This window comes from Nocardioides sp. ChNu-153 (assembly GCF_030466625.1).
GTDB lineage: Bacteria > Actinomycetota > Actinomycetes > Propionibacteriales > Nocardioidaceae > Nocardioides.
On the sequence record NZ_JADEVT010000001.1, the window covers coordinates 169,463 to 398,557 of the forward strand.

General features: G+C 74.2%; 216 protein-coding genes, 1 other RNA gene and 2 pseudogenes (2 of these 219 only partly in view). 148 read left to right on the plus strand and 71 right to left on the minus strand.

The window, feature by feature from the left end:
- The 7 genes from rplJ to INN71_RS00845 form a co-directional block, all read left to right on the plus strand.
- Window positions 1-29 carry the 3' portion of a 50S ribosomal protein L10 gene (rplJ, locus tag INN71_RS00815; RefSeq protein ID WP_277497348.1) on the plus strand. 598 nt of this gene lie to the left of the window's left edge, so 29 of the gene's 627 nt are visible here — the last part of the coding sequence; its start codon lies beyond the left edge, outside the window; it ends in the stop codon at window positions 27-29.
- 78 nt (window positions 30-107) lie between these two features.
- On the plus strand, window positions 108-494 hold the full coding sequence (rplL, locus tag INN71_RS00820; RefSeq protein ID WP_277497347.1) for a 50S ribosomal protein L7/L12: 387 nt from the start codon (window positions 108-110) through the stop codon (window positions 492-494).
- Window positions 495-723: 229 nt separating this feature from the next.
- Window positions 724-1,674, plus strand: a complete 951-nt coding sequence (locus tag INN71_RS00825; protein ID WP_277497346.1) for an ABC transporter ATP-binding protein — start codon at window positions 724-726, stop codon at window positions 1,672-1,674.
- Window positions 1,675-1,918: 244 nt separating this feature from the next.
- On the plus strand, window positions 1,919-5,434 hold the full coding sequence (gene rpoB / locus INN71_RS00830) for a DNA-directed RNA polymerase subunit beta (protein WP_301799223.1): 3,516 nt from the start codon (window positions 1,919-1,921) through the stop codon (window positions 5,432-5,434).
- An 85-nt stretch (window positions 5,435-5,519) separates the two neighbouring features.
- Window positions 5,520-9,416, plus strand: a complete 3,897-nt coding sequence (locus INN71_RS00835) for a DNA-directed RNA polymerase subunit beta' (RefSeq protein ID WP_277497344.1) — start codon at window positions 5,520-5,522, stop codon at window positions 9,414-9,416.
- An 86-nt stretch (window positions 9,417-9,502) separates the two neighbouring features.
- Complete coding sequence (locus INN71_RS00840) at window positions 9,503-10,777, plus strand: geranylgeranyl reductase family protein (RefSeq protein ID WP_277497343.1); 1,275 nt, start codon at window positions 9,503-9,505, stop codon at window positions 10,775-10,777.
- 46 nt (window positions 10,778-10,823) lie between these two features.
- Window positions 10,824-11,612 carry a 1-acyl-sn-glycerol-3-phosphate acyltransferase gene (locus INN71_RS00845; protein WP_277497342.1) on the plus strand — a complete coding sequence of 263 codons (789 nt, stop codon included), beginning with the start codon at window positions 10,824-10,826 and terminating at the stop codon, window positions 11,610-11,612.
- On the opposite strand, the gene INN71_RS00850 is transcribed toward INN71_RS00845, so the two are convergent.
- Window positions 11,536-12,639, minus strand: coding sequence for an acyltransferase family protein (locus INN71_RS00850; protein WP_277497341.1), 1,104 nt, complete (start codon window positions 12,637-12,639; stop codon window positions 11,536-11,538). The genes INN71_RS00845 and INN71_RS00850 overlap by 77 nt on opposite strands.
- A 110-nt stretch (window positions 12,640-12,749) precedes the next feature.
- Here INN71_RS00850 and INN71_RS00855 point away from each other — a divergent pair, with 110 nt between their 5' ends.
- Both INN71_RS00855 and INN71_RS00860 read left to right on the plus strand, forming a co-directional pair.
- Window positions 12,750-13,655, plus strand: coding sequence for an NUDIX domain-containing protein (locus tag INN71_RS00855; RefSeq protein ID WP_277497340.1), 906 nt, complete (start codon window positions 12,750-12,752; stop codon window positions 13,653-13,655).
- A 59-nt stretch (window positions 13,656-13,714) separates the two neighbouring features.
- Window positions 13,715-15,034: a hydroxyacid-oxoacid transhydrogenase gene (locus tag INN71_RS00860; RefSeq protein WP_277497339.1), complete on the plus strand. Its 1,320-nt coding sequence runs from the start codon at window positions 13,715-13,717 to the stop codon at window positions 15,032-15,034.
- A 60-nt stretch (window positions 15,035-15,094) separates the two neighbouring features.
- Here INN71_RS00860 and INN71_RS00865 read toward each other — a convergent pair whose 3' ends face one another.
- Window positions 15,095-15,793 (minus strand): hypothetical protein, encoded by a 699-nt coding sequence (locus tag INN71_RS00865; protein WP_277497338.1) that lies wholly within the window; start codon window positions 15,791-15,793, stop codon window positions 15,095-15,097.
- A 137-nt stretch (window positions 15,794-15,930) separates the two neighbouring features.
- Here INN71_RS00865 and INN71_RS00870 point away from each other — a divergent pair, with 137 nt between their 5' ends.
- The 16 genes from INN71_RS00870 to proB all read left to right on the plus strand — a co-directional run bounded on the left by INN71_RS00870 (window position 15,931) and on the right by proB (window position 37,059).
- A complete protein-coding gene (locus tag INN71_RS00870; protein WP_277497337.1) occupies window positions 15,931-18,816 on the plus strand; it encodes an FAD-binding and (Fe-S)-binding domain-containing protein in 2,886 nt (961 codons plus the stop codon).
- Between the two features lie 93 nt (window positions 18,817-18,909).
- Window positions 18,910-20,034: an NADH:flavin oxidoreductase/NADH oxidase gene (locus INN71_RS00875; RefSeq protein WP_277497501.1), complete on the plus strand. Its 1,125-nt coding sequence runs from the start codon at window positions 18,910-18,912 to the stop codon at window positions 20,032-20,034.
- A 143-nt stretch (window positions 20,035-20,177) separates the two neighbouring features.
- Entirely contained in the window at window positions 20,178-21,404 is a 1,227-nt protein-coding gene (locus INN71_RS00880; protein WP_277497336.1) for an SAM-dependent methyltransferase, read from the plus strand.
- Window positions 21,405-21,409: 5 nt separating this feature from the next.
- Window positions 21,410-22,498 (plus strand): hypothetical protein, encoded by a 1,089-nt coding sequence (locus INN71_RS00885; protein ID WP_277497335.1) that lies wholly within the window; start codon window positions 21,410-21,412, stop codon window positions 22,496-22,498.
- Window positions 22,495-23,706, plus strand: a complete 1,212-nt coding sequence (locus INN71_RS00890) for a winged helix DNA-binding domain-containing protein (protein ID WP_277497334.1) — start codon at window positions 22,495-22,497, stop codon at window positions 23,704-23,706. The genes INN71_RS00885 and INN71_RS00890 overlap by 4 nt, the downstream gene beginning before the upstream one ends.
- Window positions 23,699-24,445 (plus strand): TIGR03936 family radical SAM-associated protein, encoded by a 747-nt coding sequence (locus tag INN71_RS00895; RefSeq protein WP_277497333.1) that lies wholly within the window; start codon window positions 23,699-23,701, stop codon window positions 24,443-24,445. Before INN71_RS00890 ends, INN71_RS00895 begins: the two co-directional genes overlap by 8 nt.
- A 246-nt stretch (window positions 24,446-24,691) precedes the next feature.
- Window positions 24,692-28,351, plus strand: a complete 3,660-nt coding sequence (locus INN71_RS00900; RefSeq protein ID WP_301799225.1) for a ribonuclease E/G — start codon at window positions 24,692-24,694, stop codon at window positions 28,349-28,351.
- A 159-nt stretch (window positions 28,352-28,510) separates the two neighbouring features.
- Complete coding sequence (locus INN71_RS00905; RefSeq protein ID WP_277499177.1) at window positions 28,511-29,797, plus strand: O-acetylhomoserine aminocarboxypropyltransferase/cysteine synthase family protein; 1,287 nt, start codon at window positions 28,511-28,513, stop codon at window positions 29,795-29,797.
- Between the two features lie 13 nt (window positions 29,798-29,810).
- Complete coding sequence (locus tag INN71_RS00910; RefSeq protein ID WP_277499180.1) at window positions 29,811-30,929, plus strand: homoserine O-acetyltransferase; 1,119 nt, start codon at window positions 29,811-29,813, stop codon at window positions 30,927-30,929.
- Window positions 30,930-31,185: 256 nt separating this feature from the next.
- Complete coding sequence (locus tag INN71_RS00915; RefSeq protein ID WP_277499183.1) at window positions 31,186-32,436, plus strand: HNH endonuclease signature motif containing protein; 1,251 nt, start codon at window positions 31,186-31,188, stop codon at window positions 32,434-32,436.
- 230 nt (window positions 32,437-32,666) lie between these two features.
- Entirely contained in the window at window positions 32,667-33,065 is a 399-nt protein-coding gene (locus INN71_RS00920) for a hypothetical protein (RefSeq protein ID WP_277499185.1), read from the plus strand.
- 145 nt (window positions 33,066-33,210) lie between these two features.
- A complete protein-coding gene (locus INN71_RS00925; protein ID WP_277499186.1) occupies window positions 33,211-33,426 on the plus strand; it encodes a hypothetical protein in 216 nt (71 codons plus the stop codon).
- A 198-nt stretch (window positions 33,427-33,624) separates the two neighbouring features.
- Window positions 33,625-33,927 carry a 50S ribosomal protein L21 gene (rplU, locus tag INN71_RS00930; RefSeq protein WP_277499251.1) on the plus strand — a complete coding sequence of 101 codons (303 nt, stop codon included), beginning with the start codon at window positions 33,625-33,627 and terminating at the stop codon, window positions 33,925-33,927.
- 35 nt (window positions 33,928-33,962) lie between these two features.
- On the plus strand, window positions 33,963-34,217 hold the full coding sequence (gene rpmA, locus INN71_RS00935) for a 50S ribosomal protein L27 (protein WP_277499188.1): 255 nt from the start codon (window positions 33,963-33,965) through the stop codon (window positions 34,215-34,217).
- Window positions 34,218-34,345: 128 nt separating this feature from the next.
- Window positions 34,346-35,926 carry a GTPase ObgE gene (gene obgE, locus INN71_RS00940; RefSeq protein WP_277499190.1) on the plus strand — a complete coding sequence of 527 codons (1,581 nt, stop codon included), beginning with the start codon at window positions 34,346-34,348 and terminating at the stop codon, window positions 35,924-35,926.
- The gene (gene proB / locus INN71_RS00945; protein WP_277499193.1) at window positions 35,923-37,059 is read left to right on the plus strand and encodes a glutamate 5-kinase; all 1,137 of its coding nucleotides are present in this window, start codon (window positions 35,923-35,925) and stop codon (window positions 37,057-37,059) included. Before obgE ends, proB begins: the two co-directional genes overlap by 4 nt.
- Here proB and INN71_RS00950 read toward each other — a convergent pair.
- Window positions 37,056-37,844, minus strand: a complete 789-nt coding sequence (locus tag INN71_RS00950) for a superoxide dismutase family protein (protein WP_301799228.1) — start codon at window positions 37,842-37,844, stop codon at window positions 37,056-37,058. The two genes, proB and INN71_RS00950, sit on opposite strands and share 4 nt — an antisense overlap.
- Before the next feature lie 145 nt (window positions 37,845-37,989).
- On the opposite strand from INN71_RS00950, the gene INN71_RS00955 reads away from it, so the two are divergent.
- From INN71_RS00955 to INN71_RS00975, 5 genes are all read left to right on the plus strand, one after another.
- Window positions 37,990-39,198 carry a benzoate/H(+) symporter BenE family transporter gene (locus INN71_RS00955; protein ID WP_277499197.1) on the plus strand — a complete coding sequence of 403 codons (1,209 nt, stop codon included), beginning with the start codon at window positions 37,990-37,992 and terminating at the stop codon, window positions 39,196-39,198.
- A 31-nt stretch (window positions 39,199-39,229) separates the two neighbouring features.
- Window positions 39,230-40,429, plus strand: a complete 1,200-nt coding sequence (locus tag INN71_RS00960; protein WP_277499199.1) for a cysteine desulfurase family protein — start codon at window positions 39,230-39,232, stop codon at window positions 40,427-40,429.
- Window positions 40,430-40,452: 23 nt separating this feature from the next.
- Window positions 40,453-41,568: a tRNA 2-thiouridine(34) synthase MnmA gene (mnmA, locus tag INN71_RS00965; RefSeq protein WP_277499252.1), complete on the plus strand. Its 1,116-nt coding sequence runs from the start codon at window positions 40,453-40,455 to the stop codon at window positions 41,566-41,568.
- Window positions 41,565-42,557 (plus strand): methionine synthase, encoded by a 993-nt coding sequence (locus INN71_RS00970; RefSeq protein ID WP_277499200.1) that lies wholly within the window; start codon window positions 41,565-41,567, stop codon window positions 42,555-42,557. The genes mnmA and INN71_RS00970 overlap by 4 nt, the downstream gene beginning before the upstream one ends.
- Window positions 42,558-42,657: 100 nt before the next feature.
- Window positions 42,658-43,227, plus strand: coding sequence for a type 1 glutamine amidotransferase domain-containing protein (locus INN71_RS00975; RefSeq protein ID WP_277499203.1), 570 nt, complete (start codon window positions 42,658-42,660; stop codon window positions 43,225-43,227).
- On the opposite strand, the gene INN71_RS00980 is transcribed toward INN71_RS00975, so the two are convergent.
- Together INN71_RS00980 and INN71_RS00985 are read right to left on the minus strand one after the other, a co-directional pair.
- Window positions 43,208-43,843 carry an alpha/beta hydrolase gene (locus tag INN71_RS00980; protein WP_277499204.1) on the minus strand — a complete coding sequence of 212 codons (636 nt, stop codon included), beginning with the start codon at window positions 43,841-43,843 and terminating at the stop codon, window positions 43,208-43,210. The genes INN71_RS00975 and INN71_RS00980 overlap by 20 nt on opposite strands.
- Before the next feature lie 36 nt (window positions 43,844-43,879).
- The gene (locus INN71_RS00985) at window positions 43,880-45,463 is read right to left on the minus strand and encodes a GMC oxidoreductase (protein WP_277499206.1); all 1,584 of its coding nucleotides are present in this window, start codon (window positions 45,461-45,463) and stop codon (window positions 43,880-43,882) included.
- Between the two features lie 102 nt (window positions 45,464-45,565).
- Between INN71_RS00985 and INN71_RS00990 the strand changes: the two genes are divergently transcribed.
- Window positions 45,566-46,171 carry a TetR/AcrR family transcriptional regulator gene (locus tag INN71_RS00990; protein WP_277499207.1) on the plus strand — a complete coding sequence of 202 codons (606 nt, stop codon included), beginning with the start codon at window positions 45,566-45,568 and terminating at the stop codon, window positions 46,169-46,171.
- 9 nt (window positions 46,172-46,180) lie between these two features.
- On the opposite strand, the gene INN71_RS00995 is transcribed toward INN71_RS00990, so the two are convergent.
- Both INN71_RS00995 and INN71_RS01000 read right to left on the minus strand, forming a co-directional pair.
- On the minus strand, window positions 46,181-47,821 hold the full coding sequence (locus INN71_RS00995; RefSeq protein ID WP_277499208.1) for an MFS transporter: 1,641 nt from the start codon (window positions 47,819-47,821) through the stop codon (window positions 46,181-46,183).
- A gap of 85 nt (window positions 47,822-47,906) precedes the next feature.
- Window positions 47,907-48,515, minus strand: coding sequence for a TetR/AcrR family transcriptional regulator (locus tag INN71_RS01000; protein WP_277499209.1), 609 nt, complete (start codon window positions 48,513-48,515; stop codon window positions 47,907-47,909).
- A 159-nt stretch (window positions 48,516-48,674) separates the two neighbouring features.
- Between INN71_RS01000 and ligA the strand changes: the two genes are divergently transcribed.
- Window positions 48,675-50,822: an NAD-dependent DNA ligase LigA gene (ligA, locus tag INN71_RS01005; protein ID WP_277499210.1), complete on the plus strand. Its 2,148-nt coding sequence runs from the start codon at window positions 48,675-48,677 to the stop codon at window positions 50,820-50,822.
- A 123-nt stretch (window positions 50,823-50,945) separates the two neighbouring features.
- Here ligA and INN71_RS01010 read toward each other — a convergent pair whose 3' ends face one another.
- Window positions 50,946-51,512: a hypothetical protein gene (locus INN71_RS01010; protein ID WP_277499211.1), complete on the minus strand. Its 567-nt coding sequence runs from the start codon at window positions 51,510-51,512 to the stop codon at window positions 50,946-50,948.
- Between the two features lie 207 nt (window positions 51,513-51,719).
- Here INN71_RS01010 and gatC point away from each other — a divergent pair, with 207 nt between their 5' ends.
- Genes gatC through gatB form a run of 3 tightly spaced genes read left to right on the plus strand, consistent with a single transcriptional unit; the run spans window position 51,720 to window position 55,074 of the window.
- Window positions 51,720-52,031 carry an Asp-tRNA(Asn)/Glu-tRNA(Gln) amidotransferase subunit GatC gene (gene gatC / locus INN71_RS01015; protein ID WP_277499213.1) on the plus strand — a complete coding sequence of 104 codons (312 nt, stop codon included), beginning with the start codon at window positions 51,720-51,722 and terminating at the stop codon, window positions 52,029-52,031.
- The gene (gene gatA / locus INN71_RS01020) at window positions 52,028-53,575 is read left to right on the plus strand and encodes an Asp-tRNA(Asn)/Glu-tRNA(Gln) amidotransferase subunit GatA (RefSeq protein WP_277499214.1); all 1,548 of its coding nucleotides are present in this window, start codon (window positions 52,028-52,030) and stop codon (window positions 53,573-53,575) included. Before gatC ends, gatA begins: the two co-directional genes overlap by 4 nt.
- Window positions 53,572-55,074 (plus strand): Asp-tRNA(Asn)/Glu-tRNA(Gln) amidotransferase subunit GatB, encoded by a 1,503-nt coding sequence (gatB, locus tag INN71_RS01025; protein WP_277499215.1) that lies wholly within the window; start codon window positions 53,572-53,574, stop codon window positions 55,072-55,074. The genes gatA and gatB overlap by 4 nt, the downstream gene beginning before the upstream one ends.
- Window positions 55,075-55,095: 21 nt before the next feature.
- Here gatB and INN71_RS01030 read toward each other — a convergent pair whose 3' ends face one another.
- The gene (locus INN71_RS01030; RefSeq protein WP_277499216.1) at window positions 55,096-56,259 is read right to left on the minus strand and encodes a sorbosone dehydrogenase family protein; all 1,164 of its coding nucleotides are present in this window, start codon (window positions 56,257-56,259) and stop codon (window positions 55,096-55,098) included.
- 23 nt (window positions 56,260-56,282) lie between these two features.
- Window positions 56,283-57,257 carry an alpha/beta fold hydrolase gene (locus INN71_RS01035; protein ID WP_277499217.1) on the minus strand — a complete coding sequence of 325 codons (975 nt, stop codon included), beginning with the start codon at window positions 57,255-57,257 and terminating at the stop codon, window positions 56,283-56,285.
- A gap of 116 nt (window positions 57,258-57,373) precedes the next feature.
- On the opposite strand from INN71_RS01035, the gene INN71_RS01040 reads away from it, so the two are divergent.
- Window positions 57,374-59,068, plus strand: coding sequence for an alkaline phosphatase (locus INN71_RS01040; RefSeq protein WP_277499218.1), 1,695 nt, complete (start codon window positions 57,374-57,376; stop codon window positions 59,066-59,068).
- 43 nt (window positions 59,069-59,111) lie between these two features.
- On the opposite strand, the gene INN71_RS01045 is transcribed toward INN71_RS01040, so the two are convergent.
- The 3 genes from INN71_RS01045 to INN71_RS01055 are packed head-to-tail and all read right to left on the minus strand — an operon-like array spanning window position 59,112 to window position 63,261.
- Window positions 59,112-59,924, minus strand: coding sequence for a DMT family transporter (locus INN71_RS01045; protein WP_277499219.1), 813 nt, complete (start codon window positions 59,922-59,924; stop codon window positions 59,112-59,114).
- Between the two features lie 53 nt (window positions 59,925-59,977).
- Complete coding sequence (locus INN71_RS01050) at window positions 59,978-62,476, minus strand: glycoside hydrolase family 65 protein (RefSeq protein ID WP_277499220.1); 2,499 nt, start codon at window positions 62,474-62,476, stop codon at window positions 59,978-59,980.
- 8 nt (window positions 62,477-62,484) lie between these two features.
- On the minus strand, window positions 62,485-63,261 hold the full coding sequence (locus INN71_RS01055) for an HAD family phosphatase (RefSeq protein WP_277499221.1): 777 nt from the start codon (window positions 63,259-63,261) through the stop codon (window positions 62,485-62,487).
- A 124-nt stretch (window positions 63,262-63,385) separates the two neighbouring features.
- On the opposite strand from INN71_RS01055, the gene ilvD reads away from it, so the two are divergent.
- Window positions 63,386-65,143 carry a dihydroxy-acid dehydratase gene (gene ilvD / locus INN71_RS01060; protein WP_277499222.1) on the plus strand — a complete coding sequence of 586 codons (1,758 nt, stop codon included), beginning with the start codon at window positions 63,386-63,388 and terminating at the stop codon, window positions 65,141-65,143.
- The gene (locus INN71_RS01065) at window positions 65,082-66,413 is read left to right on the plus strand and encodes a kynureninase (protein ID WP_277499223.1); all 1,332 of its coding nucleotides are present in this window, start codon (window positions 65,082-65,084) and stop codon (window positions 66,411-66,413) included. The genes ilvD and INN71_RS01065 overlap by 62 nt, the downstream gene beginning before the upstream one ends.
- Here the strand turns inward: INN71_RS01065 and INN71_RS01070 are convergent.
- On the minus strand, window positions 66,410-67,078 hold the full coding sequence (locus INN71_RS01070; protein ID WP_277499224.1) for an MFS transporter: 669 nt from the start codon (window positions 67,076-67,078) through the stop codon (window positions 66,410-66,412). The two genes, INN71_RS01065 and INN71_RS01070, sit on opposite strands and share 4 nt — an antisense overlap.
- A 98-nt stretch (window positions 67,079-67,176) precedes the next feature.
- On the opposite strand from INN71_RS01070, the gene INN71_RS01075 reads away from it, so the two are divergent.
- Entirely contained in the window at window positions 67,177-67,971 is a 795-nt protein-coding gene (locus tag INN71_RS01075) for a GNAT family N-acetyltransferase (RefSeq protein ID WP_277499225.1), read from the plus strand.
- A 181-nt stretch (window positions 67,972-68,152) separates the two neighbouring features.
- Here INN71_RS01075 and INN71_RS01080 read toward each other — a convergent pair whose 3' ends face one another.
- A complete protein-coding gene (locus INN71_RS01080) occupies window positions 68,153-71,335 on the minus strand; it encodes a S8 family serine peptidase (RefSeq protein ID WP_301799234.1) in 3,183 nt (1,060 codons plus the stop codon).
- A gap of 250 nt (window positions 71,336-71,585) precedes the next feature.
- Here INN71_RS01080 and INN71_RS01085 point away from each other — a divergent pair, with 250 nt between their 5' ends.
- The 4 genes from INN71_RS01085 to ilvC all read left to right on the plus strand — a co-directional run bounded on the left by INN71_RS01085 (window position 71,586) and on the right by ilvC (window position 76,042).
- The gene (locus tag INN71_RS01085) at window positions 71,586-72,251 is read left to right on the plus strand and encodes a VOC family protein (RefSeq protein WP_277499227.1); all 666 of its coding nucleotides are present in this window, start codon (window positions 71,586-71,588) and stop codon (window positions 72,249-72,251) included.
- 348 nt (window positions 72,252-72,599) lie between these two features.
- The gene (locus INN71_RS01090; RefSeq protein WP_277499228.1) at window positions 72,600-74,369 is read left to right on the plus strand and encodes an acetolactate synthase large subunit; all 1,770 of its coding nucleotides are present in this window, start codon (window positions 72,600-72,602) and stop codon (window positions 74,367-74,369) included.
- Window positions 74,366-74,950 carry an acetolactate synthase small subunit gene (gene ilvN, locus INN71_RS01095; protein WP_277499229.1) on the plus strand — a complete coding sequence of 195 codons (585 nt, stop codon included), beginning with the start codon at window positions 74,366-74,368 and terminating at the stop codon, window positions 74,948-74,950. The genes INN71_RS01090 and ilvN overlap by 4 nt, the downstream gene beginning before the upstream one ends.
- 66 nt (window positions 74,951-75,016) lie before the next feature.
- Window positions 75,017-76,042: a ketol-acid reductoisomerase gene (gene ilvC / locus INN71_RS01100; protein WP_277499230.1), complete on the plus strand. Its 1,026-nt coding sequence runs from the start codon at window positions 75,017-75,019 to the stop codon at window positions 76,040-76,042.
- A 94-nt stretch (window positions 76,043-76,136) separates the two neighbouring features.
- On the opposite strand, the gene INN71_RS01105 is transcribed toward ilvC, so the two are convergent.
- Together INN71_RS01105 and INN71_RS01110 are read right to left on the minus strand one after the other, a co-directional pair.
- Window positions 76,137-76,979 carry an ABC transporter permease subunit gene (locus INN71_RS01105; RefSeq protein ID WP_277499232.1) on the minus strand — a complete coding sequence of 281 codons (843 nt, stop codon included), beginning with the start codon at window positions 76,977-76,979 and terminating at the stop codon, window positions 76,137-76,139.
- Window positions 76,976-77,908, minus strand: a complete 933-nt coding sequence (locus tag INN71_RS01110) for an ABC transporter ATP-binding protein (RefSeq protein ID WP_277499233.1) — start codon at window positions 77,906-77,908, stop codon at window positions 76,976-76,978. The genes INN71_RS01105 and INN71_RS01110 overlap by 4 nt, the downstream gene beginning before the upstream one ends.
- A gap of 95 nt (window positions 77,909-78,003) precedes the next feature.
- On the opposite strand from INN71_RS01110, the gene INN71_RS01115 reads away from it, so the two are divergent.
- From INN71_RS01115 to INN71_RS01130, 4 genes are all read left to right on the plus strand, one after another.
- Window positions 78,004-78,720, plus strand: a complete 717-nt coding sequence (locus tag INN71_RS01115; protein ID WP_277499234.1) for a DsbA family oxidoreductase — start codon at window positions 78,004-78,006, stop codon at window positions 78,718-78,720.
- Between the two features lie 171 nt (window positions 78,721-78,891).
- Window positions 78,892-79,323, plus strand: a complete 432-nt coding sequence (locus tag INN71_RS01120) for a hypothetical protein (protein WP_277499235.1) — start codon at window positions 78,892-78,894, stop codon at window positions 79,321-79,323.
- Window positions 79,320-79,763, plus strand: a complete 444-nt coding sequence (locus INN71_RS01125) for a hypothetical protein (protein WP_277499236.1) — start codon at window positions 79,320-79,322, stop codon at window positions 79,761-79,763. The genes INN71_RS01120 and INN71_RS01125 overlap by 4 nt, the downstream gene beginning before the upstream one ends.
- Window positions 79,760-80,596, plus strand: coding sequence for a hypothetical protein (locus INN71_RS01130; protein ID WP_277499237.1), 837 nt, complete (start codon window positions 79,760-79,762; stop codon window positions 80,594-80,596). The genes INN71_RS01125 and INN71_RS01130 overlap by 4 nt, the downstream gene beginning before the upstream one ends.
- Before the next feature lie 28 nt (window positions 80,597-80,624).
- On the opposite strand, the gene INN71_RS01135 is transcribed toward INN71_RS01130, so the two are convergent.
- On the minus strand, window positions 80,625-80,906 hold the full coding sequence (locus INN71_RS01135) for a DUF4287 domain-containing protein (protein WP_301799235.1): 282 nt from the start codon (window positions 80,904-80,906) through the stop codon (window positions 80,625-80,627).
- Window positions 80,907-81,090: 184 nt separating this feature from the next.
- On the opposite strand from INN71_RS01135, the gene INN71_RS01140 reads away from it, so the two are divergent.
- Window positions 81,091-81,831: a YitT family protein gene (locus tag INN71_RS01140; RefSeq protein ID WP_277499239.1), complete on the plus strand. Its 741-nt coding sequence runs from the start codon at window positions 81,091-81,093 to the stop codon at window positions 81,829-81,831.
- On the opposite strand, the gene INN71_RS01145 is transcribed toward INN71_RS01140, so the two are convergent.
- Entirely contained in the window at window positions 81,812-82,378 is a 567-nt protein-coding gene (locus INN71_RS01145; RefSeq protein ID WP_277499240.1) for an O-methyltransferase, read from the minus strand. The genes INN71_RS01140 and INN71_RS01145 overlap by 20 nt on opposite strands.
- A gap of 448 nt (window positions 82,379-82,826) precedes the next feature.
- Between INN71_RS01145 and INN71_RS01150 the strand changes: the two genes are divergently transcribed.
- The 3 genes from INN71_RS01150 (at window position 82,827) to INN71_RS01160 (ending at window position 85,262) form a co-directional block, all read left to right on the plus strand.
- Window positions 82,827-82,952: a hypothetical protein gene (locus INN71_RS01150; protein WP_277499241.1), complete on the plus strand. Its 126-nt coding sequence runs from the start codon at window positions 82,827-82,829 to the stop codon at window positions 82,950-82,952.
- An 11-nt stretch (window positions 82,953-82,963) separates the two neighbouring features.
- Window positions 82,964-84,046, plus strand: a complete 1,083-nt coding sequence (locus INN71_RS01155; protein ID WP_277499242.1) for a 3-isopropylmalate dehydrogenase — start codon at window positions 82,964-82,966, stop codon at window positions 84,044-84,046.
- Window positions 84,047-84,176: 130 nt separating this feature from the next.
- Window positions 84,177-85,262, plus strand: a complete 1,086-nt coding sequence (locus INN71_RS01160; RefSeq protein WP_277499244.1) for a branched-chain amino acid aminotransferase — start codon at window positions 84,177-84,179, stop codon at window positions 85,260-85,262.
- 33 nt (window positions 85,263-85,295) lie between these two features.
- Here INN71_RS01160 and INN71_RS01165 read toward each other — a convergent pair whose 3' ends face one another.
- Both INN71_RS01165 and INN71_RS01170 read right to left on the minus strand, forming a co-directional pair.
- Complete coding sequence (locus INN71_RS01165; protein WP_301799237.1) at window positions 85,296-86,162, minus strand: ABC transporter permease; 867 nt, start codon at window positions 86,160-86,162, stop codon at window positions 85,296-85,298.
- Window positions 86,159-87,178, minus strand: a complete 1,020-nt coding sequence (locus INN71_RS01170; RefSeq protein WP_301799240.1) for an ATP-binding cassette domain-containing protein — start codon at window positions 87,176-87,178, stop codon at window positions 86,159-86,161. Before INN71_RS01170 ends, INN71_RS01165 begins: the two co-directional genes overlap by 4 nt.
- Window positions 87,179-87,296: 118 nt before the next feature.
- On the opposite strand from INN71_RS01170, the gene INN71_RS01175 reads away from it, so the two are divergent.
- From INN71_RS01175 to INN71_RS01190, 4 genes are all read left to right on the plus strand, one after another.
- Entirely contained in the window at window positions 87,297-87,716 is a 420-nt protein-coding gene (locus INN71_RS01175) for an MmcQ/YjbR family DNA-binding protein (protein ID WP_301799241.1), read from the plus strand.
- 10 nt (window positions 87,717-87,726) lie between these two features.
- A complete protein-coding gene (locus INN71_RS01180) occupies window positions 87,727-89,592 on the plus strand; it encodes a serine/threonine-protein kinase (RefSeq protein WP_301799243.1) in 1,866 nt (621 codons plus the stop codon).
- Window positions 89,593-89,815: 223 nt separating this feature from the next.
- Complete coding sequence (gene cimA / locus INN71_RS01185) at window positions 89,816-91,447, plus strand: citramalate synthase (RefSeq protein ID WP_277497683.1); 1,632 nt, start codon at window positions 89,816-89,818, stop codon at window positions 91,445-91,447.
- Between the two features lie 25 nt (window positions 91,448-91,472).
- Window positions 91,473-92,060 (plus strand): NUDIX hydrolase family protein, encoded by a 588-nt coding sequence (locus INN71_RS01190; protein ID WP_277497682.1) that lies wholly within the window; start codon window positions 91,473-91,475, stop codon window positions 92,058-92,060.
- Here INN71_RS01190 and INN71_RS01195 read toward each other — a convergent pair.
- Window positions 92,020-92,652, minus strand: a complete 633-nt coding sequence (locus tag INN71_RS01195) for a TetR/AcrR family transcriptional regulator (RefSeq protein ID WP_277497681.1) — start codon at window positions 92,650-92,652, stop codon at window positions 92,020-92,022. The two genes, INN71_RS01190 and INN71_RS01195, sit on opposite strands and share 41 nt — an antisense overlap.
- Before the next feature lie 115 nt (window positions 92,653-92,767).
- Between INN71_RS01195 and INN71_RS01200 the strand changes: the two genes are divergently transcribed.
- The gene (locus tag INN71_RS01200; RefSeq protein WP_277497680.1) at window positions 92,768-93,331 is read left to right on the plus strand and encodes an NADPH-dependent FMN reductase; all 564 of its coding nucleotides are present in this window, start codon (window positions 92,768-92,770) and stop codon (window positions 93,329-93,331) included.
- A gap of 21 nt (window positions 93,332-93,352) precedes the next feature.
- On the opposite strand, the gene INN71_RS01205 is transcribed toward INN71_RS01200, so the two are convergent.
- The 3 genes from INN71_RS01205 to INN71_RS01215 are packed head-to-tail and all read right to left on the minus strand — an operon-like array spanning window position 93,353 to window position 95,299.
- Window positions 93,353-93,964 carry an energy-coupling factor transporter transmembrane protein EcfT gene (locus tag INN71_RS01205; protein WP_277497679.1) on the minus strand — a complete coding sequence of 204 codons (612 nt, stop codon included), beginning with the start codon at window positions 93,962-93,964 and terminating at the stop codon, window positions 93,353-93,355.
- Entirely contained in the window at window positions 93,961-94,650 is a 690-nt protein-coding gene (locus tag INN71_RS01210) for an energy-coupling factor ABC transporter ATP-binding protein (protein WP_277497678.1), read from the minus strand. The genes INN71_RS01205 and INN71_RS01210 overlap by 4 nt, the downstream gene beginning before the upstream one ends.
- Before the next feature lie 7 nt (window positions 94,651-94,657).
- Entirely contained in the window at window positions 94,658-95,299 is a 642-nt protein-coding gene (locus INN71_RS01215; protein WP_277497677.1) for a biotin transporter BioY, read from the minus strand.
- A gap of 119 nt (window positions 95,300-95,418) precedes the next feature.
- On the opposite strand from INN71_RS01215, the gene INN71_RS01220 reads away from it, so the two are divergent.
- The 11 genes from INN71_RS01220 (at window position 95,419) to INN71_RS01270 (ending at window position 103,011) form a co-directional block, all read left to right on the plus strand.
- Window positions 95,419-96,006 (plus strand): TetR family transcriptional regulator, encoded by a 588-nt coding sequence (locus INN71_RS01220; protein ID WP_277497676.1) that lies wholly within the window; start codon window positions 95,419-95,421, stop codon window positions 96,004-96,006.
- Window positions 96,007-96,291: 285 nt separating this feature from the next.
- Window positions 96,292-96,942 (plus strand): M23 family metallopeptidase, encoded by a 651-nt coding sequence (locus tag INN71_RS01225; RefSeq protein WP_277497675.1) that lies wholly within the window; start codon window positions 96,292-96,294, stop codon window positions 96,940-96,942.
- 18 nt (window positions 96,943-96,960) lie between these two features.
- A complete protein-coding gene (locus INN71_RS01230) occupies window positions 96,961-97,251 on the plus strand; it encodes a hypothetical protein (RefSeq protein ID WP_277497674.1) in 291 nt (96 codons plus the stop codon).
- Between the two features lie 105 nt (window positions 97,252-97,356).
- Window positions 97,357-97,710, plus strand: coding sequence for a transcriptional regulator (locus INN71_RS01235; RefSeq protein WP_277497673.1), 354 nt, complete (start codon window positions 97,357-97,359; stop codon window positions 97,708-97,710).
- Window positions 97,707-97,985 carry a hypothetical protein gene (locus INN71_RS01240; protein ID WP_277497672.1) on the plus strand — a complete coding sequence of 93 codons (279 nt, stop codon included), beginning with the start codon at window positions 97,707-97,709 and terminating at the stop codon, window positions 97,983-97,985. The genes INN71_RS01235 and INN71_RS01240 overlap by 4 nt, the downstream gene beginning before the upstream one ends.
- A 33-nt stretch (window positions 97,986-98,018) precedes the next feature.
- The gene (locus INN71_RS01245; protein ID WP_277497671.1) at window positions 98,019-98,756 is read left to right on the plus strand and encodes a hypothetical protein; all 738 of its coding nucleotides are present in this window, start codon (window positions 98,019-98,021) and stop codon (window positions 98,754-98,756) included.
- Window positions 98,757-99,403: 647 nt separating this feature from the next.
- On the plus strand, window positions 99,404-100,039 hold the full coding sequence (locus INN71_RS01250; RefSeq protein WP_277497670.1) for a thioredoxin domain-containing protein: 636 nt from the start codon (window positions 99,404-99,406) through the stop codon (window positions 100,037-100,039).
- Between the two features lie 34 nt (window positions 100,040-100,073).
- The gene (locus tag INN71_RS01255; RefSeq protein WP_277497669.1) at window positions 100,074-100,643 is read left to right on the plus strand and encodes a vitamin K epoxide reductase family protein; all 570 of its coding nucleotides are present in this window, start codon (window positions 100,074-100,076) and stop codon (window positions 100,641-100,643) included.
- Between the two features lie 10 nt (window positions 100,644-100,653).
- Window positions 100,654-101,478 (plus strand): cytochrome c biogenesis CcdA family protein, encoded by an 825-nt coding sequence (locus INN71_RS01260; protein ID WP_277497668.1) that lies wholly within the window; start codon window positions 100,654-100,656, stop codon window positions 101,476-101,478.
- 50 nt (window positions 101,479-101,528) lie between these two features.
- On the plus strand, window positions 101,529-102,113 hold the full coding sequence (locus tag INN71_RS01265; protein ID WP_277497667.1) for a TlpA disulfide reductase family protein: 585 nt from the start codon (window positions 101,529-101,531) through the stop codon (window positions 102,111-102,113).
- A 340-nt stretch (window positions 102,114-102,453) separates the two neighbouring features.
- Entirely contained in the window at window positions 102,454-103,011 is a 558-nt protein-coding gene (locus INN71_RS01270; RefSeq protein ID WP_277497666.1) for a DUF3152 domain-containing protein, read from the plus strand.
- Between the two features lie 34 nt (window positions 103,012-103,045).
- Here the strand turns inward: INN71_RS01270 and INN71_RS01275 are convergent, their stop codons facing one another.
- The 11 genes from INN71_RS01275 to INN71_RS01325 form a co-directional block, all read right to left on the minus strand.
- A complete protein-coding gene (locus tag INN71_RS01275; protein WP_277497665.1) occupies window positions 103,046-104,023 on the minus strand; it encodes a M56 family metallopeptidase in 978 nt (325 codons plus the stop codon).
- The gene (locus tag INN71_RS01280) at window positions 104,020-104,406 is read right to left on the minus strand and encodes a BlaI/MecI/CopY family transcriptional regulator (protein ID WP_277497664.1); all 387 of its coding nucleotides are present in this window, start codon (window positions 104,404-104,406) and stop codon (window positions 104,020-104,022) included. Before INN71_RS01280 ends, INN71_RS01275 begins: the two co-directional genes overlap by 4 nt.
- The gene (locus tag INN71_RS01285; protein ID WP_301799251.1) at window positions 104,403-106,523 is read right to left on the minus strand and encodes a cytochrome c oxidase assembly protein; all 2,121 of its coding nucleotides are present in this window, start codon (window positions 106,521-106,523) and stop codon (window positions 104,403-104,405) included. The genes INN71_RS01280 and INN71_RS01285 overlap by 4 nt, the downstream gene beginning before the upstream one ends.
- Window positions 106,524-106,552: 29 nt before the next feature.
- The gene (locus INN71_RS01290) at window positions 106,553-107,221 is read right to left on the minus strand and encodes a copper resistance CopC family protein (protein ID WP_277497662.1); all 669 of its coding nucleotides are present in this window, start codon (window positions 107,219-107,221) and stop codon (window positions 106,553-106,555) included.
- Window positions 107,218-107,406 carry a hypothetical protein gene (locus INN71_RS01295; protein WP_277497661.1) on the minus strand — a complete coding sequence of 63 codons (189 nt, stop codon included), beginning with the start codon at window positions 107,404-107,406 and terminating at the stop codon, window positions 107,218-107,220. The genes INN71_RS01290 and INN71_RS01295 overlap by 4 nt, the downstream gene beginning before the upstream one ends.
- A 4-nt stretch (window positions 107,407-107,410) precedes the next feature.
- Window positions 107,411-108,421 (minus strand): c-type cytochrome biogenesis protein CcsB, encoded by a 1,011-nt coding sequence (ccsB, locus tag INN71_RS01300; RefSeq protein ID WP_301799252.1) that lies wholly within the window; start codon window positions 108,419-108,421, stop codon window positions 107,411-107,413.
- Window positions 108,418-110,130 (minus strand): cytochrome c biogenesis protein ResB, encoded by a 1,713-nt coding sequence (locus tag INN71_RS01305; RefSeq protein ID WP_277497659.1) that lies wholly within the window; start codon window positions 110,128-110,130, stop codon window positions 108,418-108,420. The genes ccsB and INN71_RS01305 overlap by 4 nt, the downstream gene beginning before the upstream one ends.
- 94 nt (window positions 110,131-110,224) lie before the next feature.
- Window positions 110,225-110,485 (minus strand): hypothetical protein, encoded by a 261-nt coding sequence (locus INN71_RS01310; RefSeq protein WP_277497658.1) that lies wholly within the window; start codon window positions 110,483-110,485, stop codon window positions 110,225-110,227.
- Complete coding sequence (locus INN71_RS01315) at window positions 110,482-112,410, minus strand: cation-translocating P-type ATPase (protein ID WP_277497656.1); 1,929 nt, start codon at window positions 112,408-112,410, stop codon at window positions 110,482-110,484. The genes INN71_RS01310 and INN71_RS01315 overlap by 4 nt, the downstream gene beginning before the upstream one ends.
- Before the next feature lie 798 nt (window positions 112,411-113,208).
- Window positions 113,209-115,188 carry a heavy metal translocating P-type ATPase gene (locus tag INN71_RS01320; RefSeq protein WP_277497655.1) on the minus strand — a complete coding sequence of 660 codons (1,980 nt, stop codon included), beginning with the start codon at window positions 115,186-115,188 and terminating at the stop codon, window positions 113,209-113,211.
- A 362-nt stretch (window positions 115,189-115,550) separates the two neighbouring features.
- A complete protein-coding gene (locus INN71_RS01325; protein ID WP_277497654.1) occupies window positions 115,551-115,769 on the minus strand; it encodes a heavy-metal-associated domain-containing protein in 219 nt (72 codons plus the stop codon).
- 820 nt (window positions 115,770-116,589) lie between these two features.
- Between INN71_RS01325 and INN71_RS01330 the strand changes: the two genes are divergently transcribed.
- The 3 genes from INN71_RS01330 to INN71_RS01335 all read left to right on the plus strand — a co-directional run bounded on the left by INN71_RS01330 (window position 116,590) and on the right by INN71_RS01335 (window position 119,423).
- Window positions 116,590-117,189, plus strand: coding sequence for a DUF305 domain-containing protein (locus INN71_RS01330; RefSeq protein WP_277497653.1), 600 nt, complete (start codon window positions 116,590-116,592; stop codon window positions 117,187-117,189).
- 947 nt (window positions 117,190-118,136) lie between these two features.
- Window positions 118,137-118,526 carry a M23 family metallopeptidase gene (locus INN71_RS18065; protein WP_367619017.1) on the plus strand — a complete coding sequence of 130 codons (390 nt, stop codon included), beginning with the start codon at window positions 118,137-118,139 and terminating at the stop codon, window positions 118,524-118,526.
- A gap of 684 nt (window positions 118,527-119,210) precedes the next feature.
- Window positions 119,211-119,423 carry a DUF5302 family protein gene (locus INN71_RS01335; RefSeq protein WP_277497652.1) on the plus strand — a complete coding sequence of 71 codons (213 nt, stop codon included), beginning with the start codon at window positions 119,211-119,213 and terminating at the stop codon, window positions 119,421-119,423.
- A gap of 39 nt (window positions 119,424-119,462) precedes the next feature.
- On the opposite strand, the gene coaA is transcribed toward INN71_RS01335, so the two are convergent.
- A complete protein-coding gene (gene coaA / locus INN71_RS01340; protein ID WP_277497651.1) occupies window positions 119,463-120,446 on the minus strand; it encodes a type I pantothenate kinase in 984 nt (327 codons plus the stop codon).
- A gap of 99 nt (window positions 120,447-120,545) precedes the next feature.
- Between coaA and glmS the strand changes: the two genes are divergently transcribed.
- Both glmS and INN71_RS01350 read left to right on the plus strand, forming a co-directional pair.
- The gene (gene glmS / locus INN71_RS01345) at window positions 120,546-122,390 is read left to right on the plus strand and encodes a glutamine--fructose-6-phosphate transaminase (isomerizing) (protein ID WP_277497650.1); all 1,845 of its coding nucleotides are present in this window, start codon (window positions 120,546-120,548) and stop codon (window positions 122,388-122,390) included.
- Window positions 122,391-122,403: 13 nt separating this feature from the next.
- Entirely contained in the window at window positions 122,404-122,760 is a 357-nt protein-coding gene (locus INN71_RS01350) for a holo-ACP synthase (protein ID WP_277497649.1), read from the plus strand.
- Window positions 122,761-122,766: 6 nt separating this feature from the next.
- Here the strand turns inward: INN71_RS01350 and INN71_RS01355 are convergent, their stop codons facing one another.
- Genes INN71_RS01355 through INN71_RS01375 form a run of 5 tightly spaced genes read right to left on the minus strand, consistent with a single transcriptional unit; the run spans window position 122,767 to window position 126,446 of the window.
- Complete coding sequence (locus INN71_RS01355; RefSeq protein WP_277497648.1) at window positions 122,767-123,171, minus strand: hypothetical protein; 405 nt, start codon at window positions 123,169-123,171, stop codon at window positions 122,767-122,769.
- Entirely contained in the window at window positions 123,168-124,316 is a 1,149-nt protein-coding gene (locus tag INN71_RS01360; RefSeq protein WP_301799258.1) for a molybdopterin-dependent oxidoreductase, read from the minus strand. The genes INN71_RS01355 and INN71_RS01360 overlap by 4 nt, the downstream gene beginning before the upstream one ends.
- A gap of 11 nt (window positions 124,317-124,327) precedes the next feature.
- Window positions 124,328-125,014 carry a bifunctional 2-polyprenyl-6-hydroxyphenol methylase/3-demethylubiquinol 3-O-methyltransferase UbiG gene (locus INN71_RS01365; RefSeq protein WP_301799261.1) on the minus strand — a complete coding sequence of 229 codons (687 nt, stop codon included), beginning with the start codon at window positions 125,012-125,014 and terminating at the stop codon, window positions 124,328-124,330.
- Window positions 125,011-125,760 carry a DUF2064 domain-containing protein gene (locus INN71_RS01370; protein ID WP_301799263.1) on the minus strand — a complete coding sequence of 250 codons (750 nt, stop codon included), beginning with the start codon at window positions 125,758-125,760 and terminating at the stop codon, window positions 125,011-125,013. The genes INN71_RS01365 and INN71_RS01370 overlap by 4 nt, the downstream gene beginning before the upstream one ends.
- Window positions 125,757-126,446, minus strand: coding sequence for a glycosyltransferase family 2 protein (locus tag INN71_RS01375; protein ID WP_301799265.1), 690 nt, complete (start codon window positions 126,444-126,446; stop codon window positions 125,757-125,759). Before INN71_RS01375 ends, INN71_RS01370 begins: the two co-directional genes overlap by 4 nt.
- A gap of 96 nt (window positions 126,447-126,542) precedes the next feature.
- Between INN71_RS01375 and INN71_RS01380 the strand changes: the two genes are divergently transcribed.
- Entirely contained in the window at window positions 126,543-127,982 is a 1,440-nt protein-coding gene (locus tag INN71_RS01380; RefSeq protein WP_301799266.1) for a hypothetical protein, read from the plus strand.
- Window positions 127,983-128,007: 25 nt separating this feature from the next.
- On the opposite strand, the gene INN71_RS01385 is transcribed toward INN71_RS01380, so the two are convergent.
- Both INN71_RS01385 and INN71_RS01390 read right to left on the minus strand, forming a co-directional pair.
- Window positions 128,008-129,051 (minus strand): NAD(P)-dependent oxidoreductase, encoded by a 1,044-nt coding sequence (locus INN71_RS01385; protein WP_301799267.1) that lies wholly within the window; start codon window positions 129,049-129,051, stop codon window positions 128,008-128,010.
- Window positions 129,051-129,890: an S-methyl-5'-thioadenosine phosphorylase gene (locus INN71_RS01390; RefSeq protein WP_277497641.1), complete on the minus strand. Its 840-nt coding sequence runs from the start codon at window positions 129,888-129,890 to the stop codon at window positions 129,051-129,053. The genes INN71_RS01385 and INN71_RS01390 overlap by 1 nt, the downstream gene beginning before the upstream one ends.
- Before the next feature lie 51 nt (window positions 129,891-129,941).
- Between INN71_RS01390 and INN71_RS01395 the strand changes: the two genes are divergently transcribed.
- The 12 genes and pseudogenes from INN71_RS01395 to INN71_RS01455 all read left to right on the plus strand — a co-directional run bounded on the left by INN71_RS01395 (window position 129,942) and on the right by INN71_RS01455 (window position 141,165).
- Window positions 129,942-131,381, plus strand: coding sequence for an NAD(P)H-hydrate dehydratase (locus INN71_RS01395; protein WP_301799269.1), 1,440 nt, complete (start codon window positions 129,942-129,944; stop codon window positions 131,379-131,381).
- An 8-nt stretch (window positions 131,382-131,389) separates the two neighbouring features.
- On the plus strand, window positions 131,390-132,571 hold the full coding sequence (alr, locus tag INN71_RS01400; protein WP_301799270.1) for an alanine racemase: 1,182 nt from the start codon (window positions 131,390-131,392) through the stop codon (window positions 132,569-132,571).
- The gene (locus INN71_RS01405; protein WP_301799272.1) at window positions 132,564-133,649 is read left to right on the plus strand and encodes an alpha/beta fold hydrolase; all 1,086 of its coding nucleotides are present in this window, start codon (window positions 132,564-132,566) and stop codon (window positions 133,647-133,649) included. The genes alr and INN71_RS01405 overlap by 8 nt, the downstream gene beginning before the upstream one ends.
- A 46-nt stretch (window positions 133,650-133,695) precedes the next feature.
- Window positions 133,696-134,648 (plus strand): annotated as a pseudogene (tsaE, locus tag INN71_RS18070) (tRNA (adenosine(37)-N6)-threonylcarbamoyltransferase complex ATPase subunit type 1 TsaE).
- 10 nt (window positions 134,649-134,658) lie between these two features.
- On the plus strand, window positions 134,659-135,291 hold the full coding sequence (tsaB, locus tag INN71_RS01420) for a tRNA (adenosine(37)-N6)-threonylcarbamoyltransferase complex dimerization subunit type 1 TsaB (protein ID WP_277497636.1): 633 nt from the start codon (window positions 134,659-134,661) through the stop codon (window positions 135,289-135,291).
- A complete protein-coding gene (locus tag INN71_RS01425; RefSeq protein WP_301799275.1) occupies window positions 135,288-135,752 on the plus strand; it encodes a GNAT family N-acetyltransferase in 465 nt (154 codons plus the stop codon). The genes tsaB and INN71_RS01425 overlap by 4 nt, the downstream gene beginning before the upstream one ends.
- A 257-nt stretch (window positions 135,753-136,009) precedes the next feature.
- Complete coding sequence (locus INN71_RS01430; protein ID WP_301799276.1) at window positions 136,010-137,410, plus strand: hypothetical protein; 1,401 nt, start codon at window positions 136,010-136,012, stop codon at window positions 137,408-137,410.
- Window positions 137,411-137,430: 20 nt separating this feature from the next.
- Window positions 137,431-138,483 (plus strand): tRNA (adenosine(37)-N6)-threonylcarbamoyltransferase complex transferase subunit TsaD, encoded by a 1,053-nt coding sequence (gene tsaD / locus INN71_RS01435; RefSeq protein WP_301799277.1) that lies wholly within the window; start codon window positions 137,431-137,433, stop codon window positions 138,481-138,483.
- Between the two features lie 74 nt (window positions 138,484-138,557).
- A complete protein-coding gene (locus INN71_RS01440) occupies window positions 138,558-139,664 on the plus strand; it encodes an S-(hydroxymethyl)mycothiol dehydrogenase (protein ID WP_277497632.1) in 1,107 nt (368 codons plus the stop codon).
- The gene (locus INN71_RS01445; protein ID WP_277497631.1) at window positions 139,664-140,272 is read left to right on the plus strand and encodes an MBL fold metallo-hydrolase; all 609 of its coding nucleotides are present in this window, start codon (window positions 139,664-139,666) and stop codon (window positions 140,270-140,272) included. Before INN71_RS01440 ends, INN71_RS01445 begins: the two co-directional genes overlap by 1 nt.
- A gap of 96 nt (window positions 140,273-140,368) precedes the next feature.
- The gene (locus tag INN71_RS01450) at window positions 140,369-140,653 is read left to right on the plus strand and encodes a hypothetical protein (RefSeq protein WP_277497630.1); all 285 of its coding nucleotides are present in this window, start codon (window positions 140,369-140,371) and stop codon (window positions 140,651-140,653) included.
- Window positions 140,650-141,165 carry a polyketide cyclase gene (locus INN71_RS01455; protein WP_301799284.1) on the plus strand — a complete coding sequence of 172 codons (516 nt, stop codon included), beginning with the start codon at window positions 140,650-140,652 and terminating at the stop codon, window positions 141,163-141,165. The genes INN71_RS01450 and INN71_RS01455 overlap by 4 nt, the downstream gene beginning before the upstream one ends.
- Window positions 141,166-141,211: 46 nt before the next feature.
- Here the strand turns inward: INN71_RS01455 and INN71_RS01460 are convergent, their stop codons facing one another.
- Entirely contained in the window at window positions 141,212-141,814 is a 603-nt protein-coding gene (locus tag INN71_RS01460) for a TetR family transcriptional regulator (RefSeq protein WP_301799286.1), read from the minus strand.
- 119 nt (window positions 141,815-141,933) lie between these two features.
- On the opposite strand from INN71_RS01460, the gene INN71_RS01465 reads away from it, so the two are divergent.
- The 8 genes from INN71_RS01465 to INN71_RS01500 all read left to right on the plus strand — a co-directional run bounded on the left by INN71_RS01465 (window position 141,934) and on the right by INN71_RS01500 (window position 149,945).
- A complete protein-coding gene (locus INN71_RS01465; protein ID WP_277497627.1) occupies window positions 141,934-143,151 on the plus strand; it encodes an acetyl-CoA C-acetyltransferase in 1,218 nt (405 codons plus the stop codon).
- Between the two features lie 2 nt (window positions 143,152-143,153).
- Window positions 143,154-143,972: an SDR family oxidoreductase gene (locus INN71_RS01470; protein WP_301799683.1), complete on the plus strand. Its 819-nt coding sequence runs from the start codon at window positions 143,154-143,156 to the stop codon at window positions 143,970-143,972.
- Between the two features lie 72 nt (window positions 143,973-144,044).
- On the plus strand, window positions 144,045-144,803 hold the full coding sequence (fabG, locus tag INN71_RS01475; RefSeq protein WP_301799288.1) for a 3-oxoacyl-ACP reductase FabG: 759 nt from the start codon (window positions 144,045-144,047) through the stop codon (window positions 144,801-144,803).
- A complete protein-coding gene (locus INN71_RS01480; protein WP_346812588.1) occupies window positions 144,796-145,281 on the plus strand; it encodes a MaoC family dehydratase in 486 nt (161 codons plus the stop codon). Before fabG ends, INN71_RS01480 begins: the two co-directional genes overlap by 8 nt.
- A gap of 10 nt (window positions 145,282-145,291) precedes the next feature.
- Complete coding sequence (locus INN71_RS01485) at window positions 145,292-146,338, plus strand: phosphotransferase family protein (protein ID WP_301799289.1); 1,047 nt, start codon at window positions 145,292-145,294, stop codon at window positions 146,336-146,338.
- A 57-nt stretch (window positions 146,339-146,395) separates the two neighbouring features.
- Entirely contained in the window at window positions 146,396-147,640 is a 1,245-nt protein-coding gene (locus INN71_RS01490) for an acyl-CoA dehydrogenase family protein (RefSeq protein ID WP_301799290.1), read from the plus strand.
- Window positions 147,637-148,818: an acyl-CoA dehydrogenase family protein gene (locus tag INN71_RS01495; RefSeq protein ID WP_301799292.1), complete on the plus strand. Its 1,182-nt coding sequence runs from the start codon at window positions 147,637-147,639 to the stop codon at window positions 148,816-148,818. The genes INN71_RS01490 and INN71_RS01495 overlap by 4 nt, the downstream gene beginning before the upstream one ends.
- Entirely contained in the window at window positions 148,815-149,945 is a 1,131-nt protein-coding gene (locus INN71_RS01500) for an acyl-CoA dehydrogenase family protein (RefSeq protein ID WP_301799294.1), read from the plus strand. Before INN71_RS01495 ends, INN71_RS01500 begins: the two co-directional genes overlap by 4 nt.
- Window positions 149,946-149,954: 9 nt before the next feature.
- On the opposite strand, the gene INN71_RS01505 is transcribed toward INN71_RS01500, so the two are convergent.
- Window positions 149,955-151,196 (minus strand): CdaR family transcriptional regulator, encoded by a 1,242-nt coding sequence (locus INN71_RS01505; protein WP_277497621.1) that lies wholly within the window; start codon window positions 151,194-151,196, stop codon window positions 149,955-149,957.
- A 195-nt stretch (window positions 151,197-151,391) separates the two neighbouring features.
- Here INN71_RS01505 and INN71_RS01510 point away from each other — a divergent pair, with 195 nt between their 5' ends.
- The 6 genes from INN71_RS01510 to INN71_RS01535 all read left to right on the plus strand — a co-directional run bounded on the left by INN71_RS01510 (window position 151,392) and on the right by INN71_RS01535 (window position 157,947).
- Entirely contained in the window at window positions 151,392-152,240 is an 849-nt protein-coding gene (locus INN71_RS01510; protein ID WP_301799295.1) for an ABC transporter ATP-binding protein, read from the plus strand.
- Between the two features lie 3 nt (window positions 152,241-152,243).
- Window positions 152,244-152,951 (plus strand): ABC transporter ATP-binding protein, encoded by a 708-nt coding sequence (locus INN71_RS01515; protein ID WP_277497619.1) that lies wholly within the window; start codon window positions 152,244-152,246, stop codon window positions 152,949-152,951.
- A 61-nt stretch (window positions 152,952-153,012) separates the two neighbouring features.
- Window positions 153,013-153,891 (plus strand): branched-chain amino acid ABC transporter permease, encoded by an 879-nt coding sequence (locus tag INN71_RS01520; protein ID WP_277497618.1) that lies wholly within the window; start codon window positions 153,013-153,015, stop codon window positions 153,889-153,891.
- Between the two features lie 3 nt (window positions 153,892-153,894).
- On the plus strand, window positions 153,895-155,070 hold the full coding sequence (locus INN71_RS01525) for a branched-chain amino acid ABC transporter permease (RefSeq protein ID WP_301799298.1): 1,176 nt from the start codon (window positions 153,895-153,897) through the stop codon (window positions 155,068-155,070).
- Window positions 155,067-156,431, plus strand: a complete 1,365-nt coding sequence (locus tag INN71_RS01530) for an ABC transporter substrate-binding protein (RefSeq protein WP_277497616.1) — start codon at window positions 155,067-155,069, stop codon at window positions 156,429-156,431. The genes INN71_RS01525 and INN71_RS01530 overlap by 4 nt, the downstream gene beginning before the upstream one ends.
- Before the next feature lies 1 nt (window position 156,432).
- Entirely contained in the window at window positions 156,433-157,947 is a 1,515-nt protein-coding gene (locus INN71_RS01535) for an AMP-binding protein (protein WP_301799300.1), read from the plus strand.
- A 20-nt stretch (window positions 157,948-157,967) separates the two neighbouring features.
- Here INN71_RS01535 and INN71_RS01540 read toward each other — a convergent pair whose 3' ends face one another.
- Entirely contained in the window at window positions 157,968-159,155 is a 1,188-nt protein-coding gene (locus INN71_RS01540; RefSeq protein ID WP_301799301.1) for a methyltransferase domain-containing protein, read from the minus strand.
- Between the two features lie 112 nt (window positions 159,156-159,267).
- Between INN71_RS01540 and INN71_RS01545 the strand changes: the two genes are divergently transcribed.
- From INN71_RS01545 to guaA, 12 genes are all read left to right on the plus strand, one after another.
- A complete protein-coding gene (locus tag INN71_RS01545; RefSeq protein ID WP_301799303.1) occupies window positions 159,268-160,317 on the plus strand; it encodes a hypothetical protein in 1,050 nt (349 codons plus the stop codon).
- Window positions 160,314-161,462: a hypothetical protein gene (locus INN71_RS01550; RefSeq protein ID WP_301799305.1), complete on the plus strand. Its 1,149-nt coding sequence runs from the start codon at window positions 160,314-160,316 to the stop codon at window positions 161,460-161,462. Before INN71_RS01545 ends, INN71_RS01550 begins: the two co-directional genes overlap by 4 nt.
- A 191-nt stretch (window positions 161,463-161,653) precedes the next feature.
- Window positions 161,654-161,950 (plus strand): co-chaperone GroES, encoded by a 297-nt coding sequence (groES, locus tag INN71_RS01555; protein ID WP_028472534.1) that lies wholly within the window; start codon window positions 161,654-161,656, stop codon window positions 161,948-161,950.
- 179 nt (window positions 161,951-162,129) lie between these two features.
- Window positions 162,130-163,749: a chaperonin GroEL gene (gene groL / locus INN71_RS01560; protein WP_277497611.1), complete on the plus strand. Its 1,620-nt coding sequence runs from the start codon at window positions 162,130-162,132 to the stop codon at window positions 163,747-163,749.
- 117 nt (window positions 163,750-163,866) lie between these two features.
- Window positions 163,867-164,757, plus strand: a complete 891-nt coding sequence (locus INN71_RS01565; RefSeq protein WP_277497610.1) for a GNAT family N-acetyltransferase — start codon at window positions 163,867-163,869, stop codon at window positions 164,755-164,757.
- A gap of 42 nt (window positions 164,758-164,799) precedes the next feature.
- Complete coding sequence (guaB, locus tag INN71_RS01570) at window positions 164,800-166,302, plus strand: IMP dehydrogenase (protein ID WP_277497609.1); 1,503 nt, start codon at window positions 164,800-164,802, stop codon at window positions 166,300-166,302.
- A 34-nt stretch (window positions 166,303-166,336) separates the two neighbouring features.
- Window positions 166,337-167,443, plus strand: coding sequence for a GuaB3 family IMP dehydrogenase-related protein (locus tag INN71_RS01575; RefSeq protein ID WP_277497608.1), 1,107 nt, complete (start codon window positions 166,337-166,339; stop codon window positions 167,441-167,443).
- A gap of 7 nt (window positions 167,444-167,450) precedes the next feature.
- Complete coding sequence (locus INN71_RS01580) at window positions 167,451-168,251, plus strand: carbon-nitrogen hydrolase family protein (protein ID WP_277497607.1); 801 nt, start codon at window positions 167,451-167,453, stop codon at window positions 168,249-168,251.
- A 22-nt stretch (window positions 168,252-168,273) separates the two neighbouring features.
- On the plus strand, window positions 168,274-170,016 hold the full coding sequence (locus INN71_RS01585) for a glycerol-3-phosphate dehydrogenase/oxidase (protein WP_277497606.1): 1,743 nt from the start codon (window positions 168,274-168,276) through the stop codon (window positions 170,014-170,016).
- A 120-nt stretch (window positions 170,017-170,136) separates the two neighbouring features.
- Window positions 170,137-171,753: a succinic semialdehyde dehydrogenase gene (locus tag INN71_RS01590; RefSeq protein ID WP_277497605.1), complete on the plus strand. Its 1,617-nt coding sequence runs from the start codon at window positions 170,137-170,139 to the stop codon at window positions 171,751-171,753.
- Window positions 171,750-173,468 (plus strand): GMC oxidoreductase, encoded by a 1,719-nt coding sequence (locus INN71_RS01595; protein WP_277497604.1) that lies wholly within the window; start codon window positions 171,750-171,752, stop codon window positions 173,466-173,468. The genes INN71_RS01590 and INN71_RS01595 overlap by 4 nt, the downstream gene beginning before the upstream one ends.
- 308 nt (window positions 173,469-173,776) lie before the next feature.
- Window positions 173,777-175,342, plus strand: coding sequence for a glutamine-hydrolyzing GMP synthase (gene guaA, locus INN71_RS01600; protein WP_277497603.1), 1,566 nt, complete (start codon window positions 173,777-173,779; stop codon window positions 175,340-175,342).
- A 39-nt stretch (window positions 175,343-175,381) separates the two neighbouring features.
- Here the strand turns inward: guaA and INN71_RS01605 are convergent, their stop codons facing one another.
- Together INN71_RS01605 and INN71_RS01610 are read right to left on the minus strand one after the other, a co-directional pair.
- A complete protein-coding gene (locus INN71_RS01605; protein WP_277497602.1) occupies window positions 175,382-175,798 on the minus strand; it encodes a lipopolysaccharide assembly LapA domain-containing protein in 417 nt (138 codons plus the stop codon).
- A 24-nt stretch (window positions 175,799-175,822) separates the two neighbouring features.
- A complete protein-coding gene (locus tag INN71_RS01610; RefSeq protein ID WP_277497601.1) occupies window positions 175,823-177,010 on the minus strand; it encodes an ROK family transcriptional regulator in 1,188 nt (395 codons plus the stop codon).
- Between the two features lie 174 nt (window positions 177,011-177,184).
- On the opposite strand from INN71_RS01610, the gene INN71_RS01615 reads away from it, so the two are divergent.
- The 4 genes from INN71_RS01615 to INN71_RS01630 all read left to right on the plus strand — a co-directional run bounded on the left by INN71_RS01615 (window position 177,185) and on the right by INN71_RS01630 (window position 181,776).
- Window positions 177,185-178,261 (plus strand): substrate-binding domain-containing protein, encoded by a 1,077-nt coding sequence (locus tag INN71_RS01615; RefSeq protein WP_277497600.1) that lies wholly within the window; start codon window positions 177,185-177,187, stop codon window positions 178,259-178,261.
- A gap of 89 nt (window positions 178,262-178,350) precedes the next feature.
- The gene (locus INN71_RS01620; protein WP_277497688.1) at window positions 178,351-179,124 is read left to right on the plus strand and encodes an ATP-binding cassette domain-containing protein; all 774 of its coding nucleotides are present in this window, start codon (window positions 178,351-178,353) and stop codon (window positions 179,122-179,124) included.
- Window positions 179,121-180,350 (plus strand): sugar ABC transporter permease, encoded by a 1,230-nt coding sequence (locus tag INN71_RS01625; protein WP_277497599.1) that lies wholly within the window; start codon window positions 179,121-179,123, stop codon window positions 180,348-180,350. Before INN71_RS01620 ends, INN71_RS01625 begins: the two co-directional genes overlap by 4 nt.
- Window positions 180,351-180,468: 118 nt before the next feature.
- Window positions 180,469-181,776, plus strand: coding sequence for a cytochrome P450 (locus tag INN71_RS01630; RefSeq protein WP_277497598.1), 1,308 nt, complete (start codon window positions 180,469-180,471; stop codon window positions 181,774-181,776).
- Window positions 181,777-181,796: 20 nt separating this feature from the next.
- Here INN71_RS01630 and INN71_RS01635 read toward each other — a convergent pair whose 3' ends face one another.
- Complete coding sequence (locus INN71_RS01635) at window positions 181,797-184,379, minus strand: bifunctional FO biosynthesis protein CofGH (RefSeq protein WP_277497597.1); 2,583 nt, start codon at window positions 184,377-184,379, stop codon at window positions 181,797-181,799.
- 47 nt (window positions 184,380-184,426) lie between these two features.
- Window positions 184,427-185,581, minus strand: coding sequence for an acyl-CoA dehydrogenase family protein (locus tag INN71_RS01640; protein ID WP_277497596.1), 1,155 nt, complete (start codon window positions 185,579-185,581; stop codon window positions 184,427-184,429).
- Window positions 185,582-185,727: 146 nt separating this feature from the next.
- Here INN71_RS01640 and INN71_RS01645 point away from each other — a divergent pair, with 146 nt between their 5' ends.
- Both INN71_RS01645 and INN71_RS01650 read left to right on the plus strand, forming a co-directional pair.
- Window positions 185,728-186,474 carry a MerR family transcriptional regulator gene (locus INN71_RS01645; protein WP_277497595.1) on the plus strand — a complete coding sequence of 249 codons (747 nt, stop codon included), beginning with the start codon at window positions 185,728-185,730 and terminating at the stop codon, window positions 186,472-186,474.
- A 26-nt stretch (window positions 186,475-186,500) separates the two neighbouring features.
- Window positions 186,501-187,295: an HAD-IIA family hydrolase gene (locus tag INN71_RS01650; RefSeq protein ID WP_277497594.1), complete on the plus strand. Its 795-nt coding sequence runs from the start codon at window positions 186,501-186,503 to the stop codon at window positions 187,293-187,295.
- Window positions 187,296-187,312: 17 nt separating this feature from the next.
- Here INN71_RS01650 and INN71_RS01655 read toward each other — a convergent pair whose 3' ends face one another.
- The gene (locus INN71_RS01655; RefSeq protein ID WP_277497592.1) at window positions 187,313-190,306 is read right to left on the minus strand and encodes a fibronectin type III domain-containing protein; all 2,994 of its coding nucleotides are present in this window, start codon (window positions 190,304-190,306) and stop codon (window positions 187,313-187,315) included.
- Between the two features lie 132 nt (window positions 190,307-190,438).
- Between INN71_RS01655 and INN71_RS01660 the strand changes: the two genes are divergently transcribed.
- Window positions 190,439-192,277 carry a gamma-glutamyltransferase gene (locus INN71_RS01660; RefSeq protein WP_346812576.1) on the plus strand — a complete coding sequence of 613 codons (1,839 nt, stop codon included), beginning with the start codon at window positions 190,439-190,441 and terminating at the stop codon, window positions 192,275-192,277.
- Window positions 192,278-192,282: 5 nt separating this feature from the next.
- Window positions 192,283-192,975 (plus strand): YoaK family protein, encoded by a 693-nt coding sequence (locus INN71_RS01665; protein WP_277497591.1) that lies wholly within the window; start codon window positions 192,283-192,285, stop codon window positions 192,973-192,975.
- 3 nt (window positions 192,976-192,978) lie between these two features.
- On the opposite strand, the gene INN71_RS01670 is transcribed toward INN71_RS01665, so the two are convergent.
- Window positions 192,979-193,716 (minus strand): GntR family transcriptional regulator, encoded by a 738-nt coding sequence (locus tag INN71_RS01670; protein WP_277497590.1) that lies wholly within the window; start codon window positions 193,714-193,716, stop codon window positions 192,979-192,981.
- A 213-nt stretch (window positions 193,717-193,929) separates the two neighbouring features.
- On the opposite strand from INN71_RS01670, the gene INN71_RS01675 reads away from it, so the two are divergent.
- The 7 genes from INN71_RS01675 to INN71_RS01705 all read left to right on the plus strand — a co-directional run bounded on the left by INN71_RS01675 (window position 193,930) and on the right by INN71_RS01705 (window position 201,606).
- On the plus strand, window positions 193,930-194,817 hold the full coding sequence (locus INN71_RS01675; protein WP_277497589.1) for a dihydrodipicolinate synthase family protein: 888 nt from the start codon (window positions 193,930-193,932) through the stop codon (window positions 194,815-194,817).
- Between the two features lie 101 nt (window positions 194,818-194,918).
- Window positions 194,919-196,349 (plus strand): APC family permease, encoded by a 1,431-nt coding sequence (locus tag INN71_RS01680; RefSeq protein ID WP_277497588.1) that lies wholly within the window; start codon window positions 194,919-194,921, stop codon window positions 196,347-196,349.
- Between the two features lie 34 nt (window positions 196,350-196,383).
- Window positions 196,384-197,322, plus strand: a complete 939-nt coding sequence (locus INN71_RS01685; protein ID WP_277497587.1) for an alpha/beta hydrolase — start codon at window positions 196,384-196,386, stop codon at window positions 197,320-197,322.
- A 62-nt stretch (window positions 197,323-197,384) separates the two neighbouring features.
- Window positions 197,385-198,497 (plus strand): FAD-dependent monooxygenase, encoded by a 1,113-nt coding sequence (locus tag INN71_RS01690; RefSeq protein WP_277497586.1) that lies wholly within the window; start codon window positions 197,385-197,387, stop codon window positions 198,495-198,497.
- 77 nt (window positions 198,498-198,574) lie between these two features.
- Window positions 198,575-199,693 (plus strand): Glu/Leu/Phe/Val dehydrogenase dimerization domain-containing protein, encoded by a 1,119-nt coding sequence (locus tag INN71_RS01695; protein WP_277497585.1) that lies wholly within the window; start codon window positions 198,575-198,577, stop codon window positions 199,691-199,693.
- Window positions 199,690-200,106: a hypothetical protein gene (locus INN71_RS01700; RefSeq protein WP_277497584.1), complete on the plus strand. Its 417-nt coding sequence runs from the start codon at window positions 199,690-199,692 to the stop codon at window positions 200,104-200,106. The genes INN71_RS01695 and INN71_RS01700 overlap by 4 nt, the downstream gene beginning before the upstream one ends.
- Before the next feature lie 78 nt (window positions 200,107-200,184).
- Entirely contained in the window at window positions 200,185-201,606 is a 1,422-nt protein-coding gene (locus INN71_RS01705; protein WP_277497583.1) for a hypothetical protein, read from the plus strand.
- Between the two features lie 47 nt (window positions 201,607-201,653).
- Here the strand turns inward: INN71_RS01705 and INN71_RS01710 are convergent, their stop codons facing one another.
- Window positions 201,654-202,748 carry an aromatic acid exporter family protein gene (locus tag INN71_RS01710; protein WP_277497582.1) on the minus strand — a complete coding sequence of 365 codons (1,095 nt, stop codon included), beginning with the start codon at window positions 202,746-202,748 and terminating at the stop codon, window positions 201,654-201,656.
- Window positions 202,749-202,751: 3 nt separating this feature from the next.
- Entirely contained in the window at window positions 202,752-203,336 is a 585-nt protein-coding gene (locus tag INN71_RS01715) for a hypothetical protein (protein ID WP_277497581.1), read from the minus strand.
- Between the two features lie 94 nt (window positions 203,337-203,430).
- Here INN71_RS01715 and INN71_RS01720 point away from each other — a divergent pair, with 94 nt between their 5' ends.
- Window positions 203,431-203,835, plus strand: a complete 405-nt coding sequence (locus tag INN71_RS01720; RefSeq protein WP_277497580.1) for a VOC family protein — start codon at window positions 203,431-203,433, stop codon at window positions 203,833-203,835.
- Window positions 203,832-204,119, plus strand: a complete 288-nt coding sequence (locus INN71_RS01725) for a helix-turn-helix domain-containing protein (RefSeq protein WP_277497579.1) — start codon at window positions 203,832-203,834, stop codon at window positions 204,117-204,119. Before INN71_RS01720 ends, INN71_RS01725 begins: the two co-directional genes overlap by 4 nt.
- 73 nt (window positions 204,120-204,192) lie before the next feature.
- On the opposite strand, the gene INN71_RS01730 is transcribed toward INN71_RS01725, so the two are convergent.
- A complete protein-coding gene (locus INN71_RS01730; protein WP_277497578.1) occupies window positions 204,193-204,585 on the minus strand; it encodes a hypothetical protein in 393 nt (130 codons plus the stop codon).
- Window positions 204,582-205,058 carry a hypothetical protein gene (locus tag INN71_RS01735; RefSeq protein ID WP_277497577.1) on the minus strand — a complete coding sequence of 159 codons (477 nt, stop codon included), beginning with the start codon at window positions 205,056-205,058 and terminating at the stop codon, window positions 204,582-204,584. The genes INN71_RS01730 and INN71_RS01735 overlap by 4 nt, the downstream gene beginning before the upstream one ends.
- A gap of 124 nt (window positions 205,059-205,182) precedes the next feature.
- Here INN71_RS01735 and INN71_RS01740 point away from each other — a divergent pair, with 124 nt between their 5' ends.
- The 9 genes from INN71_RS01740 to INN71_RS01780 are packed head-to-tail and all read left to right on the plus strand — an operon-like array spanning window position 205,183 to window position 211,310.
- The gene (locus INN71_RS01740; protein ID WP_277497576.1) at window positions 205,183-206,484 is read left to right on the plus strand and encodes a CpaF family protein; all 1,302 of its coding nucleotides are present in this window, start codon (window positions 205,183-205,185) and stop codon (window positions 206,482-206,484) included.
- A 3-nt stretch (window positions 206,485-206,487) separates the two neighbouring features.
- The gene (locus INN71_RS01745) at window positions 206,488-207,342 is read left to right on the plus strand and encodes a type II secretion system F family protein (protein WP_277497575.1); all 855 of its coding nucleotides are present in this window, start codon (window positions 206,488-206,490) and stop codon (window positions 207,340-207,342) included.
- Entirely contained in the window at window positions 207,339-208,301 is a 963-nt protein-coding gene (locus tag INN71_RS01750; RefSeq protein ID WP_277497574.1) for a type II secretion system F family protein, read from the plus strand. The genes INN71_RS01745 and INN71_RS01750 overlap by 4 nt, the downstream gene beginning before the upstream one ends.
- 44 nt (window positions 208,302-208,345) lie before the next feature.
- Window positions 208,346-208,567, plus strand: coding sequence for a hypothetical protein (locus tag INN71_RS01755; RefSeq protein WP_277497573.1), 222 nt, complete (start codon window positions 208,346-208,348; stop codon window positions 208,565-208,567).
- On the plus strand, window positions 208,554-208,979 hold the full coding sequence (locus INN71_RS01760; RefSeq protein ID WP_277497572.1) for a TadE/TadG family type IV pilus assembly protein: 426 nt from the start codon (window positions 208,554-208,556) through the stop codon (window positions 208,977-208,979). Before INN71_RS01755 ends, INN71_RS01760 begins: the two co-directional genes overlap by 14 nt.
- A complete protein-coding gene (locus tag INN71_RS01765; protein ID WP_277497571.1) occupies window positions 208,976-209,467 on the plus strand; it encodes a hypothetical protein in 492 nt (163 codons plus the stop codon). The genes INN71_RS01760 and INN71_RS01765 overlap by 4 nt, the downstream gene beginning before the upstream one ends.
- Entirely contained in the window at window positions 209,464-209,922 is a 459-nt protein-coding gene (locus tag INN71_RS01770; protein ID WP_277497570.1) for a pilus assembly protein TadG-related protein, read from the plus strand. The genes INN71_RS01765 and INN71_RS01770 overlap by 4 nt, the downstream gene beginning before the upstream one ends.
- Before the next feature lie 13 nt (window positions 209,923-209,935).
- Window positions 209,936-210,532 carry a GrpB family protein gene (locus INN71_RS01775; protein ID WP_277497569.1) on the plus strand — a complete coding sequence of 199 codons (597 nt, stop codon included), beginning with the start codon at window positions 209,936-209,938 and terminating at the stop codon, window positions 210,530-210,532.
- Window positions 210,533-210,548: 16 nt separating this feature from the next.
- Window positions 210,549-211,310: a glycoside hydrolase family 16 protein gene (locus INN71_RS01780; protein WP_277497568.1), complete on the plus strand. Its 762-nt coding sequence runs from the start codon at window positions 210,549-210,551 to the stop codon at window positions 211,308-211,310.
- A 269-nt stretch (window positions 211,311-211,579) separates the two neighbouring features.
- Here INN71_RS01780 and INN71_RS01785 read toward each other — a convergent pair whose 3' ends face one another.
- The 8 genes from INN71_RS01785 to INN71_RS01820 all read right to left on the minus strand — a co-directional run bounded on the left by INN71_RS01785 (window position 211,580) and on the right by INN71_RS01820 (window position 214,830).
- A complete protein-coding gene (locus tag INN71_RS01785; RefSeq protein WP_277497567.1) occupies window positions 211,580-211,753 on the minus strand; it encodes a CsbD family protein in 174 nt (57 codons plus the stop codon).
- Window positions 211,754-211,843: 90 nt separating this feature from the next.
- Complete coding sequence (locus tag INN71_RS01790; protein ID WP_277497566.1) at window positions 211,844-212,428, minus strand: hypothetical protein; 585 nt, start codon at window positions 212,426-212,428, stop codon at window positions 211,844-211,846.
- Window positions 212,425-213,027, minus strand: coding sequence for a DUF6286 domain-containing protein (locus INN71_RS01795; RefSeq protein ID WP_277497565.1), 603 nt, complete (start codon window positions 213,025-213,027; stop codon window positions 212,425-212,427). The genes INN71_RS01790 and INN71_RS01795 overlap by 4 nt, the downstream gene beginning before the upstream one ends.
- Entirely contained in the window at window positions 213,024-213,443 is a 420-nt protein-coding gene (locus INN71_RS01800; protein ID WP_277497564.1) for a hypothetical protein, read from the minus strand. The genes INN71_RS01795 and INN71_RS01800 overlap by 4 nt, the downstream gene beginning before the upstream one ends.
- Window positions 213,436-213,612 (minus strand): DUF2273 domain-containing protein, encoded by a 177-nt coding sequence (locus tag INN71_RS01805; RefSeq protein ID WP_277497563.1) that lies wholly within the window; start codon window positions 213,610-213,612, stop codon window positions 213,436-213,438. The genes INN71_RS01800 and INN71_RS01805 overlap by 8 nt, the downstream gene beginning before the upstream one ends.
- Window positions 213,613-213,658: 46 nt before the next feature.
- Window positions 213,659-213,982 carry a hypothetical protein gene (locus INN71_RS01810; protein WP_277497562.1) on the minus strand — a complete coding sequence of 108 codons (324 nt, stop codon included), beginning with the start codon at window positions 213,980-213,982 and terminating at the stop codon, window positions 213,659-213,661.
- A 30-nt stretch (window positions 213,983-214,012) separates the two neighbouring features.
- Window positions 214,013-214,363 carry a hypothetical protein gene (locus INN71_RS01815; protein WP_277497561.1) on the minus strand — a complete coding sequence of 117 codons (351 nt, stop codon included), beginning with the start codon at window positions 214,361-214,363 and terminating at the stop codon, window positions 214,013-214,015.
- Between the two features lie 11 nt (window positions 214,364-214,374).
- A complete protein-coding gene (locus INN71_RS01820; protein WP_277497560.1) occupies window positions 214,375-214,830 on the minus strand; it encodes an Asp23/Gls24 family envelope stress response protein in 456 nt (151 codons plus the stop codon).
- A 170-nt stretch (window positions 214,831-215,000) separates the two neighbouring features.
- Here INN71_RS01820 and INN71_RS01825 point away from each other — a divergent pair, with 170 nt between their 5' ends.
- From INN71_RS01825 to prfB, 3 genes are read left to right on the plus strand one after another with little or no spacing between them, the layout of a single operon-like run.
- Window positions 215,001-215,570 carry an RNA polymerase sigma factor gene (locus INN71_RS01825; RefSeq protein ID WP_277497559.1) on the plus strand — a complete coding sequence of 190 codons (570 nt, stop codon included), beginning with the start codon at window positions 215,001-215,003 and terminating at the stop codon, window positions 215,568-215,570.
- Window positions 215,561-216,046, plus strand: a complete 486-nt coding sequence (locus tag INN71_RS01830; RefSeq protein ID WP_277497558.1) for a hypothetical protein — start codon at window positions 215,561-215,563, stop codon at window positions 216,044-216,046. The genes INN71_RS01825 and INN71_RS01830 overlap by 10 nt, the downstream gene beginning before the upstream one ends.
- A gap of 36 nt (window positions 216,047-216,082) precedes the next feature.
- A complete protein-coding gene (gene prfB / locus INN71_RS01835) occupies window positions 216,083-217,201 on the plus strand; it encodes a peptide chain release factor 2 (protein ID WP_277497557.1) in 1,119 nt (372 codons plus the stop codon).
- A 12-nt stretch (window positions 217,202-217,213) separates the two neighbouring features.
- Here the strand turns inward: prfB and rraA are convergent, their stop codons facing one another.
- Genes rraA through INN71_RS01850 form a run of 3 tightly spaced genes read right to left on the minus strand, consistent with a single transcriptional unit; the run spans window position 217,214 to window position 219,727 of the window.
- Window positions 217,214-217,729 (minus strand): ribonuclease E activity regulator RraA, encoded by a 516-nt coding sequence (gene rraA / locus INN71_RS01840; protein ID WP_277497556.1) that lies wholly within the window; start codon window positions 217,727-217,729, stop codon window positions 217,214-217,216.
- Between the two features lie 23 nt (window positions 217,730-217,752).
- Complete coding sequence (locus tag INN71_RS01845) at window positions 217,753-218,406, minus strand: hypothetical protein (RefSeq protein WP_277497555.1); 654 nt, start codon at window positions 218,404-218,406, stop codon at window positions 217,753-217,755.
- Window positions 218,407-218,416: 10 nt separating this feature from the next.
- Entirely contained in the window at window positions 218,417-219,727 is a 1,311-nt protein-coding gene (locus INN71_RS01850) for an MFS transporter (protein WP_277497554.1), read from the minus strand.
- Between the two features lie 67 nt (window positions 219,728-219,794).
- On the opposite strand from INN71_RS01850, the pseudogene INN71_RS18075 reads away from it, so the two are divergent.
- The 7 genes and pseudogenes from INN71_RS18075 to INN71_RS01880 all read left to right on the plus strand — a co-directional run.
- A pseudogene (locus INN71_RS18075) lies at window positions 219,795-220,271 on the plus strand (LysR family transcriptional regulator); the annotation flags it as partial.
- Window positions 220,272-220,294: 23 nt separating this feature from the next.
- Window positions 220,295-220,732: a LysR family transcriptional regulator substrate-binding protein gene (locus INN71_RS01855; protein WP_277497553.1), complete on the plus strand. Its 438-nt coding sequence runs from the start codon at window positions 220,295-220,297 to the stop codon at window positions 220,730-220,732.
- 10 nt (window positions 220,733-220,742) lie between these two features.
- The gene (gene ftsE / locus INN71_RS01860) at window positions 220,743-221,432 is read left to right on the plus strand and encodes a cell division ATP-binding protein FtsE (RefSeq protein WP_277497552.1); all 690 of its coding nucleotides are present in this window, start codon (window positions 220,743-220,745) and stop codon (window positions 221,430-221,432) included.
- A gap of 49 nt (window positions 221,433-221,481) precedes the next feature.
- Window positions 221,482-222,405 (plus strand): permease-like cell division protein FtsX, encoded by a 924-nt coding sequence (ftsX, locus tag INN71_RS01865; RefSeq protein WP_277497551.1) that lies wholly within the window; start codon window positions 221,482-221,484, stop codon window positions 222,403-222,405.
- Window positions 222,406-222,463: 58 nt separating this feature from the next.
- On the plus strand, window positions 222,464-223,825 hold the full coding sequence (locus tag INN71_RS01870; RefSeq protein ID WP_277497550.1) for a M23 family metallopeptidase: 1,362 nt from the start codon (window positions 222,464-222,466) through the stop codon (window positions 223,823-223,825).
- 65 nt (window positions 223,826-223,890) lie between these two features.
- The gene (smpB, locus tag INN71_RS01875) at window positions 223,891-224,373 is read left to right on the plus strand and encodes an SsrA-binding protein SmpB (protein WP_277497549.1); all 483 of its coding nucleotides are present in this window, start codon (window positions 223,891-223,893) and stop codon (window positions 224,371-224,373) included.
- A complete protein-coding gene (locus INN71_RS01880) occupies window positions 224,370-225,332 on the plus strand; it encodes an amidohydrolase family protein (protein WP_277497548.1) in 963 nt (320 codons plus the stop codon). Before smpB ends, INN71_RS01880 begins: the two co-directional genes overlap by 4 nt.
- A gap of 62 nt (window positions 225,333-225,394) precedes the next feature.
- Here INN71_RS01880 and INN71_RS01885 read toward each other — a convergent pair whose 3' ends face one another.
- Window positions 225,395-225,634, minus strand: coding sequence for a hypothetical protein (locus INN71_RS01885; RefSeq protein ID WP_277497547.1), 240 nt, complete (start codon window positions 225,632-225,634; stop codon window positions 225,395-225,397).
- A 208-nt stretch (window positions 225,635-225,842) separates the two neighbouring features.
- On the minus strand, window positions 225,843-227,504 hold the full coding sequence (locus tag INN71_RS01890; RefSeq protein ID WP_277497546.1) for an FAD-dependent oxidoreductase: 1,662 nt from the start codon (window positions 227,502-227,504) through the stop codon (window positions 225,843-225,845).
- 163 nt (window positions 227,505-227,667) lie between these two features.
- Between INN71_RS01890 and ssrA the strand changes: the two genes are divergently transcribed.
- Window positions 227,668-228,037, plus strand: a transfer-messenger RNA (tmRNA) gene (gene ssrA / locus INN71_RS01895).
- Window positions 228,038-228,106: 69 nt separating this feature from the next.
- On the opposite strand, the gene INN71_RS01900 is transcribed toward ssrA, so the two are convergent.
- Window positions 228,107-229,095, minus strand: the 3' portion of a protein-coding gene (locus tag INN71_RS01900) for an FAD/NAD(P)-binding oxidoreductase (protein WP_277497545.1). The gene runs 205 nt beyond the window's last position; only the last 989 of its 1,194 coding nucleotides appear in the window; its start codon lies off the right edge, out of view; the stop codon is at window positions 228,107-228,109.

The following is a 229,095-nucleotide window of genomic DNA, read 5'->3' on the forward strand; positions in this document are numbered from 1 at the left end:
CCACCGAGGACACCCCCGCCGAGGCCTGAGGCCGAGGCACCCCACCACCTGAGATAACCCGGTCCGTCGGTCGTCCGCCGCGGGCCTGAGAAGGAAGGAACGCCACCATGGCGAAGCTCAGCACCGACGAGCTCCTCGAGGCTTTCAAGGAGCTCACCCTCATCGAGCTCTCCGAGTTCGTGAAGCAGTTCGAGGAGACGTTCGGCGTCACCGCCGCCGCCCCGGTCGCCGTCGCGGCCGCTGCCGGCCCGGGCGCCCCCGCGGCCGAGGCCGAGGCCGAGAAGGACGAGTTCGACGTCGTCCTCGAGTCCGCGGGCGAGAAGAAGATCAACGTCATCAAGGAGGTGCGCGCCCTGACCTCCCTCGGCCTGAAGGAGGCCAAGGAGCTCGTGGAGTCGGCCCCCAAGGCCGTCCTCGAGGGCGCCAACAAGGAGACGGCCGAGAAGGCCAAGGAGGCCCTCGAGGGCGCCGGCGCCACGGTCACGCTCAAGTGACTCCTGCCCGGGTCGGTTGACCCGGGCCCGTCGGGACCTCGTCCCGGCACCAGCCGCGAGGGCGGCCACCCCCAGGGGTGGCCGCCCTCGTCGCGTCCGCGGACGGCCTCGACCCGTCGTGAGTGATGCGCGTAACATCGGGTGTCATCGGCAGTTGTCCACCCGGGTGGACCGGTCGCGACCGCGCGACGAGGGTGCCGTGGACCCGAACGCTGAGGGAGTGTCACGCATGGGTGTGGAGATCAAGGTCGACGGACTGACCAAGTCCTTCGGCAAGCAGGTCATCTGGCGCGACGTCAGCCTGACGGTCCCCGCCGGCGAGATCTGCGTGATGCTCGGCCCGTCGGGCACCGGGAAGTCGGTCTTCCTCAAGGCCCTCATCGGCCTGCTCAAGCCCGAGACGGGCTCGATCGTCATCGAGGGCACCGACATCGCCACCTGCTCGGAGAAGGACCTCTACGAGATCCGGAAGCTCTTCGGCGTGCTGTTCCAGGACGGCGCGATGTTCGGGTCGATGAACCTCTACGACAACGTCGCCTTCCCGCTGCGCGAGCACACCCGCAAGTCGGAGTCGGAGATCCGCGACATCGTCATGGAGAAGATGGACCTGGTGGGTCTCATCGGCGCCGAGGACAAGCTGCCCGGCGAGATCTCGGGCGGCATGCGCAAGCGTGCCGGCCTGGCCCGCGCGCTCGTGCTCGACCCGGAGATCGTCCTGTTCGACGAGCCCGACTCGGGCCTCGACCCGGTGCGCACCGCGTTCCTCAACCAGCTGATCGTGGACCTCAACGCCCAGATCGACGCGACCTTCCTCATCGTCACGCACGACATCAACACCGCCCGGACGGTCCCGGACAACATCGGGCTGCTCTACCACAAGCACCTGGCGATGTTCGGCCCCCGCGAGATGCTGCTGAGCTCGGAGGAGCCGGTGGTGCGCCAGTTCCTCAACGCGCAGCGCGTCGGGCCCATCGGCATGTCGGAGGAGAAGGACGCGGGCGAGCTCGCGGCCGAGGCCGGCCAGGAGCTGCCGCCCCTGCCGCCGATCCCGCTGCAGCTCGAGCCGTCGAACGGCATCCCGCGGCGCAGCCAGCGCGAGCCCGGGTCGTGGCTGCGCGAGCACGGCCTGACCGCCCCGCCGGGCTCGTTCGAGAGCCAGTCGGCGGCGCTCGCGCGCTGAGCCTGCCGGCCCCGTGCGGCCGGGGAGCCCGTCGTACGGCGGGTTGTCTTGACGCCTCCGCGCCACGGGGGTCATGATCCGCGGCGACGTCGGGCTGCCGGCGGCGCCTGGTGCGCCGTGTCTTGCGCGCCCTTGACGAACAGGGTAAGTTTGCGCTTTGCGCCTGCCCTCATATGCCGATCGCCTGCCCGGTGGCTGATCGAGTGGTCGGCCGGCGCCACCCTTCCGTGATTACCCCGAAGGAATGGTCTTGGCCGCGAGCAACCACGCTGGTAACAACCCCCGTCGCATCTCTTTCGCGAAGATCAGCGAGCCGCTGGAAGTCCCCCAGCTGCTCGACCTGCAGATCAAGAGCTTCCAGTGGCTGATCGGTGACGAGGGCTGGGAGGAGCAGGTCCAGGCCCGGCTCGACGCCGGCGAGGACGTCTCGCCCAAGTCGGGTCTCGAGGAGATCTTCGAGGAGATCTCTCCCATCGAGGACTTCTCCGAGACGATGTCGCTCTCGTTCGAGAACCCGGTGTTCGTCGACCCGAAGTACACCGAGGACGAGTGCAAGGAGAAGGACTTCACCTACTCCCGGCCGCTCTACGTCTCGGCCGAGTTCACCAACAACGAGACCGGTGAGATCAAGGGCCAGACGGTCTTCATGGGCGACTTCCCCATGATGACCCGCAAGGGCACCTTCATCATCAACGGCACCGAGCGCGTCGTGGTCTCCCAGCTCGTCCGCTCCCCGGGCGTCTACTTCGAGCGCACCGCCGACAAGACCTCGGACAAGGACATCTACACGTCCAAGGTCATCCCCTCGCGCGGTGCCTGGCTCGAGTTCGAGATCGACAAGCGCGACATGGTCGGCGTCCGCCTCGACCGCAAGCGCAAGCAGAACGTCACGGTCCTCCTCAAGGCGCTCGGCTGGACGAACGAGCAGATCCGCGAGGAGTTCGGCCAGTACGAGTCGATGATGCTGACCCTGGAGAAGGACAACACCACCAACCAGGACGACGCGCTCCTCGACATCTACCGCAAGCTGCGCCCGGGCGAGCCGCCGACGCGCGAGGCCGCGCAGACGCTGCTGAACAACTACTACTTCAACCCGAAGCGCTACGACCTGGCGAAGGTCGGCCGCTACAAGATCAACAAGAAGCTGGGTGTCGGCCAGGCCTTCGACCAGCAGACGCTGACGATCGACGACATCGTCGCCACGGTCCGCTACCTCGTGCAGCTGCACGAGGCCGGCGTGCCGCAGGAGGCCCCCGACTTCACCGACGCCACCGGGCAGGTCGTCGTCGGTCCGGACGAGAAGCCGGTCAAGGTCTCCGCGGACGACATCGACCACTTCGGCAACCGCCGCATGCGCGCCGTGGGCGAGCTGATCCAGAACCAGCTCCGCACCGGTCTGGCCCGCATGGAGCGCGTCGTGCGCGAGCGCATGACGACGCAGGACGTCGAGGCGATCACGCCGCAGTCGCTCATCAACATCCGGCCGGTCGTGGCGGCGCTGAAGGAGTTCTTCGGCACCTCGCAGCTGAGCCAGTTCATGGACCAGACCAACCCGATCGCGGGCCTGACGCACAAGCGTCGCCTCTCCGCGCTCGGCCCGGGTGGTCTCTCGCGCGACCGCGCCGGCATGGAGGTCCGCGACGTCCACCACAGCCACTACGGCCGCATGTGCCCGATCGAGACGCCGGAGGGCCCGAACATCGGCCTCATCGGCTCGCTCGCGTCGTTCGGCCGCATCAACCCGTTCGGGTTCGTGGAGACGCCGTACCGCAAGGTCGTCGAGGGTCAGGTCACCGACCAGATCGACTACCTGACGGCCGACGACGAGGACCGCTACGTCATCGCGCAGGCGAACGCCCCGCTCGACGACGACATGCGCTTCGTCGAGGAGCGCGTCCTGGTCCGCCAGAAGAACGGTGAGGTCGACGCGATCCTCGCCGACGAGGTGGACTACATGGACGTCTCGCCGCGCCAGATGGTGTCGGTCGCGACGGCGCTCATCCCGTTCCTCGAGCACGACGACGCCAACCGCGCGCTCATGGGCGCCAACATGCAGCGCCAGGCCGTGCCGCTCATCCGCAGCGACTCGCCGTTCGTCGGCACGGGCATGGAGCTGCGTGCCGCGGTCGACGCCGGCGACGTCGTCGTCGCCGAGAACGCGGGTGTCGTCAAGGACGTCTCCGCGGACTCCGTGGAGACGATGAACGACGACGGCACGTACTCGACGTACCGCCTCGCGAAGTTCAAGCGCTCGAACCAGGGCACGTGCATCAACCAGCGCCCGCTCGTCAACGAGGGCGACCGCGTGGAGGTCGGCACGCCGATCGCGGACGGTCCCTGCACCGACGACGCCGAGATGGCGCTGGGCGCGAACCTGCTCGTCGCGTTCATGCCGTGGCAGGGCCACAACTACGAGGACGCGATCATCCTCAGCCAGCGCCTCGTGCAGGAGGACATGCTCACCTCGATCCACATCGAGGAGCACGAGGTCGACGCCCGCGACACCAAGCTCGGCCCCGAGGACATCACGCGGGACATCCCGAACGTGTCCGAGGAGATGCTGGCCGACCTCGACGAGCGCGGCATCATCCGCATCGGCGCCGAGGTCACGACCGGTGACATCCTCGTCGGCAAGGTGACGCCCAAGGGCGAGACCGAGCTGACCCCCGAGGAGCGCCTGCTCCGCGCGATCTTCGGCGAGAAGGCGCGCGAGGTGCGCGACACCTCGATGAAGGTGCCGCACGGCGAGTCCGGCACGGTCATCGGCGTCCGCGTCTTCGACCGCGAGGAGGGCGACGAGCTGCCCCCGGGCGTGAACCAGCTGGTCCGCGTCTACGTGGCGCAGAAGCGCAAGATCTCCGTGGGTGACAAGCTCGCCGGCCGTCACGGCAACAAGGGCGTCATCGCGAAGATCCTGCCGATCGAGGACATGCCGTTCATGGAGGACGGCACGCCGGTCGACGTCGTGCTCAACCCCCTGGGTGTGCCGCGACGCATGAACATCGGCCAGATCCTCGAGCTGCACCTGGGCTGGCTCGCCAAGCAGGGCTGGGACCTGAACCTCTCGGGCGACCCGGACTCCGCCGACTGGAAGCAGCGCCTGATCTCGATCGGCGCCGACCAGGCGAACCCGAACTCGAAGGTCGCGACGCCGGTCTTCGACGGTGCGCGCGAGGACGAGATCACGGGCCTGCTGGGCGCGACGATCCCGAACCGCGACGGCGTCCGCATGATCGACTCCACCGGCAAGGCCAACCTGTTCGACGGCCGTTCCGGTGAGCCGTTCCCGGCGCCCGTGTCGGTGGGCTACATGTACATCCTCAAGCTCCACCACCTGGTCGACGACAAGATCCACGCGCGCAGCACGGGTCCGTACTCGATGATCACGCAGCAGCCGCTGGGCGGTAAGGCCCAGTTCGGTGGCCAGCGCTTCGGCGAGATGGAGGTGTGGGCCATGGAGGCGTACGGCGCGGCCTACGCCCTCCAGGAGCTGCTCACCATCAAGTCCGACGACGTGCCGGGCCGCGTGAAGGTGTACGAGGCGATCGTCAAGGGCGAGAACATCCCCGACTCGGGCATCCCGGAGTCGTTCAAGGTGCTCGTCAAGGAGATGCAGTCCCTCTGCCTCAACGTCGAGGTGCTCAGCCAGGACGGCTCGATGATCGAGCTCCGCGACGCGGAGGAGGACGTCTTCCGCGCCGCCGAGGAGCTCGGCATCGACCTGTCGCGGCGCGAGCCCAGCTCGGTCGAGGAAGTCTGAGGTGCGGCCGGGGCGCGTCGTACGGCGCGCCCCGGCCCCCTCGGTCAAGTCGTGATCGCACAGAACTAACGAAGGACAACCCAACGTGCTCGACGTGAACTTCTTCGACCAGCTCCGCATCGGGCTGGCCAGCCCGGACGACATCCGTGCCTGGAGCCACGGTGAGGTCAAGAAGCCCGAGACCATCAACTACCGCACGCTCAAGCCGGAGCGTGACGGCCTCTTCTGCGAGAAGATCTTCGGTCCCACCCGGGACTGGGAGTGCTACTGCGGCAAGTACAAGCGGGTCCGCTTCAAGGGCATCATCTGCGAGCGCTGCGGCGTCGAGGTGACGCGCTCGAAGGTGCGCCGCGAGCGGATGGGCCACATCGAGCTCGCCGCCCCGGTGACCCACATCTGGTACTTCAAGGGTGTTCCCAGCCGGCTCGGCTACCTGCTCGACCTCGCCCCGAAGGACCTCGAGAAGGTCATCTACTTCGCGGCGTACATGATCACCTCCGTCGACGAGGAGGCGCGTCACCGCGACCTGTCCTCGCTCGAGGGCAAGGTCTCCCAGCAGCGCGAGCTGCTCGAGAAGCGCCGCGACACCTCGGTCGAGGACCGCGCGCGCAAGCTCGAGGAGGACCTGGCGGCCCTCGAGGCCGAGGGTGCCAAGGCCGACGCCAAGCGCAAGGTGCGCGACGGCGCCGAGCGGGAGATGAAGCAGCTGCGCGACCGCGCGCAGCGCGAGATCGACCGCCTCAACGAGGTGTGGGACACCTTCAAGAGCCTCAAGGTCCAGGACCTCATGGGCGACGAGATGCTCTACCGCGAGATGAAGTCGTGGTTCGGCAAGTACTTCGAGGGCTTCATGGGCGCCGCCGCCATCCAGCGCCGCCTCGCGGACTTCGACATCGAGGCCGAGGTCGAGTCGCTGCGCGACACGATCGCCAACGGCAAGGGCGCCAAGAAGGTCCGTGCGCTCAAGCGCCTCAAGGTCGTCGACGCGTTCCGCAAGACGGGCAACCAGCCGGTCGGCATGGTCCTCGACGCCGTCCCGGTGATCCCGCCGGAGCTGCGCCCGATGGTGCAGCTCGACGGTGGTCGCTTCGCGACGTCGGACCTGAACGACCTGTACCGCCGCGTCATCAACCGCAACAACCGGCTCAAGCGCCTGCTCGACCTCGGCGCGCCGGAGATCATCGTCAACAACGAGAAGCGGATGCTGCAGGAGGCCGTGGACTCGCTGTTCGACAACGGTCGCCGTGGTCGTCCGGTGACGGGCCCGGGCAACCGGCCGCTGAAGTCGATCTCCGACATGCTCAAGGGCAAGCAGGGTCGTTTCCGCCAGAACCTGCTCGGCAAGCGCGTCGACTACTCGGGCCGCTCGGTCATCGTGTCGGGCCCGCAGCTGAAGCTGCACCAGTGCGGTCTGCCGAAGCAGATGGCGCTGGAGCTCTTCAAGCCGTTCGTGATGAAGCGCCTCGTGGACCTGTCCCACGCGCAGAACATCAAGTCGGCCAAGCGGATGGTGGAGCGCGCCACGTCGGGCGCCCGCTACGCCGTGGTCTGGGACGTGCTGGAGGAGGTCATCACCGAGCACCCGGTGCTGCTCAACCGCGCACCCACGCTGCACCGCCTCGGCATCCAGGCCTTCGAGCCGCAGCTGATCGAGGGCAAGGCCATCCAGATCCACCCGCTCGTGTGCGGCGCGTTCAACGCCGACTTCGACGGTGACCAGATGGCCGTGCACCTGCCGCTGTCCGCGGAGGCGCAGGCCGAGGCCCGCATCCTCATGCTGTCGACGAACAACATCCTCAAGCCGTCGGACGGCCGTCCCGTGACGATGCCGTCGCAGGACATGATCATCGGCCTCTTCTGGCTGACGACCGACCGCGAGGGCGAGCCCGGCGAGGGTCGTGCGTTCCGCACGCCGTCCGAGGCGATCATGGCGTTCGACCGCGGCGAGATCACCCTGCAGAGCAAGGTCACGATCCGTTTCGACGACGTCGTGCCGCCGCTCGGCGAGGAGGTCGAGGGCTTCGAGCCGGGCCGGACCGTCGCGCTGACGACGACCCTGGGCCGCGCAATCTTCAACGACACGCTCCCGGGCGACTACCCCTTCGTGAACTACGAGGTGGGCAAGAAGCAGCTGGGCGCGATCGTCAACGACCTGGCCGAGCGCTACAGCAAGGTCGAGGTCGCGGCGTCCCTGGACGCCCTGAAGGACACCGGCTTCCACTGGGCGACCCGCTCGGGCGTGACCGTCTCGATCGACGACGTCACGACCCCGGACGCCGAGAAGGCCGAGATCCTCAAGGGTTCCGAGGCGCTCGCGGAGAAGATCCAGAAGCAGTACGAGCGTGGTCTGATCACCGACGACGAGCGTCGCCAGGAGCTCATCGAGATCTGGACGCAGGCGGCCGACAAGGTCGGTTCGGCGATGGAGAAGAACTTCGACCGGGCCAACCCCATCTACATGATGGTCGACTCGGGCGCCTCCGGGAACATGAACCAGATCCGTCAGGTGGCGGCCATGCGAGGTCTCGTGGCCAACCCGAAGGGCGAGATCATCCCGCGGCCGATCAAGTCCAACTTCCGCGAGGGCCTGACGGTCCTGGAGTACTTCATCGCCACCCACGGTGCCCGCAAGGGTCTGGCCGACACCGCGCTGCGGACGGCCGACTCGGGCTACCTGACGCGTCGTCTCGTCGACGTGTCGCAGGACGTCATCATCCGTGAGGACGACTGCGGCACCGAGCGTGGTCTGCCCAAGCAGATCGGCGAGCGCGGCGAGGACGGCGTCGTCCGCAAGGCGGAGAACGTGGAGACCGCGGCGTACGCCCGCTCCGCGTCGACCGAGATCACCCACCCCGAGACCGGCGAGGTGCTGGTCGAGGCGGGCGGCGACCTCGGCGACGTCAAGATCGCGCAGCTCGTCGAGGCCGGCATCGAGGAGGTCCGGGTCCGCTCGGTGCTCACCTGCGAGGCGGCCACCGGCACCTGCGCGAAGTGCTACGGCCGCTCGCTGGCGACCGGCAAGCTCGTGGACATCGGCGAGGCGGTCGGCATCATCGCCGCCCAGTCGATCGGCGAGCCCGGCACGCAGCTGACGATGCGTACCTTCCACACGGGTGGTGTGGCCTCGGCCGACGACATCACGCAGGGTCTGCCCCGCGTGGTCGAGCTGTTCGAGGCGCGCTCGCCCAAGGGTCGTTCGCCGATCGCCGAGGCCGCCGGCCGCGTGCGCATCGACGACACGGACAAGGCGCGCACGGTGGTCGTCACGCCGGACGACGGCTCCGAGGAGCAGGAGTACCCGGTCTCGAAGCGCCTGCGCCTCCTGGTCGCCGACGGCGACCACGTGGAGGTCGGCCAGAAGCTGACGCTGGGCACGGAGGACCCGCAGGACGTCCTGCGCATCCTCGGCGTGCGTGCCGCGCAGAAGCACCTGGTGGACGAGGTCCAGCGCGTGTACCGCAGCCAGGGCGTGGCGATCCACGACAAGCACATCGAGATCATCGTGCGGCAGATGCTGCGTCGCGTGACGGTCATCGAGTCGGGCGACACCCACCTGCTGCCCTCCGACCTCGTCGACCGCGTGCGGTTCGAGACGGAGAACCGGCGCGTGGTGTCCGAGGGCGGCAAGCCGGCCTCGGGTCGTCCGGTGCTGATGGGCATCACGAAGGCCTCGCTCGCCACCGAGTCGTGGCTCTCGGCGGCCTCCTTCCAGGAGACCACCCGGGTGCTCACGGACGCGGCGATCAACGGTCGCTCCGACAGCCTGCGCGGCCTGAAGGAGAACGTGATCATCGGCAAGCTGATCCCGGCGGGCACCGGTCTCGAGCGGTACCGCAACGTGCGGGTGGAGCCCACGGAGGAGGCCCGCGCGGCGGCGTACTCGGTCCAGGGCTACGACTCCTACGACTACGAGTTCGGCAACACGGGTGGCGGCCAGGCCGTCGCTCTGGACGACTTCGACTTCGGGTCCTACCAGGCCTGATCGACGCGTCAGACCGACCGGCCCGTCCCCGCAGCACGCGGGGGCGGGCCGGTCCGCGTCCGGGGGCTGCGTGGGAGGATGGGCCGGTGACGCAGACCCTCCCGGAGCAGACCGACGTGCTCGTCGTCGGCGCCGGCCCCGCCGGATCGGCGGCCGCCACGTGGGCCGCGCGCCACGGGCTCGACGTCGTGCTCCTCGACGCCGCCACCTTCCCCCGCGACAAGACCTGCGGCGACGGCCTGACGCCGCGCGCGGTGGGGGAGCTGGAGCGCCTGGGCCTGGGCGACTGGCTGCGCACCCACCCCGTCAACCTCGGCCTGCGCGCGCACGGCTTCGGGCAGACGCTGCTGCTGCCGTGGCCGGGCGGCTCGTTGCCGAACTGGGGCTCCGCGGTCCCGCGCACCGAGCTCGACGACCGGATCCGCGCCCTCGCCGTCACGGCGGGCGCGGTGGCCGTCGACGGCGCCCGCGCGGTCGGGGTACGGCGCGCCGCGGGCGACCGCGGGGCCGTCACCGCCGTGGTGGTCGAGCGGGCGGGGGAGGACGGCACCCCGCAGCGGGCCGAGATCCGCTGCCGCCGCCTCGTCGTCGCCGACGGCGTGCGCTCGCCGCTGGGCAAGCAGCTGGGCCGGGAGTGGCACCGCGACACGGTCTACGGCGTCGCGGGCCGCTCGTACGTCTCCTCGGCCACGCACGCCGACGACCCGTGGATCAGCTCGCACCTCGAGCTGCGCGGTGCGGACGGCGAGGTGCTGTCGGGCTACGGCTGGATCTTCCCGCTCGGCGACGGCGAGGTGAACCTCGGTGCCGGCACCCTGGCGACCGCGAAGCGGCCGGCCGACGTGGCCATCCGCCCCCTCATGGGCCTGTACGCCGACCAGCAGCGCGCGGCGTTCGGCCTCGGCGAGGAGCTGCGGATGCCGGCCTCGGCCCTTCTTCCGATGGGTGGCGCCGTCAGCGGCGTGTCCGGTCCGAACTGGGCGCTCGTCGGCGACGCCGCGGCGTGCGTGAACCCCCTCAACGGCGAGGGCATCGACTACGGGCTCGAGACCGGCCGCATGGTCGCGGACCTGCTCGCCCAGGGCACGCACCGGGACCTCACCGACGTGTGGCGCGAGCAGCTGGTGGGGCACTACGGCGAGTCGTTCTCCGTGGCCCGCCGCCTGGCCGGGCTCGTCACCGTCCCCGGGCTCCTCGCCCGCCTCGGACCCGTCGGCATGCGCTCGCGCCTCGGCATGACGCTCGCCCTGCGGTGGATGGGCAACCTCGTCGACGACGAGGACCGCGATCTCGCCGCACGCCTGTGGCGCGGGGCCGGTCGGCTGTCGATGGCCCGGGACGCCCGGGCCCCGTTCGCCTGACGCGGGCCCCACCGATCCGCGCCGGCCCTCCCGCCGAACCACCACCGTGCCTGCCGAGCTGACCTACCGCGCGACGACCGTCGCCGCCCGCGCCGCGTTCCGCGCGCTGCGCCTCGACGTGCACTGCGAGGGCGCCGAGCTCGTGCCGCGCGAGGGTCCCGCCATCCTCGTGGCGAACCACGCGTCGTACCTCGACTTCCTGTTCCTCGGGGTGCCGGCCCACGAGCGGGGCCGCCGTCCCCGGTTCCTGTGCCGCGAGGTCATGTGGCACACGCCGGCGGCGTGGCCGCTGGACCGCATGGGGCACGTGCCGGTCGACCGCGACGCCCCCGCGGCGGCGTACCTGCGGGCGCGCGAGCTGCTGCGCCGCGGGGAGGTCGTGGGCCTGTTCCCGGAGGCCGGGATCTCGTACTCCTACACGGTGCGCGGGCTCATGCGCGGCGCCGCGGCCCTGGCCCGCGACACCGGCGCGCCCCTCGTCGTGGGCGGCCTGTGGGGGGCGCAGCGGATCTGGACCGTCGGTCGCACGCCGTGGGGTGCCGAGCCGCCGCCGGACTTCAGCCGGCGCGGTCGACGTGTCGACATCCGGCTCGACACCACGCTCCGCGTCGCGCCCGACGCCGACCTCACGGCCACGACGGTCGACCTGGGCCACCGGCTCACCGCGGTGCTCGAGGAGCTGCAGACCCGGCCCCACCACCGGCCGCGGCCGGGGGAGCACGCGCCGTGGTACCCCGCCCACCTCGGCGGGGACGCCCTCACCCCCGAGCAGGCGCGGGAGCTCGACCTGCTGCCGCGGAGCGCGGTGCGCCCGGTGTGGCGTCCGCGGGGCTGAGCCCCTCGCCGGCCGGTACGGCGGGCAGCACCCGCGGCCGGGCGCGCAGCTCGCGCGCCGACCCGACGGGGTCGACGAACCAGCGCAGCGCGCGGACCGCCGGGGGAGTGGCGAGCCCGATCGCCACCGCCGTGCCCAGCACGACGCCCGCCAGGAGCGCCGGGCCGGCGTCGAGGTCGGCGAGGAGCTCGTCGTACTGGACCGCCTGCACCACCAGCGTGTGGGCGAGGTAGACGGTCATCGACCGGGCGCCGAGGGCCGTGAACCACCGCTGCCCGGTCGGCACGAGCGCCAGCACGGCGAGGGCGCCGGCGAACGACAGCGCGAGGAGCATCGCGCGCGTCGCCACCCCGGCGGAGAAGTCGACGCCCAGCTCGGCGTAGGCGTGGTCGTTGAAGAGCCACTCGGTGCCGGCCCAGCGGTCGAGGTGCGCCGTCGCCGCCCAGACGCCGAGCAGCGCGAGCACGGCGAGCACCCGGGCGAGCGGCTGGTGGAGGCGCTCCAGCCACTCCCGACGCGCGTGGAGGCCGACGACGAAGAACGGCAGGAACTGCAGCACGCGCTCCAGCGCGAGCACGTCGAGGCTCCAGGCGGGGGCGGTCAGCGCCACGACCACCGAGGCCGGGACGACGAGCGGGTGGGCGCGCAGCAGCGGCGTCGCCAGGCGCCACACGACCAGGGCGGCGAGGAACCACATCGCCCAGAACGGCTCCAGCAGCAGCCGCTCCTCCGTGCCCTCACCCGTGTGCGCCCGGCGCAGCCCCCACAGCAGCAGCGAGAACACGACGTACGGGACCACCATGGTCGTGAGGAGGGAGCCGAGGTGGCGGCGCGTCCACCCGGCGCGGCGCGAGAGGTAGCCCGTGACGAGCAGGAACGCCGGCATGTGCACGACGTAGAGCGCGTCGTAGAGGTGGTCGCGGAACGGGTCCGGCACCGTCAGGACGGCCAGGACGTGCCCGACCACCACGGAGGTGACGAGCAGCATCTTGGCGTTGTCGAGCCAGGGGTCCCGGGAAGCGGACATCCCTCGAACATAACGGGGGCGCTCCACGGACCCCACCCGGTGTGGGAGGCCTCACGGCGGCCCTCCGGGGCTGGTCGGGGCCGCGCCGGGGGCCCCGTTAGGTTGGGGTGGTGAGCTCCCTCCCCCGTCGCCAGCGCGTCGCCGCCTACGCGGTGATCGTGCGCGACGGGCACGTCCTGCTGAGCCGGCTGGCGCCGCGCGTGACGAAGGACGAGCTGTGGACGCTGCCCGGCGGCGGCCTCGACCACGGCGAGGACCCGCGCGACGCGGTGGTGCGCGAGGTGCACGAGGAGACGGGGCTGCGGGCCGAGGTCGGGGACGTCGCCCGGGTCTACTCCGCCCACCTGCCCGGCGCGTGGCGCGAGGGCCGCCGGGTCGACGCGCACGCGCTGCGGATCGTGTACGCCGGCCGGGTGCCCCCGGACTCGCCGGAGCCGCGCGTCGTCGAGGTCGACGGCTCGACGGTCGAGGCGGCGTGGGTGCCCCTGGCCGCGGTCCGGGCGGGCGAGGTGCCCGTCGTACCGATGGTGACGGAGGCGCTGGCGGACCTGCTGCCGCAGCGGCGCCAACGCGTGGGCGCGTACGCCGTGGTGCGGCGCGGCGGGCCGCAGGACCCCTCGGGTCGCTCGCGCGACGAGGTGCTGCTGACCCGCAACTCGGTCCGCGGACCGCACCCGGGGCAGTGGGCGCTGCCGGGCGGCGGTGTCGAGCACGGCGAGCCGCCGACAGTGACGGTCGCCCGCGAGGTGCGCGAGGAGACCGGCGTCGAGGTCGAGGTCGGCAACGTGCTCGGCGTGCACGACACCCACTTCGTCGGCACGGCGCCGAACGGGGCGACGGAGGACTTCCACGGCGTGCACCTGCTCTACGCCGCGCGCGCGGTCGACGACGCCGTCGAGCCGCGCGTGCTCGACGAGGGCGGCACGACGGACGCCGCGGCCTGGCACGCGGTCGAGGACGTGCTCTCCGGCGCGGTCGACGTGCGCGACACCGTGCGCTACGCACTGGGGCTGTAGGGCGGATCGCCCACGGCGGTGCCGCTGCCCCGGGGTGTGACGCCCGCTACGTTGGGCGCATGGCCGAGAGCTCCCGCGAGACCGTCTTCACCTACGCCGCCCCGAGCCTGAAGTTCGGGTCCGGCGCCTCCGCCGAGATCGGGCACGACCTGCGCGCGTACGGCGTGCGCCGCGTCCTGCTCGTGACCGACCCCGGGGTCGAGGCCACCGGGCACCCCGCCCGGATCGCGGAGCAGATCACCTCCGCCACCGGCGCCGAGGTGGTCGTCTTCGCCCGCGCCCGGGTCGAGCCGACGGACGCGTCGATGATCGAGGCGGTCGAGTTCGGCCGCGCCGAGGGCCCGTTCGACGCCGTCGTCGCGGTCGGCGGGGGCTCGGCCATCGACACCGCGAAGGCCGTCAACCTGCTCGTGACGAACCCGGGCGACCTCATGGACTACGTCAACGCGCCGGTCGGCCGCGGCCAGGCGCCCGAGCACCCGCTGCTGCCGCTCGTCGCCGTGCCGACGACGACCGGCACGGGCGCGGAGTCCACGACGATCTGCGTGCTCGACGTGCTGGCGCTCGAGGTGAAGACGGGCATCAGCCACGCGCGGCTGCGCCCCACGATGGCGGTGGTCGACCCCGACCTAACGCTGACGCAGCCGGCGATGGTGACGGCGAGCGCGGGGATGGACATCCTCTGCCACGCGCTGGAGAGCTACACGGCCCGCTGGTACGCCGACTACCCGGCCAAGCAGGCCGAGCAGCGCGTGCCCTACTGCGGGTCGAACCCGATCTCGGACGCCTGGAGCGAGAAGGCGCTGTCGATGCTCGCCGGCTCGTTCCGCGGCGCCGTCAACGCGGCCCGGGCCGGCGACGACCCGAGCGAGGCACGCACGGTGCGCGAGCAGATGGCGATGGCCGCGACGTTCGCCGGTCTCGGGTTCGGCAACGCCGGCGTGCACATCCCGCACGCCTGCGCCTACCCGGTCGCGGGCCGCGTCCGCGACTACCGCCCCGAGGGCTACGCGGTGCTCGACGGCGACGACGCGCCGATCGTGCCGCACGGCATGGCGGTGTCGCTGACCGCGCCCGAGGCCTTCCGGTTCACCTTCGACGCCAGCCCGACCCGGCACCTCAAGGCCGCCCGGCTACTCGACCCGCAGGGCGCCGTCGCCGCGACGGAGGGCCCCGACCTGCTGCCCGCCGTCGTCGCCACCCTCATGCGCGACATCGGCATCCCCAACGGGCTCGGCGCGGTCGGGTACGGCGCGGGCGACGTCGACGGGCTCGTCGAGGGCGCCTGGGCCCAGCAGCGGCTGCTCGCCACCGCGCCCCGCGACGTCACGCCGGAGGACCTGGCGGGCGTGATCGGCGCGTCGCTCGAGCACTGGTGAGCAGCGCGGCCGCCTGAGCGCGGGGGCTCAGGCGGCCGCGTGGAGCCCGTGGCGGGTGGGTCAGTCCTGGTCGCGCGAGGCGCGGGCGGTGCGGTACGCCGGGCGGCGCAGGCGAGCGACGACGGGGTACTGCTCCAGGCCCGGGATCTTGTTCTGCACGGGGTCGAACGACAGCTGCTCGTCGCTGCCGGACAGGTCGTCGTCGACGGCGCGCTCGAGGTCCAGCCGGCCGAACTCGTGCCACGGGCCGAGGCCGCGGGCCCACGAGAGGGTCCAGGCCGAGCCGCCGTCCTCCTCGGCCGGCGGCACCGGCCAGGCGCCGAGGACCACGGGCCCGGTCGGCGTGCGGTAGGGCAGCAGCGTCGTCAGCGGGCGCTGGCCGCCCTCCCACCGCGGCACGAGCAGGTGGCGCAGCGGGCCGTTCCAGCCGGTGCTGGCGAAGAGCAGGTCGCCGGTCTCGCCCTCCTGGGTCAGGCGCAGCGCGAGGCCCCAGACGTCCGGCACCGGCTTCGGCAGGCCGACTCCGCGGGAGAGACGGGCGGTGACGGCCGTCTGGCCCGGGCGGTCGAGCAGGTCGACCCCCGTCTCGGCGCCGTCCTCGGCGCCGTGCCGCGTCAGCACCCCCTCGACGACGGTGCCGGCGGGGTGCAGCGGCTTGCCGGCCGGGCGCACGGCGGCGACGGTGCGGGTCGCGCCGGCGAGCGCGCCTCCGGCGACGCTGGCGAGGGTGCGGACGGTGCGCTTGGCGGGGTCGATCACGGTGCCTCCTGGGAGGGTCGGTGGTGCCCGGGCGCGACGGGGGCCGCCGGGGAGGAGCCCGGGCGGGGCTCGGGTACCGGTGCCCGAGGGCCGGGACCCCATGCCTGTGATCCTCTGCGCACACGCACAATGGGGGAGTGACGGTGGACGTGCGGGTGGACGATCGGGCGGTCCCCGCGACCGCCGACGTGGTGGCGGCGCTCGCGCGCCGGGGCGTGGACGACGTCGACGTCTCGACGGTGACGCGCGCGGCGTTCTCCTCCGACGCCTCCCTCTACCGCGTCGTCCCGCAGGCCGTGGTGCGCCCGCGGCACGCCGACGAGCTCGCGGCGGTCGTCGACGTGGCACGCGAGCTGCGCGTCCCGGTGACGATGCGCGGCGCCGGCACCTCGATCGCCGGCAACGCGGTGGGCCCCGGCCTCGTGGTCGACACGCTCAAGCACCTGAACAAGGTGCTCTCGGTCGACGCCGAGGCCGGCACGGCGGTCGTCGAGCCCGGCACGGTGCACGCCGTGCTGCAGCGCGCCGCGACCCCGCTCGGCTGGCGCTTCGGCCCCGACCCCTCGACCCACACCCGCTGCACGATCGGCGGGATGATCGGCAACAACGCGTGCGGGTCGCGCGCCCTGGGCTACGGGCGCATGGTCGACAACGTCGAGGGCCTCTCCGTCGTGCTGGGCACGGGCGAGGAGCTGCGCCTCGACGCCGGTACGGCGGCCCGCGACGCCGGCGGCTCCGTCGCGGCCCTCGACCGGCTCGCGGCCGAGAACCTCGGCCCCATCCGCACCCAGTTCGGGCGCTTCACGCGCCAGGTGTCGGGCTACTCCCTCGAGCACCTGCTGCCGGAGAACGGCCGCCGCGTCGACCGGTTCCTCACGGGCTCCGAGGGCACGCTCGGCGTCGTCACCCAGGCGACCGTGCGGCTCGTGCGCGACGCTCCGGCCCGCACGATGGCGGTGCTCGGCTACCCCTCGATGATCGAGGCCGCCGACGCCGTTCCCGCGCTGCTGGCCCACCCGCTCGTGGCCTGCGAGGGCCTCGACGCCCGGATCGTCGACCTGGTGCGCGCGGCCGGGAAGTCCGTGCCCGACCTGCCGCGCGGGGCGGGCTGCCTGTTCGCCGAGGTCACCGGCGAGACCGTCGCGCAGACGCAGGCGGTGCTCGCCGAGGTGGTCGCCGCCTCCGGCGCCCTCGACAGCCGCATCGTGCTGGATCCGGCCGAGTCGGCCGCGCTGTGGCGCATCCGCGAGGACGGGGCCGGGCTGGCGAGCCGCTCGCTGAGCCGGCCGGCGTACTCGGGGTGGGAGGACGCCGCCGTGCCCCCGCAGCACCTCGGCGCCTGGCTCCGCGACTTCGACGCGCTGCTGCGCGAGTTCGACCTCGACGGCGTGCCCTACGGCCACTTCGGCGACGGCTGCGTGCACGTGCGCATCGACTTCCCCCTGGCGCGCGGCGCCGCCTCGCCCGAGGAGGGCCGCGCGGTCTTCCGCGGGTTCATGGAGGCCGCGGCCGCCGCGCTCGCGACGTACGGCGGGTCGCTGTCGGGCGAGCACGGCGACGGCCGGCACCGCTCCGAGCTGCTGGCGACGATGTACGACGCCGAGGCCCTCGCGCTGTTCGGCCGCGTCAAGGCGATCTGCGACCCGCTGGGCGTGCTCAACCCCGGCAACATCACCGACCCGGCGCCGCTCGACGCCGACCTGCGTCTGTCGCGCCCACGCCACCGCGAGCCGCTGCCGCTCCTGCGCTTCACCCACGACGAGGGCTCGATGGGCGACGCCGTGCACCGCTGCACCGGCGTCGGCAAGTGCGTCGTCGGCGGCACCGGCCCCTCGACCGGGGTGATGTGCCCGTCGTACGCGGCCACCCGCGAGGAGAAGGACTCCACCCGCGGGCGGGCCCGCGTGCTGCAGGAGGCCCTGTCCGGCGGCTTCGTCGACGGCGTGGAGGACCCGGCGGTCCACGAGGCGCTCGACCTGTGCCTGGCCTGCAAGGGCTGCGCCAACGACTGCCCGACCGGCATCGACATGGCGACGTACAAGTCCGAGGTCCTGCACCAGACGTACGCCGGGAGGCGCCGCCCGCGCAGCCACTACGTGCTCGGCCGCCTGCCCATGTGGGCCCGGCTGACCGCGCCCGTCGCGGGCCTGGCCAACACCTCGCTCAAGGCGGGCCCCGTGGCGCGCCTGGCCCGGTCGGTGGCCGGCGTCGACCAGCGCCGCAGCCTCCCCTCGTTCGCGTCGCGCACGCTGCGCCGCTCGGCGCGCTCGCAGGGCACCGCCGCGCGGCTGGGCGCGGCCGAGCAGCCGGACGTGTGGATCTGGGCCGACTCGTTCACCAACCACTTCCTGCCCGCCAGCGGTCTCGCCGCGGTGCGCTTCCTCGAGGCGTCCGGCCTGCGGGTGCGCGTCATCGACGAGCGCGCCTGCTGCGGCCTGACCTGGGTGACGACCGGCCAGCTCGACACCGCGCGCAGGATCGCGGGGCGCACGGCCGCCACGCTCGCGCCGTACGTCGCCTCCGGCGTGCCGGTCGTCGGGATCGAGCCGTCGTGCACCGCGACGCTGCGCTCCGACCTGGAGGAGCTGAGCGACGCGCCCGAGGCCGCCGCGGTGGCCCACGGGGTGCTGACGTTCGGCGAGCTGCTGGCGCGGCTCGTCGAGGAGGGGCGCGTGACGCTGCCCGACCTGACCGGCACGACGGTCGTCGCCCAGCCGCACTGCCACCAGGCGTCGATCACCGGGTGGGACGCCGATGAGCGGCTGCTCAAGGCCATGGGCGCCGCGGTGACGCGTGTCGGCGGGTGCTGCGGGCTCGCGGGCAACTTCGGCGTCGAGCAGGGGCACTACGAGGTGTCGGTCGCGGTCGCCGAGACCCAGCTGCTGCCCGCCGTGCGTGCGGCGCGGGAGGAGGACCCCGCCACCGTCGTGCTGGCCGACGGCATGAGCTGCAAGATCCAGCTCGACGACCTCGCCGACGTGCCGGCGCTGCACCTCGCCGAGCTGCTGGCCAGCCGCGTCTGACAGCGGCGCCCCACCGGCGGAATGCCGGCGGGGCGCGCGACGTTCGCACCCACCGTGACCGGACCAGCGAACGCGACCGAGCCCACCGACGCCCTGCCCGACGGCGAGACCACCCCGCTGCTCTTCACGCCGACGACGCTGCGGGGCGTGACGTTCCCGAACCGGGTGTGGCTGGCGCCGATGTGCCAGTACTCGGCGACGGACGGGGTGCCGAACGACTGGCACCTGGCCCACCTCGGCGCGCGCGTCACCGGCGGCTTCGGCCTCGTCCTCACCGAGGCGGCCGCGGTCGTGCCCGAGGGGCGGATCAGCCCCGAGGACGCCGGCATCTGGAACGACGAGCAGGTCGCCGCCTGGCGCCGCATCACCGACTTCGCGCACACGTGGTCGCCCTTCGGCTCCACCCCGATCGGCATCCAGCTCGCCCACGCCGGCCGCAAGGCGTCGACCTGGGCGCCGTGGCGGGGCGGGCAGGACGGCTCGGGCCAGGGCCGCGGCTCGGTGCCGCTCGACCAGGGCGGCTGGGTCACGCAGGCGCCGAGCGCCGACGCCTTCGAGGGCTTCGCCGAGCCCGCCGCGCTCACCACCGACGAGGTCGCCGGGGTCGTGCAGGCCTTCGCGGACGGCGCCCGCCGCGCCGACGAGGCCGGCTTCGACGTCGTCGAGCTGCACGCGGCCCACGGCTACCTGCTGCACCAGTTCCTCAGCCCGCTGTCGAACCACCGCGAGGACGCCTACGGCGGCTCGTTCGAGAACCGCACCCGCATCGTCGTCGAGGCCGCCGCCGCCGTGCGCGCCGTGTGGCCCGAGCACAAGCCGCTGCTGGTGCGCATCTCCGCGACCGACTGGGTGGAGGGCGGCTGGACCACCGAGGAGTCCACGCGGCTCGCCGGCCTGCTGGCCGAGCACGGTGTCGACCTCGTCGACGTCTCCTCCGGCGGTCTCGACGCCCGCCAGCAGATCGAGGTCGGCCCCGGCTACCAGGTGCCCCTGGCCGCCGCGGTGCGCGCGGGCGGGCTGCCCGTCGGCGCCGTCGGCCTCATCACCGAGCCCGACCAGGCCGAGCAGGTGCTCGCCGAGGGCCACGCCGACGTGGTGCTCCTGGCCCGCGCCGCCCTGCGCGAGCCCGCTTGGCCCCAGCGCGCCGCGCACGAGCTCGGCCTGACGTGGCGGGACGCGCCGTACCCCGACCAGTACACCCGCGGCGCCTGGCGGTGAGGCGCCGATCGGCGGCGATGGGGGCCGACCCGGGGCGCGACCTAGACTCGGCCCCGTGAACCCCCGCCACCGCCGCCTCGTCATCCCCCTGGCCCTGGTGGCACTGCTCGTCGTGGTCGTCGTCGCCGCGATCGTGTGACGCCGTGACCGAACCCCTCCTGCGCGTCCTCGCCCGCATGCGGTCCTACGTGCTCGACCCCGACGTGCTGGTGCGTGCCGTCGCCTCGGGTCGCCAGAAGGGCACCGAGCCCCGCTGGCGCCGCGCCGAGCTGCGGTACGTCGACCTCAAGGCCGGGCGCCACCTGCAGGTGACGACGTACGACGCGACGCAGGCCCACACGAGCAACCACCCGGCCGGCTCGGTCGCGGCCCGCGAGGCGGTCGACGCGCTGCTCGACGAGCCGTTCGCGAGCTGGCACGTCGACACCACCACGCAGCAGCACCAGGTGCGCGTCACCAAGCGCCTCGAGGCCGTGGTGCACACGACCGACCGCGAGGAGGAGGTCGAGCCCGAGCGCGGTCACGACCGCGACAAGGACCGTCTCCTCGCCCCCGACGACCCGGTGCTGTGCGCCCTCGGCATCGCCGACGCGCAGGGTCGGGTCAAGCCGAGCCGCCAGGCGAAGTACCGCCAGGTCGAGGAGTTCTGCCGGCTGCTCGACGCGGCCGTCGGCGACGCCCTCGCCAAGGGGCACCTGCGCCGGCCCACCGCGGCCGAGCCGCTGCGCATCGTCGACCTCGGCTGCGGCAACGCCTACCTGACCTTCGCCGCGCACCGCTTCCTCACCCACGTGCGGGGACTGCCCGTCCACCTCGTCGGGGTGGACGTCAAGGAGCAGTCCCGCGAGCACAACACGGGCGTGGCCGCCGCGCTCGGCGTGGCCGACGAGGTGGAGTTCGTCGTCGGCACCATCGCCGCGGCCCAGCCCCCGGAGCGCCCCGAGGTCGTGCTGGCCCTGCACGCGTGCGACACCGCCACCGACGAGGCCCTCGCCCGCGCGGTCGAGTGGGACGCCTCCCTCGTGCTCGCCGCCCCCTGCTGCCACCACGACGTCGCCGCGCAGCTGCGCAAGGCGCCGACCCCCGCGCCGTACCAGGCCCTGACCCGCCACGGCATCCTGCGCGAGCGGTTCGCCGACACCCTCACCGACGGGCTGCGGGCCTCGCTGCTGCGGCTGTCGGGCTACCGCGTCGAGGTCGTGCAGTTCGTGGAGAGCCAGCACACGCCGCGCAACACCCTGCTCCGCGCCGTGCGCACCGGCTCGCCGGTGAGGGGCGGCGGCGCCCGCAAGGAGTACGACGAGCTCGTCGCCACCTGGAGCATCCGCCCGCGCCTGGCGGAGCTGCTCGAGGCCGCCGGCCGGCGGTGAGGGCGGTGCTCCTGCGGACCGCGGCCGTCGGGCTGCTGGCGCTGCCGTTCGCCGTCGGCGCCGCCACCGCACCCGCCCCCGTCGCGGAGGAGGGCACCGAGGTCACCCGCTTCACCGACTCCCGGATCAACGAGTCGAGCGGGCTGGCCCTGGTCGACGGCCGCCTCGTCACCGTCAACGACTCGGGTGACTCCGGGCGGGTGTTCGTCGTCGACCCCGCGACGGGCGACACGGTCGGCGTCACCTCGTGGGCCGCCGAGCCCCGCGACGTCGAGGCCCTCGCCCCGGCGTACGACGACGGCGAGCCGACGGGCGAGGTCTGGGTCGCCGACATCGGCGACAACCGCGCGGTGCGCGAGACGGTCGAGCTGCTGCGCGTGCCCGTCGGCACCGGTGACCGCGAGGTGGAGCCGGAGGCCTTCACGCTGACCTACGCCGACGGCCCGCGCGACGCGGAGTCGCTGCTCGTCGACCCCGCCACCGGCGACCTCGTCGTCGTCAGCAAGGGCGTGCTCGGCGGGTCGTTCTACCGGGTGCCGAGCCCGCTCGACCCCGACGGGCCCAACGTGATGGAGCCCCTCGGGCCCGCGGTCGGCATCGCCACCGACGCGGCCTTCCTCCCCGACGGGCGCCACCTCGTCGTCCGCACCTACGGCGAGGCCGTCGTCTACTCCTGGCCCGACCTCGCCTCCCGGGGGCGCTTCGCGTTGCCGGACCAGCCCCAGGGCGAGGCGGTCGCCGTCGATCCCGCCGACCCGGACGCGCTGCTGGTGACCAGCGAGGGCGTCGAGCAGCCGGTGCTGCGGGTCGCGCTGCCGCCCGCGGTGCTCGCCACCGTCGGCGGCCCCGCGCCGGGCACGTCGGACGGGTCCGGCGGGCCGGGCGGGACGGGTGAGACGGGCGGGTCCGGTGAGAGCGAGGCGCCCACCGGCTCGGCCGGGTCGGCGACACCGTCCGACGGCCCCCAGTGGGGGTGGCTCGCGGGCGGGGTGGCCGTCGTGCTCCTGGCGTCGGCGGTGCTCGTGCTGGTCGGCCGGCTCGCGCTGGGCGCCCTGCGGGCGGCGCGCCGCGGGACGCCGGGGCGACGCCGGTGAGCGCCGTACCCGTCGTCGACGACGCCGAGCGGCGCGCCCGCCTCGGCCGGCGGCACGGGATCGCGCCCGCCCACCGCGCGCCCGACGCCGTCGCGGCGGTGCGGGCGATGACGGTGCTGCACGCCACCGAGCCCGCCACCGTGCACCTGTCGCTGCACGCGCGGGTCGACGGCCTGACGAACGCCGACGTCGACCACGAGCTCGAGACCAGCCGCGCCCTGGTCAAGCAGCTGGCGATGCGCCGGACCCTCTTCGTGTTCCCGCGCGACCTGCTGCCCGCGGCGTGGGGGTCGGCCAGCGCCCGCGTGCTGGCGGCCGAGCGCAACCGCATCGCGAAGGACGTCGTGGCCCTCGGCGTCGCGCCGGACGGCCACGCCTGGCTCGACGCGGTCCGCGCCCGCGTCCTCGACCTCCTCGCCGACGCCCCCGACGGCCTCACCGCCCTCGAGCTGCGCCCGCTGGTGCCCGAGCTGGCCACGCCGGAGGCGCTCGCGGCGGGCGCCGGCCAGCTGGCCTCGCGCGTCGTCACCAACCTCGGGCTCTCCACCCACCTCGTGCGCGGCGCGAACACCCAGCACTGGCGGCTCTCCCGGCCGCGCTGGACGCTGATGGACCGCTGGCTCGACACGGTGCCCGCCCCGATGGACGAGGCCGCCGGGTACGCCGTCCTCGTCGACCGCTGGCTGCGCACCTTCGGCCCCGGCACCGAGGCCGACCTGGTCTGGTGGCTGGGCGCCACCAAGGGCGCGGTACGACGCGCGCTCGCCGATGTGGCCGCGGTGCCCGTCGCGCTCGAGGGCGGGAGCGCGGGCTGGGTCGCCGCCGACGACCCCGTGCTGGCGGGGGAGCGGACCGAGGTGGAGCCCTGGGCGGCGCTGCTCCCGGTGCTCGACCCGACCGTCATGGGGTGGCGGGAACGCGACTTCCACCTCGGACCCCACCAGCCGGTGCTCTTCGACCGCAACGGCAACGCCGGCACGACGGCCTGGTGGGACGGTCGCGTCGTGGGCTGCTGGACGCAGGACCCGGACGGCGCGGTGGCGGTGCGTCCCGTCGTACCCCTGCCGCCGGAGCCGGTCGCGGCGCTGCGGGTCGAGGCCGCCCGGCTGACCGCCTGGCTGGCGGGTGTGCGGGTCGGCACCGTCTACCCCTCCCCGGCCATGCGCGCCGACGAGGCGGACTGTCCGTACCCTGTGCTCCGTGCGTGAGCAGCCCGAGCAGCAAGCCCCTCCCGTCCAGCGGCTGCGGATCCGCTACGCCAAGCGGGGGCGGCTGCGCTTCACCAGCCACCGCGACTTCAGCCGGGCCTTCGAGCGGGCGGTGTTCCGGGCGCGGATCCCCATGGCCTACTCGTCGGGCTTCAACCCGCACCCCCGCATCTCCTACGCCAACGCGGCGCCGACGGGGTCGGCGAGCGAGGCGGAGTACCTCGAGATCGCCCTGGCCCAGCGCCTCGACCCCACGGCGGTCCACGCCGAGCTGGTCGAGGCCCTGCCCGTCGGCCTCGACGTCCTCGAGGTCGTCGAGTCGCCCGGCGGTTCCCTCGCCGACCTGCTGCAGGCCAGCCACTGGCGGATCGGTACGACGGCCCCCCTCGCCGTCGCCCGCGCCGCGGTCGAGGCGTTCCTCGCCGCCGACGAGGTGCTCGTCGAGCGGATGATGAAGAAGGGCCTGCGCGAGTTCGACTGCCGCTCCGCGGTCGTGCGGCTGGCGGTCGTGGAGCCGGCCGACGGGGATGACGCCGGGGGCGACGGCGGCACCGCCGAGCTCGACCTCCTGCTGCGCCACGGCGTGCCGTCGGTGCGCCCCGACGACGTGCTGACCGGCCTGCGCAACCTCACCGGGCTGGAGGTGGGGGAGGCGCCGCGCCTGACCCGCCTGGCCCAGGGGCCGTTCGACGAGACCGCCCAGGAGGTCGGCGACCCGCTCGCCGCGGGCAGGGCCTGACGACGTCGGTCGTGTGCGATACTCGCCGAGGCGTGGGTGTTCGGACAGCCCGCCGCGACGTGAGGCACGGAGCCGGTGACAGCGGCCCACGAGCCCGCGACCGCGGCAGCACCGCGACACCGCGCTGGCGGCACCGCCACCTGGCGGAGCGGCCCACGACAGGCTTAGCGCCCGCGCACCGGGCCACCGTTGCGCGAGCGACCCGACCACCCCGGGCGCCCGGCGTCCGGGGTCGACAGGAGCACAGTGCTCGAGAACCAGGTCGACCCGACCAACGACGAGACCCGCACCACCGACGGCACGGCGCAGGACGCGCCCGCCGCCCCCGAGGCGGCGCCCCCTCGGAAGCGTGCCCCCCGCAAGACCGCCTCCCGCGCCACGACGGCGCCCGCCGAGCCCGCGGACGAGGCCGCGCCCGACACGGCGCCGGCCGACGGCGATGCCCCCGAGGCCCCGGCAGCCCCCGCGAAGAAGGCCGCCGCCCGCAAGACCACCCGCGCGCCCCGCAAGAAGGCGGCTGCGGCTCCCGAGACCACCGCGCCCGAGGTGGCCGCGCCCGAGGCTGCCGCGCCCGAGGCTGCCGCGCCCGAGGTGGCCGCGCCGACGGCCGCCGCGGAGGCGGAGCTGACCCCCGAGGTCGCGCCCGAGGCGGCAGCGCCCGCGAAGAAGACCGCGCGCAAGAGCGCCGCCAAGAAGTCGACGCGCAAGCGGGCCGCCGCGCCCGCCGCGCCCGCCGAGCAGGCGGGTGAGCAGCCGGTCGAGGTCGCCGTCGACGCTCCCGTCGCCGTGCCCGTCGCCACCCCCGGCACCGAGGTGCTGGTGGTCGACGCGCCCGCCGAGGTGACCGGCGAGGCCGAGCAGGCCGGCGACGCCGTGCCGGCGAAGAAGGCCGCGACCCGCAAGACCGCCGCGCGCAAGACGGCAGCGAAGAAGACCACGGCCAAGAAGGCCACCGCGCGCACCCGTGCCGCCGAGGTCGCCCCCGAGGGCGCTGCCGAGGTCGCCCCCGAGGGTGCTCCGGAGGCCCCGCAGGCGCCCGAGGTCGCCGGTGCGCCGGGCGCCGCCGGCGTCCCGCTCTTCCAGGTGCCCGACGCCACGGCGACCCCGCGTCGGCGTACCCGCAAGCAGGCGGAGGCGCCCGCGCCCGTCGAGCCGCCCGTCGAGGTGGAGGACGAGGAGCTCGAGGACGCCGAGGCGGCCGCGGAGGCCGAGGCCACCGAGAGCACCGAGGCGACCGAGGTCGCCGGCATCGTCGAGTCGCTCGGCTCCGCGGGCGGGACCGACGCCGAGGGCTCCGACGACGCCGAGGACGCGGACGACGAGTCCGCGGACCGCGCCGACGACGGCTCCGACGACCAGGGCGAGGGGGGCGGCGCGCGCCGTCGTCGCCGCCGGGGCGGACGCCGCCGGCGCAAGTCGGGTGGCGGGGACCAGAACGGCGACCAGGGCGGTGACCAGGGCGACGGCGGGAACGACGGCGCCTCCGGCGACGCCGCCACGGCCGACACGTCCGGCGACACCTCCACGGACACCCCGGCCGGAGACGCCGAGGGCGGCGCGGGCCAGGCCGAGGGCGACGAGCCCGCCCAGGGCGGGCAGCGCCAGGGCGGGCGGGGTGGCCGCGGCGGCCGCGGCGGTCGCGGCGGTCGCGGCGCGGAGGAGCGCACCGACGGCCCCACCGACGGCACGGACGCCGCCGGCGACACCGAGGGCGACGCCGAGGGTGACGACGCGGGTGACGGCAACGACAACGGGGACGGCTCCGGCAGCGGCTCGTCGCGCCGCCGTCGCCGCCGTCGCCGCTCGGGCGACTCCGCGGGCGGCGGGAACGACGACCCGGAGAACACCGTCACGAAGGTGCGCTCCGCGCGCGCCGTCGAGGACGAGATCACGTCGATCTCCGGCTCCACGCGCCTCGAGGCCAAGAAGCAGCGTCGCCGCGACGGCCGCGAGGCCGGTCGCCGCCGTGCGCCCATCGTCAGCGAGGCCGAGTTCCTGGCCCGCCGCGAGGCCGTCGACCGCGTCATGGTCGTGCGGCAGAAGGGCGACCTGACGCAGATCGCCGTGCTCGAGGACAAGGTGCTCGTCGAGCACTACGTGGCCCGCGAGTCGCAGACCTCGATCATCGGCAACGTCTACGTCGGTCGCGTGCAGAACGTGCTGCCCTCGATGGAGGCGGCGTTCATCGACATCGGCAAGGGCCGCAACGCGGTGCTCTACGCCGGCGAGGTCAACTGGTCGGCGCTGGGCCACAAGGACGGGCAGCCGCGGAAGATCGAGTCGGTGCTGTCCTCGGGCCAGACGGTGCTGGTGCAGGTCACCAAGGACCCGATCGGCCACAAGGGCGCCCGCCTCACCAGCCAGGTCAGCCTGGCCGGCCGCTTCCTCGTCTACGTGCCCGACGGCACCACGAGCGGCATCTCGCGCAAGCTGCCCGACACCGAGCGCACGCGCCTCAAGACGCTGCTCAAGGAGATCGTCCCCGACACCGCGGGCGTCATCGTCCGCACGGCCGCCGAGGGCGCCAGCGAGGAGGAACTGACGGCCGACGTCGAGCGCCTCAAGGCCCGTTGGGAGGACATCGAGGCCCGCTCGGGCAAGGGCGGCGCGCCGCAGCTGCTGTACGGCGAGCCCGACCTGACCCTGAAGGTCGTCCGGGACCTGTTCACGGAGGACTTCTCGCGCCTCGTCATCGAGGGCGACGACGCCTGGCAGACGGTGTCGCAGTACGTCGCGGACGTGGCCCCCGACCTCGCCGACCGCCTCGAGCGGTACGAGCCCGACCGCTCGGCGAGCATCAGCAAGGACGTCTTCGAGAAGTTCCGCGTCGACGAGCAGATCGCGAAGGGCCTGGACCGCAAGGTGTGGCTGCCCTCCGGCGGCTCGCTGGTCATCGACCGCACCGAGGCCATGACGGTCGTCGACGTCAACACCGGCAAGTTCACCGGCTCCGGGGGCAACCTGGAGGAGACCGTCACGAAGAACAACCTCGAGGCGGCCGAGGAGATCGTGCGCCAGCTCCGGCTGCGCGACATCGGCGGCATCATCGTCGTCGACTTCATCGACATGGTGCTCGAGAGCAACCGCGACCTCGTGCTCCGCCGCATGGTGGAGTGCCTGAGCCGCGACCGCACGCGCCACCAGGTCGCCGAGGTCACCTCGCTGGGCCTCGTGCAGATGACGCGCAAGCGCATCGGCACGGGCCTGCTCGAGTCCTTCAGCGAGAACTGCACCCACTGCCAGGGCCGCGGCGTCGTCATCCACGACCACCCGGTCGACCCGAACAAGGGCGGCGGCAACGGCGGCGGGAACAACGGCGGCGGCAACGGCGGGGGTGACGACGACCGTCGCTCCGGCGGCCGGCGCGGCCGCGGTCGCGGCAAGGGCGGCGAGCAGGCCGAGTCGCGCCCGACGCCCCCGAAGGTGCCCACGCCGGCCGAGATCGCCGCGATGGCCCGGCCCGCCCCGGCGGCCGACGACGTCCCCGGCGACGACGCCGTCGACCCGTCGGTCGACGCACCGGTGGAGGCCCCCGCGGCCGACGCCACCGACGTCGCCGAGGTGGCCGAGGTCGTCGAGACCGCCGCTCGCCACGACGCGGAGAGCGCCGTCGAGGTCGTGGCCGCCGCCGAGTCGGCCGACCCCGACGACGAGGTCCTCGAGGCCGAGCCGACCGCCGACCCGACCGCCGAGCCGGTCACCGCGCCGGAGCCGGCGCCGGCGACCACCGGCCCGGTGACGCGCTCGGTCCAGCGCACGGCGCGCACGGCGAAGGTCGTCGCGACCAAGGAGGCCGTCGTGCTGACGGTCGACCCAGCGGCGGAGCCGACCGCGCCGGTCGTCACGCCGGCGCCGAGCGTGACCGTCGTGACGCGGACGCGCCGCGGCGTACCGTCCTCCGACTGACGCGCCACCCCGCACCACGACCGACGGCCCCCGGGACCCCCCGGGGGCCGTCGGCGTCCGTCGTCAAGCAGGTCCACGCCTCGGGAAGCCCTGGGCGCGCCGTACTAACCCGAGTAAGTTGCTCGACATTGCGTCAGTCGACGACCGAGAGGTGCGCCCATGTCCTACCGTCCCGAGACCCTCGCCGTGCACGCCGGGCAGGAGGAGGCCGACCCGGCCACGAACGCCCGCGCGGTGCCGATCTACCAGACGACGTCCTACGTCTTCGACGACACCGAGCACGCGGCCAACCTGTTCTCGCTGGCCGAGCCGGGCAACATCTACACGCGGATCATGAACCCGACCCAGTCGGTGTTCGAGGACCGGCTGACCCAGCTCGAGGGCGGGGTCGGCGCGCTGGCCACGGCGTCGGGGTCGGCGGCGGTGACCTACGCGGTGCTCAACCTGACCTACGCGGGCGACAACATCGTCGCGCTGTCGACGCTGTACGGCGGCACGTACGCCCTCTTCGCCCACACGCTGCCGCAGTTCGGCGTCGAGGTGCGCTTCGTCGACCCGGGCGACCCGCAGGCGCTGGACGCGGCGGTCGACGAGCGCACCAAGCTGGTGTTCGCCGAGACGATCGGCAACCCGCGCCTCAACGTCGTCGACATCCGGGCGTGGGCCGACGCGGCGCACGCGCACGGGCTGCCGTTGATCGTCGACAACACCACGCCGACGCCGTACCTCGCGCGCGTCTTCGACCACGGCGCGGACGTCGCGGTGCACTCGGCGACGAAGTACATCGGCGGCCACGGCACGTCGGTCGGCGGCATCATCGTGGACTCCGGCAACTTCGACTGGGCGGCGCACGCCGAGCGATTCCCCGGGCTGACGCAGCCCGACGCGGCGTACCACGGGGTGGTGTGGACCGAGGCGGTCGGCAACCTGGCCTACATCATCCGGGCGCGCACGGTGCTGCTGCGCAACACGGGGGCGGCCGTCGCGCCGCTGAACTCGTGGCTGTTCCTCCAGGGCCTCGAGACGCTGCACCTGCGCCTCGAGCGCCACAGCGCGAACGCGCTGCGGATCGCGGAGTGGCTGCAGGGCCACGACGCGGTGGCGTGGGTCAGCTACCCCGGGCTCGAGGGCGACCCGAGCAAGGAGGTCGCCGACCGCATCCTCACGGGCAAGGGGTACGGCGGGCTCGTCAGCTTCGGCCTGCGCTCGGGTCGCGACGGCGGCCGCCGGTTCGTCGAGGCGCTCGAGCTGTTCAGCCACCTGGCCAACATCGGCGACGCCAAGTCGCTGGCCATCCACAACGCCACGACGACCCACAGCCAGCTCACGACCGAGGAACTCGAGGCCGCCGGCGTGCCGGAGGACCTCGTGCGGCTGTCGGTGGGCATCGAGAACGTCGACGACCTCATCGCCGACCTCGAGCAGGCGCTCACCCAGGCGAAGTGACCCGCGACCCCCGGTGAGCGAGCCCGTCGCGTCCGCCGACCCCGCGCCCCGCACGCTCGTGCGGGGCGACGGGGTCGGTCACGTTGTCACGCGCACCGCCGTGGTCGCGACCCCCGAGGACCCCCTCGTGCTCGCCGGGGGAGGGGTGCTCGAGCACGTCGAGGTGGCCTACGAGACGTACGGCGAGCTGTCCCCGGCCCGCGACAACGTCGTGCTCGTCGCCCACGCCCTGACCGGGGACGCGCACGCCGCGGGCCACCACGGCGACCCGTCGCGGCGGGGGTGGTGGGACGACCTGATCGGACCGGGCCGGGCGGTCGACACCGACCGGTGGTTCGTCGTGTGCCCCAACCTGCTGGGGGGCTGCCGGGGCACCACCGGTCCGTCGTCGGTCGATCCCGCGACGGGGCGTCCGTACGGCCCCGACTTCCCCGAGCTCGCGGTGCGGGACCTCGTGAGCGTTCACCGCCGGCTGCTCGACGTGCTCGGCATCGGTGCCGTGCACGCCGGGGTCGGTGGGTCGCTCGGGGGCATGCAGGTGCTGCAGTGGCTGGGCGACGAGCCGGGGCGGGTACGGCGCGCCGTGCTCGTCGCGGCCACCGCGCGCCTCACCGCGGAGAACATCGGCTTCTCCGCGGTCGCGCGGGAGGCCATCACCTCCGACCCCGACTTCCACGGCGGCCGGTACGCCGAGCACGGCGTCGCCCCCGCCCGGGGGCTCAAGGTGGCGCGGATGATGGCCCACATCACCTACGTGTCGGCGCGGGGCCTGGAGGAGAAGTACGGCCGCGCCGGCATCGAGGGCTACCTCCAGCACCAGGGCGAGTCGTTCGTGCGGCGCTTCGACGCCGGGTCCTACCTCGTCCTGACCCGCGTGCTCGACCGGTTCGACCCCTTCGCCGACCCGGGCTTCTCGCCGGCCGTCGCGTCGGGCGACCCGGACGTGCTGGCCATCAGCTTCGACTCCGACTGGCGCTTCGGCACGGCGCACTCGGCGTTCCTCGTCGACCGGCTCGCGGCAGCCGGCGTACGCGTGCGGCACGAGGAGCTCGCCTCGCCGTGGGGCCACGACTCGTTCCTGCTCCGCCCGCCCGGCTACCACGAGCTCGTGGCCGAGTTCCTGGAGGCGTGACGGGGGATCGGGGCGCGCGTGCGCCGGCGCGGTGGTCGAGGTGGCGGCGCTGGTCCGGTGGTCGAGGTGGTACTGATTCCGGTGGTCGAGGTGGCTGCGCTGGTCCGGTGGTTGAGGTGGCCGCCCCAGCGGCCCTCGAAACCACGACCGGGGTGGGAGGCGTCAGTGCGAACCCGCCTCGACCTGCGGAAACTCGACCTGTGGACAGGCGTCGTCTCTGGTCAGAACTGTCGGTGGCCCCTGGTGTCATGGACCCATGACCGAGACCGCGCTGCACCCCCTGGCCGGGGTCGTCGCGCGTCTCGACGAGGCCATCGACGACGGCTTCGAGGTCGGACTCCTGACGCTGGGCCCGGCCGAGACGGGTGCCGCGCTGGTCGAGCTCGAGCGGGCGGCCAACCGTCTCACGGCCCTGCAGTCCAAGCTCCTGGCGCACGCCACTGAGGTGCGGGTCGAGGATCACACGGGGGCGCCGTCGACCGCGGTGTGGTTCGCGAGCGCCACGGCCACCACCCGCGCGGAGGCGCACCGTCGGGTGCGGGCGGCGGTGACGATCGACGAGCAGTACGACGCGCTCGCCGCCGCGGGCAGCTCCGGCGCCGTCTCGCAAGACCAGACCGAGGTCATTGTTCGGGCCCTCGACGACCTCGGCGACGGTGTTCCGCCTCAGGTCCGAGTCGAGGCGGAACAGACGCTGGTCGGGTTCGCCCGCGAGCACGACGCCAAGGCTCTCCGCGTGCTGGGCCGGCGGATCCTCGACGTCGTCGCGCCCGCTGTCGGTGAGGCGCGTGAGGCGGAGCTGTTGGCGCGGGAGGAGCGCGAGGCGGCCGCGAAGATCCGACTCATGCTGCGCGAGGACGGCCAGGGCTGTGTCCACGGCCGGTTCACGGTGCCGGAGCTGCACGGCGCGATGTTCGCCAAGATGCTCGACGCGATCGCGTCCCCCCGGCGTGCTCACCTGCGTGATGAGGCCGCCGACGCCCCCGCCGACCCGCGCCCGTCGTGGGAGCGTCGCGGCCAGGCGTTCGTGGAGCTCATCGAGCGGATGCGCGACGCCGATCTGCCCGATGCCGCCGGGGCTGGCGCGACGGTCGTGGTGACGATGCAGGTCGACACCCTCACCGGAGGTCTGGCCGCGGCGTCGCTCGACACCGGCCACCGCATCTCTCCGGGTGAGGCCCGCCGCCTGGCGTGCGGTGCAGACCTGGTGCCGGCCGTGCTCGGCACGAAGAGCGAGGTCCTCGACCTCGGCCGCACCGCCCGGTTCCACACCAAACCCCAACGCATCGCGATGATCCTGCGCGACGGCGGCTGCACCGCGGACGGATGCGACGCCCCACCGCACTGGTGCGAGGCGCACCACGACCACCCCTGGTCGAGGGGAGGCCACACCTCCGTCGAACGCGGACGGTTGCTGTGCTGGCGCCACCACCGCGTGGCCCACGACCCGACGTACCTCACCGAGACCCTTGGCACCGGCAAGCTCAGGTTCACCCGACGGGTCTGATGAGCCCGGATGTCTGACACGTGGTTTCGAGGGCCGCCGGGGCGGCCACCTCAACCACCGGAATGGGCCGGCGGGCCACCTCGCCACCGCACTGACGCGCGACCCCTCAGCCACCGCACTGCCGCGCCTCAGTCACCGCGCTGCCGCGCGCCGCGCGGCCACCTCGACAGGTCGCACGTCGAGTCTGCGTACTCACGCGCGGCCGGGCGCCGCGGCGCGACGGTGGCCGGGTGCGCACCTCCCTCTTCCTCGCCGTCGTCGTCCACGTGCTCCTCCTGATCCCGTACGCCGACGCAGGGGGCGGTTCGCGTCGAGACCTCCACGAGGTCGTGCTGGGGCTCGTGGTGCCCGGGTCCGTGCTCGCGCTCGTCGCCCTGGTGCTGCCGCTGGCCTACTTCGAGGGAGGCACCCGGTGGCTCGGGACCGTCTGCATCGGGATGGGTGTGGCGTCGGGCGTCCCGATGACGCCCTACGTCGTCGAGCTGGCCGCGTGGGCGGGCGGGTGGGAGCCGACGTGGCTGCCGCTCGTCGGTTTCTTCCTCCCGGGCTTCGTGACCTCGTTGGTCCTCGTCGTCCTCGGGACGGCCGCGGTCCTCGCCGACCGGCAGCGCGAGCTGCAGGAGTCGTGAGCATGGAGGACCGCCGCGGCGGTGCGTCGCGGACGGCGCCCGGGAACGCCCGGGCCGTGGTGCGCGGCGTCCTCCTCCTCCACGTCGCGGTGACCGCGCTCGCGGGCCCGCGAACAGGACCCCGACCGGGGACGCGGCCGACGCGGTGCTCGCCGCGCCCAGCGCGGCCGGAGCAGGCACCGCCCTCCTCGTCGGCGACACCCGCGTCGTCGGTGCGACGGCGGCCCTGGCCGCGGTGGGGACGCTGCTGTCCCTCTCGGCCGCTGCCCTCGCCGGCCCGCTCGGCGGTGGTGCGCCGGGCGCGATCGGGGCGAGCGCCCTCGTCCTCCTGGTGGCCGCGGCGTGGGCGGCCGCGCCCTAGGATGGATAGCGCGTGGAGCCGCGGTCCGTCTCGTTTTGCGGACCTCCGCCCTCGTCCCTAGTATTGGTCCTCGGTGTGCTCGGAGTGCACCATCTCTGCGTGGCGCCGCCCCTGGCGTACGACGTCCGGCATCCCGGAGGTCGCGCTGTGCGGTGTGACCAGGCCCGGAGCAGCAGCAAAGTGATGAAGGAGACCGCGGTGTACGCGATCGTGCGCGCAGGCGCCAAGCAGCAGAAGGTTGCCGTGGGCGACGTCATCGAGATCGACAAGAGCACGGTCGCGGTGGGCGAGTCCCTGACCCTCCCCGTGGTGCTCGTCGTCGACGGCGACAAGGTGACGGCCACCAAGCTCGACAAGGCGTCGGTCACGGCCGAGGTCCTCGGGGCCACCAAGGGCCCGAAGATCGTCATCCAGAAGTACAAGAACAAGACCGGCTACAAGAAGCGCCAGGGTCACCGCCAGAAGTACACCCAGGTCAAGGTCACCGACATCTCGCTCTGAGGCCCCCGGTCTCGCACCCACCTAAGGACTGACACATGGCACACAAGAAGGGCGCCGCGTCCACCAAGAACGGTCGCGACTCCAACGCTCAGCGTCTGGGCGTCAAGCGCTACGGCGGCGAGACCGTCAACGCCGGCGAGATCATCGTCCGCCAGCGCGGCACGCACTTCCACCCGGGCAACGGCGTCGGCCGTGGCGGCGACGACACGCTGTTCGCGCTGGTCCCCGGTGCGGTCGAGTTCGGCACGCGCCGCGGCCGCCGCGTCGTGAACATCCTGCCGGGCACGTGAGCTGACGCTCGTCGCACCCCCCAGCACCACGTGAAGGGCGTCCCGATCTCGGGGCGCCCTTCGCGCGTTCCACCCGGCTCCCGCCGAGCCGTCCTGCAGCACCCGCAGCCACACCCCAGGAGCACCCCATGGCCGTCCCCACGTTCGTCGACCGCGTCACGCTGCTCGTCAGCGCCGGCCGCGGGGGCAACGGCGTCGCCTCCGTGCACCGCGAGAAGTTCAAGCCGCTGGGCGGCCCGGACGGCGGCAACGGCGGCCCCGGCGGGTCCGTGATCCTGCGGGTCGACCCCTCGGTCACGACGCTGCTCGACTACCACCACAGCCCCCGCCGCCGCGCCGAGCACGGCGGCCACGGCGCGGGTGCGCACCGCAACGGCTCCCACGGCTCCGACCTCGTGCTGCCCGTGCCCGACGGCACCGTGGTGCGCGGCGAGGACGGGGAGGCGCTCGCCGACCTGGTCGGCGCCGGCACCGAGATGGTCATCGCGGAGGGCGGCCGCGGCGGTCTCGGCAACGCCGCGCTGGCCTCGGCCAAGCGCAAGGCGCCCGGCTTCGCACTCCTCGGCGAGCCCGGCGACGAGCTCACCATCACCCTCGAGCTGAAGGTCGTCGCCGACGTCGGCCTCGTCGGGTTCCCCAGCGCGGGCAAGTCCTCCCTCATCGCCGCCATGTCGCGGGCCCGGCCCAAGATCGCCGACTACCCCTTCACCACCCTCGTGCCGAACCTCGGCGTCGTGACCGCCGGCGACACCGTCTTTACCGTCGCCGACGTGCCCGGCCTCATCGAGGGCGCCAGCGAGGGCCGCGGCCTCGGCCACGACTTCCTGCGTCACGTCGAGCGCTGCGCCGCGCTCGTGCACGTCGTCGACACGGCCAGCATCGAGCCGGGCCGCAACCCCGTCGACGACCTCGACGTCATCGAGGACGAGCTGGCCCGCTACGGCGGGCTCGAGGACCGCCCGCGCCTCGTCGCCCTCAACAAGGTCGACGTGCCTGACGGCGCCGACATCGCCGACATGGTGCTCGACGACCTCGCCGCCCGCGGCCTCCAGGTCTTCCAGGTCTCCGCGGCCTCCGGCGCCGGCGTGCGCGAGCTGACGTTCGCGATGGCCCGCATCGTCATGGAGGCGCGCGCCGCCAAGCCCGTCGTCGAGGCCACCCGCATCGTGCTGCGCCCCGCGGGCGCCGACGGCGCCGAGGAGTTCACCGTCAAGCAGACCGGCGAGGGCTGGCGCGTGCGCGGCACCAAGCCGGAGCGCTGGGTGCGCCAGACCGACTTCAGCAACGACGAGGCCGTCGGCTTCCTCGCCGACCGCCTCGACCGGCTCGGCGTCGAGGAGCGGCTCGTCAAGATGGGCGCCGTCGAGGGCGACACCGTCCTCATCGGCCACCCCGACAACGCCGTCGTCTTCGACTTCCGCCCCGGCATCGACGCAGGCGCCGAGATGCTGGGCCGCCGCGGCGAGGACCAGCGCTTCACCGAGGAGCGCCCGGCGGCCTCGCGCCGCCGCGCCATCGACGAGGCCTTCCCCGAGCGGGGCGAGGGTGAGGCACGCGCCGACGTCGCCCGCCGCGTCGCCGGCCCGACGTCGTACGAGATCGGCGGCGACGACGACCCCGACCGCCCCGACGCCCCGGCCGAGCTGCCGGCCGAGCTGCCGGACGACCTGGGCTGGAGCGAGGACGACCCCACGCGGGACGAGCGGTGAGCGAGGACCGCCGTACCGGGGGAGCGCGCACCGAGGTCGCCGGCGCCCGGCGCATCGTCGTCAAGGTCGGCTCGTCGTCGCTGACGACGGCCGCTGGCGGCATCGACCCCGAGCGCCTCCACCGGCTCGTCGACGCGGTCGCCGCCGTGCACCGCGGGGGCACCGAGGTCGTGCTCGTCTCCTCCGGGGCCATCGCCGCCGGCCTCGCGCCGCTCGGTCTCAAGCGCCGACCGAAGGGGCTCGCGGCCCAGCAGGCGGCGGCCTCGGTGGGCCAGGGGCTCCTCGTCGCGCAGTACACCGCCGCGCTCGCCGCCCACGCGATCACCACCGGCCAGGTGCTGCTCACCGTCGACGACGTGACCCGCCGCTCGCACTACCGCAACGCCCACCAGACGTTCGCGAAGCTGCTCGAGCTCGGCGTGCTCCCGATCGTCAACGAGAACGACACGGTCGCCACCCAGGAGATCCGCTTCGGCGACAACGACCGCCTCGCCGCCCTCGTCGCCCACCTCGTGCACGCCGACCTGCTGGTGCTGCTCTCCGACGTCGACGGCTTGTACGACGGCAACCCGGCGCTGCCGGGCACCTCGCTCGTCACGGACGTCCGCACCGACGACGACCTGGCCGGCATCGAGATCGGCTCACCCGGGGCCGCCGGCGTCGGCACCGGCGGCATGGTCACGAAGGTCGAGGCCGCCCGCATCGCCACCGGCGCGGGCATCCCCGTCGTGCTCACCTCGGCCCCGAACGCGGCCGCCGCCCTGGGCGGCGCGGACGTCGGCACCCTCTTCCACGCCACCGGTCGCCGCCGGCCGACGCGGCTGCTGTGGCTGCGGCACGCCACCGACGCCAAGGGGTCGCTGCACCTCGACGCCGGGGCGGTACGCGCGGTGCTCGGCCGCCGCGCCTCCCTGCTGGCCGCGGGGGTCACCGGCGCGAGCGGCGCCTTCCACGCCGGCGACCCCGTGGACCTGGTGGGCCCCGACGGCGCGGCCGTCGCCCGGGGCCTGGTCAACTTCGACGCCGAGGAGATCCCGCGCCTCGCGGGCCGCTCGTCGGGCGACCTGGCCGCCGAGCTCGGCGCGGAGTACGAGCGGGAGGTCGTCCACCGCGACGACCTCGTGCTCCTCTAGCCCGCCTCGACGGCCCCGCAGGCGACGCGGTCGCCGGAGTCGCCGGTGTCGCGGGTGTCCTGGTCCGGCCCGTCGGGCGCGTAGCGCTCCGGCACGTTCGCGAAGTTGTCCGGGCCCGCGTGCACCATGAACGCGCTGCCGTCGGCGTCCTGCAGGTCGGCCATCGTGAAGCGGTCGGTCGTGGTGGCGAGCGTCGCCGTACCGTCCTCACGGGCCTGCAGCGACGACAGGTCGCCCTCGTGGTCGCCGTGGTCGCTCTCGCCGACGCCGAGGTGGCCGCCGGCGGACAGGAACGCGCCGAGGGTGCCCGGGTCGTCGGGGGCCGCGCTCTCCGGCTCGCAAAGCCCGACGGTGTGCACGTGGAAGCCGTGGAAGCCCGGCGTCAGCCCCTCTACCTCCACCTCGACGCGCGTGCCCTCCTCGGCCTCGCTCAGCGTGACGGTGCCGACCTCGGTGCCCTCCACGTCCTGCAGGGACACGACGAGCTCCGACCCCTCCGACCCCTCGGGCCCCTCCTCGGGCTCCGAGCCGTCCGCGCCCTCGCCCGACTCCGCGGAGGACCCGTCCGAGCCCGCCGACTCGTCGACGGGTGCGGGCTCGGTCGAGCCGGTGTCGGACGGGATGGTGCCGCCCGTGCCGTCGTCGTTGTCGTCGTCGGACTCGTCGCCGCAGGCCGCGAGCGCGCCGAGGGCGAGCACGGCGGCGGCCGACAGGCCGAGCGCGCGGGCCCGGGGGGAGCGGCGCTGCCGGGGGCGGGCGGGGATGGGCGGGGTGGTTCGGTTCACGGTTCCTCCTCGTCGCGGGTCCTGCGTCGGGCCGCGGGCCCGGTACCCCTCGGCGGCGACCCCGTGCGCGACCCGTGCGCGACCCGTGCGCGACCCGTGCGCGAGACCGTCCGCGGCGACCCGCCCGCGCCCGTAGGGTGCGCGCGTGCGTCGTACTCCCACCCACGCGGCCGAGCCCCGCGGCTCGCTCGTGGCCCCCGTCCTCGCCGGCGTGGTGACGGCGCTGGTGGGCTTCACCTCGTCCTTCGCGGTGGTGCTCGCCGGCCTGCGGGCGGCCGGCGGGTCGCCCGAGGACGCCGCCTCGGGGCTGCTGGCGCTGACGGTGGCGTTCGGTCTCGGGATCGTCGGGCTCGCCCTGTGGCACCGGGTGCCCGTCACGCTCGCCTGGTCCACGCCGGGCGCCGCGCTGCTCGTGAGCACCGGCACGGTCGACGGCGGCTGGCCCGCCGCGGTCGGCGCGTTCGCCCTCGTCGGCGTGCTCGTCGTGCTCACCGGGCTCGTGCCGTGGCTGGGCCGCCTCGTCGAGCGCATCCCGCCGGCGGTGGCGCAGGCGATGCTCGCCGGGGTCCTGCTGCCGCTGGTGCTCGCGCCGGTCGAGACGGTCGGCGCCAGCCCCGCGCTCGCGCTGCCCGTCGTCGCGACCTGGCTTGTCGTCACGCGCCTCGCGCCGCGCTGGGCGGTGCCGGCCGCGCTCGTGGCGTGCCTGGTGGTGATCGCGGTCGAGCTGAGCCGGTCGGGCACCACCGTCGACGGGCCGCTCCTGCCGGTCCTGACCTGGACGACGCCGACGCTGACCCCGGCCGCGGTCGTCGGCATCGCCCTCCCGCTGTACGTCGTGACGATGGCGTCGCAGAACGTCCCGGGCGCGGCCGTGCTGCGCTCCTTCGGGTACGGCGTGCCCTGGCGCTCGTCGATGGCGGCGACCGGCGCCGGGACCGTCGTGGCGGCCCCGTTCGGCGGCCACGCCATCAACCTCGCCGCCCTGTCGGCCGCCCTGGCCGCGGGCGAGGAGGCCGGACCGGACCGCGACCGCCGCTGGGTCGCCGCGCTGAGCGCGGGGGTGGCCTACCTGCTGCTCGCGCTCGTGTCGGGGGCCCTGACGACCCTGACCGCCGCCGCCCCGTCGGGTCTCGTCGAGACGGTCGCCGGCCTCGCGCTGCTCGGGGCGTTCGGCGCGGCCGCCGCCACCGCGATGGCCGACCCGGCCAGCCGCACGAGCGCGGTCGTCACCTTCCTCGTCGCCGCGGGCGGGGTGAGCGTCGCCGGGATCGGTGGCGCCTTCTGGGCGCTGGTGGCGGGCCTGGCGGTGCGGGCCGTCCTCGAGCGTCCGCGCGGGGTCGGCGAGACGGCGTAGCGGCGGGGTGCGGCGTACGCTGGTCGGCGCCATGCCCCGACCCGACCCGACCGCGAGCGACGCGCGCACCTACCTCGACCACGCGGCCACCACGCCGCTGCGGCCGGAGGCCCGCGACGCCCTGCTGGCGCACCTCGACGCCCCGGGCAACCCGGCGTCGCTGCACGCCGCCGGTCGCGACGCGCGGCGGGTGCTGGAGGAGTCGCGCGAGAGCGTCGCCGAGAGCCTGGGCTGCCGGCCGAGCGAGGTGTTCTTCACCTCGGGCGGCACCGAGTCGGACAACCTGGCCGTGAAGGGCACGTTCTGGTCGCGCCACGCCGCCGACGAGCGCCGTCGGCGGGTGCTGGTCTCCTCGGTCGAGCACCACGCCGTGCTCCACGCCGCGCTCTGGCTGGGCCAGCACGCGGGGGCCGAGGTCGAGCTGCTGCCGGTCGACCGCGCCGGGCGCGTCGAGGTCGCCGCGCTGGCCGAGGCGCTCGCCGCCCCCGAGACCGTCGCCCTCGTGTCGGTCATGTGGGCCAACAACGAGACCGGCGTGCTGCAGCCCGTCGAGGAGCTGGCGGCCCTGTGTCGCGCGGCCGGCGTGCCGTTCCACACCGACGCGGTGCAGGCCGTGGGCGCCGTGCCCGTCGACGTGACGGCCGCCGACGTCGACCTGCTGACCGCCACGGGGCACAAGGTCGGCGGCCCGCACGGCGCCGGGGTGCTGGTGGCCCGGCGCGGCGTCACCCCCACGGCCCTCCTCCAGGGCGGCGGCCAGGAGCGCGACGTGCGCAGCGGCACCGTCGGGGTCCCCTCGGTGGCCGGTCTCGCCGCCGCGTTCGAGATCGCCGTGAAGGCGCAGCCCGAGTCCGCCACGCGCCTCGCGCACCTGCGCGACGACCTCGTGGCCGGCATCCGCGACGTCGTGCCGGGCGCCGTCCTCAACGGCGCGGCCGCCGAGCGGCTCCCGGGCATCGCCAGCATCGGGTTCCCCGGCTGCGAGGGCGACTCCCTCCTCATGCTGCTCGACGCCCGCGGCGTCGAGGTCTCCACCGGCTCCGCGTGCTCGGCGGGGGTGCCCCAGCCCAGCCACGTCCTGCTGGCCGCGGGCCAGGACGAGCTCGAGGCCCGCAGCACCCTGCGCTTCTCCCTGGGCCACACCAGCACCGAGGCCGACGTGGCCGCCGTGCTGGCGGCCATCGGGCCCGTCGTCGAGCGGGCCGGCGCCGCCCGCCGGGTACGCCGGTGAGCGGCCCCGGGGGCACCACGCCGCTGCGGGTCGTCGCCGCCATGTCCGGTGGGGTCGACTCCGCCGTGGCCGCCGCGCGCGCCGTCGAGGCCGGCCACGACGTGACGGGCGTGCACCTGGCGCTCTCGCGCAACCCCGCGTCGTACCGCTCGGGGGCCCGCGGCTGCTGCACGATCGAGGACAGCAACGACGCGCGGCGGGCGGCCGACGTGCTGGGCATCCCGTTCTACGTGTGGGACATGAGCGCGGAGTTCCACGCCGACGTCGTCACCGACTTCATGGACGAGTACGCCGCCGGCCGCACCCCCAACCCGTGCCTGCGCTGCAACGAGCGCATCAAGTTCGCCGCCGTGCTCGACCGCGCGCTGGCGCTGGGCTTCGACGCGGTCGCGACCGGGCACTACGCCGAGCTGCGCACGGGCGCCGACGGTCTCGTCGAGCTGCACCGGGCGGCCGACGCGGCGAAGGACCAGTCCTACGTGCTCGGCGTGCTCGACCAGTCCCAGCTGCGGCACTCGCTGTTCCCGCTGGCCGGCTCCGCGAAGCCCGACGTACGGCGGGAGGCGGCCGCCCGCGGTCTGCTCGTCGCCGACAAGCCGGACAGCCACGACATCTGCTTCGTGGCCGACGGCGACACGGCCGGCTGGCTGGGCGAGAAGCTCGGCGACCGGGCGCCCAACCACGGCGGCGACATCGTCGACGACGCCACCGGCGAGGTGCTGGGCACGCACGCCGGCACCTACGGCTACACGATCGGGCAGCGCCGCGGCCTGCGCCTGGGGCGCCCGGCGCCCGACGGCCGCCCGCGCTTCGTGCTCGACATCGAGCCGGTCTCCGGCACGGTCCGCGTCGGACCCCGGGAGGGGCTGCGCGTCACCGGCCTGCGCGGCGTGCGGCCCCGCTGGTGCGGCGCGGCGCCGCGCGCCGGCGTACCGCTCGCGTGCACCGTGCAGCTGCGCGCCCACGGGGCGGAGCACCGGGCGGTCGCGACCGTCACCGGTGACGACGCGGCCCTCGACGTGGAGCTGCTCGACGCGGCCGAGGGCATCGCGCCCGGCCAGGCGGTCGTCGTCTACGACGGCACGCGCGTCGTCGGCTCGGCGACCATCGCCACGACCCGGCGGGCGGTGCCCGCGTGAGCTTCGCGACCGGCGTCGGCTCCCACCCCGGCGACACCCAGCGCGACCTCGACGAGGCCGTGCGCATGGTGCTGGACCTGCTGCCCGACCTGCCCTACCTCCCCGAGGTGCCCGGGCGCGGCGTCGGTGCGGCGATGACGGGGCGCACCCTCGGCCTGCAGACCGGCCTCGACGTCGACCTGCAGCCGGCGGGCTGGCGGCTGACCGGTACGTCGGGTGCTCCCGGCCGCGACCAGCGGCGCGCCCGCAGCCTGCTCAACCAGGACCTCGACGCGCTCGAGGAGCGTGCGCAGGATCGCACGGGTGCGTTCAAGGTGCAGGTCACCGGGCCCTGGACTCTCGCCACGACCACCGAGCGGCCGCGCGGCGACAAGGTGCTCGCCGACCACGGCGCCCGGCGCGACCTCGCGCAGTCGCTGGCGGAGGCGGTCGGCGAGCACGTGGCCGAGGTCCGCCGCCGCGTGCCCGGCTGCGACCGCGTCGTCGTGCAGGTCGACGAGCCCGCGCTGGCGGCCGTGCTCGACGCGCGCGTGCCGACCGCCTCGGGCTGGGGGCGCCACCGCGCCGTCGACCGGCCGGAGGCCTCGGAGGTGCTCGGCTGGGTGCTCGGGGCGGCGCGCGACGCCGGGGCCGAGCCGTGGGTGCACTCCTGCGCCCCCGGCACCCCCTGGGCGCTGGTGCACGGCGCGGGCGCGGAGGGCCTCGTGGTCGACCTCGACGTGCTGGTGGCCGACGACCTCGAGGCGCTGGCGCTGGCCCACGAGGCGGGCGCCGCGCTCGTGCTCGGCGTGGTCGACCCGACCGGCCCCGTCGTCGGGGAGAAGGACCTCGCGGCGCGCACCGCCCGCTGGCTGGACGTCGTCGGGCTCGCGCCGGCAGAGCGCCTCGGCGTGGCCCCGGGCTGCGGTCTCGCGGGCGCGGCCGCCGCCGACGTGCCGCGCGTGCTGCGCGCCCTGGTCGACGCCGCCCGGCGGATCGACGACGCCTGAGGCCCGCCACGACGGGGTACGCCGCCGCCCTTGCCGCGGGTGCCTACGGTCGGGGGAGCAGCCCCGGCGATCCCGGGGACCCCACGCGCAGGAGGCAACCATGACCGAGTCCGGCACCGACGCCACCGGCCCGCAGGGCCGCACCGTCGCGATCATCGCGAGCGACCACTTCGAGGAGGCGGAGCTCGTCACGCCGCGCGACGAGCTCGCCGCGCAGGGCGCGACCGTCCTCGTCTACTCGCAGAGCGGCCAGGAGATCCAGGCCGTCGAGGGCGACACGGAGAAGACCCGGAAGATCGCGGTCGACGGTGCGTTCGGCGACGTCGACGTGGCGACGATCGACGCGCTGGTCGTGCCCGGCGGCACCGTGAACGCCGACACGATCCGCACCGACGCGACCGCGCAGCAGCTGGTCACCTCGGCCCTCGAGGCCGGCAAGCCCACCGCGGTGATCTGCCACGGCCCGTGGCTGCTCGTCTCCGCGGGCCTCGTCGAGGGCCGCCGCCTCACCAGCTTCCCCAGCCTCGCGGACGACGTGCGCAACGCCGGCGGCGACTGGGTGGACGAGGAGGTCGTCGTGGACGGCGACCTCATCACCAGCCGCAACCCCGGCGACCTGCCCGCCTTCGTCGGCGCGATCGCGTCGGCGCTCAGCGCCGGGCGCGGCTGAGCAGCGTCGAGCAGCCCTCGACGGCGAGGTCGTTCCAGGCCGCCGCGCGACGGAACATGTAGTGCCCGACGGGGCCCGCGTCACGGAAGGTGGCGCGGGCCCCGTCGGCGTCCGCACGCTCGACGTACGCCCGGGTCGCCCGCGGGGAGGTGATGCGGTCGCGGCTGCCGTGCGCGGCCAGCAGCCACTTCCCGGCGAGCGCGGCGGTCGGCTCCCCGGGCGGGAACCACGGCGCCAGCCCCACGACGCCGACCACCGAGGGGTGGTCGGCGATGTGCACCGCGGTGCGTCCGCCCATGGAGTGGCCGAGGAGCACGACCGGCACGTCGGGGAGGGCGGCGTCGAGCCGCCGCAGGGCGGCCCGGGCGTCGGCCACGGGAGCCCCGCCGTTCCAGCCGCGCAGCGTGTAGCGCAGCAGCCACGTCGCGACGCCGTCCGCGGCCAGGCGGGGCGTGATCGAGCGCTGCATCGCGGCCGAGCGGCGCCACGAGGCGCTGCGGCCGTCGACCGGGCTGGCCGACTGCTCGGTGCCGCCGTGGAGGAGCAGCACCACGCCGCGGGGCCGCGTGACGTCGTACCGGGTCAGCGCCTCGTCGGGCGCGGTGGGGGAGCTCACGGGGAGAGGTTCGGACCCGGCGGCCGACCGGATGGGCTAGATCACGACCCCCACGTCCTGCCGCACGATCCGCTTCATCGCCCGCTCGGCGACGGCGGCGATGGTCATCGACGGGTTGCAGGCGGCGGCGGTGCCCGGGAGCAGCGCGCCGTCCAGCACGTACAGCCCCCGCTGCCCCAGCACCCGGCCCTCCAGGTCGCAGGCCGCGCCCATGTTGACGCCGCCGAGGGGGTGCCACGTCGAGGGGGCGACCGCGTTGGTGTCGACGAGCAGCGACCCGAGGCCGGCGATCCGGTGCGCGCGGGGCGCGATCGCGCCGTACTGCACCGCGTGGTCGCCCTCCGGCGCCCAGCGCAGGTTCGCGGAGTCGGTGAGGGCGTCGTACGCGAAGTGGCCCCGCGCGGCGCTCACGCCGTAGCCGACCATCATCGTGCTGCGCGGGTCGAGGTCGAGACCGGCGATGCCGATGGGCGGGATCGACGCCTGGATGATGGTGTTCGCGCGCGCCGGGTCCGACCAGTCCTTGCTGCCGAAGACGACGGGGCCACCCTGCGGCGTGCCGAACCCGCGCAGCGGGTCCGACCACACGTAGATGCGGTCGGCGTTGGTGCCCCAGCCGCGGCCGACGGCGTCGGGCAGGTCGGGGATGGCGCCCGTCGCCGCCGCACGGACGAGCATCTTCGTCGTGCCGACGCTGCCGGCACCCATCACCAGCGTGGGCGAGGTGAGCACGACGGTCTCCTGGCGGGTGCCGCGGAGGTCGGTGCGTGCGGCGGTCACCTCCCACTCGCCCGCTGCGGTCCGCGCGACGTCGGTGACGCGGTGGAGCAGGCGCACCTCGAGCAGCCCCGTCTCCTCGGCGGCCCGGAGGTAGGTGACGTCCAGGCTGTGCTTGCCGCCGTTGTTGGCGCCGAGCGCGCAGTCGCCGTTGGTGAACGAGGGCGGGAGCTCGCCGCGGAGCTCGCGCAGCGCGTAGCTCCAGTCGATGGGCATCGGGATCTTCTCGACGCCCTGGCCCGCGGCCAGGGCACGCTCGCGGAAGGTGCGGGCGGCCCGGTACGGCGCGGACGCGACCAGCTCGTCGGGTGCGGTGGCGAGGCGGAGCATGCGGGCCACCTCCGCGTAGTGCTCGGTCGCGAGCTCGTCGTAGTCGAGCCCCGCCGGGAACTCGTGCTCGAACACGGCGCGGTCCGGCACGAGGCTCATGCCCTGGTAGGTGAGCGAGCCGCCGCCGTACCCCACCCCGCTCATCACCGTCATCGTCGGGCTGGGCGTCGCGTTGAAGACCCCGACGTACGGCGCGGGGCTCAGCGGGCGGCCGAAGAGCTCGGGCGCCGAGCCGTAGAAGAGCGCCCGCTCGTCGAGCGTGGCCACGGTCGGGAACGTGTCGCTGCCCGGGGCCGTCGGCCAGCGGCGGCCCTGCTCGAGGAGGGTGACGGGGACGCCGGCCTGCGTCAGGCGCAGCGCGGCGACGGCCCCGCCGAAGCCCGAGCCGATGATGACGACGCGGCGCCGGTCGCGGCGGACGGGCACGGTGGCCCAGGCCGGACGGGCCCAGCCGCCGACGACGGCGGTCGCAGCGGCGCCGCCGATGAGGGCACGACGAGACAGAGCAGGCATGGGGGACCTCCCGAGACAGGGGTTCGGAGCACGGGTGTGCACCGGAGACTAGACACGTGTCTCACTTGTTCGTCAAGGGTTCCCGATCGCTAGGCTCGGTGCATGAGTCGTCCGGAGGCCCAGCGCGCCGACGGACGGCGGAGCCGGGAGGCGATCCTGGCGGCGGCCGAGCGTCTGCTGCTGTCGGGCGAGGGACTGAGCGTGAGCGGCCTCGCCCGGGAGGCCGGTCTGACCCGCGCCACCTTCTACCGCCACTTCCGCGGCGTCGACGCCGTCCTGGACGCCCTGACCCGCTCGATCGCGGACGCACTCCTGCCGAGCCTGCTCGACGACATGGCCGACCTGGCTCTCGACGCGGCGCTCGCGCGCCTCGCCCACGAGGTGGTCGCGCTGGCCGGCGCGTACGGCCACGTCCTGGCGCGGCACCCCCGTCCGATCGACGAGCTCGCGCGCCTCGTCGTGCCCGACGAGCCGATCGCCGCCCTCCTCGGGGAGCGCCGCTCCCGCGGCGAGCTCACCGCGCGGCTGTCGGTCGACTGGCTCGCTCGCTGCGTCCGCGCGTCGTGCCTGGTCGCGATCACCGACGAGCGGGACCCTGCGGTCGTCGCCGACGAGCTGGCGCTCACGCTGCAACGGCTGGTCGCCCCGGACGCAGCACCGGCGGGCCCGCGGAGCGCGGACCCGCCGGTGCGGGGTGGTGCGGGCTGAGCCGGGACGTCAGCCGACGTGGACGCCCTCGGGGCCGTCGGTCGCCAGCTCGGTGTGCTTGACGTCGAGGAAGAGCCAGACGACGAGCGAGCCGAGCAGGATGACACCCGCGCCCACGAGGAACGCGGTGGTGGCGCCGTCCGCGAACGAGCCGAGGTACGTCGCGCCCTCCACGAGGCCGCCCGCCTGGTCGGCGGGGAGGCCGGCGCCGGAGGCGGCCTGGCCCGCCTGGGGGCCCAGGTCCTCGGCCCGGTTGGACGCCACGTGGCTCGCGACGGTGCTCAGGGCCGCGAGGCCGAGCGCGCCGCCGACCTGCTGCATCGTGTTGAGCACGCCCGAGCCGATGCCCGAGTCCTCGGCGCGCACGTGGTGCACCGCGGTCAGGGTCAGCGGCACGAAGGTCATGCCCATGCCGAAGGACATGATGACGAGGTACGGGAACACCGTGCCCCAGTAGTTGATGTCGACGGCCGGGTCGCCCGCGGCGAGCGCACCGACGAGGTCGCCGGCACCCAGGTCGGCGGGCAGGCGGGAGAAGCCGAAGAGCGCGATCGCGGCCAGGATGGTGCCGACACCGGCGACGTAGCGGGCGTCGATGCGGTTGACCAGGTTGGACGACAGGGTCGCGCCGGCGACGATGCCGACCGAGAACGGCAGGAACGCGAAGCCGGTCTGCAGGGGCTCCCAGCCGCCGATGTTCTGCACGTAGAGGCTGAGGAAGAAGAACATGGCGAACATGGCCGCGGGCACCATCATCATGGCGACGAAGCTGGCCGCACGCGTGCGGTTGGCGAAGATGCGGATCGGCATGAGCGGGTCGGGCACGCGGACCTCGATGACGACGAACGCCACGAGCAGCGCGACGCCGGCCGCGAGCGCGGCGATGGTCCAGGTGTCGCCCCAGCCGTGCGCCTCCTCGCCGGCCCGGGTGAGGCCGTAGACGACGCCGAGCAGGCCGAGCGTGCCGGTGATGGCACCGGGCACGTCGAGACGGCCGACGCCGCGGTCGGACTCGGGCAGGAAGCGGGGCGCGAGCACCGCCGCGACGAGGCCGATCGGCACGTTGATGAGGAAGGTCAGGCGCCAGCCCTGGACGTCGAGGCCCAGGAACGTGTCGAGGCCGGTCAGCCAGCCGCCGAGCACGAGGCCGAAGGCCGCGCCGACGCCGGACATGGCGGCGTACACGGCGAACGCCCGGTTGCGGGCGGGACCGGCCGGGAACGCCGTGGTGATGAGCGCGAGGGCGGCGGGCGAGGCGAGCGCCGCGCCGAGGCCCTGGAGGCCACGGGCGCCGAGGAGCAGGCCCTCGTTGGTGGCGAGGCCGCCGAGCAGCGAGGCGACCGCGAAGACGACGAGGCCCATGATGAACACGCGGCGGCGGCCGAGCAGGTCGCCGAGGCGCCCGCCGAGCAGCAGCAGGCCGCCGAAGGCGAGGGCGTAGCCGGTGACGATCCACGACAGGTTCGCGGAGTCGATGGAGAGGTCGTCGCCGATGTAGGGCAGGGCGATATTGGCGATCGTGGCGTCGAGCACCACCATCAGCTGCGCCACCGAGATGAGCACGAGGGCCCAGCCGAGATGACGGGCCGGGGCCGGCGGGGCGGCGTCGCCCTGCGCGGGGGCAGGGCTCGCCGAGGACAGGTCGGTCATGGGGTTCCTTCGGGTGGTGGTGGAGCACGGCGGGGCCGGTACGGCGGGACGCGAGGGCGTCGGGCGACGCCCGGGCGCCAGGGCGTCAGGGGGTCGCTGCTGCGGGCGGCCTCGTCGCCGCCGGCAGGATGATCTCGTCGATGATGCGGGTGATGGCCTCGTGCGTGGGCGGGTCGCCCAGCACGACGGTGCGGTGGATGACGATGCCGGGGAGTGCGGGCTCGAGCAGGTCGAGGTCGAGGTCGGCACGGATCTCGCCGCGGCGCTGCGCCCGGGCGTAGATCTCGCGGGTGACGGCTGCCTTGGGGCCGATCACGCGCTCGCGGAAGCCCTCCGCGAGCTCGGGGTCGGTCGTGAGCGCGGTGACGACGCTGACGAACACGGCGATGGCCTCGTCGTTGACGAAGCCGTCCTCGGTCGCGAACGCGGCGATGAGGTCGCCCCGCAGGGAGCCCGTGTCGACCGGGACGGTGGGTCCGGCCTTGAGGCTGCACAGGGCGTCGATGACCAGCTGGGCCTTGGTGGACCAGCGGCGGTAGAGCGTCGCCTTCGACGCCTTGGCCCGGCTCGCCACCGCGTCCATCGTGAGACGGTCGTAGCCCACCTCCGCGAGCACCGCGGCCGTGGCGTCGCGGATCTGCTGCTCGCGGTCGCCCTCGACGCGGGGGCGGCAGATCGGGCGGGGCAGGTTCATCGGGTCCTTCGGGCAGAGGATGGAACGGAACGGTTTCGTTCCGTCGAGGACGCTACACCCGTCCGCGCGGATGGAACAACCTCGTTCCATCACTGTTCACCGAGACCCCGGTCACGGTGGTCGCGGCGCATCGTCGGTGCCGCCCGGCAAGATGTCCCCATGAGCGAGGCGAGCACCGGGGTCTCCCCGGCCCCGGAGGAGGCGCGCGAGCGGCACCGCGTGCTGGCGGAGCAGCTGGAGGACGCGCGGTGGCGCTACTACGTGCTCGACTCGCCGACGATGTCCGACGCGGAGTTCGACGCGCGGATGCGCGAGCTGGAGGCGCTGGAGGAGGAGCACCCCGAGCTCCGCACCCCGGGCTCGCCCACCCAGACCGTCGGTGGCGCGGTGTCGACGGAGTTCACACCGGTGGACCACCTCGAGCCGATGATGAGCCTCGACAACGCGTTCACCCACGACGAGCTGGCCGCCTGGTACGCCCGGCTCGCCCGCGACGGCGTCGGCGCGCCCGCGCTGCTGTGCGAGCTGAAGGTCGACGGGCTCGCGATCAACCTGCTCTACGAGGAGGGTCGCCTGGTGCGCGCCCTGACCCGGGGCGACGGGCGCACGGGGGAGGACGTGACCCCCAACGTGCGCACGATCGACTCGATCCCGCACCGGCTCACGGGCACGGACGAGTTCCCCGTCCCCGCCCTGCTGGAGGTGCGCGGCGAGGTCTTCCTGCCGGTCGCGGCGTTCGAGCGGCTCAACGAGCAGATGACGGCGGCCGGCAAGCAGGTCTTCGCCAACCCGCGCAACGCCGCGGCCGGCTCGCTGCGCCAGAAGGACCCCCGCGTCACGGCCACCCGCGCGCTGGGCATGGTCTGCCACGGCATCGGCGCGCGCCGCGGCTTCGAGCCGACGGCGCAGTCGGCGGCGTACGCGGCGCTGCGGGCCTGGGGCCTGCCGACCTCCGACCGCGCCGCCGTCGTGCCCGACCTGACCGGGGTGCAGGAGTACGTCGAGCGGTACGGCGCGCAGCGGCACGCGGTGGAGCACGAGATCGACGGGGTCGTGGTGAAGGTCGACGACGTCAGCCTCCAGCGGCGCCTCGGATCGACGAGCCGGGCGCCGCGGTGGGCGATCGCGTTCAAGTACCCGCCGGAGGAGGTGAACGCGAAGCTCCTGGAGATCATGGTCAACACGGGCCGCACGGGCCGCGTCACGCCGTTCGGGCGGATGGAGCCGACGCGCGTCGCGGGCTCCACCGTCGAGCTGGCCACACTCCACAACGCCCACGAGGTGCAGCGCAAGGACGTGCGCCCCGGGGACACGGTGATCCTGCGCAAGGCCGGCGACGTCATCCCCGAGATCGTCGGGCCCGTCCTCGACCTTCGCCCCGAGGGCCTCGAGCCGTGGGTCATGCCGACGACCTGCCCGGCCTGCGGCACCGGGCTGGCGCAGCAGAAGGAGGGCGACAAGGACCTGCGCTGCCCCAACCACGAGAAGTGCCCCGCCCAGGTGCGCGAGCGCGTGTTCCACGTCGCCGGGCGCGGGGCGTTCGACATCGAGGGCCTGGGCTACGAGGCCGCGGTCGCGCTGCTGGGGGTCGAGGGGTTCGACAACGAGGGCGACGTCTTCGACATCGACGCCGACCTCCTGCTGCGCACCGACCTCTTCACCCGGGCGCCGAAGAAGGGGGAGGAGGGCCGGCAGCTGACCGCCAACGGCGCCAAGCTGCTCGCCAACCTCGACAAGGCGAAGCAGGTGCCCCTGTGGCGTGTGCTCGTCGCGCTGTCGATCCGGCACGTGGGCCCCACCGCGGCCCGCGCCCTCGCGACCGAGTTCGGCTCGATGGAGGCCATCCGCGCCGCCAGCCTCGCGGAGCTGTCCGCGGCGGCCGGCGTCGGGCCGACCATCGCCGAGGCCGTCGTGGAGTGGTTCTCCGTCGACTGGCACCGCGCCATCGTGGACGCGTGGGCCGCGGCCGGGGTCGCGATGGCCGACGAGCGCGACGAGTCCACGCCCCGCACGCTGGAGGGCCTGACCGTCGTGGTGACCGGGTCGCTCGTCGACTTCAGCCGCGACTCGGCCAAGGAGGCGATCCTGTCGCGCGGCGGGAAGGCCGCCGGCTCGGTGTCGAAGAAGACCGACTACGTGGTCGTGGGCGAGAACGCCGGCACCAAGGCCGAGAAGGCCGACCAGCTCGGCGTGCGCACCCTCGACGAGGACGGGTTCAAGGCGCTGCTCGAGCACGGCCGCGCCGGCGTGGGCGACGAGCCCGAGGGGGCGGAGCAGCCCGAGGCGGCGGAGCAGTCCGAGGGGTGACGCCGGGCGCGGGCGCCGTCAGGGCCGGCCGCGCCGCGCGACGTCATGCGGAGCGGAGGTCGGGAGCCACGGTCCGCATGACGTCCGAGCGTGGCGCCGTCGAGGTGACCGGGCGCGTCGAGGTCACTGGGCGGGCTCCATGCCGAAGAACAACCAGCCCTCGTCGGTCGAGCGGACGAAGAGCGCGGCGGCGTCCCCCTCGTACGCCTCGGTGAACGGCACCACGAACACGGCGACGTCGTCGACGGTGATGTCGAGCTCCTCCTCGACGGAGGCGGCGAACTCCTCCCAGCCGGGGTCGGCTCCCTCCTCGTCCCCGGTGGACCCCAGGACCTCCTCGCGGCCGACCTCCGCGTCGGGGTCCTCGGGCAGCTCGAGGGCGCCTGTCGCGGCGGCCTCGACGAGCGCCGCGTGGTGCGCCTCGTTGTCGGGGGCCTCCACGACGTCGGACCAGGCCGCCTCGGTCGAGACCTGCTCGAACGCCTCCAGGTCGTCCTCGAGGATCGAGGTGCGCCACGCGGCGTAGACGTCCTCGGCGGTGTCCGCGGTGTCGGCGGTGTCGGCGGTGTTCGTCGTCCCCCGGTCCGTCGCCGTGTCGTCGGCACCGGTTCCGTCGCCGCACCCGGCGAGCACGACGGTGAGGGTCGCGGCGACCGCGAGGTGGGCCAGGCGTGACGTCCGAGGGTTCATGGAGGTCCATCGTGTGCCCCGGCGCGTGGGGCCAAACCCGCGGCCGCCGCCACGCGCGGGACGTCATGCGAACCCGAGGCCGGGGCCCTCGATCCGTATGACGTCCGCGGCGGGGCGGTGCGGGGCGCGGCGCAGGCGAGGTGGCGGCGTACCCCCCGGTCGACACCGACGCCGCCGAGGTCGGGGCTCCTCCCTAAGATGGCCGCCATGCCCGACACACCCCCGGCGCTGACGCGCGAGGACGTGGCGCACCTCGCCGACCTCGCCCGCATCGACCTGTCCGACGCCGAGCTCGACCACCTGGCCCCGCAGCTGTCGGTGATCCTGGAATCGGTCGCCTCGATCCAGGGCGTGGCCGGCGACGACGTGCCGCCGACGTCGCACCCGCTGCCGCTGACGAACGTGTTCCGCGAGGACGTGGTGACGCCCAGCCTGAGCGCCGAGGAGGCCCTCGCGGGGGCCCCGGCCGTCGAGCAGCAGCGCTTCAGCGTGCCGCGGATCCTGGGGGACGAGCAGTGAGCACGACGAACGGCGACCTGACCCGGCGTACCGCCGCGGAGCTGGCCGACGCGCTGGCCGCGGGCGAGACGACCTCGGTCGAGCTGACCCAGGCCCACCTCGACCGCATCGCGGCCGTCGACGGCTCCGCCGAGGCGGGCGTCCACGCGTTCCTCCACGTCGACCCCGAGGGTGCCCTCGCGCAGGCGCGGGCCTCCGACGAGCGGCGGGCGGCCGGCACCCCGGCGCACCTGCTCGACGGCGTGCCGATCGCGGTGAAGGACATCCTCACCACCACGGGCCTGCCCACGACGTGCGGCTCGAAGATCCTCGACGGGTGGGTGCCGCCGTACGACGCGACGGTCGTCACCCGCCTCAAGGCGGCCGGCCTGCCGATCCTCGGCAAGACCAACATGGACGAGTTCGCGATGGGCTCCTCCACGGAGCACTCGGCCTACGGCCCGACCCGCAACCCGTGGGACCTCACCCGCATCCCGGGCGGGTCCGGCGGCGGGTCGGCGGCGGCCGTGGCGTCCTACCAGGCGCCGCTCGCGCTCGGCACCGACACGGGCGGCTCGATCCGCCAGCCCGGCGCCGTCACGGGCACGGTCGGCGTGAAGCCGACGTACGGCGGCGTGTCCCGCTACGGCCTCGTGGCGCTGGCCAACTCGCTCGACCAGGTCGGGCCGGTGACCCGCACGGTGCTCGACTCGGCGCTGCTCCACGAGCTCGTCGGCGGCCACGACCCGCGCGACTCCACGAGCATCCCGCAGCCCGTCCCCGGCCTCGTCGCCGCGGCGCGCCAGGGTGCGGCGGGCGACGTGGCCGGCCTCAAGGTCGGCGTCGTGCGCGAGCTGGGCGGCGAGGGCTGGCAGCCGGGCGTGATGGCCCGCTTCGACGAGGCGGTCGAGGCGCTGGTCGCCGCCGGCGCCGAGGTCGTCGAGGTGTCCTGCCCGAGCTTCGTGCACGCCATGGCGGCGTACTACCTGATCCTCCCGGCCGAGTGCTCCTCGAACCTCGCGAAGTTCGACGCGATGCGCTACGGCCTGCGGGTGCTGCCCGAGGGCGTCGCCTCGCCGAGCGCGGAGGAGGTCATGCGCGCCACCCGCGACGCCGGCTTCGGCGACGAGGTGAAGCGCCGCATCATCCTCGGCACCTACGCGCTGTCGTCGGGCTACTACGAGGCCTACTACGGCCAGGCGCAGAAGATCCGCACGCTCATCAGCCGCGACTTCGCGGCGGCCTTCGAGCAGGTCGACGTGCTCGTCAGCCCGACGGCGCCGACCACGGCGTTCCCGCTGGGGGAGAAGCTCGACGACCCGCTGGCGATGTACCGCGGCGACCTCGCGACCATCCCGGCCAACCTCGCCGGCGTGCCGGGCATCTCGGTGCCCGCCGGTCTGGCGGACGAGGACGGGCTGCCCGTCGGGTTCCAGGTGCTGGCGCCGGCGCTGGCCGACGACCGGGTCTACCGGGTGGGTGCCGCCGTGGAGGCGCTGCTGGGCGAGAAGTGGGGTGGCGCCCTGCTCGAGCAGGCGCCCGAGCTGGAGGAGGTCGGCCGATGAGTGCGAGCACCGAGGTGCTGGTGGACTTCGACGAGGCGCTGGAGCGCTACGACCCCGCGCTGGGGCTCGAGGTCCACGTCGAGCTCAACACCGCCACGAAGATGTTCTGCGGCTGCCCGGCCACGTTCGGCGGGGAGCCCAACACGCAGGTCTGCCCGACCTGCCTGGGCCTGCCGGGCGCGATGCCGGCGGTGAACGGCAAGGCCGTCGAGGCCGCCATCCGCATCGGGCTGGCGCTCAACTGCGAGATCGCCGAGTGGTGCCGCTTCGCGCGGAAGAACTACTTCTACCCGGACATGCCGAAGAACTTCCAGACGTCGCAGTACGACGAGCCGATCGCCTTCGACGGCTACATGGACGTCGAGGTCGACGGCACCACGTTCCGCGTCGAGATCGAGCGCGCCCACATGGAGGAGGACACCGGCAAGTCCACCCACGTCGGCGGCGCGACGGGCCGGATCCACGGCGCGGACCACTCGCTGGTCGACTACAACCGCGCCGGCATCCCGCTCATCGAGATCGTCACCCGCCCCATCGTCGGGGCCGGCGCCCGCGCGCCCGAGGTGGCCCGGGCGTACGTCGCGCAGCTGCGCGACCTCATCCTCGCCCTCGGCGTCTCCGAGGCCCGGATGGACCAGGGCAACCTGCGCGCCGACGTCAACCTGTCGCTGGCGCCGAAGGGCAGCGGCGTGCTCGGCACCCGCAGCGAGACGAAGAACGTCAACTCGTTCCGCTCCGTGGAGCGCGCCGTGCGCTTCGAGGTCGCGCGTCACGCGGGCGTGCTCGACGCGGGGGGGAAGGTCGTCCAGGAGACGCGCCACTTCCACGAGGACACCGGCATCACGACGTCGGGCCGCGAGAAGTCGGACGCGGAGGACTACCGCTACTTCCCGGAGCCCGACCTCGTGCCCGTCGCCCCCAGCCGGGAGTGGGTCGAGGAGCTGCGCGCCACCCTGCCCGAGAACCCGACGGCGAAGCGGGCGCGCCTGCAGGCCGAGTGGGGCTACTCCGACCTCGAGATGCGCGACACGGTCGGTGCGGGGGCGTTCGGCCTCGTCGAGGAGACCATCGCCGCCGGGGCCTCGCCCCAGGCGGCGCGCAAGTGGTGGGTGGCCGAGCTGGCCCGCCGCGCCAACGACGCGGGCGTCGAGCTCGCGGCCGTGGGCGTGACGCCGGTGCAGGTCGCGGCCGTGCAGGCGCTCGTCGAGGGCGGCACGATCAACGACAAGCTGGCGCGCCAGGTCTTCGACGGCCTCGTGGCCGGCGAGGGCACGCCGGAGGAGATCGTCGCCGCCCGCGGCCTGGCGATCGTCTCCGACGACGGCGCGCTGGGCGCCGCCGTCGACAAGGCCATCGAGGCCAACCCCGACGTGGCGCAGAAGATCCGCGACGGCAAGGTCGCCGCGGCCGGCGCCCTCATCGGCGCGGTCATGAAGGAGATGCGGGGCCAGGCCGACGCCGGCCGGGTGCGCGAGCTGGTGCTCGAGCGCCTGTCCTGACGGGCGGGCCGACGGGCCTGCTCAGCGCAGCGCGAGCCGCACGATGCGGTCGTCGCCCGGGCGGGGTTCCACCCGGCCGTCGGTGTTGTTCGTCAGGAGCCACAGGCTGCCGTCGGGTGCGGGGCGCACCTGGCGCAGCCGGCCGTACGTGCCGGTCAGGTACGCCGTGGGGTCGCTCGCGCGCCCGTCGGCCACGCTGACCCGCCAGAGCCGCTCGCCCCGCAGGGCGGCCATCCACAGGGTGCCGTCGGTGTAGGCCAGCCCGGAGGGGGACGCCTCGTCGGTGGGCCACGTGAGCTGCGGGTCGACGAAGCCCCGGTCGGTGCCGCCGGTGCCCTCGACCTCGGGCCAGCCGTAGTTGCCGCCGGGCTCGACGAGGTTGAGCTCGTCAGCGGTGTCGGCGCCGAACTCGGTGGCCCACAGACGGCCGTCGTCGTCGAAGGCGAGGCCCTGCACGTTGCGGTGGCCCATCGACAGCACCGGCGACGTGGGGTCGGGGTTGTCGGGCGCGGGGGCGCCGTCGGGCGTGACGCGGAGGATCTTGCCGGCCAGCGAGTCGGCGTCCTGGGCGAGGCCCTCCTCGCCGGCGTCGCCGGTCGAGACGTAGAGCATGCCGTCGGGGCCGAACGTGAGGCGGCCGCCGTCGTGGCGGTTCGCGCTGGGGATGCCGGTGAGCACGTCGGTCTGGGCGCCGAGGGTGCCGTCGGCGTCGAGCACGCGGCGTACGACGCGGTTGTCCTCGTCGGTCGTCAGGTAGAAGAAGAGCGTCCGGTCCTGGGCGAAGTCGGGGGAGACGGCGACACCGAGCAGGCCCGACTCGTCCTCGTTCTCGGCCTCGGGGAAGTCACCGGCGTCCGTGGTGGTGCCGTCGGCGGCCACGAGCAGCACGTCGCCGGTGTCGCGCTCGGGCACGACCGCGCGGCCGTCGGGGAGGAACGCCACGTCCCACGGCGTCTCGAGACCGGTGGTCACGTCGCCCGTGGGCTCGGGCACCGGGGCGGGCGCCGCGGTGGTCGGGGTGCCGGTGGGGCTCGCCGGCGTCGTGGCCGCCGACCCGCCGTCCGACGGGGTGATGACGGGGGAGTCCGCCTCCTGCGCCGACTCCTCCCCGGAGCACGCGGTCAGCGTGACGAGGGCGGTGGCGACGGCGACCGCGACCGCGGTCGCACGGCTCGAGGGGCGCATGCTCCCCAGCGTGGGTCGGGCCCTCAGAGGCCGGCCCGCTCCGCCCCCGGCCGCTCCCCGAGCCGGCCGAGGAAGTCGACCAGGAGGTCGTGCAGCTCGCCCGGGTGCTCCATGCCCACGAAGTGCGACCCCGGCAGCTCGACGTAGCGGGCGTCCGGCATCCGCTCGGCGGCCGAGCGCATGGCGCGGGGGCCGGCCAGGATGTCGTGGGAGCCGGCGACGAAGACCGCCGGCACGTCGATGCGCGACAGCGAGACGCGCTGGTGGCGGGCCGTGTGCAGCGCCATGTGGAAGTACCAGTCGAGCGGCGTCGTCAGGAACTCCCGCACCGCGACGGCGGCCGCCTCCTCGTCCTCGACCTCGCCCATGAAGCCCACGGCGCCCAGCAGCCTGATGGTGGTGGGGCCGATGGGCAGGGCACGCGCGACCGGGGTCAGCAGCGGGCCGGCGCGCCGGCCCACGCGGGTGATCCCGACCGTCAGCCGGCCGCGCACGGGCGCGGGCAGGCGCGTCAGCTCGAGCATGGTCGAGAACGTCGCTCCGGGGACGCCCGCGACCGCGAAGAGCCCCTCGACCCGGTCGGGGTGGCGCGTGGCGAGCTCGAACTGGGTGTTCACGCCCATCGACCAGCCGATGGTCGGCGCGGAGGCCACCCCGGCGTCGTCCATCACGGCGAGGGCGTCCTCGACGAACGCGTCGATGCCGATGCTGCACCCGTCGACGGGCCGCTCGGAGCCCCCGACGCCCCGGTGCGCCCACGAGACGACGCGCACGCGGCAGGCGGGGTCGAGCAGCGCCGGCCAGGCGTGCGCGTTCGTGCCGAGACCGTTGCACAGCAGGACGGTCGGGCCGGGCAGCGCCCGGTCGGGGTCGTTGGTCCACGCGCGCAGGCGGGTGCCGTCGGCGCTCGTCACGTCGTGGAACGCGAGCCGGACGGGGCTGTCCGGGCTGTCGGGGCCGGCGGGGGGAGGGCCGTCGACCGGGAGGGAGGGAGGCACCGCCGCATCATGCCCGACCGCGCCCGGCCGTGGTGGTCCGGCTGTGGTGCGAGTCTCACCCGACGTTCACCCGGACGTGCCCCGGGCGACGTCCGGGCGGCGTGGGCTCGGGTGCCATGCACTCGTCTCGGAGAACACTTCTGGGTGCCGGCGCCGTCGTCGCGCCCACCCTCCTCGTCCCGTCCGTCGCCCCCGCGGTGCTCCCGCCCGCGGCGGCGGCCGACTCCCGTCGTACGGCGGCCGCCCCCACCCTGGGTGCGGACCCCTTCACCCTCGGCGTCGCCTCGGGCGACCCGGCCGCCGACGGCTTCGTCCTGTGGACGCGCCTCGCGCCCGAGCCGCTGGCCGCCGACGGCGCGGGCGGCATGCCGTCGCGCCGCTACCAGGTGGCCTGGGAGGTCGCGGCCGACCCCGGCTTCCGCCGCGTCGTGCGCCGCGGCCAGGTCAGCGCCGGGCCGGAGTCGGCCCACGCCGTGCACGTCGAGGTCCGTGGCCTGGCCGCGGGCCGGGAGTACTGGTACCGCTTCCGCACCGGCGCCCGCGGCGCCGCCCACGTCTCCGGCGTCGGTCGCGCCGTCACCGCCCCCGCACCGTGGGCGCTGCCCCGGCAGCTGCGGATGGCGTTCGCCTCGTGCTCGAACTTCCCGGTCGGCTGGTTCACCGCCTACCGCCACCTCGCCGAGGAGCAGCCCGACCTGGTGCTCCACCTGGGCGACTACCAGTACGAGGGCGCGGCGAACCCCGCCCACCTGCGCCCGCACGCGGGCCCGGAGACCACGACCCTGGCCGGCTACCGCCAGCGCCTCGCGCAGTACCGCACCGACCCCGACCTGCAGGCCGCCCACGCCGCCGCCCCGTGGCTCGTCGTGTGGGACGACCACGAGGTGGACAACAACTACGCGGCACTGGTCTCGGAGAAGCCCGCCGAGCAGGCCGTGTTCGCCGAGCGGCGCGCGGCGGCGTACCGCGCCTACTACGAGAACATGCCGCTGCGGCGCACCTCGGTGCCCCGCGGTCCCGGCATGCAGCTGTTCCGCCGCGTCTCGTGGGGCCGGCTGGCGACGTTCCACATGCTCGACACGCGCCAGTACCGCTCCGACCAGGCGCAGGGCGACGGCTGGAAGGCGCCCGGCGGCGGGTACGACGACCCCACCCGCTCGCTGCCCGGCCTCGCCCAGGAGCGGTGGCTGCTCGACGGCCTGCGGGCCTCGGGCGCGCGCTGGGACGTGCTCGGCCAGCAGGTGTTCTTCGGCGGGCGGCGTAACGCGACCGGCGCGGCCACGACCGTCTCGATGGACTCGTGGGACGGCTACCCGGCCTCGCGGCAGCGCATCAGCCAAGGCTTCCTCGACGCCCGGGTGCGCAACCCCGTGGTGCTCACCGGCGACGTGCACGCCCACTGGGCGAGCGACCTCTACCTCGACTACGACGAGCCGACGACGCCGATCGGCTCGGAGTTCGTGACGACGTCGATCACCTCGGGCGGGGACGGGTACGACGACCCCACCGGCACCCACCCGTGGATGCCGGACAACCCCAACATCCGCTTCTGGACGAACCTGCGCGGCTACGTCTCGACCACGATCGAGCCCGACGCGATGCGGGTCGACCACCGCTGCGTCCCCGTGGTCACGACGCCCGACGCGCAGGCCTTCACCCGTCGCTCGTACGTCGTGGAGGACCGGGTGCGCGGCATGCAGCAGGTCGCGGACGCCCCGCTCGCCGCCGCGGCCGGTGCCCGCGCGCGTCGGGCGCTCCCGAGCGACGAGCAGGTCGTGCGCGACACGGTCCGGGAGGAGACCGGCTACTGAGCCGGCGCCGGGCCGGCGCCGGGCCAGCGCTGAGCCGGTCCTCTCAGTCGGGGGCCGGCTCGGCGTGCGGCGGGGCGCCGCGTGATGTGGCCGTGGCGCCCGCGACGGCGGCGACCACGCAGGCCAGGGCCGCGACTTGCAGCGCGGTCAGCAGCTCGCCGAGCACCACCAGCGCTGCTACCGCCGCGGCGGCGGGCTCGAGGCTCATGAGGATGCCGAAGACCGACGGCGGCAGCGTGCGCAGCGCGACGAGCTCGCACGAGTAGGGCACCACGGAGCTCAGCAGCCCCACCGCGAGCCCGACGAGCAGGATGCGGGTGTCGAGCATCTGCCCGCCGTGCGCGGTCAGCACCCAGGGCGTGAGCGGCACCGTCGCGACCAGGCTCGCCACCGCCAGCCCCTGCAGGCCGGGCCACTGCGCGCCGGTGCGCGCGCTCAGCAGGATGTACGCCGCCCACGCGACCCCGGCGACGAGCGCGAAGGCGACGCCCACCGGGTCGAGGTCGGCGGGTTCGGCGCCGAGCAGCACGACGCCGGCCGCCGCCAGGCCCACCCACACGAGGTCGCGCGGGCGCCGGCTGCCCACGAGCGCCAGGGCCAGCGGGCCCACGAACTCGATGGTCACCGCGATGCCCAGCGGGATGCGCGCGAAGGACTGGTAGATCGCCCAGTTCATCGTGCCGAGGCTCAGCCCGAACCCCAGCACGACCAGCCAGTCGCTGCGCGAGCGGCCGCGCACCTGCGGCCGCGCCCACGCGAGCAGCACCAGCGTGCTGGTCACCAGGCGCAACCACACGATGGTGGTGGGGCTGACCTCGCCGAACAGTCCCTTGGCGACCGCCGCCCCCAGCTGCACCGACGCGATGCCGACCAGGACGAGACCGACGGCGCGGCCCAGGGGTGGGGTGCTCAGGACTCCTCGTCCGGTCCGACCACGGGGGTCGGCACGCCGGCGGTGATGACGGTGCCGTCGGCGCGGTGGCCGCCGACGAGGGGCCGGTCGCCCAGCACCCCGTCCTTGCGCGGGCCCTGGTGCGCCAGGGTCACGGTGGCCGCGGTGCCGGGGCGGGCCACGTGCTCCTCGCCGCGCACCCGGAACGGCACCTCGCCGTCGCCGTCGACGACCGCGACGGTCATCTCGTCCTGGGTGACGGTGACCTGCACCCGGGTGCCGTGCCACTGCAGCGGGAACGACAGCGACGGCCAGTCGGCGGGCAGGCGCGGGTCGAACGACAGGCGCTCGCCGTGGTCGCGCATGCCGGCGAAGCCGCTGACGAGCGCCGACCAGACGCCACCCATCGACGCGACGTGGAGGCCGTCGACGGTGTTGCCGTGCAGGTTGACGAGGTCGACGTAGAGCGCGGAGCGGAAGTAGCGCAGCGCCACCTCGTGGTAGCCGACCTCGGCCGCCATCACCGACTGCACGACCGCCGACAGCGTCGAGTCGCCCGTCGTGATGGGGTCGTAGTACTCGAAGTCGGCCTTCTTCTCCTCGGGCGTGAAGCGGTCGCCCTGGAGGAAGAGCGCGAGCACGACGTCGGCCTGCTTGAGCACCTGGAACCGGTAGATGACCAGCGGGTGGTAGTGCAGCAGCAGCGGCCGCAGCTCCATCGGGGTGCGGGAGAGGTCCCACACCTCGCGGTCGAGGAAGTGCTCGTCCTGCGGGTGGATCCCGAGGGTCTCGTCGAACGGGATCGTCATCCCGGCCGCGCACCGGGCCCACTCCTCGACCTCGCCGTCGCGCAGCTCCGTGCGGTGCACGACCTGCGTGTACGCCGCGGGGTCGCTCGCGGCGAGGTCCCGCACCGCCTGCACGGCGCGCTCGAGGTTGTAGCGCGCCATGACGTTGGTGAACAGGTTGTTGTTGACGACCGTCGTGTACTCGTCCGGGCCCGTCACGCCGTGGATGTGGAACGAGTCGGTGCCGTTCGTGCGCCAGAACCCGATGTCGGCCCACATGCGGGCGGTCTCGACGAGGATGTCGATGCCGTCGCGCACGAGGAACCCCGTGTCGCCGGTCGCGTCGACGTACTTCGCGAGCGCGTAGGAGATGTCGGCGTCGATGTGCACCTGCGCGGTGCCTGCGGCGTAGTACGCCGACGCCTCCTCGCCGTTGATGGTGCGCCACGGGAACAGGGCCCCGGCCTGGGCCATCTCCTTCGCGCGCTCGCGGGCCGCGGGCAGCATGCGGCAGCGGAAGTGCAGCGCGTTGCGGGCCGTGTCGGGGGAGGTGTAGGTGAGGAACGGCAGGACGTAGACCTCGGTGTCCCAGAAGTAGTGCCCCTCGTAGCCCGAGCCGCTCACTCCCTTGGCCGGCACGCCCTGGTGGTCGGCGCGCGCGCTGGCCTGCGCGAGCTGGAACAGGTTGAAGCGGATGGCCTGCTGCAGCTCCGGGTGGCCCTCGACGACGACGTCCGCGCCGGCCCAGAAGCGGTCGAACCAGGCCTGCTGCTCCTCGCGGTAGTGGTCGACGCCGAGGCGCCGCGCCCGGTCGAGCGTGCGGTCGCAGCGGTCGGAGAGCTCCCGGACGGGGACGCCCTTCGAGGAGTGGTAGGCGACCAGCTTGTCGACGCGGATGGTGCTGCCCTGCGTCGCGTCGGCGCGCACGACGTACTTCGCCATGTCCTCCTCGGCGTGCCGGATCACCTCGTGGGTGTCGTCGCAGGTGAGGAGGTGGTCGGCGGCGACGGCGACCGTCATCTTCGAGCGGGCGCACTGGTAGCCCAGGAGCATCCGCTGCTCGTTGGCGTAGTGGGCGCGGGGGAGCAGCACGCGGTGCTCGAACCCCGACGACTTGCGGGGGTCGAGGCCCTCGCCGAGGGAGGCGCCCGGCACGTGGTACTCGTCCTTGCCGTCCTGGCGGTTGAGCATCTGCGAGGAGATGACAATGGGCGCGTCGCCGTCGAGCATCGTGACCTCGAGGCTCAGCAGCGACAGGTGCCGCTCGGTCATCGAGACCATGCGGCGCGAGACCACCCGCACCCGCTTGCCCGAGGGGGTGCGCCACACGAGCGTCCGCGTCAGCTCGCCGGACCGGAAGTCCAGCGAGCGCTCGTAGTGCTCGAGGTCGGCGGTGCCCAGGTTGAGCGGCTCGTCGTCGACGTAGAGCTTGAGCACCTTCACGTCGGGCACGTTGACGATCGTCTGGCCGGTGCGGGCGAAGCCGAACGCGCTCTCGGCGTGCTTGATCGGCCACGTCTCGTGGAAGCCGTTGATGAAGGTGCCGTGGGCGTGGGCGTCCCGGCCCTCCGCGGGGTTGCCCCGCATGCCCAGGTAGCCGTTGGCGACGGTGAACAGCGTCTCGGTCAGGCCGAGGTCGCCGGGGAAGTGGTCGGTCTCGACGAGGCGCCACGGGTCGACCGGGAAGCGCCCGCGGTCCATCGGGTCCTCGGGGACGTCCTTGCGCATCGCGGCCATCAGGCGTCGGCCCCCGGCAGGCCGGCCCCCGGCCCGTCGGTGACGGGCACGAGCTCGGCCAGGTCGGTGACGACGACGGTCGCGCCGGCCTCGGTGAGCACGGCGGCGCCGGCCCCGCGGTCGACGCCGACGACGGCGGCGAAGGCGCCGGCCGCGCCCGCGCGCACGCCGGAGACGGCGTCCTCGAGCACGACGGAGGTCGCGGCGTCGGCACCCAGCGCGGCGGCCGCGTGGAGGAACGTGTCGGGGGCCGGCTTGCCCGGCAGGCCCAGCTCCTTGGCCACCGTGCCGGACACGACGGTCTCGAAGCGGTCGAGCAGGCCCGCGGTGCGCAGCACGGCCGGGGCGTTCGCGGAGGACGAGACGACTGCGAGACGGATGTCGAGGGTCGCCAGGTGGTCGAGCAGCGCGACGGAGCCCGGGTAGGGGCGCACGCCCTCCCGCTCCAGCACCTCGTTGAACGACTCGTTCTTGCGGTCGCCCAGGCCGTGGATCGTCTCGGCCTCCGGGCTGTCGGACTCGCTGCCCTCGGGGAGGTCGATGCCGCGGGAGGCGAGGAAGTCGCGCACCCCGTCGTACCGGGGCTTGCCGTCGACGTGGTCGAAGTAGTCGCGCTCGGTGTAGGGCGAGGTGTCGCCGGGACCGTCCCAGGCGGCGAGGAAGTCGTTGAACATGACCTCCCACGCGCGCATGTGGACCTCCGCCGTCGGCGTGATGACGCCGTCGAGGTCGAAGAGGGCGGCGCGGTGCTCGGACCAGTCGATCGCAGTTGTCACCGGGACAGGCTAGGGCCCCGCCGCGCGGCCCGTGAGGAGGACGTCGTTAACGGGGGGTTACCGGTGGCCGCCCGCATCCCGGCGCCCCGGTGGGTGGGGGCCGGCGCCGGTCTACCCTGGGCCCATGACCGGTGGCGCCCCCGACTCCCAGCTCGACTCCCAGCCCGACTCCCAGCTCGACTCCCAGCCCGACTCCCAGCCCGCGACGCAGCCCGACATCAAGCCGCGCTCGCGCGACGTCACGGACGGCCTCGAGCGCGCCGCCGCGCGCGGCATGCTGCGCGCCGTCGGCATGGGGGACGACGACTGGGAGAAGCCGCAGATCGGCGTCGCCTCGTCGTGGAACGAGATCACCCCGTGCAACCTCTCGCTCGACCGGCTGGCGAAGGCCGTGAAGAACGGCGTGCACGCCGCGGGCGGCTTCCCGATGGAGTTCGGCACCATCTCGGTCTCCGACGGCATCTCGATGGGCCACGAGGGCATGCACTTCTCGCTGGTCTCCCGCGAGGTCATCGCTGACTCGGTGGAGACCGTGATGATGGCCGAGCGCCTCGACGGCTCGGTGCTGCTGGCGGGCTGCGACAAGTCGCTGCCCGGCATGCTCATGGCCGCGGCCCGCCTCGACCTCTCGAGCGTGTTCCTGTACGCCGGCTCGATCATGCCCGGCAAGGTCGACGGCCGCGACGTGACGATCATCGACGCGTTCGAGGCCGTCGGCGCCTGCCTGGCCGGGAAGATCTCCCGCGAGGAGGTAGACAAGGTCGAGCGCGCCATCTGTCCCGGCGAGGGCGCCTGCGGCGGCATGTACACGGCCAACACGATGGCCGCCGTCGCCGAGGCCCTCGGCATGTCCCTGCCCGGCTCCGCGGCCCCGCCGGCCGTCGACCGCCGCCGCGACGGCTACGCGCACAAGTCGGGCGAGGCCGTGGTCGGGCTGCTGCGCCGCGGCATCACGGCGCGCCAGATCATGACGAAGGAGGCGTTCGAGAACGCCATCACCGTCGTGATGGCGCTGGGCGGATCCACCAACGCCGTGCTCCACCTCCTCGCCATCGCCCGCGAGGCCGAGGTCGACCTGACGCTCGAGGACTTCAACCGCATCGGCGACAAGGTGCCGCACCTCGGCGACCTCAAGCCGTTCGGCAAGTACGTGATGTACGACGTCGACCAGAAGGGCGGCATCCCGATGGTGATGAAGGCCCTCCTCGACGCGGGCCTCATGCACGGCGACTGCCTCACCGTGACCGGCCGCACGATGGCGGAGAACCTCGCCGACATCGCCCCGCCGGCCGTCGACGACGACGTGATCCGCACGCTCGACCGCCCCATCCACGCGACCGGCGGCCTGACGATCCTCCACGGCACGCTGGCCCCCGAGGGCGCGGTCGTGAAGTCGGCCGGCTTCGACGAGTCGGTCTTCGAGGGCACGGCCCGCGTCTTCGACGGCGAGCGGGCGGCGATGGACGCCCTCGCCGCCGGCGAGCTGAAGCCCCGCGACGTGGTCGTCATCCGCTACGAGGGCCCCAAGGGCGGCCCGGGCATGCGCGAGATGCTCGCCATCACCGGCGCGATCAAGGGCGCGGGCCTCGGCAAGGACGTGCTGCTGCTCACCGACGGCCGCTTCTCCGGCGGCACGACGGGGCTGTGCGTCGGCCACGTGGCCCCCGAGGCGGTCGACGCCGGGCCCATCGCGTTCGTGCGCGACGGCGACCGGATCACGCTCGACGTGGCCAACCGCCGCCTCGACGTCGACATCGACGCGGACGAGCTGGAGCGCCGCAAGGAGGGCTGGGAGCCGCTGCCCCCGAAGTACACCCGCGGTGTCCTCGGCAAGTACGCCCGCACGGTGCAGTCGGCCGCGCACGGCGCGGTCACCTTCTGAGGCGGGTCCGCTGAGCCTCCCCCGACCCGACCTCGACCCGGCCCACCTCGACCCGGCGGCGCTCGACCGCGCGGACCCGCTGGCGGCGTACCGCGAGCGGTTCGTCGGGGCGGGCACGTCGCTGGTCTACCTCGACGGCAACTCGCTGGGCCGCCCGCTGCGCACGACGGTGGAGCGGATGGCGTCGTTCGTCGAGGCCGAGTGGGGCGGGCGGCTCATCCGGGGCTGGGACGAGGGTTGGTTCGACCTGCCGCTCACCCTCGGCGACGAGCTGGGCCGGGTGGTGCTGGGCGCGGCGCCGGGCCAGACGGTGGTCGGCGACGCCACGACGGTGCTGCTCTACAAGCTGTTGCGCGCCCTCGTGGACGCGGCGGTGGCGCGGGACCCCCGCCGTACCGAGGTCGTCGTCGACACCGACAACTTCCCCACCGACCGGTACGTCGTGGAGGGGGTCGCCGCGGAGCGGGGCCTGACGGTGCGCTGGCTCGAGGTGCCGGTCGACGGCGGGATGGAGGTCGCGGCCCTCGAGCCGCTGCTCGGCCCACGCACGGGCGTCGTCGTGCTCAGCCACGTCGCCTACCGGTCCGGCCACCTCGCCGACCTCGCGGGCGTCACCGCCGCCGCCCACGCGGCCGGCGCGTTCGTGCTCGCGGACCTGTGCCACTCCGCCGGGGCCGTCGAGGTCGGGCTCGACGCCGCGGACGTCGACGTGGCCGTCGGGTGCAGCTACAAGTACCTGGGCGGCGGGCCCGGCGCCCCCGCCTTCGCGTACGTCGCGGCCCGGCTCCACGACGAGCTGCGCCAGCCCATCACCGGCTGGATGGGCCACGCCGACCCGTTCGCGATGGGTCCCGGCCACCAGCCCGCCCCGGGCATGCGGCGCTTCCTCTCGGGCACCCCGCCGGTGCTCGCGATGCAGCCGTTGCGCGACACGGTGGCGCTGCTCGACGAGGCCGGCGTGCCGGCGGTGCGCGCCAAGGCGGCGGGGCTCACGTCGTACGTCGTCGACCTCGCCGACGTGCACCTCGCCCCGCTCGGCGTGCGGCTCGCCAGCCCCCGCGACCCCGCCGCCCGCGGCGGCCACGTGACGCTCACCCACCCCGCGATGCGCGAGGTGGTCGCGCGGCTGTGGCGCGAGGACGTGCTGCCCGACCACCGCGACCCCCACGGCCTGCGGGTCGGGCTCTCGCCGCTCTCGACGTCGTACGCCGAGGCGCACGCGGGTGTGCTCGCCGTCCGCACGGCCCTGCTGGACCTCGGGGCCGGCTAGCGGCGCTGCCCGTGGCCGTCGTGGCGCGGGGCGGCGAAGAGGAGCACGACGAGCACGCCGAGGCCCAGGGCGCCGGCGGGCAGCAGCACGGCCTGGGCCATCGCGTCGGAGAAGCGTCCGGCGACCTCGGCGGGCACCGTCCCGCCGCCGGCCTGCATCTCCTCGGCCGATCCGGTCGCGCCCGGCAGGTTGGCCGCGAGCCGCGCCTGGATGAGCGCGGCGACGGCGGCGCTGCCGAGGACGGCCCCGACCTGACGCGTCGTGTTGTAGACGCCCGAGCCCGCCCCGGCCGACGGCAGCGGGAGGTTGCGGGTGGCCGTCGCGCTGAGCGGCGCCCACAGGAACGCGCTGCCGACGCCGAAGAGCGCCAGGGGGAGCAGCACCTGCCACACCGGGCTGTCGGTCGTCATCACGCGGCTGAGCCCCAGCAGCGCGAGCGCCGAGGCAACGAAGCCGACGACCGTGATGCTGCGCGGGTGCGCCCGGTCGACGAGCCGCCCGACCACCGGGGCCAGGAAGCCGGTCGCGAGCGCCATCGGGACGAGCAGGAGCCCGGACCCGATGACCATCGCCCACAGGGCGGGCCAGGGGCTGACCCCGGGCGCGTCGGTGCTGGGGGCGTCGCTCCCGGCCGCGGCGGCGGGGGAGCTGGTCGGGTCGGGCATGCGTGGTCTCCGTCGGGTGGGTGGTGGGGCGGTGAGGGCCGCGCGGGACGGTACGCCGCGGGTCGCCGGCCGTCGAGGGGGTTGCGTACGGTCACGTCGTGACGACCCCGCCGAGCGCAGCGCCGGAGCTGCGACCGCACCTCGCACCGTCCCCCCGCCGCACCGACCCCGGCTCCCCGGCCGGCCTCCCCGTCGGCCCCCCGGTCCCGCCGCGGGGGGTCGCGGCGCCGGCCCACGAGCCGCTCACCGGGCGGTGGGCGCGCCTGGAGCCGCTGCGGCCGGCGCACGCGGCGGCGCTGCACGCGGCCACGGCGGCGCCGGAGGACGACGCGGCGTGGACCTACCTGCCCCTCGACCGTCCGGCCGACCCGGAGGCGTCGGCCCGTCGGGTGCGCGACGACGTCGCCGACCCCGACCTGCTGACGTGGGTGGTGGTGCCGCACGCGACCGGCCGGGTCGAGGGGAGGCTCTCGCTCCTGCGCACGAGCACCGCGAACCGCACCACCGAGGTCGGCTGGATCTCGTTCGGCCCCGCCCTGCGGCGCACCACCGCGGCGACCGAGGCCGTGGCGCTGCTGGCCGACCACGTGCTCGGCGCCGGCTACCGGCGCCTGGAGTGGAAGTGCGACAGCCTCAACGAGCCGTCGCGGCGGGCGGCGCTGCGCCTCGGGTTCACCTTCGAGGGCCGCTTCCGCCAGGCCGTGGTCGTCAAGGGGCGCAACCGCGACACCGACTGGTTCTCGCTGCTGGACCACGAGTGGCCCACGGCGCGCGCCGCCTGGCTGGCCTGGCTCGACCCGGCGAACTTCGACGCCGACGGCCGCCAGCGCCGCAGCCTCGCCGAGCTGCGAGCGGGGCTGCGAGCGGGGCTGCGGGCCGGCCGGGACGTCTAGGCGGGTCCGGGGGCCGCCGGGCCGCCGGGCCGACGCCTGGTTCGTGGTAGGAGCGCCACGCATTCCGCGGCGCTGCTACCACGAACGGCGTGGCACGCCCCGCACGCACGGCGACGGCCGCCGGCCCCCGGAGGGACCGACGGCCGTCGGTGTGGTGCTGGTCGTGCAGGTGGTACGGCGGTCAGCTCGCCGGGACCGGGACGATCTCCGAGCGCGCACCCGGGGCGCCGAAGAGGTGCAGGACGAGCGCCTCCTTGCCGCCGGCGCCCAGCAGGTCGATCGTCGCGCCGTCGGTGTCGGCGAACACGGGCCCGGCGGTCGCGACCGCCGGGGCGCCCGCGTCGAACGCCACCGGGCGGGTCGTGTCGGCGAGCCCGCCGGTCGCGGCGTCGAACACACCGGCCACGTAGGTGATCGGCGCGCTCGTGCCGTCGGTCGGCAGCCCGAGGGCGGCCTTGGAGACCGGCAGCAGCGCCACGTCGGTGTCGAAGACGTTGGTGTCGCGGTCGGCCTCGTAGAAGTTGACCGGGCGCTCGTCGAGCGTGTCGCCCGTGGCCAGGTCGACCGTCACGGAGTAGAGGACGTCGGTGTCGGTGAAGAACTGCAGGTAGGTCTCCACGTCGGCCGCGCCGTCACCGTCGATGTCGTAGTCGACGAACGGGATGTTGGCCCGTCCGACCGTCGCCCAGTCGCCCCAGGTGTCGATGCCGAACCAGAGGTAGTCGTCGGTCGCGCCGGCGCCCACGGACTGCAGGTCCATGCCGCGGTCGGAGCCCTGGTCGACGCACCCGACGACCTGGGTGCCCGTGCACAGCGGCATCTGGCCGCTGCGCGCGCCGAGCTCGAGCACCGACACCACCGAGCGGTGGCCGCTGACGCCGTTGCCGCCCTGCGCCACACCCGCGCCGTCGAGCACGAGCTGCCCGTCGGTCACGGTGGAGGTGGTGGTCGAGTTCGGCCGGGCGACGCCGTGGACCGGCACCCGCAGCGCGGGGTTGTTGCCGGACTTGATGGTGACGCGACCCGAGGCCGCGGTGACGAACTGGCGGGGCACGCCGAGCTGCTCGGCGGCCATGGTCGGGTCGATCACCCGGGCCAGGCGGCGCGGGTAGACGGTCATCGTCAGCGTCACCGAGCGCTGCGAGCGCGCCGGCACGGTGAGGCTGCTGGCCGAGAGCGAGTAGCCCACGCCCGGCTGGGACGTGGCCGCCTGGTAGCCGAGCTGGTAGGTGACGGCGCGGCTCGCGTCGTTGCGGACCGTGATCGTCTTCTGGCGCGTGACCTTCTCGGTGGTGATCGGCGCGTTGACGATGCCGAAGGTCGCCGAGACGGGGTTGTTGGTGCCGTTCGTCCACGCCAGCGTGGAGGTGCCCGCGGCGTAGCGCGCGTCGATGCGGCCGGCGCCGACCCGGGCGGGGCCGTAGCGGTCGCCCGAGCGGCTGGCGCCCTCGAACAGGTCGTTGGTCGCCGTGTTCATCACGGCGGCCTTCACCTCGAGCGGGGAGTACGACGGGTGCTGCGCCAGCACGAGCGCGGCGACACCGGCGGTGACCGGGGCGGCCATCGAGGTGCCGGACAACGTCGCGATGCCGTTGCCGCTGCCCACCGCCGCCGAGCTGATGGTGTCGCCGGGGGCGGCGACGTCGGGCTTGACGCCGCTGTAGGTGCCGTGGCCGCCGCGCGAGGTGAACCCGGAGACGGTGTCGACGATGCCCTCGTCGTACGTCGCGAGGCTCTGCGCCAGCGTGCCGTCGAACTGCACCGCGAGCGTGCCGGCCTCGGCGGCCGGGCGGAGCCGGTCGGTGTCGTTGCCGGTCAGCTGGATGACGGGGATCTGGGCGTCACCGAGGATGCCCGCGCCGAAGACGTCGAGCTCGCTGGTGAAGATGGCGCCGATCGCGCCCGCCTCGCGGGCGTTGGCCGAGCGGGCGCCGGAGCCGCAGCGGCGGGTGGCGTCGCTGTCGTCCCACTCCAGCCACGCGACCTTGCCGGCCACGCGGGCGGCGTCGGTCGCGCTGAACGGCTCGCAGCCGTCGGCGTTGGCGCCGGGCACGGTCGCGACCGTGCCGGCGACGGGCGGGCGGGTGGCGAAGGGGTACGCGGTGGAGAACTGGCCGGCCGCCGTGCCCGCGACGTCGCTCGGCGCCGTCACGCGGATGGCGTCGCGGCGCTGCATGGCGTCCACCGTGCTGGCGACGGCCAGCGAGCTGGTCGCGCTGCCCGGGGAGCCGCCGGCGTCGGTGATGTCGCCCTCGTTGCCGTTGGAGGCGACGGTGAGCACGCCGTGCCGGGTGAGGGCGTCGATGACCTCGTTCTGCGGGTCGTCGGAGGGCACGTAGGCCGAGCCCAGCGACATGTTGACCACGTCGAGGCGGTCGGAGAAGTCGCCGTCGCCGTTCGGGTCGAGCGAGTAGTCGAGGGCCGCGATGACCTGGTCGGTGCTGCCCTCGCAGCCGAAGACGCGCAGGGCGTGGATCTCGGCCTGCGGCGCCATGCCGGGGCCGATCTTCAGGCCGCGCAGGGTGTTGGGGCCGACGGAGGCGTAGTTGCCCGCGAAGGTCGAGCCGTCGGGCATCACGCCGTACCCGGCCGCGCTGCCGGCCACGTGGGAGCCGTGGCCCTCGCAGTCGAGCGGGTTGGGGTCGGGGGAGGGCACCGGGTTGTAGGACGCGGCGGTGTCGTCGGCGTTGTAGTCGTCGCCGACGAAGTCGTAGCCGCCCACGACCTTGGCGCGACCGGCGGCCGGCAGGGCCTGGAGCCAGCCGTCCTCCGTCGAGCTGGCCTGGGCCGCCTCGAACGCCTCGACCGTGCCGGGGCCGCCGAAGGTGGCGTGGGTGTAGTCGACGCCGGTGTCGATGACGCCGATGCTGACGCCGTCGCCGGTGTTGCCGTTGTAGGACCACACCTGGTTGGCGCGCACGAGGCTCGCGGCGCTGGAGTTGTCGAGGGTGCGCTCGGTGATGCGCGAGACCTTGACGACGCCCGGCTGGGTGGCCAGCGCGCGGATCGCGGTCGTGTTGGCGCTGATCGCGACACCGGGGACGGCGTTGGCGACGGTGTAGAGCTCGGCCGCGCCGGAGTCCTTCGCGCGGGCCGCGGCGACGATGCGGTCGGCGGTGCCCTGCACCTGGGCGCGGCGGTCGGTCGCCCGGCGCTTGGCGGTCGACGCGGAGCCCTGGGCGGCGGCGTCGGCGGCACCGGCGCCGCTGAGCTGGACGAAGACGCTCTGACGGGCCTCGGTGTCGAGGTCGACACCGGGGGCGATGGGGGCCCGGGCGACGGACGGCGGGGTCGTCTGGGGGATCGGCAGGGGCTCGGCGCCCGGGTCGCCCGGGGCGGCGGAGCTGGGCGCGACGGAGAGCATCGTCGCGCCGAGGGTGAGTGCGGCGACGCCGGCCCACCGTCGAGGAGTAGTGAACACCCGAGATCTCGCTTTCGATTGTCGCCGGGCGGCCGCGTTCCCGAATTCGCGCGGCCGGAAGAACTCCGGCGTCCGCGCACTGTATGCCGAAGCACCGACGGCGCCCAGCGCCCCGACCAGGATTTCTCCGAACCGTGATCGGACGGTGCCCGGGGGCCTCCCGATCGTCGGCGGCGGGTGCTCAGATGGGCGCATGACTCCGACGACGCTCACGGGCGAGCAGGTCCTCGCCGCCGACCTCGCCGACTGGCGGTTCCTGCTGGGTCGCCTCCACGCCCGCTTCACCTTCGACGACTACGGGGTGGGTCTCGCCCTGGTCGCGGCCGTCGGCGCCCACGCCGCCGAGGTCGACCACCACCCCGACCTCGACCTGCGGTACGGCGCGCTGCGGGTCGTCACGAGCAGCCACGACGCCGACGGCGTCACCGAGCGCGACGTCGCGCTGGCCCGCCGCGTCAGCGAGCTGGCCGCCGAGCTCGGGGCGCGCCCGGAGCCGACGACGGTGCAGCAGCTGGAGATCGCCCTCGACACCCCCGACCTCTCCCGCGTCAAGCCGTTCTGGCGGGCGGTGCTGGGGCTCGCCGACCGTCCGGGGTCGCCCGACGAGGTGCGCGACGAGGTCGACGTGCTGCCGGCCCTGTGGTTCCAGGAGTGCGCCCCGCCCGCGCCGGGGGAGGCCGAGGGGCGGATGCGGTTCCACCTCGACATCACGGTGCCGCACGACGTCGCCGAGCAGCGGGTGGCGGCCGCGCTCGCCGCCGGGGGCACCCTCGTCAGCGACGCCGCGGCCCGGGCCTTCTGGGTGCTCGCCGACGCGGAGGGCAACAAGGCGTGCGTGTGCACGTGGCAGGACCGCTGAGCCCCCGCCGACGGGCTCGGTGCTCCGGCGGCGTGTCGACATGTGGGACCGACGTACCAACATGTGGAACGCGTGGCAGAGTGGGTTGACGTCGTCGGTCCCCGGCGGCGACCGTAGGGCGCATGCGCACTGTCCTTCTCGTACGCACGCGACGCGTGAGCTGAGGCCCCGAGCCCCACGTTCCCGCGTCATCCCCTCGTTGCCGTCAGGCCGAGGGGTTTTTTGTTGGCCTGGCACCGGTGCCGGAGACTTGGACGGTCGCCGGTCCGGGCCGGCGAGCAGGACCCGCACGACAGCACACCAGTGCTCCCGCGACGACGCGGGGGCTGACGAGGAAGTTCGAGGCTGATGACTGAGCACCCCGAGGCGACCGGCCCGTCCGTGACCGGGGCCCAGAGCCTGGTGAAGTCGCTGGAGAACGCCGGGGTCGACACGATCTTCGGCATCCCGGGCGGCGCGATCCTGCCGGCCTACGACCCGCTGATGGACTCCACCCGCATCCGCCACATCCTCGTGCGCCACGAGCAGGCGGGCGGCCACGCCGCGCAGGGGTACGCCGCGGCGACCGGCCGGGTGGGCGTCTGCATGGCGACCTCCGGGCCGGGCGCGACGAACCTCGTCACGCCGCTGGCCGACGCGCACATGGACTCGGTGCCCATGGTGGCCGTCACCGGCCAGGTCGGCGCCGCGATGATCGGCACGGACGCCTTCCAGGAGGCGGACATCCGCGGCATCACGATGCCGGTGACGAAGCACAACTTCCTCGTCACCGACCCCGCGGAGATCCCGGTCAAGATCGCGGAGGCCTTCCACATCGCCTCGACCGGTCGACCCGGCCCCGTGCTGGTCGACATCGCGAAGTCGGCGCTGCAGGCCACCACGACCTTCGACTGGCCGAGCGGCATCAACCTGCCGGGCTACCGCCCCGTCACGCGGCCGCACACGAAGCAGATCCGCGAGGCCGTCAAGCTGATCCTCGAGGCGCGCCGCCCGGTGCTCTACGTCGGTGGCGGCGTCATCCGCTCCGGCGCGTCGCGCGAGCTGCTGCGCCTGGCCGAGTTCACCGGCATGCCGGTCGTCACGACCCTCATGGCACTGGGCGCGTTCCCCGACAGCCACCCGCAGCACCTGGGCATGCCCGGCATGCACGGCACGGTCGCGGCCGTCGCCGGCCTGCAGAAGAGCGACCTCATCATCAGCCTGGGCGCCCGCTTCGACGACCGCGTGACCGGCAACCTCGACTCGTTCGCCCCGAACGCCCTGGTCGTGCACGCCGACATCGACCCGGCCGAGATCGGCAAGAACCGCCACGCCGACGTGCCGATCGTGGGCGACGCGCGCGAGGTCATCAGCGAGCTGACGTCGCTGCTCGTCGCCCAGGCCGACGCCGGCCACACGGGTGACTACGAGGGCTGGGTCGACTTCCTCGCGGGCGTCAAGAAGCGCTACCCGCTGGGGTACGACGCGCCCGCCGACGGCTCGCTCGCCCCGCAGCACGTGATCGAGCGGCTCAGCGCCATCGCGGGCCCGGAGGCGATCTACTGCTCCGGCGTCGGGCAGCACCAGATGTGGGCCGCCCACTTCGTGAAGTACGAGAACCCCCGCACGTGGATCAACTCCGGCGGCCTCGGCACGATGGGCTTCTCCGTGCCCTCCGCGATGGGCGCGAAGGTGGGTCGTCCCGACACCACGGTGTGGTCCATCGACGGCGACGGCTGCTTCCAGATGACCAACCAGGAGCTGGCGACCTGCGCCATCGAGGGCATCCCGATCAAGGTGGCCCTCATCAACAACGAGTCGCTCGGCATGGTGCGGCAGTGGCAGACGCTGTTCTACAACGAGCGCTACTCCAACACCGACCTGCACTCCAAGCGCATCCCCGACTTCGTGAAGCTGGCGGAGGCGTACGGCTGCGTCGGCCTGTCCTGCGAGACCCCGGGCGACGTCGACTCGGTCATCGAGAAGGCCATGTCGATCGACGACGTGCCCGTCGTGGTCGACTTCCGGGTGCACCGCGACGCGATGGTGTGGCCGATGGTCGCCGCCGGCACGAGCAACGACGAGATCAAGTACGCGCGCGACCTCGCGCCCACCTTCGACGAGGACGAACTGGTATGAGCACGAGCACCAAGCACACCCTGTCCGTCCTGGTCGAGGACAAGCCCGGCGTGCTGGCCCGCATCGCGGGCCTGTTCAGCCGCCGCGGCTTCAACATCGACAGCCTCGCGGTGGGCCCCACCGAGCACCCCGACGTGTCCCGCATGACGATCGTCGTGGACGTGGAGTCCTCGCCGATGGAGCAGGTCGTCAAGCAGCTCAACAAGCTGGTCGAGGTCATCAAGATCGTCGAGCTCGACCCGACCGCCTCGGTCGCCCGCGAGCTCGTCATGGTCAAGGTGCGCGCCGACTCCGAGACGCGTGGTCAGGTGCTCGACACCGTCCAGCTCTTCCGCGCCAAGGTCATCGACGTCGCCCCCGACGCCGTGACCATCCAGATCACCGGCAACGCCGGCAAGATCGCGGACTTCCTGCGCGTGCTCGAGCCCTTCGGCATCCGCGAGCTCGTGCAGTCGGGCATGGTCGCGATCGGTCGCGGGTCGCGCTCCATCACGGAGCGCACGGTGCGACCGGTGCCGGTCCCCGTGCCCACCGCGCCGCCCGCCCCGGCTGCGCCCGCGACGCCCGCCGCCGTGGGCTGAGCACCGCCCCACCTGCCGCACCACCCGCCGTACCCCGAGAAGACAACGACGAAGGAGAAGCCCGACGTGGCTGAGATGTACTACGACGACGACGCCGACCTGTCCCTGATCCAGGGCAAGAACGTGGCCGTCATCGGTTACGGCAGCCAGGGCCACGCCCACGCGCTGAACCTGCGCGACTCGGGTGTCGACGTCCGCGTCGGCCTGCCCGAGGGCTCGAAGAGCCGGGCGAAGGCGGAGGAGGAGGGCCTGCGCGTCCTCACCCCGGCCGAGGCCGTGGAGGAGGCCGACGTCATCGTCGTCCTCGCCCCCGACCAGGTGCAGCGCCACCTCTACACGGAGTCGATCGAGCCGCACATCGCGGAGGGCGACACCCTCGTCTTCGGCCACGGCTTCAACATCCGCTTCGGCTACATCACCCCGCCGGCCGGCGTGGACGTGGTCCTCGTGGCCCCCAAGGCCCCGGGTCACACGGTGCGCCGCGAGTACGTCGCGGGGCGCGGCATCCCGGACATCATCGCGGTCGAGCAGGACGCCAGCGGCACCGCGTGGGACCTCGCGAAGTCCTACGCCAAGGCCATCGGCGGCACTCGCGCCGGCGTCATCAAGACGACCTTCACCGAGGAGACCGAGACCGACCTGTTCGGTGAGCAGGCCGTGCTCTGCGGCGGCGTCTCGCACCTCGTGCAGGCCGGCTTCGAGACCCTCACCGAGGCGGGCTACCAGCCGGAGATCGCCTACTTCGAGGTGCTCCACGAGCTCAAGCTCATCGTCGACCTCATGTTCGAGGGCGGCATCGCCAAGCAGCGCTGGAGCGTCTCCGACACGGCCGAGTACGGCGACTACGTGTCGGGCCCGCGCGTCGTCGACGCCGGCGTGAAGGAGCGGATGCAGGCCGTGCTCGCCGACATCCAGGACGGCACGTTCGCGAAGCGCTTCATCGACGACCAGGACAAGGGCGGCGAGGAGTTCACCGAGCTCCGCGCGAAGGAGGCCGGCCACCCGATCGAGGCGACCGGCAAGGAGCTGCGCTCGCACTTCTCGTGGCAGCAGACCGACGCCGACTACACCGAGGGCTCCGCCGCGCGCTGACCCCGGGCCGGCTGCAGCAGAGCCGCCGCACGCACGGACGCCTCCGTTCCCCGCACGGGGAGCGGAGGCGTCCGTCGTCAGCGGCCGGCCGCGCTCACTTCACCTCGGAGCGGCGCAGCGTCCAGAGCCCGACGAGGAGCGGCAGGACGAGCCACGGCAGCGACGAGACCCCGATCTGGGCCCACGCCTCGCCACCGGGCCAGCCGTCGAAGAGGCTGGTCTGCGCGTAGTTGAAGTCGAGCCAGGGCTGCAGGTCGGCCCACCAGTCCTGGAACGTCGCCAGCGTCATCAATAGCGTCGGCACGACGAACGAGTAGACGAAGTACCCCACGATCGCCGCCGGCGAGCTGCGCAGCAGCACGCCGAGCATGAACCCGACCGCCATGCCCAGCAGGTTGGCGACGACGATGCCGACGAGCGAGCTGACCGACGAGTCCCAGACGGCGTCGGTGCCGGCCAGTGCCGAGCCGACCACCGTGCCGAGGGCCCCGACGCCCATCGCCACCAGCATCGAGACCACGCCGACGACCGCGGCGACGGCCGCCTTGGCGGCGATCACCCGGCCCCGCGACGGCACCATGGTGAAGGTGCCCAGCCCGCTGCGCTGGCTCCACTCGCTCGTCACCGAGAGGATCGCGAGCACGGGCAGCACGATCGCCATCGGGATGCCGATCGCGCTCGCGAACGTCTCGAAGGTGAGCGCCTCGTCGGGGGCGAAGAGCACCACGGCGGCGCTCGCCACGACGGCCAGCACGACGATGCTGGCGCACAGCCACAGGCCGGCCCGGGTGTCGAACGTCTTGCGGGCCTCGACGCCGACCAGCCGCGCGAACGACGGGCGCCGCAGGTCGGGGCGGGGGGTGCGGACCGTCGTACCCGCGACGGGGGTGCTGCCGGGGGCGGCCGTGCCGGCCGGGGGCGTGACGAGCGCGCTCATGCCGCCACCCCTGCCGTGCGCAGCGGGGCGGGGGTCTCGCGCTGGGTGTCGGCGGTCAGCTCGAGGAACATCTCCTCGAGGCCGGCGCCGTCGGCCGCCCGCAGGCCCGCGAGGGGTACGCCGGCCGCGTGCGCCACCCGGCCCACCTCCCGCGGCTGGGCCTCGACGGAGAGGGCGCCGTCGTGCGTGCGGGTGACGACGATCCCGGCGGCGCCGAGGGCGCGCACCAGGGCGGCGCCGTCCGTCGGCTCCGCGGGCGCGACGACCGTGCCGGCCGACGCCAGCAGCTCGGCCTTCGTGCCCTGCGCGACGATGCGGCCGCGGCCGATGACGACGAGGTCGTCGGCGACGACCTCGATCTCGCCGAGCAGGTGGGAGGAGAGCAGCACCGTCCCCCCGCGCTGCGCGAACCCGCGCAGCAGGTCGCGCATCCAGCGGATGCCGGCCGGGTCGAGCCCGTTGGCCGGCTCGTCGAGCACCAGCACCTCGGGGTCCCCGACGAGGGCGACCGCGATGCCGAGGCGCTGGCGCATGCCGAGGGAGTAGTTGCGCACCCGGCGCTCCGCCTCGGTCGAGGTGAGGGAGACGAGCTCGAGCATCTCGTCGACCCGGGTGCGGGGCAGGCCCGCGGTCTGGGCGGCGATCGCCAGGATCTCGCGGCCCGTGCGGCCCGCGTGCTGGGCGGAGGCGTCGAGGAGCACGCCGACCTCGCGCGGCGGGTTCGGCAGGTCGGTGAACCGCGCGCCGCAGACGGTCGCGCTGCCGGCCGACGGCGGCGTGAGGCCGACCATCATCCGCATGGTCGTGGACTTCCCGGCGCCGTTGGGCCCCAGGAAGCCGGTGACCCGCCCGGGGCGGGCCGTGAAGGTCACGTCGTCGACGGCGCGGTGGGCGCCGTACGTCTTGGTCAGTCCGGTCACTTCGATCATGGTCCGAGCCTCGCGGCGCCGCGGCGCCGGGGACATCGGGGGAAGTCCTGGCCCGACCCCGGGAATGGGCCGGGGGGCCTCGGGGTTGGGGGTGCGTGCGCATCGAGATCTGGTCCGACGTCGTCTGTCCCTGGTGCTTCGTCGGCAAGCGCCGGCTGGAGAAGGCCCTCGCGGGCTTCGAGCACGCCGACGAGGTCGAGGTGGTCTACCGCTCGTTCGAGCTCGACCCCTCCGCCCCGCAGCACGGCCACGAGCTGACGACCGGGGTGCTCGCCCGCAAGTACGGGCGCAGCGAGGCCGAGATGCGCCAGATGCAGGAGCAGCTCGTCGAGGTCGCGGCCCAGGAGGGTCTCGCGATGCGGCTCCTCGAGAACGTGCACACCCGCACCGTCGACGCCCACCGGCTCCTCCACCTGGCTCTCGAGACGGGCGGGCCCGCGCAGCAGCGCGAGCTCAAGGAGGCGCTGCTCGCGGCGTACTTCCTGCGGGCCGAGGACGTCGGCGACCACGACGTGCTGCGCGCCGCCGCCGCGGGTGCGGGGCTCGACGCCGCGCGCGTCGACGAGGTGCTGGCCGGCGACGCGTACGCCGAGGCCGTCGCCGCCGACGTGGCCCAGGCCCGGGCGTACGGGGCGACCGGGGTGCCCTTCTTCGTCGTCGACGCCCGGTACGGCGTCTCGGGCGCCCAGCCCACCGAGGTGTTCGACCAGCTGCTGCGCCAGGCGTGGGCGGAGTCGCGCCCGACGCTGGTGCCGGTGGGCGGCGACGCCGAGGCCTGCGGGCCCGACGGGTGCGCCGTCCCCGGCGCATGATCCCCCTCCCCGCGGCCTGACGCCACCGCGTCGACCGCGTCCTGTGGACGGCCCGGTGGCTGTCCACAGGACGGGTCGCGCGCACTTCCGCCGACCCCCTCGCTCGGTGAACCTGGTGGTGGCCGGACGGGGGTCCGGCGCCGGCGGGAGCCGGGAGGCGAAGGGGGAACCATGAGCGCGGGAGACAGCGGCCCCACGGGGGCGGACGAGGCCCGGGCGGCGATCGCCGCCGTGCTGGCCGACGCGGACGCACAGGTGCGCCGCGCGGAGTCGTACGTCGCGGCGGTCGAGGGCCTGCGGGTGCGCGGGCGCGACCGCAGCGGAGCGGTGGTGGAGCTCGACCACGGGGGCGGTCTGGTGGACGTCGTCGTGGAGGAGCGGGTGGCCCGCGCGGGCGCGGAGCCGGTACGACGCGCCGTGCTCGCCGCCGTGGGGGACGCGCGGCGGCGGCTGCCCGAGCGGCTGACCGCGCTCGCGGCCCAGGCGTTCGGCCCGGAGGCCGCCACGACGGCCCACGTGCGCGAGCACGCCGAGCGGCAGTTCGGCGCCGGGGGTCGGGCGACGCGGTCCGCGGCCGGTGCGGCGGACGGGGTGCTCCGGTGAGCGGGGTCGTCGCGGTCGACCCCGGGGCGCTGCACCACCACGCGAACCGGCTGGCCGCGCTGGCGGCGGAGCCCCGCGCGGCGGGTGGGGCGGCCCGTGCGGTCGCTGCCCCGGGGAACGCCTTCGGTCTCCTCTGCGGGTTCATCGGTCAGCGGCTCGAGCCGTTCGGGCTCATGGGAGCCGTCGCGTGCGAGGCGGTCGGCGGGGCCCTCGAGGCCACCGCGGAGGGGCTGCGGCTCTTCGGGGACGACGTGGTCACCACCGACGCGACCGTCGGTGCGGCCGCGGACCGTGTCGTCGACGGGGTCGAGGCGGTCGTGCCGGTGCTGTGGGAGACCGTCGTCGGCGTCGTGACCGACGCCGGGGCCGGCCGGGGCGGGGAGCTCGCCCGCTGGGCGGAGCGGCTCGGCGCCACGCCCGTCGGGGGAGCGGTCCGGTGAGCGCCGACCCCGCCGACTACCTGGAGGCGGAGGGCGACAGCCGCACGTGGCACACGGGCGCCGGGGTGGTCGACAGCCTCATGACGTCCGCCGCCTCGGTGGGGCGGGACGACTGGCTGCAGGCGGGGCTCGCGGGCCTCTGCGCCGTGGACGAGACCGCCAACCTGCTGTCCGACCCCTTCGGTCGCCTCCTGCGGGCCGGCATCGGGTGGGTCATGGAGCACTTCCAGCCGCTGCACGAGCTGCTCGACGCGGTGACCGGCAACCCCGACGAGGTGCTCGCCTTCGCCGGCACGTGGACCAACGTGGGCGAGGGGCTCCTCGCAGTGGCGGACCAGCACCGCGCGGCGGTGGCCGAGGTCGCCGAGGGGTGGACGGGGCGGGCGGCGGGGGCCTACACCGTGGCGGCGGCCGGGCAGAGCACGGCGGCCGAGGCCTGCGCCGAGGCGGCGCTCGGCATGGCCGGCGCCACGCGGCTCGCGTCCTCCCTCGTCACGGGCGTGCGGGCGGCGGTGCGCGCCGCGATCGCGGACCTCGTGGCCTGGCTCGCCCCGCGCTTCCCCGTCCTGGCCTCCGGCGTCGGCACGGGCCCGATCCTGCTGCGGCTGGCCCAGCGCGTGCGCGGCGAGGCGCAGCGGCTCGCCGAGGTGCTGCAGCGGGTCGTGAGGTCGGTCGAGACCCTGTGCGAGCGCCTGGACGCCTGCACCCGAGACCTCGGGAGCGTGGTGTCCCACCTCGGGACCGCCGCGCGCGTCGTGGTCGCCCCGAGCGGCTTCCTCGAGAAGGCTGCGTCCGGCGCGGTGCGGCACACGGCGACGTACGACGACGTGTGAGCCCGCCCGCCCACCGGGGCCCGTGCGGTCAGCGGCGGGCCAGGCCGTCGAGGCGCAGCTCGGTGCTCTCGTCGCGGTGCGCCCCGTCGGTCCCGACGTGCCGGGCGCTGATGGTCGGGCCCTCCTGGACGACGTGGACCAGGGCCATGCCGTGGCCGCGGCCGAGCCCGTGCTCCTCCTTCAGCCAGGCCAGGATCTCGGCGGCCTTCGTCGAGGCGTCGTACCCACGGGCGTGGGCGGCGTCCACCAGCTGCTGCGGCGTGAGACCGGTCTTCCTCTCGGCGCCGTCGAGGTAGGCCTGGAAGGACATGCGCTGCTCCTGAGGTGGGTCGGGTGGTCGGGTGGTCAGACGGTACGGCGGTCGGGTGGTCCGACCCGCTGGCGGCCGCGAACTCATCGCCCGCGGGCAGCGGGGCCGCGCAGTCCGCCCCGGGCGGTCCACCCCTGCGCCGGTGGACGTGCCGCGCGGAGCCCCCAGGGTGCACCCTGGGACCGTGACCACCCTCGTCGACCTCGGCCCCGTCGCCCAGCTGCGCGCCGGGCGTCTCCCGCGCCGCCTCGCCCAGATGACGGTCGGGCTGATCTTCTACGGGATCTCGCTCGGCATGCTCGTGGCGGGCACCCTCGGCACCGCCCCGTGGGACGTCCTGCACACGGGCATCGCGACGCACGTGCCGCTCACCCTCGGGCAGGTGCTCATGCTCGCCAGCATCGTGGTGCTGATGGCCTTCTGGCCGCTGCGGGAGGTGCCCGGCGTCGCGACGCTGGCCAACCCCGTCGTCCTCGGCCTGAGCGCCGACGCGACGATCTGGCTGCTGCTCGACGTCGTCGACGTGCACGACGTCGTCGGGGACGGCGCACTCGGCTGGACGGTCCGGGTCGGGCTGATGGTCGGCGGCGTCGTGCTGTGCGGGTTCGCGACCGCCCTCTACATCGGGGCCCAGCTCGGCCGCGGTCCCCGCGACGGCCTCATGACCGGGTTGTCGCGCCGCACGGGCTGGTCGCTGCGCGCGGTCCGGACCGGCATCGAGGTGACCGTCGTGCTCGCCGGCCTGGCCCTCGGGGGTGCGGCCGGCGTCGGCACCCTGGTCTACGCCCTCGCCATCGGGCCGCTGACGCAGGCGATGCTGCCGCGGTGGACGGTCCGACTGCCCGGCGCGGCCGTGGCCCCGCCGGTCGTCGAGGCGGGCGTCGAGGCGGGCGTCGAGGCGGGCGTCAGCGCCGGGTCGCGATGACCGCGGAGGCGTCGGAGGCGACCATGACCTCCACCGCCGTGAAGCGCTCGTCGCTCAACCACTGCTCCCGCAGGGTGTCGACGCGGCCGTAGGTGATCGGCGGCCACTGCTCGCAGGGCACGAAGTCGTCGAGCACGACGACGCCGCCCGGCTCGACCAGGTCGGCGATCTCGTCGACCGCGACCGAGGTGGGGTCCCCGGAGTCCAGGAACAGCAGGGAGAAGGGACCCTTGTCGCCGAGGGTCGACCAGTCGGCGGCGAGCACCTCCACCTGCGGGTCGTCGACGAAGATCTCCGCCGCGGCCCCGGCCAGGCGCTCGTCGAGCTCGGCGGTCAGGATGTGCGCGTCACCGCGCAGCCCGCTGCGCAGCCACGCCGTACCCACGCCGCACCCGGTGCCGAACTCCGCCATGACGCCCCCGCGGGTGGCGGCGAGCGCTGCGAGGAGCCGCCCGGTCTCGTTGCGGCAGAAGGACACGTAGCCGGCGCGGCGGGAGACGTCGAACGCGCGGGAGACGATCTCGGGCAGCTCGGGGGGCGCGCTCACGTCCCCGAGTGTGCCATCCGCGGACAGGTGTCTCGGATGGTGAGCCAGTTCACGAGACCTGCTGCGCGGTGCGGCGGGCGGGGGTAGCGTCCTCGTCACCATGCGGAGCGTGATCGTACTTATCGAGTGCCGCGGCGAGGCCCACTGAAGGTGAGGCCACCTCGCCGCGGTGTTCGGCGTCGGTACGTCGCCTGGCCCCACCGGATCCCCGCATCCGCCCCTCGCTCCCACCCCTGAGCGCCGGACCGGTGCGGGTACGACGCCCCGTGGCGGCCCGCAGGTGACTCCTGCGTGATCCGCAGCCCCGCCTGGTCCACTCCTGGTCATCCCCAGGGTCGACGGTCCCGTCACGGGGCGTCGCGCCGGCACGACCGGCCCACCGCACACCCCGTCACGCCACCCGTCACACCCCCTGTCACCCCCTGACACGACACCCCAGGAGCCCGCTATGTACGACATGTATCCCGAGTGGGGACCCGCCAGCCACGACCCCCGCAACCCCCACAGCCACGAGGCCGTCCAGGTCGCGCTCGACTCCCGAGACACCCGCGGCGAGCGCCCCGACGACAACTAGGCTCGCCGGTCATGACCGACTCCTCCACGACCAGCCCGACCTCGGGCTCGCTGCGGCTCGCCGTCATCCCCGGCGACGGCATCGGGCAGGAGGTGACGGCCGAGGCGCTCAAGGTGCTGGAGGTCGCCGCGCCCGCGGGGGTGGAGTTCGAGCCCACCCGGTACGACCTGGGCGCGGAGCGCTACCTCGCGACCGGCGAGGTGCTCCCGGACTCGGTGCTGGAGGAGGTCCGCTCCCACGACGCGATCCTGCTCGGCGCGGTCGGCGGCAAGCCCGGCGACCCGAACCTGCCGCCCGGCATCCTGGAGCGCGGCCTCCTGCTGCGGCTGCGCTTCGAGCTCGACCACTACGTGAACCTGCGCCCGTCCCGGATCTTCCCCGGCGTCACCTCGCCGCTGGCGGACCCGGGCGAGGTCGACTTCGTCGTCGTGCGCGAGGGCACCGAGGGCCCCTACACGGGCAACGGCGGTGCGCTGCGCGTCGGCACGCCGGCCGAGCTGGCCACCGAGGTCTCGATCACCACGGCCTTCGGCGTGGAGCGCGTCGTCCGCGACGCGTTCGCCCGCGCCCAGCGCCGGCCCCGCAAGAAGCTGACGCTCATCCACAAGACCAACGTCCTCACGTACGGCGGGGCCGTGTGGAGCCGGCTGGTGAAGGAGGTCGGTGCGGAGTTCCCCGAGGTCACCGTCGACTACCTGCACATCGACGCCGCCACCATCTTCATGACGACCGACCCGTCCCGCTTCGACGTGATCGTCACCGACAACCTCTTCGGCGACATCATCACGGACCTCGCCGCCGCCATCACCGGAGGCATCGGCCTGGCCGCGTCCGGCAACGTGAACCCGGACCGCACCACGCCGTCCATGTTCGAGCCCGTGCACGGCTCCGCGCCCGACATCGCGGGCCAGCAGAAGGCCGACCCCACCGCCGCGATCCTCTCCGCCGCCCTGCTGCTCGACCACCTCGGGCACGCGGACGCCGCCCGGAGGATCGAGGACGCGGTCATCGCCGACCTCGCCGCCCGCGCGGGCGGCGAGCCGCGCCGTACCCCCGAGGTCGGCGACGCCATCGCTGCCCGGGTAGCCGGGTGAGCCCCGCTCCCTGACCACCTCGTCACGACGCCGGGCACGCCACGTGCCCGGCGTCGTCGCATTTCCGGCCGAGCAGCAGACCCCGCCACCCGTCCACCCCCACCCCGACAGGTCGACTAACGTGCCCCCCATGCAGATCAGCACCACCCCGAACCCGAGCCCCGTCGACGACGCGCGGCTCGCCGAGATCCTGGCCGCGCCGGGTTTCGGCACCCACTTCACCGACCACATGCTGACGGTCGAGTGGACGCCGGAGGCGGGGTGGCACGACGCGCGCGTGACGCCGTACGGGCCGCTGGTGCTCGACCCGGCGACCGCGGTCCTGCACTACGCGCAGGAGATCTTCGAGGGCATGAAGGCCTACCGCCACGCGGACGGCTCGGTGTGGACGTTCCGGCCCGAGGCCAACGCGGAGCGCATGGAGCGCTCGTCGCGCCGCCTGGCGCTGCCCGTGCTCCCGCCCGCGGACTTCGTCGCGACGGTCGACGAGCTCGTGCGCACCGACGCCCGCTGGGTGCCGGACGGCGAGGGGGAGAAGAGCCTCTACCTGCGCCCCTTCATGTTCGCCTCGGAGACGTTCCTCGGGGTGCGGCCCGCGCAGCACGTGACCTACATGGTCATCGCCTCGCCCGCCGGCGCCTACTTCAAGGGCGGCGTGCGCCCCGTGAGCCTGTGGCTGACGGAGGAGTACACCCGCGCCGGGCGCGGCGGCATGGGCGCGGCCAAGACCGGCGGCAACTACGCCAGCTCGCTCGTCGCCCAGCAGGAGGCCTCCGCCCACGGCTGCGACCAGGTCGTGTTCCTCGACGCCCAGGAGGGGCGCTACGTCGAGGAGCTCGGCGGCATGAACATGTACTTCGTGCACGCGGACGGCCGCATCTCGACGCCGGAGACCGGCACGATCCTCGAGGGCATCACGCGCTCCTCGATCATCGAGCTGGCCGGCAAGCTCGGCCACGAGGTGCACGAGCGGAAGTTCACCATCGACGAGTGGCGCGACGGCGTGGCCGGCGGGGACATCGTCGAGGTCTTCGCCTGCGGCACCGCCGCCGTCGTCACCCCCGTCGGCGCCCTCAAGTGGGCCGGCGGCGAGGTGCCCTCGCCGACCGGCGACGACGAGGGCGGCCCGGTCACCACGACGATCCGGCAGGCCCTGGTCGACATCCAGTACGGCCGCGCCGACGACACGTTCGGCTGGATGCACCGGGTGCTCTGAGCCCACCCCGCCCGGCCACCGGGCCCGGCCCGGTCACTTGCGGTTGTAGAGCCGCATCGTGACCGGGCCGAACACGGCGACGAAGCCCGCGCTGACCGCGGCGACCGCGACCAGCTCGCCGGCGTCGGGGGTGCCCGCGCACAGGGAGCGCACGCAGTCGACGACCAGCGTGATGGGGTTGACCTCGACGAACGCCTCCAGCCAGCCCGGCATCGTGGCCGGGTCGACGTACGTGCTCGACAGGAACGTCAGCGGCATCAGCACCATCATGCTGACGCCCATCACCGACTTCTCCGAGCGCAGCAGCAGGCCGAACATCGTCCACACCCACGAGAACGCGAAGCAGAACACGAGCAGCACCGCGACGCCCGCCGCGACACCGGCGAGCCCGCCGGCGGGCCGGAAGCCGAGCACCAGGCCCATCGTCACGATGACGACGGCGGCGATGAGGTAGCGCAGCAGGTCCCCGAGCAGGTAGCCGACCATCGGCGCCGGCCGCCAGATCGGCAGCGTGCGGAACCGGTCGAAGACGCCCTTCTCGATGTCGGTGTTGATCGAGACGCCGGTGTACATCGTGATCATCGCGATGCTGGACACAAGGATGCCGGGCAGGAAGAACTGCAGGTACGCCGTCGTGGAGCCCGCCAGGGCACCCCCGAAGAGGTACGTGAACATCAGCGTCATCATGATCGGGAACAGCGTCACGTCGAACAGCTGCTCCGGCACGTGCTTGATCTTGAGCACCGCGCGCCACCCGAAGGTGACCGACGCCGACCACGCCGTGGGTCGCGCCGGCGGCGGGTCCGCCAGCAGTATCCGCGCGATGTCGGCGGTGGCGGGTGCGTCGCCGGCCGGGGGCCCGGCGGGGGCGGCGGGGGACGCCGCGTCGACGGTGCTCATGCCGCACTCTCCTCGGTGGTGGCGGGGCGGTCGGTGAGGACGAGGAAGACCTCGTCGAGGCTCGGCTGGCCGAGCGAGAAGGTGTCGACGACGATGCCGGCGTCCGCGAGCGCGCGCAGCGCCGCGGCGGACCGGTCGGCGGCGACCGCGGTGGCCGTGCCCGTGGCACTGCCCGCACTGCCCGGCTCGCCCGGCTCGATCCGCACCGACAGCGCGACGGGGTCGTTCTCCCGGTGCGGGTCGGAGCCGAGGACCGGGGCCAGGAGCGCCGCGGCCTCCTCCCGCCGGGCGGCGTCGCGGAGCCGGACGTGCACCGAGCCCAGGCCGACGGACGCCTTGAGGTCCCCCTTCGTGCCCTCGGCGACCACGCGGCCGCGGTCGATCACCGCGATCCGCGATGCGAGCTGGTCGGCCTCGTCGAGGTACTGCGTCGTCAGCAGCACCGTCGTGCCCTGCGCGACCACGGCCCGCACGATGTCCCAGACCTGGTTGCGGCTGCGCGGGTCGAGGCCGGTGGTCGGCTCGTCCAGGAAGAGCAGGCGCGGGGTCGACAGCAGGCTGGCGGCGATGTCGAGGCGCCGGCGCATGCCGCCGGAGTAGCCCTTCGCCTGGCGGCCCGCGGCCTCGGCGAGGCCGAACGCGTCGAGCAGGTCCGCGGCGCGCGAGCGGGCCCGCGCCTTGGAGTGCCCGAGCAGCCGGCTCAGCAGCACGAGGTTCTCCGTGCCCGTCAGGTCCTCGTCCACCGAGGCGTACTGCCCCGTGAGGCTGATGAGGCCGCGCACGGTGTCGGGCTCGGCGGCCACGTCGTGGCCGAAGACGCGGGCCTCGCCGCCGTCGGGGCGCAGCAGGGTCGCCAACAGCTTGACGGTCGTCGTCTTGCCGGCGCCGTTGGGGCCGAGCAGGCCGTACACGGTGCCGGGCGCGACGGTGAGGTCGACGCCGTCGACCGCCCGGTTGCTGCCGAACGTCTTCACGAGGCCACGGGCCTCGATCGCCGGTGGTGAGGAGGAGGTCACGTCGGGTGTCCTTCCGGTCGGTCCGAGGGGGTACGACGGGTCGACCCGCGCCGCGCGCCGAACTCATCGGCCCGGGTCACCCGTTGACGGGCCCCGCCCGGCTCGGGACGCTGACGCCGTGCCCCACCCCATCCAGTTCGACGACGACGACCCCTGGCTCGCGCGGCTGCGTGCCCTGGCCCTGGCCTACCCGCGGGCCGAGGAGGTCGTCTCCCACGGCCGCCCGACCTTCCGGGTGGGGAAGATCTTCTGCCTGTTCGGCTCGGAGCAGAAGCAGCCCGCCGGCACCCGCGTGCCGCACCCGGCGGCCGTCGTGGTCAAGGTCGACCCCGCCGAGCTGCCCGCCCTCGACGAGGACCCCCGCTTCTTCCTGCCGCGCTACTGGGCCTCGTTCGGCTGGCGCGGCCTCGATCTCGACGCGCCCGGCGTCGACGCGGGCGAGGTGGCCGAGCTCGTCGACGCCTCCTACCGGCTCGTGGCGCCCCGCCGCGCCCTCGCCGAGCTCGAGGAGCGGACCCGGCAGGGCTCGGCGGGGTAGCCTCGCAGCCGTGTCGACGGCTCCCCGGCCGGGCCCGTCAGCCCCGCCCGCAGCTCCCGAGCAGCACCGTCCCCCGCCCGGTCTCCGGGTGGGGGAGTACCGCCTGCTCGCCCGCATCGGCGAGGGCGGCATGGGCGTCGTGCACCTCGCCCGCAGACCCGGCGGCGAGCGCGTGGCGCTCAAGGTGCTCCGCCCCCACGTCGTCGGCGACGACGAGGCCCGCGCCCGCCTGGCCCGCGAGGTCAACTCGCTGAGCCGCATCCGCTCGAGCCGCGTCGCCGAGATCGTCGACGCCGACCCGTGGGCGGACATCCCGTACGTCGCGACCCGCTACGTGCCGGGCCTCAGCCTCCACGACCACGTCCGGGAGGAGGGCCCGGTCGCCGCCGGCGACCTCGCGCACTTCGCCGCCGAGCTGTGCGCCGCCCTCGACGCCGTGCACCGGGTCGGCGTGCTGCACCGCGACGTGAAGCCGTCGAACGTGCTGATGGAGGGGCGCAACCCGATCCTCATCGACTTCGGCCTGGCCCGCGTCGCCGACGACCCGCGGCTGACGCACACCGGCTGGCTGCTGGGCACGCCGGGCTACCTCGCGCCCGAGATCCTCCTCGGCGAGGACGCGACGCCCGCCGCCGACGTGCACTCGCTCGCCGCCACCATCGCCTTCGGCGGCCTCGGCCGGGCCCCGTTCGGGCGGGGACCGGCGATGGCGGTGATGGACCGGGTGCGCCGTGGCGAGCACGACCTCGACGGGCTCCCGACCGGCATCCGCGCCGCCCTGGAGCGCGCGCTCGACCCCGACCCGGGGCGCCGCCCCTCGCTCGCCGAGCTGCGTGCCTGGATCGACCCCGCGGCCCTCGAGTCCTCCACCCGCGCCCGCATGCCCGCCGTCGGCGGTGCGGCACCAGCAGGTACGGCGGGCCCCGCCGCCCCGACCGCGGTGGCGCCGGTGTCGACCATGCCGGTCACGAGCGCCCCGCCCGGGTCGACGGCGCCACCGTCGGCCCCCGCCGGTCGCCCGCTCCCGCCGCTCGAGGCCCGCACGAAGGTGCTGCCCGACGAGCCGACCGCCCCCGAGCGCCCCGACCCGGCGAGCCTCATGCCGCCGGAGCGTGCGCCGTACCAGCAGCCGCCGCCCCCGCCGCCCGGGTCGCGGCCGCCGTTCGCGCCGACGATGCGTCCGCACCCGGGGCTGCACCCCGGTCCGCAGCAGCACCCCGGTCAGCAGCGCCCGCCGTACCCGCCCCCGGAGCCCGCGGGGCCCCCGGAGCCCGGGGCCCGCCCGCGTCGCTCGGCGGGCGCGCGCCTCCGCTCCGGCGTCCTGCTCGTGCTCCTGGGCTGCGCCGTCGCGGCGTGCGTGGGACTGGCGCCGTGGGTGGCGCTCGGCGGCGTGGCCGCCGGGACGTGGCTGCTGCGCGCCGGGTCGCGGGCCGCGAGCGCGGGCCGGGACCGGCGGGCCCGCCGGGGGCCGCGGTGGAGCGACGCCCCGCGCGGGGTGCTCGCGTTCCCGTGGCACGCGGTGGTCGCACTGCCGGGCACGGTGCTGCTGCTCGCGTGGAGCCTCCTGCTCGCGGCGAGCGTGGGCCTCGTCGCCTGGGTGCTGGGCACGTCGCAGCCGGTCGGCCTCGCCGCCGCGGGCGCCGCGCTCGCGCTCGGGGTGTGGACCGGGCCGGGCGGCGCGCGGGTGCGGGGACCGCTGGCCGCCGCCGTGCGCCCGGTCGCCGACGTCGCCCTCGCCTGGGTGGTCGCCGCGCTGCTGCTGGGCGCGCTCGTCGCCGGCCTGGGGACGCTCGTCCAGCAGGAGGACGCGCAGTGGGGATCCTCGCCCGCGAGCTTGGGGTCCGACCTGCTGGACGCCGTGCTGCCGGGCCGCTGAGCCGCCCGTCCGCCCACCTGGCGGGAGGCCCTCGCCCGGCCCGGCGTTCCGTGCCACACTCCGCAGGTGGCCACGTCGACGATCGTCATTACCTAGCGCGCCCCGGACCACCGGGCGCGCCGACCTCTCCTGACCCGAGAGGTTTTTTTGTGCCCGCACCCCGGTCGTCCGTCGCGCGCGCCCCGGTCCGCCGTACTCCCGCCGTACCCCCGAAGGACGCACCATGACCACCCCCGCCGCAGCACCCGCCGCCCCCGCCCCGCTCGACCTCCAGGGCGCCTTCCACGTCTACGACACGACGCTGCGCGACGGCGCGCAGCAGGAGGGGCTCAACCTCTCGGTCGCCGACAAGCTCGCGATCGCGCGGCTGCTGGACGAGCTGGGGGTGGGGTACGTCGAGGGCGGGTGGCCGGGCGCGAACCCGAAGGACACCGAGTTCTTCCGTCGGGCCCGCACGGAGCTCGACCTCAGCCACGCCCGGCTGGCGGCCTTCGGCTCGACCCGGCGTCCCGGCACGGCCGCCGCCGACGACCCGCTGGTCGCCGCGCTGCGCGACTCCGGCGCCCGCACCGCGTGCCTCGTCGCGAAGTCGCACGACCGCCACGTCGAGCTCGCGCTGCGCACCACGCCGGCGGAGAACCTGGCGATGGTGCGCGACACGGTCTCCCACCTGCGCGCGGAGGGCCTGGAGGTCTTCGTCGACGCGGAGCACTTCTTCGACGGCTTCCGGTCCGACCGGTCCTACGCCCTCGACGTGCTCGGCGCGGCGTACGAGGCCGGCGCGGAGCTCGTCGCCCTGTGCGACACCAACGGCGGCATGCTGCCCCGGTGGGTGGGCGAGGTCGTCGCCGACGTCGTCGCCACCACGGGCGGGCGCGTCGGCATCCACGCCCACAACGACACCGGCTGCGCGGTCGCCAACTCGGTCGCGGCGGTCGAGGCGGGCGCCACGCACGTGCAGGGCTGCCTCAACGGGTACGGCGAGCGCACCGGCAACGCCGACCTCGTCGCCGTCGTCGCGGCGCTGGAGCTCAAGCTCGGCCGGCCGGTGCTGCCCCCGGGCGCGCTCGCCGAGGCCACGCGCATCGCCCACGCGGTCGCCGAGGTGACCAACTTCCCGCCCGCGTCGCGCCAGCCGTACGTCGGCACGTCGGCCTTCGCGCACAAGGCCGGGCTGCACGCCAGCGCCATCAAGGTCGACCCGGACCTCTACCAGCACATGGACCCGGCGGGCGTCGGCAACGACATGCGCCTGCTCGTCTCCGACATGGCGGGCCGCGCGACCGTCGAGCTGAAGGGCCGCGAGCTGGGCTACGACCTGGCCGTCGACAGCCCGGAGGGCAAGGAGCTGGTCTCCCGCATCACCGAGCGGGTCAAGGTGCTCGAGGCCCGCGGCCACACCTTCGAGGCGGCCGACGCCTCCTTCGAGCTCATGCTCGTGGAGGAGCTGACGGGCGCGCGCCCCGCCTACGTCGAGGTGGAGTCGTGGCGCGTCATCACCGAGAGCCGCTCGGGGGGCGAGGCGCTGTCCGAGGCCACCGTGAAGCTGCACGCCGGCGGCACCCGCATCGTCGTGACGGGGGAGGGCAACGGCCCGGTCAACGCGCTCGACCAGGCGCTGCGCGCGGCCATCGGCCAGGCCTACCCGGAGGTCGCGAAGTTCCAGCTCATCGACTACAAGGTGCGCATCCTCGACCAGGGCCACGGCACCGACGCCATCACCCGCGTGCTCATCGAGACCAGCGACGGCGAGTCGTCGTGGGTCACGGTCGGGGTGGGCGCCAACGTGGTCGAGGCGTCCTGGGGAGCGCTGCTCGACGGCGTCACCTTCGGGCTGCACCGGCGGGGCGCGTGAAGGGGCGGGCTGGCAGGATGAGCGCATGACCCTCTTCGGTGCCCACGAACCCGAGCGCGAGCCCACCGGCGTCTTCGGCGTCGACGCTCAGGCGGCACCGGGGTGGCTGTCGCAGGAGGCCCTCGCGGAGTCCCGCGGGCGCGTGCCGATCCTCTACGTCGAGGCCGTCCCCGTGCGGGTCGACCACCTCGGGCAGGTCGAGCGCCTCGGCGTGCTCCTGCGCGGCTCGGTCGACGGCCGGATGACCCGGAGCCTCGTGTCGGGCCGCGTGCTGCTGGGCGAGTCGGTGCGCCGCGCGCTGCTGCGCAACCTGGAGAAGGACCTCGGCCCCGCCGCCTTCCCGCAGCTGCCGGCGAACCCGGTGCCCTTCACGGTGGCGGAGTACCTGCCGCTGCCCGGCGTCACCCCGCTGCACGACCCGCGGCAGCACGCGGTCGCGCTGGTGTACGTCGTGCCCGTGACGGGGGACTGCCAGCCGCGCCAGGACGCCCTGGAGCTCACGTGGCTCACGCCGGAGGAGGCGCTCGAGCCCGAGGTGCTCGCCGACATGGAGGGCGGCCGCGGGCTGCTCGTCAAGCAGGCGCTGGCCCACCTCGGGGCGCTCCCGGCCTGACCACGCGGCGGGCCAGGTCCGTCCACGCGGCGCTCAGGCGCTCGACGGGCAGTCCCTGCACCTCGACCTGCGCCCGCACCACCGGGACCTCGAGGGGCGCGAGCAGCGCGGAGGCGAGCAGCGGCAGGTCCCCCGCGACGCCGATCTCGGCGAGCAGGTAGCGCACGTGCAGCACCCCGAAGGAGTACGCCGCCAGCGAGCGCCCGTGGGGCGCCGCGGCCGCCTCGAGCAGGGCGCCGTGGAGCAGGTTCTGCCGCAGGCGCTCGGGCCCGAAGGCGAGCAGGCGCTCCAGCGGGTCCGCGCCCGGTCCCAGGGGCGGCGGGCCGCTGATGACCCGCTCCTGGAAGCCGGTCTCGGAGCCGTCGAGGACGGCCGCCATGAGCCCGGCGCGGCTGCCGAAGCGCCGGAAGATCGTGCCCTTGCCGACGCACGCCTCGGCGGCGACCCGGTCCATCGTCACGGCGTCGGCGCCCAGGTCCCCCACCAGGCGCACGGCGGCGCACAACACGGCGTCCCGGTTGCGGGCCGCGTCGGCGCGCACGCGCGGGGCGTCCGCGAGGGGCAGCGGCACGGGGGACGAGGTCGGCGTCACGGGGACGAGGGTAGACGATCGGCGGAGAAACGGACTATGGTCCGGGAATGGATTCGGACCGAGGTCCGTTTCGAGTCGTGACCACGGCCCACCCGCCCCTCCCCGAGGAGAACCCATGACCAGCACCGTCCCCGCCACCCCGGTCCGCGTCGCCGCCCTCGTCGGCAGCGTCCGCACCGGTTCCGTCAACCGCCGCCTGGCCGAGCTGCTCCGCGACCGCGCGCCCGAGGGCGTCGAGGTGGAGATCGTCGAGGGTCTGGGCGACCTGCCGTTCTACGACGACGACGTCGACGCCGCCGGCGCCCCCGAGGCCGTGGAGCGCGTCCGCGACGCCATCGCCGCCGCGGACCGCGTCCTGTTCGTCACGCCCGAGTACAACGGCCGCATGCCCGCCGTGCTCGCCAACGTCATCGACTGGGGCTCGCGCCCCTACGCGGCCGGCGCCCTCAAGGGCAAGCCCGTCGCCGTGGTCGGCGCCTCCTTCGGCCGCTTCGGCGGCGTGTGGGCCCACGACGAGGCCCGCAAGTCGGTCGGCATCGCCGGCGGCGTCGCCCTCGAGAAGGGCCTGTCGGCCACGCCGACCTCGATGGACCTCAGCGGCGACGAGCAGCTCGTGACCGACGCGCTCGCCGTGCTCACCGAGCTCGTGGCCCACGAGGGCGAGACCGTCGCGGCCTGAGCCGGGGCAGCGGGGGGCGACTCAGTCGTCGCCCAGCCCGCGCGCGTGCAGCGCGTCGCCCGTCGCCCGGGCGCCGGCGACCACGCGCACGACCATCGGGACCAGCAGGGCCCGGGGACTCCGCTGGAGTCCCCGGGCCCGTGCCGCGTCCCGGGTCTGCAGGGCGATCTCCAGGGTCGTCGGCAGGGCGCGGATCATCAGCGAGAAGGCGAGCCCGACCCGGGCGGGGTCCACCCCGAGCGGGCGCAGCGGGCCGAGGACGCGGGTGACGACGTCGATGAGGTCGTCGACCGCGGTCGTCGTCGTCAGCACGGTCGCGAGCAGGATCATGCCGAGCAGGTCGCCGACCGTCTCCACGGCGGGCGCCCAGCCCCGGGTCCACACCTGGTACGCCGTCAGCGCCACCGCGACGAGCGCGAACCCCCGCAGGGAACGCAGCGTGCGGCGCAGGGGGGCGCCCGACCAGGCGACCAGGCCCACCGTCAGGGCCACGAACACGACGGCGCTCGCCGGTCCGCGGACGAGGGTGACGACCACCGCGGTCACGAGGAGGGCGAGCAGCTTCGCACCGGCCGGGAGCCGGTGCAGCCACGTGCGCCCGGGGCGGTAGGCGCCCAGCGGCAGGGTGGTCACGCCGTGGCCCGGTAGTGGTCGACGACGTCGGCGGCCGGCCCGTCCGCCACGACGCGGCCGCCGTCGACGAGCAGCGCCCGCTCGCACCGCGCCGCCAGCTCGAGGTCGTGCGTCACGAGCACGAGCTGCTGCTCGAGCCCGAGGAGCAGGTCGCCGACGAGGCGTGCGTTGCGCAGGTCGAGCAGGGTGGTCGGCTCGTCGGCCACGAGCACGGCGGGGTCGGTGGCCAGCACGCCCGCGAGCGCCAGCAGCTGGCGCTGCCCGCCCGAGAGGGCGTGGACGCTGCGGTCCGCGAGCTCCCCGAGGCCGAACCGCTCCAGCACGTCCTGGGCCGCGGCCCGCCGGCGCGCCTTGTCGCGGTGGGTACGGCGCAGCGAGAGCGCCACGTCCTCGAGCGCGGTGGGCATGACGAGCTGCGCGGAGGGGTCGGTGAAGACGAAGCCGACGCGCCGCCGTACCGCCGCACCGTCCTCGGCGACGTCGACCCCGTCGACGACGACGCGCCCGGCGGTCGGCTCGACGAGGCCGTTGAGGAGCCGGGCGAGCGTCGACTTGCCCGAGCCGTTGGGCCCGACCAGCGCGACGCGCCGCTCGGTGAGGTCGAGCGTCGTGCGGTCGAGCACGAGGACGTCGCCGTCGGCCGTGTCGGCCCGGACGACGACGTCCTCGATCCGGATGTGACCCAAGGGGTGGTCAGCCGGCCGGGGTGCCGGCGGGTGCGGCGGCCGCGCGCCCGGCGGCCGTGCCGTCCCCACGCCGGGGCAGGAGGTCGGGGAAGGCCCGGTGCACGGAGAAGGCCACGACGGCCATGGCGACGTTCTTCAGCACGTCCCCGATCCAGAAGACCTTGTCGACGTCGAAGGCCGCGGCCCAGGTGAGGTCGGCGTTGACGACCAGGCCGGCCATGCCGAGCGTGTGGATGAAGACGGCGCTGCTGAACAGGCCGGCGGCGAAGTAGCCGGGCGCCGCGACGGCGCGGCGGGGGAGGCGCTCGACGATGAACCCGCACAGGCCGGCGGCCAGGGCGAAGCCGAGGAGGTAGCCGCCGGAGGGGCCGACGATGACCCCGAGCCCGGAGGCGCCGCCGGAGAAGACGGGCAGGCCGACCGCGCCGGCCGCGACGTACAGCAGGACGGCCAGGAAGCCGCGGCGCGCGCCGAGGACGGCGCCGGCGAGCAGCACGCCGAAGGTCTGCAGCGTGATGGGGACCGGTCCGGCGAGCTTGATCGCCGGGAGGATGGCGCAGATCGCGATGAGGGCGGCGAAGCCGGCGACGAGCGCGATGTCGGTGCCGGTCGAGCGGCGCGGGCGGCCGGTGCGGGAGGGGGTGCTCATGCGGGGTGCTCCTGGGGGATCCGGACCTGACCGGTGGTCAGGTGAACGGCGTTCAGGTTAGGGTCGGAGTCCCGGTCGGTCAATCGGGGTCCGCCTGCCGGGCCCCGCGAGGAGGAGTCGTGGCGCTCGTGCGGTACCACCGCCCCGACGTCGTCGCCCGCGCCGTCGACGTGCTCGACCGCTACGGGCTCGGCGACCTGTCGATGCGCCGCCTGGGCGCCGAGCTGGGCGTGCGGCCGAGCGCGCTCTACCACCACTTCCCGAGCAAGCAGGCGCTGCTCGCCGCCGTCGCCGACGAGATCCTCGCCCGGGCGCGCTTCGAGCCCGACCTCGCCGCCCCCTGGGACGCGCAGGTCGCCGCCGTGTGCGGGTGGGTGCGGGACGCGGTGCTCGCCTACCGCGACGGGGGCGAGGTCGTGGCGACGGCGTACGCCTTCGGCACCGGGGCCACCGCGCCGTACGACGCGCTCCTCGCCGCGCTGCGCGCCGGCCGGGCCGAGGGGCTCGGCGAGGTGGACGAGGGGCTGGCCGAGATCGGGGCGCGCACGCTGCTGCACTTCGTGCTCGGCCACGTCGTCGCCGAGCAGACCCACCTCCAGGCGGCGAGCGCCGGCGCCATCGACGACGCCCCCCGCTCCGGCGGCGACTTCGCCGTCGGCCTCGGCATCGTGCTCGACGGGCTCCGCGCGCGGGTCGGGGCGCGGTAGGAGGGGCGGGCGCCAGCAACACCGCGGTGAGTTCAGCAACGTCCCCACCGGCGGGATCGAACGATGGGACCCCGAGCAGGTCGCCAACGCCGCGGCGATCATCGTCGCCGGTGAGGAGATCCCCGTACCGGCGCGTGCCCAGGCCATCGCGGTCATGACCGCGATGGGCGAGTCCAGCCTCAAGGTCATCGACTACGGCGACAACGCCGGCCCGGACTCCCGCGGGCTCTTCCAGCAGCGCGCCAACGGCGCCTGGGGCAGCTACGAGGAGCGGATGGACCCCGCATGTCCTCGATCAACTTCTACGAGGCCCTGCTGCGCGTCGAGGGCTGGGAGACCATGGAACCCACGCTCGCGGCGCACAAGACCCAACGCAACGCCGACCCCTTCCATTACGCCCCGCTGTGGGACGACGCGGTCGACCTCATCACCCAGATGACCGACGCCGGCGTCGAGGTCCTCGAGGCCGGCCAGCCCTGCTCCGGGCTCAACGTCCCACCCGGTGAGGTGACCTACCCGGTCGCCAACGGGGTCTCGATCGACCGGCAGAACTGGGGCAACTCCGGCGGCAACTGGGCCCGCGCCCACACCGGCGCCGACTTCTCCCTGCCCTGCGGTGAGCCGGTCTACGCCGCCCACGCCGGCGTCGTGCGCACCGACCCCTCACAGAGCGGCTGGGCCGGCCCGAACTTCATCAAGATCGAGACCGGACCCGGCGCCCTCACCACCTGGTACTCCCACATGGCCGCCGCCGACTTCGCCGACGGCGACCAGGTCCAGTCCGGGCAGATCGTGGGCTACGTCGGGTCCCTCGGCAACAGCACCGGCTGCCACCTGCACTTCGAGGTCCACCCCACCAACGGCTCCATCTACGCCGACAACATCAACCCCTCGACCTGGCTACGCAACAACGCCGGCCGCACCCTCACCCCATGACCGCGCCAAACAAGCCGCATGAACCGGCTCAACGATCAGACCACCGCCCAACCCCCGATCGTCGATCCGCCCGCGTGCCTGCCGCCGACTCCCATCGTCGACAGGCTCGTCGGAGCGCTCGACGTCGTCGTGATCCTGGCGGTGATCGGCCTAGTGCTCGGCCTGCTGCTCCACCTCCTCGCACGCCGCGACGACCTCAGATTCCTCGACGATGAACCCGTACCGCGCCTGGCGCGCTGGATCATGGGGGTCTCCGCCGCGCTGGGGGCGGCCGCGCTGCTCATGCGCGTCCTCATCGGAAATTGCTGACCGACGAGGGCGAGCAAGGTCGGTCGGGGTTCAGTCGAGTGCGGTCGCGCCGCCCGGCGCCTACCCTGGGCAGCAGGCCAGCGGATCGACGGAGAGAAGGGGGTGGTGGCGGTGACGCAGCGTGTGCTGTTCGGCGACGTGAAGCCGTTCGACGTGCCCGCCGACCTCGACGAGCTTCGCGGGCCCGTAGGGACCATGGTCGAAGTGCTCCTCTGGGTGATCTGGTCGCCCAACCCCCGGGCGATGGACCTGGCCAACCCCGCGGTGGAGCGCATGGTCTACGGCGCCGCGGTGGTCGAGGGCACCGTCGAGATCCAACGCAGCCTGCTCAACAGTGACCGGCTGGTGGCGCTGTGGGACGACCTGGTGCTGCCCCAGCGGGTGCGCACGGGCTGGGAGGAGCGATTCCCGCTCCTGGCCAGTACCGACGCCTACGACAAGAACGACGACCCGCCGTGACCCCTGAGGACGACGCGACCCGCGCCTTCCGCTGTGAGGTCTCCCATGCAGTCCTGTCCGCGATCGCGAGCGACGACTTCGCCCTCGCGGGCGCCGGGGCGATCCTCGAGCACGGCATCAGCATCCGCCCCATCCAGGACGTCGATCTATTCACCGCCCGCCAGGATGTCGAGGCGTTCTCAACCGCGGTCGACCAGGCCGTCACCGGCCTGCATGAGCGCGTTACACCGCCACCGTGGAGCGCCGTGCACCGCAGTTCGCACGCTTGCAGGTGACCCGCGAAGCCAGCGAGACATAGAGCCGGTCGGATGACCGACGGGACCGCCCGCGACGCCGCCGCCCGGGACGTCGACCGAAGCGACGATCAGCCCGCTCGTGCGGTAACCGTCAGCACGGGGAAGGTCACGGCGTCACGGGTCCGGAACACCGACCGCTCGCGAGCCCGCCAGTTGGTGGCCAGCGCCGCCCACGCGACGGCTACTCGGATGCGCAGCACCGCCACCCGACTCGACGTGCTCGCCGAACGCCTCGCCTCCGCTGCGGGGCAGCAACGGGTGCTCCCGCCGAGTCCGAGTTCGTATCCGCAGGTCGGCGCGCTGCTGGACCGCGGCAGCGCTAACGTGAGCGCACCGGCACGACAAGCCGCCCCCAGCCCGGGACAGTCGCAACCGGCGGCCACGCCGACCGACTTCGAGGTCAACGAAGCGGTGTCAGGTGACGACCGGGTTGCGCGCCGGTTCTGGTCGCACGTCGTGCTCATCCCGGGGTCGTCATGCGCCTGGTGGGTCGGCGCGATCTCCGGTCACGGTCACGGCCGGTTCTGGGTGCGATCGAAGGCCGATGGCAGCGACCATGTGGTGGTCGCCCACCGCTTCGCCTACGCGCTCGCGCACGGCCGAGCGGCGCTTGAGGCGGCGCCGATGCTGACCCACCGATGCGACAACCCGCTGTGCGTGAACGTCAATGACCTACAGGTCGGAGACGCCCTGTCGAACGGTCAGGAATGGGCGACGCGACGCCCACCGCATCGGGAGCCCGCTGCGTGATGTCCGGGGCTTCTACCGGCGTGCTCGGGCCTTCAGGGAAGCGTTGCAGCGCGGAGCCGGGCTCGAGGAGGTGCGGCGAGCTGGCGACCCCGATGCCGATCAGCCCGCGCTCTTCTAGCCTCCGAGCCGGTTCGTAAACCCGGTTCCGCTCCGGGGGCTATGGCTGGACAACATCCCCGCCTACCGAGTGCGATCCGCGTCTTCACACCTGCCGTCGGGGCTCGATGAACTTGCTTGGGATGCCCATCGGACGACACCGACGAGAAGTAGCACGGCGAGGAGATGGCCGGCCAGAACCCCGAGCACGAGGAGTGTGGCGGCGCCATGGACGCCTGCCGGCAGCGGAGTGGTGTCGCCCGCGAATCGGAGGACGAAGGGGACGGCGACCAACCAACCCTGCACAGGTGCTGACACGACCGGCGTAATGACCGCGGTCGTCACCCACGTACCTAAGGAGCGTCGCGCCCCACAAGCCATGCGGCCTGTGCTGCCACCACCAACCCGCCGCAGCGGGGCGCCGACCCGAGCCTAGGGTTGAAACGCGGATTCCCGCAGCGTCACATGGCCAGTATTACTATGTCTGATAGTAGATGCGGGCTTGCGATGCGGAGGTACGGGCGTTGAACTTGCAGACAAGGATCTCGTTGGTGATCGGGGCGGTCGTGGCGTTGATCGTCGCTGCCGTCGCCATCGTCTCGCTGACCGGAGGGGGAGAGACGCCGACCGAGACCGTCGACGACACCGTCAGCGAGTCACCCCTCGTCCGCGCCGACAGCAGGATCCTCGGTGAGGAGGGGTCATCGGGCGTGACCTTCGTCGAGTTCCTCGACTTCGAGTGCGAGTCGTGCGGTGCGGCCTACCCGGTCGTGGAGCAGCTCCGCGAGGAGTACGCCGGCCGAGTGACCTTCGTGGCGCGCTACTTCCCGCTGCCGGGCCACTTCAACTCCGAGCGCGCCGCCCGAGCGGTCGAGTCGGCTGCCCGGCAGGGCGAGTTCGAGGCGATGTACCAGACCATGTTCGAGACCCAGGCGTCGTGGGGTGAGGGGAGCGCGCCGCTGGACGATCTCTTCCGCAGCTACGCGGTGGACCTCGGCCTGGACATGGCGCAGTACGACGCCGACTACGCCTCCGCCGAGGTCGCCGACCGGGTGCAGGCCGACGTCGAGGACGGCCACAGCCTGAACGTCTCGGGGACGCCGACCTTCTACATCGACGGTCGACTGGTCCAGCCCGAGACCGTGCAGGACCTCGCCGACGCACTCGACAGAGCGCTCGGTGAGTGAAGCACCGACCAGCCGACGGCCCGCGGATCGCCCGTTGGCGTGGTGGCTGCTGGCTGCCGGAACCGTTGGGCTGGTGGCGGCTGCAGTCCTCCTCGTCGAGCGGATCCGGCTGGCCGAGGACTCGGGATACGTTCCCAGCTGCAGCATCAACCCGGTCCTGAGCTGCGGGTCGGTGATGGAGTCGGCCCAGGCGTCGCTGCTGGGTTTTCCCAACCCGGTGATCGGAGTGGCCGCGTTTCCCGTCGTCCTCGCGACCGGCGCGGCGTTGCTGGGCGGCGCCGGCCTGGCTCGGTGGTACTGGGGCGGTCTCCAGGCCGGCGTGACCCTGGGATTGGTCTTCGTCGGGTGGCTGATCTTCCAGAGCCTCTACCGGATCGGGGCGCTGTGCCCCTACTGCATGGTCGTGTGGGCCGTGGTGCTGCCGACGTTCTGGTTCGTGACGCTGCGCAACATGCGTGCCGGGGTGTTCGGACACAGGATCGTCGAGCATCGAGGTGTCGCGGCGCTCCACGCCTGGCGGGCTCCGGTGCTGCTGGCGGCCTACCTCGTCGTGCTGACCCTCATCGGCGTCCGGTTCTGGTCCTACTGGTCGAGACTGCTATGAGGCGCGCGTTGTGACCGAGGCTCAGGGCGTCATCCTCGATGCCTCCCTTCTCCTGGCCGTGCCGGTCGCTCTCCTGGCTGGCCTGCTGTCGTTCTTCACGCCGTGCTCGCTGCCGTTGGTCCCGGGCTACCTCTCTTACGTCGCGGGCATGGCCGGCGCCGAGGCAGCCTCGCCGACTGGTCCGGTCGGCGGCGCCCGGGGGACCGGGGGGACCGACATCGCCGCCCCGGCGGTGACGCCGCGTCGTCAGCGTTCTCGGACGGTGATCGGCGCATGTCTCTTCGTCCTCGGATTCGCGGTCGTCTTCACCAGCTACGGCGCTCTCTTCGGGGCGGTGGGCGCGCGGTTCATCCAGCACCAGGACACCATCGTGCGCGTGGCCGGCGGAGTCACGATCACGTTCGGCGTGCTCTTCATGGGGCTCGCGGGCCGTCTGCCGGGTCTGCAGCGGACGGTCCGGCCACGGGTCACGCCGAGGGTCGGCCTGGCCGGCGCTCCGCTCCTCGGGGCGGTCTTCGGCATCGGGTGGACGCCGTGCATCGGGCCTGCGCTGGCCGCGGTGCTGACGCTGGCCACGACGACCTCGACGGCCGGTCGGGGGGCGTTGCTCACGATGTCGTACGCCATCGGGCTGGGGATCCCGTTCGTGCTCGCCGCGATCTTCCTGACCCGGTCCCTGCAAGTGTTCGCGTGGGCGCGCGCCCGCACGGTCACGCTGACCAGGGTCGGCGGCCTCATGCTTGTCGGAGTCGGCGTGCTGCAGGTCTCTGGCCTTTGGGCGAGCCTCGTGGCGAGCCTGCAGGTGGTCGTCGCCGGTTGGCAGGCGCCGCTGTGACCGGCCCGGGCGAGCGATCGCCGAGCCCTTCCGAGGCGCCTGGGCCTCCGGTGAACCGGCGCCGGTGGTGGGCGTGGGGGGCCGCGCTCGTGGTGCTGGTGCTGGTCGTAGTGGCCTACCAGCGACTGAACGCGGTGGAGGTCTCTACCGGGCCGGCCGGCTCCGGGGGCGCAGCGCGAGATCTCGTTCAGCAGTACGAGCCCGCAGAGCGGGAGCAGGTCGGTGAGTTCCGGGCGAGCACCCTGGGTGGTGACGAGGTCACCGACGTCGACCTGAGGGCCGGTGTCGCCGTGGTCAACGTGTGGGGGTCCTGGTGCGGACCGTGCCGGGTGGAGGCGCCGGTGCTGGCCCAGGTCGCCACCGAGTACGCCGACCAGGTCGTCTTCCTCGGACTGAACGTGCGCGACAACGCCGATGCGGCCCGAGCGTTCGAGCGCTCGTACGGCATCCCCTACGACAGCGTCGTGCCCGAGGAGAGCGCTGCGCTCCTGCTGAAGTTCGGGTCGGCCCTGCGGACCTCGGCGGTCCCCGTGACCCTCGTGCTCGACGGCGAGGGCCGGGTGGCCGCCCGGGTACTCGGGGCCGTCGACGAGTCCACCCTGCGAGGCCTTCTCGATGACGCGCTGGCGGAATGAGACGCCCCGGACCGGGGCTCGACACCGCGCTGACCGCCACGGCCGTCGTCAAGCGCGTCGAGGCGGCGATGCCTTCGTGCCCGTCGTCGCGGCGTCTGCCTGCTGCGTCCTGGTGGTCGGCGCCGTCGCAGTCGCTCCGTTCGGCCGCGAAGCGAGACTCAGCGACTCTGGCCCTGCTGTTGCCACGTCAGGTGCGCCCGACCCCGCCGACGCAGCTGACGCAGGTGCGTCCGATGTCGAGGGGCCCGGTCAGGGGCAGCTGGGCGACCCTCTGTCGGAGCGGTCGCCGACGGTGCCCGCACCCGGCACGGGAGGTCCTCCTGGCGACCCCTCTACGGCCGTGGAGATCCCTCGAGCCGCCACGGGCAGGTTCGCGGTCGCCTCGATTCCGGGCGGCACGCCGTCGCTCGAGGTGTCCGGCGATCGGGGGCCCGGCCGGCGAACCGTGCACTACACCGTCGAGGTCGAGGTGGGCCTTCCCCTCGGTGCGGAACCGGCAGCCGTGGCGATCGATGCCGTGCTCGGCGACGAGCGGGGCTGGGCGGCCGAACGCGACGCCGACTTTGTGCGGGTCGCACGAGACGCGGACGTCCGGATCGTAGTAGCGAGTCCGGACACCACGGACCGCCTGTGCGCCCCTCTACGGACGGGCGGAGAGGTCTCGTGCCGCAACGGTGGTCTTGTCGTTCTCAACGCGCGGCGATGGACTGGTGGTGTGCCCGACTACGAGGGTCATCTCGCGGACTATCGTCGGTACTTGGTCAACCACGAGGTCGGTCACGCTCTGGGTGAGCCGCACGTCAGCTGCCCGGCCCCTGGACAGCCGGCCCCGGTGATGCAGCAGCAGACCTACGGGCTGGACGGATGCGTGCGCAACCCGTGGCCGACCACCGGCTGAACGACCAGCCGCCGGGAGTCCGGCGGCTGGTCGTTCAGCTGGCGGGTCGGACCGAGAGCGAGCAGCACTGGCGAACGGCCGTCTCGATCGCCGGGGCCATCGCGATCGAGAGCGGTATCGCAAGGATGGTCGAGGCGACGAGGCCGACCAGCGCTCCCTGCCCCAGGTTGAGGCGAGGTGCTACCTCGGTCGCGACCAGGCGACGTACTCGTTGCAGGGCCGCGGTGTCTCCGGCGCCGAGGGCGGCCTGAGGGCGTGCTCCGCAGCCCAGGGTGACCAGCGCGCTGGCGAGCGCGCGTCGTTCTCGAGGGGTGCGAGCCGCGTCGTCGGCGTCCATCTCGGCGAGCACGGTGATCTGCTCGAGTGCCGTGGGGAACACCTTGATCCGCTCGAAGGTCCGCGCCAGGGTGCCTGCGACGGTCAGTGCGAGGTGGTGGCGGCCAGCGAGGTGACGGGCTTCGTGGGCGAGGACGAGGTAGCGCTCCTCGACGGTCAGCAGGTCGACGGCGCCGCTGGACACGACGACCGCGGGCGCGCCGCCGCGCGCCGAGCGAGGCAGGCAGTAGGCCACCGGCGTGTCGTGGTCCACCACGATGAACCCGTCAGGATGGCGACGGCCGACGAGCATGAGCTGGTCGCGTTGAGCCCGCCGTTCTGACGTGAGCCCGCGTGCGTCGCGGACGAGGCGCACGGTCGTAAGGGCGAGGAGGACTCCCACGGCGGTGAGGGCGATGAGACCGGGCCACGGGTCCAGCGGAGTCGCGTAGTGCTCGACGAGAGCGATCGGGGGAACGCCGATGACGTCGGCGAGGGGGAAGCGGAGCGACAGGAACGGGAGCGCGAGGGACACCGCGGAGAGCAGGCCCGCCAGGAGCACGGTGAGCCCGAGGGTCTGCCAGGCCAGGATTCCCCAGCGGGGGTGGCGCTGAAGCCACACCCAGCGCCTCAGCGTCCTAGCCCCAACGCTGGCGGCCAGTGCCGCGTAGGTCAGGAGGACGGCGGCGGCGATCATGCGGAGCCGTCCCTCGGGTCGGTCGACCTGCCGACGGGATCGGCCTGCGTAACCGCAGCCTGGAGCTGGGCTACCTCGTCGGGCGTCAACTGCCCGACAAAGTGCATCAGCGCGGCACCTCGATCGTTGCTGCCCTCGAGAACGTTGCCGAGCAGCTCTGCGGTGTGCTCCTCATGGCTGCGGGTGGGGGAGTAGACGAAGGCACGCCCCTGCTTCTCGCGACCGACGAGGTTCTTGGTGTGCAGGTTGTCGAGCACGGTCATCACGGTCGTGTAGGCCAGGGGACGCGTCAGGTTGTCTCGGACGTCGTGGACGGACAGCCGGCTCTCGCTTTTCCACAGCAGCTCCATGACCTCGGCCTCGAGCTGCCCGAGCTGCTTCATCCTGCGTCGTCCTCTCGCTGGGTTCCCGAAGGTGGGTCGGGGTCCGCTTGTGTCAGGGCATCGAGCCTGCGCGGACGTTCCGGGTTGTCGGGAATGGTAGCGGCGAGTCGCATCAGGTGCTCGTTGTAGGTCGCCAGCTCGCTGCCGCCGCCGCGGTCCTCGCTGCGATCGAAGCGCCGGCGTTCGCGTCGATCGGCCTGTGCCCAGGAGATCATCAGTGCGACGGCCATCACCGCCAGGGGGTACTCGCCCAGCCCCCAGCCCAGCGAGGCACCGAGGTACTGGTCATCGGCCAACGACTCGCCCCAAAGTGGCTTCACGAGCGCGTACCAGGTCTGGGCTAGGACGCTCGTGCTGGCCATGAGGGACACCGAGAAGAGCGCGTGGAACCCAAAGGTGACCATGACGAGGAGCACCCGGAACGGGTACGGCGGCCGGCGCAGGCCGGGGTCTGCGCCGACGATGCACTCGGCGAAGAGGTATCCCGAGGCCAGGAAGTGGACCACCATGAGGATGTGCGCGGTGTGTGACTCCAGGGAGGTCTCGAAGGCCGAGGAGTAGTAGAAGCCGACGATCCCGGTGATGAAGAGGCCGGCAGCGACGACGGGGTGCCCGACGACATGGAGCGGCCAGGAGTGCACCAGCCGCAGCAGCCACTCCCGCGCACCCATGGAGCCGTCAGTACGGCGGCGCAGCGCGCGGAGCGCGAGCGTCACCGGGGTGCCCAGGACGAGAAACACCGGCACGGCCGTGGCGATGGTCATGTGCTGCACCATGTGCATGCTGAAGAGGACTCGGCCGTACGTCCCGGGGGCGCCGTTGGTGGCCCACAAGAAGAGCAGGCAGCCCACGATCCAGCTCAGGGTGCGCAGCACCGGCCACGCGTCGCCTCGTCGTCGAAGCCGGAGGACCCCGGCCAGGTAGCCGACGACGGCGAGCACGGCGAGCGGGCCGAAGAGCGAGTCCAGGCTCCAACCCGTGAACCAGCGTGCCGCGTCCAACGGCGGCGGGATGTCGGTGCCGAGCAGCGACTGCGCAGTCGTCAGGGGCTGGTCCGAGCCGGGGGGTGGGGGTGGGGCCGTGCGAGCCAGCGCCACCCCGAGGCCTGCGGCCGCAGCCAGGACCGCCACCTCGAGGAGGACCACACGGACGAAGGCTCGGTCACACCCGGCCGCGAGCTGGGCGATGAGTCGTGTCCGCTGCCACCAGCCGGCCACCGCCAACGCCGTCACGGCGGCGAGCTTGAGGCCGAGGACGACTCCGTAGGACGACAAGAACCCGTCCCACTGGCGCAGCCTCAAGACGGCACCGAGAAGGCCGGAAAGCGTGACCAGTGCGAGGCAGGTGCCCGCGAGGGTGGAGTAGTGACGCACGACCGCGACGAGGTCCGCGCGGTCGATGAACCGCCGGGCGATGACGAGTCCGACGAGCCCCCCGAGCCAGACCGCCGTCCCGACCAGGTGCAGCATCTGCAGGTTGACCGCTTCGTCGTGACCGAGTGTCCCTACTGCGTGCCCGGTCAGTGCCATCGGCCAGAGCGCGGCCAGCGCGACGAGCGTGACGAATCCGAGCGAGCCCGTCGTCCTGACGAGCGCGCATCCCACGGCGACGACCACTGCGGCCGCCGTGCCCCACGTCAGGTACTGACCGAGCTCGATGCCGGTTGCGAAGAAGAGCGCCTGGTTCCAGAATCCCGGGGCTCCCGGGGGTTCGCCGACCACGTCGGAATACACGAGCACCACCAGGGTCGCATCGGCGATCGCCCAGGCCGAGGCGGTCGCCTGGGCCAGCCCGACCAGGCGCGACTGCGTGGTGCTGAGCCCTCGTCCTCGCTCACTCTTCTTCCCGGGAAGACACCAGGCGGCCATCGCGAGGGCACCGACAGTGACCATCGCGGCGAGGTCCCGGAGGACCTGCACCGCGGGAAGACCGAGGCGCGTGAGCCAACCCGGATCAGGAAGTCCCACGATGCCGAGCGGCGCGAGCCCGCCGGTGAGCCCAAGCGCGACCAGGGCGACACCGACGCCGACGGCCGGGAGCAGCAGACCCACTGACACGACGGCCTTCGATCGGTCGACCGGGGCGGCGAGCCGGGGCCCGCCCTCGGTGGAAGGCACCGGCCGCGATGAGGGCTCGGGTGGCGCCGTCACCGTCGGACGCGGCGCACGACCGCACCGGCTCCGGCGGCGAGGAGCAGCGATGCCAGCCCGAGGACCAGTGCGGGACCCCGCCAGCCGCTGCCGCTGCCGCTGCCGTCGGCGTTGTTGGCCGGGGTCGATGTCGCCGCCGGCCCGTCCGGCCCCTCGGCGTCCGTCGGCGCCGGCGTGCCGGCGGTCGGCGGCGCGGCCGCAGGTGCGTGCACGGGTGAAGTGAAAGTGATGGATCCGGCCACGGGGTGCCCGTCGCGGGACACGACGCGGTAGTCGACGCGCCACTGGGGTGGTGTCTCTGCCGGCGCTCCGGTCGCCGGGCGCCCGGCCGGGAGCTCGACCTCGGGCAGCGAGGCGAGCACGACGGTGGGCGAGGAACCACTGGTGACCGTCACACGTTCGGCGACCCGGTCGGCGACGGTGAGCACCACCGCGCTCAGCGCCGGATCCATCTCCTCGCTGAACGTCAGCGCGACCTCTCGGGGTGCCTGCTCGAGCTGCGCGCCGTCGGCCGGGTCGGAGGAGACGAGATCGGTGTGGGCGTACGACGGCGTCGGAGCGGCGCAGGCGAGGAAGAACGACACCGTGGCGGCGAGAAGCGTCGCGAGCAGGGCCGTCGGGAGGAACCGGGGCGGGCGCCGGGTGGCGGGAGGGGTACGGCTCACTTCTGGCCCCGCGCGATCAGGTAGAGCACGACCAAGGTCGTGACGAGGGTGAAGATCCCGAGGACGAGCGTGGAGACCCAGGGGCTCGAGCCGCCCTCGCTCGCTGCGCCGGTGTACTGCGCCAGCATAGCGACCTCCCTGCTGGTGCTGGTCATGGCGGTGGTGGTCATGGCGGCGGTGGTCATCGCCTCACACTCCGGCGTAGGAGTGCAGGCCCGGCAGCCAAATGTTGACGCCGAAGAAGTTGAAGAGGAACGAGAGGAACCCGGCGATGGCGAGCCAGCCCGCGGAGCGTGCCCAGCGGCGGTCGGTGGCCTGGGCGTGGAGATAGGCGGCGTAGAGCACCCAGGTGATGAACGCCCAGGTCTCCTTCGGGTCCCATCCCCAGTAGCGGCCCCATGCGTTCTCGGCCCAGATCGCCCCGGCGAGGACGGCGAAAGTCCAGATGGGGAACGCCACGAGGTGGGCGTTGTGGGCAACCTTGGCGAAGGGATCGTCCGACGCGCCATCGACTGCCGGGGGACGGGAGTCGGTCGACCTGCGGCGGCGGGCGCGCACCATCTGTGCGGCGGTGGCGACGAAGCCGACGGTGAAGAGACCTCCGGCGATGATCGCCGCAGCGACGTGGATGACCAGCCAGTAGGAGTCCAGGACCGGGACGATCCCGTCGACCGGGGTGTAAAGGACCGTCGTGCCCAGACCGAGGAGCAGCAGCGTGAGTCCGACGACCCACACACCCATGGCTCGGACGGGGGCCTGGCGGAGCGAGGCCAGGTAGAAGATTCCGACGGAGGCGGAACCGGTGAGAGCGAACTCGTACATGTTCGCCCAGGGCGCGCGCTCAGCAGCGAAACCGCGGGCGATCACCGCTGCTACCAGGAGGCCGACACCAAGCACGCTCAGCGACGTGCCGGCGCGTCCGGTCATGCGTTCCGGTTCTCGCGAGGCGCCGTCGACCGGGTTCGGGTCGTCGGCCGCGGCTGTCTCGGGTGCGGCGTGCTCGTCCGCGCGGACGTCGTGGGAGGACCCGATCGAGGCGGGGGCGAGCACGGCTGCCGTGGCGGGCTCGGTCCTGGTCCGGCGGTGCCGGAGCGCCAGATCGGCGGCGTAGGCCAGCAAGGCCAGCCCGAGCACAGCCATGGCCGAGGCGACGAGGCTGTCGGACAGGCGCGCCACGTCGAGGTCGAGGAAGAAATTCACGGGGTCTCCTGAGAATGCGGAGGCGAGGCGTTCGGCTGGGGTGCGGGGGAGTGCGCGGGGGGGGACGCTGCGGCGGCCGCGACCCGTGCGATCTCTCCCGGGGGGAGCGCGCGGCGCGCGAGTGCGCGGCCGGCGATCTCGAGCGTGGGGGTCTCGTGGACGGCGCTCTCGCGGACCCAGATGCGACGTCGGGGAACGGCGAGGGAGACCGTCAGTCCGACCATCAGGAGGATCGCGGCGACCAACGAGATCTCTTTGCCGGGGTCGCGAGCGACCTGGAAGTTGGCGAACCGTGTGACGCCGTTGAACGTCACCGTTCCCGCGCCACCAGGCAGCGCGACCTGTTCGCCGGGTGCAAGGGTCGCGCTCCACACGGTGCCGTCGACCTCCCTGACCTCGCGCAGACGCGTCTTGTCGAGGGTGAAGACCGACTGGGTGGCTCCGTCGTCGAGTCCGAGGTCGCCCGTCCAGGCGTCAAGCTCCACCCGAGGGTTCAGCTGGTCGGGAAACACCGAGACCAACCCGTCCTGGACCGGAGCCGCGGTGGGGTAGAAGGTGCCCTCCAGGGCGAGGCCTTCGGGCTGGGCGTCGGGAGCCTTGACGACACCGTCGGAGGTGAAGACGCTGTCGTTGGGCAAGAAGATCGTCGGGCCCGATGAGATGACGTCGCCGGTGCTGTCGCGCACGGTCAGCCGGGGTGCGTAGCCGTGGCCGGTGAGGAAAAACTTGGTGCCGTTGACGACCAAGGGTTGGTTCGGTCGCACCTCAGCGGTGCCTTCGCCCCCGGTCGTGGTGTAAGTGACCCGGGCGTCGAAGTCCCGCGGTTCGCCGGCTCGGCCACCAGCGGCCTCGAACTCGGCGTCGAAGCTGTCAAGGGTGAAGCTGAGCGGCTCCAGGTCCTCGGGATCCATCCAGGGTGCCGGGGTGAAGGCGTCGTAGGAGGACACGACGTTAGTGAAGGAGCCGCCCACGACGACCGCGGCGCGGGCCTCGTAGCCGAACAGTCGACCACCGGCGACACCGACGAGCAGGATGAGCAGGGAGAGGTGGAAGACGAGGTTGCCGAGCTCGCGGACGCGTCCCTTCTCGGCGCGGACCTCGGTGGGAGCTCGTACGACGGCAAAACCACGTCGCCGCAGGTGCTCCTCGGCACGGTCGAGCGCGGCTGCGGCGGCGCCGTCTCGGGAGACGGGCGGTCCCGCTGCGCCGGCCGGGTCGGGGTCGGGGTCGGGGTCGGGGTCGGGGTCGGGGTCGGGGTCGGCCACCGTGAATTCGTGGAAGTCGGACTCGCGAGCGAGGTGGCGAGGTGCCTTCGGTGGGGGGCTGCGGAACTCCCGCCACAGCGTGGCGCACCGGGGGATGACGCAGCCGGTCATCGAGATCAGCAGCAGGACGTAGATGGCGGCGAACCAGGGAGCGGAGTACACCTCGAAGAGCCACATCCGGTCCAGCCACGGAGCCAGGTCCGGGTGCTTGAGGTAGAAGCGGTTCACGGCCACGGGGTTGCTGGCCACCCCGCGCTGGGGAAGCACCGAACCAGGAATGGCGGCGACCGCAAGCAGGACCAACAGAATGACGGCGGTACGCATCGCGGTGAGCCGACGCCAGACCCATCGCCCCCACCCCCAACGCACAGGCCCGGAACGCCGCGGGGCGGCCGCTCGGGCCTCGTGGCCTCGGGTGCTCTGGGGTGGGGTCGCGGAGCGCATCGCCTAAATACTATGTGCGATAGTAGAAAGACTCCATTCCCGGTCGGCTCGTGGGCCAGATCTCGCGCGGGCAGGGAGGTGCCTCAGCGCGCTCCTAGTTTGCCCCTGCCCTGACCGACGTCGTCGCGCCGCGCTCGCCACCCGGTGCCGGCGTGGGTCGAGCGCTCCGGCGGAGGTCGGACGAGGCTTCGTCGGGGTCGCGACGTACGCGGGATGCGCGGACGCCGTTGAGGATCACCAGGACCTCTGCGAGCTCGTGGACCAGCACGACACCGGCCAGTCCGAGCACGCCCAGCAGCGCCAGGGGCACGAGCACCACAATGATGGCCAGTGCCATCACGATGTTCCCGGTCATGATCCGTCGGCCGCGCCGGGCGTGGTCCAGGGCGCGGGGAATCTGGCGAAGGTCGGTGCCGGTGAAGGCCACGTCGGCGGACTCGATCGCTGCCGCCGACCCCGCCACCCCATGGCGATGCCCACGCTCGCCGAGGCGAGGGCCGGTGCGTCGTTGATGCCGTCACCGATCATCGCCGTCGGGCCGAGACGTGCGGACGCTTCGATCGCGGCCACCTTGTCGGCCGGCAGCTGCTCCGAGCGGACGTCGAGGATCCCGACCTGCTGCGCCAGAGTCTGGGCCGTGCGGTGGTTGTCGCCGGTGAGCATGATCGTGGAGATGCCGCGCTCATGGAGCATCGAGACGGCCTCCGCCGCCTCGGGCTTGAGCTCGTCCCGTACGCCGATCGCGCCCGCGACCGCCCCGTCGACCTCGACGACCACCACGCTCATCCCGCCCGCGGCGAGCTCGTCGGTGACGACCATCAGAGGTCCGGGTTCGACCCAACGAGGGCTGCCGATCCGAACCCTGTGGCCGTCTACGAAGTCCGTGACGCCTCGCCCGGGTATCTCGCTGACCTCGCTCGCACGAGCCCTCTCCTTGGTGGCGGCGACGACGGCCTCGGCGAGCGGGTGGCTGCTGGTGGCCTCGAGCGCCGCGGCCCATCGCAGCACGTCGACCTCCTTGTAGTCGGCAGTCGTGCGGACGTCCACCACCTCGGGACGGTTGCGGGTGAGGGTGCCGGTCTTGTCGAACGCGACGGTTCGGATCGTGCCGAGCTGTTCGAAGGCGTGGCCCGACTTGATGATGACGCCCAGACGGCTCGCTGACCCGATGGCCGAGATGACGGTCACCGGCACGGCGATCGCCATCGCGCAGGGCGAGGCTGCCACGAGCACGACCAGTGCCCGCTCGACCCACACGAGCGGCTCATCGGTGAGCAGCAGGCCGCCGAGGGCGACCAGGGTGGAGAGGAGGAGGATCGAGGGCACCAGCGGCCGCGCGATGCGATCGGCCAGACGGGCGCGATCACCCTTGCGGGCGTGCGCTTCCTCGACCAGTCGCACGATCTGGGTCAGGGAGTTGTCGCGGCCGTCGGCGGCCGCGCGGACCAGCAGCGTCCCCTGTCCGTTGACCGAGCCGGCCAGTGAGGTCTGACCCGGACCGACCTGGACGGGGATGGACTCTCCGGTGATCGCGGCGGTGTCGAGGCTCGAGCGTCCCTCGACGACGACGCCGTCCGTGGAGATCCGGTCGCCGGCCCTGACCACCAAGAGGTCGCCGATCCTCAGCTCGGCAGCCGGAACGTCGATCTCGGCATCGGCTCGTCGCACCCGGGCGGTGTCGGGGATGAGCGTCAGCAGGGCGCGGAGTCCGTGCTGGGCCCGGTCCATCGACCGCTCTTCGAGCGCCTCGGCGATCGAGAAGAGGAAGGCTAGTGCTGCGGCCTCGCCGACCTTTCCCAGCGCGACCGCCCCGAGTGCGGCGATCGTCATGAGCAGCCCGACACCGAGGCGCCCGCGCCGTAGTCGGCGCAGGGCTCCGGGCACGAACGTCCACCCGCCGACCCCGAGCGCGGTCGCGTGCAGGGCCAGGGCGAAGGAGCCGGCGTCGACAACGTGGTCGGCCAGGAGGCCCAGGGCGAGGAGTAGCCCCGAGATCGCGGGCAGCAGGAGGGCCCGATCGCGCCACCACGGAGCGAACCTCTCCAGCTTGAGGGGCGCGTCGGCCGCCCGCCTCGAGGGGCCGCAGCAGTCGTCGTCGAAGGTGTGCCCCGCGGGAGCGGTGGCGAGGGAGCTATCCGGCGCGCCATCGGACGCGCCGGACCGTTCGGTGGCGCCGGGGGAGAGCGTAAGCAGGGGCAGGAGGTTGTGCCCGTGAGGCGCTCCCTCCGTCTTGTTGTCCTCGGGTGCCTCGTCGTCCGGCCCGCAGCAGAAGTCGCTCATGCGTCGACCACCTGCAAGCAACACCCGAGCGCGCAGCCCTCGATCACGAATGCCCGGCTTGCCGATAAGTTACCTTATGTAAACTTACGTCTTATTTCCCGATGCTCTCAGTGACACTGACTGTCTTGCTACTCGCTCCCGGGGATGCTTAGCGTCCCGTTCGATGATCCCTCCCGGGGCACCGCCCGCAGCACAAGGCGTTGGGCCGTGCGTGCACAGCCGTTTCGATTGAGCCGTCCGCCCTCTAGAAACGAGCGGCCTGTGAAAACCGCCGTGACGGCGCTAGTGAAGCGCTAGTGAAGGACGTCCGTGAACCTCGGTCGGTCGCGCCAGCTCCCCGTCGGCGCGGTAGCGCACCACGCGGCGCAGGTCGCTGGGCTCGAGCGGCACCGCAGCAAAGTCCTCGCGAGCCGCGAGGGCCGTCTGCGTCGCGGGTTCAGCGGGGACGACCCCTCGACCTGGCTACGCAACAACGCCGGTCGCACCCTCACCCCGTGACCGCGCTACAGGCGGGGTCCATCACGGGGTGCCCGGAGGCGTAATAGGTGCCTTCTGGGCCCATGGTGAAGCCCATCAGGTCCATCACGGGACTGACGAGCTCCAGATCAGCACCCTCTCGGCCAGCTTGTTTACGGTACAAGCCCTGGTGAGTCGCCAAGAGCAGCGAACCGTCGACTGGGTCGCGGACGGCGGTGTGGAGATGGGTGATTGCGATGGGCTCGGAGTCGGTGCTTTGTGACCCCGCACAGCCCGTGGTCACGAGAAGGACAGCGGCAAGAAGTGTCTTTGCGGCACTCGTCATGGGTTCAGCCCTGGCTGCCGTACCGCATCAGCTCGAAGCACGACGCCGGCCTGGGCGTGCGCTTCGGGACGCAGATCGAGGCGTCGCAGCAACTGGGCGTTGAGGGCCACCACGACCGTCGAGACGGACATCAGTATCGCTCCAACCGACATTGGCAGCGCGAATCCAACGGGTGCCAAGACCCCCGCAGCGAGGGGGACTGCACCCAGGTTGTAGCCAGCTGCCCACCAGAGGTTCTGTCGCATCTTGCGGTAGGACTGCGTCGACAACTCGATGACGGAGAGCACGGAGCGGGGATCGTCGCTGGCGAGGATCACGCCTGCGGAAGCGACCGCCACGTCCGTACCCGCGCCGATGGCGATGCCAACATCGGCCTTCGCTAGAGCTGGGGCGTCATTCACACCATCGCCCACCATCGCCACCCGCGATCCTTCGTGCTGCAACGTGGCCACGAGGGCGGCCTTGTCCTCGGGGCGGACCCCAGCGAAGTAACGTTGAATCCCAACTTCGCTGGCGACGGCTTGTGCCACCCCCTCTGCGTCCCCGGTGATCATGACGACTTCAACGCCGCGGCGCCGAAGTGCGTTGACCGCATGGGCGGACTCAGGGCGGATCTCGTCTGCCAGTTGTAGTGAGCCAATAACTGTTTGGTCGCGGACGAGGTGGAGGACCGTGGCTCCGTCGTGGCGCCAGGCGACGGCTGCCGGGGTCTCCTCCAGGCTGAGCTGTTCCAGCAGCCGCGGCCCGCCGACCCAGAACTCGTGGCCCTCGATCTCGGCGCGAACGCCGACAGCTGGTGAGGATGTGAAGCCACTGGCTCGGTAGAGGGGCGCTCCGCGGTCGCGGGCGGCGCGAACAACCGCACCCGCTAGCGGGTGCTCACTGTCGACCTCTACCGCAGCTGCGAGGCCCAGCAACTCATTCGTGCTCAGCCCGGCATTGTCCGAACTGACGTCGACGACTGCGGGCTCGCCCTTGGTGAGGGTCCCGGTCTTGTCGAACAGCACCACGTCGATCGAGCGCATTTGCTCAAGAGCAAGGCGGTCTTTGATGAGAACCCCGCCTCGCGCAGCGCGTTCGGTAGCAATGGACACGACCAACGGGATTGCAAGGCCCAGCGCGTGCGGACAGGCGATCACCAGCACGGTGATCGTGCGTACGACACCCTCGTCGGGAAGACCGAGAACCGTCCAGGTGACCGCAGTGAGAAGCGCTGAGCCCAGCGCGAACCAGAACAGCCACGCTGCGGCGGTATCTGCAAGGCGCTGCGCACGAGACGACGAATTCTGGGCATCTTCGACCAATCTCCGAATGCCGGCCAGGGTGGTGTCGTCCCCGATCGCGGTGACCACGATCCTCAAGGCCGAGTCCGTAGCAACCGTGCCGGCCGTGACAGCGTCACCAGTCGCGCGGAGCACGGTCCGAGACTCGCCTGTGATCATGGCCTCATCCATCTCGGCACGACCTTCAACAACCCGCCCATCGGCCGGGACGTTGCCGCCTGGTCGGACCAAGACGACATCGCCCACGCGCAATTCACCCGCCGGCACCCGAACGGTTTGCTCGCCCTGAACCCGTTCCGCCTCGTCCGGCAATAGGGCAGCTAATGAGTCGAGCGCAGAGTTGGTGCGAGCCAGGGAGCGCATCTCAATCCAGTGGCCCAGCAACATGATGACGACCAGCAGGGCAAGTTCCCACCAGAAGTCCAACTCCTGGTGCACGAGACCTACGCTGGCGCCCCAGGAGGAAGTGAAGGCGACGGTGATGGCGAGCGCGATCAACAGCATCATCCCGGGCTTGCGGCCGCGGATCTCGTCGAATGCGCCCCGCAGAAAGGGCCCCCCGCCCCAGACGTAGACCACCGAGCCCACAACGGGGGAAACCCATCTCGCCCAGTCCTGGTCAGGCAGGTCATAGCCGACAAGCGTCGAGAACATCGGCGACATCGCGACCACCGGGACACTCAAGGCCAGCATGATCCAGAACAGCCGACGGAATTGCCCGCCGTGCCCGCCGTGCCCACCGTGCCCACCGTGCCCACCGTGCCCACCGTGCCCACCGTGCCCACCGTGCGGGTGCTCCACCGCAGCAGTTCGGTGGCTCAGCCCAGGGCTCGGGTGGGCACCTGAATCGCTGTTTTCAACTAGTTGCGACTGCAGTTGCTGGGCCTCTTGGCCAGTCCCGTGGGTGTTGACAGGGCAGTCGGGTCCGTGGTCTTGGTCGGACATCGTGAGCCTTCCGAAGGCGGGAAGAAGAGATTCGAGCCGGGCCGGCGGCCCGCGGACGGTCCAAGAGCGGTCCCGGGCACGGGCGAGGCCCCTCTCCCGGGTCTGCTCACTCAGCGGGGCTGCGCCGTGTAGCCCGCTTCGCCTACGGCCGCGACTACGGCGCGCGCGAGTTGCTCTCCGACGACGTCCACAGTTGTGACGACCAAAATGCCCTGAGAGGCATCTGCAACGGCGTCGGAGATGTCACCGATGCTCAACACCTCCTCGCGCACGGATGCCTCACAGTGGCCGCAGGTCATTCCAACCACGTCGAACGTTGCAGTAGCCATCAGCCTTCATCTCCTGTCGCTTTCGGGCAATGCGTCGCCCCAGCATATACCCCCCGGGGGTATCGCCCAAGAAGGGTGCGACGACCGGGAGATGGCTCCGGCGTTGTGCAGGCGCTTGTCTTCGCATCTACGCTGAGCGCGATGGACCGACTGCTGCGCCGCTACTCGCCGCGCCTAAGTGCCGCTGGAGCGGGCTGGGCGCTAGTGCTGTTGTGCACAGTTGTGGTCGCTGGCGTGATCGGCATGCACACGCTGTCCATGCATGGCCAGCCCGCATCTTCTGCGGTCCTCCACGCTGGGGAGCCCCTCGGCGGGACGAGCGCACCCGGGGCGACGGGCGGGCTGATCAATGGTGCGATCGTTGCCCGGGCCCGGGTCGATCCAGCGGCCGCAGAGGCGGTCGCCGCTGCGAGACACAGCTTCGGTCTTGAGAATGAACGGAAGCCGGGGGCCTCCGAGGACCGCCATGGCCACTGCGGCGAGCACGAGACAGGGACCCCTAGTGACGTAGAGGGATGCCATCAGCACGGCCTGCTGATGATGTGCTTATCGGTGTTGGCAGCGCTTGGCGGCCTCCTCTTGCTGGCCCGGGGCGCTTCGTGGCTGGGGCGCGTTCTTTGGCTTCGTGCCCGCCCATATCACCTTTGCAATCTCGGGGTGCTGGTCTTCGGCCTCCTGCGGCCCATAGGTCGCACGCGTCTCGAACTCTGCGTCATCCGCTGCTGAGGGGCTCGATCTACCAAGCCCAGATCCACCAACCCGGCGCGGTCAAACGACCGACGTCCGGGGGTGCCCCAGCCTTTCAGCAAGGAGAACGACCGTGAACCGTCCTACTTTCTTCCGTGCGGTTGCGCTCGCAGCTGCCGCGACCGCATTGAGCTCGACCCTCGCCGCATGCTCAGACAACGCGAATGACGCCGACAACGGCAGCGAGCCGTCTGCCAACTACAACGATGCCGACGTCGAGTTCGTGCAGCAGATGATTCCCCATCACCAGCAGGCCACCGAGATGGCGGCCATGGCGGAGGGCCGCTCGCAAAGCACCGAGGTGCTTGACCTGGCCGAGCAGATCGAGGCCGCTCAGGGCCCCGAGATCGAGGTCATGACGGGCTTGCTAGAAGAGTGGGACGTCGAGGCCGACGGTGCCGAAATGGACCACACCGACATGGGCCACGGCTCGAGTGGGGGCATGGAGGGCATGATGAGCGACGAGGAAATGGACGCGCTCGATCAGTCGTCTGGCCCTGAGTTCGACCAGATGTTCTTGACCATGATGATCGAGCACCACCAGGGCGCCGTCGAGATGGCCGAGGACGAGCAGGCTAACGGCCAAAACGACGACGCCCTCGAGCTCGCCGGACAGATTGCCACGTCTCAGACCGCCGAGATCGACGTGATGCGCGCGTTGCTCGCGCAGTAATCATCTGTCGCCCGTGGGATGCTCCCCCACGCGGGCCGCATTCCAGTCGCCTCCTCGCGCGTTCTTGCGGGCGACAGGAACCTCAGACGCATGCTCGGGATCATCAACCCCCCCGCGGTGGTTCCGAGCATGCCCCCACGCCGCCCCTCCGACGTCGGTCAATACCCGGCTGTGCGCCTTTGGCGCCGTCGTATGGCACTCCCCCCGCAACGTGTGAACCGCGCCGCCGAAGCCGCGCGGAAGCCACCACGACCGGGGACAACAGGAAGCAAAGAGATTTCATCTTGCGTAGAAGCACTCTTCCCAGCCCTGCAATAGCGCCCTCGCACCGCGGCGAGCCCCGGCTCTCAGTCCACTCAACGCGTCGGCGTCCGGGGCCTGCCCAGACCGAGCCCCAGACCGAGCCCGAGCAACAGGCTGCCCCGCAGCGCGCCGCTGCTTCCAGCGCCTCCTCGGCTGGCCGCCACGCCGCTCAGCCGCGACGACGCTCCCTGCTGCCCCATGGGTCGCGAGCCCCATCCTCGAACTCTGTACGTCGGTTTGACGGATTTGCGGACGCACGCTTGGGCGTCGTCGGCGCCGGGCTCGTGATAATCGCCGGACTGGCGGCTTCCGTCACTGGAAGTTCTGGCTCCGCAGGGGCAACCGCCCTCGTCGACTCGAACCGGCGTCCGGCGATCGACCTCACATCGGGCGTCTCAAATCGCGAAGCTGCACTCCTGCGAGACCGCTCAGACCGGGTGAGCCGCGGGGCCTTGCGCCCAGGCGCGGCCGAGCCCACCGCCCCCGAGGCACCGGATCTGACCGCGGCGGCAGAGCAACGCGCTCGCGCGCTGGGGAACCTGACCGCCGCAGCGCAAGCCCAAGCAACGCTTATAGGTCAGCGGCGCGCGGAGGCTATAGCTGCTGCAGAGATTGAAGCTCGAGAGCGCGAGGCGAACCGATGGGTGCTCCCGTTGCAGAGCTACCGCCTCACGGGACGCTTTGGCCAGTCCGGCGCGAGATGGTCCTCCACCCACACGGGCCTTGACTTCGCCGCACCTGCCGGGACACCTCTGGTCGCAGTAGCCGCCGGGACGGTCCGCTCAGCCGGCTCCTCCGGGCCGTACGGCCAACGAACCGTCCTTGAACTGAACGACGGCACCGAAGTCTGGTACTGCCACCAAGCCAGTATCGAAGTAGCGGTAGGCGAGCAGGTACAGGCGGGACAGCGCATCGGCACCGTCGGGGCTACCGGCAACGTAACCGGCCCGCACCTGCACCTAGAGATCCGTCCCGATGCTGGCGCGCCGGTGGACCCAGAACGAGAGCTGGCCGAGCGCGGCATCCGGCCTTAGCCCAACAGCGCGAGAGCACCCCAGACTCGTCGTCCCATTGACGGATCCCTCAACGGAACACCGCTGCCCGGCGCGCGGCGGGCAGCCACTGCGCGCGCCGACCGTCCCGTTTGACCCGTCCGGACTCGGTCCCTGAAACGGGTCCCTGCTCGGGATGAGTGCTGGCATGGCTCGCGGTCGCGAGCAGCGCTGTCGAGTGTCGATCGGGTAGGCGCGGGTCTCGACCACCGAGCACTACTTGGCGGCAGGACGCCGCGTCGACCATGGTTTCGGCCGGCCGCAACCGTGACCGGCCGGGCCTCGGCGCCGCGTTCGCACCTGCCGACAAGGCGACGCCCTGGCATCCACCGACCTCGACCGCCTCGCACGCGCGATCCCGGACGCACGCGGCGGCATGGGCCCGGGAGCGGGTCGCGGTGCGGTAGCCGGCGGACTGACCGACGCCAGCGTGGACTCGACGCGCCGCAGTCGCTGGGTGGTTCGTCGGGACCACCCACCGATGTGACAGCGCCCTCCCTGTCGCCGCCGACGGCCGTCAGCTGGGTCTCCCTGGCCGCGTCCCGCGGCACCTGCTCGGGTGTCGGCGTCAGCGTTGGGAAAACGCGCTCGACCCCGCAGTCCGACGGATGACAGGGTGGTGAGGTCGGCGGGCGCCCGCCCGACGCGCGAGCCGAGGAGGCACCCGTGAGCGGATCGAACGGATCGAACGGATCGAACGGATCGAACAAGGCCCCGGACGACGTCAAGGCCAAGATGCGGGAGGCGTTGGCGCGCAAGCAGGCGCACGACCACCCCGACGACTCGGTGGGCAACGAGGGCAAGGCCCACGGTCCCGAGGTCGCCGGCGGCGCCGCGCCCCAGATGCACCGGCGCAAGGCGGGCGGCGGCGGGGCCTGACCCCGGCCCCCGCCCGGCCCGCGCCCGACCGGTCCCGCGTCAGAGCTTGCGCAGCCGCACGTACCGCACCGAGTGGTCGCGGTCCTTGCGGAGCACGAGCGTGGCGCGGGACCGGGTCGGCAGCACGTTCTGCACCAGGTTCGGCCCGTTGATGGCGTCCCAGATGCGGGTCGCCTCGGCGACGGCCTCGTCCTCGGTGAGCGCGGCGTACTTGCGGAAGTACGACGCCGGGTCCTGGAACGCGGTCTCGCGCAGGCGCAGGAACCGCTCGACGTACCAGCGTCGGATGTCGCTCGTCGCCGCGTCGACGTAGACGGAGAAGTCGAAGAAGTCGCTGACGGCGAGGCTCGTGCTGCCGTCGTCGCGCACGGTGGCGGGCTGCAGCACGTTGAGGCCCTCGACGATGACGATGTCGGGGTGCTGCACGACGACCTTCTCGTCGCGGCGCACGTCGTAGGACAGGTGCGAGTAGATCGGCGCCTCGACCTCGTCGCGGCCCGACTTGATGTCGACGACGAAGCGCAGCAGCGCGCGGCGGTCGTAGGACTCCGGGAAGCCCTTGCGCCCCAGCAGCCCGCGGCGCTCCAGCTCTGCGTTGGGGTGGAGGAACCCGTCGGTCGTGACCAGCGCGACGTTGGGGTGCTCGGGCCAGCGGGCCAGCAGCTCCTGCAGCACGCGGGCGGTCGTCGACTTGCCGACCGCGACGGAGCCGGCGACGCCGATGACGAACGGGGTACGGCGGGGCTGCGGGCGCCCGAGGAACCCCTCGGTGCGCCGGTGCAGCTGGCCGTTCGCCTCGACGTAGAGGCTGAGGAGCCGCGAGAGCGGCAGGTAGATCTGCTGCACCTCGTCGAGGTCCAGGTGGGTGCCCAGGCCCCGCAGCCGGCGGATCTCGGCGTAGGTCAGCGGGCTCTCCGTGGCGTCGGCCAGCCCGGCCCACGCGGACCGGTCGAGCTCGACGTACGGGGAGGCGGGCTCGCGTCCGTGGTGGTCGAGGTGCACCACGTCGCCGGCGGCAGACATGGGGGGCATTGTTGCAGCACGCCGTCCCGCCGCGACGGCACCGGGGCCCGGAGTCGCGGGTCCCGGGAAAAGCCCGGAGGCGCCGTAGACTCAGCCGCTATGTGTGGAATCGTCGGGTACGTCGGTCAGCGTTCGGCCCAGGACGTCGTGATCGAGGGTCTGCGGCGGATGGAGTACCGCGGCTACGACTCCGCGGGCATCGCGCTGGTCCACGAGGGCGCGCTGGCGGTCGACAAGCGGGCGGGCAAGCTCGCGAACCTCGAGAAGGCGATCGCCGAGACGCCACTGCCGACCTCGACCACCGGCATCGGCCACACCCGCTGGGCCACCCACGGCGCCCCCACCGACGTCAACGCCCACCCCCACCTCGGCAGCCAGGGCCGCCTCGCGGTGGTGCACAACGGGATCATCGAGAACTTCGCGGCGCTGCGGAAGCGGCTCGAGGACGAGGGCATCGCGCTCGTCTCCGAGACCGACACCGAGGTCACCGCCCACCTCCTCGAGCTGCAGCTGGCGTCGGGGGAGGACCTGACGGTCGCGATGCAGCGCGTGTGCTCGCGCCTCGAGGGCGCCTTCACGCTGGTGGCCGTCGACGCGCTGGACCCCGACCGGGTCGTCGCCGCGCGCCGCAACTCCCCGCTGGTGGTCGGCCTCGGTGACGGCGAGAACTTCCTCGGCTCCGACGTCGCCGCGTTCATCGAGCACACCCGCGAGGCCCTCGAGCTCGACCAGGACCAGGTCGTCACCATCACCCGCGAGGGCGTCGAGGTCACCGGCTTCGACGGCGTCCCCGCGCAGGGCCGGCAGTACCACGTCGACTGGGACCTCTCGGCCGCCGAGAAGGACGGCCACGACTGGTTCATGCGCAAGGAGATCTTCGAGCAGCCGCGCGCCGTGGCCGACTCGCTGCTCGGCCGCACGAACGCCCAGGGCCGGCTCCAGCTCGACGAGGTGCGCCTGAGCGACGACGAGCTGCGCGACATCGACAAGATCATCATCATCGCGTGCGGCACGTCGTTCTACGCCGGCATGGTCGCGAAGTACGCCATCGAGCACTGGTGCCGCATCCCGGTCGAGGTGGAGCTGGCGAGCGAGTTCCGCTACCGCGACCCGATCCTCAACTACTCGACGCTCGTCGTCGCGATCAGCCAGTCCGGCGAGACCGCCGACACCCTGCAGGCCATCCGGCACGCACGCACCCAGCGCTCCCGCGTCCTGGCCATCTGCAACACCAACGGCTCGACGATCCCCCGCGAGTCCGACGCGGTCATCTACACCCACGCCGGCCCCGAGATCGGGGTCGCCTCCACCAAGGGCTTCCTCACCCAGCTGGTCGCGTGCTACCTGCTCGCCCTCTACCTGGCCCAGGTCAAGGGCACGCGGTACGGCGACGAGATCAACCAGGTGGTCCGCCAGCTCGAGGCCGTCCCGGCGCAGATCCAGGACGTGCTCGACCGCGCCCAGCAGGTCTACGACCTCGCCGGGGAGCACGTCGACGCCACCTCCGTGCTGTTCCTCGGGCGCCACGCGGGCTACCCGGTCGCGCTCGAGGGTGCGCTCAAGCTGAAGGAGCTGGCCTACCTCCACGCGGAGGGCTTCGCCGCCGGCGAGCTCAAGCACGGCCCCATCGCGCTCGTCGAGGAGGGCCTGCCCGTGCTCTGCATCGTGCCGTCGCGCGGGCGGGACCAGCTGCACGACAAGATGATCAGCGGCATCCAGGAGGTCCGCGCGCGCGGCGCCCGCACCATCTGCTTCGCGGAGGAGGGCGACACGGACATCCAGCCCTACGCCGACGTGCTCTTCCGCCTGCCCAAGGTGCCGACGCTGCTGCAGCCGCTCGTGGCCACCGTGCCGCTGCAGCTCTTCGCCTGCGAGCTCGCGACCGTGATGGGCCACGACGTCGACCAGCCCCGCAACCTCGCCAAGTCCGTCACGGTCGAGTAGGCGCGGGCCGGGCGTGCCGATCGTGGCCGTGGGGGTCGACGTCTGCGACGTCGGCCGGTTCGGTGCCTCCCTGGAGCGCACCCCGAGCCTGCGCGAGCGGCTCTTCACCCCCGCCGAGGTCGCGGGCCGCTCGCTGGAGTCGCTGGCCGCGCGCTTCGCCGCCAAGGAGGCGCTCGCCAAGGCCCTGGGCGCCCCCGGCGACCTCGCGTGGCACGACGCCGAGGTGCTGCGCGAGGCGGGCGCGGCGCCGTACCTCGCCCTGCGGGGCACCGTGCTGGCCCGCGCCACGGCGCTGGGGGTGCGCGACTCCCACGTGTCGCTGAGCCACGACGCGGGGGTCGCGACGGCGTTCGTGGTGCTGGAGCGCTAGCCGCGCCTAGGCGCGCCGGGCCCGCACGACCGTGCCCGCCACGACGGCCGCGGTCACGAGACCCGCGAGGACGCCCCAGCCCGCCGCGTAGGGCCGGTCGAGCAGCGTGGGGTTGTCGGGCAGCGCGCCGAACCGGCCGAGCACCGGTACCGCGGCCAGCGTCACGGTGAGCAGCACGACGAGACCGGCGGCGACGGGCGCGCGGGCGGGCCCGGGCACCACGCGGGGCAGCGCCCACCCCACCGCCCCCGCGAGGGGGGCCAGCACGGCGTCGTGCAGCACGACGCCGACGACGAACCACAGGGCGACGTCGAGCACCTGCGGCCCCTCCTGGCGCGTGAGCAGGAGGAACGCGCCGTACGCCGCCAGCCCGACGCCGAGCGCCCCCAGCACCCCGCGGACCGCCGTCACGCCCGCACCTCCAGACGGGTGACCCACTTGGTCTGCAGCACGCCGGGCCGGTTCGGCGCGATGAGGCGCGTCGGGGCGCCGTGGTCGAGCGTCAGCGGCTCGCCGGACAGCTCGAGGGCCAGCAGAGTGCGGTCGTCGTCGGCGAAGTTCCCGGGCAGCTCGGTGCGCCGGTAGGGCCCCGACTCCTGCAGCGAGGTCACGACGACGTGCGGGCGGCGTGGCGCGTCGACGAGGTCGAGCACGTCGCGCAGCCGCACCCCGCCCCACGTGCCCGACGCGCTCCAGCCCTCGACGCAGGCGATGGGGAGGGTCTCGGTGCGCTGCGGGAGGGCCGCGAGGTCCGCGCGGGTGAGGAGCACGGTGCGCTCGCCGTGCACCACCTCGAGCCGGTACGCCGGGTCGCTCGCGGCCGCCCGCACGCCCGCGCGCTCGGCCGAGGTGTTGATCGGCACGCCCTGGGGTCCGTCGCCCGAGCGGACGCCGAGCACGGAGACGTCGCGCAGCCACGGGACGCTGCTGCCGGCGGTGGCGAGCACGGCGACGCCGGCCGCGGCCCACGTGGTGCGCAGCAGCCCGCGCCGCGAGAGGGCGTCGGCCCGGGTGGCGGTCGGCCGGTCGAGGGCGGTGTCGTCGACGTCGGCGCCGAGCGCGGCGCGGATGACGGGCAGCTTGACGGCGACGTGCAGCACGAGGGCGCCGATGGCGACCCAGGCGACGGCGAAGTGGGTGGTGCGGAAGGAGAAGTCCTGCCAGGGGTACCAGCGGGCGGCGTTGGCCAGGCCGGTCGCGAGCTGGAAGATCGCGGCGGCGACGAGCACGCCGATGGAGCCGCGCTCGGCGACCTCGAGCAGGCGCCGGCGCGTGCCGCGGGGCACGGGCCGCAGCAGGCGGGGCTGCACGGACCAGAGCTTGACGAGCAGGAGGGGCACGCACGCGATGCCGCTGATGACGTGCAGGCCCTGGGTCACCCGGTAGCCCCACGCGGGGGACGTCGGGAACGGGACCGCGGGCCGGGGCAGCTGCGCCCAGTGGCTGACGAGCCCGGTGAGGAAGCAGACGGCGAAGCAGACGCCGAGGACGGCGCCCACCCGGGCCGCGACGGCCGCGCTCCGCAGCCGCGAGGTGAAAGCGGCCTCGGTGGGCACGGCCGGCCGGCTCACGAAGACGCGCCGGACCCGGTGGCGGGGGCGGGGTTGCCGAGGACGGCGGTCCACCGCTCGTCCTCGTCGTCGTCGACCACGTGGAGGGTGAGGACCTCGAGGCCGGCCGCGCGGGCCAGATCCTCGATCGCGTCGACCCCGACGACCGACCAGCGGAAGGGGCGGCTGACGTCGTCGCCGCACTGCAGGCGGGCCCACCGAGAGGCGATGCCCACGCCCGGACCGGCGAGGTCCACGACGACGCGGCCGCGGGGCTCCACCAGCTCGCGCACCCGGCGCAGCAACGTCGCCGGGTCGCCGCCGATGCCCACGTTGCCGTCGGCCAGGAGCACGGTGGTCCAGCGGCCCTCGTGGGGCAGCGCCTCGAAGACGTCGTGCTGCATCGCCACCACGCCCCGCTCGCGCGCCAGGCGGACGGACTCGGCGACGACGTCGATGGCGAGCACGTCGTGGCCCCGCTCGGCCAGGGCCGCCGCCATCCGACCCGGTCCGCAGCCGACGTCGATCGTCACGCCCTCGCAGAGGTCGAGCACGGCGAGGTCGGACTTCTGGGCGGGGCGGCGCCAGTCGCCCACGGGCAGCGCCTCGGGGGCGTCGCCCGAGGCGTCGGCGGCCCCGATCACCGTGCAGGGCGTGCCGTTGAGGGCGCGGGCGAACAGCTCGGAGAAGGACAGCTCCGTCATCGGCCACCTCCTCCCGCCGGGTCGTCGTGACGTGCGCATGGGGTGGGGTTCGACGCCGCGGCGGAACCGGATGGGTCGGCGTGCCCGGTGGCCGCCCGCCAGCCGCGGGCGAAGCGGGTCGCGGGCGCCGCCGCGGCCACCGTGCGGGCGTCGGCCACCTCGTCGACGTCGACGAGCTCGGGGGCCGTGGCGACGCTCAGCCCGGCCGCCTCGAGCGCCGCGCGGGTCGCGGCCCCGGTGTCGGCCGTCGACATCGGCACGCCCCGCAGGGCTGCCGCGTCGCGGGGGTCGCGCAGGGCCAGCGCCCACCAGCCGCCGTCGGCCGCCGGGGCCAGCACCGCGTCGTGGTCGGCGAGGCCGGCGGCCACCTCGGCGAGGAGGGCCGGGGTCACCTGGGGCGTGTCCATGCCGACCTGCACGACGGGGCCGGGCACGGCGGCGTGCGCCGCCGCGAGCCGCTCGTCGAAGTCGCCGTCGACCTGCGGCCGCACCGTCCAGCCGGCCAGCGCCGTCGTCAGCGCCTCGGTCTCGGCGCCCTCCGCCAGGTCGCCGGCGAGCGCGACGTGGCAGCGGTGGGGGCCGGCGTACGCCTCGGCCGCCTCGAGCGTGTCGAGCAGCGCCGCCGCGGCGAGCGCCGCGGCCTCGGGCATGCCGACCTCGGCGCCCAGCCGCGTCTTCGCCAGGCCCGGGACGGGCGCCTTCGCGACGACGAGGACGTGGGCGGGCTGCGGGGGCCGGGCGCTCACGAGAGCACCCGCCAGAAGTCGCGGGCGGTGCGGACGGTGCCGCGCACGGAGCCGGACACCTTCGAGCGGGTGCCCTCGGCCCGCGGGTGGTAGGCGACGTCGTGCTCGGTGATGCGCCACCTGGCGCGCACGGCCCGGTCGACCAGCTCGACGGGGTAGCCGAAGCGCCGGTCCTCGACGCCGAGGTCGAGCAGCGCGGTGCGCCCCACCACCCGCACGGCGCCGATGTCGTGCATCTGCATGCCGATGCGCCGGCGCAGCCAGGCGACGACCAGCGCGTTCCCGGCCCGGGCGTGCCACGGCCACACGCCGCGCCCGACCGGGCGGCGACGCCCGACCGCCATGTCGGCGCGCCCGGAGCGGACGTCCTCGACCAGGGGCAGCAGGGCGGCGGGGTCGAACGAGCCGTCGCCGTCCATGAACGCGACGAGGTCGGCGGTCGCGGCGAGCAGGCCGGCGTGGCACGCGGCGCCGTACCCCGGGGTCGACTCGACCACCACGCGGGCGCCCAGCGACCGGGCGACGTCCGCCGTGCCGTCGCGCGAGCCGTTGTCGACCACCACCACGGAGAAGGTGTCGGGAACGATCGGCAGCAGGTGCCGCAGCGCGGCCGCCTCGTCCCGGCACGGCAGCACCAGGTCGCAGGCGCCGGCGGGGAGGTCCCCGGAGGAGGAGGGGGGTGTCACAGCAGCCAACAGTAGGTGGCGCCTGGGCGACGCCCGGTCGACGCGGCCGTGCGCGGGGCCCCCTCGCCCAACCGGTCGCTGCCTAGGGTGACCGGCATGGCCGACCTCCCCGCGACCTCGACCTCCGCGCCCGCCGCGGGCCCCCGGCCCCGCACCGTCGCGACGGCGGCCGGGGTGGGGCTGGTGGTGGCCGCCCTGCTGGTGCTGGCCGCGCTGGTCGTGCCGCCCGCCGTCGACTGGCAGGTGTGGGCGCGCTCCGCGAAGGCGCAGGTCTCCGGCGACCTGCCGCCGCTGCACGGCTTCTGGCGGCCCGGGGTGGGCATCGGCACGGTGCCCGCGCTGCTGCTCGCGGCAGCCGGCGTCGCCTGGGGCGGTCGACTCGCGGACCGCCTGGGCTGGCGCGGCCTCCTGCTCGTCGCGTACGGCGCGGGGCTGGCCTGGCTGCTGGCGCTCGCGCTGACCGACGGGGAGAGCGGGCTGACGCGCAAGCTGGGCGCGGACGACGAGTACCTCCCGACCGCGCGCGCGGTCGACGACGTGGGGGCGTTCCTGCAGGGCTTCACCGCCCGGATCCCCGACGAGTCCGAGGGCCAGTGGCCCACCCACGTGGCGGGCCACCCGCCGGGCATGACGCTGTTCTTCGTGCTGCTCGTGCGCCTGGGCCTGGGCGGTGACCTCGCCGCCGCGGTCGTGGTCGTGCTGCTCGCCGCGACGTTGGCGCCCGCCGTGCTCGTCACCCTCCGGGTGCTCGGGGCCGAGGCAGCGGCCCGCCGCGCGGCGCCGTTCCTCGTCCTCACCCCGTCCGCGGTCTACCTCGCCACCTCGGGCGACGCCGTCATCGCGGTCACGACCGCGTGGGGGCTCGCGTGCCTCGCGGCCGGGGCGCGGGCGAGCCGCACGGGCGGCTGGCTGGCCTGGCGCGGCCTGGCCTGGTCGGGCCTGGCCGGCGTGCTCCTCGGGCTGGGCGTGCTCATGTCCTACGGCATGCCGCTCATCGGGCTCGTCGCCCTCGCGGTGCTCGTGGTGGCGCGCTCGTGGCGCCCGCTGCCCGTGGCGGCCGCCACCGCGCTCGTCGTGGTGCTCGTCCTCGCCGCGGCCGGGTTCGCGTGGTGGGAGGCCTACCCCGTGCTGGTCGAGCGCTACTACGCGGGCATCGCCACGCTGCGGCCCGCGTCGTACTGGGTGTGGGGCAACCTCGCCGCCCTCCTGCTCAGCGCGGGGCTCGCCGTCGGCGCCGGCGCGGGGGCCTGGGGCGCCCACGTCGTGGCCGCGCTGCGGGCCCGGCGCAGCGACGAGCCGGGGCCCGGCCCCGACCTGCGGGCCCTGCTGTGGCTCGCGGGCGGCGGGTTCGCCTGCGTCCTCGCCGCCGACGCCTCGGGCATGAGCAAGGCGGAGGTGGAGCGGATCTGGCTGCCGTTCATCCCCTGGCTGACGCTCTCGCTCGCCCTCCTGCCGGCCCGCTGGCGCACCCCGGCCCTGGGGCTGCAGGTGGTGCTGGCGCTCGTCCTGGAGCACCTGCTCTACACCAGCTGGTGACCCCCGGCCCCGCCCCGGCGCCGCCTCAGGCGCGCAGCGGCGCCGTCGCGAACGCGCGCAGTCCATCGGCGGGCAGCACCTGCGCGCGGAAGCCCAGCTCGGCCGCCGCCCGCTCGGGCGAGGCGACGACGTGGCGCACGTCGCCGGGGCGGAACTGCCCGGTGACCTCGGGCGCGAGCCCGGCCTGCGTGCCGGTCGCCACCAGCTCGGCCACCTCGCGGATGGTGACGGGGTGGCCCGACGCGACGTTGTACGCCGCCCAGTGGCCCGGCTCGGCGGCCACGGCGGCCTCGAGCGCGGCCACGTTGGCCCGCGCCACGTCGGCGACGTGCACGAAGTCGCGCACCTGGGCGCCGTCCTCGTAGACGCGCGGCGCCTCGCCCCGCTCCAGCGAGGAGCGGAACATGGCCGCCACCCCCGAGTACGGCGTGTCCCGCGGCATCCGCGGGCCGTAGACGTTGTGGTAGCGCAGCGCCACCGCCGCGGCGTCGGCCTGGCGCACCCACGAGGCGGCGTAGTGCTCCTGCGCGGCCTTGCTCGCGGCGTACGCACCCCGGGGGGCCAGCGGTGCCGACTCGTCGACGAGGGCCCAGTCGAGCGGCCCGCCGCAGACGGGGCACGGCACCTCGAAGTCGCCCGCCTCGAGCGCCGGGACCGGCCGCGGGGGCGGGCTCACGTCGCCGTGCTCCGGGCACGTGTAGCGGCCCTCGCCGTAGACCACCATCGAGGACGCGAGCACGAGGCGGTCGACGCCGGCCTCGTGCATCGCGGCCAGCAGCACGGCGGTGCCGAGGTCGTTGTGGGAGGCGTAGTCGGGGAGGTCGGCGACCTTCACGCCCGCCCCGACGACGGCCGCCTGGTGGCACACCGCGTCGACGCCCTCGAGGAGCGCGGGCCAGACCTCGGGCCGTCGCACGTCGTGCACGTGGACGCCCGGCGGCGCCTCCGCGGAGCCGTGCGCCTGCGGGAGCATGAGGTCGACGCCGACGACCTCGTGGCCCGCCTCGGCGAGCGCGTCGGCGATCGCGCCCCCGATGAACCCGGCCGCGCCGGTGAGCAGCACGCGCATCAGGCGGGCCCGGGCACGTCGTAGGTGAGCTCGACGTCGTCGGCCCACGACGAGCAGCTGCAGCCGTCGGGGTCGGGGAGCCGCTCGATGGTCGCCGTGAGGAGACCCCGCAGGCGGTCGAGGTTCGCCTTGAACCGCTCGAACACCTCGGCCTGGCCGACGCCCTCGCCGCCCTCGGCGCCCGCGTCCATGTCGGTGACGAGCGCGATGGCGGCGTAGCACTGCCGCATCTCGCGGGCCAGCGCCGCCTCGGGGTGGCCCGTCATGTTCACGAGCGTCCAGCCCTGGTCGGCGAACCAGCGCGACTCGGCGCGCGTCGAGAAGCGCGGGCCCTCGACGACGACCATCGTGCCGCCGTCGACGATGCCGCGCTCGGCGCCGCCGCCGGTCGCCTCGCCCGCGGCGAGCACGCTGGCCCGCACCCCGGCGCAGTAGGGGTCGGCGAAGGGCAGGTGCACGGCGCCGGTCTCGACGTAGCTCTGCACCCGGCCCGACGTGCGGTCCACGAGCTGGTCGGGCACGACGACGTCGCCGGGCGCCACCTCGGGCCGCAGCCCGCCGACCGCGCACGGCGCGAGCACCTGCCGCACCCCCAGCGAGCGCAGCGCCCAGAGGTTGGCGCGGTGGTTGATGCGGTGCGGCGGGAACTCGTGGTGGGGGCCGTGCCGCGGCACGAACGCCACGGAACGACCCGCCACGGTGCCGACCGACACGGGGGCGGAGGGCTCGCCGTACGGCGTGGTGACCGTGACCTCGCGCGGGTCGTCGAGGAAGGAGTAGAAGCCGGTGCCGCCGATCACGGCGACGTCGGCGGTGGGGGACGAGGCGTCGTGCGTCATCCCCCCACCGTGCCAGGTCCCGCCAGCGCGCCGGGTCGATAGCGTGACCCCATGAGGTCGGCGCACACCCAGCAGCAGGTCCGGGCCGCGGAGGCGGCGCTCGCGGTGGGTCTGCCCGCCGGCACGTTGATGCAGCGGGCGGCCACCGGTCTGGCGCACGCGGTCGTGGGGCTGCTCGGCTCCGCCTACGGGCGCCGGGTCACGCTCCTCGTGGGCGGCGGGGACAACGGCGGGGACGCCCTGCTCGCCGGCGCGCTCCTCGCCCGCCGCGGCGTCGCGGTCGAGGCCGTGCTGCTGGCGGACGAGGTGCACGCCGCGGGGCTGGCGGCGCTGCGCGCGGCCGGCGGCCGGGTGCGGCGGGGGCTGGGTGAGGACGACGGGGCCGGCGCGCGCCGCCGGCTGCCCGAGGTCGTGGTGGACGGCATCGTGGGCATCGGCGGTCGTCCCGGGCTCCGCCCCGACGCCCGGCGCGCGCTGGAGGTGCTGGCCCCCGCGGGGTCGGGCGTCAAGGTCGTGGCCGTCGACGTCCCCAGCGGCGTCGAGGTCGACACGGGGCGCCTGCCGGAGGGCGACCACGTGCGGGCCGACCTGACCGTCACGTTCGGCACCCACAAGGTCGCCCACCTCGTCGACCCGGCCGCGGCCGCAGCGGGCGCGGTGCACCTCGTCGACATCGGGCTGGGCCCGCACCTGCCGCTCGCCGAGGTCGAGGCGCTGCAGGCCGCGGACGTCGCGGCCCTGCTGCCCCGGCCGGCGCCCGACGCCCACAAGTACGTGCGGGGCGTCGTCGGCGTCCGCGCCGGCTCGGGACGCTACCCGGGCGCCGGCCTGCTGGCCGTCGCGGGCGCGGCGACCGGCCTCGTCGGGATGGTGCGCTACGTCGGGGACCCGGCCGTGCTCGACCGCGTGCGGCACGTGCACCCCGAGGTCGTCGGGGTCGGCCGTGTGCAGGCCTGGACGGTCGGCTCGGGCGGTGACGAGCGCGCCGGGGCCGCCCTGCGGGCCGCGCTCGCCGACGGGGTGCCCGTCGTCGTCGACGCGGAGGCCCTGCGCCACGTCGACCCCGAGCAGGGCCTGCCCGTGCCGGCCGTGCTGACGCCGCACGCCGGCGAGCTGGCCTCGATGCTCGGCGTCGAGCGCGCCGCGGTCGAGGCCGACCCGCTCGCCCACGCCCGCCGTGCGGCCGAGCGCCACGACGCCGTCGTGCTGCTGAAGGGCCGCCGCTCCGTCGTCGCCCGCCCCGACGGCCGGGCCCGCGTCGTCGCGAGCGGCACGCCGTGGCTGGCGACCGCGGGGGCCGGCGACGTGCTGGGCGGCCTCGTGGGCGCGCTGCTCGCGGCCGGGCTGACGCCGTACGACGCCGCCTCCGCCGGCGCGTGGCTGCACGGCGCGGCGGCGACGTACGCGAGCCAGGGCGGCCCCATCACCGCCGGGCAGGTGGCCGACGCCATCCCCGAGGTGGTGCGCGACCTGCTCGTCGGCCTGCGATGATCGCCCCCATGTCTGCCGCGGACCGCCCGGAGGTCGTCGTCGACCTCGCGGCCGTGCGGCACAACGTCCGGGTGCTGCGGGAGCGGGTCGCGCCGGCCGCGATGATGACCGTCGTCAAGGCCGACGGCTACGGCCACGGGATGGTCGAGGTGGCGCGTGCCGCCCGCGCGGCCGGCACCGACTGGCTGGGCGTGGCGACGCCCGCCGAGGCCTTGGTGCTGCGTGCCGCGGGCGACGAGGGACCGCTGCTCTGCTGGCTGACGATGCCGGGCGAGGACCTCGCGCCGGTGGTCGCCGCGGGCGTGGACGTGACGGCGTACTCGCCCGTCGAGGTCGACGGCGTGGTGCGGGCGGCCCGGGCCACCGGCCGGCCCGCCCGGCTCCAGCTGAAGGTCGACACGGGTCTGCACCGCGGCGGCGCCCTGCCCGAGGCCTGGCCCGCGCTCGTGGCCTCGGCCCGCGCGGCGGAGACGGCCGGGGACCTGCGCGTCACGGGGATCTGGTCCCACCTCGCCGCCGCCGAGGAGCCCGCGCACCCGGCGAACGCCGCGCAGGCGGACGTCTTCCGCGCCGCGCTGGAGGTGGCGCACGCCGCCGGCCTGCGGCCCGAGGTGCGGCACCTCGCCAACTCCGCCGGGGCGCTGCTGCGGCCCGACGCCCGGTTCGACCTCGTGCGGTGCGGCATCGCGTCGTACGGCATCGACCCCGCCCCCGACGTGCCGGAGGCCGACGTGCCCGGGGGACGGCCCGCGCTCGTGCCGGCCATGACGGTGCGCGCGCCCCTCGTGCTGAGCAAGGCGCTGCGGCCGGGCGACGGTGTCTCCTACGGCCACACCTGGGTCGCCGACCGGGCGACGACGGTGGGGCTCGTCCCGCTGGGGTACGGCGACGGCGTCCCCCGGCACGCCGCCGCCGGCGTGGGCCCGGAGCAGGCCGCGGAGGTGCTGGTCGCGGGCCGCCGCCGGCCGGTGCGGGGCCGCGTCTGCATGGACCAGTTCGTCGTCGACCTCGACGGCGAGCTGCTGCCGCCCGGCACCCCCGTCGTGCTGCTCGGCCCGGGCACCGCCGGCGAGCCGACCGCGCTGGAGTGGGCGCGGGCCTGCGGCACGATCGACTACGAGGTCGTCACCCGCATGCGCGGGCGAGCACGGCGGGTCCACGTCGACAGCGAGGAGGTACGTCGTGGCTGACGGGTCGCACGAGGGCCGGGCCGGCCGGCGGGCGCTGTGGGCGCTGGCCGCCGGCGCGACGGGTGCCGCGCTGGCCGGTGCCGCCGCGGCCGGGGTCGCGCACCGGCGCAAGGTCATCGGACGCCGCGGCGCCGGCGACGAGGTCGAGCTGGGGTCGCTGCGCTCGCCCGCCGTGACGGTCGTGGCCGACGACGGCGTCGCGCTGCACGTCGAGGTCGACGAGCCCGAGGCGGCGCCGGCCGGGGTGACGGGCGGCGTGCTCCCGACGGTCGTGTTCGTCCACGGCTACGCCCTCGACCTCGACTGCTGGCACTTCCAGCGGGCCGCCTACCGGGGCCAGCTGCGCACCGTCTTCTACGACCAGCGCTCGCACGGACGCTCGGGGCGGTCGAGCCGGGAGAACGCCACGATCGAGCAGCTCGGCCGCGACCTGCGGACGGTGCTCGACCACGTGGTGCCCGAGGGCCCCGTCGTGCTCGTGGGCCACTCGATGGGCGGCATGACGGTCATCGCCCTGGCCGAGGAGCACCCGGAGATGTTCGGCGACCGCGTCGTGGGCGTCGGTCTCGTCTCCACCACCGCGGGCGGCCTCGACCCGAGCCGCGTGCTGGTGCCGGTGCTGCCCCGCACCATCGGCGGCCAGCTCGCCGTGCGCGCGGTCGCCGCGCTGGCGCGGGGCCACCGGGTGGTCGACGGCTTCCGGCGCGCCGGGCGGGCCGTCGCGCTGGTGGCCACCGAGCGCTACGCGTTCGGCAGCGAGGTGCCGGAGAGCTACGTCCGCTTCGTCGACCGGATGCTCAGCCGCACCTCCTTCGAGGTGCTCGCCGAGTTCTTCCCGGCGTTCGGCACCCTCGACAAGTTCGCGGTCGTCGAGGCGCTCGAGTCCGTCCCCACCACGATCGTCTGCGGCACCGCCGACAAGCTCACCTCCATCGGGCACAGCCGCAAGCTGCACGCCCACATCGCCGGGTCGCGCCTGCTCGAGCTCGACGACGCGGGGCACATGGTGATCCTCGAGCGGCACGAGCGCGTGAACGAGGCCCTCGACGAACTCCTGGAGGCGGCCTCCCGTGGCTGACGCGGCTCCCGTGGCTCCCGCCCCCGCCGTCCCCGCCCCGGGCGCCCTGGCCGTGCGGCTCGTGGGTCCCGAGGAGGCCGCGCGGGTCCACGCCGTGGTGCGCGCCGCGTTCGCGGCCCGTCCGGCGCTCGACCCGCCGGCGGACGCGCTCGCCGAGACGCCCGCGTCGCTGGCCGTGGCCCTGCGCCCGGCGGGCGGGATGCTGGCCGAGACGACCGGCCCCGACGGCGTCGGCGAGGCGGTCGGTGCCCTGCTCCTCGACCCCGACCCGGCGCGGGGGCTGGTGTGGGTGCGCCGCTTCGGGGTGCTGCCCGGGTGGCAGGCCCACGGGGTCGGGTCGCGCATGGTGGAGGCGGTCGTCGCACACGCCGGCGACCGCACGCTCGCCGTGCTCGCCCGTCCCGAGCTGCCCCGCTCGGTGGCGTTCTGGGAGGCGCACGGCTTCGTCGAGTCGGGCCGGCCCGCGCCGTACGTCGAGCTCGTCCGCCCCGCGGGGGGTGCCCGGTGAGCGGCGGGGCGAGCGGTGTGGGGTCGGTCCACGAGGTGCCGGACGCCGACGCCATGCGGGCGCTCGGCCGGCAGCTGGCCGGGGTGCTGCGTGCGGGCGACCTGCTCGTGCTCACCGGGGGGCTGGGGGCCGGGAAGACCACCTTCACCCAGGGCCTCGGCGCCGGCCTCGGCGTGCGCGGCGACGTCACGTCGCCGACCTTCGTGATCGCGCGGGTGCACCCCTCGACCGTCGGCGGGCCGGACCTCGTGCACGTCGACGCCTACCGCCTCGGGCGCGCGGCCGAGCTCGACGACCTCGACCTCGACGCCTCGCTGGACGAGGCCGTCACCGTCGTGGAGTGGGGCGCCGGCCTCGCCGAGCAGCTCGCCGACGAGCGGCTCGAGGTCGTGATCGAGCGCGCCGAGGGCGACGAGGGTGACGAGGGGGCCGACCCCCGCGTCGTCCGCGTGCGCGGCGTCGGCCCGCGCTGGGCCGGAGTGCTCGTCTAGGCTCGCCCGCGTGCTGCTCGCCTTCGACACCGCCACGCCCCGGGTCTGCGCGGCGGTCTACGACGCGGACACCGACACCGTCCTCGCCGCCGGCGTCGCCGAGCGCCCCATGAAGCACGGGGAGCAGCTCGCGCCGCTCGTCGCGTCCTGCCTCGCGCAGGCCGGCGTCGACCGGTTCGACCTCACGGCGCTCGTCGTCGGGGTGGGCCCGGGCCCCTTCACCGGCCTGCGGGTCGGGCTGGTGACCGCCCGCACGCTGGCGCACGTGCTCGAGCTCCCGACGTACGGCGTGTGCACCCTCGACGCGCTCGCCGTCGAGGCCGTGGCCACCGGCGCGGTGGGCGAGCCGTTCCTCGTCGCCACGGACGCGCGGCGCAAGGAGGTCTACCTGGCGTCGTACGACGCCGACGGCACCCGCCGCGAGGGCCCCGTCGTGGCCCGGCCCGCCGACGTGGCGTCCGACGTGCCGGTCGTCGGGGCCGGCGCGCTGCTCTACCCCGAGGCCTTCCCGCGGTCCGTCGGGCCCACCGAGCCCGACGCCGGCTGGCTCGCGCGGGCGGTCGCGGGCGAGCGGGTCGAGCTGCTCGACCCCGAGCCGCTCTACCTGCGGCGCCCCGACGCCGTCGCCGCCGCCGACCGGTGAGCGCGGGCGAGCCGCCGGTGCTGCGGATCGCCCGGCCCGCCGACGTCCCCCGGCTGGTCGCCCTCGAGGCCGCCCTCTTCGGGGTCGACGCGTGGAGCGCCGACCTCGTCGCCGATGAGCTCACCGGCCCGGGGCGGACCGTGGTGGTGGCCGCCGGTGACGTGACCGCCGGTGACGCGATCGTCGGGTACGCCGTCCTCGGCGTCGCGGGCGACGTCGCCGACCTGCTCCGCATCGGGGTGGCACCCGAGGCGCGGCGTACCGGTGTGGCCACGGCGCTCCTCGCCGCCGTGCTCGACGTCGCTCGCCAGGCGGGCGCCGAGCGCCTGCTGCTCGAGGTGGCCGCGGGCAACGCGGGGGCGGTGGCGTTCTACGCGCACGCCGGGTTCGCCGAGATCCACCGTCGGCCGCGGTACTACCGCGACGGCTCCGACGCGCTGGTGCTGCAGCGGGAGCTGTAGTCCCGCAGGCGCCGGCCGGCGCGTGGTCCCGCGGCCGGCTGGCCGGTGGCGGCTCGGGTGAGCGGCGCTGGTCTGCCACTGCCGGCCGCGGCCTTCCCGACGCGGCGCTCTCTCCCTCCGGCGAGGAGCCGACGCGTGTGCACCAGCAGCGGGCTCGGCGGTGCTCGAGGTGAGTCCTGCCGTACAGGGGGGCCGAGTGCCCGAAGGCTGGGGACGGACCGTTGCCCGGATCTCGCGCCCGGCGTAGGATCGAACACGTGTTCGACGATCTGGTCCCGGCGGAGCTGCTCGCTGCGGCGTCCGCTGCGGTGCGCGATCGTCGGCTCGCCGAGGTGCGCGACCTGGAGCTGCTGGCCGCGTGGGCGGCGCTGCACTCGGGGGAGTCGGCGCGCCGCGGCAACCCGCTCGTGCCCGTGGGTGGCGAGGGCACCCCGCGGGTGCAGGACCACGCGCTGGGCGAGATCGCCCTGGCCCGCGGCACCGGGGTCACGGCGACGGTGAACGCGCTGGCCGACGTGCTCGACCTGCAGCACCGGCTGCCCCGCACCTGGGCGGTGCTGCGGACGGGGGCGGCGGAGGTGTACGTCGCGCGCCGGGTCGCCCGCACGTCCCGCCACCTCCCGCTCGACCGCGTCGGGGTGGTCGACGCCGCGATCGCCCGGATGATCGCCACCGAGGCCGGCGGCCGGGTGATCGCCGTCGCCGAGGCGAAGGTCGTCGAGGCCGACCCCGACCTGCACGAGGCCCGCGCCGAGGAGGAGCGCCGTCGGCGCTACGTCGGTCTGGGCCGCAGCGACGAGCACGGGCTGCGGACGCTGATCGCCCGGATCGACGCGGGCGACGCCGCCTGGGTCGACGCGACCGTCACGCGGACGGCGGAGATCCTCGCGCCGCAGCACCCCGACGCGGGAGCGGACGAGCTGCGGGCCGTGGCGCTCGGCTACCTCGCCCGACCCGCCGAGCTGCTGCAGCTGCTGGTGGAGTCCGAGGCGAAGGCCGAGACGCGAGCCGAGGCGGGGGATGCCGACACGCAGGCCAGGGACGAGCCGTCCCGGGCCACCGCGTTCCCCGCCGACCTCCTCGACGCGCTGCGTGCGACGGACTGGAGTGCCCTGCGCCCGCGGGCGACGCTCTACGTCCACCTGCACGAGGCGGTGCTGCTCGGCGAGACGGGCGTGACGCGGGTCGAGCAGCTGGGCCCTCGCACCCTCACCGCCCTGCAGGGGCTGCTCGCCGGGGCGGAGGTGACGGTCCGGCCCGTCATCGACCTGGCGGACCGGGTCCGCACCACCGCCTACGAGCACCCGGAGTCGCTCCGGGAGCGCGTCCACCTCGTCACCGGTGGCGACTACTGGCCCTACGCGACCTCCACCAGCCGGGCGGTCGACCTCGACCACCCCACGCCGTACGACGACACGGGCCCACCGGGGCGCGCGCAGACGGGCACCCACAACAGCGGTCCTCTCGGCCGCCGGCACCACCGGTGGAAGACGCACGCCGGTTACCGCTCCCGCCAGACGGGACCGGGCCGCTACGTCTGGTCGACCCCGCACGGGCTCGGCTTCCTCGTCGACCACGCAGGCACCCACGTCGTCTCGTCGGCGGAGGCCCGGCTGATGATCGCGGTGCCGCGCACGGTCGACGCCGACCTCTGCTGACGCCGGCGACCTCTGGAACAATGGCTCCGGTGAGCAACGAACCCCTCGTCCTCGGCATCGAGACCTCGTGCGACGAGACGGGCGTCGGCATCGTGCGGGGCACGACCCTGCTCGCCGACGCGGTCGCCACGAGCGTCGACGAGCACGCGCGCTTCGGCGGCGTGGTGCCCGAGGTCGCGAGCCGGGCCCACCTCGAGGCGATGGTGCCGACGATCGAGCGGGCCTGCGCGACCGCCGGCGTGCGGCTGCGCGACCTCGACGCCGTCGCCGTGACGAGCGGCCCCGGGCTCGCCGGCGCGCTGCTCGTCGGCGTCGCCAGCGCCAAGGCCCTCGCGCTCGGCCTCGGCAAGCCCCTGTACGGCGTCAACCACCTCGCCGCGCACGTCGCCGTCGACCAGCTCGAGCACGGTCCGCTCCCCGAGCCCTGCATCGCCATGCTGGTCTCCGGCGGTCACTCCAGCCTGCTGCGGGTCACCGACCTGACGCTCGGCGTCGACCCGATGGGCGCCACCATCGACGACGCCGCGGGGGAGGCGTTCGACAAGGTCGCCCGCCTGCTCGGCCTGCCGTTCCCGGGCGGGCCGCACATCGACCGGGCCGCGGGTTCGGGTGAGGTGACCATCGACTTCCCCCGTGGCCTCACCGCGCGGCGCGACCTCGAGCGGCACCGCTTCGACTTCTCGTTCTCCGGCCTCAAGACCGCCGTCGCCCGCTGGGTGGAGGCGCGCGAGCGGGCGGGGGAGACCGTGCCCGTCGCCGACGTGGCCGCGAGCTTCCAGGAGGCCGTCTGCGACGTCCTCGTGCGCAAGGCGCTCGACGCCGCCACCTCCGAGGGCGTCGAGGACCTCCTCGTCGGCGGCGGTGTCGCCGCCAACACTCGGCTGCGCGTGATGGTCGTCGAGCGGGCCGAGCGCGTGGGCGTCCGCGTCCGCATCCCACGCCCGGGCCTGTGCACCGACAACGGCGCCATGGTCGCGGCGCTCGGCTCCGAGATGGTCGCCCGCGGCCGCACGCCCTCCGCGCTGGACCTGCCGGCCGACTCCTCCCAGCCCGTCACCAGCGTCCTGGTCTGAGGTCGTCGGTCCGGGGCGATACGTTGGCGGGCGAGACGACGTACGGGCCCCGGCCCGGGAAGAGGGAGACGCTGATGCACGAGGTCAAGGCGGTCGTGGCGAAGGCCAAGGGCGAGCCGGTGAGCCTGGAGACGATCCTGGTGCCGGACCCGGGGCCGGGTGAGGCGCTGGTGCAGGTGCAGGCCTGCGGGGTGTGCCACACGGATCTGCACTACCGCGAGGGCGGCATCAACGACGAGTTCCCCTTCCTGCTGGGCCACGAGGCGGCCGGCGTCGTCGAGGCGGTCGGCGAGGGCGTCACGACGGTCGCCCCGGGCGACTTCGTGGTCCTCAACTGGCGCGCGGTGTGCGGCGACTGTCGCGCGTGCGACCGGGGGGAGCCGCAGTACTGCTTCGCCACGCACAACGCGACCCAGAAGATGACGCTGGCCGACGGCACCCCGCTGTCGCCGGCGCTGGGCATCGGCGCGTTCGCCGAGAAGACCCTCGTCGCGGCCGGGCAGTGCACGAAGGTCGACCCCGAGGCACGGCCGGCGGCCGTGGGCCTGCTGGGCTGCGGCGTCATGGCCGGCATCGGTGCGGCGATGAACACGGGCAACGTGTCGCGCGGCGACGTCGTGGCCGTCATCGGCTGCGGTGGCGTCGGCGTCGCGGCGATCGCGGGCGCGGCGCTGGCCGGCGCGGGCACGATCATCGCGGTCGACATCGACGCGGGGAAGCTCGAGGCGGCGACGAAGCTGGGCGCCACCCACACGGTGAACTCCTCCGAGACCGACGCGGTCGAGGCCATCAAGGCCATCGCCGGCGCGGCCGCGGGCCACCGGGGCGCCGACGGCGCCGACGTCGTCATCGACGCGGTCGGTCGCCCCGAGACGTGGAAGCAGGCGTTCTACGCGCGCGACCTCGCCGGCACCGTCGTCCTCGTCGGCGTCCCCACGCCCGACATGACCATCCCCGAGATCCCGCTGATCGACGTGTTCGGTCGCGGTGGGTCGCTGAAGTCGAGCTGGTACGGCGACTGCCTGCCGAGTCGCGACTTCCCGATGCTCGTCGACCTCTACCGCCAGGGCCGTCTCGACCTCGACGCGTTCGTCACCGAGGAGATCGCCATCGACGGCGTCGAGGCCGCCTTCGAGCGGATGCACCAGGGCGACGTGCTGCGCTCGGTCGTGGTGCTCTGATGGCCGCCCGCATCGACCACGGCGTCGTCGCCGGCACGTTCTCGCTCGACGGCGAGACGTTCGACGTCGACAACAACGTCTGGGTCGTGGGTGACGACGCCGAGTGCGTCGTCATCGACGCCCCGCACGACGTGGACGCGATCCTGGGCATCGTGGGGGACCGGAAGGTCAAGGCGATCGTGTGCACCCACGCCCACGACGACCACGTCCGCGTCGCGCCCGCCCTGCGCGAGCGCGTCACGGCGCCGATCCTGCTGCACCCCGACGACCGCCCCCTCTGGGAGCTCACCCACACCGACGAGCTGTGGGACGTCGACCTCAGCGACGGCCAGGAGATCGCGGTCGGGGGCACCACGCTGCAGGTGCTCCACACGCCGGGCCACGCCCCGGGCGCGGTGTGCCTCTACGCGCCCGAGCTGGGCGCCGTCTTCACCGGCGACACCCTGTTCAACGGCGGGCCGGGCGCCACCGGCCGCTCGTTCTCCGACCGCCCCACGATCGAGGCGTCGATCCGCGCGAAGCTCTTCGCGCTGCCCGACGGCACGGTCGTGCACACGGGCCACGGCGACGACACCACCATCGCGGCCGAGAAGGCCGCCCTCGGCTGAGACCGTCGGGTCCTTGACCGGATCCTGACGGGGCGGTGCCGTTCCCTGACGGCCTGCCCCCTCCCCGGGGCGCGCGGCCGGGCGGAGGCTGGGGCCGTGAACCGCGAGTACCTCGTCCCCGTCCGCACCACCCGCTGCGGCGCCCTCGTCCTGCGCACCGCCCGCGTCGACGGCGTGGGCCGCGTCGGCCTGGCCTTCAGCGGTCGCCGCGCGCTCGAGGCCGCGATGGGTACGGCGACGCCCGCCGTCGAGATGTCCCTCGGCGCCCTGCAGGCGATGCTGCTGCCCCTCGGCGTCGAGGAGGTCGAGGTCGACCCCTGCCTCGTCGCGCACGTCGCGCGCCCCGCGACCGTCGGGCCCGCCGTACTCTCGGGGGCGTGAGCGAGAGCGAGCAGCAGGCGTCCGCCGAGCGCATCGAGGTCCAGCGCGTCGTGGCGGCGCCGGCCGCCGCCGTCTACGACCTGCTCACCGACCCGCAGGGCCACGTCGACATCGACGCCTCCGGCATGCTCATGGACGCCAGCGGCGAGCGGCCGCGCGCGGTGGGAGACAGGTTCGTCGTCCACATGGACCGCGACGCCCTCGGCGACATTCCCGACCTACACGAGTACGACGTCACGGTCGTCATCGAGTCGCTCGTGCCCGACCGCGAGGTCTCCTGGAGCATCGTCGGGCGGGTCAGGCCGCCGATCGGGCACGTCTACGGCTACCGCCTGGAACCGGTCGAGCCCGGCGCCGACGGTCGCGAGCGCACGCTCGTGACCAGCTTCTACGACTGGTCGGCCGCGCGGCCGGAGTGGAAGGCGATCTTCCCGCTCATCCCCGAGCAGAGCCTCAAGGCCACCCTCGGCATCCTCGCCCGCACCGTCGTGCGCCGGGTCCGGGCGGGCTGAGCTCGCCACGACCGACCGACGGAACGACCGACGGGCTCGGGCCCGGTCAGGCCCCGACGATCCGCAGCGCGATCTCGGCGTACCGCTCGCCGACGTCCTCGGGGCTCCACCCGCCGCCCTCGCGGTACCACCGCGCCAGGTCGATGCCCATCGACAGCACGGCCGCCGCGGCGATGCGCGGGTCGGGGCAGGCGAACCGTCCGGCCGCCACCCCGTCGACGACGATGCCGCGCAGCTCGGCGTCGATGGCGCGCCGCAGCCCGTTGATCTCCGCGAGGTGCGGCTCGCTCAGCGCCGCCAGCTCGTAGTTCACGATCCGGGCCCGCGTGTGCCCGCGGGCGTGGTGGACCGCGAAGTCGCGCACCGCCTGCCGCAGCTGCTCGGCGGGGTCCGGGTCGGCGGCACGCGCCCGCCGCAGCAGCTCGAGCGTCGCCAGGTGGCCCTCGCGCGAGATGACGAAGAGCAGCTCCTCCTTGGAGCGGTGGTGCACGTAGAGGGCGGCCGGGCTCATCTGGGCCCCGGTGGCGATGTCGCGCGTCGTCGTGCCGTGGAACCCCTTCTCGGCGAAGGCCCGCACGGCCGCCTCGACGAGCCGGGACCGCGAGCTGTCGGCGCGGCTGGGGCTCGGGGCCGTCTCGGTCTCGTCCACCGGCACATCCTCTCGGGAGGGGTTGACGCGGGTCGCGTCCTGTCCCATGCTCGCACTAAGCAAGCGCTTAGTCACCCCCGGTCGCGACCCGTGCGCGCCCCGACGCAGAAGAGGTCCCCATGCCCGAAGCCGTGATCGTCTCCGCCGCCCGCTCGCCCATGGGCCGCGCGGGCAAGGGTTCCCTCAAAGGCATGCGCCCCGACGACCTCGCGCTGCAGATGGTCGAGGCCGCCCTGGCCAAGGTGCCCGAGCTCGACCGCCGCGACATCGTCGACATCGCCCTCGGCGTGGGTCAGCCCGCGGGCGAGTCCGGGTTCAACCTGGCCCGCGCCGTCGCGGTGCTCGGCGGCATGGACCACCTGCCGGGCGTCACCGTCAACCGCTACTGCTCCTCGAGCCTGCAGACCACCCGCATGGCGTTCCACGCCATCAAGGCCGGCGAGGGCGACGTCTTCCTCTCCGCCGGCGTCGAGACGGTGAGCCGCTTCGGTGCCGGGTTCTCCGACATCGACGCCGCGCAGAACCCCGTCTTCGCCGACGCCGTGGCCCGCACCGCGCGCCGCGCCGAGGGGGGCGGCGAGTCGTGGACCGACCCGCGCGAGAGCGGCGAGCTGCCCGACCTCTACATCGCGATGGGCCAGACCGCCGAGAACGTGGCGGAGGCGATCGGCATGACGCGCGAGGAGCAGGACCGGTTCGCGGTCCGCAGCCAGAACCTCACCGAGAAGGCCATCGCCGACGGGTTCTGGGCGAAGGACATCACCCCGGTCACGCTGCCCGACGGCAGCGTCGTGTCGAGCGACGACGGGCCGCGGGCGGGCACGACGTACGAGGCCGTCAGCGGCCTCAAGCCGGTCTTCCGTCCCGACGGCACCGTGACGGCCGGCAACGCCTGCCCGCTCAACGACGGCGCCGCGGCGCTCGTCGTCATGAGCGACACGAAGGCGAAGGAGCTGGGGCTCACGCCGCTGGCGCGCATCGTCTCGACCGCGGTCACCGGCCTCTCGCCGGAGATCATGGGCCTCGGGCCCGTCGAGGCCATCCCCGCCGCCCTGCGCCACGCCGGGATGCAGCTGGGTGACATCGACCTGTTCGAGATCAACGAGGCGTTCGCCGTGCAGGCGCTCGGCTCCGCGCAGCAGATCGGCATCGACGTCGACAAGCTCAACGTCAACGGCGGCGCCATCGCGCTCGGTCACCCCTTCGGCATGACGGGCGCGCGCATCACGAGCACCCTCATCAACTCCCTGCAGCACCACGACAAGCAGTTCGGCGTCGAGTCGATGTGCGTCGGCGGTGGCCAGGGCATGGCGATGGTGCTGGAGCGCCTCTCGTGACGATGGCCGACGGCACCCCCGTCAGCGAGGCGTTCAGCGCCCCCGTCGGGAGCACCGCGGTCGTCACCGGCGCGGCCGGCGGCATCGGCCGGGCGCTCGCCGCCCGGCTCGTCGCCGGCGGCCTGCGCGTCGTCGTCAGCGACCGCGACCCGGCGGCGACCGAGCAGGTCGCCACCGAGGTCGGAGCCGAGGGTGCCGTCGCGGGGGACCTGGCCACCGCGGCCGGGGTCGAGGCGGTCGTCGCGGGCGCCGAGGCCGTCCTCGGCCCGCTCGACGTGTGGTGCGGCAACGCCGGCATCGAGGCGGGTCACGGCCTCGACGCCGACGACGCGGCGTGGACGCTGGCCCAGGACGTCAACGTCCTCGCCCACGTGCGGGCCGCGCGGCTGCTCGTGCCCGGCTGGCTCGAGCGCGGTCGCGGCCGGTTCGTCGTCACGGCCTCCGCGGCGGGCCTGCTCACCATGCTGGGGAGCCCGACGTACTCGGTCACGAAGCACGGCGCCGTCGCCTTCGCGGAGTGGCTGTCGGCGACCTACCGCCACCGCGGCGTGGTCGTGCAGGCCATCTGCCCCCAGGGCGTGCGCACGCGCATGCTCGAGGAGTCCGGCCCGCTCAAGGAGCTGCTGACCCGCGACGAGGCGCTGGCCCCGGAGGAGGTGGCCGAGGCGCTGTGGGCCTCCTTCGCCGACGACCGGTTCCTCGTGCTGCCGCACCCTCAGGTCGCGGACTACTACGTCGGCCGCGCCCGCGACACCGACCGCTGGCTGGGGCAGATGAACCGGCTCCAGCAGGCGCTCGAGGCCGGCGGCCACCGGGCCTGACGCCCGCCCGCGCCACCCACCCACCCCATCCCCGTGCCACCCCACCCCACCCAGCACCCTGGAGGACCCCCCGTGAACGACACCCAGCGCGTCGCGATCGTCACCGGCGCCGCCCGCGGCATCGGGGCCGCGGTCGCCCGCCGCCTCGCCACCGACGGCCACGCCGTCGCCGTGCTCGACCTCGACGAGGCCGCCTGCGGCGCGGTGGTCGCCGAGATCGAGGCCGCCGGGGGCCGCGGGCTCGCCGTGGGCGTGGACGTCACCGACGAGGAGGGCGTCACCGAGGCCGTCCGGCGCGTCGCCGAGGCGCTCGGCGCGCCGACCGTGCTCGTCAACAACGCCGGCATCATCCGCGACAACGTGCTGCTGAAGATGTCCGCGGACGACTGGGACTCGGTCGTCGCGGTGCACCTGCGGGGGGCGTTCCTGCTGTCGCGGGCCGTCGCCGCGCCGATGCGCGAGGCCGGCTTCGGCCGCATCGTCAACCTGTCGAGCACCTCCGCCCTCGGCAACCGCGGCCAGGCGAACTACTCCGCCGCCAAAGCAGGCATCCAGGGGCTGACGAAGACCCTGGCGATCGAGCTGGGTCGGTACGGCGTGACCGCCAACGCCATCGCCCCGGGCTTCATCGAGACCGACATGACCGCGGCCACCGCGGCCCGGGTCGGCATGGACTTCGAGGAGTTCAAGCAGGCCGCCGCCTCCCAGATCCCCGTCGCGCGCACCGGCCGCCCCGACGACATCGCCCACGCCGTGTCGTTCTTCGCCAGCGAGGGCGCCGGCTTCGTCTCCGGCCAGGTGCTCTACGTCGCCGGCGGCCCCCGTGCCTGAGTCCGCTCCCGGGTCAGCAGCCGGGCCGCGCATCGTCGACGGCGTCGCCGGGGTGCGCGAGCTCGTCGGCACCCACCTCGGCCACTCCGGCTGGCACACCGTGACCCAGCAGCAGGTCGACACGTTCGCGGAGGCCACCGGCGACCACCAGTGGATCCACGTCGACCCCGAGCGGGCCGCCGCCGGCCCGTTCGGCGGCACCATCGCCCACGGCTACCTGACCCTGTCGCTGGTGCCGATGCTCGGCCAGCAGGTCTACACGGTCACCGGCCTGCGCATGGGCGTGAACTACGGCAGCAACAAGGTGCGGTTCCCGGCGCCCGTGCCGGTCGGCTCGCGGGTGCGCGCCGGCGTCGAGATCCTCGCGCTCGAGCCCGGCGGCGGCGGCCACCAGCTCACGACGCGGGTCACGGTGGAGATCGAGGGCGGCGCGAAGCCCGCCTGCGTGGCCGAGGTCGTCAGCATCCTGGTCGGGTGACGGCGCCCCGATGACCGACACCGACGTCCCGGGTCTCGACCCCGCCGCGCTCACCGCCTGGTGGCGCGCCACCCTCACCACCGACCCCGCCACCGAGCTGGCCGGCGACCTGCGCGGCTCCCTCATCGCCGGGGGCAAGTCCAACCTGACCTACCGCGTCGGCGACGGCGCCCGCACGTGGATCGTGCGCCGCCCGCCCCTGGGCCACGTGCTGGCCACCGCCCACGACATGGCGCGCGAGCACCGGGTGATGACCGCCCTGGCGCCGACGACGGTGCCGGTCCCCGCGACGTACGCGCTGTGCAGCGACGACACGGTGCTCGGCGCCCCCTTCTACGTCATGGCCGACGTCGCGGGCACGCCGTACCGGACCGCCGACCAGCTCGCCCCCCTCGGTGCCGAGCGCACCCGGCGGATCAGTGAGGGCCTCGTCGACACCCTCGCCGCGCTCCACGCCGTGGCGCCCGAGGAGGTCGGTCTCGGCGACTTCGGGCGCCCCGAGGGCTTCCTCGTGCGCCAGGTACGCCGGTGGTCGACGCAGCTGGAGCGCTCCCGCTCGCGCGACCTCCCGGCCGCCGACGAGCTCCAGCGCCGCCTCGAGGGCGCCGTCGAGGCGGCGGCCGCGGGCACCCGCCCGGGCATCGTCCACGGCGACTACCGCCTCGACAACGCGCTCGTCGACGACACCGGTGCCGTGGCGGCCGTCATCGACTGGGAGATGGCCACGCTGGGCGACACGCTCACCGACGTCGCCCTGATGGTCCTCTACGGCCGCCTCGCCGAGGTCGCCCCGGGCGCCGTCGCCGACGCCGGCCGCGCGCCCGGCTTCCTCGACGAGGACGCGATCCTCGAGCGCTACGCCACCGCGCGGGGCACCGACCTGCGCGCCCTCGACGTCCACCTCGGGCTCGCCGCGTTCAAGCTCGCCGTGATCCTCGAGGGCATCCACTTCCGGCACCAGCACGGCCAGACCGTCGGCGACGGCTTCGCCGACGTCGGCGCGGTCGTCGTACCCCTCCTGGAGATGGGGCTCGCCGCCCTGCCCGCACGCCCCTGACCAGCGCCCGTCCCAGCACCGCCCACCCCAGCACCGGCCCCGAGCGAGGACACCACGATGGACTTCCGCCACGACGCCCGCACCGAGGAGCTGCTCTCCTCGCTGGACGACCTGCTGACCACCCACGTCGAGCCCGCCGACGCCCGGTTCACCGCCGAGCTCGACGCGCTCGAGGACCCGTGGGCCTGGTCCACGGTGCCCGTCCTCGACGAGCTGCGCGCCGAGGCCCGCCGCCGGGGGCTGTGGAACCTGTTCCTCCCCGGCGAGCACGGGCCGGGGGTGACGAACCTGCAGTACGCGCCGCTCGCCGAGCTCACCGGTCGCGCCCCCCGCCTGGGCCCGGCGGCGCTCAACTGCTCCGCCCCGGACACCGGCAACATGGAGGTGCTGTCGATGTTCGGCAGCCCCGAGCAGCAGGAGCGGTGGCTGCGCCCGCTGCTCGACGCCGAGATCCGCTCGGCGTTCGCCATGACCGAGCCCGACGTCGCCTCGTCCGACGCGACCAACATCGCGACGCGCATCGTCCGCGACGGCGACGAGTACGTCGTGAGTGGGCGGAAGTGGTGGATCACGGGCGCGATGAACCCGCAGGCCGAGCTGCTCATCGTCATGGGCAAGACCGACCCCGACGCCGACCGCCACCGCCAGCAGTCGATGATCCTGGTGCCCCGCGACACCCCGGGCGTCGAGATCGTCCGGCCGATGGAGGTCTTCGGGTACGACGACCGCGACCACGGCGGGCACGCCGAGATCGTCTTCCACGACGTGCGGGTGCCGCGCGCGAACCTGGTGGGCGAGGAGGGCCAGGGCTTCGCGATCGCCCAGGCCCGTCTCGGCCCGGGCCGCATCCACCACTGCATGCGCTCCATCGGCGTCGCCGAGCGCGCCATCGAGCTGATGTGCGCCCGCGCCGACGGCCGTGTGGCGTTCGGGCGCTCGCTGTCGGAGCAGGGCGTCGTGCGCGACTGGATCGCCGAGTCCCGGGTGCGCCTCGAGCAGCTGCGCCTGCTGGTCCTCAAGGCGGCGTGGCTCATGGACACCGTCGGCAACCGTGGCGCCCACACCGAGATCCAGGCGATCAAGATCGCGACGCCGTCGACCGTGCAGTGGATCCTCGACAAGGCCATCCAGGTGCACGGCGCGGGCGGGCTGTCGCAGGACTTCCCCCTCGCGGCGTCGTACGCCGGCATCCGCACGCTGCGCTTCGCCGACGGCCCCGACGAGGTGCACAAGCAGGCCCTGGCCCGCCACGAGCTGCGCCGCCAGGCCGACCGCCGCGCCGCCGCGGGGCAGCCGGCGTGAGCGCCGCCGCCGAGCTGCGCGAGCGGGTCGCCGCGTTCCTGGCCGAGCACGACCCCGCCACGACCGAGCGCCTCGACCTCCTCCGGGCCCGGTACGACGCGGGGCTGGCGTGGGTGCACTTCCCGCCGGGTCGCGGCGGGCTGGGGCTGCCCCGGGCCCTGCAACCGGTGGTCGAGGAGGCGTTCGCCGCCGTCGGCGCGCCCGACAACGCGCCCCACCGCAACGGCATCGGCCTCGGCATGGCCGCCCCCACGATCGTCGCCTTCGGCACCCCCGAGCAGCAGGACCGCTTCCTGCGCCCGCTGTGGACGGGGGAGGAGACGTGGTGCCAGCTGTTCTCGGAGCCGGGCGCCGGCTCCGACCTCGCCGCGCTCGGCACCCGGGCGGTGCTCGACGGCGACACCTGGGTGGTCGACGGCCAGAAGGTGTGGACCTCGGGCGCCCACACGGCCCGGTTCGCGATCCTCGTGGCCCGCACCGACCCGGACGTGCCCAAGCACCGCGGGCTGACCTACTTCCTGTGCGACATGACCGACCCCGGCGTCGAGGTCCGCCCGCTGCGCCAGCTCACCGGCGAGGCCGAGTTCAACGAGGTGTTCCTCACCGGCGTCCGCATCCCCGACGCCCACCGGCTGGGCGAGGTGGGGGAGGGCTGGCGCGTCGCGACGGCCACCCTCGACCACGAGCGCGTCGCGATCGGCGCCGGGTCGCCCGCGCGGGAGAGCGGCATGGTGGGCCGGGTCGCCGAGACCTGGCGCGCCCACCCCGAGGCGCGCACGCCCGGCCTGCACGACCGGCTCGTGCGGCACTGGGTCGACGCCGAGGTCGCCCGCGCCGCCGGGCTGCGGCTGCAGCAGAAGCTGGCCCGCGGCCAGCTCGGGCCCGAGGGGGCGGCGATGAAGCTCGTCTTCGCGCGCCTCGCCCAGCAGCTCTCCGGGCTCGAGGTCGAGCTCCTCGGCGACGACGGCCTGCGCTACTCCGACTGGACCCTGGTGCGCCCCGACCGGGTCGACTTCACCGGCCGCGACGCCGGTTACCGCTACCTGCGCGCCAAGGGCAACTCCATCGAGGGCGGCACCTCGGAGATCCTGCGCAACATCGTCGCCGAGCGGGTGCTCGGGCTGCCCGGGGAGCCCCGGGTCGACAAGGACGTGCCGTGGAAGGAGATCCCGCGATGACCACCCACGCCGTCCCGGACCTGCTCGACTCCGAGGTCGTCTCCGACCTCCGCGCGGCCGTGCGCGACCTGCTCGCCGACCGGTGCCCCGTCGGGGCCGTCACGGCCTGCTACGACGGCGACCGGTCCCTCGTCGCGCCCCTGTGGCGCGCCGTCGGCGTCGACCTGGGCCTTGCCGGGCTGCTCGTCGACGAGGACCGTGGCGGGCACGGTGCCTCCCTGCGGGAGGCGGCGGCCGTCGCCGAGGAGCTCGCCGCCGCCGTCGCCCCCGTGCCCTTCGTGACCAGCGCGGTCGTCGCGACGACCGTGCTCGCCCATGCCGGGACGCCGGAGGCCGACCGCCTGCTGGCCGACCTCGCGGGCGGGCAGGTGACGGCGAGCCTCGTCGTACCGTGGACGACCGCGCCGGAGGGGCGCGTGCCGGCGGTCGGGGCCCGCGTCGCGGTGCGCTCCGTCGCCGGGGCGCTCGAGGCCCACGTGCTGCTCGTGCCGACCGGCGCCGGCGACGCGCTCGAGCTGCGGGCGGTGCCCGTGGGTGACGGCGTCACCGTCGAGCCGGTCGTCTCCCTCGACATGACCCGCCAGCTCGCCGACGTCACCGTCGACGCGGCGGCCCTCGCGGCCGCGCCCGTCGTCGCGACCGACGCGCGCGACGCGCTGCGGGCGGGCCTGCGGGCCGGTACGGCGGTGCTCGCCGCCGAGCAGGTCGGCCTCGCCCGGCGCTGCCTGGTCGACACCGTGGCCTACCTGCAGCAGCGCCGGCAGTTCGGCCGGGTGCTGGGCGGGTTCCAGGCCCTCAAGCACCGGTTGGCCGACGTCTACGTCGAAGTCGAGTCCATGGGTGCCGCGGCCGCGTTCGCGGTGGGCACCCTCGCCGACGTCGACGACGACCTCGAGCAGGCGCTCGTCACCGCCGTCGCGGCGGCCGCCTGCTCCGACACGGCCGTGCGGGTGGCGGAGGAGATGGTGCAGCTGCACGCCGGCCTCGCGATGACCTGGGAGCACCCTGCCCACCTGCTGCTCAAGCGCGCCAAGTCCGACCAGCTCGCGCTGGGCAGCCCGGAGCGCCACCGGGCCGTCGTCGCCCGCCTGGCCGACCTCGACCCGCCCGGGACGCGCCTGGGGTGACCCGGCGGGTCACCGGTCGGCCGCGGGCCGGTCGGGACCGGTGTGGCCGATCGCCGTCAGCCCGAGGGTGAGCAGCAGCCGCTGGCGCGGGTCGTGCAGGTCGCGGCCCGTCAGCTGCTCGATCTGCTTGAGCCGGTAGATCACCGTGTTGCGGTGGCAGTAGAGCTGCTCCGCGGCCCGGCTGGGCGAGACGTTGCAGTCGAGCAGCACGGCGAGGGTGTCGAGCAGCACCCGCGCCTGGTGCGGTGACTGGGCGAGCAGGGGCGCCACCGACCGCTCGACGAGCAGCGCCGTGACCTCGGGGCTGCCCGCGAGCAGCACCTCGGGGAGGCGGTCGTCGACGAGGACGACCGCCGTCGCCCCCCGCGGCACGGTCTGCGCGGCCCGGGCCGCGAGCTGGTACGCCGTGGCGAACCCGCCGATGCCCTCGGGGCTCGACGCCACGCCGACGCGCCCGGTGGCCGCGGGGCGGAGGATCTCCACGAGCTGGGCCGTGCCGAGACCGCCCATGGGCACGAGCCCGAAGACCTGCCCGCCCCGCACGTGCCAGTGCGAGGTCCGTCCCGACCGCTCCAGGCGGTCGTCGGGCGCGGTCAGGGGCTCGTCGAGGGGCCCGTCGAAGGGGGCGACGACGCAGGCGATCGGCTCGTCCGCCGCGATGCCGAGGGCCGCGGCCGACTCGGTGGCGAAGGCGTGGTCCGCGCCGCGCCCGTCGACGAGGCCGTCGAGGTAGCCCTGCTGGCGCTGGAGGTCGCGGCGCTCCATCCGGGCGCTCTCGCGGCGGTAGGCGTCGATGAGCACGGCGTTCTGGATGTCGAGGTTGTGCCACAGCTGCTGGCCGGCGACGACGAGCACCTGGTCGTCGATGTCGGGGTGCCCGGAGCCGGCCAGGTCGAGCATCGCCTCCCACAGCAGGCGGGCGCCCAGCGTGTACGAGTTGAGCACCAGCTCGAGCTGCACCCGCTGCCGGGCGCGGCGCCGGCCCGTCTCCCGCCACACGTCCGTGGTGCGCGTGCCCGAGCTCTTGCGGCCGGCGAGCGCCACGAGGCCCGAGCGGATGTGCTCGCGCGTGTTCTGGCGGACGTCGGCCCGCAGCCGCTCGTCGGCCTTGGCGTACCAGTCCGGGTCGCGGGCGAAGATCGTGGCCGAGATGGTGTCGGCGATGGCGTCGGCCCGCGGCAGCAGGGCCGTCCACGCGCACTCGATGCGGCGCGCCGTCGCCTCGTCGTGCGTGGCCTGCCACCGGGGCACGGGTGGCAGGGCAGGGGTCGTCGCAGTCTGTGACACGAGTCACAGGCTCTCACGGATGCACAGTGCCACGGGTCTCCTCGCCCCTTCTCGGGGCGCCGCGCACAGCCCGCTTCGTGCACCTTGCCCATATCTCGTGGCCCGCGGCCCGGCGAAAGTGATCTGCACCACGCCGTCCGACCCCAGGAGTCAGCCGCAGTGACGACCCCCAGCCCGTTGCCCAGCGCCGCCCCGGCCGCGCGCGGCGGCCCCGCCGCCGGTGCCCCCGCCGGCGGTGCCGCCGGCACCGCGGAGCTCTTCGCCCTGCGGGACGTGACGGTGACCTTCGGTGGCCTCACCGCGCTCGACGGCGTCGGGCTCTCCGTCGCGCCGGGCCAGGTGCTGGGGGTGATCGGACCCAACGGTGCCGGGAAGACCACGCTGTTCAACGTGGCCTGCGGCCTGGTGCGCCCCGACGGCGGCGCGCTCGCCTGGCAGGGCCGTGAGGTGCGCCGCCTGCGGCCCCACGACCTCGCCGGGATGGGCATCGGTCGCACCCTGCAGGGCCTGGGGCTCTTCGACCGGATGACGGTGCTCGACAACGTCGTGGTCGGGGCCGACCGCCACGCCCGGGCCGGCTTCCTGTCCGGGCTCCTCGCGCTGCCCCGCTCGAGCCGGGAGGAGCGCGCGCTGCGCGAGCGGGCGATGGCGGTGCTCGACGAGCTCGGGGTCGCCGCCCACGCCCACCGCTACCCGCCGAGCCTGCCCTACGCCGTGCGCAAGCAGGTCGCGCTCGCCCGCGCGCTCGTCGCCGAGCCGGAGCTGCTGCTTCTCGACGAGCCCGCCAGCGGGCTGTCGGACGAGGAGATGGCCGCCCTCGGTGACCGCATCCGCGCGCTGTCGGACCGCATGGCCGTGATGCTGGTCGAGCACCACATGGACCTGGTGATGAGCGTCTGCGACCAGGTCGTCGTGCTGGACTTCGGGCGCGTCATCGCCCGGGGCACGCCGGCCGAGGTGCGCGACGAGCCGGCCGTGCTGGCCGCCTACCTCGGCGCGGAGGACTGAGCCGTGCTGGAGGTGCGTGACCTCAGCGCGTCGTACGGCGCGGTCAAGGCCCTGGACGGGGTCAGCTTCGACGCGGCGGACGGGCAGATCACCGCCGTCCTCGGCGCCAACGGAGCAGGCAAGACGACCCTGCTGCGCACGCTGTCGGGACTCGTGCGCCCGACGGCCGGCAGCGCCCGGCTCGGCTCCACCGACCTGCTCCGCACCCCGGTGGAGGAGATGACCCGCACCGGCCTGGCCCACGTGCCCGAGGGCCGCGGCGTCATCACCGAGCTGACCGTGGAGGAGAACCTGCGCCTCGGCGCGCTCGGCGCCCCCAGCGGGGGCGAGCGCCGCTTCGACGTCGACCGGGTCACCGAGCTCTTCCCGGTGCTCGGCCAGCGCCGCCACCAGGTCGCCGACACCCTCTCGGGCGGCGAGCGCCAGATGCTCGTCATCGGCCGCGCGCTGCTCGCCGAGCCGCGCATCCTGCTGCTCGACGAGCCGTCGCTCGGCCTGGCGCCGCGCGTCGTGGCCCAGATCTTCGCCCTCCTGCGCGACCTGGTCAGCAGCACCGGCCTGAGCGTGCTCCTCGTCGAGCAGAACGCGCGGAGCGCGCTGGGGATCGCCGACGTCGGCATCGTCCTCAACCTCGGTCGCCTCGTCGTGCAGCAGGCCGCGGACACCCTCGTCGACGACGACCAGCTGCGGCACGCCTACCTCGGGTTCTGACGCCCGACCACCAGCCCCACCCGTCCACCCGCCCCACCTCGCCACCGACAGGGGACCCCCGGTGCAACAGCTGCTCACCACGACCCTCACGGGTCTCGTGCTCGGCGCGGTCTACGCCGCGTTCGCGCTCGCGCTCGTCATGATCTGGCGCTCCACCCGGGTGGTGAACTTCGCCCAGGCGCCGATGGCGATGCTCACCACCTACATCGCCCTCGTCATCATCGAGGCGGGCCACTCGTTCTGGCTCGGGTTCGTGGCCGCCCTGCTGGCGGGCCTGGTGCTCGGCGCCGTGGTGGAGCGCGTGCTGGTGCGGCCGGTCGAGGGGAAGGGCGACCTCAACGCGGTCATCCTCACCCTCGGCCTCTTCATCGTCCTGCACTCCGTGGCGGCCCTCGTCTTCGGCTCGCGCTACCGCTCCTTCCCCGCACCCTTCGGCGTGCGCGGCATCGAGGTGGGCGGCACGACCGTGGCGCTGACCGGGTTCGGGATCTTCACCATCCTCGCCGTCGTGGTCGTCATGGGCCTGCTCGTGCTGCTCTTCCGCTTCACCGACGTCGGCCTGCGGATGCGCGCCTCGGCGCACAGCCCCGAGGTGGCCCGCCTGCTGGGCGTGCGGGTCGGGCGCATGCTCACCCTCGGGTGGGCGCTCGCCGCGGTGGTCGGCTCGCTGGCCGGCCTCCTCATCGCCGGTGGCGGTCTCGTCCACCCCGGCTACATGGACGCGGTCGTGGTGTACGGCTTCGTCGCCGCGGTCCTCGGCGGCCTCGACAGCCCCGGCGGCGCCGTCGCCGGCGGCGTGCTGCTGGGTCTGTGCCTGAGCTTCGTCAGCGGCTACCTGGGCTCCGAGCTCGTGGCGATGGCCGCCCTGCTGATCCTCGTCGCCGTCCTCCTGGTGAAGCCCTCGGGGCTCTTCGCCACGACCGCCCACCGGAGGGTCTGAGCCGTGCCCGCCCTGCGACCTCGCCTCGGCTCCTCGCCGCTGCTGCGCCACCTGCTCGTCGCCCTCGTCGGCGGCGCCGTGGCCCTCGCCGTGCTGACCGCCGTCGACGACTTCCGCGCCGGCCAGCTGGCCGCCATGGCCTACCTCGGCATCGCCGCGGCCGGCCTCACCGTGCTCACCGGCCTCAACGGCCAGCTGTCGCTGGGGCACGGCGCCTTCATGGCCATCGGCGCCTACACCGCCGCCCTCTTCCTCGGCGACGTCGAGCCCGCCGCGCCGCTCGCCGTCGTGCTGCTCGCCGCCACCGCGGTCGCCAGCCTGGTGGGCCTCGTGGTCGGCCTGGCGGCGGCGCGGCTCCACGGCCCGTACCTCGCCGGGGCCACCCTGGCGCTCGCGGTCGCCGTACCGGGTCTCGCCATCTACTTCGGGGACACGCTGGGCGGGGAGCAGGGCCTGTCCGTGCGGGTGCCGGAGCCGCCGGCCTGGTTCGCCGACCTGCTGTTCTTCCTCACCGCCGTCGACCCGTCCCGCGGGCGGTTCGTCGCCTACCTGTCGTGGTTCGTGCTCATCGTCGTGCTCGTGCTGCTGGCGAACCTGTCGCAGAGCCGCGTCGGGCGCACCTGGCGGGCCGTGCGCGACCACGAGGTCGCCGCCGAGCTCGCCGGCATCTCCCTGACCCGCGCCCGCGTCGTCGCCTTCGTCGTCAGCGCCGCGACCGCCGGCCTGGCCGGCGCCCTCATGGCGATGGTCGTGCGCCTCACCGCCCCCAGCGGCTTCACCCTCACGCTGTCGCTGACACTGCTCACGGCCGTCGTGCTCGGCGGGCTCGGCAGCCTCGCCGGCGCCCTCATCGGCGCGGCGCTGCTCACGTTCCTGCCCCAGGTCGTCACCGGCATCGGCAGCGACCTCGGCCTCGACGACGTGCAGTCCGCCGAGCTGGCCCCGCTCGTGTACGGCGTCGTGATGATCCTCGTCATCCTCCTGGCCCCCGCCGGGCTCGTCGGCACCCTGCAGGGCTGGCGGCTGCGCCGGCGCGCGGCCGCCGGCCCCGCAGCGCCCGCCGTACCGGCGACGGCCCGCCCCTCCGACCCGACCCGCCCCTCCGACCCGACCCGCCCCTCCGACCCGACCCACCCGACCCACCCGACCCACCCGACCGACAAGGCAGGACGAGCATGAGCCCCAGCACCCCCCGCACCACCGCCGACCGTTGGCGCCGCCGCACCGCGGCGGCGACGGCGACCGTCCTGACCTGCGCGCTCGCCACGGCCTGCGGCGCCGGCCAGGACCGCGACGACGCCGAGTCCCCGGCCGACCGCGTCGGCGTCACCGACGACACCATCAAGGTGGGCGGCCACTTCCCGCTGACCGGCGTCGCGGCGCCCGGCTACAGCGAGATCCCGAGCGGCCACCAGGCGTTCTACGACTTCGTCAACGCCGAGGGCGGCGTGGGCGGTCGCGAGATCGAGTTCGTGGCCAAGGACGACGCCTACAACCCGACGAACACGACCCAGGTGACGAACGAGCTCGTGCTCTCCGACGAGATCTTCGGCATGGTCGGCGGGCTGGGCACGCCCACGCACGGCGCGGCGATCGACTTCCTCAACGACGAGGGCGTGCCGGACCTGTTCGTGTCCTCGGGCTCGCGGCAGTGGGGCGAGACGCCGGAGGAGTACCCGATGACCTTCGGCTGGCAGCCCGACTACGTGATCGAGGGCAAGGTCATGGGCCAGTGGATCGCGGAGAACATGCCGGACGCGCGGGTCGGCCTGCTGCTGCAGGACGACGACCTGGGCGCCGACGGCGAGGCGGGCGTGCGGGAGTTCATCGACGACCAGATCGTCGAGGTCGTCTCCTACACGCCGAGCAACACCGACATCGCGCCCCAGCTGGCGCAGCTGCAGGCCGCGGACGTCGACCTGGTCATCGGCTTCAGCGTGCCGTCGTTCACGGCGCTGTCGCAGCTGGTCGCGCTGCGCCTCGGCTTCGACCCGCAGTGGATGTACACCAACGTGGGCTCCGACCCCTCGCTCGTCGGCTCGCTGCTCGCCACGTTCTCCGAGGGTGCCGTCGCCGACGGCGCCAGCCTGCTCGACGGGGTCATCACGACCGAGTACATCCCGGGCGTCGACGCCCCCGAGGACCCGTGGGTCCAGCTGTGGCAGCGGGTCTGGGACGAGTACGGCGAGGAGGGCGAGCCGCTCACCAACTACCGCATCTACGGCATGTCGCAGGCCTACACCCTCGTCCAGGCCCTCCAGGCCGCCGGTGACGACCTGACCCGTGAGGGCGTCGTCGCGGCGATCGAGGAGGCCGGCGGCGACTTCGAGGGCCCGGGCCTGGCGCCCTTCCGCTACTCGGCCGACAGCCACCTGGGCCTGTCCGGCATGCGCGTCGTGCAGCTCGAGGGCGGTGTCGGCCAGCCGCTGACGCCGGTGCTGACGAGCGACCTCGGCGACGCGGAGGTCACCGAGGACGAGTCCGCGGCGGGCGACGCCCCGCCGGAGAGCGGCATCCCCGACGTGGAGCCGGTGGGCTGAGATGACCTCCACCCTGTCCCTGGCCGCGGTGCTCGCCGAGCCCGCCCGTCGCCGGCCCCGCCACGTCGCCGTGGTCGAGGGCGAGCGCCGCACGACGTACGAGGAGCTGTGGCGCGACGCCCGCACCTTCGCGGGGGCGCTCTACGCCCGTGGCGTCGCGCCCGGGGACAGGGTGGCCCTCCTGGCGCCCAACGTGACCGAGTTCGTGGTCGCCTACTACGGCATCCTCGCCGCGGGCGCCGTCGTCGTGCCGGTGCCGACCCTCCTGCAGGCGGAGGAGGCGACCCACCTGGTGCGGCACTCGGGGGCCCGCCTCCTCGTGCACCACGAGGCGCTCACCGGCGTGGCGCGGGCGGCGGCCGCGGCGGCGGGCGTGCCGGCGCACCCGCTGTCGGGGTTCGCCGACGGGGCGCGGGCGCTCCCGACCTACGCCACCCGCGCGCCCGACGACACGGCCGTCGTCTTCTACACGAGCGGTACGACGGGGCGGCCCAAGGGCGCCGTCCTCACGCACCTCAACCTCGTGCTCAACGCGACCGTCAACGCGTTCGACGCGAACCCGGTGCGCTCCGACGACGTCGTCATGGGCTCCCTGCCGCTCTTCCACACGTTCGGCCAGTCGGTCTCGCTCAACACCACGTTCCGCGTGGGGGCGACCCTCGTGCTGCAGCCGCGCTTCGACCCGGCGGAGGCGCTCGCGACGATGGTGCGGCACCGGACCACCCTGTTCTTCGGGGTGCCGACGATGTTCATCCAGCTGCTCGCGGCCGCGCGGGACGCCCCCGAGCTGCCCCGGCTGCGGGACTGCGTCTCCGGCGGCGCCTCGCTGCCCGTGGCCGTGCTCGAGCAGTTCGAGGCCACCTTCGCGACATCGATCTACGAGGGCTACGGCCTCTCGGAGACCTCACCGTCGGCCACGGTGAACCAGCGCGCGTTCGGCGCGCGGCCCGGCACCGTGGGTCACGCGATCTGGGGCGTCGACGTCGAGATCGCCGACGTGCAGACGACGGAGCGCATCGTGCTGCTGCCGCCGGGGGAGCGGGGCGAGGTCGTCGTCCGCGGCCACAACGTGTTCGCGGGCTACCTCGACGACCCGGCCGCGACCGCGGGCGCCGTCGTGGACGGCTGGTTCCGCACCGGCGACGTGGGGGTCAAGGACGCGGAGGGCTTCGTCTCCATCGTCGACCGCACGAAGGACCTCGTCATCCGCAGCGGGTTCAACGTCTACCCGCGCGAGGTCGAGGAGGTGCTGGCGCGCCACGAGGGGGTCGCGCAGGTCGCCGTCGTCGGCGTGCCCGACGAGCAGGTGGGCGAGGAGGTCGTCGCCGTCGTGGTGCCGACCGCGCCGGGGGCGGTCGACGCCGACGCGCTCGTCGAGTGGGCGCGCGAGCGGCTGGGGCGGCACAAGTACCCCCGCCGCGTCGTGCTCGTCGACGACCTGCCGCTGGGCCCGACCCACAAGGTGCTCAAGCGGGAGGTGCGCCGCAGGCTCGCCGAGCGGGCGGCCACGCGCTAGGCCGAGGACCGGGGGAGGCGTCAGAGGGGGCGCACCAGCAGTGCGGTGCCCTCCCCGGCCACGCGGGTCATGACGAGGGTCGCCTCGGCGTCGCCCCGCAGCGCCAGCCGCTTGCGCAGCTGCTCGGGCACGACGTCGACGCCGCGCTTCTTGATGGTGAGGCGGCCGACGCCCCGCTCGCGCAGGGCGGCGCGCAGCGCCTTCTCGCGGTAGGGGATCTCCTCGAGCACCTCGTACGCCGTGGCGAACGGCGAGCGCACCGCCTCGTCGGTCGTGACGTAGGCGATCCGCTCGTCGAGGAGCCCGCCCCCGACGGCGCCCGCCACCGCCGTCACGAGCCCCGCCCGGATGACGGCGCCGTCGGGCTCGTGGAGGTAGCGGCCGACCGCGCGCACCGGGCGGGGAGCCCCGGCGTACGGGTCGTCCTCCTCCGTCATGCTCGCCAGGCCCCCGTCGCGCAGCACCGTGGCGCGTCGGCGCGAGACGGCCAGGTGCGGCGACCAGAGCACGGCCTCCTTCACCTCGCCCCGGTCGCTCACCCACTCCGCCTCGACGTCGTCCGGCACGAGGTCGTGGGGCAGCCCCGGCGCCAGCTTCGCGACCGTCGGCCGCGTCGCCAGCAGGCGCGTGGTGAACGCCCACGACGGCGTCCAGCCCTCGGCGTCGAACACCCGGCCGCGCCCGTCGCGCCGGGCCGGGTCGAGGAGCGCGACCCCGAAGCCGTCGAGCGGCAGGCTCGTGACGTCGGCGACGGTGGTCGCCCCGTCGAGGCCGAGGGCGTCGAGGTTGGCCGCGGCGACCGCGACGCGCACCGGGTCCAGGTCGACGCCCGCCGCCACGAGACCCGCCCGGGCCAGCGCGGTGAGGTCGCCGCCGATGCCGCAGCCCAGGTCGACCACCGACGGCACCTGCGCGGCGGCCAACCGCGCGGCCCGGTGGTCGCCCACCCGGCGGCGCGTGGCCTGCTCGAGCCCGTCGGGGGTGAAGAACATCCGCAGCGCGTCCTCGCCGAACTTCGCCACGCCCCGCACCCGCAGGCCCACCTGCGTCAGGGCGGCCGCGGAGCGCTCCGGGTCGGGCTCGGTACGGCGGACCGCGGCCGCCGCACGTACCGGGTCGCCGTCGGCGTCGGCCCAGGCCCGCCCCGCCACCTCCAGCAGCGTGCGGCCGTCGGGCGTCAGCAGCCAGGAGAACGTCGCGAGGTCCACGACCAGCCATCCTCCCAGGCGCCGTTTCGCGGGCCGGGTGACGGGGCACACCCCCGGCCGGTCGCGGCACGGCGCTGCGGGCGGGGGAGCAGGACCGAGAGGCCGGTGCGGGGTGCGGGACGGGGTGCGGACGACGGGTACGGCGCTGGTGCTCGCCGCGGTGCTCGCCGGGTGCGGCGCGGACGAGGGCGTGGGGCGGGTGCAGCCCGTCGAGCCCGCGTGGGTCGACGGCGTCAGCAGCGAGGTGCGGGTCCCGAACGGCACCCTGGAGGTGCGGATGACGTCGGTGCTCGACGAGCCGCTGCAGGACACCGACGGCGACGGCTCGTTCGTCGCGGTCAGCTGGCGGCTGCGCGGCCCGGACGAGGTCTCCCTGACCGGGCCGCCGCCCCCGCTCGAGCTCGTGCTGCGCGCCGACGGCGAGGAGAGCGTGGTGCTCGCGGCCGACTCCCTCGAGCCGGACGGCACGGGCCGGTTCCCCGACCTGGTCGAGGGTGGCGCGGCGGTCGTCGGCGTCCCGGGCGACCTCGACGTGGCCGGCGTGCGGCTCGACGTCACCGCCGACGGCGTGACCCAGGTGCTCGACCCCTGGACGGGCCGGGTCGAGGCGGGTGACGCGGCGCTGCTGTACGACGACGCCGCGGCCGCGTGGTTCCCACAGCCCTGCCCGGACCTCGACGTGCTGCCCCCGGCGACGCTCGGCGACGGCGCGCTGCTCTGCACCCTCGGCACCGTGCGCACGACGCCGTGGACCGCCGAGACCGGCTGGGCGGACCCGGGCGAGACGTGGTGGCTCGTGGGGCTGAGCACCCACATGGTCGCCACCGACGCCGGCCCGGTCGACGGGTCCGCGGAGCGTGCGTGGGTCGTCGGCCGCATCACGGCCTCCGAGGTGGAGCTGGCCGGGGAGGCGCCGCTCGCGGTGCGGCCGGGCTACCAGGACACCACGGACCAGTTCGCCGGCACCGACCTCACCGGCGCCACCTACGTCTTCGCCGACCCCGGCACGCGTCCGCGGGCCGCCGACGAGGTCGCGCTGCGCCTGCGGCAGACCTACGACGTCGGGTCGGTGGGCGAGCTCGCGGCGCCGCCGGACCTGCGCGTCGACGTCGAGGTGCCGGTGGGACCCGCCGTCGCGCCGCCGGCGGAGGACCGGTCGTGAGCGCCCTGCGGGGCCGGCGCGCAGTGCTGGTGGGCGTGACGCTCGTGGTCCTGGTTGCCGCCGTCCTGGTGGTCGTGCTCGTGCGCACGACCGGCGAGGGCCCCACACCGGCCCGGGTCGGTGCGGTGGTCGACCCGACGTCGTACGCGGAGGACGAGGTGCCCACCGCGACCGACCAGGTCGCGGTGCAGCTGCCCGGCGGGGCGGCGGTGCTGCGGATCGGGGACACGGTCGCGCGGCTGCCCGACGCCACCGGCACCGAGCAGCCCGGCGTCCCGGCGCCCGAGGACGGGACGTGGCTGCCGGTGAGCTGGCAGTGGACGGAGTGGACGCAGCGACCGGCGCTGGGCGTCTACCAGGGCGCGCCGGTGGCCGTCACCCCCGACACGGCGCCGTCCCCCACGCTCACCCTGCTCGTCGACGGCGAGCGGCACCCGCTCCGGGTGGGGGAGCCGGCCGTGCCCCGGTCACAGCCCGACGGCGCGTGGTTCCACGTCGCCGTGCCCGCGGACCGGACGGTGGACCTGGGACTGGCCGTCGGCTGGGACGGCGAGGAGCAGGTCGTCGAGGTCGCGCCGGGACGCCTGGAGCTGAGCGACCCGGGCCGCTTCGCGGCGTACGACGACTACGACCGCTCCGACGAGCGGACCACGCCGGTGGCCGTGCTGCCGGGCAGCACGGGCACCGACTTCGCGTTCCTGCTCCCCGGCACGCCCACCGACCCGCTCGACGGTGACCTGTCGGTCGTCGCGGCCTACCGGGAGCCGTACGTCACGGGGCTCGGGTGGGCGCCCGCGGGACGGACGTGGGCGGTGCTGCCGCTCGACCTGTACGTCGCGGGGGAGCTCGAGGACGGGGACCGGTCGGTGACGATCGGGAGCCGGTCGTGGAGCCTCTACGAGGCCCGCCCCGACATCCGGGTGGGCGTCGCGGGGGAGGAGCCCGTCGCGCCGGCGGCCTACCGGCCCCCGACGGAGCCCGTGGCGTCGGTGGGCGTCGTCGTGGTCGACGTCCCGCAGGACGCGACGACCGTGCGGCTCGACGTCGCGGCCCGCACGCCCGTGCGCGAGGTGCGCACCGGGGACCCCGCCGGCGTGCCCGACGCGTTCACCCTCACCTGGGCGGGCGACGTCCCGCTGACCTGACCCTGCTCCTGGCACTCACCGGAGTGGAGTGCTAACGTCGGCGCTGGCACTCTCCTGGTGAGTGTGCCAATCGTCGACGTAACGGCGCGACCCCCGCGACGGCGTGCCCGGACCGGCGACGACCAACGCCCTGACGGGAGGCACCCGCCTCCCGATCTTTCGGATCCGCACGGAAAGTGGAGGTCGACATCGTGTCGGTCAACATCAAGCCCCTCGAGGACCGCATCGTCGTCAAGCCGCTCGACGCCGAGCAGACCACGGCGTCCGGTCTCGTCATCCCCGACACCGCCAAGGAGAAGCCCCAGGAGGGCGAGGTCCTGGCGGTGGGCCCGGGTCGCTGGAACGAGGACGGCGACGAGCGCATCCCGCTCGACATCGCGGTCGGCGACAAGGTCATCTACAGCAAGTACGGCGGCACCGAGGTCAAGTACGCCGGCCAGGAGTACCTCATCCTCTCGGGCCGCGACGTCCTCGCCGTCGTCTCCTGAACTCCTAGGGCCGTGGGGGCCCGGGGCCGGGGGGCGCGCGCCGGGGGGCCCCGGCCGGCCGCGGCGGCCCCCCCCTTCTTCTCCCGCCTCTCTCCGCGCGCGGGGCCCCTGGTGTCCCGCCCCCCCCCCCCCCCCCCCCACGGCTCGACCTGTTCCACCCCCCAGCCTGAGGAGAGCCCATGCCCAAGATCCTGGAGTTCGACGAGAACGCTCGTCGCTCCCTCGAGCGCGGCGTCGACGCGCTCGCCAACGCCGTCAAGGTGACGCTCGGCCCGAAGGGCCGCTACGTCGTCCTCGACAAGAAGTGGGGCGCCCCCACGATCACGAACGACGGCGTGACCGTCGCCCGTGAGATCGAGCTCGACGACCCGTTCGAGAACCTCGGTGCGCAGCTCACCAAGGAGGTCGCGACCAAGACGAACGACGTCGCCGGTGACGGCACGACGACCGCGACCGTCCTCGCCCAGGCGATGGTGCACGAGGGCCTGCGCGCCGTGGCCGCCGGCACGAACCCGATGGGTCTCAAGCGCGGCATGGACCTGGCGGCCGCGGCCGTCGGCGACGCCCTGCGCTCCTCGGCCCGCGAGGTCGAGTCCAAGGAGGACATGGCGTCCGTCGCCACGATCTCCTCGCGCGACGCCCACATCGGCGAGCTGCTCGCCGAGGCCTTCGACAAGGTCGGCAAGGACGGCGTCATCACCGTCGAGGAGTCCAACACGCTCGGCACCGAGCTGGACTTCACGGAGGGCATGCAGTTCGACAAGGGCTACATCAGCCAGTACTTCGTGACCGACCCCGAGCGCATGGAGGCGGTCCTCGACGACCCGTACATCCTGCTGCACCAGGGGAAGATCTCGGCCGTCTCCGAGCTGCTCCCGCTGCTGGAGAAGGTCATCGCCGCCGGCAAGCCGCTCTTCATCCTCGCCGAGGACGTCGAGGGCGAGGCGCTCTCCACGCTGGTCGTCAACAAGATCCGCGGCACGTTCAACGCCGTCGCGGTCAAGAGCCCCGCGTTCGGCGACCGCCGCAAGGCGATGATGCAGGACATCGCGGTGCTGACCGGCGGCCAGGTCGTGGCCCCCGAGGTCGGGCTCAAGCTCGACCAGGTCGGCCTCGAGGTGCTCGGCCAGGCCCGCCGCGTCGTCGTGACGAAGGACAACACGACGATCGTCGACGGCGCCGGTGACTCCTCCGCCGTCGAGGGCCGGGTCAACCAGATCAAGGCCGAGATCGACAGCACCGACTCCGACTGGGACCGCGAGAAGCTGCAGGAGCGCCTGGCCAAGCTGGCCGGCGGCGTCTGCGTCATCAAGGTCGGCGCCGCCACCGAGGTGGAGCTGAAGGAGAAGAAGCACCGCATCGAGGACGCCGTCTCCGCGACGCGCGCCGCGATCGAGGAGGGCATCGTCGCCGGCGGTGGCTCGGCGATCATCCACGCCGTCTCCGCCCTCGACGGCGACCTCGGCCTCACCGGTGACGAGGCCGTCGGCGTGCGCATCGTGCGCAAGGCCGCCGACGAGCCGCTGCGCTGGATCGCCGAGAACGGTGGCGAGCAGGGCTACGTCGTGGTCTCCAAGGTCCGCGAGCTCGGCGTCGGCAACGGCTACAACGCCGCCACCGGCGAGTACGGCGACCTCGTCGCCCAGGGCGTCCTCGACCCGGTCAAGGTCACCCGCTCGGCGCTCGTCAACGCGACCTCGATCGCCGGCATGCTGCTGACGACCGAGACCCTCGTCGTCGACAAGCCCGAGGAGGAGGAGCCCGCCGCGGCCGGTCACGGCCACGGCCACGGCCACTGAGCCCCGGCTCCCTCCGCAGCACGCGCGGCCCTCGTCCCCTCCGGGGGGCGGGGGCCGTTGCACTGCCGCAACACGGCGGTGCCCGCCGCGCAACACGGGCCGGGCACGCTCGGGCCCATGCTGTGGAGGGTGCGCGCGACGCTGCCGGACCGACCGGGCGCGCTCGCCGCGCTCGCGCGGGAGTGCGGCGCGGCGGGGGTGAACATCCTCGGGGTCCAGGTCTTCCCGGGCACCGAGGGCGTGACGGACGAGCTGGTGGTCCGCACCCCCGACGGGTGGACGGAGGGGCACGTCGTACGGCTCCTGGAGACGGCCGGCGGCACGGGCGTGGTCGGCACCCCCTGCACCGAGGCGGCGCTGGTCGACCAGCCCACCCGCTACGTGCAGGCGGCGCGCGCCGTCATCGCCCGCCCGGCCCGCTTCCCCGAGGTGGTCGCGCGGCTCTTCGACGCCGAGGCCGACGTGCCCGGCGAGGCGGCCCCCGCCGGCGACCTGATGGAGCTGACGGTCGGCGACGTCGCGGTGCAGATCCGGCGGCGCGCGCCGTTCACCCCGACCGAGCACGCCCGCGGGGCGGCGATGGCCGACCTGGTCTCCGACGTCCTGGGCCGGGCGCCCACCGTGCTGGGCTCGGGCAGCCGCCGGCTCGGTGGGGGGACCACCCCGTCGTACGGCGTCGTGGGGCTCGCCGTGCGTGCGGAGGTGGACGGCGCGGTCGTGGGGTACGCCGAGATCCGCCCGCCGCGCGACGTGTCCGGTCTGCGCGAGGTCGACCTGGAGGTCGACCCGGCCTGGCAGCGACGCGGGATCGGCACGCGGCTGCTCGTCGACGTCGCCCGGCTGGCCGCGGCGGAGGGGGTCGAGGAGATCCTCGTCGCCACCCGCGCGGACAACCAGGCGGTGCTCCCGATGGTGCTGGCGGCCGGCCTGCGGGGCCGGATCCGGATGGCCGCGGACACCCTGACGGTGCGCATCCCGGTGCACCAGCTCAAGCCGCTCGCCCGCTGACCGGGGCGCGGGCGGCGGCGTCGCGCGGCGTACGATGCGGGGGTGGAGATCCCCGACAAGTTCGCCGCCCTCGGTCTCACGTACGACGACGTGCTCCTGCTGCCGGGGTACTCCGACCTCGCCCCGGCCGACATCGACACGACGTCGCGCCTGACGCGGGAGATCTCGCTGAAGGCGCCGCTCGTCTCGGCGGCGATGGACACGGTGACCGAGTCGCGGATGGCGATCGCGATGGCCCGCCAGGGCGGCATCGGCATCCTCCACCGCAACCTCTCGGTGACCGACCAGGCCTACCAGGTGGACCTGGTCAAGCGCACCCAGACGGGCATCATCTCCAACCCCGTCACGATCGGGCCCGACGCGACGCTGGAGGAGCTCGACCGCATCTGCGGGGAGTACCGCGTCTCCGGGCTCCCGGTCGTCGACGCCGACGACCGCCTGCTCGGCATCATCACCAACCGCGACCTGCGCTTCACACCGGTGGCGGAGTGGGCGACCACGAAGGTCGACGAGATGATGACGCCGATGCCGCTCATCACGGGTCCGGTCGGCATCAGCCGCGACGACGCCACGGCGCTGCTGCGCAAGCACAAGCGCGAGCGCCTGCCGCTGGTCGACGACGCCGGCCGTCTCGCCGGTCTCATCACGGTGAAGGACTTCGTGAAGTCCGAGCAGTTCCCCGACGCGTCGTACGACGCGGACGGCCGCCTGCTCGTCGGGGCGGCGATCGGCTACTTCGGCGACGCCTGGGAGCGCGCCACGACCCTGATCGAGGCCGGCGTCGACGTGCTCGTCGCCGACACCGCCCACGGCCACGTGCGGATGCTGCTGGAGATGGTGCAGCGCCTCAAGGCCGACCCCGCGACCCGCCACGTGCAGGTGATCGGCGGCAACGTCGCGACCCGCGAGGGCGCCCAGGCGTTCGTCGACGCCGGGGCCGACGCGGTCAAGGTCGGCTTCGGCCCCGGCTCGATCTGCACGACCCGCGTCGTCACCGGCGCCGGCGTCCCGCAGATCACCGCCGTCCACGAGGCCTCGCTGGCCTGCGGCCCGACGGGCGTGCCCGTCATCGCCGACGGCGGCCTGCAGCAGTCCGGCGACATCGCGAAGGCGATCGTCGCGGGGGCGGAGAGCGTGATGATCGGCTCGCTGCTCGCCGGCTGCGAGGAGTCGCCGGGCGAGCTCGTGTTCGTCAACGGCAAGCAGTACAAGGCGTACCGGGGGATGGGCTCGCTGGCCGCCATGAGCAGCCGCGGCAAGAAGTCCTACTCCAAGGACCGCTACTTCCAGGCCGAGGTCGCCAGCGACGACAAGATCGTGCCCGAGGGCGTCGAGGGCCAGGTCGCCTACCGCGGCCCGCTCGCGGCGGTCGCGCACCAGCTCATCGGCGGCCTGAGCCAGTCGATGTTCTACATCGGTGCCCGCACCGTGCCGGAGCTGCAGCAGAAGGGCCGCTTCGTGCGCATCACGTCGGCCTCGCTCAAGGAGAGCCACCCCCACGACATCCAGATGGTCGCCGAGGCGCCGAACTACAACGCCCGCTGAGGGCGCGGGGGTCCCGGCAACTAGGCTGGGGCCCGTGACCGAGATCGAGATCGGCCGCGCCAAGCGCGCTCGCCGGGCCTACGCCTTCGACGACATCGCCATCGTGCCGTCCCGCCGCACGCGCGACCCGGAGGAGGTCAGCGTCGCCTGGCAGATCGACGCCTACCGCTTCGAGATCCCGGTCGTCGCCGCCCCGATGGACTCGGTGATGAGCCCCGAGACCGCGATCGCGCTCGGCCGCGCCGGCGGCCTGGGCGTGCTCGACCTCGAGGGCCTGTGGACGCGCTACGACGACCCCACCCCGCTGCTCGAGGAGGTCGCGGGCCTGCAGGGCACGGCGGCGACCGCCCGGCTGCAGGAGATCTACGCCGAGCCGGTGCGGGCCGAGCTCATCACCGCGCGGCTCAACCAGATGCGCGACGCCGGCGTCACCGTCGCCGGCTCCCTCTCGCCGCAGCGCACCAAGGAGTTCGCCGCCACCGTCGTCGACGCGGGCGTCGACATGTTCGTCATCCGCGGCACCACGGTGAGCGCCGAGCACGTCTCCAGCCAGGCGGAGCCGCTCAACCTCAAGGAGTTCATCTACGAGCTCGACGTGCCCGTCATCGTGGGCGGCTGCGCGACCTACCAGGCGGCGCTGCACCTCATGCGCACCGGCGCGGCGGGCGTGCTCGTGGGCTTCGGCGGCGGGGCGGCGCACACGACGCGTTCCGTGCTCGGTCTCGCGGTGCCGATGGCGTCGGCGCTCGCCGACGTCGCCGCGGCCCGCCGCGACTACCTCGACGAGTCGGGCGGGCGCTACGTGCACGTCATCGCCGACGGCTCGATCGGCACGTCGGGCGACCTGGCGAAGGCCATCGCCTGCGGCGCCGACGCCGTGATGGTCGGGTCGCCCTTCGCCCGGGCCTCCGACGCGCCCGGCCGCGGCTTCCACTGGGGCGCCGAGGCGTGGCACCCGCTGCTGCCCCGCGGCCAGCGCGTCGAGTTCCCGACGGTCGGCACGCTCGAGGAGGTCCTCTTCGGTCCCTCCCGCGTCGCCGACGGCACCATGAACCTCGTCGGTGCCCTGCGCCGCGCGATGGCCACGACGGGCTACACGGAGCTCAAGGAGTTCCAGCGGGTCGAGGTCGTCGTCCTGTGACGCTGCTGTGACACCGCTGCGGGTCGCCGCGGCGCAGGCCGCGGCGGTCCCGGGCGACCTCGCGGCCAACGTCGCGACGGCGGCGCGGCTGGTCCGCCGCGCCGGTGACGCGGGCGCCCGGGTGGTGGTGCTCCCCGAGGCCTTCCTCGTGGGGTACGACGCGCCCGTCCTCGCCGGCCCGCTGCCCACCCCGGCCGACGCGACGGGCCCGCTGCTGGACCCGGTCCGCGAGGCCTGCCGGGAGACCGGCACGACGGCGCTCGTCGGGGTCGCGCTCGACCGCGGGGCGACCCGCACCCTGTCGCTCCTGCTGGCGCGGCCCGACGGCGAGGTCGTCGCGGCGTACGACAAGCAGCACCTCGACGGCGACGAGAAGCAGGTCTTCACCACGGGCGACGCCGGCGCCTCCGTGCGGGTCGACGGCCACGAGCTCGGGCTGGCGGTCTGCTACGACGCCTGCTTCCCCGAGCACGCGCGGGCGGCGGCGACCGACGGCGCGCTGGGCTACCTCGTCTCCGCGGCGTGGTTCCGCGGCGGCGAGCACCGTCGCGACCTGCACCACGCGGCGCGGGCGGTCGAGAACGGCTCGTACGTCGTGATGGCCGGTCTGACGGGCCGCTGCGGCAGCTCCGAGTTCAGCGGCGGCTCGGCCGTCCACGACCCGGAGGGCCGCCCGCTCGCCCGGCTCGGCACGGAGGAGGGCGTGGCGGTCGCCGACCTCGACCCCGCGGTCGTGGCGAGCACCCGGGCCCGGCACACGATGCTCGCCGACCACCGCGCAGGCCTCGGCGGCCGACGGCGGGTCTGAGCCCTCTGTCACAGTGGGGGCCATGACTGCGACGCGTCCCGGAACGCTCGGTCCCGAGGCGCGCGACGCCGCCCTCGCCGCTCTCACCGCCTCCGGGGACGGCGCGACCGCCGGCGCCGGCGAGCTCGACGTGCTGGTGGTCGGCGGCGGTGTCGTCGGCGCCGGCACGGCCCTCGACGCCGTCACCCGCGGCCTTACGACGGCGCTGGTCGAGCAGCGCGACCTGGGCTCGGGCACCTCGAGCCGCTCCAGCAAGCTCGTGCACGGCGGGCTGCGCTACCTCGAGATGTTCGACTTCGGGCTGGTCCGCGAGGCGCTCGAGGAGCGGGGCCTGCTGCTCACCCGCCTCGCGCCCCACCTCGTGCGTCCCGTCCCGTTCCTCTACCCGCTGCGCCGCACCCACGAGCGGCCCTACGTGGGCGCGGGCCTCGTGCTGTACGACGCCATGGCCGCCCTCGGCTCCTCCGACATGGGGGTGCCGCGCCACCGCCACCTGTTCCGCCGGCAGGTCGCGCGCATCGCCCCGGACCTGCGCACCGAGGAGCTGACCGGCGCGATCCGCTACCACGACGCCCAGGTCGACGACGCCCGCCTCGTCACCACCCTGGCCCGCACCGCCGCCCGCCACGGTGCCCACGTCGCGACCCGCACCAAGGTGGTCGGGTTCCTGCGCGAGGGCGAGCGGGTCGTCGGCGTCCGTGCGGTCGACCTCGAGAGCGGCCGCGAGCTCGAGGTGCGCGCCCGCGTCGTGGTGAACGCCGCCGGGGTCTGGACCGACGAGATCCAGGAGATGGTCGGCGGGCGCGGCACGATGCACGTGCAGGCCTCGAAGGGCATCCACCTCGTCGTGCCCCGCGACCGCATCCGCTCCGAGGCCGGCTTCATCACGAAGACCGAGAAGTCCGTCCTCTTCGTCATCCCGTGGGGCCGGCACTGGATCATCGGCACCACCGACACCGCCTGGGACCTCGACAAGGCCCACCCGGCGGCCTCGCGCGCCGACATCGACTACGTGCTGGCGCACGTCAACACCCTGCTGCGCGAGCCGCTCGACCACGCCGACGTCGTCGGGGTGTACGCCGGCCTGCGCCCGCTGCTGCGCGGGGAGTCCGAGCCCACCTCGCGGATCTCGCGCGAGCACACGGTCGTCACCCCCGTGCCGGGCCTGGTGATGATCGCGGGCGGCAAGCTCACGACGTACCGGGTGATGGCGAGGGACGCCGTCGACGCGGCCACCCCCTCGCTGAGCGCGGCGGGCGGCGCCGTGCGGGCCTCGATCACCGACCGCGTACCCCTGCTGGGCGCGGAGGGCTTCGAGGCGCGCTCCAACCAGCGCGTGCTGCTCGCGCGCCGCTCGGGGCTGCACGTCGCGCGCATCGACCACCTCCTGGGCCGGTACGGCGGGCTCGTCGACGAGGTGCTCGACCTCGTGGCCGCGCGACCCGAGCTGGGCGAGCCCGTGCCCGGCGCCGACGACTACCTGTGCGCCGAGGTGGTGCACGCGGTGACCCACGAGGGTGCCCGCCACCTCGACGACGTGCTGGCCCGCCGTACCCGCATCTCGATCGAGACGCCCCACCGGGGTACCGAGTCGGCCCGGGCGGTCGCCGAGCTGGTGGCGGCCGAGCTGGGCTGGGACGCCGCGCGCGCCGACGAGGAGGTCGACCACTACCTGCGGCGCGTGGCCGCGGAGCGCCGCAGCCAGGAGATGCTGACCGACCAGGAGGCCGACGAGGCCCGCGTGAGCGTGACCGACCTCGTCTGAGGCATCCCGGCCCGCACCGGACGGAGCGGCGGGGGCTTGACAGATCGCCGGGGGTTGTCAACTCCGGCCAATTGTTACCACGAGGTAGAACGGGAGACCGCGCTCACATACTCTCGGTACATGAGCAACTCCACGCCGGCAGGCGGGCCCCTCGTCACGGGCCCCGGTGACCCCGAGCACGACCCCACCGCGGCCTACGCGCTCGAGCCGGAGCACGTCGCCTCCCTGACCGCCCGGCTCACCGCCGGCGGTGCGGACCCCGTGGTCACCCGCACCCCGCTCAGCGGCGCGCCGCTCGCGAACCTTCCGCAGTCCTCGCCCGCCGACGTGCGCGAGGCCTTCGTGCGCGCCCGCCGCGCTCAGGAGTCGTGGGCCCGCACGTCCCTGGCCCACCGCCAGGAGCTGCTGCTGCGCCTGCACGACATCGTGCTCGACCGCCAGGACGAGATCCTCGACCTGATCGTGTGGGAGTCGGGCAAGGCCCGCAAGCACGCGTTCGACGAGCCGCTGCACATCGCGCTGACGGCGCGCTACTACGGCCGCACGCTCAGCGACCACGTGCGCACGCGCCGCGTGCCGGGCGTCTTCCCCCTGCTGACGCGGGTCGAGGTCAACCGGGTGCCCAAGGGCGTCGTGGGTGTCATCTCGCCGTGGAACTACCCGTTCACGATGGCGCTGTGCGACGGCCTCGCCGCCATCGCGGCCGGCAACGCCGTGGTCGCCAAGCCCGACTCGCAGACGACGCTGAGCGCCCTGTTCGCGGCCCAGCTGCTCGACGAGGCCGGCTTCCCCGCCGACCTGTGGCAGGTCGTCGCAGGCCCCGGCTCCGTGGTGGGCTCCGCGATCATCGACCAGGCCGACTACGTGTGCTTCACCGGCTCGACGGCCACCGGCAAGCGCGTGGCCGCGCAGGCCGCGGAGCGCCTCATCGGCTGCTCGCTCGAGCTCGGCGGCAAGAACCCGATGATCGTGCTGCGTGACGCCGACGTGGAGAAGGCCGCCGAGGGCGCCGTGCGCGCCGCGTTCTCCAACGCGGGCCAGCTCTGCGTCTCCATCGAGCGGATGTTCGTCGCCGACCAGGTCTACGACCGGTTCGTCGAGCGCTTCGTGGCCCGCACCCAGGCGATGACGCTGGGGGCCACGCTCGACTGGGGCAACGACATGGGCTCGCTCATCAACCAGAGCCAGCTCGACACGGTGGTGGCCCACGTCGAGGACGCGGTGGCCCGCGGGGCGACCGTGCTCACCGGCGGCCGCGCCCGGCCCGACCTCGGCCCCTACGTCTACGAGCCCACCATCCTCGCGGACGTCACGCCCGAGATGTCCTGCTTCGGCCAGGAGACCTTCGGCCCGGTCGTCTCGCTCTACCGGTTCAACGACGAGTCCGAGGCCGTGGCCCGGGCCAACGACGGGGAGTACGGGCTGAACGGTGCCATCTTCAGCCGCGACGGCGACCGCGCCCGGGCGCTGGCCCGCCGGGTCAAGTGCGGCACGATCAACATCAACGAGGCCTTCGCGGCCACGTTCGCGTCGCTGCAGGCGCCGATGGGCGGCATGCGCGAGTCCGGCATGGGCCGTCGCCAGGGCGCCGAGGGCATCCTGCGCTACACCGAGACGCAGTCGGTCGCCACGCAGCGCGTCCTGCCCATCGCGCCGGTGCTCGGCCTGTCCGACGAGTCGTACGCCAAGCTCATGACGACCAGCCTGCGCCTGCTGCGGAAGACGGGGCGGGCATGAGCTTCGACTACGACGTCCTCATCGTCGGGTCGGGCTTCGGCGGCTCGGTCAGCGCCCTGCGCCTGACAGAGAAGGGCTACAAGGTCGCCGTGCTCGAGGCCGGCGCCCGCTTCGAGGACGACGACTTCCCGGAGACGTCGTTCGACATGAAGAAGTACCTGTTCCTGCCCGAGGCCGGCTGCTACGGCATCCAGCGCATCGACCTCATCAAGGACTGCATGATCCTCGCCGGCGCGGGGGTGGGTGGCGGGTCGCTGGTCTACGCCAACACGCTCTACGAGCCGCTCGACGCGTTCTACCGCGACCCGTCGTGGTCGCACATCACCGACTGGCGCTCCGAGCTGGCGCCCTACTACGACCAGGCCAAGCGCATGCTCGGCGTGGTCGAGAACCCGGTGCGCACCGCGAGCGACGACGTCATGCTCAAGGTGGCCGAGGAGATGGGCGCCGGCGACACCTACCACCCGACGCCGGTCGGGGTGTTCTTCGGCGGGCCGGAGCACGGCGGCGCGGAGCAGGGCGGGGTGCACGTCGACGACCCGTTCTTCGGGGGCGCGGGCCCGAGCCGCACGACGTGCCGCAACTGCGGGGAGTGCATGACCGGCTGCCGGCACAACGCGAAGAACACGCTCGTCAAGAACTACCTCTACCTCGCCGAGCGCAAGGGCGCGGTGGTGCACCCGCTGACCACGGTGACCCGCGTGCGGCCGCTGCCCGACGGCGGCTACCGCGTGGACGCGCGGTGGACGAAGGCGAAGCTGTCGCGCCGCACCGCCGTGCGCTCCTTCACCGCGGAGCAGGTCATCTTCTCCGCCGCCGCGCTGGGCACCCAGAAGCTCCTGCACCGGCTCAAGGTGAAGGGCGACCTGCCGAACGTGTCCGACCGCCTCGGCATGCTGACCCGCACGAACTCGGAGTCGATCCTCGGCGCCCTGGCGCCCGACCTGTCGACGGACTACAGCAAGGGCGTGGCCATCACCTCGTCCTGGCACCCCGACGAGCACACCCACATCGAGCCGGTCCGCTACGGCAAGGGCTCGAACGCGATGGCGCTGCTCCAGACCGTCCTCACCGACGGTGACGGCCCGGGTCCCCGCTGGCAGACGTGGCTCAAGGAGCTGTGGCTGCAGCGCCGCCACGTCCTCGACCTCTACGACATGAAGCACTGGTCGGAGCGCACGGTCATCGCGCTGGTCATGCAGACGCTCGACAACTCGATCACGACCTTCCCGCGGCGTACGCCGTTCGGCTGGCGGCTGTCCTCGAAGCAGGGCCACGGCGCGCCGAACCCGACGTGGATCCCGGTCGCGAACGAGGCGACGCGCAAGATGGCCAAGCAGGTCGACGGCACGCCGGGCGGCACCATCGGCGAGCCGTTCAACCGGCCGTTGACGGCCCACTTCATCGGCGGCTGCACCATCGGCGACTCCCCGGAGTCGGGCGTGGTCGACCCCTACCAGCGGATGTACGGGCACCCCGGCCTCCACGTGGTCGACGGCTCGGCGATCTCCGCCAACCTCGGCGTGAACCCCTCGCTCACGATCACCGCCCAGGCGGAGCGGGCGATGGCGTTCTGGCCCAACAAGGGCGAGGCCGACGCGCGGCCGCCGCTGGGCGCGTCGTACGAGCGCGTGGACCCGGTCGAGCCGCGCGAGCCGGCCGTGCCGCCCCACGCCCCGGCGGCGCTGCGGCTGCCGATCGTCGGGGTCAGCTGACCCCTCGCGACCGGCCCGGACGGGGCCGCGGAACGGGGTGTGACGGCGGTCGCAAGTTTGTCGTCACCTCCCGTAACCGGGGGTCCGAGGGCTCGTTGCACAGGATGGGTCCGGCACGTTTGCTCCCTCCCAGCCCGGGCCCCGCGTCCAGCGCTGTCCAGCAGTCGCAGGACCATCAGGGCCCGGCCACCCTCCCTCCCCGGCCGGGCCCTGATGCGTTGGCGGGGGGAGCGGCCGGGCCTCGCTAGACTCGCGGGCGCCCGCGCCGCGGCGGCGGGCTCCCGCCGTACCCCCGCGAAAGGCACCCGATGACCGGCACCCCCGACCACGACCTCGTCCTGGTCGTCGACTTCGGCGCCCAGTACGCCCAGCTCATCGCCCGCCGGGTGCGGGAGGCGCGGGTCTACTCCGAGATCGTGCCGCACACCATGCCGGTCGACGAGATGCTCGCGAAGCGGCCCGCCGCGATCATCCTGTCGGGCGGCCCGTCGTCGGTGTACGCCGACGGTGCCCCCGGCATCGACGACACCCTGCTCACGGCCGGCACCCCGGTGTTCGGCATGTGCTACGGGTTCCAGCTCATGGCGCAGGGCCTCGGGGGGACCGTGTCCCCGACGGGCGCGCGGGAGTACGGGCGGACCCCCGTCACCGTCGGCCTGCCCGGCACCCTGCTCGCCGACCTGCCCGGTGAGCACCGCGTGTGGATGTCGCACGGCGACTCCGTCACCGCGGCGCCCGACGGGTTCTCCGTGCTGGCCTCCACCGACGTCACGCCGGTCGCCGCGTTCGAGGACACCGAGCGGCGGCTCGCGGGCGTGCAGTGGCATCCCGAGGTGCTCCACTCCGAGCACGGCCAGGAGGTGCTCGAGCGGTTCCTCGTCGACATCGCCGGGTGCCGCCAGACGTGGACGATGGTCAACATCGTCGAGGAGCAGGTCGAGCGCATCCGGGCCGAGGTCGGCGACGCCCGCGTCATCTCGGCGCTGTCGGGGGGTGTCGACTCCGCCGTCTCCACCGCCCTGGTGCAGCGCGCGGTCGGCGACCAGCTGACGGCCGTCTTCGTCGACCACGGCCTGCTGCGCGAGGGCGAGGCCGAGCAGGTCGAGCAGGACTACGTCGCCGCGACGGGCGTCGACCTGAAGGTCGTCGACGCGCGCGAGCAGTTCCTCGGCCACCTGGCCGGGGTCACCGATCCGGAGACGAAGCGCAAGATCATCGGCCGCGAGTTCATCCGCGTCTTCGAGGCCGCGGAGCGGGAGGTGCTGGCCACGCCCGGTGCGCCCGTGAAGTTCCTCGTGCAGGGCACGCTCTACCCCGACGTCGTGGAGTCGGGCGGAGGAGCGGGCGCCTCCAACATCAAGAGCCACCACAACGTGGGCGGCCTGCCCGAGGACCTCGAGTTCTCCCTCATCGAGCCGCTGCGCACCCTGTTCAAGGACGAGGTCCGCGAGGTGGGGCGCCAGCTCGGCATCCCCGAGGCCATCGTGTCCCGGCACCCCTTCCCGGGGCCCGGCCTGGCCATCCGCATCATCGGCGCGGTCGACGCGGAGCGCCTCGCGATCCTGCGCGCCGCAGACGCGATCGTGCGGCAGGAGACGACCGCCGCCGGCCTCGACGCGGAGATCTGGCAGTTCCCGGTCGTGCTGCTCGCCGACGTCCGCTCCGTCGGGGTGCAGGGCGACGGGCGCACCTACGGCCACCCGGTCGTGCTGCGCCCCGTCTCCAGCGAGGACGCCATGACGGCCGACTGGAGCCGCCTGCCATACGAGGTGCTGGAGCGCATCTCGACCCGCATCACCAACGAGGTGGCCGAGGTCAACCGCGTGGTGCTCGACGTGACGAGCAAGCCGCCGGGCACCATCGAGTGGGAGTGAGCGGGGCCGCCGCCCGGCGGCCCCGCCCCTCTGGGCGCGTCAGCGGCGCTTGGCGTCCTTGCGCGCGCGGTGCTTGAGCTGGGCGATCCGCAGCGAGCCCACGAGGGCGGTCAGCAGGATGCCCGCCGCCGTCGCGACGAGCAGCGCGACCGCCAGCGGCGTCTCGCCCTCGAAGCCGAGGAACTCCACCGTCGTCGTGTCGGTGTTCTGGGCGATGAAGACGACCAGCAGCACCAGGATCACGCCGAACGCGACCAGCGCGGCCCACAGGCCCCCGGCCTTCGAGCCGCGCGTCGGGTCCTTGGCGGGCCTACCGGGCTGCCCCGGCTGACCGGGGGCGGCGCCGGGCGTCGTGGGGGCGACGGGCCCGGTGCCCGGCGTCGTCTGCTGCGCGGGACCCGGGGGAGGGGCCGGACGGCCGGGCTCGGGGCCCGTGGGGCTCGTGGGGGAGGTCATCCGTCGAACGTAGCAACCCCGGCGTCACTCCAGCGGCAGCAGCAGGTCGGTGTTCTCGGCCGCGAGCAGCACCGCACCGACGAGCGAGGCCCGCTCCTCGAGCTCGCTGAGCTCCACGGGGGTGGTCGCGACGGCGTCGAGCACGTGGCGGCGCAGCTCGCGGCGTACCGACTCCAGCAGCAGGTCCCCGGCGCGGGCGATGTCGCCCCCCACGACGATGACGGCCGGGTTGAGCAGGTTGACGACGCTCGCCAGGCCCCACCCGAGGTGGCGGCCGGCGTCCTCGAGCGAGCGCTGGGCCGACAGGTTGCCGGTGTGGGCCGCGGTCACGACGTCGTCGAGGGTCGCGCCAGGCAGCTGGTCGTCCATCATCGCGAGCACCGCGCTCACCGACGCGTAGGCCTCGAGGCAGCCACGGCTGCCGCAGCGGCAGACCGGCCCGCGCTCGTCGAGCGTCAGGTGGCCGATCTCGCCGGCCGCGCCGCCGCTGCCGTGGAAGAGCCGGTTGTCGAGCACGATGCCCGCGCCGATGCCCGAGGAGATCTTCACGAAGACCGAGCTGTCGCGGCCCCGGCCGACGCCGAGGCGGTGCTCGGCCAGCGCGCCGAGGTTGGCGTCGTTCTCGACGCAGACGGGCACGCCGAACGCCGCCTCGCAGACGGCGAGGGCGTCGACGCCGACCCACCCCGGCAGGATCGCCGCGGAGGCGACCACCCGCTGGTTGATCGGCGCGGGCAGGCCGGTGGTCACGCTGCGCAGCGTCGAGCGGTCGGTGCCCTCCTCGGCCAGCAGCTCGTCCAGGAGCGAGGTCGCGAGGGCGAGCCCGTCGCCGTACGGGTGGGTGGGGGGGAGGCGCTGGCGGCGCTCGCGCACGAGGCGACCGGTCATGTCACCCAGCGCGACCGCGACGTGGCTGTGGCCGAAGTCGACGCCGGCCACCAGCCCGGCCGACGCCGCGAGCCGCACGACGGTGCCGCGGCGCCCGCTGCCGGGCTCGGTGACCACCAGGCCGACGGCCCCGAGGTCGCGGATGATGTTGGAGACGGTCGCCGGGGCGAGCCCCGTGGTGCGGGCCAGGTCGGCCTGCGTCAGCACCGGCTCGTCCCCCGGGGTGGCCGCCGTGCGCAGCACGTCCAGCACCCGGCGCTGGTTGGCGGTGCGCAGGGTGGACGTGGAGCCCGGCGAGGGCCCGCGGAGGTCGGCGGTGGACACGGGCGTCACCCTGACGGGTTACTCACTAGTCGTCAAGCAATGTCCACAAACCGCGCTCGTTCACACGCCGGAAACGATTTGCGTTCAACACTTGACGACAAAGCCTGTGAGGCACAACACTCCACTCGTTCCCCCGTCGGCAGCGCGTGCTGCCCGGTCATCGAGGAGAGAAGCATGTCCACCAGATTCCACCGGGTCGTCGTCTCCACGGCCGCACTCGTCGTCGGTGCCGGCGCCCTCGCCGCGTGCGGTGCCAACGACGCCCAGTCCGGCGGCGGGGAGGGTGGCGGCGGGTCCACCATCGCGCTCCTGCTGCCCGAGTCGAGCACCACGCGCTACGAGGCGTTCGACAAGCCGCTGTTCGAGGCCAAGGTCGCCGAGCTCTGCGACGACTGCGACGTCATCTACTTCAACGCCGACCAGGACGAGGCGAAGCAGACCCAGCAGGTCGACTCCGCCCTGTCGCAGGACGCCGACGTCATCGTGCTCGACCCGGTCAACGGCGCGGGCGCCGGTGGCATGGTCCGCACCGCCCAGGACGCGGGCGCCGAGGTCATCGCCTACGACCGCTTCATCGAGGGCGCGGACTACTACCTGTCCTTCGACAACGAGACGGTCGGCCGCATGCAGGGCGAGGCCCTCATCGAGGCCACCGGCGACACCGGCGGCATCCTCATGCTCAACGGTGCCCCGAGCGACCCGAACGCCGCGCAGTTCAAGGCCGGCGCCCACGAGGCGATCGACGCCAGCGGCCTCGAGGTCCTCGCGGAGTACGACAACCCCGACTGGAGCCCCACGAACGCCCAGCAGTGGACGTCCGACCAGCTCGCGCGCTTCGACGCCAGCGAGATCACGGGCGTGTACGCCGCCAACGACGGCCAGGCGGGTGGCGTCATCGCCGCGCTGACCGGCGCGGGCGTCGACCCCGCGGCCCTGCCCCCCATCACGGGTCAGGACGCCGAGCTGGCCGCGATCCAGCGCATCGTCGCCGGTGAGCAGGCCATGACGATCTACAAGCCCATCAAGATCGAGGCCGAGAAGGCCGCCGAGGTCGCCGTCGCCCTGGCCCAGGGCGAGGACGTGGGCGAGACCGAGGACTACGAGGGCGTCGCGTCCTTCATCTTCGACCCGATCGTCGTGACCGCGGAGAACGTGGCCGACACCGTCGTCGCCGACGAGTTCTACTCGGTCGAGGACATCTGCACCGAGGACTACGCGGACGCCTGCGCCGCAGCCGGGCTGTCCTCGTGACCCCGATCGACACCAGCAAGGGACGCGGCGCCGCCGCGTCGGACCGAGCCGGCCGGGACACCCCGGCCGGCTCGGGCCTCGCCCTCTCCCTGCGCGGGGTCGGCAAGCGGTTCGGCGCCGTCCAGGCGCTGGCGGACATCGACTTCCGCGTCGGCGCGGGTGAGGTCGTCGCGCTCGTCGGCGACAACGGCGCCGGCAAGTCGACCCTCGTCAAGATCATCTCGGGCGTCTACCAGCCCGACGGCGGCGAGATCGAGGTCGACGGACGCCGCGTGAGCATCAGCGGCCCGCGCGCCGCCCAGGGGCTCGGCATCGCGACGGTCTTCCAGGACCTCGCGCTGTGCGACAACCTCGACGTGGTCGCCAACCTCTTCCTGGGCCGCGAGCGCCGCCAGAGCGGCATCGTGCTCGACGAGGTCGGCATGGAGCAGGAGGCGTGGCGGCTGCTGCGCCGCCTCTCGGCGAAGATCCCGTCGGTGCGCATCCCGATCGCGTCGCTGTCCGGCGGGCAGCGCCAGACGGTCGCCATCGCGCGCAGCCTCGTCGGCGACCCCGGCATCGTGCTGCTCGACGAGCCCACCGCCGCGCTCGGCGTCGCCCAGACCGCGGAGGTGCTCGCCCTCGTACGGCGCCTGCGCGAGACCGGCCTCGGCGTGATCCTGGTCAGCCACAACATGTCCGACGTGCTCGCCGTCGCCGACCGCATCGAGGTGCTCCGCCTCGGTCGCAACGCCGCGAGCTTCGACGCCCGCGACGTCTCGATCGAGCAGCTCGTCGCCGCCATCACCGGTGCGAGCGACGAGGCCCGCAGCGGTCGCGACGACCTCGCGGCCACCCCGAACCCCGCAGGAGGGACGTCATGACGGTCGCCGCCGACCTCGCCGACGAGCGGCTCGTCCGCAGCAAGGGCCTCGCCGGGGCCGTCGACGTCGTGTGGCGCCGCCTGCGCGGCGGCGACCTCGGCAGCCTGCCGGTCGTGGTCGGCCTCGCGATCATCTGCGTGGTCTTCTACAGCCTCGAGCCGCGCTTCCTGTCGTCGTTCTCGCTCGTCAACATCCTGACCTACGCCGCACCGGTCGGGATCATCGCGCTGGGCATCGTGCTCGTCCTGCTGCTCGGCGAGATCGACCTGTCCGTCGGCTCGGTCTCGGGCATGGGCGCCGCCGTCATGTCGGTGCTCGTCGTGCGCGAGAGCCAGTCGGTGCTCGTGGGCCTCCTCGCCGGCATCGGCGTGGGCGTCCTCGTGGGCCTCGTCTACGCGCTGCTGTTCACGAAGCTCGGCATCCCGAGCTTCGTGTTCTCCCTCGGTGGCCTCCTCGGCTTCCAGGGCGTGCTGCTCTACCTGCTGGGCAGCGAGGGCACGATCAACCTGCCCAGCGACTCGGGGCTCATCGAGTTCACCCGGTTCAGCCACCTGACGGGGGCGGCGGCGTACGCGCTGGTCGCCGGGGTCGTCGCGCTGTACGTGCTGGGCGGGCTGTGGACCATCCGCCAGCGCAAGCGCGCGGAGCTGTCCGCGCCGTCGGTGGTGGGCCTCGCGGTCAAGGCCGCGCTGCTCGCAGCCGGCCTGGCGGGGCTGACCTACTACCTGGGCATCGACCGCGGCTGGAGCTACCTGTTCCTGCTCTTCGTGGCCCTGGTCGTGCTCATGGACCTGGCGCTGCGCCGTACGCGGTGGGGGCGCCACGTCTTCGCGGTGGGCGGCAACGAGGAGGCGGCGCGCCGCTCGGGCGTCAAGGTCACCCGCATCTACGTGTCGGTCTTCGTGCTCACCTCGACGCTCGCCGCCCTCGGCGGCGTGCTCGGGGCGGGGCTCCAGACGTCGGTCTCCCAGGCGACCGGCACGACGGACACGAACCTGACGGCCATCGCGGCCGCCGTCATCGGCGGCACGAGCCTCTTCGGTGGCCGCGGGTCGGCGTACGCGGCGCTTCTCGGCATCATCGTGCTGCAGGCCATCCAGTCGGGCCTCAACATCGTGGGCGTCGACTCGTCGGTGCGCTTCATGGTCACGGGCGCGGTGCTGCTGCTCGCGGTCGCCATCGACTCGGTGGCGCGGCGGGCCCGCTCCTCCAGCGGACGCGGCTAGCCGGGCACGACCCGGCACCCACCCGGCCGAACGGCCCGACGGGGCCGTCACCTCCACGACGCGGCGATTCCACGCCGTCGTCGTGCGGTGGCGGCCCCGTTTCCGTCAGACTGACCCGGTGACGACTTTGATCGGGACGCTGGGCGCCGTGCGCTCGCGCGTCCTCGGGGGACTTCGGGGCGTGGTGCTGCGCCAGGCGGCGGGGCGCATGGACCTCTCACGCATCGACAAGGTGCCGGCCTCGCTGGGCTGGCCGCTGACGCGCGACGGCATCGAGCCGCCCGCGCGGCTGGACGAGATGCGGGCCGAGGCGCCGGTGCAGCGGCTGACGACCTTCCTCGGCATGAACGTGTGGCTGGTGACCGGCTTCGACGCGGCGCACGAGGTGCTGACCGACCGGTCGTCGTACTCGACCGACATCCGCCCGTACGTCGGCAAGGCCGGCGCCGCGGACGGCGACATCGGCGGCCTCGGGTTCACCGACCCGCCCGACCACACGCGGCTGCGCAAGTTCCTCACGCCCGAGTTCACCCGCCGGCGGCTGCAGCGCCTCGAGCCGCTGGTCGACAAGATCGTGGCCCGCCAGCTCGACGAGATCGAGGAGGCGGCCCGCGCCGCCGAGGACGGCGTCGTCGACCTCGTGCCGCTCTTCAGCTTCCCGGTGCCCTTCCTCGTGATCTGCGAACTGCTGGGCCTGCCCGACGAGCGCCGCGAGACCTTCCGCGAGCTGGGCTCGGCGCGCTTCGACATCTCCGGCGGGGGGTACGGCGCGTTCGGCGCCATCTCCGGCTCCCGGGAGTTCCTCCTCGCCGAGACGGCGCGCCAGCGGACCGACCCGGGCCCGGGCCTCATCGGCCAGATCATCCGCGACTTCGGCGACGACATCAGCGACTACGACCTCGGCGGCCTCGCCGACGGCGCCTTCACCGGCGGCATGGAGACGAGCGCCGGCATGCTGGCGCTCGGCACGGCGGTGCTGGTCGAGAACGGCGGCACCTGGCAGTCGTTGGTCGACGCGACCGCCGACGTCGACGCGGTCGTGGAGGAGCTGCTGCGCTACCTCTCGGTCGTGCAGGTCGCCTTCCCGCGGTTCGCGACGACCGACGTCGTCGTGGCCGGCCAGCAGGTCCGCAAGGGCGACGTCGTGATGGTGCACCTGCCCGCCGCCGACCGCGACCCCGCCTTCGGTGCCTGCCCGATGGGCTTCGACCCGGGCCGCCCGGCCAAGTCGCACCTCGCCTTCGGGCACGGCATCCACCGCTGCGTGGGCGCCGAGCTCGCCCGCATGGAGCTGCGCAAGGCCTACCCGGCGCTCGCCGAGCGCTTCCCGCGCATGGCGCTCGTGGAGGGCACCGACGGGCTCGAGACGTTCGACGCCTCGATCGTGTTCGGCGTCGAGCGCCTGCTGGTGCGCCCCCTGGGCTAGCTCCTGGGCTAGTTCCTGGGCTAGTTCCTGGGCTGGTACGTCGTGCCGCGCTGCACGACCGGTCGGTCGATGCCCGCGCCGATGTCGACGAGCTCGGCGACGGTCTTGGCCGAGCCGTGCTCCGAGCCGGCCATGCGGGAGATCGTCTCCTCCATGAGCGTGCCGCCGAGGTCGTTGGCACCGGCCTGCAGCATCCGCCGGGTGCCCTCGACGCCCAGCTTCACCCAGCTCGTCTGGATGTTGTCGACGCGCCCGTGCAGCAGGATGCGGGCCACCGCGTGCACGGCGAGGTTGTCGCGCAGGCTCGGGCCGGGGCGGGCGACGCCGGCGAGGTAGATCGGCGCGGAGGAGTGCACGAACGGCAGGGGCACGAACTCGGTGAACCCGCCGTACCCGTGCTCGCGCGCCGCGTCCTGGATGCCCGACAGCACCCGCAGGTGGCCGATCCAGTGGCGCGGGTTGTCGACGTGGCCGTACATCATCGTGCTCGTCGTCGGGATGCCCACGCGGTGCGCGGTGGAGATGATCTCGACCCACGTCGCTGTCGGCAGCTTGCCCTTGGTGAGGATCCAGCGGACCTCGTCGTCGAGGATCTCCGCCGCGGTGCCGGGGATGGAGTCGAGGCCGGACTCGCGGGCCTTGATGAGGAAGTCCTCGAAGGACAGCCCGGTGCGGGTCGAGCCGTTGAGCACCTCCATCGGGCTGAAGGCGTGCACGTGCATCTGCGGCACCCGCGCCTTCACCGCGGCCGCGATGTCGAAGTACGCCGTGCCCGGCAGCTGCGGGTCGATGCCGCCCTGCATGCAGACCTCGGTGGCGCCGAGCTCCCACGCCTCCTGGGCGCGGTCGGCGACCTGGTCGAGCGACAGCGAGTAGGCGTCGGCGTCGGTGCGGCGCTGGGCGAAGGCGCAGAAGCGGCAACCGACGTAGCAGACGTTGGTGAAGTTGATGTTCCGGTTCACCACGTAGGTGACGTCGTCGCCGACGGTGGTGCGCCGCAGGTCGTCGGCGAGCGCGCAGACCTCGTCGAGCAGCGCGCCCTCGGCGGTGACGAGGGTCAGCGCGTGCGCGTCCGAGAGGCCACCGGGGTCGCGCACGGCGGCGGCGAGCGCCTCGCGGCCGGCGGCCAGGTTGACCGCCGGGGCGACGGGCGCGGCGGCGGGCACCGCGGCGCCGTCGGCGGCGCGCCGGACGGCGGCCCAGTCGCCGTACACGGTGTCGAAGTCGCTGCGCCGGTCCTCGGTGCGCCCCGTGGAGTCGACCTCGGTGTGGAGGTCCACCCGCCCGAAGCCCGACTCCTCGAGCGAGGGGTCCGGCTCCTGCCAGGGGCGGCCGACCGGCCGCACCCCCGGTACGGCGAGCCCCGCCCGCGCGGGGTCGTCGCCGCCGGCGTCGGCCAGGGCCGCGACGTGCCCGGCGACGCGGGGGTCGATCCACGGCTCCTCGCGGGCCAGCGCGCCCACGACGTACTCGGGGTGGACCGTCAGGCGCGGCTCGAGGGTGAGCCCGCAGGCCGCGGTGACGTCGCGCAGCCGCTCGAGGGAGGGCCAGGGGCGCTCCGGGTTGACGTGGTCGGGCGTGAGGGGCGAGACCCCGCCCCAGTCGTCCACGCCGGCGCCCAGCAGGGCCCGGCACTCGGCGAGGTCGACGAGGTTGGGCGGCGCCTGCACGCGGGCCTTCGGGCCGAGGAGCACGCGGGTGACGGCGATGGCCGCGCGGTACTCGTCGAGCCCGAGGTCGTCGGTGTGGCGCATGGCGGTGTCGGGCTTCGCGCGGAAGTTCTGCACGATCACCTCCTGCACGTGCCCGTAGGCGCGGGAGACCTGCCGCAGCGCGAAGATCGTGTCGGCGCGCTCGGCGAGGGTCTCGCCGATGCCGACGAGCAGGCCGGTGGTGAAGGGGATGGCGAGGCGGCCGGCGTCCTCGAGGGTCCGCAGCCGCACGGCCGGGTCCTTGTCGGGGGAGCCGTGGTGGGCCTCGCCGCGCGTCTCGAACAGCCGGCGGGAGGTGGTCTCCAGCATCATCCCCATCGAGGGGGCGACGGGCTTGAGCCGGTTCATCTCCTCCCAGCTCATGACGCCGGGGTTGAGGTGGGGCAGCAGCCCCGTCTCCTCCAGCACGTGCACCGCCATGGCGCGCACGTAGGCGAGCGTGGAGTCGTAGCCCTGCTCGTCGAGCCACTCCTGCGCCTCGGGCCAGCGGTCCTCGGGGCGGTCACCGAGGGTGAAGAGCGCCTCGAGGCAGCCCAGCTCGGCGCCCTCCCGGGCGATGGCGAGGATCTCGTCGGGGGAGAGGTACGGCGCGCGCCCCTCCCGCGCCGCCTGCTTCGGCGTCTCCACGAAGGTGCAGTAGTGGCAGCGGTCGCGGCACAGCCGGGTGACGGGGATGAAGACCTTGGGGGAGTAGGTGACGACGCCGGGCCGGCCGGCCTCGACCAGCCCGGCGTCGCGCACCCGGGCGGCGACGGCGCAGAGCCGGTCCAGCTCCTCGCCGGTCGCCGCCAGGAGCGCCGTCGCCTCCGCCGCGTCCAGGCTCGCCCCGCGCTCCGCGCGGACCAGCGCGCGGCGTACCTGCTGGGGGCTGGGCGCGTCGGGAGAGGTCACCGTCGCAGCCTAGACCTCGCCGCGAACCATGCTCATGGTGCGCAGGATCACAGGCCGAGCATGCGGCCGATGATCTCCTTCTGGATCTCGGTCGTGCCGCCGTAGATCGTCTGGATGCGGCTGTCCACGAAGGCCTTGGCGATGGGGTACTCCATCATGTAGCCGTAGCCGCCGTGCAGCTGGACGCCGATGTCGGCGAGCTTGGTCTGCAGCTCGGTGGTCCACCACTTGGCCATCGACGCGAGCTGGGTGTCGACCTCGCCGCGGTTGAGCTTGAGCACCGTGTCGTTGAGGAAGACGCGGGCGATGTGCACCTCGGTCGCCATCTCGGCGAGGGTGAAGCGCGTGTTCTGGAACTTGCTGATGGGGCGGCCGAACGCCTCGCGCTCCTTCACGTAGTCGAGGCAGATCGCCAGGATGTGCTCGCACGCGGCGACGGCGATGGCGGCGATGGAGACGCGCTCGCGCGGCAGGTTCACCATCAGCGAGATGAAGCCGGAGCCCTCCTCGCCGAGCAGGTTCTCCTTCGGGACCACGACGTTGTCGAAGAACAGCTCGGCCGTGTCCTGCGCCTTCATGCCGACCTTGTCGAGGTTGCGGCCGCGGGAGAAGCCCTCGGCGCCGCTCTCGACGACGAGCAGGCTGATGCCCTGCGCGCCCGCGTCGGGGTCGGTGCGCGCGACCACGACGACGAGGTCGGCCATGATCCCGTTGGAGATGAAGGTCTTCGAGCCGTTGAGCACGTAGTGGTCGCCCTTGTCGACCGCGCTCGTGCGGATGCCCTGGAGGTCCGAGCCGGCGCCGGGCTCGGTCATCGCGATCGCGGTGACGATGTCGCCGGAGACGCAACCGGGCAGCCAGCGCTCCTTCTGCTCCTGCGTGCCGAGGGCGAGCAGGTAGGGGACGATGATGTCGTTGTGCAGCGGGAAGCCCAGCCCGCTCGCGCCGACGCGGCTGATCTCCTCGGCGACGACCATGTTGTAGCGGAAGTCGTCGAGCCCGAGGCCGCCGAACTCCTCCGGCACGTCGAAGGAGAGCAGGCCGGTCGCGCCCGCCTTGCGCCAGACCTCGCGGTCGACGATGCCGGCGGCCTCCCACTTCTCGTGGTGCGGCACGACCTCCTTCTCGAGGAAGGCGCGGACCGTCCCGCGGAAGTCCTCGTGCTCGGTCTCGAGGATGTCGGCGGCGGAGGCGAGGGGCATGGAGGGGCTCCTTGGGCGCGGTGACGAGGGCGTCAGAACATGACACCCTTACTGTGACAGCGAAACTGTCAGGGAGCAAGCGGGGCGGGGAGCCGGCCCGCGCGGCGGATTGCCCCGACCTCGATGACAGCCCTACTGTCACAGTCGTGACCGCCATCCCCGAGCGCCCCGAGCACCACGACCCCGACGGCGCCACCCTGACGATCGACGAGCTGTCGGCGCGGGCGGGCACGACGGTGCGCACGACGCGCTACTACGCGAGCCTCGGCCTCATCCCCCCGCCGGAGCGGCGCGGGCGGGTCGCCTACTACGGCGACGTCCACCTCGCCCGGCTCGAGATGGTGCGGGCGCTGCAGGACCACGGCTTCACGCTGCAGGCCATCGAGCGCTACCTCGCGTCGGTCTCGAGCGAGGCCACGACGGAGGAGCTCGCCCTGCAGCGCGCGATGCTCACCTCCTGGACCACCGAGCCCCCCGAGCGCCTCACCCGCCGCCAGCTCGAGAAGCGCGCGGGCCGCCGCCTGGAGGACGAGGAGGTCGAGGTGCTCGTGCAGGTGCGGGCGGTCGAGGTCGAGCCGGGCACGGACCGGTACGTCGTGCTGGCCGGCTTCGCGCTGGGGCTCGAGATGCTGTCGCTCGACATCCCCATCACCAGCGTCATCGAGGCCACCGAGACCATCGAGCGGCACATGGAGTCGCTGGCCGACGAGCTCACCGAGATCCTGCGCACCCAGGTCGTGCGGCCCTTCCGCGCCGAGCAGCACACGCCCGAGGAGGCCGCGCGGATGGAGCGCACCGTCTCCGCGCTGCGCCGCATCACCCTCGAGGGCGTCGTCGTCGGCTTCCAGCGGGCCGCCAACCAGGTCATCGAGCGGTCGTTGCGGCGTCGCTGAGCGCCGGGGCGCGCGATGATGGCGTCATGACCGACCGCGCTCCGATCCACACCTGGCTGACCGACATGGACGGGGTGCTCGTCCACGAGGAGGAGCCCATCCCCGGGGCGTCGGACTTCATCGCCGCCCTGCAGGCGTCGGGGCGCGAGTTCCTCGTGCTGACCAACAACTCGATCTTCACCCCGCGCGACCTGCGCGCCCGGCTGCTCGGCAGCGGCATCGACATCCCCGAGCACCGCATCTGGACCTCCGCGCTCGCGACGGCGCAGTTCCTGCTCGACCAGCGGCCGGGGGGCACGGCGTACGTCGTGGGGGAGGCGGGGCTGACCACGGCGCTGCACGACGTGGGCTACGTGCAGACCGACCGCGACCCCGACTACGTCGTGCTGGGGGAGACGCGGACCTACTCCTTCGAGGCGATCACGCGGGCCATCCGGCTCATCGAGGGCGGCTCGCGCTTCATCGCGACCAACCCCGACCCGAGCGGGCCCAGCCAGCAGGGCAAGCTGCCCGCGACCGGTGCCGTGGCCGCGCTCATCACGGCGGCGACGGGCCGGCGGCCCTACTACGTGGGCAAGCCGAACTCGCTGATGATGCGCAGCGCGCTCAACCGGCTCGAGGCGCACTCGGAGACGACGGTGATGATCGGCGACCGCATGGACACCGACATCGTCGCGGGCCTCGAGGCGGGCCTGCGCACCGTGCTCGTCATGACCGGCTCGACCACGCGCGCACAGGTCGAGGACTTCCCCTACCGCCCCACCCGCGTCGAGGAGTCCATCGCCGACCTCGTGCGCATGGTGGAGGAGGGCACGCTCTAGCCCGGCCCGACGCCCGGCTACGGCACGACGATCACGCGGCGCACCGGGCTGGCGGGGCTGTTGCCGGCGATGTTCGTCGAGTAGACCCAGAACTCGTAGGTCCCCGGCGCCAGGCCGCGGTAGGTCAGGTGGCGCTGGGTGGGCGGCACGGACCAGAACTTGTCGCCGCGCTGCACGACGTACCCCGTGATCGCGCCGCCGTTGGCGGCCGGCAGCGCCCACGAGACGGTGACGTCGCGGCCCTTCAGCGCGACCGCGGGTGTCCCGACGGAGCTGGGGGGCGCGACGGTGACGGCCTGGGTGCGCACCTCGCTGGGCACGGAGGCCCCGACCGCGTTGGTCGCGGTGACGGTGAAGGCGTAGGTGCCGCGCGGCAGGTCGCGGAAGGTGATGCGGTCGGTGCCCGCCGGCACGGCCCAGGCGCGGCCGTCGCGGTGCACGACGTACCCGGTCACGGGCTCGCCGTTCGCGTCGGGCGGCAGCCACGCGACGACGACGTCGTCGCCGGTGGCACGGGAGTACGGCGTGGCGACCTGCGCCGGCGGACCGGCGGGCACGACCCCGGCGGAGACCTCCGACGGCTCGCTGTCGCCGATGCGGTTGGTGGCGGCGACGCGGAAGGTCCAGGTGGTGCCGTTCGTCAGGCCGGGGACCTCGACGCTGGTGGCGTCGGCCGGCGCCGAGGCGCGCACCTCGGCGCCGCCGTCGGCGGGGGTGGCGACGACGACGTAGCCCGTCAGCGGCTCGCCGCCGTCGTCGGCAGGCGCGGTCCACGTGACGGTGGCCGAGCGGTCGCCGCGCAGGGCGGTGACGCCGCTCGGTGCGTCCGGCACTGTCGAGACGCAGCGGTAGTCGCGGTCGTTGACCTCCACGACGGAGGAGCCGGGGCGGGCGGGCAGGCAGGCGTCGCCGTCGAGCTCGACGGTCTGGCCCGACGGCAGGAAGCGGAGCACGGCGCCGTCGGCCGGGCGGGCGTACGTCGCGGTGTAGCTGTCGTAGGCCATCCCGGTGACGCCCGTGAGCGGAGCGCAGCCGACGAGGTCGCACGACGAGAGCGGGATGAGCCCGCCGCCGGCGGCGCGGGCGACGCGGCCGGTGACGGTGCCGTCGAGCACGCGCACGAAGGTGCCGTCGGCCGGGACGGCGGCGACGTGGCCGCCCCACGGCTGGGCGGCGACGCCGCGGTGGGTGAGCGCGGCGCGGTCGATGCGCACGGCGCGCTGCGGGCCGCCGTACGGGGTCCAGCTCTCGACCGGGAACGCCGCGCCCCCGGCGAAGACGGAGACGCCGCCGGTGGGCACGACGACGAAGGTGCCGTCGGCGGGGGTGGCGCGCAGGTGGGCGTGGTTGCGGTCGGCGCGCGCCGCGTCGTCGACGACGGTGGCGGCGACGTCGACGGGCGCCTGGGCGGGGTCCTCGAGCGCGGCGGTGGTGGGCAGGTGCAGCGGGGCGCCGCCCGCGACGCGGTAGAGGCGGCCGTCGGTGACGGTGCGCAGGACGGTGCCGTCGGCGGGGTACGCCGCCATGCGGTCCCACTCGCCGCCCGTGCCGGCCCGGTCGATCGCGGCGTCGTCGACGGCGGTGGTGGGCTGGACCCCGCCGTACGGGGCCCACGAGTCGACCCACTGCGGCGAGCCGCCCGCGACGCGGAAGACGCCGCCGGTGGAGCGGCCGATGAGGAAGGTGCCGTCGACGGGGGTGCGGCGCAGGAAGGCGAACCCGCCCGTGCCGCCGGCGTTGTCGAGGGCCTCCTCGCCGACGAAGACCCGGGTCACGGCGCGGGTGCCGCCCCACGGGGCGAGCGAGGAGACGAAGAGCGGGGCGCCGCCGGCGACGACGTACGTGCGGCCGCTGCGGGCCGCGACGAGGAAGGTGCCGTCGACCGGCGCGGGCCGCAGGTGGTCGTAGACGTGGTCGGTGCCGATGCGGTCGATGGCGCGGTCGTCGACGTCGACGACCGGCCCGTCGGGGGCGATGTCGGGAACGTGCACGGGGGCGCCGCCGGCGATGCGGAACACGCGGCCCGAGGGCAGGCCGCGGATCCAGGTCTCGTCGACGGGGTAGCGGCGCAGCGTGCCCCACTGGGCCGCGTCGTAGGTCTCGCTGGGCTGGGTGCCACCGAAGGCCGCCCAGTTGGAGACGTGGATCGGGGCACCGCCGGCGATGCGGTAGACGTGGCCGCCGTAGCCCACGAAGTCGCCCTCGGCGACCGGGTCGGTGGCGACGTGCGCGAGCTCGGCGGCGTCGCAGCGGGCGTTGCTCGCGGTCGGCAGGGCCGTCGACATCATGGCGATCGGGGTGTCGGCGGGGAGCACGGCGTAGGTGTCGAACGCCGCCCAGCAGCCCTTCTGGAAGTCGGTGTGGGTGTGGATGCCGCTCTCGGTGCACACGCGCCACGACGACGAGTACGCCCAGCCGTCGGCGGTGCCGTCGCCGCAGCGGGAGTCGTCGCGCTTGCCGCTCGGCAGGAAGCCGATGGTGGTGCCGGGCGGGAACGCCGGCGTGCTCGTGCTGACCTGCACGTTCGCGAGGTGCCCGTAGCGGATCTGGCCGACCGCCGTGCCGCCGACCCGCACGTCGAGGGTGACCATCTGCCCGGCGCCGTTGTTGTTGGAGTCGACGCGCGCGACCTTGAGGCTCACGGGCCCGTCGAACGACTTCATCTGCGGCTTCACCGCGGCGCCCGGACCCTTGTGGAGGTCCCAGGAGAAGCCGCCGAGCAGGCGCGGGGTGTGGTCGGCGGGGCGGATGAGGCCCGTGCGGCCGCCGTCGTCGAACGGCATGTAGATGGCCACGCGCGTGCCGCCCGCGGCCGCGGACTGCTCGGCCCCGCCCTCGGGCTCGGGGTCCAGCGGGTTGCCGCCCGTGACGAGGGTCAGGGTGACGACGACGAGCGCCAGGCCCGCCAGGAGGGCGGCGGCGCGCCGGGTCGCGGTACGGCGGACGCGGCCCGCGGGGCGGGTGCGCTCCGGTCCGCCCGGCGACACGGGCTCGTGGTCGTTGACTGGCACAAGGCCGCAATGTATGTGGCGAATGGTGCTCGTGGGGAGGATGGGGCGAGATTCACAGGGAGGCCGGGTCGAGGCGTGGTGTGCGCCGTGGCCGTATTGCATCCAATCACCGGTATTTGCATACTGTCGGCTGTGTCCTCCCCGCTGCCGGCCTCGGCCTTCACGTCGCCTCCTGCCCACCTGACGCGGCCCACGCTGGAGGGGGCCTACGGCATGAGCGCCTCCACGCACTGGTCCGCGACCGCTGCGGCGCAGTCGGTGCTCGAACGGGGTGGCAACGCGTTCGACGCAGCCGTGGCGGCCGCGTTCGTGCTGCACGCGGTCGAGCCGCACCTCAACGGCCCGGGCGGCGACATGGTGGCGCTGGTCGCGCCCGCGGGCCGGGCGCCGACGGTGGTCGACGGTCAGGGCCCGGCGCCCGCGGGCGCCACGATCGAGCGGATGCGGGCGGAGGGGCTCGAGGAGGTGCCCGGCAGCGGCGCCCTCGCGGCGGCCGTCCCGGGCGCGGTGCTCGCGCTGCTCCACGTGCTGCGCGACCACGGCACCTGGGACGTCGCCGACGTCCTGGCCTACGCCGTCGACCAGCTGGAGACCGGCCATGCGGCGGGACCCCAGCTGTGCGGTGTCGTGGCGGCGATGGCCGACCACTTCATCGAGCACTGGCCGACCTCCGCGGCGATCTGGCTGCGGGAGGGCCGTGCGCCCGCGGTGGGGCAGGTGGTGACCAACCCGGCGTACGCCGCCACCCTGCGGCGGCTGCTCCGGGCCGCGCCGGACGCGGCGACCCGGGAGGAGCGCATCGACGCGGTGGCGGGCGAGTGGCGCACCGGCTTCGTGGCCGCGGCAGTGGCGGCGGCCGTCCAGCGCCCCCACCGCCACTCCTCGGGCCGCGACCACCGGGGGCTCCTCACCGCCGAGGACCTCGCCGACGCCCGGGTCGCCACGGAGGAGCCGCTCGTCCTCGACTTCCGCGGCACCCGGGTCCACAAGGCGGGCTTCTGGACGCAGGGCCCGGTGCTGCTGCAGGCGCTCGCCATCCTCGACCACTTCCCGGACGACCACCTCGACCCGTCGACGGCGCTCGGCATCCACACGGTGGCCGAGGCCCTCAAGCTGGCGATGGCCGACCGCGACACCTACTACGGCGACGCCGGCCCGGTGCACCCCGAGGGGGCCGGCGGCAGCTCGGACCCGCGACGGGCGCTGCTGTCCCGCGAGTACGCCGCCGCCCGGGCCGCGCAGATCGGCGCGACGGCCTCGTGCGAGCACCGGCCGGGCGACCTGCCGGGGCTGACGCCGTGGCGGGTGCCGCTCGTGCTGGAGGGCGGGGCGGCGGCCGGGGCCGGAACGGGGGAGCCGACGGTGGCGCGGGACGGCAGCACGCGGGGGGACACCTGCCACGTCGACGTCGTCGACCGGCACGGCAACCTGGCCTCGCTGACGCCGTCGGGCGGGTGGCTGCAGTCGTCGCCCGCCGTCCCGGAGCTGGGCTTCTGCCTCGGCACGCGCCTGCAGATGACCTGGCTCGACCCGGACAGCCCCTCGGCCCTGCGTCCCGGCCGCCGGCCGCGCACCACGTTGAGCCCGACCATGCTGAGCCGCGGGGGCCTCACCACCGCGGCGCTGGGCACGCCGGGCGGCGACCAGCAGGACCAGTGGCAGCTGCTGTACCTGCTGCGCACCCTGGTCGGGGGCTACACGCCCCAGCAGGCCGTCGACGCCCCGGCCTTCCACACGACGGCGCTCGTGAGCTCGTTCTGGCCGCGGGAGCTGAGTGCCGCGGGGCTGGTCGTCGAGGACCGCGTCGGCCCCGAGGTCGTCGCCGAGCTCGAGCGCCGCGGGCACGACGTCACGGTCGCCGACGGCTGGAGCCTCGGGCGCCTCTCCGCGGTCGTCCGGGACCCCGCGACCGGCCGCCTCGGCGCGGCCGCGAACGCGCGGGGCGCCCAGGGCTACGCGGCGGGCCGGTGAGCGGGGTGAGCAGTGCGCGGGCCGGGGTCGCGCCCTCGACCGCGGTGGCCCTCATGCTGGTGCTGACGTTCTCCACGGGCGTCGCCGACGCGATCGGCTACCTGGCGCTGGACAAGGTCTTCACCGGCAACATGACGGGCAACGTCGTGATCCTCGGCATGGGCCTGGCCGGGGAGCAGGGCCTCCCGGTGGCCGGTCCGCTCGTCGCGCTCGGGGCGTTCATGGCGGGCGCCGCGACCGGTGGCCGCGCGCAGCGGGCGGTGCCCGCCGGGTGGCAGACCCGTACGGCGGTGCTCCTCGCGGTCGTGGGCACCACCTTCGCGGCCACGGCCGGCTACACGGCCGCCCGGCCCACGTCGTACGGGCACGAGGAGGGCCTGGTCCTCGCGGGCGTCATCGCGTGGGCGATGGGGCTGCAGGCCGCCGTGGCCCGCCACGTCGCCGTCAAGGACGTCACCACCGTGGTCGTCACCTCGACCATCACGGGGCTGGCCGCCGACTCCCGGCTGGGGGCCGGCGGAGGGCAGCCCTGGGCCCGCCGGGCGCTGGCCGTCGTCGCGATCGGGCTCGGTGCCCTCGTCGGGGCGCTCACGCTGCGGTGGCACCCCGGGGTCGGCATCGGCTTGTCGGCACTGCTGACGTACGGCGTCGCCCTCGCCGGGGGCCTGCAGCACCGTGCCCGCGCGCGACGGGAGTGACGCTCAGCGGTCCCGGCTCTGGCCCTGGTTCTCCACCCACCGGGCGAGCGCCTCGGCGGAGGAGCGGACGTGACGGGTCATGGCGCGCCGGGCGCGCGCCGCGTCGCCGGCGTTGATCGCCTCGGCGATCTGGCGGTGCTCGGCGGAGTTCTGCCGCAGCAGCCGCGAGTTGCCGGCGTACGCCGCGAAGGCGGAGTTGCGGGGCAGGCGCCGGCTGATCTCGGCGATGGTGAGGCTCAGCTGGTGGCTCGCGGCCGCCTCGAGGATGACGCCGTGGAAGTCCTCGTTGGCCTCCGCCCACAGGCGGGCCGCCTCGGTGACGCCGGCCGGGTCGGCCTCGGGGTCGGCGGCCTGGTGGGCATCGACCGCCCGGTCGTAGCGGTCCCACGCGGAGTTGAGCCGCCGCAGCTGGTCGTCGTCGATGAGGCCCGCGGCGAGCTCGGCGGCCAGGCCCTCCAGCTCGCCCCGCACCGCGCCGAGCTCGCGGATGTCGCGCCCGCTGTGCCCGTTGACCCGGGCACCCCGGTTCGGCGTGATGGTCACGACGCCCTGGGCGTGCAGGACGCGGAGCGCCTCGCGGACGGGAGTCCGGCTGACGCCGAACTCCTCGGCGACGGCCGCGTGGCGGATCCAGCTGCCGACGGGCACCTCGCCGGAGAGGATCCGGCGCAGCAGCTCGTCGGCGAGCCACTCGCCGAGCGCGCCGTCCGTCTCGCGTCCGTTCTGCGTCTCGGCCACCACCGCTGGCACCTCCTGGGCGGGTCGCCCGGTCGCGGACGGGGCACCTCCCCGTCGCGGTGGGCCCGCCGCGCCGGACCCGGCCCCAGTTTTGCATCCAATCGATCCGTCGTGTCGACGACCTCCCGAGGAGACCCCGTGCCCGTGCTTCCCCCCGCTCACGATCCGTCGGGCGCGCCCGCTGCCGCCCCGTCCCGACCGCTCGGCTGCTGGGCCATGGTGCCCACCCCGTTCTCGGCGGACGCCGCGGTCGTGGACCGGAGCTCCCTCGTGCGACTGGCGGGCGGCCTCCTCGACGACGGCTGCACCGGGCTCGTGGCCCTCGGCGCGATCGCGGAGCCCGCCACCCTCACCGCGGCCGAGCGCGACGCGGTCGTCCGGGACCTGGGCGCCGTGGCCCGCGCGCGGGGCGCCGGCCTGGTCGTGGGACTGGCGGGCACGCGGACCGACGACGCCGTCGCCGAGGTCCGGCGCTCCGCCGACCTGCGCCGGTCGGCGGACGCCCTGCTGGTCCCCGTGCCCGCGCCCGACGCGCGAAGCACGCGGCGGCACCTGCGGGCCGTCCACGATGCGTCGGGACTGCCGCTCGTCGTGCAGGACCTGCCCCGGGCCACGGGCGTGACGATCGGGCTGGACGAGCTGCTGCGGGCGGTGGAGGGCCTCGACTTCGTCGCGGCCGTGAAGTGCGAGTCCCCGCCCACGTTCGTCGCCGTCGCCGCCCTCGTGCGGCACACCGACGTCGTGGCGATGTCGGGGATGGGCGGCACGGGCCTCGTCGCCGACCTGCACGCCGGGGCGCGGGCGGTTGCGCTCGGCGCGACGCCGACGCGCGTGCTGGTCGCCGCCGTGGACGCGTGGCAGCGCGGCGATGTCGAGGAGAGCCTGCGGCTCGTCGGCTCGGTCGCGACCCGCTGCCACGTCGAGACCCAGCCCGGCGCCTCGGTGGCGATCCGGAAGGAGCACTGGCGCCGGGAGGACCGGATCGCCTCGGCGTCCGTGCGGGCGCCGACGCCCCCGTGGCGCCCGGAGGAGGACGGCCTCGACGGCCTCTCCGCGCTCCTGGGCCTGCCGGACGCCGTCGTACGGCCACCCGTCCCCGGGTGACGGGCAGGGGTCGATTCCGCGAACCCTCTTGCCAGGGGCGCCGATCTCTCGCAAACTGCATCCAATCCGAGAGAGTCGCATCCATTCCAGAAGGTGGCACCGTGAGCTCAGCACTGCAGCCGGAACCCGTGGGCACCGCTCCGGCGAGCCTCAAGCGCAACACGATCGGCGCCTTCGGACTGACCTTCATGGTCGTGGCCGCGGCCGCCCCCCTGACGGCGATGGCGTCGAACATCTCCCTCAGCCTCGCCTTCGGCGTCGGCGCCGGCACCGTCGGCCTGCTCGTCGTCGTGGCGGTCCTGCTGACCGTGTTCGCGACGGCGTACGTCGCGCTCAGCCGCCACGTCACCAACGCGGGGGCGTACTACGCGTTCATCGGCTTCGGGCTCGGTCGGGCCGTCGGCGCCGGAGCCGCGTTCGTCGCGACGGTCGCCTACAACATGGCGGCCGGCGGCATGATCGCCGCCACCGGCTACTTCGCCGACGTGACCGCCGTGTCCTACCTCGACGTCGACCTGCCCTGGTACCTCTACGGCGCGGTCGCGCTGGCGCTCACGGCGTACCTGGGCCGGCGGGGCGTCGACGTCGCGCAGCGGCTCACCACCGGTGTCTCGCTGCTGCAGTTCGCCGTCATCGTGGTGCTCGGCGTCGCCGTGCTCCTCGAGCGCCCCGGCTCGTGGGACCTGGGGGTGTTCACGCCCGGGCAGATGCTGGACGGCAACATCGCGATGACGCTCGTCTTCTGCATCCTCTCCTTCGTCGGGTTCGAGGCCACGGCCATCTACGGCGAGGAGGCGAAGGCGGCCCGCCGCTCGATCCGGGTCGCCACCTACACCTCGATCGCGCTCCTCGTCGCCGTCTTCGTCTTCTCGACCTGGTCGATCGTCGCCGCCTACGACGACGTGCAGGCGGCCGCCGCGGCCGATCCGGGCTCCCTGGTCTTCCGCGCTGCCGACGCCTACCTCGGGTCGTGGTCCGGGGGCCTGCTCTCGGCGATGGTGACGATCAGCTTCCTCGCCGCCGGCGTCGCGTTCCACAACATGGCCGCGCGCTACCACTTCTCGCTCGGCCGCACGGGCCTGCTCCCGCGGGCCCTCGCGGCGACCCACCCGCGCTTCGGCACGCCGCACCGCAGCAGCGCCCTGCAGATCGGCCTGTCCGTGCTGATGCTGGTGCCCTTCGCGGTCTCGGGGGCGGACCCGATCCTCAACCTCTTCCCGGCGGTCTCGGGCATCACGAGCATCTCGCTGACGTCGCTGATGATCGGCTGCTGCCTCAGCATCGTCGTCGCCGGACGCCGGGGCCTGCTGCCCGAGAGCCGGTGGGTGACGCTGGGCGCCCCGCTGGTCGCCGGCGCGGGCATGGTCGCCATCGTCGCCATCATCCTGGCCAACTACCAGGAGGTGACGGGCAGCTCGTCACGCGTCATCGCCCTCATGCCGCTGCTGCCGCTGGCCGCCGGGCTGTACGGCGCGGTGGCCTACACGCTGCGCGCGCGGCGGGTCGGGGAGCTCGAGATCGATGCATCCTGAGACGGCGCGTCCCGTCCACCCCCAGGAGGCCCCCGTGCACCCCGACGACCTGATGCCCCACCTCGACCTCGACGCACTGGTCGACCCCCACCTCGTGGCGCCGCCCCCGGTCGAGGTGCTGCCCGGTGCGCGCAGCCACCTGCACCTGCGCTACGCGGTCGTGCAGGGCTGGCGCCCGCTGCAGCTCGACCTGCACCTGCCCGCCGTACCGGGGGAGGAGGGTCGGCCCTGGCCCGTGGTCGTCCACGTCCACGGCGGCTCCTTCCTCGCCGGCGTGCCGGCGATGGGGCCCTGGGTGACCCTGCCGGCCCGGGGGGTCGCGGTGGCGTCGGTGTCCTACCGCCTGGCGGGCGAGGCACCCTTCCCCGCCGCCGTCGAGGACGTGCGCGCCGCCGTCGCCTGGGTGGCCGACAACGCGGACCGGTTCGGCCTCGACCCCGGGCGCGTGGCGTTGTGGGGGTCCTCGGCCGGCGGCTACCTGGCCGCGCTCGTCGGGATCACCGGCGCCGACCCGGTGGGGCGCCCGGTCGGTGGCCTGTCGCGCCCGGACCCGTCCCCCTGGCCGCGCGTCGCTGCCGTGGTGGCGCAACACCCCGTCACCGACCCCGCTGCGCTGCGGGCGGACGCCGAGCACACGACGCCCGACGAGGTCGACGCGCTCGAGGCGGTCATGGCCCGCTTCTTCGACCAGACGTCGCCCGCGCCGACGGCGCTGGAGGCGCACCTGGCCCGGCGGCGCGAGGCGGGCCACGACGTGCCGCCGTTCCTGGTGGCGCACGGCGACGCCGACCGCCGCGTCGGGCTCGGCCAGTCGCGCCGGCTGATCGACGCGCTGCACGCGCACGGCGTGCCCGCCGAGCTGGTGGTCGTGCCCGGCGCCGACCACGGGGCCCCCGAGTTCTCCGCCGAGCCGCTCGTCGCCCGGGTGCTCGATTTCCTCACCTCCCGGTGGGACCGCGGGGGAGCGCCCTGAGCGCCGCCGCCCCCGACGGGGCCGCCCCGACCCACGACCGCACCCACCCCGCAAGGAAGACCATGGACGTCCTCATCTCCGGCGCCAGCATCGCCGGCCTCACCACGGCTCACTGGCTCGCCCGCCACGGCCACCACGTCACGGTCGTCGAGCGCTCCGACGGCCTGCGCAGCGGCGGCGTCTCGATCGACGTGCGCGAGGAGGCGGTCGAGGTCGCCCGCGCGATGGGCATCTGGGAGGACGTGCGGCGCCTGCGCGTGCCGCACGACGACGTCTACCGCTTCGTCGACGAGTCGGGCGCCACGCAGGCCGAGCTCCGGCCCGCCGCGGACGTCTACGACAACACCGAGGACGTCGAGATCTCCCGCGACGTCCTCGCCGACCTGCTGCGGGCGGCGGTGCCCGACGACGTGGACTTCCGCTTCGACACGTGGATCACCGCGATCACCACCGCGCCCGACGGAGGGCGCGCGGTGACGCTCGACGACGGCAGCGTCCTCGTCGTCGACCTCGTGGTCGGCGCCGACGGCATGCACTCGGCGGTGCGCGAGCTCGTCTTCGGTCCCGAGCGGCAGTTCGTGCACCACCTCGGCCTCTACGTCTCCATCGCCAAGCGCTGCCGCTCGGTGGGCGTCGCGACCGGCTCCGAGGTGCTCAACACCCCGGGACGCATGGTGATGCTCCGCAGCGACGGCACCTCGACGTCGGCGCTGCTGGGCTTCCGTTCGGAGTGGCTCGAGCACGACTTCCGCGACGTCGCGGCCCAGCGGGAGATCGTGCGCCGCGCGTTCGCCGGGATGGAGGGCTGGGTCGCGCCCGAGGCCGTGGCCGAGGTCGTCGGCGCCGAGGACTTCTACTTCGACTCCGTCAGCCAGATCCGCATGCCGTCGTGGACCGGCGAGCGCACCGCGCTCGTCGGCGACGCGGGCTACTGCGCCTCGTTCTTCTCCGGCATGGGTACGACGCTCGCGATGGTCGGCGCCCGCGCCCTGGCCGAGGCGCTCGAGGAGGCACCCGGCGTGCCCGCCGCACTGCGCGCGTACGACCAGCGCATGCGCCCGATCGTCGAGCGCGCGCAGGCGATCGCCGACCAGGGTGCGGCCCTGCTGTTCCCCACCACGCGTGAGGCCATCGAGGAGCGCAACGCCGCGCTCCGCGCCGCCGCGCCCGCCTGACCCACGCCACCCGACCGCCCCCCCCGAGCCACCACCCCACCACCCCGCCCCCACCCGTCCGCGAGAGGACATCCGTCATGCCCCCGACCGCCACCGCGACCCCGTTGCCCGCCACCGGCGAGCACCTGCCGGACCCGTTCGGGTCCGAGCAGCTCATCACCTGTGCCGACCCGGCCACCGGCCTGCGCGCCGTGATCGCCGTCGACAGCACCGCGCTGGGGCCGGGGCTCGGTGGTGTGCGGATGCGGGCCTACCCGTCCTTCTGGGACGGAGCGTTCGAGGCGCAGCGCCTCGCCCGGGCCATGACGTGGAAGAACGCCCTGGCCGGCCTGCCGTACGGCGGGGCCAAGTCGGTGATCATCGACGACGGTGACCGGAGCCGGCGTACCGAGCGGCTCGTGCGGTTCGGCGAGCTGGTGGCCCGCCTGGGCGGCGCCTACCTGCCGGGGGTCGACATGGGCACCACCACCGCCGACCTGGCGCTGATGGCGTCGGTGGGTGCGCCGTCGACCTGCGCGAGCGACGACCCCTCGCCGTGGACGGCGCTGGGCGTCTTCCACGCCGTCTGCGCCGCGGCCGAGCACCGGCTCGGCTCGGACGGGGTCACCGGGGTGGACGTCGTCGTGCAGGGCGTGGGCAACGTCGGGGCCGCCCTCGCGCGCCTCCTCGCCGAGGCCGGTGCCCGGGTGACCGTCACCGACATCGACGCCGATCGTGCGGCGCGTGTCGCCCGCGAGGTCGACGGCCGGGCCATCCCGGTCGACCGGGCGCTGAGCGAGCCGACCGACGTCCTCGCGCCCTGCGCCGCGGCCCGGGTCGTCACCCGCGCGGCGATCCCGCACCTGGGCTGCCGCATCGTCGCCGGCGGCGCGAACGACACCCTCGAGGACGACGGGTGCGCCGACGAGCTCGAGGCCGCCGGGATCCTCTACGTGCCCGACTTCGTGGCCAACGCGGGCGGCGTGGTCCACATCCACTCCCTCACCGCGGGCTGGGACGACGACCGGCTGCACGGGGCGCTCGCCGGCATCGGGGCGCGGGTCACGAGCATCCTCGACGACGCCCGGGCCGCCGGCACGACCCCGCTCGCGGCCGCGCACGCGCAGGCGCGTGCCATCGTCACGGACGCCCGCACCCGCCCCGCGGACCACGACGACCACGACGACCACCACCACCGGAGGAGCAGCGACCGATGAGCGAGACCACCAAGAAGCCCGCGCCCGGCCAGACCGAGGGCGCCGACGTCGGCCCGACCTTCGACCCGGCCGACTACGCCGACGAGCTGCGCGACGTGCGCGAGAACCGCGCGATCGGCACCCGGGTGTGGTTCGAGAACGACCGCGTCCAGGTCTGGGACCTGTCGCTGCAGCCCGGCGAGCGGCTGCCCTTCCACTGCCACGACCAGGACTACTTCTGGACCGTGACGGACCCCGGACGCGTGCTGCAGCGCTACGACGACGGCACGAGCCGCGTCGTCGACGTCGAGGTCGGCCACACCAACTTCCTGACCTACGCCGGCGACCAGTGCACGGTGCACGACCTGGAGAACGTGGGCGACACGTTCGTGCGGTGCGTGACCGTCGTGCTCAAGGACCCCGCCGGCTCCTGAGCGGGGGCCGCGGTTCCCGCTCGTCGCCGGCGGCCGGCTGGAAGGATGTGCCGCTCGTGAGCTGAGGGAGGTGCGGCGGTGCTGCTGCTGGTCCGGGCAGGTCAGGCGGAGGTCGCGGAGACGCTCGACCGCGCCCGCGTCGAGGGGTCCGTGGCCCCGACGGGTGCCGGGGGGTGGACGCTGGCCTGGTGCGACCACGGCGCGCTGGACCTCTTCGCCGCCCGCACCGACGTCGTCGGGTTCTGGGACGTGTCCGAGGAGCGCGACCCCGACGAGGCGGGCTCCGCGGGCCGTCGGTCACGGCGGCGCCGCGGCGACGGCGGCGACCAGGGCGAGGACTTCGAGGCGAGCCTCGTCGCCGTGGTCGCCGGGCCGGCGGGGCGCGCGACGTACCGCACCGACGGCGAGCGCACCGCGGGCGACCTCCGCGCCGTCGCCGAGGCACTGACGGCGCTGTTCGGCGTGCGGGCCAAGCCGCCGGTGCGGCCGACGCCGGTGCCGCTGACGCCGCGGGAGGAGAAGCGGATCGCGCGCTGGGAGGCGCGGCGGGCGCGCCGCCACCCGCAGCCGCCGGCGCCCGACCCGCGCACCGACCCCACCGGGGCGGTGGCGGCCGCGTTCGGCCGCAGCCACGGCTGGGTGGACGAGCTCGTCGAGGCGCTCGAGGAGCTGCTCGAGCTGCCCGCCCTCGAGTCGGCGCCCATCGAGCGGGTCGTCGTGCTCCGCCGTGGCGACGAGCAGGGCGCGCGCATGGGGGCACGGATCGCGGCGAACATCACCGGCCCGGTGCGCATCACGCCGCTGGGGGAGGGGTGGCAGGCGCTGGAGCCGACGACGACCACCGAGGTCGACGAGCTCTTCACCGCGCTGGCGGGCGTCGTCGCGGCGGCGGGCCCGCGTCGTACGCCGGTGCTCGCCCTGTGGCGCGACGCCGACGGCTCGTGCGGGGTCGACGTGGCGCACGGGGACCGCGCGTTCGCGCGCTCCAGCTGGGGGACGGGCTGGCGCGAGGTCGGCCCGCGGGACACCGGGACGGCCGACGACGTCGCGGCGTTCCTGGCCCACCAGGTCGCAGGGGAGGGGGCGCACGACCTCGACATGGTCGCGCTGCGGGCGCTGATGCGCGCCGACGAGCGCCGGGGCGACCCGCTGGTCGAGCTCGTCGAGCTCCTCGGCCTGCCGCCGGAGGGCCTGGCGATCCTCGACCGCACCGTCGCCCCGGACCCGGACGCCGAGGTCGTCACCGCCGCGGGGTTCTGGCGCACCTGGAGTGAGGGGGTGCGGGACGACGCGGGCTACGAGCCGTTCTTCGCCCGGCCCGTGCGGGTCGCGGGCGCGTGGCTCAGTGTGGTCGGCGCGCTGCTCCTCCTGCTGCTGGCCGTCGTCATGGTCGGCACCGTGGTGACCGACGGCGCGTTCGTCGACGAGGAGGGTGTGTCGACGGTCGACTGGGCGTTTGCGGCGCTGTCGGTCGTGCTGTTCCTGTCGCCGCGGTGGTGACGCGGCGGCGGTTCCGTCGGCTCCGGCGTACCTGAGCGGGCGGGGCGTCAGGCGCTCGGTCGCGCGCCCCGGTCGGACGGCGCGATCGTCGCGAGCGCGCGGCGCATGGCGACGACGAGGCTGCCGGCGGCGAAGTACTCCGCGTCGGTCTCGCGGCGCATCTCCTGGATGTCGGCGGCGAGCCGTTCGAGGGTGGCGCGGGCGGTGTCGTGGGCCTCGGGGTCGGCCTTGGCGTCGTCGACGGAGCGCAGCGCGTCGGCCAGCGCGGTGAGGGCGCGGGCGGCGCCGGGGCGCAGCTCGGGGCCGAGCACGACGTGCTCGTTGGCGGCGTGCTCGTTCTCGGCGAGCAGCTCGGTGACGCCCTCGACCTGGAAGGCGAGGTTGTCGAGCGCGCGGCCCTGGTCGAGGGTGCGCTCGGCGCTGGTGCGCCAGCGTGGGGCGCGCCAGTTGGCCTGCTGGGCCTCGGTGGCGCGGGCGACGAGGTCCTGCATGCGGCGGGTCTGCTGGCTGAGGTCGCGCCGGCGGCTCGCCCACTCCTCGGGGCGGGGCAGCGGTTCCTGGCTCAGCCCGTCGGCGAGGTCGTCGAGCTGCCCGGCCAGCTCGGTGCGCAGCGCGTCCTGGGCCGCGGCCGTGGAGACGAGCGGCAGCTGCGGGAAGGCGGCGTTGACGACGACGCCGATGGCCGCGCCGACCGTGGTGAGCCCGAGGTAGCCGAGCACGTAGTGCCACGGGTCCTCCCGCCCGATGATGAGCACGAAGAGCGCGGAGATGGGCACCCAGCTCGCCATGGTGCCGAGCCGCGGCCACGAGGTGAGCATGCTGCCGACGCCGACGACGAGGGCGAGGGCGAGCAGCTGCGGCAGGTCGCTCAACATGGCGGCGGCCGCCAGCGTCGCCCCGAGACCGATGGCGACGACCGACTGCAGGGTGGCGCGCACCGACTGGGCCACGGTGGTGGAGACCGAGACGACGGCGCCCAGCGGCGCGTAGTAGGCGTAGTCGTCGGCCACGTCGCCCCACGGCTGCACGACCAGCCAGGCGATCACCGCCGCCAGTGCCGCCTTCGCGGCGACGGTGAGGGCGGGGCGGTGGGCGAGGGTGCGCGTCAGCGCGCGGCGGGGCTCGAGGTCGTGCACGAGCACCGGTTACCCGTGCGCGCGTTCGAAGACGTGCATCGTGACGTCCTCCCACGGCACCGCCCCGGCGAAGCCCGGCGCGGCGTCGCCCTGCAACCGGAGCACGGACGCGAGGGCCGCGTTGCACAGGTCGAGCCAGTTCTCGGGGTCGACGGCGAGCTGCTCCTCGAAGGGGTCGGGCGTCCCGCGGTCACGCACGACGCCGGCCACGGCGTTGACCGAGAAGCAGCGGGCCAGCTCGCCCGACGCCCAGCGCCCGTAGGCGAACATGTCGTTGACGGAGGCCGCGGTGAGCAGCCGCACGTCCGGCCACTCCGTGAGCTTGCGGTAGCGCGCGTGGAGGATGCCGGGGTCGTAGAGGTGGGCGTCCCGGGTCGCGACGAGCACCCCGGACTCGAACACGCCGACCACCGGCGTCCCCCGGGGCGGGAAGGCGGTCTGCAGCAGCGGTCGGCTCTGCGTCAGCTGGTGGGGAGTGCGGGGGAACAGCCGCTGCACCACCGCGGCGGCGTCCGCCTCGGCCCCCTCCGAGGGGCGCGACAGGTCGAGGGCGCCGTCGCGCGAGAGGGCGAGGAGCGAGAAGCTGAGACCCATGGCGGGATCCTAGGCACGGCGGGTGGCCCGGGTCTCCGCGTCCGCCGCGCGGTGACCCTTGACGCCGCACTTCGTTTTTACAAGCATGTTCCGCATGAGCCTCTTCATCACCTGCCCGGTCGAGAACGTCGAACGCGCAACCGCCTTCTACGGCGCTCTCGGGTGGATCCGCAACGCCGAGATGTCCGACCACAACGTCTCGTGCTTCGAGATCGCACCCGGGCAGTACGTCATGCTCGGGAGCCGCGAGATGTACGCCAGCGTCGGCGGCGTCGAGGAGCTGGTCGGCGGGGTCGACACGCCGTCGAAGGTCACGGTCTCCTTCGACCTCGGCAGCCGGGAGGCCGTCGACGAGCTCGTCGAGCGGGCCGGGGCCGCCGGCGGACGGATCGGCGGCACCGACGACTACCCCTTCATGTACCAGCGCCAGTTCGATGACCCCGACGGCTACCACTACTCGCCGTTCTGGATGAAGCCGGACGCCGACGCGACTGCATGAGCGACCTGGCCGCGGCGCTCGACATCCTCGGAGCCCGCTGGGCGTTGCTCGTCGTCGACCAGCTGCTCGACGGGCCACAGCGCTACGGGGACCTGCAGCGGGCCCTGGGGGCGCCGACGAACATGCTCGCCATCCGTCTGCGCGAGCTCGAGGCGGCGGGCGTCCTGTCCCGGCTGCCGCTGAAGCACAACACCCGCGCCTACGCGCTCACCGAACGCGGTCTCGCCCTGCGAGAACCGATCCTCGCGCTGAGGAGATGGGGCGCCGAGGGGGCTCCTCCGTGACGAGCGCGCCACGTCTCAGCGCGTCCTACCGCCGGCACCCCGACCTCGTGATGTCCATCTGAGCGATGCGCCCTCAGGGCGCGGGGACGTCGAACCCCGAGCGGTTCACCGTGAGCGTCGACAACTGATCGACCTCCCACGGCGCGGTCTCGCCGCCGGTCCACCGCGCCGCGCAGGTGTAGCTGCCGTTGCCCACGTCGTCGGGCTGGCCCTGCAGACCGAACGAGCCGTCCACCGTGGCCGCGTCGCCGTCCCGGTGCACGCTCTCCGGCACGTCGAACCGCAGCTCGTCCTCGGTCGTCTCCTGCAGGGCCGCCTCGCAGGCGAGGCGCGCCCCGTGGTCGGTGGGCGGCCCGTCGCGGTCGATGAAGAGGTATCCGGCCGCGAGCGCGAACACCCCGACCCCCGTCGCGAGGGCGGCGAGGGGTACGACGCGCCGCACCCACCCGCGCCGCCGGGTGGTCACGGCGTGCTCGCCGACGGAGGCTCTGCCGTCGGGGTGGGGGACGGGCGGTGGCGGGCGATGACGGTGGGCGTGGGCTCCGCCGTCGGGTCGTCGGCGAGCGCGGACGTGCCCACCGACCAGCCGCCGTCGTCACTACCGACCCAGTGGGCCGCGCAGTGGTACTCGCCGCCGTCGCCGGGACCGGTCGCCCTGCTGAACGTACCGCTCACGGTGACGTAGTCGCCGTCCGCGGCGACCGTCGGCGACGGGTCGAAGCGGACCAGCTGGCCGAGCTCGCTCTCGACGTGCGCGTGGCATGCGACGCGCGCCCCGTCCGGCGACGGGCGCCGGTCCGTGTCCACCGTGAGGTAGACGACCGCCGCGACGAAGACCGCCGCGGCGCCGGCGAGGGCAGCGAGCGGTGCGGCACGCCGCAACCGGGTACGGCGTCCCCTCGGCCCGCCGGTCGCGTCACTGCTGCGTGGAGTTGTCACGGGGGTGAGCATGCACGACTCCGGCGGGCAAAACCTGTGGATGAGTGGTTGCGAGCCCCCGCCGGCCTGGATTGCAATGGGCGGCGGATCCGTGGACGACCTCTACTCGGGATGAGGGCTCAACATGTCGATCGCCGACGCGCGTTCTCGTGCGCCCGGGCAGCGGGCGGTGCCGACGGGTGCGCCGGTGGCTGCTGCCCCGGCCGCCGTGGTCGACGCCCTCGACGCCCGGGTGCGCGAGGTGGTGCGGGCCCAGGGGGTGGACCCGCAGCGCGACGTGGCCGCGGTGCGCCGGATCGCGGAGGACGCGGCGCGTGAGCACGACGACCTGTCCATGACGGGTGCGGTGGCGAAGCTGGTCGACCCGCCGGCGGTGGTCGCGGAGGTGGTGGCGCGGGTGGCGGGCTTCGGTCCGTTGCAGCCGCTGCTGGACGACCCGTCGGTGGAGGAGATCTGGATCAACGACCCCTCGCGGGTGTTCGTGGCGCGCAACGGGCGCCACGAGCTGACGAACCTGATGCTGACCCAGGCCCAGGTGGCGGACCTGGTGGAGCGGATGCTGAAGACGAGCGGCCGGCGTCTGGACGTGTCGAGCCCGTTCGTGGACGCGATGCTGCCCGACGGGCACCGGTTGCACGTGGTGCTGGAGGGCATCACGCGAGGGTTCACGGCGGTGAACATCCGCAAGTTCGTGCTGAAGGCGGCCGGTCTCCACGACCTGGTGGAGCTGCGGTCGATGACACCGCAGGCCGCCGCGTTCCTCACGGCCGCCGTACGGGCGGGGCTCAACGTGCTGGTCGCCGGCGGCACCCAGGCGGGCAAGACCACGATGCTGAACTGCCTGGCCGCGGCCATCCCGGGCGGTGACCGCGTGGTGTCAGCCGAGGAGGTCTTCGAGCTGCGCTTCCCCCACCCCGACTGGGTGGCGATGCAGACGCGCCAGGCCGGTCTCGAGGGCACGGGCGAGGTGCCGCTGCGGGCGCTGGTGAAGGAGGCGCTGCGGATGCGCCCCTCGCGCGTGATCGTGGGGGAGGTGCGCTCCGAGGAGTGCCTCGACCTGCTCCTCGCACTCAACTCCGGTCTCCCGGGCATGTGCACGCTGCACGCCAACAGCGCCCGCGAGGCGCTGGTGAAGATGTGCACCCTCCCGCTGCTGGCGGGCGAGAACGTGTCGGCCAAGTTCGTCGTGCCGACCGTCGCGGCCTCGGTCGACATCGTCGTCCACCTCGGCATCGATCCCGGCGGGGTACGGCGGGTGAACGAGATCGTCGGCGTGCCCGGCCGGGTCGAGAACGACGTCATCGAGGTCGAGCCGCTGTTCGTGCGCCAGTCGGGCGAGCTGCGTCGCACCCACGGGATGCCGCCGCGCGTCGAGGCCTTCGAGCGCAACGGCATCGACGTCCACCGGATCCTGCAGGCGGGCTGAGCGGTGGGGGCGGTCGTCGGGCTGGGGGTGGGGCTGGGGCTCCTCCTCGTGTGGTCGGCGTTCTTCGTGCCGCGCACGCCGCGCGCCACTGAGCGTGGTCCCGGCGCGCTGGCTCGTCTGCTCGCCCGTGCAGGGCTCACCAGCGTCTCGCCCGCGAGCTTCGTCGTGCTGTGCGCCCTCTGCGGGACGGCTGCCGCGGTGATCCTGCAGGCCGTGTCGCGCACGCCCCCGATCGCGCTCGTCTTCGGCGCGTTGGCGGCGTACCTGCCCTACGCCCTCGTCAGCGCCCGCGCCCGCACGCGGCAGGCGGAGTTCGCGGACGTGTGGCCCGACGCCGTCGACAACCTCGCGTCCGCCGTGCGCGCCGGGCTGTCGCTGCCCGACGCCGTCGCCGGCCTGGGGGAGCGGGGCCCCGAGGCGCTGCGGCCCGCGTTCGCGGCGTTCGCCCTCGACTACCAGGTGACCGGCCGCTTCTCCGACTGCCTCGACCGGTTGAAGGAGCGGCTGGCCGACCCCGTCGGCGACCGCGTCGTCGAGGGCCTCCGCATCGCGCGCGAGGTCGGCGGCGGCGAGCTCGGCCGCCTGCTGCGCAACCTGTCGGGCTACCTGCGCGACGACGCCCGGCTGCGCTCGGAGATGCAATCGCGCCAGGCCTGGACCGTCAACGGCGCGCGGCTCGCGGTCGCGGCGCCCTGGCTGGTGCTGCTGATGATGTCGTTCCAGGGCGAGGTCATCCGCCGCTACGCCACCCCGACCGGTACGGCGATCCTCGTCGCCGGCGCGGCCGTGTGCGTCGTCGCCTATCGCCTGATGATGCGGATCGGGCGGCTGCCGACCGAACGGCGGATCCTCCGGTGAGCCCGGCCCTGTGGGGGGCGCTGCTGGGCGCGACGGTCGCGTGTGGCGTGCTGCTCGTCCTCGCGCGAGTGCGGGCCGTCCGGCGGCCGCCGCTGGCCCTGCGGGTCGCACCGTTCGTGCGGGACGTCCCCCGTCTCTCCGGTGCCTCCCCGGGCCGGGCGTCGCTGCCCGCCGTCGGCGCCGGGACCGGTGGTCCGTTGGGTGCCGCGTCCGGCGTCTTCGGACCGCTGCTCCGCAGCGCCGCCGACGGCGTCGAGAAGGTGCTGGGCGGAGCCACGTCCGTACGGCGGCGCCTCGCGCGGGCGGGCATCGACCGGTCCGTCCACGAGTTCCGCATCGAGCAGGTCACCTGGGGGCTCGCCGCGTTCGCGGCCGCCGCCGTCTGGGGCGCCGTGCGGACGCTGGCCGACCCGGGCGCCGCCGTGAGCGCGATCGTGTTCTGCCTCTTCGCCTTCGTCGGTGGTGTCCTGGCGCGTGACCAGCACCTGACGTCGCAGGTGCGCCGCCGGGAGCGGCGCATCATCGAGGAGTTCCCCACCGTCGCCGAGCTGCTCGCCCTCGCCGTGGCCGCGGGCGAGGGCCCGGTGGCGGCGCTGGAGCGCGTCGTACGGCGCAGTGGCGGCGAGCTGTCCCGCGAGCTCGCCGGGGTCCTCGCCGCCGTCCGCACCGGCGAGCCGGTCGCCGACGCCTTCGACCGGATGGCCGCCACGACCGGCCTGCCGCTGGTGGCGCGGTTCGCCTCTGGCATCGCCGTCGCGGTCGAGCGGGGCACCCCGCTGTCCGACGTGCTGCACGCCCAGGCCGCCGACGTGCGCGACGCCGGCCGGCGCGAGCTCATCGAGTCCGCGGCCCGCCGCGAGGTCTTCATGATGGTGCCGGTCGTCTTCCTGGTGCTCCCCGTCGTGGTGCTCTTCGCCTTCTACCCCGGCGTCATCGGTCTCCGGCTGGTGGCGCCGTGAGCCCCTCCTCGTCCTGCCCTCCCTCCCACCACCCAAGGAGCGACATGTCCGTCTCGGGACTCATCCACCTGCTCGCCCGCCTGCGCGCGGCCGTGCTGCTGCTGACCGGGGGTACGGCGCGCCGCACCCAGCGCGGCGACGTGCCCGGCTGGGTCATGGTCACCGTCATGACCGCCGGCCTCGTCTACGCCATCTGGACCTTCGCCGGTCCCGAGCTCAACGCCATGCTGTCGCGGGCGCTCGGCTCGGTCAGTGGCCTGGGCTGAGCGCCCGCGCCGCTCGCGCTCCGGGCGAGACGGGCGGCGACGTGACCAGCGCGGCTCGGCCGTCGTCGACTTCGTGCTGGTGCTCGTCGTCCTGCTGCCCCTGTTCGCCGGGATCGCGCAGGTCGCGCTGGTGCTCCACGTGCGCAACACGCTGACGTCGGCGGCGTCCGAGGGCGCGCGGCACGCGGCGGCGTACGACCGCTCGCTGGCCGACGGCGAGCGCCGCACCCGCGAGGAGATCGAGCGCGCCGTGGCCTCGCGCTTCGCGCAGCGCATCCGGGTCGATGAGCGGCCCGTCGAGGGACGGCCCGGCGTGCGGGTGACCGTGGAGGCCACCGTGCCCGCGCTCGGCCTCGGCGGCCCGGGCATCGAGCTGCGCGTGCAGGGGCACGCCGTCGAGGAGGCGCCGTGAGCGCGGGGGCGAGCCGGGGTCGCCGGCAGCGGCGGGTGCGAGACCAGCGCGGCAGCGCCGTCATCGAGCTGACCTGGCTCGGCATCATCCTGCTCGTCCCGGTCATCTACATCGTGCTCGCGGTCTTCGACGTGCAGCGCGGCGCGTTCGCGGTGACGTCCGCGTCGCGCACCGCCGCCCGCGCCTACGCGCTCTCCGACGACCACGCCTCCGGGCAGGCGGCGGCGGACGCGGCCGCCCGGCTGGCGTTCTCCGACCAGGGCATCGAGGAGCCCGTCGGGGTGAAGGTGAGCTGCAGCGCGCCCGACGGTGAGGCGCGCCGTACCGGTCCGGCCGCCTGTCGACTGCCGGGCGCGATCATCACGGTCGTCGTCGACTCGGCGGTCGAGCTGCCCTACCTCCCCGAGGTGCTCGGCGGCGGCGCGCCGACGTTCGCCCTGGAGGCGACGCACTCCGTGCCGTACGGCCAGTTCCGGGAGGCGTCGTGAGCGCCCCGGCCAGCGGGCTGCGTCGGCGGGACCAGCGCGGCCAGACGACGCTGATGATCGTCGGCTTCGCGGGCGTGCTGTTCATGCTGCTGGCCGTCGTGGTGGACGCGTCGGCGGCGTACCTGCAGCGCCAGGGCCTCGCGACGGTCGCGGACGGGGCGGCGCTGGCGGGTGCGGACGCGGGGGCGCTGGGCGGGGAGGCGTACACGGGCGGGTTCCGCGCCGACCGTCGCGCGATCCAGACGGAGAAGGCCGCCGAGGCGGCGGTCGCGTCGTACCTGCAGGAGATCGGCGCCCACGCCCGCTGGCCGGGGCTCGAGTTCGACGTGGCGGTCGACGGCGGCACGGTCGAGGTGCGGGTCGACGCCCCGCTCGACCTTCCGCTCGTCCTCCCCGGCGGGCCCGACGAGGCCACCGTGGCCGCGACGGGTACGGCGGCGCTGCAGCTCGGCTGACTAGCCTCGCCCCGTGCTCGAGCCCGCCGAGATCGTCCGCCACTACGTCCACGACCCCGCGAACGTGGAGCGCGTCGTACCCGAGGTGGTCGAGCACATCGCCGTCGTCGGGTACGACGCGCTCTGGCCCGCGGCGTACGCCGGTCTCGAGCAGTTGATCCGGGCCGCACTCGGCCCGGTGGCGCTGGCCGTCGAGCACGTCGGGTCGACCGCGGTGCCGGGGCTGGCGGCGAAGCCGGTGATCGACGTCGACGTGACGGTGCCCGACCCGCGCGACGAGGCGGCGTACGTGCCCGCACTCGAGGCCGCGGGCCTCACCCTGCTGCTGCGCGAGCCGCGCTGGCACGAGCACCGCATCCTGCGCGGCGAGGCCCCGCGCGCCAACGTGCACGTGTGGGGCCCCGACTGCCCCGAGGTCGTGCGGCACCGGCTGCTGCGTGACTGGCTGCGCGAGCACCCGGCGGACCGGGAGCGGTACGCCGCCGCGAAGCGGGCCGCCGCCGACGAGACGAACGCGGTGAGTGGGGTGGTGATGGACTACAACGCGCGCAAGGAGCCCGTCGTGCACGCCATCCTCGACGACGTGTTCCGGGCGCACGGGCTGCTCTGAGTCGGATACTCCTGCCGTGACCCGCGCGCGCATCGACGAGACGTTCACGGCCCCGGCGCTCGACCCCGACCTCTGGGTGCCGCACTACCTGCCGCACTGGACGATCCCGAAGCGGTCGGCGGCGCGCTACGACCTCGACGAGCACGGGCTGCGGCTGCGCGTCGACGCCGATCAGCCCGCCTGGCGCGAGGCCGACGGGCAGATGCGGGTCAGCAACGTGCAGACCGCGACGTGGGCCGGCCCGGTCGGCGGCACCGCCGGCACCCACCGCCACCGCCCCGACGGCCTCGTCGTCGTGACGGGGACGCCGACGTGGAAGGGGTGGGTGGCCGACGCCGGGGAGGTCGTCGTGCGCGCCAGCGCGAGCCCCGACCCCACCTGCATGCTCGGCATCTGGCTGGTCGGCGTCGACGACTCCGGCCCCGACGACTCCGGCGAGCTCTGCATCGCCGAGCTGTTCGGCGACCGCATCGGCCCCGGCGGCTCGACCGTCCGCGTCGGCGTCAAGGCCCACCACGACCCCCGCCTCGTCGACGAGGTCACCGACGTCGACCTGCCGATCGACGCCACCCAGCCGCACGAGTACGGCGTGCGCTGGGGCGGCGAGCGCGTCGAGTTCACCGTCGACGGGGCGGTGGTGGCGACGAGCGCGCAACGGATCGACTACGAGCAGCAGCTGATGATCGACCTGTTCGAGTTCCCGGCCGACGAGCGGCGCGACCCCGCGGCGTACCCGAAGACCGCCCACGTGCACGCCGTACGAGCGGTCAGCAGGTAGGGGGTGGAGGCGCTCGCCCCGAGCACCCCGTGCGACGTCATGCGGGGCGAGCCCTTGGGGCCACGATCGGTATGACGTCCGGGGCGGGTCGCGGGACGTCATGCGGGGCGAGCCCTTGGGGCCACGATCGGTATGACGTCCGGGGCGGGCCGGCGGACGTCCGCGGTGAGGTGGTGGTTTCGAGGCCGCTGGCGCGGCCATCTCAACCACCGGTAGCGCCGCGGGCCCGGCCGCCAGTGGCGACCGGGCCCGCACGCACCTGCGAGGCGTCAGCTCTTGAAGGTGTCCTTGACGCCCTCGACCTTGTCCTTCGCGGAGGCCTTGGTCTGGTCGGCCTTGCCCTCGGCCTTGAGCTCGTCGTTGCCGGTGACGTCCCCGACGACCTCCTTGGCCTTGCCGGCCAGGTCCTCGGCGGCGTTCTTGGCCTTGTCGGCGATACCCATGTCGTTCTCCTTCCGGTCGGTGATCACAAGTCGGGAGCGGGCGCTCCCACCGCGCGTGGTGTGCACGGGGCTCAGAGGGACGGGACGCGCTCAGCGCACCCGGACCCGGTCGGTGCCGCGGCCGAGCCGCTTGCGGCGCGGGGCGTCGAGCACGACGCGCAGGCGCACGTCGTCGTCGGGGAACGCGGCGGCGACCTCGCGGGCGCTCGCCTCGGTCGCCTCGGTCAGCGTCGTGGCGTCGGCCGCCGGGTCGACGGAGGCGTGGAGCACCAGCAGGGTGCGGCGGCCCCGGGCCTCGGTCGTGCCCCGGGCGCCGGTGACGGGGGCCATCGTGGCGAACCGCTCCGCGGCGGCCGCGGCCACCGAGCGCAGGTCCACCTCGAGGCGGCCCGTCTCGTCGCTGGAGTCGAGCCGCTGGCTCGACGGGCCCGGGCGGCGCAGGTGCGCCAGCAGCCACGCCAGGGCCAGCAGGCCCAGCAGCACGGTCGCGAGGGCGAACACCCAGGGCCACCAGCCGCTGGCGACGACGTCGCTCGCGGGGCCGGTCGGCAGGCTGTCCTGGTAGCGCCCCACGACGCCGAAGCGCCAGTCGAAGGCGAACAGGGCGAGCACCACCAGGCCGAGGCCGAGCAGCAGGGTGAGCGTGCGGTCGAGCACGCGGACGCGGGGGGTCATCGCGGCAGCTCCTTCGTCACGACGTCGATGCGGGCACGGGTCAGGTGGCCGACGGCCTCCTGCGCGGCGCGCTGGGCGGCCTGCCGCACGGGCGCGGGCTCGCGGTTCGTCGTCACCGCGATGCGGACCTTGCGGCGCGAGACGCGGACGGTCTCGGCGGCGACGACGCCGGGGGCCCGGTCGGCCGCGCTCTGCGCGAGGGCGGCGAGGGCGCCGGGCGCCAGCCACAGGTCGAGGCGCCCGTCCTTCGTCGGCCGGTGCGTGGCCCGCGCCGGCTTCACGGCGACGAGCACGAGGAGCACGCCGACGACGCCGAGCACGGCGGCGCCGATCAGCAGGCCGAGCGACGGGGTGAGGCCGTCGACGGCATCGACCGTCGAGCGCAGCCACTCGGTGCGCGTCGTCGCCCAGCCCTGGCGCACCGCCAGGTCGTGGACACCCACGACGGCCAGGCCGATGACGACGATGCCGAGCAGCACGGCCACGGCGCCGGCGCCGGGCAGGGCGCGGGGCGGGGCGCTCAGCGGCTTCGGCAGCGCCACGTCGGGCGGGGTGGCGGCACGGGTGGTGCCGCGTCGGGCTTCCAGGGTCTCGCTCATTCCACCCTCCTCCGCGGGGAGTCGACGTCGTCGGGGGAGACGACGTGCACGGTCACGTCGACGGTGCTGATGTGCACGCCGGACAGGCGGGCCGCGCGCTCCCGCACGCGGTCGCGCACGCCGGCGGCGATCGCGGTCACCGAGCACGGCCACACGGCGGCCACGTCGGCGCTCACCCGGGCGCTGCGACCGTGCATCTCCACGTCGGCCCGGGGGCTGCCCTGGCCGGTCAGACGGCCCAGCGCGCTGCGGTGGGCGACCGTGCCGGGGGTCTCCAGCACCGCCCGCTCCACCAGGGTGCGCACCGCCGTGGTGCGCACCTCGAGCGTGCCGCGGTTCTCGGCGTCGTCGGGCGCGGGCTCGCCGCGGTGCGCGGGCACCGTCGGGCGGGTCGGCGCCACGGCCTGCTCAGCCACGACGTCCTCGCACGAGGGCTCCGAGGTCGAGCTCGCCGTCGACGTGGCCGCCGAGCAGGTAGCCGCCGCCGCCGAGGACGACCGCGAGGAGCAGGCCGAGGAAGCCGCCGGTGGTGACGGCGATCGTCAGCAGCAGGCCGGCGACGAGGCCGAGGCTGGAGGTGGTCATGAGGGTGTTCTCCTTCGGGTTCACGGGTGGTGTGGGGGAGGCGTGCTCAGAGGTGGCCGTACCGGCGGGCGCCGGGCAGGCCCCGGGGGACCCGTCGGCGGATCCCCCCGGCCGCGGCGCGCCCCTGTCGTCGTACGACGTGGGCGGCGCGCCGCAGCCGGCTGCCGGGGACGACGACCACGGGGGTGGCCGTCGCCGCAGGGGGCAGCACCGCGTCGGTGCCGCGGCTGCGGAGGACCTCGAGCTCGGCCATCACGCGGGCGAAGGTCGCTGCGTCACCGCCCCGGTCGGGGTGGTGGGCGAGGGCGGCCTCGCGCCGGAGCCGGCGCAGGGCGTCGGCGTCGGTGCGCGCGGTGGCGGGTGCCTCCACGTCTCCTCCTGGATGGGGTGGGTGGTGCGGTCAGTCGTCGGTGGGCCGGGGCGCGCCGGGCGGGGCCACGTCCTCGACGGTCACGTCGACCGGCCCGCCCGCGAGGGGGCGGACGGCCGCGCGGACCGCCTCGGTGGTCGCCGTCAGCGGCGCCGCCCACGCGAGCACGACGTGCACGTCGGCACCGGGCTCGCGGAGCCGGATGCCGGCGACGCGCCGGCCGGGGAGGTACGTCGCGACCTCGCCCAGCACGCCGCCGTGCAGGTCGTGCACCCCGGGGACGGAGCGGACGGCGCGGGCGACCAGGTCGACCGGGTCCTCCAGCACCGCCGCGGCGGGCGCCGCCGGCTCCTCCGGCAGGGCGACCTCGTGCGGGTCCACGCTGGGCTCGCTCACTCCACGCGGGGGGCGGCGGGCTCGACGTCGTCCTGCCCGTCGTCGAGGAAGACGTCGTGGACGGTGATGTTGACCTCGGTGACCTCGAGCCCGGTCATCCGCTCCACCGAGGAGATGACGTTGCGCCGGATGGCGGCGGCGAGGTCGGCGATCGCGACGCCGTACTCGGCGACGATGTCGAGGTCCACGGCGGCCTGGCGCTCGCCCACCTCGACGCTCACGCCCTGCGACAGGTTGGTGCGCGAGCCGGGGATGCGCTCGCGGAGCGCGCCGACGGCGCGGGCGGTGCCGCCGCCGAGGTCGTGGACGCCGCTGATGTCGCGGGCGGCGATGCCGGCGATCTTCGAGACCACGGTGTCGGCGATGGAGGTGCGGCCGGCCTCGGAGGTCAGCGCGGTGGTGCCGCGGCTCTCGAGGGCGGTGGTCGTCGTGGTGCTCTGCTTCTCGGTCATCGTGGTTCCTCTCGTTCGTGTCGGACAGGTGTTGGTCGCGTGGAGGCCCGGGATCGTCACGCGGCCGCCGTGTGATCCGGGTCACGACCCTCCCGAGGGGCGACTGCTGTTCGTCGCCGAGGGCACCTGCGGATGGGCCCGCTTGGAGGGCCCCGTCACGATCCACCGGTATGAGCCCGAACGGCCCGCAGCGCAGCGGAGCCACCGACGACGCGCTGCTGCGTGCTGCGCGCCTGGGGGACGAGGAGGCCTTCGCCGTGCTCGTCGACCGCCACGCCCCCGGGATGTACCGCTACGCCCTGCGCCTCGTGGGCGGCAGCGACGCGGACGCCAAGGAGGTCACGCAGGAGGCGCTGATCTCCGCGTGGAAGGGGCTCGACACCTTCGCGGGCCGCTCGAGCCTGCGCACGTGGCTCTTCCGGCTGGTGCACCGCCGCGCCGCCGACCTGCAGCGCCACCGCCGCCCCACCCCCATCGACGACGAGCTGCTCTCGGCCGCGCTGCGGCCCGCGGAGGACAACCCGCTGCGCGACGCCCTCGACTCCGAGCTGCTCGCCGCCTTGCAGGCCGCGCTCGACGAACTACCGTGGCACCAGCGCGCGGCCTGGTTGCTCTTCGAGATCGAGGGTCTGTCGTACGACGAGATCGCCGCGGCGCTGGACCTGAGCACCGGAAGCGTCCGCGGGCACCTGCACCGCGGACGACGCACCCTGGCCGAGAGGATGGAACGGTGGCGCTAGAGCCGGTCGACCCGTTCGTCCGCGCGACCGAGACCGCCCGGAGCGAGCGGCCTGAGCCGCCCGGCGGGTGGGTCGAGCTGTCCGCCTCGGTGATGGCACGCGTGCGCAGCTCGGTGCTGCCCTCCGAGCCCCTGCTGACCTTCGCCGCCGACGGTCGGCCGGACCAGGACGCCGCGGGCTCGCGCACCTACGTCTCGGAGCGCGTCGTCCGCACGGCGCTGCGCGAGCTGCTGCAGTCCTCGCCCAGCCACGCCCCCGAGGGCCTGCGGCTGCTCGTCGACGACGGCCGGCTCACCGGCGTCGAGATCGACCTCGTCGCGGCCTACGGCACCGTGCTGCCCGCCCTGGGGGACGCCGTACGGGCGCAGGTGCTGGACCTGCTGCGGGGGCTGCTCGGCCCGGACCCCGACCTGGGCCCCGACGACGTCGTCGTCGCCGTCACCGACGTCGCCGTCGGTGACCCCCGGCTGGTCTGACCGGGGGCCGCACGCCGTGACGTAGGCTTGGTCATCGTGGCTGGACCCGACTTCGACCAAGAGATCAAGCAGCTCGGCGCGACGATGCGCACCATCGAGCAGGTGCTCGACGTCGAGAGCATGCAGCGGGAGGTCGCTGCCCTCCAGGAGGAGGTCGCGGCCCCCGACCTGTGGGACGACCAGGCCAACGCCCAGCGCGTGACCGGCCGCCTCTCCGCGCTCCAGGGCGAGCTCGAGCGCTTCGAGACCCTGCGGGGCCGCATCGAGGACCTCGAGATCATGGTCGAGCTCGCGCAGGAGGAGGGCGACGCCGACTCGCTCGCCGACGCCGTCGCCGAGCTGGGCCGCCTGCACAAGGCGGTCGAGGCCCTCGAGGTGCGCACCCTCCTCAACGGCGAGTACGACGCCCGCGAGGCCCTCGTGACGATCCGCGCCGGCGCCGGTGGCGTCGACGCCGCGGACTTCGCGGAGATGCTGCTGCGCATGTACTCCCGCTGGGCCGAGCACCACAACTACCCGGTCGAGGTGTTCGAGACCTCCTACGCGGAGGAGGCGGGCCTGAAGTCGGCGACCTTCGCGATCCACGGGCCCTACACCTACGGCACCCTCTCGGTGGAGTCGGGCACGCACCGCCTGGTGCGCATCAGCCCGTTCGACAACCAGGGCCGGCGCCAGACCTCGTTCGCCGCGGTCGAGGTCGTGCCGGTGCTCGAGCAGACCGACGAGATCGACATCCCCGACGAGGAGATCCGCGTCGACGTGTTCCGCTCCGGCGGTCCCGGCGGCCAGTCGGTCAACACGACCGACTCCGCGGTGCGTCTCACCCACCTCCCGACCGGCACGGTCGTCAGCTGCCAGAACGAGAAGTCGCAGCTGCAGAACAAGGCCAGCGCCATGGTCGTGCTCAAGGCCAAGCTGCTCGCGCTCAAGAAGGCCGAGGAGAAGGCCGAGCTCGACGGGCTGCGCGGCGACGTGCAGGCGTCGTGGGGCGACCAGATGCGCAACTACGTGCTGAACCCGTACCAGATCGTCAAGGACCTGCGCACCGGCTACGAGGTCGGCAACCCCACGCCGGTCTTCGACGGCGAGATCGACGGCTTCCTCGAGGCGGGCATCCGCTGGCGCCGCGGCGCCGAGAAGGCGGACGCCAGCTGAGGCACCGGCTGCTCAGTCGGTGAGGACGATCCCGTCCTCGTCGCTCCACAGCGTCGCGCCGGGCGTGAACGTGACGTCGCCGAACGTCACGGGCACGTCGACCTCGCCCGCGGCGTCCTTCGCGCTCTTGCGCGGGTTGGACCCGAGCGCCTTGATGCCGAGGTCGAGCCCGGCCAGGGCCGTCACGTCCCGCACGGGACCGTTGATCACGACGCCGGCCCAGCCGTTGGCGACCGCCGCGGCGGCGATCTGGTCGCCCATGAGCGCCGACCACGGCGACCCGCCGCCGTCGACGACGAGCACCGCGCCGTCACCGGGCGAGCTCAGCGTCCGCTTCACCAGCCCGTTGTCCCGGTCGCAGCGCACCGTGCGGACGGGGCCCGTGAAGCGGGGGCGTGCGCCGTACAGCCGCAGCTGTGTGCTGCACGAGCGCACCTCGAGGCCGGCGTCGACGAGCGCGTCGACGAGCGCGTCGACGAGGTCGGACGTGGTGGCCGTGCCGGCCAGGAACGCGCTGCGGTCGATCATCGTGGCTCTCCTCGGGTGGGGGATCAGGGGCCGGCGGCGACCGCGACGGCGGCGCACCAGTCGGAGGCGCGGGTGACCGTGGCGGCCTCGTCGAACGCCGCGGAGGTCGGCACGCGCAGCGTGCAGGTGAGCCAGGCGTCGCCGAGCAGCCCGCGGAACGAGACCTCCGCGACTCCCTCGGCGCCGCACAGCTGGGCGAGGGAGGGCGCGCCGTACGCCGGCTGCCCCTCGAGCACGCGGCAGCCCTCGGTCGCCGCGGTCTCCTCGACGTACGCCGCGGCCGCCGCCGGGGTCGTCGGCGGCACGAACACCCAGGCGGAGGCGGCCGGGCTCGTGGGCGCGGCGGCGCCGCCCTCGCCGTACCAGCGGCACCCGACCTCGTGGACGAGGTCCTCGCGGCCGGGCGCGATCTGCGTCGGCGCGCCCGTGTCCCACGGCACCGCCTCGACGGGCGGGGCGCCCAGCGCGGCGGCGACCGCCTCGTCGGTGACGTCGTCGCAGAACGCGGAGCGCTCGACGCCCAGGGTCGTGGTGTCGAGGTCGGCGAGCGCCGGGGGTGCGGTGGTCGTGGGCGACGCGACCGGTGCGTCGCCGTCACCCCCGTCGTCGCCCGTGCAGGCCACCGTGCCGAGGGCGAGCACGACGAGAGCGGCGAGGGCGGGGACCGGGCGGTTCACCCGGTCGACCCTAGGACACGGGGGACGAGACGGGGGAGGACGCGGGGGGCGACCCCGACGAGTGCTGCTCGGCACGTGACAGCACCCGCGCGCCCGCGCCGGTCGTGACCACGACGACGGTGCCGACGACGCCGGCGAGCGTGACGAGGGTGGTCGTGGCCGACGCGACCTCGGCGAGCAGCCCCACGGCGACGACGGGCACGGTGAGGCCGGCGTACGTCACGAGCAGCAGCGACGCCGTCACCCCGCTGCGCCGCTCGGGCGGGGCGAGGGCCACGACGCCGGCGACCGCCGAGCGGAAGGCCAGGCCCACGCCGGTGCCCGCGACGGCGGCGGCGACGAGGGCGCCCGGCAGGTTCGCGGCCAGCGCGGTGGCCGCCACGAGGGCGAGCCCGCCGCCCAGGAACACCGCCGCGCCCGCCAGCCGCCGACTCGTCGACCACGAGGCCGTGGCCAGCTGGCCGAGCGCGGCGCAGCCGAAGAGCAGGGTGACGGGCAGGTTCGCGAGCAGCACCGAGTCGACCGCGAAGACCTCGGCCATCAGCCGCGGGGCGAGCGCGGCGTAGCTGCCGAGCACCGAGAACGCCGCGCACGAGGCGAGCGCCAGCGACCAGAACGTGGCCCGCGCGTGGGGCGGGACCGCCAGCCGCTGCGGCCGGTACGGCGGACGCGGCCGCGCGGGTGCCCGCGTCTCCGGCACCAGCAGGAGGGCGGCGGTCGCCAGCACGAGCGCGACGCCGAGCACGAGGAACGGGTCGCGCAGCGGGGTGCCCGTGACCGCCAGGAGCGCCGTGCCCACGAGCGGGCCGGCCGCCAGCCCGCCGAGGTTGGCGACCACGACGGTCGAGGCGGCGGTCCGCCCGCCCGCTCCCCGCCCGCCGGCCCCGAGCAGCTCGGCGAGCGCCGCGGTCGCGGTGGGCACCAGGAGCCCGACGCCGACGCCGCAGAGCACGCGAGCGACGAGGACGCCCGCCAGGTCGGTGGTCGCGACGAACGCCGCGGCGGAGAGCACCTGGGCGACGCCCGCCGCCAGCAGGAGGCTGCGCCGCCCGTGCACGTCGCTGAGGTGGCCGGCGAGTCCGAGCGCCAGCAGCACGCCGACCGCGAAGGCCGCGAAGACGACGGTGACGCTGAGGGACGAGAAGCCCTCGGCGCGGCGGTACTCGGCGTAGAGCGGCGTGGGCAGCGTCGCGAACGCCGCCGACCGCGAAGGCCACGGCGACGACGACCGCGCCGCGGCGGTGCCCGGTCGGTGCCGACTGCCCGGGGTGCCGGGCGGGGGTGGTGGGGTGCTCCATGCCTCCAGGGTCCGCCCGCGCATTGATCGAGTCCAACGAAGTTCTTCGATCGCACTGTGCGGAGCGACCGAACAGTGCGAGGCTGGCCCGGTGGACGAGCGCAGCCTGGAGGTCTTCGTCGCGGTCGCGGAGGAGCTGAGCGTCACGCGCGCCGCGACCCGGGTGCACGCCGCCCAGTCGACGGTCTCGGCGGCGCTGCGCTCGCTCGAGCGCGACCTCGGCGCGGTGCTCTTCGAGCGCACGACGCGCAGCATGCGGCTGACCGCGGCGGGGGAGCGGGCGGTCCCGGCCGCCCGCGAGGCCCTCGCGGCGCTCGCCCGCCTGCGCTCGGAGGCGCGCGAGCCCGCGGCCGGGCTGCGGGGACGCGTGCGGGTCGGGCTGTTCCCCGCGCTCGACGCCCTCGAGGTGCCCGCCGCGGCGTCGGCGTTCCAGGAGCGTCACCCCGACGTCGAGCTGACGCTCGTCGCCTCCCCGGCGGGGTCGACGGGGCTGCACGAGGACGTGCGGCGCGGACGGCTCGACCTGGCCTTCTCCGCGCTGCCGCGCCCGGCCGACCTGGCGGGGCGCCTCCTCGACGAGCTGCGCTGGCGGTGCTGCCGGAGGGGCACCCGGCGGCGAGCGGGTCCGTCGTACGCCTCGAGCAGCTCGCGGAGGAGCGGTGGGTGGACACGCTGCCCGGCTACGCCAACCGGGTGCTGCTCGAGACCGCCCTGGCGGGCGCAGGGCTGGAGCGGCGGCTCGTGGTGCAGGCGGGGGACCTGCCGTCGGTCGTGGCGTTCGTGCGGGCCGGCACGGGCGTCGCGGTGCTGCCCTCGATCGTGCCGACGCACGGCTGCGTGACCCGCCCGCTGGCCGACGACGTGCCCCCGTGGCGGTTGTCGGTGGTGTGGCGGGCCGGTACGCCGCTCACCGCCGCCGCGGCCGCCTTCCGCGACGAGCTCGTGGACCGGGCGGCGGCCCGACGCAGGCCCGGCGTGGGGGAGAACACGCGCCCCGTGGTCGCCGGGGGCCCGGGGAGCCTGGGCTAACGTCCCTCCGGTGATCCGCTTCGAGAAGGTCTCCATGACCTACCCCGGCCAGGGCCGCCCGGCCCTCGACGACGTCACCCTCGACATCGAGAAGGGCGAGTTCGTCTTCCTGGTGGGTTCCTCGGGGTCGGGCAAGTCGACGTTCCTCTACCTGGTGCTGCGCGAGCTGCGCGCCACCCAGGGACGGGTCTACGTCGCCGGCCGCGAGATCAACCGCCTCGCCAGCTGGAAGATCCCGCGGCACCGCCGCCAGATCGGCACGGTCTTCCAGGACTTCCGCCTGCTGCAGAACAAGACGGTCGCGGAGAACGTGGCGTTCGCGCTGCAGGTGATCGGCAAGCCGCGCGCCCAGATCACCGAGCTGGTGCCGCAGACGCTCGAGCTCGTGGGCCTCGACGGCAAGGCCGACCGCATGCCCGACGAGCTGTCGGGCGGCGAGCAGCAGCGGGTCGCGATCGCCCGGGCGTTCGTCAACCGGCCCAAGATCCTCATCGCCGACGAGCCGACCGGCAACCTCGACCCGTCGACCTCGGTCGGCATCATGAAGCTGCTCGACCGCATCAACCGCACGGGCACGACCGTGCTGATGTCGACGCACGACAACAGCATCGTCGACCAGATGCGCAAGCGCGTGATCGAGCTGGAGAACGGCCACCTCGTGCGCGACCAGGCCCAGGGCGTCTACGGCTTCCAGAGCTGACGCAGAGCCCACCCGGCCTCACCCCGAACCAGGAGCGGATTCCCCCCACATGCAGCTGCGTTACGTCTTCACCGAGCTCGGGCAGGGCCTGCGTCGCAACGTCTCGATGCACCTCGCCGTCATCCTCACCCTCTTCGTCTCCCTGACGCTGGTGGGCGTCGGCGTGCTGCTCAAGCAGCAGGCCGACATCGCCGACCGCCAGTTCGGCAGCCAGGTCGAGATCACCGTCTACCTCTGCAACGCCACCGACATCGCGGGCACCTGCAACGGCGAGGTCACCGAGGCGCAGAAGGCCGACATCCTGCGGGCGATCGAGGAGAACCCGGAGACGGCCGGCGTCCGCGAGGAGACCCAGCAGGACGCCTACGACAAGACCCTCGAGCTGGCCCGCGCCCAGGGCGACAGCCGCCTCATCGAGGGCGAGGACGCCGCGGTCACGGCCGAGGACTTCAACGCGTCCCTCTGGATCACGCTGAAGGACCCCGAGCAGTCGGCCGGGGTGGAGAGCGCGGTGGCGACCCTCGACGGCGTACGACGCGTGACCGACCAGCGCGAGCTGCTGGAGCCCGTCTTCGACGTCCTCGGGGCCGCGCAGTGGGCCTCGATCGCCACGGCGGTGGTGCTGGTCATCGGTGCGCTGCTGCTGGTGAGCAACACGATCCGCCTGGCGGCCTTCGCGCGCCGCAAGGAGATCGGCATCATGCGGCTGGTGGGCGCGTCGACCCTCTACATCGCCCTGCCGTTCCTGCTCGAGGCGCTGGTGACCGCGCTGCTCGGCGTGCTGCTCGCCGGCGGGGCGCTGGCAGCCCTGCTGCGCTTCGTGGTGAACGACCGGGCAGCGGCCACGCTCGACTTCATGCCGTGGGTGGGGCTCGGCGAGTGGTGGGTGGCGTTCGGCGTCATCGCGCTGCTCGGCCCGCTGCTGACGGTGCTGCCGACACTCCTGCTGACGAGGAAATACCTCAAGGTGTGACCTGCGTGGTCTACCGTCGCGTGCGGTTCACTTCCCCGAACTAGGCAAAGGCTTCCCCATGCAGCAGTTCCTCCTGCCGTCGCGGCGACGGCTCGCCGCGATCGCGGTGTCCCTCGCCGTCGCGGCCGGTGCCGCGACCGCACCCCTCGCGTACGCCGACGACGAGGACGACGAGCTGCGCGAGCGCCAGGGGCAGGTGCAGGGCCAGATCGACGCGACGAACTCCGACCTCTCCGAGTCCAGCGCCCAGCTCGCCGCCGCGACCGCGCAGCTGCGCGAGTCCACCGCCCAGCTGGCCTCCGCGCAGGCCCGCCTCTCGACGGCGCGTGCCGAGCTGGGGCAGGCGCAGGCCTACGACGCCGAGATGCAGACCCGGCTGAACGCGGCCGAGGTCGAGCTCGCCGCCGCCGAGGCCGAGCTGCAGGGCGGCCGTGACGACGTCGTCGGTCAGCGCGCCCGCGTCGGCCGCCAGATCGTCGACCAGTCGATGACGCCCGACGCCGACCTCGAGGCGCTCGGCGCCATGCTCGGCGCCGAGGACCTCTCCGACCTCACCCGGGCCGAGGCGGCGCGCGACACGGTGCTGGGCACCGAGGCCCGCGCGTACGACGACCTGCGGGCCGCCGAGGTCATGCTCGAGGTGCAGGAGGTCCGGGTGCAGGAGGCCCGCGACCTCGTCGCCGACGAGCGCGCCGAGGCCGCCGCCAACCTGGAGCGCATGGCCACGCTGGAGGCGCAGGCCGCCGAGGCCGAGGCCCAGGTGCAGTCCCTCGTCGCCAGCCACGCCGAGGTCGAGGCCGCCGCCCAGTCGGCCCGCGACGCCGACCGGGCCGAGCTGGCCACGCTGGAGTCCGAGTCGCAGCGCATCAGCACCGTCCTGCGCCAGCGCGCGGAGGCCGCGCGCCGGCGCGCCGCCGAGGCCGCCGCGGCCGAGGCCGCCCGCCAGCGCGCCAACCAGGGCAGCGGCGGTGGCGGCGGGTCCAGCGGCGGTGGTGGTTCGAGCAGCGGCGGTGGCGGGGGCAGCAGCAGCGGCCTCAGCTACCCCGTCAACGGGCGCGTCACCTCGCCGTACGGCATGCGGGTGCACCCCATCTACGGCTACTACTCGCTGCACGACGGCGTGGACTTCGGCGCGGGCTGCGGCACCCCGATGTACGCGGCTGCCGACGGCGAGGTCGTCGAGCGCTACTTCCAGTCGGCGTGGGGCAACCGCCTCATCATCGACAACGGCTACGTCAACGGCGCCGGCGTCTCCACGATCTACAACCACGCCACGCGGTACGTCGTGAGCGTGGGGCAGGACGTGCGCCGCGGGCAGCTCGTGGGGTACGTCGGCTCGACCGGCTGGTCGACCGGCTGCCACCTGCACTTCACGGTCTACAAGAACGGGTCGCCGACGAACCCGATGAACTACTTCTGATCCGCGGCCCGCGGCCCCGTGACGACCGGGTCAAACCGGTTGCGCGTTGCTGGGAGAATGGACGGATGGCCAAGGAGCAGGGGCGCAAGCTCGTCGCGCAGAACCGCAAGGCGCGGCACGACTACCACATCGAGGACACCTTCGAGGCCGGCATGGTCCTGCAGGGCACCGAGGTGAAGGCGCTGCGGGCCGGCCGGGCGAACCTCGTCGACGGCTTCGTCGACATCGACCACGACGAGGTGTGGCTGCACGCGGTGCACATCCCGGAGTACGCGCAGGGCACGTGGACCAACCACGCCGCCCGCCGCAAGCGCAAGCTGCTGCTCCACCGCGCCGAGATCGACAAGATCGCCACGAAGGTGGCCAACAAGGGCTACACGATCGTGCCGCTGTCGCTCTACTTCTCCGACGGTCGCGCGAAGGTCGAGATCGCGCTGGCGAAGGGCAAGAAGTCCTACGACAAGCGCCACTCGCTGGCCGAGCGCCAGGCGAACCGCGAGAAGCAGCAGGCGCTGGGCCGCCAGCTCAAGGGCATGGACCGGGTGTGAGCGCGGGCGTCCCCCCGCTCGACGACCCAGCGGAGCGCCGCGACCACCTGCACGCGGTCCTCCAGCGCCTCGGCGTCCCCGGCCTGTTCGACGTCCACACCCACTTCCTGCCGCCGCGCGTCACCGAGAAGGTGCGCGCGGTGTTCGCGTCCGCGGGCCCGCTCATCGGCCGCGAGTGGCCGATCCGCTACCTCGACACCGACGCGGCGAACGTCGAGCGGCTCCGCGCGTACGGCGTCCGCCGCTTCACCGCCCTGCCCTACCCCCACAAGCCGGGCATGGCCGAGTTCCTCAACGACTGGGCGGCCGAGTTCGCCGCGCGGGTGCCCGAGGCGCTGCACTGCGCCACGTTCTTCCCCGAGCCGGGTGCGGGGGAGTACGTCGCGGCCCGGGTCGCCGCCGGCGTCCAGGTGTTCAAGGTGCACGTGCAGGTCGGCGCCTTCGACGTGCGCGACCCGCTGCTCGCGCCGGTGTGGGAGGTGCTGGAGGCCTCCGGCACCCCGGTCGTGCTCCACGCCGGCTCCGGCCCGGTGCCGACCGCGTTCACCGGCCCCGGCCCGGTTGCCGAGGTGCTGGCGCGCCACCCCCGCCTCGCGCTCGTCATGGCCCACCTGGGGGCACCCGAGTACGACGAGTTCCTGACGATGGCGGAGACCTACGAGCGGGTCCACCTCGACACCACGATGGCGTTCACTCACTTCTTCGCCGAGACGAGCAACAGGGTGGGGGAGGTGGCTGGCGTCTGTCGCCACCCGGGCGACGTGCCCGACGCGCTGCTGCCGCGCTACGCGGCGCTGGGCGACAAGATCCTGTTCGGCTCCGACTTCCCGAACATCCCCTACCCCTACGTGCACCAGGTCGAGGTGCTGGAGGCGTTGCGCGAGCGGCACGCCGCCCTCGACGACGCCTGGCTCGCGAAGGTGTGCTGGCACAACGCCGCGCGGCTCTTCGGCGACTGAGGCACCCGCGCTGTTCCGGTGGTCGAGGTGGCCGCGCCAGCGGCCCTCGAAACCACGCCCGCCTACCCCGCCGACGCCTCCGCGGCCCTCCGCAGCGGGTTGCCCTCCTTCGTCTCGGCGAGCACCCGGTCGCGCAGCGTCGTCACCGGCGCTCCCGCGCGCTGCACGTGCGCGTCGAAGTCGATGGTCGCGTGCGTGACGAGCGCCTCCGGCAACGGCTGGGCGGCGGGGTTCGCGGCCACGAACTCGTCCGCGGTGAAGTCGTGGTCGAGGACGCCGAGCAGCACGTGCAGCGCGTTCACCCCGGAGTCCGGCATCGTGGCGGCCGCATCGGCACCGTCGTCCAGCAGCCGGCGCGCGATCGCGACGCGCGCCGCGGGTCGTCGTTCCGCAGCGCGTGCATGAGCAACGTCCGGCCCGAGCTCTCGACGAGCCGGGCGTCGTCCGCGCTGTAGCGCTCGAGGAACCCCTCGACGCTCCCGCGACTCGCCAGGGAGAACAGCCTCGACATCAGGGCGCCAGGTGCGCGTGCACCAGCGAGACGACCGACGCGCCCTCGCCGGTGGCGGACGCGACGCGCTTCATCGACCCGGCGCGCACGTCGCCGGCGGCGAAGACGCCGGGCACGGACGTCGCGAGGTCGGCCGGCGGCATCCCGGCGACCCAGCTCTCCTCGGGCACGGCGCGGCCGGTCAGCACGAAGCCGTGGGCGTCACGGGCGATCTCGGGCGGCAGCCACCCGCAGTGCGGCGCCGCGCCGATGAGCAGGAAGAGGCCGTGCGCCTCGCGCCGGGTGGTGCGCCCGGTCGAGGTGTCGTGCACGTCGAGCCACTCCAGCCGGCCGTTGCCGCCGCCGTCGACGACCTGCGAGCAGGGTGCGACGTCGACGCGCGGGTTCCAGCGGATCTCGTCGATGAGGTACTGCGACATCGTCTCGGCCAGGGAGGGGCGTCGTACGACGATCGTCACCGACCGCGCGAACCGCGCCAGGTGCAGCGCGGCCTGGCCCGCGGAGTTGCCGCCGCCGACGACCACGACGTCGTGCCCCTCCATCTCCCGGGCGACGGAGGTGGCGGAGCCGTACTGCACGCCCCGGCCGACGAGGTTCTCGAGGGCCGGCACGCCGAGGCTGCGGTAGGCGACGCCCGTGGAGATGACGACGGCCCGCGCCTCGACGGTGCCCGCGTCGGTGACGACCCGGTGCACGCCGTCCCCGGTCTCCAGCGCGGTGACCTCCCACCCCGTGGCGAACCGCGCCCCGAACCGCATCGCCTGCAGACGGGCGCGCTGCGCGAGCCGCATCCCGGAGACGCCGCGCGGGAAGCCGAGGTAGTTGCGGATCATCGAGCTCGTGCCCGCCTGGCCGCCGATCGCCTCGGCCTCGACGACCACGGTCGAGAGGCCCTCGGACGCGCCGTACACCGACGCTGCCAGGCCGGCAGGCCCGGCGCCCACGACGACGAGGTCGACGGTGTCGGTGGACCCGACCGGCTGCGGCGGGCCGTAGAACGCGGCCGCGACGGCGCGCACGTCGCGCGGTGCGATCGGGGGCCGGCCCGTGAGGGAGACGAGGGGGTACGTCGCCTCGCCGCCGGCGGCCGTGAACTCCGCGGTCAGCTCCACGCCGACGGGGCTGTCGGGGGCGTGCACGAGGGTCGGCATGCCCATCCGGCCGGTGTACTCGCTGATCGCGCGCTCGAGGGTGGCATCGGGGTCGCCGACGATGCGCACCGTGTCGACCTCGGGCGCCACCGACGTGGAGCCCCAGTCCGACAGCAGCTCGCAGACCGCGCCGTGGAACTCCTCGTCGCGCACCCCGCGGGGCATCAGGAGGTGTGCGTCGAACTTGCCGGCCGCCAGGCCGTGGCGCAGGGTCTCGCTGTCGTCGAGGAACCGCTCGTACGGCGAGGCGACGAGCCGGCGCGCCGTCGGCACCAGCTCGCGCCACTCGGCGAACGCGACGAGCGGGTGCGCGTCGGGCAGGGCGCCGTCGTGCACGAGCAGCGCGACCGCGCGGTCCTCGGCGCGGGCGGCGCGGATGGTCTCGACGGCCTCCGCGGCCGACCGGGCGGTGCGCACGTCGTACTCGCGTGCGTAGCGACCGAACTGGTCGGCGAGCACGCCGTGGTGGTGCTCGGAGACGAGGAGGACGACCGGCGCGAGCGTGGGCACGGCGGGAGCATAGAGCCGTGGCGAGCCTCGTGGGTGACGAGCAGGTGACGCCCTGCTCGCCGACCCGGGCGGCGGAATAGCGCTCGCACCGGTCTGGTTGGGGGAGGTACGCTCTGCGGAGCGGGTCGGCGGTGGTGCGTCGTCCGTGGAACACAACTCAAGAGGGGCTGATCGGTTTCGACTTGGGACGTTCGTTCCAGGAGAAGCGGGTCGAGAAGCCAGCGCCATCTCGTAAACGATCGCTGGAAAACACAGTTGCCAACACCAATCGCAACGACTTCGCTCTCGCTGCCTGAGCAGTGATCGAAGGGTCTGACCGGGCACCCGTCCTCGTCCCGGACCCAGGCCTCATCTAGAGGACTTGCTGGTCGTCTCCTGTCAGGAGGGGCGGCCGGGACTCTTTCCTGACTGAGCCTGTCGGCGACGTGTCCGTGCGAGCGCCGAGGCCGAGAAAAGCGACAACGCGGACTGCACCCGGAGAAGACCTGGATCAGCGCTCGAGGACCGGGGTTCGATTCCCCGCAGCTCCACCAGCAGCCCTCTGACGACGAACGGCCGCCCCGCACGGGGCGGCCGTTCGTCGTTGCTGCGCGTGCCGCGCCTCAGACCTTCCCGCGCAGGATCCTCCGGAAGTACGTCTGCGGCAGCCCGTAGCGGTCGGCGAGCCACGTGGCCCGGCGCGGGCGGGTCAGGTCGGGGAACGGGACGGTGGGCGAGGGGCGCCCCGACCGGTCGATCTCGACCAGCATCAGCCTCCGCCGGTCGGTGGTGATGGGCATGACGGTGTACCCGTCGTACTGCTCCAGGTCCGCGTCGGCGACGTCGGGACCCGCGGTGATGTTGGCGGCGAGCACGGCGACCTGCTTGCGCAGCGCCCCGCCGGAGGGCCGGGTGCGCAGGTCGGCGCAGTCGCCGAGCGCCCACACGTCCCGGTGCTCGGGGTGGCGCATCGTCCGTGGGTCGACGGCGGCCAGGCCCGCAGCGGTGGTTCCGGCCAGCCCGGCGGCCTCGATCCAGCGCGGGGCCCGGTAGTGCGGCACTACGTGCGCGAACGCGAGGTCGTCGACGACCTCGGTGCCGCCCGGCGTCGTGACGGTGACCGCCCGGTCGCCGAGCCGGGCGACGCGGGCGTGGCGCAGCACGCGCACGCCGTACCCCGTGAGCACCTCCTCTAGTCGGCGGTCCGGCTCGGGTACGGCGACGGGCGAGGCGTCCGGCAGCACCAGCGTGACCTCGAGCCGCCCCAGCACGCCGCGGCGACGCCAGTGGTCGCACGCCATCAGCAGCGGCTTGAGCGCGGTCGGGCCGCACGGCGCCGGCTCGGGCGGCACGGTGAAGAGCACCCGGCCCGCGGTCAGGTCGCGCAGCGCCGGCCACACGCGGGGCGCGGCCTCGCCGACGAAGGTCGAGGCGGCCCAGCCGGCGTCGTACGCCGCCGCGAGGCCGGGGGTGGCGGCGAAGTCCTCGTCGAGGCCCGGGCACAGCACGAGGGTGGTCGAGCGCAGGGTGCGCCCGCCCGCCGTGGTGACGGTGGGCCCGCCCGCGGCGCCGGGGTCGACCGCGGTGACGTGGTCCTCGACCAGGGTGCAGC

Bases quoted from the DNA above. Each gene is read 5' to 3' on its own strand.
- INN71_RS01365 (WP_301799261.1), bottom strand. From the start codon at position 125,014: ATGACGGAGCTGTCCTTCTCCGAGCTGTTCGCCCGCGCCCTCAACGGC.
- INN71_RS01305 (WP_277497659.1), bottom strand. From the start codon at position 110,130: ATGCGCTCCGCGACCCCACCCCAGAGCACCCGAGGCCACGAGGCCCGA.
- INN71_RS01465 (WP_277497627.1), top strand. From the start codon at position 141,934: ATGCCCGAAGCCGTGATCGTCTCCGCCGCCCGCTCGCCCATGGGCCGC.
- INN71_RS01085 (WP_277499227.1), top strand. From the start codon at position 71,586: ATGACTCCGACGACGCTCACGGGCGAGCAGGTCCTCGCCGCCGACCTC.
- INN71_RS01120 (WP_277499235.1), top strand. From the start codon at position 78,892: ATGAGCGCGGGAGACAGCGGCCCCACGGGGGCGGACGAGGCCCGGGCG.
- rplL (WP_277497347.1), top strand. From the start codon at position 108: ATGGCGAAGCTCAGCACCGACGAGCTCCTCGAGGCTTTCAAGGAGCTC.
- INN71_RS01050 (WP_277499220.1), bottom strand. From the start codon at position 62,476: ATGCGCAAGGACGTCCCCGAGGACCCGATGGACCGCGGGCGCTTCCCG.
- rpmA (WP_277499188.1), top strand. From the start codon at position 33,963: ATGGCACACAAGAAGGGCGCCGCGTCCACCAAGAACGGTCGCGACTCC.
- INN71_RS01530 (WP_277497616.1), top strand. From the start codon at position 155,067: ATGAGCCCCAGCACCCCCCGCACCACCGCCGACCGTTGGCGCCGCCGC.
- INN71_RS00960 (WP_277499199.1), top strand. From the start codon at position 39,230: ATGCCCCGACCCGACCCGACCGCGAGCGACGCGCGCACCTACCTCGAC.
- INN71_RS01090 (WP_277499228.1), top strand. From the start codon at position 72,600: ATGACTGAGCACCCCGAGGCGACCGGCCCGTCCGTGACCGGGGCCCAG.
- rpoB (WP_301799223.1), top strand. From the start codon at position 1,919: ATGGTCTTGGCCGCGAGCAACCACGCTGGTAACAACCCCCGTCGCATC.
- obgE (WP_277499190.1), top strand. From the start codon at position 34,346: ATGGCCGTCCCCACGTTCGTCGACCGCGTCACGCTGCTCGTCAGCGCC.
- INN71_RS01445 (WP_277497631.1), top strand. From the start codon at position 139,664: ATGGCCGCCCGCATCGACCACGGCGTCGTCGCCGGCACGTTCTCGCTC.
- INN71_RS01500 (WP_301799294.1), top strand. From the start codon at position 148,815: ATGACCACCCACGCCGTCCCGGACCTGCTCGACTCCGAGGTCGTCTCC.
- INN71_RS01030 (WP_277499216.1), bottom strand. From the start codon at position 56,259: ATGCGCCCCTCGAGCCGTGCGACCGCGGTCGCGGTCGCCGTCGCCACC.
- INN71_RS01790 (WP_277497566.1), bottom strand. From the start codon at position 212,428: ATGACCCCCCGCGTCCGCGTGCTCGACCGCACGCTCACCCTGCTGCTC.
- INN71_RS01675 (WP_277497589.1), top strand. From the start codon at position 193,930: ATGGTGCCCACCCCGTTCTCGGCGGACGCCGCGGTCGTGGACCGGAGC.
- INN71_RS00850 (WP_277497341.1), bottom strand. From the start codon at position 12,639: ATGTCCGCTTCCCGGGACCCCTGGCTCGACAACGCCAAGATGCTGCTC.
- INN71_RS00990 (WP_277499207.1), top strand. From the start codon at position 45,566: ATGAGTCGTCCGGAGGCCCAGCGCGCCGACGGACGGCGGAGCCGGGAG.
- INN71_RS01150 (WP_277499241.1), top strand. From the start codon at position 82,827: ATGTACGACATGTATCCCGAGTGGGGACCCGCCAGCCACGACCCCCGC.
- INN71_RS01325 (WP_277497654.1), bottom strand. From the start codon at position 115,769: ATGGCTACTGCAACGTTCGACGTGGTTGGAATGACCTGCGGCCACTGT.
- INN71_RS01295 (WP_277497661.1), bottom strand. From the start codon at position 107,406: ATGACCACCGCCGCCATGACCACCACCGCCATGACCAGCACCAGCAGG.
- INN71_RS01380 (WP_301799266.1), top strand. From the start codon at position 126,543: ATGGCCGACCTCCCCGCGACCTCGACCTCCGCGCCCGCCGCGGGCCCC.
- INN71_RS00860 (WP_277497339.1), top strand. From the start codon at position 13,715: ATGGCCGAGAGCTCCCGCGAGACCGTCTTCACCTACGCCGCCCCGAGC.
- INN71_RS01320 (WP_277497655.1), bottom strand. From the start codon at position 115,188: ATGCTGGCCTTGAGTGTCCCGGTGGTCGCGATGTCGCCGATGTTCTCG.
- ligA (WP_277499210.1), top strand. From the start codon at position 48,675: ATGAGCGAGGCGAGCACCGGGGTCTCCCCGGCCCCGGAGGAGGCGCGC.
- INN71_RS01310 (WP_277497658.1), bottom strand. From the start codon at position 110,485: ATGACCGGGAACATCGTGATGGCACTGGCCATCATTGTGGTGCTCGTG.
- INN71_RS00915 (WP_277499183.1), top strand. From the start codon at position 31,186: ATGACCGAGACCGCGCTGCACCCCCTGGCCGGGGTCGTCGCGCGTCTC.
- INN71_RS01590 (WP_277497605.1), top strand. From the start codon at position 170,137: ATGAGCAACTCCACGCCGGCAGGCGGGCCCCTCGTCACGGGCCCCGGT.
- INN71_RS01805 (WP_277497563.1), bottom strand. From the start codon at position 213,612: ATGACCACCTCCAGCCTCGGCCTCGTCGCCGGCCTGCTGCTGACGATC.
- INN71_RS01785 (WP_277497567.1), bottom strand. From the start codon at position 211,753: ATGGGTATCGCCGACAAGGCCAAGAACGCCGCCGAGGACCTGGCCGGC.
- INN71_RS01315 (WP_277497656.1), bottom strand. From the start codon at position 112,410: ATGAGCGACTTCTGCTGCGGGCCGGACGACGAGGCACCCGAGGACAAC.
- INN71_RS01135 (WP_301799235.1), bottom strand. From the start codon at position 80,906: ATGTCCTTCCAGGCCTACCTCGACGGCGCCGAGAGGAAGACCGGTCTC.
- INN71_RS01795 (WP_277497565.1), bottom strand. From the start codon at position 213,027: ATGAGCGAGACCCTGGAAGCCCGACGCGGCACCACCCGTGCCGCCACC.
- INN71_RS00995 (WP_277499208.1), bottom strand. From the start codon at position 47,821: ATGACCGACCTGTCCTCGGCGAGCCCTGCCCCCGCGCAGGGCGACGCC.
- tsaD (WP_301799277.1), top strand. From the start codon at position 137,431: ATGGCTCCGGTGAGCAACGAACCCCTCGTCCTCGGCATCGAGACCTCG.
- coaA (WP_277497651.1), bottom strand. From the start codon at position 120,446: ATGTCTGCCGCCGGCGACGTGGTGCACCTCGACCACCACGGACGCGAG.
- INN71_RS01755 (WP_277497573.1), top strand. From the start codon at position 208,346: ATGTCCGTCTCGGGACTCATCCACCTGCTCGCCCGCCTGCGCGCGGCC.
- INN71_RS01740 (WP_277497576.1), top strand. From the start codon at position 205,183: ATGTCGATCGCCGACGCGCGTTCTCGTGCGCCCGGGCAGCGGGCGGTG.
- INN71_RS00985 (WP_277499206.1), bottom strand. From the start codon at position 45,463: ATGCCTGCTCTGTCTCGTCGTGCCCTCATCGGCGGCGCCGCTGCGACC.
- INN71_RS01820 (WP_277497560.1), bottom strand. From the start codon at position 214,830: ATGACCGAGAAGCAGAGCACCACGACGACCACCGCCCTCGAGAGCCGC.
- INN71_RS01160 (WP_277499244.1), top strand. From the start codon at position 84,177: ATGCAGATCAGCACCACCCCGAACCCGAGCCCCGTCGACGACGCGCGG.
- gatB (WP_277499215.1), top strand. From the start codon at position 53,572: ATGAGTGCGAGCACCGAGGTGCTGGTGGACTTCGACGAGGCGCTGGAG.
- INN71_RS01070 (WP_277499224.1), bottom strand. From the start codon at position 67,078: ATGCCCGACCCGACCAGCTCCCCCGCCGCCGCGGCCGGGAGCGACGCC.
- alr (WP_301799270.1), top strand. From the start codon at position 131,390: ATGTCTGCCGCGGACCGCCCGGAGGTCGTCGTCGACCTCGCGGCCGTG.
- INN71_RS01725 (WP_277497579.1), top strand. From the start codon at position 203,832: ATGAGCGACCTGGCCGCGGCGCTCGACATCCTCGGAGCCCGCTGGGCG.
- groL (WP_277497611.1), top strand. From the start codon at position 162,130: ATGCCCAAGATCCTGGAGTTCGACGAGAACGCTCGTCGCTCCCTCGAG.
- INN71_RS01565 (WP_277497610.1), top strand. From the start codon at position 163,867: ATGCTGTGGAGGGTGCGCGCGACGCTGCCGGACCGACCGGGCGCGCTC.
- cimA (WP_277497683.1), top strand. From the start codon at position 89,816: ATGACCACCCCCGCCGCAGCACCCGCCGCCCCCGCCCCGCTCGACCTC.
- INN71_RS00975 (WP_277499203.1), top strand. From the start codon at position 42,658: ATGACCGAGTCCGGCACCGACGCCACCGGCCCGCAGGGCCGCACCGTC.
- INN71_RS01605 (WP_277497602.1), bottom strand. From the start codon at position 175,798: ATGACCTCCCCCACGAGCCCCACGGGCCCCGAGCCCGGCCGTCCGGCC.
- INN71_RS01470 (WP_301799683.1), top strand. From the start codon at position 143,154: ATGGCCGACGGCACCCCCGTCAGCGAGGCGTTCAGCGCCCCCGTCGGG.
- INN71_RS01825 (WP_277497559.1), top strand. From the start codon at position 215,001: ATGAGCCCGAACGGCCCGCAGCGCAGCGGAGCCACCGACGACGCGCTG.
- INN71_RS01280 (WP_277497664.1), bottom strand. From the start codon at position 104,406: ATGAAGCAGCTCGGGCAGCTCGAGGCCGAGGTCATGGAGCTGCTGTGG.
- INN71_RS01440 (WP_277497632.1), top strand. From the start codon at position 138,558: ATGCACGAGGTCAAGGCGGTCGTGGCGAAGGCCAAGGGCGAGCCGGTG.
- INN71_RS01105 (WP_277499232.1), bottom strand. From the start codon at position 76,979: ATGAGCGCGCTCGTCACGCCCCCGGCCGGCACGGCCGCCCCCGGCAGC.
- INN71_RS01080 (WP_301799234.1), bottom strand. From the start codon at position 71,335: ATGCTCTCCGTCGCGCCCAGCTCCGCCGCCCCGGGCGACCCGGGCGCC.
- INN71_RS01625 (WP_277497599.1), top strand. From the start codon at position 179,121: ATGACGGTCGCCGCCGACCTCGCCGACGAGCGGCTCGTCCGCAGCAAG.
- INN71_RS01720 (WP_277497580.1), top strand. From the start codon at position 203,431: ATGAGCCTCTTCATCACCTGCCCGGTCGAGAACGTCGAACGCGCAACC.
- INN71_RS01190 (WP_277497682.1), top strand. From the start codon at position 91,473: ATGACCCTCTTCGGTGCCCACGAACCCGAGCGCGAGCCCACCGGCGTC.
- INN71_RS01595 (WP_277497604.1), top strand. From the start codon at position 171,750: ATGAGCTTCGACTACGACGTCCTCATCGTCGGGTCGGGCTTCGGCGGC.
- INN71_RS01215 (WP_277497677.1), bottom strand. From the start codon at position 95,299: ATGAGCACCCCCTCCCGCACCGGCCGCCCGCGCCGCTCGACCGGCACC.
- guaA (WP_277497603.1), top strand. From the start codon at position 173,777: ATGACCGGCACCCCCGACCACGACCTCGTCCTGGTCGTCGACTTCGGC.
- INN71_RS01695 (WP_277497585.1), top strand. From the start codon at position 198,575: ATGCCCCCGACCGCCACCGCGACCCCGTTGCCCGCCACCGGCGAGCAC.
- INN71_RS01040 (WP_277499218.1), top strand. From the start codon at position 57,374: ATGCACTCGTCTCGGAGAACACTTCTGGGTGCCGGCGCCGTCGTCGCG.
- INN71_RS01640 (WP_277497596.1), bottom strand. From the start codon at position 185,581: ATGCCCCTCGCCTCCGCCGCCGACATCCTCGAGACCGAGCACGAGGAC.
- INN71_RS01165 (WP_301799237.1), bottom strand. From the start codon at position 86,162: ATGAGCACCGTCGACGCGGCGTCCCCCGCCGCCCCCGCCGGGCCCCCG.
- ftsX (WP_277497551.1), top strand. From the start codon at position 221,482: ATGCAGCTGCGTTACGTCTTCACCGAGCTCGGGCAGGGCCTGCGTCGC.
- glmS (WP_277497650.1), top strand. From the start codon at position 120,546: ATGTGTGGAATCGTCGGGTACGTCGGTCAGCGTTCGGCCCAGGACGTC.
- INN71_RS01155 (WP_277499242.1), top strand. From the start codon at position 82,964: ATGACCGACTCCTCCACGACCAGCCCGACCTCGGGCTCGCTGCGGCTC.
- INN71_RS01715 (WP_277497581.1), bottom strand. From the start codon at position 203,336: ATGGGTCTCAGCTTCTCGCTCCTCGCCCTCTCGCGCGACGGCGCCCTC.
- INN71_RS01690 (WP_277497586.1), top strand. From the start codon at position 197,385: ATGGACGTCCTCATCTCCGGCGCCAGCATCGCCGGCCTCACCACGGCT.
- INN71_RS01850 (WP_277497554.1), bottom strand. From the start codon at position 219,727: ATGCGCGGGCGGACCCTGGAGGCATGGAGCACCCCACCACCCCCGCCC.
- INN71_RS01275 (WP_277497665.1), bottom strand. From the start codon at position 104,023: ATGATCGCCGCCGCCGTCCTCCTGACCTACGCGGCACTGGCCGCCAGC.
- INN71_RS01230 (WP_277497674.1), top strand. From the start codon at position 96,961: ATGAACCGGCTCAACGATCAGACCACCGCCCAACCCCCGATCGTCGAT.
- ilvN (WP_277499229.1), top strand. From the start codon at position 74,366: ATGAGCACGAGCACCAAGCACACCCTGTCCGTCCTGGTCGAGGACAAG.
- rraA (WP_277497556.1), bottom strand. From the start codon at position 217,729: ATGATCGACCGCAGCGCGTTCCTGGCCGGCACGGCCACCACGTCCGAC.
- INN71_RS01110 (WP_277499233.1), bottom strand. From the start codon at position 77,908: ATGATCGAAGTGACCGGACTGACCAAGACGTACGGCGCCCACCGCGCC.
- INN71_RS01225 (WP_277497675.1), top strand. From the start codon at position 96,292: ATGTCCTCGATCAACTTCTACGAGGCCCTGCTGCGCGTCGAGGGCTGG.
- INN71_RS00905 (WP_277499177.1), top strand. From the start codon at position 28,511: ATGTCCTACCGTCCCGAGACCCTCGCCGTGCACGCCGGGCAGGAGGAG.
- INN71_RS01395 (WP_301799269.1), top strand. From the start codon at position 129,942: ATGAGGTCGGCGCACACCCAGCAGCAGGTCCGGGCCGCGGAGGCGGCG.
- INN71_RS01200 (WP_277497680.1), top strand. From the start codon at position 92,768: ATGACCAGCACCGTCCCCGCCACCCCGGTCCGCGTCGCCGCCCTCGTC.
- INN71_RS01615 (WP_277497600.1), top strand. From the start codon at position 177,185: ATGTCCACCAGATTCCACCGGGTCGTCGTCTCCACGGCCGCACTCGTC.
- smpB (WP_277497549.1), top strand. From the start codon at position 223,891: ATGGCCAAGGAGCAGGGGCGCAAGCTCGTCGCGCAGAACCGCAAGGCG.
- INN71_RS01490 (WP_301799290.1), top strand. From the start codon at position 146,396: ATGGACTTCCGCCACGACGCCCGCACCGAGGAGCTGCTCTCCTCGCTG.
- INN71_RS01390 (WP_277497641.1), bottom strand. From the start codon at position 129,890: ATGACGCACGACGCCTCGTCCCCCACCGCCGACGTCGCCGTGATCGGC.
- INN71_RS01245 (WP_277497671.1), top strand. From the start codon at position 98,019: ATGACCGACGGGACCGCCCGCGACGCCGCCGCCCGGGACGTCGACCGA.
- INN71_RS01010 (WP_277499211.1), bottom strand. From the start codon at position 51,512: ATGAACCCTCGGACGTCACGCCTGGCCCACCTCGCGGTCGCCGCGACC.
- INN71_RS01000 (WP_277499209.1), bottom strand. From the start codon at position 48,515: ATGAACCTGCCCCGCCCGATCTGCCGCCCCCGCGTCGAGGGCGACCGC.
- INN71_RS01485 (WP_301799289.1), top strand. From the start codon at position 145,292: ATGACCGACACCGACGTCCCGGGTCTCGACCCCGCCGCGCTCACCGCC.
- INN71_RS01650 (WP_277497594.1), top strand. From the start codon at position 186,501: ATGACCGACCGCGCTCCGATCCACACCTGGCTGACCGACATGGACGGG.
- INN71_RS00825 (WP_277497346.1), top strand. From the start codon at position 724: ATGGGTGTGGAGATCAAGGTCGACGGACTGACCAAGTCCTTCGGCAAG.
- ilvD (WP_277499222.1), top strand. From the start codon at position 63,386: ATGACCGGTGGCGCCCCCGACTCCCAGCTCGACTCCCAGCCCGACTCC.
- INN71_RS01585 (WP_277497606.1), top strand. From the start codon at position 168,274: ATGACTGCGACGCGTCCCGGAACGCTCGGTCCCGAGGCGCGCGACGCC.
- INN71_RS01700 (WP_277497584.1), top strand. From the start codon at position 199,690: ATGAGCGAGACCACCAAGAAGCCCGCGCCCGGCCAGACCGAGGGCGCC.
- INN71_RS01385 (WP_301799267.1), bottom strand. From the start codon at position 129,051: ATGCGCGTGCTGCTCACCGGCGCGGCCGGGTTCATCGGGGGCGCGATC.
- gatC (WP_277499213.1), top strand. From the start codon at position 51,720: ATGCCCGACACACCCCCGGCGCTGACGCGCGAGGACGTGGCGCACCTC.
- INN71_RS01535 (WP_301799300.1), top strand. From the start codon at position 156,433: ATGACCTCCACCCTGTCCCTGGCCGCGGTGCTCGCCGAGCCCGCCCGT.
- INN71_RS01870 (WP_277497550.1), top strand. From the start codon at position 222,464: ATGCAGCAGTTCCTCCTGCCGTCGCGGCGACGGCTCGCCGCGATCGCG.